The sequence below is a fragment of the Acidimicrobiia bacterium genome, assembly GCA_009694375.1.
In the GTDB taxonomy this organism is placed as follows: domain Bacteria; phylum Actinomycetota; class Acidimicrobiia; order Acidimicrobiales; family VFJN01; genus VFJN01.
Map to the genome: position 1 here is coordinate 1 of SHVB01000002.1, position 228907 is coordinate 228907.

Sequence of the window (228907 nt, forward strand, 5' to 3'; positions counted from 1 at the left end):
CGGTGGGCGGGAAGATTGTCGGCTTGCACCACGATCTCGCCGTCCCAGTCCAAGCCCAGCCACCGCAACGACGTCAGGATGTTCTCCACCAACTCCGAACTGGAGCGCTCCCGGTCGGTGTCTTCCACCCGCAGCCGCATCTCCCCGCCGGTGCGACGAGCCTCCAGCCAGTTGAATAAGGCAGCGCGAGCGTTGCCAACATGCAAAAAGCCGGTGGGCGAGGGCGCGAAACGCAGCCGAGAGTTCGCAGATGTCACCCTCGGAGAGTACCGGTCGCGCCTCGGGTCAGTGAGGGGCCACGGGAAGATCGCCGAGTAGATCCTGCCAGCGAGCCGCGTGCGCCTCGGCGATCTGGGCCGGAGAGCACCGCAGGACGGCCTCAGGGACGAGATCAGCCAAGCGGCGCTGCTCGGTGTAGTGGTGCGGATGCGCCACCTCCTCGAACATCGGCCGGCGCAATTCCACGAGGTCCGACGGGGCTACGCCGAGGAAACCCCAGATGGTGAGGGCGACCGTGAGATCATGCACCACGGGGGCTCGGCCAAACAGCGACGCCCGCTTCAGCGCCACCCCCACCGCACCGGCGAGCGCATCTTTCTCATGCTCACCCGGGGTGAGGGTGAGGCGGCCCTCGAAGCGCCGCGCCAACGTGAGGGCGTAGCCCTGATCCGGCCCCGGATGGCCGAAGCGATCGCCGCGAGGCTGACCCTCGGGCAGGTCGCCGGGTCGGTCGGCCCGCCAGGATCCCGACCGCCGGGGCGGGGACTCATAGCCCCGCACTGGGGCGTTGACAACGACAGGAACGTACTCGGGTGCAGCCACCCCCCGAGCCTAGTTTTCCGTGTGGATGAGACCCCACACGAGCGCATCGATCAGGGCCTGCCAGGAGGCTTCGATGATGTTGGCGGACACCCCAATGGTGGTCCACGCCCGATCCCCATCAGTGGAATCGATGAGCACCCGCACCACGGCATTGGTGTTGGCCACCCCATCGAGAATCCGCACGCGGTAGTCCGTGAGATGAATGTGGGCGAGTTGGGGATAGGCCCCTACCAGCACGGCCCGAAGGGCCTGATCCAAAGCGTTGACCGGCCCGTTCCCCTCGCCGACCTCGATGAGACGCTCCCCCTCGATCCACAGTTCGACGGTGGCTTCGGTATCGATAGTGGCCGCGGCACCGGCCTGCGCGGGCGCTCGGTGATACGTGGTGGCCCGGTAGCCCTCCACGGTGAAGTAATTCTGGGTCCACCCCCCTGCCCGACGCATCAACAACTCAAGGCTGGCGTCGGCGGCCTCGAACACAAAGCCTTCCGCCTCCAGTCCTTTGAGGTGGTCCGACAAGGTTCCGGCGGCGGCCTCGGTCAGTTCAACCCCTAGTTCCTTGGCCTTCAGCACCATGCCGGCGCGCCCGCCGAGATCGCTCACCAGCACTCGGGTGCCGTTGCCGACGAGATCGGGGACGATGTGCTCGTAGGTAGCGCCGCCGGCCTTACCCACCGCCGACGTGTGCAGACCCCCCTTGTGAGCAAAGGCCGACATGCCCACGTAGGGATCGGCCGAATGAGGCGGCAGGTTCACGAGTTCGGCCACGTGGCGACTCACGGTGGTGAGGCGCGCCAGTCGGCCCTCCGGAAGGCAGCGCACCCCGAGCTTGAGTTCGAGATTGGGAATGCAGGTCATCAGATTGGCGTTCCCGGTGCGTTCGCCGTACCCGTTGACCGTACCCTGCAGTTGGGTGGCTCCCCCGAGCACACCGGCGACCGAGTTCGCCACCGCGCAACCGGAGTCGTTCTGGGTATGGATACCGAGTTGCTGGCCCGACCCGAAGTAGGCGTGCACCTCAGCGGTGATCCGCTCAACCTCATGGGGCAAAGATCCCCCGTTGGTGTCGCACATCACGAGACAATCGGCGCCACTGATGGCCGCCGCCTCCAACACCGCCAGCGCGTATTCAGCATTGGCTTTGTAGCCGTCGAAGAAGTGCTCGGCATCGAAGAACACCTGCAGCCCGGCGGCCTTGAGAAACTCCACGCTCTCCGCCACCATGGCTACGCCTTCGCTCAAGGTGGTGCCCAAGGCCTCGACGACGTGAAAATCCCAGCTCTTGCCCACGATGCACACCGCCGAGGTGCCCGCCGACACCAGCGCCTGCAGGGTGGGATCTACATCCACCTTGCCCGCCGGTCGGCGCGTGGAACCGAAGGCCACCAGCGTGGCCGTCTCCAAATGGAGTTCGGTGAGCGCCCGCCGGAAGAACTCCTCATCTTTGGGGTTGGCCTGCGGATAGCCACCCTCGATCCACGCCACCCCCAGCCAGTCGAGTTGCTCAGCCAACTTCAGTTTGTCTTCAACGGTGAGAGAAATGCCCTCGAACTGGGCGCCGTCGCGCAGCGTCGTGTCGAAGATCTCAACCGACTCGGGAAGCCGGGGATCTGCTAGTGACATAGCTCGACCCAGTGTCGGAACTCCGCCACTTGACCCCGCACAACCTTGCCGTATTCCTCCCCAATGGCCATGGTGACCGATCCGGGGAAGGGAATCGGGCGGTCGTCGACCGAACTCACCGACGAAACCTCCGCCGCCGTACCCACCACGAACATCTCATCAGCAACATAAAGATCGCTCCGCGTCAGCTCACCGAACACCATGTCGATGTCCATCGAGCGCGCCATCGCCATGACCGTGTGCTGGGTGATGCCCTCCAAGGCACCCGACGACAGCGGTGGGGTGATCACCCGCCCCCCGCGTGACACAAAGATGTTTTCACCCGTGCACTCCGAAACGAGGCCCTGCTGGTTGAGCATGACCGCTTCGTCGTACCCCGCGTTGAGCGCCTCGACCTTGGCCAAGCTGGAGTTGACGTAGTTGCCGGTGGTTTTGGCCGCCGGCGGCATGGTGTTGTGGTCGTGGCGCATCCAACTGCTGACCTTCAACCGCACGCCATGGGTGAGGGCGTCGTCGCCGAGGTAGGCGCCCCACGGCCAGCAGGCGATGGCCACATCAACCGAGCACGGGATCGTGTTGAGGCCCATCTCGCCGAAGCCGTAATAGGCGATCGGTCGGATGTAGCAAGCCGGCAGGCCCGAAGCCACCACGGTTTCCTTGGTCGCCTGCACGAGTTCGGCCACCGAATACGGAATCGTCATCCCCAAGATGGCGGCGGAGCGAAACAGCCGTTCGATGTGATCGCTCAGTCGGAACACCCCAGGACCGTCAGCGGTCTCATAGGCGCGGATGCCCTCGAATACGCCAGTCCCGTAGTGGAGCGTGTGGGTGAGCACGTGGACGTTGGCATCGGCCCAGGGGACCTGTTCGCCATTCATCCAGATCGTGGGGGTGGGGGTAATGGGCATAGTGAGGTTTCCTAGCGGGATGAGAGACGGGCGGCTACAAGATCGCCTACCTCGCTGGTGGAACCGGTGATGGTGGCGGTATCCGCACAGGCCAAGCGCACCTGATCGGCGGCGGCACCCTCACCGAGATGGTCGAGCATCAAGGCGGCGGAGAGGATCGCCGCCACCGGATTGGCCTCATTCCGGCCAGCGATATCGGGTGCCGAGCCGTGCACCGGCTCAAACATCGATGGACCGGTGCGGGCCGGGTTGAGGTTGCCGGAACTGGCAAAACCGATGCCCCCCGATACCGCACCCCCGAGATCGGTGAGAATGTCACCGAACAAATTGTCGGTCACGACCACGTCGTACTGTTCCGGACTCTGCACGAAATAGATGCAGGCGGCGTCGACATGGTGGTAGTTCGTACTGACGCCGGGATACTCGGCGGCCACCTCCGCAAACGTGCGGTCCCAAAGATCGCCCGCGAAGGTGAGAACGTTGGTTTTGTGCACCAGCGTCAGGTGGCGCCGCGGCCGACTGTCAGCCAGCGCGAAGGCGTAGCGAACGCAACGCTCTACGCCGTGGCGGGTGTTTACCGAGCCCTGGGTGGCCACTTCGTGCACCGTGCCCTTCCGCAACACCCCGCCCTCGCCCACGTAGGGGCCTTCCGTGTTTTCCCGGATCACGATCATGTCCACGTTGTTGGGCGGGTACAGGAACGGGCGCTGGTTGATGTAGAGATCCAACTCAAACCGCATTTTCAGCAGGAGGCCTCGTTCGATCACCCCCGGGGGAACGCCAGGGGTGCCCACGGCGCCGAGCAGGAGGGCATCGAGGCCACGCCACTCCTCGAGGATCTCGTCGGGGAGGATGGTGCCATCGCGCAGGTAGCGGGCCCCGCCGAGGTCGTACTCCACCGTGTCGAGGTGCACTCCGGCGGCGCGCACAACCTTGAGCGCTTCCGCGATGACTTCGGGGCCAATCCCGTCGCCGCCGATGATCCCCACCTGGTGACCCACTTCATCTCCTTGGGTTGGAACGGAAAAACCGCCCACCAAGGCGGACGGTTGGAGAGCGCACGTCTATTCGACGCGCGCTAGATGATGCTGAATACAGCCTGAAAATGCTTACTCACACCCAAGAGTCTCGCCTGCAACACGCGTCTTAGTCAACTAGGTTGCCGCCGTCCGACCACGATTCTGGGAGCACCGAATATGCAGACGCCATTGACCATCGGGGGGCACCTCCAGAGGGCCAGTGTCGTTTACGGGGACCGAATCGGGATCATCGATGAGCCGGATGCGCCCGGCGGGGGCTTGGGAAGGGTCACCTATCGACGCATGCAGGAACTGGCTCGGGCCCAGGCCGCCAACCTCGACGAACGTGGCATCGGAAGCGGCGAGCGAGTGGCCGTGCTGTCCCAGAACAGTGGTCGACTCCTCACCTCATTCTTCGGTGTGAGCGGGTACGGACGGGTTTTGGTACCCATCAATTTCCGCCTGTCGTCGGAGGAAATCGGGTACATCCTGGAGCACTCGGGGGCCCAGATGCTCCTCGTCGATGCCGAACTGGCGGAGACGGTTGCTCACCTCAACGTGAAGCAACGCGTGGTGATGGGCACAGCCAGCGACTGCGAGGTCTACCTCGAGGGTCGCGCGCCCGCCCGGTGGGAGGACGAGGACGAAAACGCCACCGCCACCATCAACTACACCAGCGGCACCACCGCCCGCCCCAAGGGCGTGGAGATGACCCATCGCAACCTCTGGACCAACGCCGCTGTCTTCGGGTGGCACACCGGCTTGTCCGATCGCGACACCTACCTGCACACGCTGCCCATGTTCCACTGCAACGGATGGGGCATGCCCTACGCCTTGGCCGCGATGGGAGTACCCCAGGTCGTGCTGCGCAAGGTCGATGGCGCCGACATTCTTCGGCGCGTCGACGAACAGGGCGTCACCTTCATGTGTGGCGCGCCAGCGGTAGTGACCATGGTGCTGGAGGCGGCCGCTGCCTGGGACGGCCCCATTCCGGGGCACGGCACCGTTCGTGTCGTGGTGGCTGGCGCTCCTCCCCCCACCCGCACGATCGAGCGGGTCGAAACCGAACTCGGCTGGGAAATGATCCAGATCTACGGCCTGACCGAGACCGCCCCCCTCCTCACCATCAATCGCTGCAGGCCTGAATGGGATGGTCTCACGTCCGGCGAGCGGGCCGTCAAACTCTCCCGGGCCGGGGTGGCGGCGGTGGGTATCGACCTGCGTACCGACGAGCACGGTGAGATTTTGGCGCGGGGTAATCACATCCTCAAGAGTTACTGGGAGCAGCCCGACACCACCGCCGAGGCCCTCGCCGGCGGATGGTTCCACACCGGCGATGGGGGCACCATCGACGACGGCGGGTATCTCACGATCAGCGACCGCAAGAAAGACGTGATCATCACCGGCGGCGAGAACGTGAGCTCCATCGAGGTGGAAAATGCCCTCTTCTCCCACCCGGCGGTCAGCGAGGTCTGTGTCCTCGGCGTGCCCGACGAAAAGTGGGGTGAGACCATCAAGGCGCTCGTCGTGCTCGCCCCCGGCCAAACCGCCAGCGAGGACGACCTCCGGGCGTGGTGCAAGGAACGGCTGGCGGGTTTCAAGTGCCCCACCACCGTCGAGTTCCGCGACGAACTCGCCCGCACCGCCACCGGGAAGCTCCAGAAATTCAAGCTCCGCGCCCCGTACTGGGAGGGTCGGGACCGCCAGGTCAACTAACCCAACTACGCTGAGAGGGTTATGCCGCCCACGCACTATCTCTCCCAACCCGCCTTCGACCGGCTCAAGGCCGAGCACGACGAACTCACCACGGTCGGGCGAGTGAGCATCGCCCGCAAGATTGAAACGGCGCGCGAGTTGGGCGACTTGAAAGAAAACGGCGATTACCACGCCGCCAAAGACTTCCAGGGCCAGATGGAGGCCCGGATCCGCCAACTGGCCTCCATGATTGAGCATTGCGAGATTGTGAAAGGCACCGACGGCTCCGCCGTCGAGCCCGGATCCGTGGTGGAACTCCGCTACGAAGGCGACGACACCACGGAGCATTACTTCTTCGGATCGGTCGAAGAACGGGGCATGGACCACGAAATCATCAGTCCACAGTCGCCGCTTGGCAAAGCCCTCATCGGCAGAACGCCCGGCGACGAGGTGAGTTTCGAAAGCCCCACCGGCGCCACCTTGACCGTCGAAGTCGTCACGATTCAGTAGGCGCGGTGGATACATCTTAGGGTGGGCGACCAGTGAGACCGGGCCGAAACATGGCCCGGAGGTTGCCGTCTCTCGGCCTTGGACGTTACGGCGGGGGTGGTAGTTGGCGAGGACCGCAAGGCGTCGAGACGAAGCCTGAGTCGGTGGGCGGTTCGACAGTGATCTGGTCGATGGACCTCGCCATGGGCCTCCCCGGTGGCAACGCTCGTGACTGCCCAGGAGCCGTCTGCCCGTCCCCGGAGCGCCGCCCGCACGGTCACCTTTTGCCCCTCAGTCAGAGCCAAACCGTTGGCCCGTTCGACGCAGCGTGTGTGGCCCGTTCGATGCGATCGGCGGCGGCAGCTACCTCGGCCCCGTACCGCTCGCCCGGCGTATGGCTGAGGCGCTCGATCGGGCCACTCAGCGACACCGCCGCTACCACCTCACCGTGGGAATCCTGCACCGGCGCCGACACGCTGGCCACCCCTTGTTCACGCTCACCCACGCTCGCCACCCACACCCCCGGGGCACCAGCGAGCACGTGACCCGCGCTCCCCAGATCCATCGGCAGGCGGGCGCCCACGGGCACGATCGTGCGCAATTCACGAGAAGACTCGATCGACTCGACGCACACGCGCACATCACCGTCGCGCACGAAGAGTTGCACGCTTTCCCCCGTCTGCTCGTGTAGCCAGGCCAACGCGGGCCTGGCGGCGGCCCATACCGGCACCCCCTTGGCGGCCTCGTGGCCAAGCCCGATCAAGCGCAGACCGAGGCAGAAGCGACCGGCATGATCCCGGCGCAACAGCCCGTGGTGCTCCAACGCCACCGCCAGACGATGGGCCGTAGGCCGACTCAGGCCGGTGGCCGCCACCAACTCGGCCAACGAGCGCGGTTCGACCTCCACCGCCGCCAACAGGCCAATGGCCTTGTCCAAGACGCCCACACCGCTTACACTGTTCACAACATAAGATTATTATCTCATTATATAAGACAGTCAAGAGGACATGGGCATGGCCAAGACGCTCTCGGAAAAGGTGTGGGACCGCCACGTGGTGCGCAGTGCGCCCGGCGAGCCGGACCTGCTCTACATCGATCTTCACTTGGTGCACGAGGTGACCAGCCCCCAGGCCTTCGACGGGATCCGTCTGGCGGGCCGCTCGGTGCGTCGCCCCGACCTCACGGTGGCTACCGCCGACCACAACGTGCCCACCCAGGACATCGATCAGCCCATCGCCGATCCGATCTCCGCCCGGCAACTCGAAGTACTCGCCTCCAACACCGCCGAGTTCGGGATCACCCACTACGGCATCGGCGATCCGAACCAGGGCATCGTGCATGTCATCGGTCCCGAGCAAGGGCGCACCCTGCCCGGCATGACCATCGTCTGTGGTGACAGCCACACCTCAACCCATGGTGCCTTTGGAGCGTTGGCGTTTGGTATCGGCACCAGCGAGGTGGAGCATGTATTGGCCACCCAAACCCTCCCCCAGGTACGTCCCGGCACCATGGCGGTCACCGTGACCGGCACGCTGCCCTCCGGGGCCACCGCCAAAGACGTGATCCTCGCCATCATTGGCCGCATCGGAACCGGCGGCGGGATCGGCTCGATCATCGAGTACCGGGGCGACACCATCGAGCGCCTCTCGATGGAGGGACGCATGACGATCTGCAACATGTCCATCGAAGCCGGCGCCAAGGCCGGCCTCATCGCCCCCGACGACATCACCTTCGAGTACCTCAAGGGCCGCACCCACGCCCCGGCGGGCGAGGCCTGGGAGCAAGCATTGGCCGACTGGCGTTCCCTGCCCACCGATCCCGGTGCCACCTTCGACAAGGAAGTCCACATCGACGCCGCCACCATCACCCCGCATGTTTCCTGGGGCACCAACCCCGCCCAGGTAGTGCCCCTCACCGGCACCATCCCCTCGCCATCCGACATCGCCGATCCCCACGAGCGCGACAGCGCCGTCCGGGCGCTGGAGTACATGGGGCTCACCGCCGGTACCCCGGTGCGAGAGATCCCCGTCGACACCGTGTTCATTGGGAGTTGCACCAACTCCCGCATTGAGGATCTCCGCGCCGCGGCCGCGGTGGCGGAGGGCCGCCAGGTGAAAGCGGGGCTGCGCACGCTGGTGGTTCCCGGCAGTTTTGCCGTGAAACTCCAGGCGGAAGCCGAGGGGCTCGACGTGGTCTTCACCACCGCCGGGTTCGATTGGCGAGAACCAGGCTGCTCGATGTGTTTGGCGATGAATCCCGACAAACTCGCCGTGGGTGAGCGATCCGCGTCCACGAGTAACCGCAACTTCGAAGGCCGCCAGGGACGGGGTGGACGCACCCACCTCGTCTCCCCGGCGGTCGCCGCCGCCACTGCCATCGCTGGCCACTTTGCCCTACCGGAGGATCTCGTCTGATGGATGCCGTACAGATCGTGCAAGGCACTGCCCTCCCGCTCGACCGCTCGGATGTGGACACCGACCAGATCATCCCGGCCGAGTGGCTCAAGCGCGTTGAACGCACGGGATTCGGCCCGGGTCTGTTCTCGTCGTGGCGCGACGACCGCACTTTCGTCCTGAACGACGAACGTTTCGCAGGGGCCAACGTCCTCGTAGCCGGGCCCAACTTCGGCACGGGCTCCAGCCGGGAACACGCCGTATGGGCGATCATGGACTACGGCTTTGCGGCCGTGGTCAGCCCCCGCTTCGCCGACATCTTCCGCAACAACTGCACGAAGAACGGCCTTGTGCCGGTGATGGTCTCCGCCGAGGTGGGCAAAACGCTCCTCGCCGCCGTGGAGGCGGACCCCACCTTGGAGTTCGTGGTGGACGTCGACCGCCGCACGCTCTGCGTACCCGCCCTCGGCCTCGAGGTGGACTTCCCCCTCGACGACAGCGTGCGCGAACGGTTCCTCCAGGGCCTCGACGACATTGGCATCACCCTGCGCACGGAAGGCGCCATCACCAGCTTCGAGGCCAGCCGCCCCGCCTGGCTCCCCACCGCCTAGCCAGCCGGGGGGCGGGTTCGGGTTACGGACTGGTGGGGTTGTAGAGCCAGGATTGGAACAGGTCGCCTAGCCGCTGACCGCTGATTGCTTCGGCCAGGGCAATGAACTCCGGGGTGGAACCGTTGGCGCCGGCTCGTGCCGACACCCAGGTGCGCAGGATCTCGAAAAAGGCGCCGTCGCCTACCGTCTCTCGCAACGCCTGCAGCGTCCGGCCTCCCCGGAGATACACCGATGGCGCAAAGAGTTCATCCCGCCCCGGATCGCCCGGTGGAATGTTCAGGCCCTCCTCCGCCGCGGCCTCCTGGGCCAGAGCGGCCGCCGTGGGACCACCCGAGCGCTCTTGGTACATCCACTCGGCGTAGGTGGCAAACCCCTCGTTCAGCCAGATGTCGTTCCAACCGGCAACGCTCACCGAGTTACCGAACCATTGGTGCGCCAGTTCGTGCAGCAAAGTGATGTCTGCCCCGCGGCCCTGCACCACCAACTCGCGGCCCATCACGGTAAGCGTCTGGGTTTCCAACGCGAAACCCAGATCGTCATCCACCACCAGCACCCCGTAGGCCTCGAAGGGGTACGGTCCGAACACCTCGGCCAGGAATCGGATCATGACGGCGGTGCGTTCCGTGGCCACCCGTCCCTCCGTCGCCCACTTCCGGTGGAAGGCGTGACGCAACACCACCCCGTCCACCGTTCCCCCATCCACCAACTCGTAGTCGCCGATGGCGATCTGAAGGAGATAACTGGCCATCGGATCACGCACCTCGTAGGTCCAGGCGGTGGCGCCCTCACCCACCTCCTCACGGCGGGCCAGCCGACCGTTGGCGGCCACCGTCTGATCGTTCGGGGCGGTCACCCGCACGGTAAAGGTGGCCTTGTCGCTCGGATGATCATTCACCGGGAAAAACGTGGCGGCCCCGCCCGGTTCAGACACCACATAGGCCTCCCGACCGCGTGTTTGCCACCCCAACGCGAACAAGTCCGTTCCCATGCTGATTGGGGTGGGGTGCCCGTGATAGGTGACCTCGGTAACAAAGCGCTGGCCCTGCTCGATCACCTGATCGGGGGTGATCACCAGTTCGCGCCCCGCCCGCTCGAACGCCGCCGGGCGTCGATCCACGGTCACCGCCTCCACCTCCATCCCCACCAGGTCCAGGTTGAACCGGCTGAGGTTCTGGGTGGTCACCGCTCGGATGGTGGTCACCCCCGCCAGGTAGCGCTCATCGGCGCCCCAGGTGAGATCCACCCGGTAGTGCTCCACCGCGTAGCCCCCGTTACCCAGTTCCGGAAAGTACGGATCCCCCGCCCCCCGCGCGCCCGGGGATCCCTCGGGGGAGGCCCCCAGATTCCCCGCGGGGGCCAGGATCACCAGCACCAGCGCGACCACCACCGCCAATGCCACCGCCGCGAAGGGAAGATGCTTCGATCGACGCACCTGCGTCACATAACCAGATGCCCAGGTTCGGGTGGCGGACCCTCAGGCCGGCCCCAAACCCCCTGCGCTTACGCGTTGTGACGTTCCACCAGTCGCTCATGGTCGCGGTGGCGATTGACGGCGCTCACCACCGCCCGAAGAGAGGCCGTGAGAATGCTCTCGTCAAGGCCCACCCCCCAGCGCACCTCGCCATCGCTGGCCTGGGTCTCCACGTAGGCGGCGGCCTGCGCATCGGTCCCTGCGCTCACGGCGTGTTCGCTGTAATCCACTACGTCCAACGCGATGCCCAGATCGGCCTGAAGGGCGGCCACGAAGGCTGCCAGCGGTCCCGTGCCCGAACCACTCATGGTGCGGTGTTCGCCGTCCACCGTCATTTGCGCGGTGACCTTCGAGCCCTTTTCCCCTGTGGTGGTTTCGTGCGACAGGAGTTGTACCGCCGCGTTGGGGTCGAGGTAGGTGCCCTCGAAGGCCGCCCACACCTCGGCCGAGGGAATGTCGGTGCCGGTGTCCTCCGCAATCGTCTGGATCGTCTTGGAGAACTCGATCTGCAGGCGTCGCGGCAGATCCAGGCCGTGCTCGGCCTTCATCAAATAGGCCACCCCGCCCTTGCCACTCTGGCTGTTCACCCGCACCACCGCCTCGTAGGTGCGTCCCACGTGTTTCGGATCGATGGGCAGGTACGGCACCCCCCACTCCTCGTAATCGCCGTAGCCCAGGGCATCGAAGCCTTTCTTGATGGCGTCTTGATGGCTCCCCGAAAACGAGGTGTAGACGAGATCGCCGACATAGGGATGACGCGGGTGCACCGGCAACCGGTTGCAATATTCCGCCACCCGCCGCAGCGCGTCGATATCGGAGATGTCGAGTTCGGGATCCACCCCCTGGGAAAACAAGTTCATGGCGATCGTCACGAGATCCACGTTGCCGGTGCGCTCACCGTTTCCGAACAGCGTTCCTTCCACCCGATCAGCCCCCGCCATGATCCCAAACTCGGCTGCGGCCACCCCACAGCCGCGATCATTGTGCGGGTGAAGCGACAGGCAAATGCGGTCACGGTGGGGCATGTTGCGATGGAAGTACTCGATGACGTCGCCGTAAATGTTCGGGGTGTACATCTCCACCGTGGCGGGCAGATTCAGGATAAGGGGACGCTCGACAGTGGGTTCGATTACCTCCGCCACCGCCGCGCAGATTTCAATGGCGTAGTCCACCTCGGTACCCGTGAAACTCTCGGGGCTGTACTCGTAACGCACATTGCTTCCCACCAAACCCGGTTCGAGTTCCTTGCACAGCCGGGCCGCATCGGTGGCGATCTGGGTAATGCCGTCCTTGTCCAAGCCGAACACCACCCGACGTTGCAGTATCGAGGTGGAGTTATAGAAATGCACGATCACATCATTGGCCCCCTGGATGCACTCATAGGTGCGCTGAATGAGTTCAGGGCGACACTGTGTAAGCACCTGGATCGTGACATCCTCGGGAACGAGATCCTCCTCGATGAGTTGGCGCACGAAATCGAAGTCCGGCTGGCTGGCCGAAGGGAATCCAACCTCGATCTCCTTGAAGCCCATTTGCACCACCGTGTCGAACATGCGGCGCTTCCGAGCCGGATCCATGGGATCAATAAGGGCCTGATTGCCGTCCCGTAGGTCCACTGAGCACCACAGGGGCGCCTTCGTGATGCGCTGGTCCGGCCACGTTCGGTCGGGCAGGTCCAGAGGCATGAACAGCCGGTATTTGTCAAAGGGCATACGCTTCGGAGTCACAGATTCCGGGGCCATCAGGGTTCCTCGTTCGAGAGTCGTTCGGATGTCGGGGCAAAGAAAAACCTCCTGCCACGGGCAGGAGGTTGGAAGGGCGAACGCCGGTAGGGGCGCTCGCCTACATGAGCAGCAAGAGGGAGGAGGATATCGTGCTCATCGGCGCTATCTTTCCGCTACGGCGACTCGCTCGTCAAGGCGGCACTAGGATTCCGGCGTGATCAAACGGTCCTTACGTTTTGGGCGGGCCCTAGGTGGGCTGGTGGGGCTGGTCTGGCTCATCTCCCGGTACCGAGCGGCAACCGCCCCCGCGACAACCCCTGCGCCGGTGCTCCCGCCGGTCCCTTCCGTGGCGTCGTGGGTTCCACCCGAGGACAATGGGTGTCCCGCCAGCCATCCGGTGAAGGCCAAACTCGCCTCCAAGATTTTCCACCAGCCGGGCATGGCCAACTACGAGCGCACGAATCCCGACCGCTGCTATCTCAACGACACCGCCGCCGCCGACGACGGCTTCCGGGTCGCCAAGCGGTAAGCGGATCTACAACGCCGCTACCGATACCACGCCCGGTACCGCCCGGATCGCGGCCTGCACGGCGGCGGGTACCAACTCACTGGTGGCGAGCACCATCAACGATGCCAGTCCTTCCCGGGAGCGTCCCAGGTGCATGTCGTCGATGTTGATGGCGGCTTCACCCACCACACCAGTAACCGCCGAGATCATCCCGGGCACATCGTTGTTGCGCACCACCACCATGTGATCGGCCGGGGGGAGATCGATCGAATAGTCGTCCAGCATGACGATGCGCGGCTGGGCGCTGAGGCCCACCAGGGTGCCGCCGATGGCATGGTCTCCCCCGCGAATGGTGATCAAGTTGACGTAGTCGTGCGTGGTGGTAGAGGAGGACTCCCGCACTTCCACCCCGCGCTCCTCTGCCAGCCGCGGCGCGTTCACATAACTCACCGGCTCGGCGCTCACTTTGCTGAACACCCCCTTGAGTACTGACAGAGTGAGGATGCGAGTGTCGGACTCGGCGAGGTGGCCCTCGTAGCCGATTTCCAAAAGGTCGGTGACGCTGGCCGACAGACCGGCGAAAAGTCGGCCCAGTTGCTCGGCCAGAGGCAGGTAGGGACGCACCACAGTGGATGCCTCCGCCGCGCTCACGTTCACCGCAAACGGCACGAACTCACCGGCGAGCGCCAGGGCCACCTGCTCCGCGATGGTGTCGCCCGCCTTATCCTGCGCCTCCGCGGTACTCGCCCCGAGGTGCGGGGTAACCACCACCTGGGGCAACCCGAACAGCGGCGAAGACGTGGTGGGCTCGGTGGCGAACACGTCGATGGCTGCTCCACCGATCCGGCCCTCCCGGATGGCTTCAGCGAGGGCGGCTTCGTCGATCACTCCACCGCGGGAAACATTGATCACCCGCAGGTTCGGCTTGGCCTTGGCCAATAACTCTTCACTGATCATCCCCAGCGTTTCGGGCGTCTTGACCACGTGAAGGGTGAGGAAATCGGATTGGGCCACCAAATCGTCGAGGCTCAGTAGTTCCACGTTGATCTGACGGGCCCGCTCGGCGGCCACGAACGGATCGTGCGCCACCACCCGCATTCCAAACGCCAACGCTCGCTGGGCTACCAGTTTCCCGATACGACCCAACCCCACGATCCCGAGGGTCTTGTCGGCCAGTTCGATGCCCTCCCATTGCGAGCGCTCCCAGCGCCCGGCCACGAGCGCCGCATGGGCCTGGGGAATGTTGCGGGCCTGAGCCAGCAGCATCGCCATCGTGTGTTCGGCGGTAGTGAGAATGTTCGATTGGGGGGCATTGACCACCATCACGCCCTGGGCGGTGGCGGCGTCGGTGTCTACGTTGTCGAGGCCGATGCCGGCCCGGCCCACCACCACGAGATCCTGGCCCGCCGCGATCACCTCGGCGGTCACCGTGGTGGAGGAACGGATGATGAGCGCCTGCGCTCCCACCACGGCCGCCAGCAGGTCCTCGGGGGTGAGGCCGAGTTGGAGATCCACCTCATGGCCCGCCGACCGCAATCGATCGAGCCCACCATCGGCGATCTTTTCGGTCACGAGGATCCTGGCCATTCGGCGAGTCTGGTCGGCCCCTGCGCACAGCCGCCAACCCATTGCCTTGGCGACCGTCGCCCCGGGCCTTTATCTTGCACCCTCAGCGATGGAGGTTCTCGACCGGGATTGGTTCGATGCCCTCCTGCGGGGGGAGGGAGAAGCCGAACACCTGGGCGTAGAAACTCAATTCGCCATCGAGCGACGCCCGAATGTTCTCCGCCTGGCGGAAGCCATGCTGCTCACCGGCGAAGGCCACATAGGCCACCGGCACACCCTTGTCCCGCAGTGCCCCCACGATCATCTCAGCCTGATTGGGCGGCACGACGAGGTCGTCGAGGCCCTGGAACACCGCCAGGGGGCGATCAATGCGGTCGATGTGGAAGATGGGCGAGCGGGCCTCGTAGGTGGCCCGCTCAGCGGGCCAGGGACCCACCAGGCTGTCGAGATAGCGGCTCTCAAACTTATGGGTGTCGGCCGCAAGGGCCCCTAGGTCCGCCACGCCATAGTGGCTGGCCCCGGCCGCGAACACGTCGTGGAAGGTGAGAGCCGCCAGCGTGGTGAAGCCCCCCGCTGATCCCCCGCGGATGCACAGCCGGGCCGAATCCACATCGCCTCGGCGCACCAGAAACTCCGCCGCCGCCACGCAGTCCTCCACGTCGGCGATCCCCCACTGCCCGTGCAACAACTTCCGATAAGCCCGGCCGTAGCCGGTGGACCCGCGGTAGTTCACGTCGGCCACCGCGAAACCTCGGCTCGTCCAGTACTGACGCCCGAGCGACAGCAGGGGGCGAGCGGCGGCGGTGGGGCCACCGTGGATCATGATCAACAACGGCGGTTTGTCGCCGGCCGGGCCAACCCAATCAGGATTGGTGGGGGGATAGAACAACGCGTGCGCCACCTCCCCCCCGGCGGTGGGGAACGAGATCGTCTCGGGCGTGGCGCACCACTGCGCCGCCAGACCGAGGGCGCGAGGCGGCACCACTTCCTCCACCGAAACAAGGCGACTGCCCTCGATCACCGCTCGCGCCACGTGAAGTTCGCGATGGGGGCTCGCCGCCAGGTACACGAGGTTGTCGCCGCCACCGTGTAATCCGTCGATCACCGTGTGGGGCACATCAAGCGGTGGGCTGGTGCCATCCTCGGGGTCCCATACGGCAAGGCGGTCGCACCCCTCCTCGACGTAGCGAAGGGCCACTCGACCGCCATCAAGAAAGGCAAAGCAGGATTGGCCAAACACCCACTGGGGGAACCCGATGTCGGCGCCGAGGTCCACCATCACCTCGGTTCCCCCCGCCGGTGTCCACCGGTAAAGGCTCCAGAACCCGGTGCGGTCGGCGAAGAACCACAGCGAACCATCCGGGGCCCAGGTGGGCTGGCCCACCGACTCGCCTCCGTCGCGCCCGGCCACCACGGTTCGCTCCCCGTTGGCTTCCACCATCAGCCGTGTGGCATCCCAGGGCATGTCGGGGTGATCCCATTCAATCCAGCAGAATGCCTCGCCGTCGGGTCGCCACCGCGGGTCGCTCACGAAGTCCGGGCCCTCCACCATCACCGCGGGGACCGACGGTTCGTGGGCGGCGAGGCACACGATGGTGTTGGTGGCCTCCCGGCCGTCGGCGTGATGCTCCTCCTGCACGCACAGCAATCGGGTGCCATCGGGATGCAACGAGCCATCCGCGTAGCGCAACGAGCGGGCCACCGCCGGTGCCGGCGTGAGCGGCTCGGGCTCGCCCCCCGGGACGAGGCGGTGGAGGCGCTGGGTAACCCAGTCGGCGAACCACAGCACGCCGTTGGCCACCCACCACGCTCCCCCACCGTATTCATGCACGGCGGTGCGGGCGTTCCACGGCGGCCCCAGCACTTCGGTCACCACTCCATCGACAGAGCGGCGCATCACCGCACTGCGCCCCGACTCTTCCGGCCGGCTTTCGGACCACCAGAGGTCATCCCCGTCCCGTGCCACCGCCGCGGGTTGACGCGCCGAACGCACCACCGACTCGCTGGTGATCGGGGTCGGCCAGGAGCCGTAAGGGGCCACCGCGGTCATGTGGCTTCGGCGAGCAGGTCGACGATGCGCCGACAGCCCTCCGTGAGGTCGTCGTCGCCGAGGGCGAAACTGAGGCGGGCGTACCCAGGGGCATCGAAGGCTTCGCCGGGCACCACCGCCACCTTGGCTTCAGCGAGCAGGATCTCGCACAACTCGGCGCTAGTGGCCGCGGTGTGCCCCCGGATCGAGCGGCCCAGATAGGCCGACAGATTGGGGAACGCGTAGAAGGCGCCCTGCGGTTCCATGCAGGTCACCCCCTCGATGCTGCTGAGGAGTCTCCACATGGTCTGGCCGCGCCGGTAGAACGCCTCGCGCATCTCCCCTACGGCGGTGAGATCGCCGCGCAGTGCGGCGATGGCGGCGCGCTGGGAAACATTGGCCACATTGGAGGTCTGGTGCGACTGCAGGTTCGTGGCGGCGGTGATCACATCGACCGGCCCCAGCATCCACCCCACCCGCCAGCCGGTCATGGCGTAGGTCTTAGCCACGCCGTTCACCACCACACACCGGTCGGCGAGTTCGGGCACCACCGCAGGCATGGAGACAGACCGATGCTCGCCGTAGGTGAGGTGCTCATAGATCTCGTCGGTGACCACCCAGATGCCCTTTTCCACCGCCCAGCGGCCGATGGCCTCCACCTCCTGTACCGGGTACACCGCACCGGTGGGGTTGGAGGGCGACACGAACATGAGCGCCTTGGTCTTGGGGGTCACGGCCGCGTCGAGTTGGGCCAGGGTGACACGAAACCCGGTGCTCTCATCGGTGGGCAGAATCACCGGCACACCGCCGGCCAGGGCGATCGGCTCGGGGTAGGTCGTCCAGAATGGGGCGGGGAGCAGCACCTCGTCGCCGGGGTCGAGCAGGGTGGCAAAGGTGTTGTAGACAGCGTGCTTTCCCCCGTTGGTCACCAGCACCTGACCAGGAGCGACCGACAGGCCCGAGTCGCGGAGCGTCTTAGCGGCGATGGCCTCCTTGAGCTCCGCCAGACCGCCAGCGGGCGAGTACTTGTGGTTCCGCGGGTCGAGGCAGGCCGCCACCGCGGCTTCCACGATATGGGGCGGTGTGGGGAAGTCTGGTTCGCCGGCCCCGAAGCCAATCACGGGTTCGCCAGCGGCCTGCAACGCCTTCGCCTTGGCATCCACCGCCAACGTGGCGGACTCGGTAATGGCCGCGATGCGACGGGATACTCGGCGGGTGGCCAACGGGCTTGCTCCTTGGTGGACTCTGCCCATCGTGACACGCGGCCGGGCCCCAACCCACATGGATTCACGCCTCTGGTTCATTCGCCTCGCCCCGAGGCGGCTCCATCCGCCAACATGGGTGAGTGACCTCCGCCCCTCCCCCTGTGATCAATATCCCCACCGACCTCCTGCCCCTCGACGGCCGCTTCGGCTGTGGGCCCTCCAAGGTGCGGCCCGAAGCCGTCGCCGCCCTCGCCGCAGCAAGCACGGACTATCTCGGCACGTCGCATCGCCAGGCTCGGGTCCAGTTCGAGGTGAGCGCCCTACGCAACGGGATCGCCGAACTCTTCGCCCTCCCTGACGGCTACGAGGTGCTCCTGGGCAACGGCGGCACGACGGCGTTCTGGGACGCCGCCACCTTCGGTCTCATCGACCACTGCAGCCAGCACCTCTGCTTCGGGGAGTTCTCCTCCAAGTTCGCCGATGCGGCGGCCGCCGCGCCGTTTCTCGGCCAGCCCTCCACCATCGTGGGCGAGCCCGGCACCCATCCACTCCCGGTGGCGGATGCCAGCGTGGACGCCTACTGCCTCACGCACAACGAGACCTCCACCGGGGTAGCCATGCCCCTCCACCGCCCTGCCGGGGCCGAAGGCCTCGTGCTCGTCGATGCCACCTCGGCTGCCGGGGGGCTCCGGTTCGACCCCCACGAGGTCGACGTGTACTACTTCGCTCCCCAGAAATGTTTGGCGTCTGACGGTGGCCTGTGGCTTGCCGCCGTGTCGCCCGCCGCCATCGAACGGATCGAGCGGATCGCCGCCTCGGACCGCTGGGTGCCCGCATCTCTCGATCTGGGGATCGCCCTGGACAGCAGCCGCAAGGACCAGACGTACAACACGCCAGCCCTGGCCACGATCTTCCTGGCCAACCAGCAGGTGGATTGGATCAACCAGCACGGCGGCCTTGAGTGGGCCGCCACCCGTTGCGACGCCTCGGCCGCCGCCATCTACGACTGGGCCGACGCGTCGAGCTACGCCACGGCCTTCGTCGCGGAACCCGCTCAGCGCAGCCACGTAGTGGCCACCATCGACCTCGATGCCGATGTGGTGGACGCCAACATGGTCTCCAAGGTCCTGCGAGCCAACGGCGTGATCGACACGGAGAGTTACCGCAAACTCGGGCGCAACCAGGTGCGGGTGGCTCTGTTCCCCTCGATCGACCCGGCCGACGTGACCGCCCTCACAGCCTGCATCGACCACGTCGTAGCCGCTCTGGCCTAACCAAAAACATCTCGCCGCGCGCCCGACGAACACCGCCGTCGGCCTCGTTCTTCCCGAGGGCGATCCGGTAGTTCTCCCGCGCCGTGACACCGCCCGCTACGGTCCGCTCCCATGCCCACTAGTAACGAAGTTCGTGCCCAACTCACCGGCCCGGCCGGAATGTTCGAGGTCGTGACCGAAGATGTGTGGGGTCGCCCCACGCAGGTCTACGCCAATCGCATGCCCTCGCTGCGTTCCGTACTGGAGGTGGGACTGCTGCGGGGCGACGAGCAGACGTTCCTGAGTTACGGCGAACGCACCTACGGGTTCGGTGAGTTCGGCCGGGCCACCAACGGCGTGGCCCAGGCTCTGCGCAGCCGGTTCGGCCTCGCCAAAGGCGACCGCGTGGCGGTCCTTTCCCAAAACAATCCCGAGTGGTGTCTCACCTTCTGGGCCACCGTGTCCCAAGGTGCGGTGCTGGTCGGCCTCAACGGGTGGTGGACCACCGACGAGATCGAATACGGCCTGCAGGACTCGGGCGCCAAGGTGCTCGTCGCCGATCGCAAGCGTTTCGAGCGCATCGCCGATTCCCTGGATCTGGCCCCCCACTTGGAGCACGTATTCCTGACCGACTGCACCCCGGCCGACCTCGGCCGGGCCAATGATCCCCGGCTCCACCCCTTTTCCGACCTCACCACCTCACCCAGCCCCGATCTGATCGAGGCCGAAATTGCCGAAGACGACTACGCAGTGATCTTCTACACCTCCGGCACCACCGGTCGGCCCAAGGGGGCGATCTCCACCCATCGCAGCATGATCGCCAACCTGCAGAACACCATGTTCAACGCGGTGGCCAACTCGATGTCGGGAAGCGCGTCCTTGCCCGATAATGGCGGCCAGAACGTGGCGCTGTTCACGTCCCCGCTATTCCACGTGTCGGGCTGCCACTCCACACTGGTGGTCGGTTTACTGGCCGGATTGAAACTGGTGATGCCCGAGGGTCGTTTCCTGCCTGAGACTGCTCTGCAACTGATCCAAGATCATCGGGTCACCCTCTGGGCCACGGTGCCCACGATGGTGTGGCGGGTGTGTGAGCACCCTGACCGCCACTCGTACGACACCAGTTCGGTGCGCAGTGTGGTCTTTGGCGGATCGCCATCGGCGGAGGAACTGCAGCGGATGGTTCACGAGACCTTCCCCAGCGTGTCGAGCACCTCGAATGCCTATGGCCTCACCGAAACCTCCTCGGTGGCCACCGTGATCTCCGGACCCGATGCCGTCGCCAAGCCCGCCTCGGTGGGCCCGGCGGTCCCCACCGTGTCCCTGAAGATCACCGACGCCAACGGTGAGGAGGTAGGCCAGGGCGAAACCGGCGAGGTCTGCATCAACGGGCCCATTCTCATGGCGGGGTACTGGAACAAGCCCGAGGCCACCGCCGAGGCCATTGATGCCGACGGCTGGCTGCACACGGGCGACGTTGGTCATCTTGATGCCGACGGCTTCCTGTTCATCACCGATCGCAAGAAGGACATGATCATCCGGGGTGGCGAGAACATCTACTCCGTGGAGATCGAACAACGCCTGGTCAGCCACCCCGAGATCGCCGATGCGGCCATCTACGGCGTGCCCCACCCTGAACTCGGTGAGGAAGTCAAAGCCACCGTGCAACTCGAAGCCCATTCCCGCCTCACCGTGACCGACATCCAGCAATGGGTGGCCGGCGGTCTCGCCGCCTTCAAGGTTCCGGCGTTCGTGGATCTCACGTTCGAGAAGTTGCCCCGCAACGCCAGCGGCAAACTTCTAAAAAACGTGCTGCGGGGGGAAGGCGACGTCAGTTTCGCCGAAACGATGTAACCCCTGACCGAGGTGGCCACATTTGGCTCAACTAGTGGGTGGCATCTGCCGATTATCAAACCAGCAAGCACCCAGTGCTGGTTTAGAGGAGCGGCGATGCACCCACGCAGCCACACAACCCCCGGTTCGATGGCGGGCCCACCCCCATGCCGGGAGGCCGCGTGACCTCGTTGACAACCCGGAGGACACATCCAGGGGCAATTCCCCTGGATCTTCACACCGGCCGGGCCACCCACTCCAGGGTGCGCACCGCTGGCCGGGCGGTGGCCATCATCGCCGCTGCCCTTATCCTGGTCCCGATCGTGGCCGTGGCCGTGGGGTATCAGCCGGCCATCGTGGCGGCTCCAAGCCCCTCCCCCGGGATCGACAAAGGCGACATTGTCCTCAACAAGGTTGTACCGCCAGCAGATGTGCAGGTGGGCGACATCATCACCTACCTGCCGGCGCCAGGATCGGCCAAGGTCACCGGCGTTGTGGCGCAGGCGACGGCCACCACGGGGACCTACTCCTTTAGGCTCGAAGGCACCCCGAGCGACAGCCCAGCATGGTCACCGGCGGCCCAGCAGAACGTCACCCGGGTGGCCTTACGCCTCGCGTTCCTCGACCGCCTGCTACGCCACATCAGCCCCTATGTGGCGGACAACCCGGATCTCACCCTGGGCATCTGGGTGGCATCCATCCTGCTCCTTGGCGGTGTCTGGATGGCCCTGGCCGCCCACGAGCCCGAGCCCGAGCCCGAGCCCGAACACTGGTAATCAGCCGCCGCTGATGTCCTGGACTCGCTGCTTGCCCGCAGAGATCCAGGGCATCATGCCGCGAAGTTGTTCACCCACCTGCTCGATCTGGTGCTCGGCTCCCTTCGCCTTGAGCGCCGTGTAGTTCGCTCGACCCGATTCAGCCTCAGCCACCCACTCGGCGGCAAAGCGGCCGTCCTGGATCTCATCAAGGACCTTGCGCATCTCGGCCTTCACCGCCGCGTTGATGATGCGGGGGCCGCGGGTGAGGTCGCCGTACTCGGCGGTGTCGGAGATGGAATACCGCATCCCGGCGATGCCCTGCTCGTACATCAGATCCACGATGAGCTTCAGCTCATGCAGACATTCGAAGTAGGCCGACTCCGGCTGGTAGCCCGCCTCGACCAGCGTTTCGAAGCCCGCCTGCACCAGGGCCGTGAGGCCACCGCAGAGCACAACCTGCTCGCCGAAGAGATCCGTCTCGGTCTCTTCCTCGAAGGTGGTTTCCAACACGCCCGCCCGGGCCCCACCGATAGCCGCCGCGTACGACAGGGCCAGGTCACGGGCGTGGCCGGAAGGGTCCTGCGATACGGCGATCAGACACGGCACCCCGCCGCCTTCGGTGTAGGTGCGGCGCACAAGGTGCCCGGGACCCTTGGGGGCTACTAGGGCCACATCCACATCGGCCGGCGGGACCACCTGCTCGAAGCGCACGGAGAAACCGTGGCCTACAAACAGCGCATCGCCGGCGGAAAGGTTGGGGGCGATGTGTTCGTTGAAGATCGCCTTGTGCTCGGTATCAGGGCCGAGAAGCATGATCAGATCGGCTTCGGCGGTGGCTTCCGCCACCGAGCTCACCCGCAGACCCGCGGCGGTGGCCTTGGCCACCGAAGCCGATTCCGGTCGGAGACCGACGCGCACGTCCACGCCCGACTCCTTGAGGTTGAGGGCGTGCGCATGGCCCTGGGAGCCGTAGCCGATCACGGCGACCTTGCGTGCCGCGATAAGGGAGAGATCGGCATCTTTGTCGTAATACACGTTGGCCATCGTTAGTCACTTCCGCAGTCAGTAGGTCAGGTTGGTGAGGCTAATCCCTGAGAACAAGGCCCCGCCCCTTCAGCCCAGAACCAGCAGCCTCGCTCATCAGACCTGATGCAGCCGATGGTCGATCGCGTTGTCGAGTTTCGGAAGCGCCACCCGGCCGGTCCGGCGCAGCTCAACGATGTCGAAGGGCCGCAACCGTTCGGCACAGTCGTCGAGCACATCGGGGTGACCCTCCACCGAAAGGGTGAGCCGGTCTTGGCCTTCATCGAGGACCCGGCCCGCGAATTCGTCGACCAGGGTCAGAATCTGGCGGCGGACATCCGGTGGTGCCTCCATGGTCACAAGGAGCAACTCGCGCTCCACGGCATGACGGGGGTCAAGTTCGGTGATGCTCACCACGCTGATGAGCTTGAACAGTTGCTCCGTTATCTGATCCAGAGGGGCCGAGGCCACGTCTACCGCAATCGTGATGCGACTCAAATCTTCGTCCTCGGTCGGCGCCACCGCCAGGCTGACGATGTTGAAGCCGCGGCGAGCGAACAACCCCGAAACCCGCGCCAATACACCGGCCTTGTTCTCCACCAACACAGAGAGAATGTGGTGCGGGATGTCATCGGAGAGAGCGGTCATCGCTGGATGCCTTGACGGAGGCCGGGATCGGTGACGATGTCGTCGTTGCTTTGGCCTGGTGCCACCATTGGGTAGACCTTCTCCGCCGCGTCGACCCGGAAGTCGATCACCACCGGACGGTCGTCGATTTCGTTGGCCTTCTGGATCGCCGCCCCCACCTCTTCGGGGGAGTCCACGCGCATGCCCACGCAGCCCATAGCCTCCGCCCACATTTTGTAGTCCGGCAGATCGGGCGAGAGGTACACCTCGGAGTAGCGCTCCTCGTAGAACATCTCCTGCCACTGGCGCACCATGCCGAGGTAGGCATTGTTGAGAATGGCGATCTTCACCGGAATCCGCTCCGCCGCCGCCGTCACCAGTTCCTGGGCGGTCATCTGGAAGCAGCCGTCACCGTCCACCGCCCACACGGTGGAGTCGGGGCGGCCAACTTTGGCCCCGATGGCCGCCGGGACGGCGAACCCCATCGTGCCCAGGCCGCCGGAGTTCACCCAGGTATAGGGCCGCTCGAAGTGCCAGTACTGAGATGCCCACATCTGGTGCTGGCCTACGCCGGAAACCACGATGCAATCGTCGGGGTTGTTGTCCCGCAACTGCTCGAGCACGAACTGAGGCTTGAGGGAGTCGCCGGGCTCCGCGGGCACGTAGGCCAACGGGTTGATTTCCTGCCAGCCCGCAATCGTTTGCTTCCAACGGGAGCGGTCGGGGAAGGCGGCGCCGTTGGCTAGCAGTTCCTTGAGCACCTCCACCAGTTCCTCGATCACCAGCCGACAATCGCCCACGATGGGCACATCGGGACGCCGGACCTTCCCGATTTCCGCCGGGTCGATGTCCACGTGGATCACCTTGGCCTCGGGGGCGAAGGCATCGAGCTTCCCGGTGATCCGATCGTCGAAACGGCTCCCGAGCGCGATCAGCAGATCCGATCGCTGCATGGCGGTGACGGCAGTGTAGTTACCGTGCATCCCTGGCATCCCGAGACACAGCGGGTGGGAGTCGGGGAAGGCCCCTCGGGCCATCAACGTGGTGACCACGTGAATGCCGCACAACTCCGCCAGTTCGTGCAGGGTCTCCGCCGCCCGGGCCTTGAGGATGCCGCCGCCGGCATAAATCACCGGACGTTCAGAGCGCAAGATGAACTCCGCCGCCTCACGAATCTTACCGGGGTCGCCCTGGGTGATCGGCCGGTAGCCGGGAAGACCGGCGAGTACGTCGGCATCGTCGGGCCAGTGCCACTCCATCGCTGAGTTCGGGTTCCGGGCGTCGATGATGTCCTTGGGAATGTCGAGGAGCACCGGTCCGGGCCGACCGGTGGTCGCGATGTGGAAGGCCTCCCGCACCGCTCGGGGAATGTCCTGGGCCGAGGTGATCAGTTCGTTGTGCTTGGTCACCGATCGCGTAACGCCGATCGTGTCGCACTCCTGAAAGGCATCGGTCCCGATAGCGCTCACGGGCACCTGGCCGGTAATCACCACCAGAGGGATCGAGTCCATGTAGGCGTTGCACAGCGGGGTGACGATGTTGGTGGCGGCCGGGCCGGAGGTGACCATCGCCACGCCGGGACGGCCGGTGACGTGGGCGTACCCCTCCGCCATGTGGCCCGCGCCCTGCTCATGGCGCACGAGGATGTGGCGGATCGCACTATCGAGCAACGGGTCGTAGGCGGGCAGGATGCAGCCGCCGGGTAACCCAAAGATGGTGTCGACTCCCTCCATTTCGAGGGCTTTGATCAAAGCTTGCGATCCGTTGAGTTGCATGTCCTGGGTGCCTTTCGGGCATAACGCAAACGACCTCCCGAGTGGGAGGTCGAGCAGCGCACGGGCGAGGGAGTAACGCCGTGCGCTAAGTAACTACCTGAAGGAGGGTCGGGGCGGTCATAGGTCAGAGCCTCCCACGCCGTCACCACCATGGCAACCCGATCAGGCCTCGGTGATCGCCCCCCGTTCGGCGCCGGTGGCCAGTCGGGCGTACTTCGCCAGCACGCCGGTGGTGTAGCGCGGCTCGGGAAGCTTCCAGCGGGCTTTGCGCTCGGCCAGGGTGGCGTCGTCCACCATCAGGTCCACGGAGTGGCTCTCGATGTCGATCACGATGCGGTCGCCCTCCTCGATGAAGGCGATCGGTCCCCCGTCCACGGCCTCCGGTGCCACGTGCCCGATGCAGAAGCCATGCGTGCCCCCCGAAAAACGACCGTCGGTGATGAGCGCCGCATCGCCGCCGCGCCCCACTCCCTTCATGGCCCCGGTGATGGCCAGCATCTCCCGCATACCCGGGCCGCCCTTGGGGCCCTCGTAGCGGATAACCACCACGTCGCCCGGCTCGATCTTCTCGGCCAAGACGGCCGCCATGGCCGCGTCCTCCCCATCGAACACCCGCGCTCGCCCGTCGAAACGAAGACTGTCGATACCGGCCACCTTCACCACGGCCCCGCGCGGCGCCAGCGTGCCGCGCAGGACGGCAATGCCCCCCACGGCGTGCAGCGGATCCGACAGCGGGTGGATCACCTCTCCATCGGGGGCAGGGGCGTTGATCTCGGCCAGGTTCTCCGCCACCGTCCGGCCCGTGACGGTGAGGCAGTCGCCGTGGAGCAAGCCGGCGTCGAGGAGGTGCTGCATCACCACGGGGATACCCCCGATGCGGTCGATGTCGGCCATGTGGTACTTGCCGTGGGGTTTGGTGTCGGCAATGTGGGGCACCCGGGCCGCCACTTTGTTGAAGTCGTCGAGGGTGAGATCCACCCGCGCCTCAGCAGCGATGGCGAGCAAATGGAGCACGGCGTTGGTGGAACCGCCCAGGGCCATCACCACGGCAATGGCATTTTCGAACGCACCCATCGTCATGATTTGGCGGGGTCGGATACCCTTCTCGAGCAGCCGGACCACGGCCTGACCCGAGGCGTAGGCGAAATCGTCGCGACGATGATCGGGGGCTGGCGGGCTCGACGAACCGGGCAGGGACATCCCCATCGCCTCGGCCACCGAAGCCATGGTGTTGGCGGTGAACATGCCCGCACAACTGCCCTCGCTGGGGCAGGCGCTCCGCTCGATGGCATCGAGTTCGGCGAGGTCCATGGTCCCCGCCGCGTAGGCCCCCACGGCCTCGAATACCGACACGATGTCGGTGGCCTGTCCCTTGTGCGATCCCGGGAGGATGGAGCCGCCGTAGAGAAAGACCGCCGGCAGGTTGACGCGCGCCGCCGCCATGAGCATCCCCGGCAGGCTCTTGTCGCAACCGGCGAAGGTAACCATGCCGTCGAAACGCTCGGCGTGCATCACCGTTTCGATCGAATCGGCGATGACCTCCCGGCTCACTAGCGAGGCCCGCATCCCCTCGTGCCCCATGGAGATGCCATCGGACACTGCGATGGTGGTGAACTCGATGGGGAAGCCGCCGGCATCGCGCACCCCCACCTTCGAGCGCTTGGCGAGGCGGTCGAGGGGAAGGTTGCAGGGGGTGACCTCGTTCCACGACGACGCCACCGCCACCTGCGGCTTTTCCCAATCGTCGTCGGTCATGCCGATGGCCCGAAGCATGGCCCGGGCCGGTGCCCGATTGGGGCCGTCGGTTACCTCACGGCTACGCGGCTTGATGTCCACCGGCACGTCATTCTCATGGCTGTTCATAGCCGACAGGCTACCGGGGAGAGTGGGGCGGGGCCGTGTCCCCAACCCGGCGGTTCAGAGCCCGGCTTTGCTGCGGAGGAGCGCAGTGGCGGCTTTGCCATCGGCCTGGCCGTTGGAGGCTTGCATCACCTTGCCCATAAAGAAGCCCGTGAGTTTGCCCCGCGCCTTGTCGTCGCCGGTGCGGAACTGTTCCCATTCCTCAACATGAGCGGCGATAAGGCCGTCGATGATTCCTTCCAGCGCCGAACTGTGGAGGGCTTCGAAACCGCGCGCCTGGGCAATCTCCGCCGGGGCACCACCGGTGGCGACCATCTCGGCCAGCACGGTTTTGGCCTGGGTGGCCGTGAGTTCCCCGCCGGTCTCCATCTTCACGAGATCCCCGAAGCGCTCCGGCGACAATGTCTCGGCGCCGTCCACGGCCAGGTTGTGCTCCACGTGGGTAAGAACACGACTGGCATCGGCACCGCGGCGAATGGCGGCCAGCGCGAGGTGGTCGAGACCGCGTTCCACCGCCATCACCACACCACCAACGGTGGCGGGCACCCCGGCGGCCTCGGCCAGTGCGGTGCGGCGGGCCGCCGGCAGCACCGGTAAAGCGGCATCAATGCGGGCGATATCCGCCGCCGAGGGCTCCAAGGGCACCAAATCCGGCTCGGGGAAGTAGCGGTAGTCATCGGCGTCTTCCTTCACCCGCAGGGTGCCGGTGCGACCGGAGGCTTCGTCCCAATGGCGGGTCTCCTGGCGCACCGTCTCCCCGTTGTTGAGCAAGTCGATCTGACGAAGAGCCTCATGATCGATGGCCCGCCCGAGCGAACGTACCGAGTTGAGATTCTTGATTTCACAACGGGTGCCCCAGGGCTCGCCCAGGTGGTGCACCGACACGTTGGCATCGACGCGCATCGAGCCTTCTTCCATCTTGGCGTCGGATACGCCGGTAGCCAGCAGGATGGCCCGCAGCTCGTTGGCGTACTCCTTGGCCTGCTCGCTGCTGCGCATATCGGCTTCCGACACGATCTCCACGAGCGGTACGCCCGAGCGGTTGTAATCCACCAGGCTGTGCTCGGCATCGTGGATACGGCCCCCGCCCCCCACGTGGTTGAGTTTGCCGGTGTCTTCTTCGATGTGGGCGCGGGTGATACCGATTCGGGCGCCCGACGGAAGATCCAGGTGGCCCCCCAGGTTGGTGGGGAGATCGTACTGGGTGACCTGATAGTCCTTGGGCTGGTCGGGGTAGAAGTAGTTCTTGCGAGAAAACACGGAGCGTTTGACGTCGCAGTTGAGGGCGCGGCCGAGCCGCATCGCCAGCTCCACGGCCTTCTCGTTGAGCACCGGCAACGAACCCGGCAAGCCCAGGCAGGTGGGGCAGGTGTTGGCGTTGGGCTGATCGCCAAAGTGGTTGGGGCAACAACAGAACAACTTGGTGGCGGTGGCCAACTCGCAGTGCACCTCGAGTCCGATCACCATCCCCCAGCCCTCGGGGAGGACCGAGGCATTCGGGGAGGGGGTGGAGGGGGTCATGCCATGGCTCCTTCAAGGGTGGCGGCCACTTGGAACATGGTCACTTCATCGAGCGCGTTGGCCATGATCTGCACCCCCACCGGGAGCCCATCGGCCCCGACGCCGAAGGGCACCGACATGGCGGGGTGGCCGGCCAGGTTGGATGGAATCGTGCAGATGTCATTTAGGTACATCGCCAGCGGATCGGCCTTGGCGCCCAGCGCGAACGCAGTGGTGGGTGCCGTGGGCGAGATGAGTACGTCAAAGCGCTCATAAGCGGCTTGGAAATCGCGGATGATGAGGGTGCGAACCTTCTGGGCCTTGCCGTAATAGGCGTCGTAGTAGCCCGCCGACAGGGCATAGGTGCCGAGCATGATGCGCCGCAGAACCTCCGGCCCGAAGCCCTCTGTGCGGGTTCGGTCATACATCTCTGCCGTGGTGGGTGCATCCACCCGCAGGCCGTAGCGCACCCCGTCGTAGCGGGCCAGATTGCTCGAGGCCTCGGCGGGCGCAATGAGGTAATAGGCGGACAGGCCGTAGATCACCGCCGGTACCGACACCTCCTCCACCTTGGCCCCCGCCTCGCTCAGCGCCTCGGCCGCCGCCGCCACCCGGGCCGACACATCGGGGGCGATGCCCTCGGCCTGGCACAATTCGGTCACCAACCCCACCCGCAGCCCGGCCACGCCGGCGCTGAGGCGAGGCAGCACCGGGGGCAACGCCTCGGGAATCGACGTGCTGTCGCGTGGGTCGTAACCGGCGATTACCTCGTAGAGAGCGGCCGCATCGGCCACCGTGGTGGCGAACGGTCCAATCTGGTCGAGACTCGAAGCGAAGGCCACGAGGCCATAGCGAGACACCCGCCCGTAGGTGGGTTTGACCCCCACCACCCCGCACAGGGCGGCGGGTTGACGGATCGAACCGCCGGTATCCGAACCGAGGGCCAAGGGGGCAAACCCCGCTGCCACCGCCACCGCGCTTCCGCCCGAGGAGCCCCCGGGAACCTTGGTGATGTCGTGGGGATTCTTGGACGGCCCGAAGGCGGAGTTTTCCGTCGAGGACCCCATGGCGAACTCATCGAGGTTCGTTTTTCCCACTGAGATCGCCCCGGCAGCGGTCAGTCGCTCCACCACGGTCGCGTCATAGGGGGGCTTCCACCCGGCGAGGATCTTGGATGAACACGTGGTGGGTATGCCGGTGGTGCAGAGGTTGTCCTTCAGGGCAATCGGCACCCCCGCCAGGGGTCCGGGGTCATCACCGGCGGCCACCCGGGCGTCCACCGCATCAGCGGCGGCCAGTGCCTGCTCGGAGGTCACCAGGTTGAAGGCATGCAACTCGGCCTCGCGCGCCCCGATGAGCGACAGGTGCTCTTCCATCACGGCGCGAGCGGTGCGCTCACCGGCTCGCACCGCCGCCGCGATCTCCAGGGCGCTCACGGTGCATCCCCCAGCACCGACGGCACGCGGAACATGCCATCCTGCGCGGCCGGGGCCGCCGCCAGCACCGCATCGCGCACCCCAGCGTGGCGCACCACGTCGGGACGCCACACGTTCGTGAGCGGGTAGGGGTGCGACGTGGGGGCCACGTCATCGAGGTCGAGGGCCTCGACATCGGCCGCATTGGCCAAAATCGCCGCCAGTTGGGGGGTGAAGGTGTCGATCTGCTCATCGCTCAACTCCAACCGAGCCAACTTGGCGACATGGACTACTTCCTCACGCGACAGCGATGCCATGGCCCCATCGTAGGGGCGGGATCCCCCACCTCAGGAATGCCCGGGAGCAAACCCACCCCGGCGGGCCGCTCGCTACGATGTGGGTCCCAGTGGCGCGCCCACGCGCCCGTCGAACATGGAGTAGTCGTCGTGGCTGTCGTCGTCATCACGGGATGTAGCAGTGGGTTCGGCCTCGAGGCAGCCCTCGCCTTCGCCCGACGGGGCGACACGGTCTGCGCCACGATGCGCAACCTCGGCAAAGCCGATGTCCTTCGGACACGAGCCGCCGAGATTGGTGTGACGGTGGAGGTGGAAGTCCTCGACGTGACTGATGACGAGTCGGTAGCCCAGGCCATTGCCGCGATCACCCAACGCCACGGTGCGATCGACGTGCTCGTGAACAACGCCGGGGTGGGGTTTGGCGGCCCCGTGGAGACGATGCCCATGGCGGCTGCGCAATCCCTCATGGACACCAACTTCTGGGGGGCTGTGCGCATGATTCGCGGCGTGCTTCCCTCCATGCGGGAACGCCGGGCCGGAGTGATCATCAACGTCACGTCGCTCAGCGGCCTTATTCCCGGTGCGCTCTACACCGGGATGTACGCCGCTTCGAAGCACGCGCTCGGCGCCCTCAGCGAGGCACTCCTCACCGAAGTGGGGCCCTACGGGGTGCGGGTCGTGTGCGTGGCGCCCGGCTTTTTCGCCACCCAGATCACCGCCAACAGCGATGCCACCGACGACGGCATCGCCGGGTCGGCCTACGAAGCCGATGCGCGTTGGTGGAACGACTTCATGGACAGCAGCGTCAACAGCGGCGCCGATGCGGAGATCGTGGCCGACGCCATCGTGGCGGCCAGCACCGATCCGGCCACTCCGCTCCAGCAGCCAGTGGGCGAGGATGCCGCCTTGTACCTCGACCTCTGGGATCAGACTCGCACCTTCGAAACCTGGATCGAAACGGCCCTCGGCGTGGTGGAGATGACCGCCGGCCCCCGCCCCACCCCGAACTGATCCCCGCCCCGGGCGGGGCATGCGGGCCCCCTGACCCGGCGCAGCCCGGGCGAGTTGTGTGAGTGAGTGCTCACTCAGATACCGTCAACCGAATGACCGAGGCCACCGAATCCAAGCGGCACCCCCGGGCCCCGGCCATGGCGCCCCGTGAGCGGCGCGCCGCCGTCATCGGAGCCACTCGGGCCCTCCTCCTGGAAAACGACGCCATGGTCACCACCCGGCAGATCGCCGAAGCCGCCGGCATCGCCGAGGGAACGATCTTTCGGGTGTTCACCGACAAGGACGAGTTGATCGAGGCCGTCATCGACGAAACCGTGGATCCAACCCCCCTCGAACGGGCCCTCGAAGCGGTCGACCCCTCCGCTCCCCTGGAGGTCATCCTCACCGCCGCCATCGAACTGCTGCAACGACGGGCCATCGAAATCTGGCGCCTCATGGCCAGCGTAGGCCCGCAGTTCCACGATCGGGTTCACCGTCCCATGACCGACAGTCCTGCCTTGGCGGCCCTGTTCCAGGCCCACCACCACACCATCACCGTCCCCCCGGTGGAAGCGGCGCGGCGCCTACGGGCCGTCACGCTCGCCACCAGCCATCCGATGCTGGTCGAGCAACCCATCTCGCCGGCGGAGATCGCCACCATGTTTCTCTACGGCATCGCATGGCGGTCCCCGTGCTGATCCACCTCCTGCGCTCGCACCTTCGGCCCTACCGTTCGATCCTCCTTCTCGTCGTCGTGTTGCAGACGGTGCAGTCGGCGGCGGCACTCATGCTCCCCGGGCTCAACGCCGAGATCGTGGACCAGGGCGTGCTCACGGGCAACAACGCCTACATCCGCTCCCGCGGTGCCCTCATGCTCATGTTCTCCATCATTCAGGTGATCTTCGCCGTTTTGGCAGTGCGCTTCGGAGCCAAGGTGGCCATGAATTTCGGCCGAGACCTGCGCACCAACCTCTTTCACCAGGTCAACAACTTCTCCGCGCAAGAGGTAGGCACCTTCGGAGCGCCCTCGCTCATCACCCGCATCACCAACGACGTCCAACAGGTACAGATGCTCGTGGTCATGGCCTGCACCATGGCCGTGGCGGCCCCCATCACCATCGTGGTGGGCCTGTACATGGCCCTGCGTCAAGACATCGCGCTGTCGGTCGTGATGCTGTTCGCCATGCCCGTCGCCGCCATCGTGCTCGGTGTCATTGTGAGCCAGATGGTGCCGGCCTTCCGCAAGATGCAGGACCAAATCGACCACATTAATCGCGTGATGCGCGAGCAGATCACCGGCATACGGGTGGTGCGGTCCTTCGTGCGGGAACCCCAAGAGCAAGCCCGCTTCGCCGAGGCGAGCGCCGATCTCACCTCCACCGCGCTGCGCGGTGGACGCCTGATGTCGGCCATGTTCCCCATCATCAACCTGCTCATCAACGTCTCCAGCGTGGCCGTGCTGTGGATCGGGGCCTACGAGGTGAGCAGCGGCCGAATTGAGGTGGGGTCGCTCATCGCCTACCTGAGCTATCTCGTGCAGATTCTGATGTCGGTGGTGATGGCCACCTTCACGATCTCGATGGTGCCCCGCGCCTCGGTCTCGAGCAATCGAATCACCGAAGTCCTCCACACCGACCCCTCCGTGGCTCCCCCGCTCTCCCCGGTGCGCAACGTCCCTCGTCTCGGCACCCTCGAGATGCGCGAGGTTGGGTTTCACTACCCCGGCGCCGAGAAACCCGTGCTCAGCGACCTGAGTTTCATCACCACCCCGGGCCACACCACCGCCATCGTGGGCAGCACCGGGGCCGGGAAAACCACCCTGGTGGGCCTGGTGCCCCGTCTGTTCGATGTCACCTCGGGCACGGTGCTGGTCGACGGCGTGGACGTACGTGATCTGGAACCAGAGCGCCTCTCGAACTGCATCGGCCTCGTACCCCAAACCCCGTATTTGTTCTCCGGCACGGTGGCCAGCAACCTTCGTTTCAGCAAGCCCGATGCCACCGAGGAGGAAATGTGGGAGGCCCTCGAGGTGGCCCAGGCCGCCGACTTCGTGCGAGCCATGCCGGGCGCTCTGGAGGCCCGCATCGACCAAGGCGGTGCCAACGTGTCGGGCGGACAACGCCAGCGGCTGTCCATTGCTCGTGCGCTGGTGCGACGACCATCGATCTACTTGTTCGACGACTCGTTCTCGGCACTAGACCTCACCACCGATGCCAACCTTCGCGCCGCCCTGGTGCCCTACACCGCCGATGCGGCGGTAGTGATCGTGGCGCAGCGGGTATCCACCATCGCCACCGCGGATGCCATCCTCGTGCTCGAGGATGGCCGGCTCGTGGGTCGGGGGACGCACGCCGAACTCCTGGCTGATTGCCCCACCTACGCCGAGATCGTGCAGTCCCAGATCGGGGAACGGTCCGCCGCATGAGCACCGACACCGACGACCCGAAGATCGACCTCACCGCCCCCGACACCCGAGCGGCGAGCCGCTGGAACTCCGCCGGCATGCCCACCGAGAAGTCCAGCGAGTTCACCGTGGCGATCCGCCGCCTGGTCCAGCTGCTGGGCCCGGAACGGCCCGTGCTGGTGCTGGTGGCGATCACCGCCATCGTAAGCGCCACCCTCAACGTGATCGGACCGCGCGTGCTCGGCCACGGCACCGACGTGATCGTGCGAGGAATGCGCAGTCCCGCCGGCATCGACATCAACGAGCTCCATCGCGTGCTCCGCCACGCAATCGCTCTCTACGCCGGTTCGGCACTGCTTTCCCTGGCCACGGCATGGATGATCGCCGGTGTGGTGCAGCGACTCATGCACCGACTGCGCCTGCAGGCTGAAGCCAAGGTGCACGCGCTGCCGCTTCGCTACATCGACCGCCAGGCCCGCGGTGACCTCCTCAGCCGAGTGACCAACGACCTCGACAATCTGGCCCAGAGCCTGCAGCAGACCTTGAGCCAAATGCTGACGTCGGTACTTCTGCTGATCGGCGTGGCCGCCATGATGATCCTGATCTCCCCACCACTGGCCCTAGTCGCCCTCACCACCGTTCCCATTTCGGTCTTTGGCATGAAGAAGGTGGCCTCTCGGGCCCGCCCGAAATACCTCGCCCAGTGGGGCGCTACGGGCACCCTTAACGGTCAGATCGAGGAGGCCTTCACCGGCCACGCCATCGTGCAAGCCTTTGGTCGCCAGCCGGAGGTGGAAAGCCGCTTCGCGACCACCAACGACACGCTCTTCGAGGCCGCTTTCGGCGCCCAGTTCATGTCCAGCCTGATGCAGCCGCTCACGATGTTCCTCGGCAACATCCAATACGTACTCGTGGCGGTGGTCGGCGGGATGCGGGTGGCGACCGGCAGTGTCTCGATCGGCAATGTCCAGGCCTTTATTCAGTACTCGCGCACCTTCTCAATGCCCCTCACCCAGTTGGCTTCGATGCTCAACGTTTTCCAGTCGGGGATCGCCTCCCTCGAGCGGGTGCTCGAACTGCTCGACAGTGAGGAAGAGTCGCCCGATCCGATCGATAGCGCCCCCCTGGCCCCCATCGCCGGCCGGGTCGCCTTCGAAGACGTGTCCTTCTCCTACGATCCCGACCGCCCCCTCATCGAACATCTCTCCCTCGTGGCCGAACCAGGGCAGACCATCGCCATCGTGGGCCCTACCGGGGCCGGGAAGACCACCCTGGTGAACCTCATCATGCGATTCTACGACCTCGACGGAGGTCGCATCACCCTCGATGGACGCGACATCGCCCGCATCCCGAGACGGACGCTGCGCCGCGACATCGGCATGGTGCTCCAGGACACGTGGCTCTTCGGAGGGACCATTCGCGAGAACATCGCCTACGGCCAACCCGGTGCGTCGGAGGAGCAGATTCTCGCGGCGGCGCGATCCACCTACGTCGACCATTTTGTGGCCACCCTGCCCGACGGCTACGACACCGTCATCAACGAGGAGGGCGACAACATCTCGGCGGGACAAAAACAGTTGATCACCATCGCCCGAGCCTTCCTGTCCCAACCGGCCATCCTCATCCTCGACGAAGCCACCAGTTCTGTCGACACGCGCACCGAGGTGCTCATCCAAGAGGCCATGAACGCTCTGCGGGTAGACCGCACGAGCTTTGTGATCGCCCACCGGCTCTCCACGATCCGGGGCGCCGATGTGATCCTGGTGATGGAGGACGGCCGCATTGTGGAGCAGGGCCATCACGACGACCTACTCAGCCACGATGGGCCCTACTTCCACCTCTACAACTCGCAGTTCACCGCCGCCGCGGCCGAAGTCTCCTGAAACACCCGCAGCGGAAGTGGAGAGATCAGCTCACCGGTGGCAACAAGGTGAGGGGCACCACCGTCACCGGGCCCGGCCCCACGCGACAATGCGCTTCGATGGTGGAAGGGGTGGTGGCGTAGGTGAGTTCGGCCCGCACCAACCGATAGGTGAACTTCCCCGGCTCCACCGTGAAAGGTGAGGCGTTGCGGGCCACCTGCTCCCCGGCCTCGTCGCGAAACTCCACCACCAGTACTCCCTCACCCACCTCCTCGGCGCGGCAGCGCACCAGCACGATGAGATGGGGAGTGACGGTGACTGGCGCGGGCTCCGGTGCGGCCATGGAAAACATGATGCCGTTCAAATCGATACGCGTAGAGGGACCGGGTGCCTCCCGCAACTGCAGATCCTCGCTAAACAGGGCCGACACGATGTCCATGGGCCGTCACGCTAATAGGCGTGGTCGGGGGCCCCACCAACCCCGCCGGGGCCGGGCCCCTCAGCCCGCGGTGACCTTCCGAGCAAAGGCCACCGTGGCCGACTCAACCTCGGCTCGGTCGTAGTCCAGCGTGGCGACGTGATAGCTCTTCTCGAGCCAGAGGTGCTCCACCGGGCCCTGGATTTCCGCGGCCAGGATGTTGCTGTCCTCGGGGTTCACCACATGGTCCTGCCGACTGGTGATCACCAGGGTCGGCATCGTGATCTCCCCCAGGTGTTCCCGCACCTGCTTTCCCGCTTCCATCATGGTAAGCAGGGCTCGTAGGGGGGTGGCGTCGTAGGACAACTCCTCGGAAGCGGGATCGGCAATGTCGCCGCCGATGGACTCCATGGTTTCCATGCCGCCATCCAGCATCGCCGCCACCGCCGTCACCATCTCCGCCGGAACCGCCACCGGTGCGTTGATCAACACGATGCCCGCCAGTTCGGGATGACCTTCGGCCACCGCGGCGGTGAGGGCACCCCCCATCGAAAGGCCCACCACGATGCAACGGCCCTCCGGGGAGCGAGCCGCCAGGGCATCGAGCGAACGCTCAGCCTCGGCGCGCCAGTCGTCCCATGCGGTGTGCACCATGTCTTCGATGCTCGTGCCATGGCCGGGCAGGCGGGGCATCTCCACGTTGAAACCAGCGTCGGCGAGGGCTTCGGCCAAGGGCCGCATGGAGAGCGGGTTACCGGTGAAGCCGTGGAGCACCAGCGCGCCATGGCGGCCACCGCCGGGCGACGACCACGCTTCACAACCAGGCAGGATCGGGTGAACATCGTCGGCGGGAGTGCGAGGCATCCCGGCATGGTAGCGCCCCGTTCTCAGCGGTACGGGTCGTCGCTGCTCTGCTCTTGCCACCAACTATCGACGGCGGGCGTCCAGTCCGGATCCGGGTAAATGCAGTCCACCGGACAAGGATCGAGGCACTTATCGCAGCCCGAGCAGAGTTCGGGAATGATGATCACATCGAGTCCGTGGTTGAAAATGGCGCCGAACTGGGGCGGACAATGCCGAATACAGGTGTCGCAGTTGATGCAGATCGACATGTCGATCAGCAGAGGCGGGTTCTTCCATTTGGGGTTTCTCGTGCGGTCAGCGATCCGCTCGGGCCGAGTGCTCGCCGCCATGCCTGCGACGGTAGCACCGGACTGGGCGGCGATTGACCGTCGGGTCAAGATTGGGGCACGCTCTGGGCCTATGGAACCCGACCGAAGGCTCACCGCACAAGGCATGGAGCGCAAACAGCAGTTGCTCGATTGCGCCGCCGAACTCTTCGCCGAGCGCGGCTACGCCGAAACTCGGGTCATCGACATCGTGCGGGCCGCCGGCGTAGCCAAGGGCCTGTTCTATTGGTACTTCGAGAACAAAGAAGCCCTCTTCAAAGAGTTGGCCGGCAGCATTCGTCTCAATCTCCGCCGCCAACAAGGCGCCGCCCTCGATCCCGATGCCACCCCACTGGTGAACCTCTACCGGGGTACCGAAAGTTCGGTGATCTTCATGGCCGAGCACGCGCCCTACTTCTCACTCCTCGAGGAGGAAGGCCGCAACTTCGTTGACGTCATGCGCCAGGGCACCCAGCAACACATCAAAGACATGGTGCAACTCATCAAAGCCGGCCAACGCAATGGCACCATTCGGGAGGAGAACCCCATGCTGCTCGCACTGGGCGTGGTGGGGTCGGTGGGCCACTACTCCCGGGTCCACCGCACCGGCCGCCTCGACCTCTCACTCCCCGAGTTGGCGGCGTTCGTGGCTCGCTATGTGGTGCACTCCGTCGCCTCCGGCGATGCGTCGGTACGCGATGCCCTGCGGCAGGTAACCGCCATCCCCGCCCGGGTCTGAAACACGCTGGGCTCAGGCGGCCGCGACGGGGAGGGGCGCCGACCCGCCGAGCCGGGCGGTGCTACCGTCCGCCACACCCACCAAACTGCGACCTCCAGGAAACCTCACCATGGCCCAGTACCCCTTTCTCTCCAGCGAATGGCTGGCGGCCGCCCACCAGATCCGGGCCGAATACGCCGACACCCTCGCCGCCCCCGCCCACGCCGTGCGTATGAACCAGGTCATCACCGAGGTTCCCTTCGGCTCGGGCACCATCGACGCCCACCTCGATACCTCCGACGGTAAGACCGACATGGATCTGGGGCATTTAGACCAGCCCGACCTCACCGTGACCCTCGACTACGCCACCGCCAAAGCGATCCTCGTGGAGGGCAACCCCCAGGTGGGTATGCAGGCGTTCATGGCCGGGAAGATCAAGGTCCAGGGCGACATGACCAGGTTGATGGCGATGCAGCAAGTCACCCCAGATCCCGTTGCCCTGAAAGTGGCCGCCAAGATTCAGGCCATCACCTCCGACTGATTCGGTCCTCAGACCAACATCGTTTCAACCGAGGCCGTGGGCAAGCTGACGGGAGACTCGGGAACGCTTCGGTTGCTGGATCGAACGAAACAGGCCGTCACCACCCCCACCGCCGCCATGGCCCCGCCCACCAGGTAGGCCTCGCCGTAGGCCGGCACCTCACCTACCGCGGCCGTCCGCACCACCGAGACGGTGAGCATCACCTGAATACCGATTACCACCCCGAGTTGCGTCATCATCTGCTGAAACGCGCCCGCCACTCCGATGTCGTGGTCCTCTACCGAATTCACCATGCTCGCCGCCAGCGCCGGCGCCGAACACCCGAGGCCAATACCCGACAACGCCAGCGCCGCGATGATCACGAGGTCTGACGTGCCCGGGGCCACCGACGACAGGGCCACCATCGAGGCCACCACGCACATCGACCCCGCCACGGCGGCGGTGCGCTCCCCCACCCGCAGCGCCAGGTAGCCCGCCAGCGGCCCCGTAATCGCAAAGGCGAGGGGACGGGCGATCATCAGACCGCCAACTTTTGTTTCGGGATAGCCGAACACCGTGTAGAGGAAGATCGGGGTGATCACGAAGCCGCCCATGTAGGCGAAGTTGGTGAAGAACTGCGTGATGATGGCGAAGGTGAAGTTGTGGCGACGGAGGTAGGCCAACGGCAGCAGCGGAGAGGGCACCCGCGCTTCCAAAAAGATGAACGCCGCCACCGCCACCGGCGCCAACCCCAGGCCGGCGAGAATGAAGGGATCCGACCATCCCCATAGCGGACCCCGGTTGATGGCGAAGAGTAATGACGTAGCCCCCGCGGTCAGCACGAGGGCTCCCCGCCAGTCGAAGGCCACCCGCTCCCGACGTTCGGTCTCGGGGAGCAGGACAAACGCCAGTGCGAGCCCAATGAAGGTCAGCGGAACCTGGGCAATGAAGATCCATCGCCAGCCAAACGCTTCCACGATCGGCCCACCCGCCACCACACCGATCACCGGACCACCGGCTCCCACCATGGACCAGTACCCCATGGCCTGCACGCGCCGCTCCCGGGGAAACATGCGGTTGATCATGGCGATGGACGCCGGCCCCACGGCCGCCCCGGTGGCGGCTCCCATCGTACGAAAGCCGATCAGCGATCCGGCATTCCACGACACGGCCGTGAGGGCGGCAAACATGCCCACAGAGGCCATCGACCAGCAATAGGCCCGGCGATGACCGTAGAGATCACCGAGTTTTCCCATGGCGGGGCCCGCCACCGCAAAGGCCAACAGCGGGCCGATTACTACCCAAGTGATCGTGCTCACATTGCTATCGAACTCGGCCGCGATGCTGGGGATCGACACCGACAGGATCGTGATGGTGAACCCCACCGAGAACAGGCCGAAGAGCACCACCGCCAGCGCAATCCACGGGTAACGCGGGCTCGTGGCGATCCTGCCCTGCAGGTGGTGGCGCCACCGTTGCGAGCTCGAGGTGACGGCGGCGCCGTGCGCCCCGGACACGCCAAACGATGCTTGGTGGAGTTGGCTGGCATCGAGCGACGGCACGGCCATCAGGCTATTCAACCGTCGAACAATAACCGACCCCGCTGGCTGGAGCGGCGGCCTCATCGCAGCGGCTGGGGAGCGCCACGTCCAGCGCACCGCCCCAGCGAGCGAGGTAGGCCAGCGTTTCGACCCTACACCGGGAACACCTCGCCGACGGGGGACCTACCGGCGTAAATAAATATCCACCGTGGCTTTGCGCTTGACCTTCTCATTGGGCTCGGGGTTGGTGGTGAAGGGCGTACCGCGAGCGGGGCCGGCTACATCGCCCACCACCAACCCGGCCGCCTCAATCTTGGCGATGGCCTGATCAAGCGTGAGGCCATCAACCGAGGGGACAACCACCAAATCAGGGCCCTTGGAGACCGCCACCTCCACGGTGCTGTCGCGCGGCGCCGAGGCACCCTCACCCGGGCGAAGGGCAATCACGACACCCACCGCCACGTTGTCGCTGAACTCATCCACCTGTTTCGCCAACAGTTGGACCGACTGGAGAGCAACGGCGGCGGCCTCGTAGGTACCACCGGTCAGTCCGGCCGGGATGACACGCGGCACCGGACCCTTCGACACGGTGAGCGGCACCTCGGAACCCTTGGGAAGTTCGGCAGGCACATCCGCACCCAGGGCCATCACAACCCCGGCCGCCACTTTCTCGTCGTTCACCTCCGTGACGGCGGGGGTAAAACCACCGGCATCGGTGAGACGCTGGGTGGCATCGGCGATCGACATCCCCACGAGGTCGGTGGGAACAGGGGCCGGGGTGTTGCCCAGCGAGACGTACAACGCCAACGTGGAGCCCTCACGAAGATCCTTGCCCGCTGCCGGATCGGTGCGAAGAACCTCGCCCGGTTGGCTGCCATCTACCCGGATCGGGCGTATGTCGATCGTGAAACCGAACGGCTCCACCTCCGCACGCGCCGCCGCCTCCGTGAGGCCCACCAACATGGGTACGGGATAGCTTGGGGTGCGGGCCTGGCCGTAGCCCCACACGCCCGCTCCCGCCAGCAGCACCACCAGCAACGTAGCGAGAACTACTTTCGGCCACCGGCGCTTCGGGCGCTCCGGCGGACTGGCGTCGAGGGCATCATCGAGATAGTCCGGCGGCTCGCCGGGCAGCGGACCGCCGGCATCGGCGTCACCGGCCCCCTCCTGCCCCGGGGTCGCAACCGACGACAGACCGAGCAAGGTGGGATCAGCATTGGTGCCGTCCTGGGTGAGGTCCACCACCGGATGCAGGGACGCCAATACCAGCGGTGCTGGCCGGGGGAGGTCCTCGGCACTGGCCATGAGGGCAATGGCCAACTCGCCCGCGTCGGGGCGATCGGCGGGGTCGGGAAGGCCCGCTCGCTCCAGCGGCTTCTGCAACGCACCGAGCGCATCGGACACCTCCACCGCCACGCCAACGCGGGCCATGAGCGTGGCAATGGTGGTGTCGGCGGAGAAGGGAACCCGCCCGGTGACACATTCGATCAGCACCAGACCAAGGGAATACACATCGGCTCGCCCATCCACCGACTGCCCCTGGGCCTGTTCCGGTGAGGCGTAGCGGGCGGTGCCCAGCACCGCTCCCTGCGGCTCGGTCCACGCCGCCTCGGCAATGGCACGCGCTAGACCGAAGTCCGCTACCCGCAGGCGAGCATCGTCGCCGAAGAGCAGGTTGGCCGGTTTGATATCGCGGTGCACGAAGCCGCGACGATGGGCGTAATCGAGCGCCCGGGTGGCCTCAAGGCCCACCATCAGTGCCTGCGAAGGGGTGAGCCGAAACCCCGAGTCCAACATGGTGCGCAGGCTGCCCCCACCGAGATACTCCGTCACGATGTAGGGCGCGCCGTCGTCGTCGCCCCAGTCGTAGACGGCCACGATGTTGGGATGATTCAGGGCCGCGGCGGCCTGCGCCTCCGCCCGGAAGCGCCGGAGGAAAGCGTCGTCCTCGGCGAGCGCTGCGTGCAGAATCTTCACCGCCACCCGACGCCGGAGCCGAACGTCGTCAGCCAAAAACACCTGGGCTGACGAGCCGGTACCGATGGGAGCGATGAGCCGATAGCGCCCGCTGAGAACTCGACCGATTTGGTCCGTCATACGGGACATGACCACAAACACGAGGATACTCCCTGCCCATTCGGTCCCGGTGCACCCTTCCGGCGTTTGGAGGGCCAGACTGATCCCGATGCCTGCCGACGACCCCCCTGATACCCCCGAGCCCGCCGCCGACGCCGCCGCCGAGCCCCTGGCCGACCCCCTGGCGGGCCGTCGAGCGCCCCTGCCCACCGCCGTCTACCGGGTCATCATCGCGGTGGCGGTGCTCGCCGCCGCGGCCGCCATCGTGGCGGGGGTGCAGGCCACCCAGACCGGAGAGCAAGAGCCGGTCACGGTATCGGGGCGCCCCGATGTGGTGGAGGCACTCATTCCTGGGACAGGCGACGAAGTGGTGCAGCAGTTCGAGGTGGGGGTCGACCTAGCCCCCGGCTACGAGGGAGCCCTCACGGTGAACGGGGTGGACATCCCCACCGAGGAACTCCGGCTCGTTCCCCAGCAGAACCAGGTGTTCTTCAAGCCCAGTGAAGGTTCGGTGATCAACGAACTGCTCGCCGGGGAGAACTGCGTGGTAGCCACCGTCTGGAAGTCTTCGGAGGGCCGCGGCCTTCGCGATCAGACCTTCCAGTGGTGCTTCGAGGCGAGCTGAGCGGGGGTCATTCCCCGGCCAGAATGGCCGCCAGGGTCTCGCCGGCCAGTAGGCGCACGAACGCCGCTTCATCGAGCACCGGCACTCCCTTGGCCTCAGCTTTGTCCTGCTTGGAACCCCCGTCGGCCCCGGCGATCAGCGCAGCGGTGGTGGCCGACACGGTGCCACTCACTTTCGCCCCCAGGGCCTCGAGCTGTTCCTTCACCTGGTCGCGAGTGAACGCGACCAAGGTGCCGGTCGCCACCAGCGTCATCCCCGCCAACGGCAACACCGCCACCGCGGCCGGTTCGGCGAGGTCGGTGTCGGTGCGCACCCCCAACGCCACGAGGTCGCGCACCAGCGCCACGTGGCGGGGCGAATCGAACCACGCCCGCACAGCGGCGGCGATGACCGGTCCGATACCCGTCAGCGCCGCCATCTCCTCGGATGAAGCCGCTTGGATCCCATCGAGGGTGCGCAGGTGACGCACCAGATCTTTGGCCACCGTCGGGCCCACGTGGTTGATGTTGAGCGCCACCAGTAGTCGTTCCACGGGACGCTGCAATCCGGCCTGGATGCCCTCGATGAGGTTGTCGACCCGCGTGGCCTTCCACCGGGGCAGACCCAGAAGATCCTCCCGACGGTCGGGCAGACGGAACACGTCCGCGAGATCCTCCAACCACCCCTGCTGGCGAAACTCCGCCACCGTCTTGTCGCCCAGGCCCTCGATGTCGAGAGCACCACGGGAGGCAAGATGCACCAGCGATGCTTCGATACGGCGGGGACACTCCTGGTTCTCGCAGAAATGGTGAGCTTCGCCCTTTGGACGCAGGAGCGGCTGGCCACACGCGGGGCACGCGGTGGGCATCTGCCACTCCGCCGTCCCGGCCGGGCGGCGTTCCTTGATACTCCCCACCACCTCAGGAATCACATCACCCGCCCGTCGCACGATGACCGTGTCGCCCACGCGCACATCCTTGGCCTGCACCTGAATCTCGTTGTGGAGGGTGGCTTTGGTAATGGTGACCCCGGCCACCGCCACCGGTTCGAGCACCGCAAACGGGGTCACTTTTCCGGTGCGCCCCACGTTCACCTCGATGCCCAGCAACTGTGTCTCCGCCTCGATCGGCGGCATCTTGTAGGCGATGGCCCAGCGGGGGGCTCGGGCGGTGGAACCCAGCACCTCGCGCTGGTCCATCCCGTCCACCTTGATCACCACCCCGTCCACCTCGAAACCAAAGAGATGACGGCGGGCCGTGAAGTCGTCGATGAGCGCCCACACCTCATCGATGGTGGCCACCCGCGTGGAGGCTTCCGGGACCGGCAGCCCGGCGCTCCTCACCCACTGGAGATACTCCGAGTAGGTGCTGAACCTCCGCCCCTCCAGATGGCCGAGTCCGTGCACCCACATCGCCAATGGCCGCTCCCGCACCACCTCGGGATCCTTCTGGCGCAGCGCGCCCGAGGCGGCGTTGCGCGGGTTCATGAAGGCGGGTTCGCCACGTTCGATGCGTTCCTCGTTCATGCGGTTGAACTTCTCCACCGGGTAGTACACCTCGCCGCGTATCTCCACCACCTCGGGGGGCTGATCGTCGGTCAGGCGATAGGGCAGATCCTCGATGGTGAGCAGTTGCTGGGTCACCGTTTCGCCCCGCACCCCGTTGCCACGGGTGGCCCCCACTTCCAACACGCCCCGGCGATAGACGCAGTTGATGGCGATGCCATCGATCTTGAGTTCGCAGGCCCACTCGATCACGCTGCCCTCCGGCAGGCCCCGCGCCACCCGGTCCGCCCAGGCGCGGAGTTCGTCTTCGCTGAACGCGTTGTCCAGCGACAACATCGGTTCGAGATGATCGACGGGCGGAAAGGCCTCATCGAGGGGCGAGCCCACCTGCCGCAGCGGGGAGTCGGCGCGGGCCAGCACCGGATGGCTGGCTTCGATGGATTCCAGTTCGCGCAGCAATTCGTCGAAGGTGGCATCAGGCATCGCCAGGTCCGACAACACGTAGTACCGATAGCGCGCCTCGCGCACGGTGCGGCACACCTCGTCGTACCGCTGTCGGGCCGAGTCGAGGGTGGTCGGGTCAGCCATAAGGGGAGCGTAGCGATGCCGGGGAACCGCCCGCTTCGCGCCAGGACCGGCGATCAGGCTCCGACGGTGAGGTGCATGCCGTGGGTCTGGGTTTCGAGATGCCGGGCCACCTGGTTTGTGAAGGAGAGCACCCGCTCGGCCTGTTCCTCGCCATGGGTGGCGAGACCACAGGCCGGGGTGACCATGGCCTGTTCGCGTAAGCGCACCGGATCACAGCCACCCCCGGTAAGCCCGCGCCATTCCGTGGACAACGCGTGCCAGAGGCGGTCGGGAGCCGAACCAAGCGGGCCGGTGGTGGGCACGGCGCCCCACGCCACCCATCCATCACGGTCGAGAAACGCGCTGATCGCCCCCACCTGCTCCACGGCCCCAGAGGCCAGTGGGAGTGAGAGGATCTGCGGACCGGACTGGAGCACCGCTCCCCAATCGGTGGGGCCGCAACAGTGCAACCCGGTGACGGCATGGGGCTCGATGGTGGCCAGGGCACCGGAGATGAGGTCGATGGTGCGATTGGACTCGAAGGGAAAACTGGGATGCATGGCCGCGACGAGACCGGGCTCATCGAGGAAAACCACCAGCGGCGCCATCGGCGCGGCATGGGTGGCGGCGGCGAGCAACGAGCGGGCCCGAGAGCGAACCGCCGACCCCGCCACCGCGAAGGCCCGTTCCGCCGGCACCCCCACGTTGAGCAAGGCGATGCCGAGGGTCACTGGTCCGGTGAGTTGCAGTTTGATGGGCCCCTGGCGCCCGGCGGCCGCCTCGAGAAAGGACCGCAGACCCACGAACGGTGGCCCATCCACGCCTTCCTCGGCGAGCGGATGGCGGGGGTCGATGGCGGGATCGTCTACGACGAGGGAACCGTCGTCGAGCACCCGCACACCGGTGATACCCCAGGCGGCTTGGGCAATCATGCGCTCGACGCCGGAGCGGTTCGGAAGTGACGGAGCGGCCGGCAGGCGCGGCTGGAGCTCCAACACCAGCGCAGCAGCCCGGGCCGGATCGGTGTGCGGCAGGCTCCCAATGGAGGTGGCCAAACCGCGGGGAAGGTCGATCGGGTTCATCGCGGTGCCACCCCCGACAAGATGCCCACCATCAGGCTTCGCCCTCGATCAGATACCGCCAAGCCACATTCCCCCCGGTTGGTCTGCCATGAGAATGGCCATAGGTGCCCCGCGTGGGCAAATCTCGCAGCCGCGATGAATGTTCTCTCTGGCCCCTGGCCTGCACGCGTTACCTGGGCGCTCGGGCCGCTGCTGGTGGCCCCGGCCCTCGGCGCCTCCCTGGAGCAGCACAGTCGCGCCGTTGCCCTCACCGGGGCGGCGCTGGCCTGGGCCACCTGGGCGGGGGTGTTGGTGGCCGTGCTGGTGCCTCGTACCGTGAGCCTCACGGCCCTGCGGGTAGCGGCCCCGGCGGTGCTGGTGAGCGCCATCTGGGCCGCGTCGGCCGGGGGCTCCACCGTCGCCTCGGTGTCGGCCCTAGTCGCCGGTTCTCTCACGGTGATGGCGGCGTTTTCTCCTTTCACGGGGCAATGCTTTGTGAACGGCTCGGCCTATGGCGATGAGTATCGCCTGCCCCTTCGGGTGCCCGCCGCGGTGCTGCTGGGTCCCATCGTGCTGGCCGAAATCGCCGTCGTCACACCGGTGGTGGCCGGTCCGCTCCTGTTGGCCGCCGGCCAGTGGGTGGCTGGCGGACTCGTCGTGGTGATCGGTGCACCAACCGCCTGGTTCGCCCTGCGGGCGCTGCACGGCTTGAGTCGGCGCTGGGTGGTATTCGTACCGGCCGGCCTGGTGCTACACGACCGGCACACGATGAACGAAGCCGTCTTGTTTCCCCGGCGCCTGATTGCTCGGCTCGGCCCGGCGCGTGATCCTCTCCCCCCCGACACGCTCGACCTCACCGCGGGATCGTTGGGACTGGCCGTGGAACTCGTAGTGAGCTCGCCGCTGGAGGTGGCGCCGCGGCGCAATGACCGCACGGTGAAGGTGGTGACGGTGCCGTCGGTGGTCTTTACTCCCACCCGTCCCGGAGCCCTCTTGGCCGAGGCCACCCGTCGTCGCCTCCCGGTGGAGTAAGCAGCATCGATAGGCGGCACCGCGGCCACTGATTACGCTGCGGGCATGGCTGCAGCGCGTCCACACCAGCGTTTGATCCGCAGAATCAGCTTGGCTCTCGTGCTGTTCGGGGCCGTAGTGGCCCTCTGGGCCACGTTGCCGTATTCCGATGCCGTCCCCTTGGCGGTAGCGGAGGACCAACCCGCCGCGTCGGTCACCTTCACCTGCCCCGCAATCATCGGCGGCGATAGCCGGCCCATCCCCAGCGCCGCGGCCCGCCAGGCCCGCCAGGCCGGGGAGTTAACCCGCCGTCCGTGCGAACCGTTGGAACAAACGCGACGCGTGCTCACCGTCGTGGACCTAGTGATGGTGGCCTTCGCCTTGGGCTGTCTCATCCGGTACCGCACCCAAGGTGCTCAGGCCACAATGCCGCCCGCCACCACCTCGTCGTTGTCGTAAAGCACCACGCTCTGGCCGGGGGCCACCCGTCGGCTGGGATTGGCGAACATCACGGTGGTGCCCACCACGCGACACCGCTGGGGGGTTCCATGAGCACTCGTCTGGGCCAGCAGTTCGCCGGCCTCCGCTTCACCCACCCAACGAAGCTCCTCCAACACCACTTGGTCCACCAACAGTGCCGCCGCATCGCCGACGGTCACGGTGGCCGCCGGCCCATCCACCTTGATCACATAGGCCACTTCGCTGCCCCCAACCAGGCCCAGGCCTCGCCGTTGGCCGATGGTCACCAATTCCACCTCGGGTACGAATCCCACGGTGGTTCCCGCAGCATCGATCACGCGTCCGGGCCGGGTGGCGATGCGGTCGGCGAGGAACGCACTGCGCCCGCCGGTGGCGGTGATGAAACACACGTCTTGGCTGTCGGGTTTGTCGGCGGTGGCGAGGCCGAGTCGGGTGGCCTCGGCCCGGACTTCACTTTTACTGAGATGTCCCACCGGAAAACTCACCCGAGCCAGGCCCGCGGCATCGAGCACATGCACCACATAGGACTGGTCCTTGCTCGGATCGGCCCCCCGCCGGACGCGTCGCGTGCCATCGGGTCGCTCGACGATGCGCGCGTGGTGCCCGGTGGCTACTGCATCGAAGCCAAGGGCATCAGCGCGGCGTAAGAGCCGATCGAACTTGAGATGGCGATTGCACTCGATGCAGGGGTTGGGGGTGCGGCCCGCCGCGTGAGCGCTGACGTAGGGGGCCACCACGTGCTGGTCGAAATCGTCGCCGAAGTTGAACACGTGGTGGTCGATGCCCAGCCGTCGCGCCACCGAGCGGGCATCGTCGACATCGGCTACCGAGCAGCAGCCTGAGTCCGAGTCGCCGCCCCACAGTTTGAGAGTGGCGCCCACCACCTCGTGGCCGGCTTCCACCAGCAGAGCGGCCGCCACCGACGAGTCGACCCCACCCGACATCGCCACCAGGACACGGGTGGCGGCGGTCATGCCGGTGCCCCGTCACGAGCGTGAGCGGCGAGGCGGGGGGCCGCTTCGAGCACTCCGACGGTGGCGGCGGCCACATCCGCCTCCCGAGTGGACCATCCCATGCTCAAGCGCAGGGAACCGCCCGCCAGGGAGCGATCCAGGCCGAGGGCCGCCAGCACATGAGACGGCTCCTGGGCACCACTGGCACAACTCGATGCGGCCGACGCCAGCACGCGGTGGTCGTGTTCGAGGAGGTACAGCAACGCTTCGCTGTCCACCGCGGGAAGACAGAGGTTGGCGATGCCCGCCACCAAGTGGGACCGCTCACCATCCACCGCCGCACTCTCCACGGCCCCGGGGATGGCGGCGAGGATGGTGTCCACCAAACCATCCCGCCAGATCGTGGCCCGAGCCACCAGGGCCTCGCGGTCGGCCGCCGATGCCCGGGCGGCCGCCGCCAGGGCCACCGCGCCAGCCACGTCTTGAGTACCGCTGCGGCGGTCGCGTTCCTGACCGCCGCCGCGCAACATCGGCTCCAGCACCACACCCCGTCGCACCAAGAGCGCTCCGGTGCCCTTCGGCCCGCCGCATTTGTGGGCGGCGATGGTAACCAAGTCGGCGGCCTCGGTATGGGCACGCACATCAAGCCAGCACAGCGCTTGGGCAGCATCGGTGTGCAGTACGGCTCCCGGGGCGCGGGCCCGCACCACCTCGGCCACCTCAGCCAGCGGCTGGATCGTGCCGACCTCGTTGTTTACGAGCATCACCGATACCAAACTGACGCTGGAATCGAGCGCGTCGGCCAGCGCATCGAGGTCGATCACCCCGCGCTCGTCCACGGGCACAACACGGCCCCCGGCGGCCCTCACCGGATCGAGCACGGCATGGTGTTCAATGGCGGAGCACACCGCCACGCCGCCACGGGTGCCCAAGACCCCGTGCACCGCCAGGTTGTCGGCTTCGGTGCCACCGCTGGTGAATACGACATCACCGGGGGCGCCACCCACCACCGCCACCAACTCCGCCCGGGCGGCATCGAGCGCGGCGCGCGCCGCTCGGGCCAAAGCATGCGCCCCGGAGGGGTTGCCGTAACCCTCGGTGAGCAAGGGCACCAACGCGGCAATGACCTCGGGGCGGGCCGGGGTGCTAGCGGCGTGGTCGAGATAGTGCCAGACCGACATCAGCAGGCCGGGGGCACCAGCGAGGCCGCGGCGGGCGCCGAGAACCTTGGCATCGGGGACCGGGGTGAGGACCGAGGCGCGACGAACGGGCTATCCACCGTTGTGCTCCCATCGCGAACGACCCATTCCACCGAAAGATTCTAGCGGGCCCTCCCGCGTGACGGCGGGGCGCTCGGCCCACGGAGGTGAAGAAGCGCCGCGGCGAGGAACCCTCTGCTCGTCGGCCAGCGTCCCCGTTTTCGGCTGGGGCCAGGGTAACCTTGTGCCTGTGCATAGAGGCATTTTCGACCACCAATGAGCCAACTGCGCCTGAACCCTCTGACGGGTCGTTGGGTCACTGTGTCGACAGGACGAGCCGACCGACCTGGTGAATTGATCTCGCGGCAATCGCCGGTGGAATCAGACCCCGATCGCCTCTGCCCGTTCTGTCCCGGCAACGAGGAGGCCACTCCCCCGGCGCTGGAGACCTACGGGGCCAGTGGGCGCTGGCAGGTTCGTGTGGTGCCAAACCTGTTCCCGGCCTTTGTTGGCAACAACGCCCTGCGGGTGCAGAACCTTGGGCCGGTGTGGACGCAGGCCACCGCCAGTGGGGTGCACGAGGTGCTGGTGTTTAGCCCTGATCACACGGGAAGTTGGGCCGACCTCGACGACAAGCAAGCTGGGTTGGCCATGGCGGCTATTCGCGATCGCATGGAAGACCACGCCCGTCGCTCCACCGTTCGGTACACGCAAGCCATCGTGAACGCAGGCCGGGAGGCCGGGGCATCGCTGGAACACCCCCACGGCCAGTTGCTCGGCATTCCCTTTGTGCCTGGCGAGATCGCCGAGGAGGAGGCTGGCTTCCGTCGCCACGAGGGCTCGTGTCTGCTGTGCACGACCGCCGAGGCCGAGGTGCAGGCCGGGCACCGAGTGGTGCTGGCCGATGAGCAAGCCCTGGTGATCTGTCCGTTCTGGAGTGGTGCGCCCTACGAGATGCTGGTGATCCCGCGATCACACGAAGTGCACCTGGAGTCCACGTCGCCCCCCGATGTGGTGGCGGTGGGCCGAGCCATCCGCGATGCGCTCCTTCGCCTCCGCCGCCACGTTGGTGATACCGCCTACAACCTCGTGTTTCACACGGCCCCCCATCACCACGAAGGTCCGTTTCACTGGCACGTCCATATCGTGCCGCGGCTCACCAGCCTGGCCGGTTTTGAGCAGGGAACCGGCGTGATGATCAACATCGTCGCCCCGGAACTAGCCGCCCAGCATCTCGCCGGCTAGGCGAGGCGCCGCTGACGGGTTGCTTCGGCGTACGCCTGCCGCTTGGGGACACCGAGGCGAGCGGCCACCGCCGTGGCTGCGTCACGGGCGGTATCACCGCTGGCCAAGCAGGCCCGCACGGCCACTTCCACATCGTGATCACTGGCCGGGGTGGGCGGGGGGGCACCGTTGAGCACCACCACGAACTCGCCCCGGGGTGGGTTCGCACTCACCCACCCCAATGCGTCCGCCAGCGTGCCGCGCCAATGCTCTTCGTGGAGTTTGGTGAGTTCGCGCCCTACCGCCACGGCTCGATCCGAACCGCACACGGCGGCCAGATCGGCCAGGGTCCGGGCCATCCGGTGGGGCGCTTCGTAGAGGACGACGGTGCGTGGCTCGCGAGCCACGTCGGCCAGACGAGCGGAGCGGGCCGAGCCCTGACGGGGCAGGAAGCCTTCGAACACGAAGCGACCGGCACTCAGACCACTCGCCACCAACGCGGTGATGGCGGCGGAGGGTCCGGGCACGACCTCCACGGGGTAGCCCGCTGTCACGGCGGCCTGTACCAGTCGCTCGCCGGGGTCGGAGATGCCGGGCATCCCAGCATCGGTGACCACGGCCACGCGTTCCCCCATGGCCAAGCGGCTGAGCACCCCGGTGATGGCCTGCGATTCGGTGTGATCGTTCACCACCAGCAGCGGTCGCCGTTCTACCCCGGCGTGCTGCAGGAGACGACCGGTGCGACGGGTGTCCTCGCAACAGATGACATCGGCGGCCCGCAACGCCTCAACAGCGCGGGGCGAAAGATCGCCGAGGTTGCCGATGGGCGTACCCACGAGGACGAGTGGCACGCGTCAGTCCCGGCACTCGAGTTGGTCGCCTATTGCGAGGCTCCAGCGGGCGAAGGCTCCCGCTTCGGCTTCCACGATGGATCGGGCGCGCCACACCGGGCGGCTGATGCGATGACGAGCCAGGCGGGCGGTGCGCAAGACGGTGAGGTTGCTGTCGAGCCACGCCACGTCGATCGGAAAGCGCATCCCGATGGAGTGCACGGACCGGGCGGGGTGGAGCAGCAGGGCCCCATCCACGGCGGCTTGGCCGAGGAGACCCTTGCGGCGAGCCGCGCGCGTCTCGGCCACCTGCAGAGAGGCCAGCACCTCTCCCTGTCGCAACAACCAAGGCACAGACGGTGAGGCTAGGGCCATCGGCACCGCCGATACGCCGATGGCGCGCGACGCTCATCAGACGTTGAAGCGGATCTCCATCACATCACCGTCCTGCACCACGTATTCCTTGCCCTCCACCCGTAGTTTGCCCACGTCTCGGGCGGCGCTCCAGGAACCGAGGTCGATGAGTTCGTCCCAATGGATGACCTCAGCCCGGATGAACCCGCGTTCGAAATCGGTATGGATCACGCCGGCGCATTGGGGGGCTTTGTAGCCGGAGCGGAACGTCCAAGCCCGGGATTCCTTTTCGCCGGTGGTCAAGAAGGTGCGCAGGCCGAGCAGTTTGTAGGCGGCGTGCAGGAAGGTGGGCAGCGCCCCCTCACCGAGGCCAAGACCTTCGAGCATCTCAGCCCGTTCGTTGGCGTCGAGCATGGCGGCCTCGGCTTCGAGTTGTACGCACATCCCGATCACCTCGGCCCGGCCGGCCAACTCGGCGCGCACCGGGGCGACGACCGCTTCCATGTCCTCGAGTTGGTCCTCGGCGATGTTCACCAGCGCCAGGACCGGTCGGTTCGTGAGCAAGAAGTAGTTCCCCAGCAGGACTCGATCGCTCTCAGCGAGGTTCGACCGGTAGATCGGCGTACCGGCTTCCAGCACCGCTTTCGCCCGGTCGAGGGCGGCCACTTCATCCACGAGGGACTTGTCGCCCTTGGCGGCCTTGCGGCGCTTTTCGATCTGGTTCTCTACCGTTTCGAGATCGGCGTAGGTGAGTTCGAGTTCCACCACACCCAGGTGTTCGAGCGGATCCGATGGCCCGGGCACGTCGTCATCAGCGAAGGCCCGCAGCACGAAGATGATGGCGTCGACCTCGCGGATGTGGCTGAGGAACTTGTTGCCAAGGCCCTCGCCGCGGCTGGCCCCCGCCACCAGACCACCGATGTCTACGAACTGCACGGTGGCGGGCACCACGTTCTTGCTGTGGCTCATCGCCGCCAGTGCATCGAGGCGCGGGTCGGGCACACGGGCCATGCCCACGTTGGGATCGGTGGTGGCAAAGGCGTAGGGGGCCGCCAGCGCGCCGCCGCCGGCGAGGGCGTTGTAGAGAGACGACTTGCCGGCATTGGGGAGACCGACGAACCCAAACCGCTCCATGGCGGTGCAGAGTACGAGGGCTACGGGCCCGTCGGCGACTCCGGGGGCAGACCCGGGATTGGCAGCGGCAGTTGGTGGTGGCTGGAGGCGCAAGGCGAGATGGAAATCCCCCGCCCACATTCGCCCCGGGGGGCCGGGCGGTGGCTATTCGCCAAGGGCTTGCTGACGCCACTCGTGAATGCGGGACCGACGGGACGTTGATTGCCGATCGTGCCAGAGGTGGACGTCGTCCACGATGGAGGCCACCAAGTCCACGGTGGTCGGCGAGTCGATCTTCCATCCACTGGAGTCGTGGTTGAGATCAACCACGTATTGCAATCTCAGGATGTCGCCATCGACGCCGCACTCGGGAAGAAGCGCTGCGAACACGAACCCGAGTTCGCCTATGCCGGCCGCGCACCAACCGATGGAGGGCTCACTGACCGGCAGGTCAAGGATCACGACGGGACTCCCACCGGCGAGGGCATCGTCGAGTAGTTCCATGATTCGATCGATCAAATCAGAGCCGCTCTGGACAACTTCGAGCTTGGCGATACCGGTGCCGGGATCGGTGTGGGACAGAACGATGCAGGTGGCGTCCCGGTCGAGTGGCGCCTCCGGTTCGTGGAGCGTGCGATCGATGCCGCTGCTAGCAATCACCGCCGCCAGATGCTTCACCGCCACCGGCGGCGGGTAGAGATCCCGGTGCGGGACTTCGGCGAGCGGGATGAACGCGCAAAGCACCGAAACACGGCCGCCGACATCGACGTCATCAAACCCGGCGACGCGGCGGGGGTTGGACCAGTTGAGAAAAACGCCGGTGTCGTACCCCACGATGTGGGCTTGCCTCTGGGTGACCGTGTGCACCATCACCGGCTCACCGATAATACCCACCACATCCTCATCGGCGATCAAAGCGTGGAGGCTGGTTCCGATGCTCCCGAGGAGGCCTCGCTGGCGGTAGCGGGGGTCGACCATGCCGGCACCGCCGTGAAATACTGATCCACCCGGTCGGATTCGTTGGTAGGAAACGTGACCGATCATTTCACCCGCATCGTTCTCAGCAATTCCGGCCAACCGGGTGCGGTCCCGCAACTGATCGTCGATGTCGTCGGGGATGTAGGCCGACCGTTTGTAGTCGTAGCCATAGCAGCGAAAGGCCAAACGGGCGAAGGCCTCTGAATCGCCAGGAACCATGCGGCGGAAGGTAACCACCTCATCAGCGGGGGCCAGCACCACATCGTCGAGCGAGGAGACGGCGGCGGCCGGCGTCGGCCCGGTAGCGGGGGGAAAGGCTACGAACACGTCGGCGGTGGGACCATCGGGCGACACCCCGATCACCGTCAGGCGATCGACGCAGCCGGCGGCGGCCAACTGTTTGGCTCGTCGAATGGCGCTTCGGTCGGGCGAAATGGGCAGACCGCGATCGTGGAGACGCAGGCCGACGCCCTCAGATTCTACTGCCACGGTCAGTTCGATCGATGGTTCATCCTCAGGGCTTTCCGAGCACCGGAGCACGGCATCGAGACACAGGGCTTCGATCACGCAGCGCGCCTCGTTGGAGCGCGAGTCGCTCAGGCCGGCCGAGAGCAGAGCCGCCGCCGCCGCCGCCCCCACAATCGACGCACACGACTGATTGGCGGGCACCCGCACCACGGTGAAGGGTTGAGTCGCTTGCGCAGACAATGAAACTCCTAACCGAGGAAGTGCGGAACCCTACCTAAACCCTTCATCCGGACGAAAGCGACGCCTACCCGCCGTCCGGGCCCATCTAGGGTCGGGACGTGCCCATCGAGCGTGTGGACGATCCCGGTTCGTACCCCGTGGCCGATGGGCGCGAAGCGTCGCTGGATCTGGCGGCGCTGGGGGGCCTGTTGCAGCGAGCCGGCCGGGAAGTACACGAGGGCCTGCTGCCGGCGTGTCAGATGGCGGTGGCGTACCGCGGTCGGCTTCTGGCCAGCGCCACCTTTGGCGCCTCGGCACGCAGTCGCTTCGTGATCTACTCCTGCACGAAGGCGATCACCGCTGGCGCGCTGTGGCGGGTGATGGGCGACGGTTTGTTGTCGCGCCGCACCCAGGTGGCCGATCTCGTTCCGTCCTTCGCCGACAACGGCCTCCACACCCTGACCGTCGAGCACCTGTTGACCCATACCGCCGGTGTTCCCCACGCCCCCATGCCCGACGCCGACTGGACGGATCCCCGGCGGCGGGCAGAGAGGTTTGCCTCGTGGACACCCGAATGGGAACCGGGGTCTCGTTTTGCGTACCACGGCTCCTCGGCCCATTGGGTGCTGGCCCATCTTGTTGAGACGGTTACCGGCACCGATTTCCGGGCCTTCGTGGGCGAGGACATTTTGGGTCCGTTGACCATCGACTCGCTCTGCCTCGGGCCCGCCGCCGAGGACCAAACCGACGTGCTCGATGTGATCGGGGTGGGCGAGGTGATGTCGGAGGCCGACCTCGCGAGCCTCGGTGGCGCGATGGGCTTGGATGTGTCGGCGATCGGTCGCACGGAGCCGGATCTGCTCAGGCACAACGGCCCGGCGGTGCGGGCCATCGGTCAGCCGGGTGGCGGTGCGGTGGGGCGAGCCGCCGACCTGGCGATGTACTACCAGGCGCTCCTCACTAATCCGGGGGGGTTCTGGCCACCCGCCGGGCTGGCCGCGGGCACCGCCGAGGTGGTCTGCGACCTGATCGACCCGATGACCAACGCTCCCGCCCACCGCACCCTTGGCCTGGTGAGGGCCGGGCCGACCGAGTCGGCGATGATGCGCGGCTTCGCGTCGACCAACTCGCCCCGCACCTTCGGACACATGGGCGCCGGCGGGCAGGTCGCCTGGGCCGATCCCGCCACCGGAGTGTCCTTCGCCTACCTCACCAATGGGCTCGACCGGAACCCGCTGCGGATGGGGGCACGAGGCCTGGCGCTGTCGTACCGGGCCGGGGCCATCGCAACGCCGAGGGCCTGAGCACCATCGCCACCCCGGAACCAGTTATCCCATTGGGTGCTCGGCTCCAAACCGGTGGCGGAGCCAACCCCAGCCACCCGTCGACCACAGAGCCCAGATCACGAGAAGCGGCTGAAACCACAGGCGAACCAGCCGTTGCGAGTCGGAGTCCAGCCCGAACGCGTTGGTGCCTTCAACAAATTGGGCGACGTTGCCCGGGAAGATCACGATGAAGAATCCCGCCACGATCACCCCGACCAGCGCGGCGCGGCGGCCGGCGAAGATGAGCGCCGCGCCGAGCGATAACTCCACCAACCCCGATGCCACCACCACGATGTCGGGGTCGATGGGCACCCACGAGGGCACCTGCGCTTGGAACTCGCTGCGCTGCGGACCCAGATGACCGATGCCGGCGATAACTAAGAACACACCCAGCGCCCAACGGGCAATGGTTTTGAGAAGGCTTCGCTCAGTGGTCATGGCCACAGGGTAAAGGCTCCTGGCCCGATGCGGCCGCCCCGCCGCCACCGGTTGGTTCAGCCCGGGGACCAGCCGGGCTCGGCGAGTTCGAAGGTTTCGAAACGGAACGCCGGGCTGACGGTGCAACTCATGAGGGTCCAGGCACCCAGCGGCTCGGCGGCCTGCCACCACCCCGCCGGAACCCGGCGCTGGGGCTCTTCCCCGGCGGCGAGATCTACCCCAAGCATCTGCTCCTGCACCGGACCGCGGCGGTCCTGGGCGAGGGACAGGCGCAAGGGACCACCCCCATGGAAATGCCACACTTCGTCGGCATCCACCCGATGCCACTGGCTGCGCTCCCCGGCGGCCAGAAGGAAATAGATGGCGCTCCCGGCGCCCCGAGAGCCGTCACCGGGGTCGTGGCGCCATGTCTCGCGGTAGTAGCCCCCTTCGGGGTGGGGCGACAGTCTCAGGTTCTCGATCACCTCGGCAGCGTCCATGCCCCATCGTCGCAGACTGGAGATGGCCCCAGGACAACCGGTAACGTCGTCTCCCTTATGTCGAAGCGCACGAAGAAGGCCACCATCCGGGCTCGCAAGAAGAAGGCCAACCATGGCCGTAAGCCCAATCGCGGCCGTAACTCCTAGACCACGGCTCTGAGTGAGGTACCGCCGCCCCCGGCCACCCGAGTCGACGACATTGTCGAAACCCTCGGTGGCCTTGAGGTGGCCGACCCCTACCGTTGGCTGGAAGATGGTTCCTCCTCCGAGGTAGGGGCCTGGACCACCGCCCAGAACGCTCGCACCCGCTCTGCCCTTGATGGGGTGCGGGCTCGCGACGGCTTCCGCGACCGCCTAGCTCAACTCACTCAAGCCGGCACCGCCACTTCACCCGCGCTACGCGGCGACCACCTCTTCACCATCGACCGCTGGGGAGAGCGCGACCGCGCCGCTCTCGTGGTGCGGCCGATCGCTGCCCCCATCGCCGGTCCGGGCCGGGTGCTGGTAGACCCCGCGGCCGCCAGCGGCGCCGCCACCTCCGCCATCGACTGGTACCACCCCTGTCCCGACGGCTCCCTGGTGGCCTTTGGTACCTCCGTCGGCGGCGACGAGCGTTCCACGCTGCGCATCGTTGAGGTGGCTACCGGGCAGCAGCGGCCCGACACCCTCCCCCACACCCGCGCCGCGTCGGTGGCGTGGCTGCCCGACAGCCGTGGCTTCGCCTACACCCGCTATCCCGATCCCGCCGCGGTTGGCGCGGAAGAGGCTGGCTACCACCGCCAGGTGTGGTGGCATCGCTTGGGTGACCCCGCCGCCGCCGACACCCCGTGTTTCACCGACCTCCCCGAAAAAGAAGCCTGGCCGGACGTATCGCTCTCGCCCGACGGACGTTGGCTGCTCGTGCACGTACAACGCGGCTGGAGCCAAACCGACGTGCACCTTCTCGACCGTGAGACCAACACCTGGACCACCGTCGTGGCGGGCATCGAAGCCGCCACCGGACTGCGGGTAGATCTCGACCGCCATCGCCTCATTGGCGAAACCACCCTCGGCGCCCCCAAAGGACGCCTGGTATCGCTGCCCTTGGAAGGCCATCCACCTCGATCCCCCGGCGGCGGCGAACCCGCCGTCGTGAACCCGCAGGCCCTCATCACCGAACTGGTGGCCGAGGCCGACGACATCCTCGCCGGCTTCGCCATCACCAACCCGGACCTCCTGGTGGTGCGCACACGCGCCGGCGTGTCCTCCCTCCATCACCACGACCCTGACGGCACCCACCGGGCGGAGGTCACCGCGCTCACCGGGGGCCTCGCCGCTGTCACCGCGCTAGCCGCGCACCCGAGTGCCCCGGGGATCATCGCGATAGGCCACACCTCCTTTACCCGCCCCGACACCGTGACCGCCTGGCGCCCCGAGGCCGAGCCGATCGAACTCACGCGGCTGCCATGCCCGCCCATCGCCAGCACCACCGTCACCCAACTCCGCTACCCCTCCACCGACGCCACCGAGGTGCCGATGCTCCTCGTGCACGCCACCGCCACCGCCATCAGCCACCACACCCCCACTCTGCTCACCGGCTACGGCGGGTTCAACATCACCGAGACCCCCGCCTGGAGCCCCTTCGTGGCCACCTGGTGCGAACTCGGTGGCCAGGTTGCTATCCCCGGGATCCGCGGCGGTGGCGAGGAAGGCGAGGCGTGGCATGAGGCTGGCCGACGCGCCAACAAGCCCCAGGTGTTCGCCGACTTCGAAGCCGCCGCCGACTGGCTGGTGGCCGAGGGCCGCACATCGCGTGCCCGCCTGGCCATCCGCGGCGGCTCCAACGGCGGTCTCCTGGTGGCCGCCTGCCTCACTCGCCGTCCCGACCTGTGCGCGGCGGTGGTATGTGACGTGCCGCTCACCGACATGGTGCGCTTCCCCCGTTTCCTCATCGCCCGGCTCTGGATCCCCGAATACGGCGACCCCGATGTGCCCGAGGAGTTGGCCTGGCTCCACGCCTACTCGCCCTACCACCAGGTAGTGGACGGCACGGCCTACCCGGCGGTGCTCATCACCACCGGCGAGCAAGACAGTCGGGTCGACCCCTGCCATGCCCGCAAGATGGCCGCCCGCCTCCAAGCCGCCTCAACGGCCCTCGTACTTCTGCGGGTCGAAGCCGCCGCCGGCCACGGCCAGGGCAAGCCCGCCGCGCAACAAACCGAGGAACGCGCCGACGTGCTGGCCTTCCTGGCCTGGCAGTTGGGCCTCGAACCCTAGAAGCGCCGCATCCGGTGGTGGAGGATCGCCGCCCGGGCTGCGTTGGCCCCGCACGCCCCGTGCACGCCGCCCCCCGGATGGGCCGCCGCCGACGCCAGGTACAGGCCCTTGATCGGCGTTTCCGACCGGCCCAGACCCGGCACCGGTCGCATCACCAGTTGCTGCGAAAGCCGCATCGTGCCACTGCCGATGTCGCCGCCCACCAAGTTGGCGTTGCTCGCCTCCAACGCCGGCGGGGTGAACACATGACGAGCGATAATCCGATCCCCGAATCCCGGAGCCAGCGCCTCGATGCGGGCTTCCATTCGCGCCGCGAAACGTTCGCCCTCCGCTTCGTCCCACACCCCCTTCAGTTCGTTCCCGGCGTCGGCCTTCGTGACCTGCGGGACATGCGTGTACGCCCAGGCCGATTCGGTGCCCGCCGGCGAGCGGCTCGGATCGGCCGTGGTCATCTGACCCACTAACAGGAACGGACGATCCGGGATCACCCCGCTCTCCACCATCGCCATGGTGGACACGATCTCCTCCACCGATAGCCCCACATGCACCGTGCCGGCCTGTGACACCTCCGCATCGGTCCACGGGATCGGAGACGACAACGCCCAGTCCACCTTCACCGTGGAGGGACCGTGGTGAAACTCGCGCATCCGACTCACCAGACCCGGACGCAGATGGTGCGGCGCCAGTAGATCGAGATAGAGCGCCGGTGCCCCCACATCGGCCAGCACCGCCCGCCGGGCCGGCACCACATCGCCGGCTACCAAACGCACCGCCTTGGCCCGCCCGTTACGCACCTCGATGGCCTCCACCGGCTGGCCGAGTAGCACCGTGGAGCCCTTGTCTTCCAGGCGACGAATCAACGCGGCGGTGAGTTCGCTCGCCCCTCCCACCGGCGCGGGGAAGCCAACCGTCTGACCGAGACACGACATAAGCCAGCCGACCACCGCCGAGCCCCGCTCATCGAGCGGGATGTCGGCGTGACCGGCGTTGCCCGCCAGCAACAACCGGCCGCCTTGCCCCCCGAAACAGCGGCGACCCATGGCCTCCGCGTTCCCGAGCGCGATGCGAACCAACTCGGGTAACGACGGCCCCGCCGCGGCGGCCAACCCCAGCCCGGCGCGCACCGGTGGGAAGGGGCGCAACAACGCCTCCAAGAACGGCTCCTGCGTGCGCTCCCACAGGCCGTACAACTCGCGCCACCGGTCGCCGTCACCGGGTGCGAAACGTTCCAGCGACGCGGCGGTGACATCCACATCCATCGAGAGGCAGGCGCTCGGGCCGCCCTGCGTGGGGTGGGCCAGCGCCAACGGCGCACGCGCCCACTCCAAGCCCCACCGCTCCAATTCGAGTTCGCGGAGCACCGGTGAGGCGGCCGCTAGAGGATAGAAGGCACTGAACAGATCGCTCCGAAACCCCGGTGCGGTGATCTCGCCACTGCGCACCGCCCCCCCGGGGCTCTCCGCCGCCTCGATCACCACCACATCCCAACCGGCGTCGGCCAGCACGTTGGCGGCCACCAAGCCGTTGGGACCTGATCCGATGATTACGGCGTCATGCACCCCCTCAGCCTACGGTGCGCTGATGGGAGTAACGATCGACGAGATTCTGGTGGGCGATCCGCCCGCCGCCTGGAAAGCGGCCGGATTCAGCGTGGACGACGACGGCACCTGCCGTATCGGCACGGTGCGGGTGCGACTCGTGGGCCGAGACGGCGGCCAACGGATCCTCGGATGGTCCTTGCGCGATGCCCCCGCCGCTCGCCTGGCCGACGGCTCCCTCGACGGGATCCCTACCACCGCATCAGTCGCCCCGCCCGCCGCGGGGGCCACCCACCCCAACGGCACCACCCACCTTGATCACATCGTGCTGCTCTCCCCCGACCTCGCCCGGACCACCGCGGCCCTGGCCTCCATCGGGGTAGAACCCCGCGGTGAACGGGAAACCGACAGTTACGGCGCCCCGATGCGTCAGGTGTTTTTTCGCTTCGGCGAAGTGATCCTCGAACTGGTGGGCCAACCCGACGCCACGGGCGAGGGTGACCCCGGATTCTTCGGTCTCGCCGTCACCGTGACCGACCTCGCCGCGCTGGCCCACCAACTCGGCGACCACCTCGGCTCCAGCAAAGACGCCGTACAAGATGGTCGCCAGATCGCCACGCTGCGCCACCGAGACCTAGGCATGTCGGTGCCGATCGCGTTGATGAGCCCCGAGCCCCCGCCCGTCTGAAAAGTATTCCGGTGGGCCAGCGCGCCAGGTAGCGTCACACACCCATGTTGGACCACGTCTTTACCGATGCGATCGGCGCGCTGCGCGACACGTTCGAAAAGGCGTTCCTCGAACGGCAGGCCTTCGAGGAACGCTTCCAAGTAGACGTGCTGCTCGGGGACACCACCTGGGAGACTTCCTACGGCCTCCCCGGTGAGGGCCTCCCCCCACGAGTGCAGGCCGACATCACCCTCGACTGGCCCACCTGGGCCCAGACGGCCTACCGGAGCTGGTACATCGGTGAACCCTCCGGCGAAGCCCCCCGTATCGAGATCGAGATCGTGATGAGGATTCAACGCCTAGCGTCAAGCCCCGATGTGATGCCGGTGCTCGCCGCGCTCCCTGAAGCCAGCCCGCCCATCGGGGCCACCCGTCTGGAACGCTCGACCCCCACCGTGGAGATCTCCTACAACGAAGATTCGGAAGCCGAGGACTGGGCCCTGGAAATCAGTTACGAAGGCAGTTACGAACTCGACGAAGCCACCCTCGCCGATGGCTCCATCCTCGACGACCATTTTTCCGCCATGGGGGGCTGGATCGCCAGCACACTGGTGCGCCTCGGTGACCTACAACTGGACTTTCTCCCGGCCGACGAACAGGAATGACCATGACCGACCTCGTCCTGGTGGCCGTCGACGGTCCGGTAGCCACCGTCACCCTGAACCGACCCGAAGCCCGCAACGCCCTCAACCGGGGCCTCCGCAAGGCGCTGCCCACGACCCTGCGGGAACTCGATGCGCGCGACGACATCGCCGCCATCGTGCTCACCGGGGCCGACCCGGCGTTCTGCGCGGGCCTGGACCTGAAAGAACTCTCCGCCGGGGGCGACGCCTTACGCGAAACCGGGGCAGCCGGGAGCGACACCCGCACCCCCCATGGCCCCTTTCCCCGGATCACCACGCCGGTCATCGGGGCCATCAACGGCGTAGCCATCACCGGCGGGTTCGAGTTGGCCCTGGCCTGCGACTACCTGATCGCCTCAGACCGGGCCCGCTTCGCCGACACCCACGCCCGCATGGGGATCATGCCGGGATGGGGGCTCACCGTGCTGCTCCCCGAGGCCGTGGGCCTGCGCCGCGCCAAGGAACTCTCCACCACCGGGAACTTCCTCGACGCCCCCACGGCGCTGGCCTGGGGCCTGGTGAACCACGTCGTGCCTCACGCCGACCTCCTCCCCTTCGCCCAGAAATTAGCCGCCGACATCGCCACCATCGACCCCCGCCCGGTGCGCCAGATGCTGGCCACCTACGACGAGGGCGCCCGGCTCGACGGGGCCGGTGCGTGGGCGCTGGAGGCGGAGGTGGCCGGGCGCTGGCAGGGGGAGGGCCTCGATCCGGGGGCGCTCGAAGCCAATCGGCAGGCCGTGGTGGCTCGCGGTCGCCAGCAGCTCTAAGCGCCCTCACCCACCCGCGGGATCAGAGGATGATGTCGACCGGAGTGCCCAGGGGGATCACCGCTAGTTTGCGTTGATCGGCCTCCAACATCCGAATGCACCCGTTGGAGATTTTCGTGCCAGTCGTCCCGATCTTCGCGGCCGACGACGCCGAGACCGAACCATGAATGGAAGTGACGGCGTCGCCGCTGCCCTGCCAGCTCCTAATGGCCTCCGAGTGGCCACTGGTGTCCAACACGACCGGCCCGTAGCCAGCGGGACCAGGGGCGGTGACCACGGCCACAAAGAAGTTCCCGGGAGCGGTCGGCGTGGAATCTTTACCGATCCCGACCGGTGCCGAGAAGATCTCGTACCCGTCCTGATAGGCGATGAGCCGCGTCTCCGACAGACGCACCACGATGCGGAAGTTCGACACCGATCTCGTTACATCCGCCGCCCGCACCCAGGCCGTGGACATGTTGGGTCGGTCGGGCAACATGATGCGAAGCCAGTCGCCCTGCTCCTCCACGATGGGCATGGTCATCGGGTAGCCATACCAGAATCCCACTGTCGCCAGCGCCGGACCGTTGGCGGCGCTGTAGGTAGCGATCTCGCCGTTCGGGCTGGCCAACGCTGTGGTGGCGGGCACCTCGGTGGGCGCGACGGTGGTGGTAGTAGCAGTAGTAGGCGGAATGGTGGTGGGAGGGGCCGCCACCGGAGCGGGCGAGGCATCGCGTCCCAGCCATCCGGTTCCGACGACCACCGTGATCGCGACCGCCATGACCGTCGCCATCGCCACCACGATGTGCTTCGAGCTCCGGCGGTCTTCGCTTCGATCACTCACCAACTAAGCCAACCATACCGAGCCCCCGCGGAACAGTCGGCAGCCACCCCTCACAGGCCCCGAGCCCGCAGCAGGGCCACGATTGCGTCGAGCATCTCTCGCACCGCGAACCCCGCCTCGTCTCGAGCGGCGGCCACCCCGCTCGCTGTGTCCACCGCCACGATGGCCTCGGCGTAGCACTTGAGTTTCGGCTCGGTGCCGCTCGGGCGCACCACCGCCCGCACGCCGTCGAACATCCACACCAACACATCAGAGCGCACCGGGAACCGCAGCGGCACGGCGGCAAGGTCTTCCATGGTCACCCTGGTCCGCCCGGCCAGCGCCGTCGGCGGGGCAGCCCGCAGCGCGGCCATGACGGCCTGGACGCGCCTCGACCCGTCAGTCCCCTCCACTCGGATCGACCGCTGGCCGGTGACATGAACACCATGGGTACTGAACACCTCATCGAGGCGGTCCAGCAGCGATTGTCCCGACGCTTTGAGTTCGGCCGCCAACTCGCTCACCACCAGCGCGGCGGTTACTCCGTCTTTGTCTCGCACCAGGGAATCCACGCAATAGCCCAGGGCCTCCTCGTAGCCGAAGACAAAGCGCTCCCCCTCCCGCGGTGTGTGGACCACCCACTTGAAGCCCGTGAGCGCCTCGCGGTAGGTCACCCCGGCGGCGGCGGCCAGGGCGGCGAGCATCCGTGACGACACCACCGTGGTGGCCACCACATCGCCCGGGCGGACGTCGCCGCGTCGGAGGAGGTGGTCGGCCAGCAAGATGCCCACGTCGTCGCCGGTGAGCGCCCGCCAGCCCTGGGGCGCTTGCGGATCGGGTACGGCCACGGCCAAGCGGTCGGCGTCGGGGTCGGTGGCGAGGATGAGGTCGGGCCCCACCTCCAAGGCCAGTGCCACCGCCAAATCCAGGGCACCGGGCTCCTCGGGATTCGGGAACGCCACCGTGGGAAAGTTCGGATCGGGCTCCACCTGCTGGGTGACCTCGCGCGCCGCCGGGAAGCCCGCCGCCGCCCAGACCCGCCGCATCGTCTCCGCCCCCACGCCATGCAACGCCGTGTACACGGTGGTAACCGCCCGGGCCTCGCCTCTTAACAGCGCCACCGCCCCCGCCACATAGGCGTCGAGCAGTTCCTCCCCCACCTCGGTGATCCCATCGCGGGACATCACCTGACCGGCCGCCAGGGGGAGAGCATCCATGAGCGCCTCGATAGCCCCATCGGCCGGCGGCAGGATCTGCCCTCCATCGGCCCGGTACAACTTGTACCCGTTGTCCGTCGCCGGATTGTGGCTGGCGGTCAGCATGATTCCGGCGCTCGCCTCTAGGTGCCGCACCGCAAACGCCAGGACGGGAGTGGGCATCGGCCGGGGCAACACGAGCACCGCGAACCCGGCGCCCGCCAGCACGGCGGCGGTATCCCGAGCGAACTCGGCGCTGCCGTGGCGGGCGTCGCGCCCCACCACCACTGGCCCGGTGAACCCCCCGTGGCGCAACCAGTGCGCCACAGCGGCGGTGGCCTGGCGCACCAGTACCCGATTCATACGGTTTGGTCCGACCCCCAACGCCCCGCGCAGACCGGCGGTTCCGAAGCGCAGGCGCTGGTCGAAGCGTTCGTGAAGCCCGGCCAGATCGTCGGCGGCGAGCAGGGCATCCACCTCGGCCCGGGTGACCGGGTCGGGATCAGCCTCCCGCCAGGACCGGGCCTGGGCGCGCACGACCTCCTCGGTGGAGGCGACCGTCGTCACAGCCGGGCCACGATGGCCGCCACCAGATCGCCCATCGCGCCAGCCGAGGCTGCGCTGGCCGCCACCACATCGGCATGGTCCAGGTCGCCCTCGCCTAAGCCCGCGGCCAGGTTCGTCACCAGCGACAGCCCCAGCACTTCGGCCCCCACCTGCCGGGCAGCGATCACTTCGTGCACCGTCGACATGCCCACGAGGTCGGCCCCGAGGATCTGCAGCATGCGGATCTCAGCGGGTGTCTCGTAATGCGGACCGGGCAGGCCGGCGTAGACCGCCTCAACCAAGGTGGGGTCCACTGAGTGGGCGATGGCCCGCAGGCGAGGCGAGTAGGCATCGGTGAGATCAACAAAGCGACCCAGGCCCAATGCGGCGGGCGGGGCCGGTCCACTGAGCGGCGAAGCGCCGGTGAGATTGAGATGATCGGCGATGAGAACCGGCTGACCCACCGCCATGCCTGCCCGTAGACCACCGGCTGCGTTGGTGAGCACCACGGTGCCGCAACCCACCCGCACCGCCGCTCGCACGGCGTGCACCACGGTGGGAAGGTCGTGGCCCTCATAGGCGTGTACCCGTCCGAGTAACACCAGGATGGGTCGACCCCCCGTGGTCGTCACCGAACGCAACACCCCGCGGTGCCCGGCAGTACCACTCGAGGCAAAGCCCGGTAACTCCTCCACCGCTACTTCCACCACGGGCTCCCCGAGGCGCTCCGCAGCCGCTGTCCATCCCGATCCGAGGACCACCAGCACCTCGTGCCGCTCGATCCCGGTGCGCTGCCGGATGGCAGCCGCCGCCGCGCTGACCTGCGTCCAGGGGTCCTGGACCGGTGTCACAGGCCCAGATCGGCCGCCAGGCCCGCCAGGGAGAGGGCCGGTCGGGCCCCGGTATGACCGATGACCGCCGAGGCCCCCAGCGACCCAAGCCGCCCGCAGCCCTCTAAGGATCGACCGCTGGTGAAACCGAACAAGAACCCGGCGGCGTACAAGTCGCCCGCGGCGGTGGTGTCCACCACCACGTCCACCGGGTGGGCGGCCACTTCGATCACCTCGCCCTTGTTCACCACGAGGGAACCGTGTTCACCCCGGGTGATGGCGGCGATCTCCACGTCATTCATGACGCGCTCAATCGCTTCGCCGACGGTGGTCACGCCGTAGAGGGCCATGACCTCGCCTTCGTTGGCGAAGAGGAGGTCTATCTGATCAGCCAGCAAGGACCGCCACGCGTCTTGATGGCGCTGCACACAGAAGGTGTCCGACAGGGTGAGGCTCACCTGCCGTCCGGCGTCGTGCGCGATGCGACTAGCCATCCAGAAGGCCTCTTGGGCGGCGGGTCGATCGAAGAGGTAACCCTCGAGGTAGACGACCTTCCCGGCGGCGATGAGATCCTCGTCGAGATCGTCGGGGCCAAACAGCTCGGACGATCCGAGGTAGGTGTTCATGGTGCGCTCGGCATCGGGGCTCACAATGACGAGGCAACGCCCCGTGGGTGGCCCATCGGGGGCAGGCGGGCAGGTGTAACTCGCCCCGGTGGCGCGAAGGTCGCGGGCGAACACCGCACCGAGTTCATCATCGCCAACCCGGCCGATGTAGGCGGCCCGCCCACCGAAGGCGGCGATCCCGGCGATCGTATTGGCCGCCGAGCCGCCCGATACCTCGATGCCCTGACCCATGGCGGCGTAGAGCGATTCGGCCCGCTCGGTGTCGATGAGGGTCATCGCTCCCTTTACGAGACCGTTGGCTTCAATGAACTCGTCATCCTCGTGAGTGAGCACGTCCACCAGGGCGTTCCCAATTCCCACAACATCAAACTGTTCGGCGGCCTCGGTCACGGGCCTGACGCTACTGCCCCCTCGCCGAGGCCAGCACACCTCAAGGGGGTGGCGGACACGCGGAGGGCCGAGATCACTATCTGGCGGAACCGGCCCCTTCTCGCAGGGGCCACCCGTCCCAAGCGACGACGGCCCACCTGAGGGAAGGCCGCCATCGCGTGGGGGGTTGGGTTCGAACCCGTCCGTCTCGTCAGAGCGTCACCGTACGATCACCAACGGATCGATCAAGGTGGTGGCCCCTTCAACCGGAGTGGCCGGTCCAGGGCCCGCTTGGATAACGGGACGATCGGGTTCGACTCCGTCTGTTTTGACCTGCTCACCAGGGACAATCGTGGCCACCTCCGGGGGGATCGGAGGGGCCGTCGATGAGGGAGGAGGAGCCATCAGCCCCACCTCATCAGCGGCGTCACCGGCGACCACAGCGGGCCCGACAGCCGGGGCTGCGGGAACGCCGGGCGAGCCGGTATCAGCTGATGCGGTGACACTCATGACGAAGATCCCCATCCCTATGGCGAGAAGGCCACCACGAACAACGTGGTGGATATGCATTGGGTAACTCCCGTCCAGCTTGGAGCCCACTCACAAGGGCTACTCGTCGAACGGGTCGGTCGCGCCACTGGCTCCCCGTGTGGTCTAGGCGCCCGCTTGTCTCCGTGCCCAGGCACCCTCGCCTGGGTCGGTGGGGTCCACACGGATCACAACCTCCCGTGCCGAGCGACTGGTGCCGCACGACCTGATCACCATCGGCAGCGACGAGACCATGCTTGAGCACCATCTCCGCCCCGATAGCCTCACGGGGTGTCCGACCCCTATCGCCTCCCCCGTACCGTCCTCCCCCACCGCTACGACCTTACCCTCACACCCAACCTCGATACGGCCACTTTTGCCGGTTCGGTGGATGTAGCGGTGGTGGTGGCCGAGCCCACGACCACCGTGGTGATGAACGCCATCGAACTTTCGGTGGACGAAGCCTGGGTGACTGTTAACGGCACACGCCATGACGCCCACGTGTCCCTAGATGAGCCCACCGAACGATGCACGCTGACCCTCGCCGAGCCACTGCTGGCGGGCGACGCCACCGTGTCCCTGCGTTTCCGTGGCCTCCTCAACGACAAACTCCACGGCTTCTACCGCTCCACCTTCACCGACGATGACGGCAACGAACACGTGATCGCCACCACCCAGTTCGAAGCCACCGATGCTCGGCGGGCCTTCCCTTGCTGGGACGAGCCCGACATCAAAGCGGTGTTCGGGATCAGCCTGTGGATCGACGGCGACTTCCGGGCCGTATCCAACGGGGCCGTGGCCGAGGTGGAGACCATCGAGGGCCGCCGCCGCGTGCGTTTCACCGACACGATGGTCATGTCCACCTACCTCGTGGCCTTCATCGTGGGCCCCCTCGAAGCCACCGATCCGATCGACGTCGACGGCATCCCCTTGCGCGTGCTCTGCCCCCCGGGGCGCCTTCCCCTCACCCCGTTCGCTCTCGAGGTGGCGGAATACTCCTTGCGCTATCTCGCCCACTATTTCGACCTTCCCTACCCCGGCGACTCGATGGACCTTGTCGCCATTCCCGACTTTGCCTTCGGGGCGATGGAAAACCTCGGCTGTGTCACCTTCCGCGAGACACTGCTGCTCGTCGACCCCGACCACGCCACCCAGGGCGAACTCCAGAACATCGTGGACGTGATCGCGCACGAACTCGCCCACATGTGGTTCGGTGATCTCGTCACGATGGATTGGTGGAACGGCATTTGGCTCAACGAGGCCTTCGCTACCTTCATGGAAATCAAGGTCACCGATGCCTTTCGGGTGCAGTGGGAACGCTGGGCGGGCTTCGGCCTGGCCCGCTCCAACGCGTTCGATACCGATGCCCTCCATGCCACCCGTCCGATCGAGTACCCGGTGGTGTCCCCAGAGGATGCGGCCGGCATGTTCGACGTTCTCACCTACGAAAAGGGCGCGGCGGTGGTGCGGATGCTGGAGCAGTACCTCGGAGAAGACCGCTTTCGGGCGGGCATTCGCCGCTACATGACCCTCCATCAGTACGGGAACACCGAGACCACCGACCTGTGGGATGCCATCGAGGAAACTTCCGGTGAGCCGGTGCGACGAATCATGGACTCCTGGATCTTCCAGGGCGGCCACCCCGTCATCGATGTGAGCATTAGCGACGATGGGGCGACCGTCCATCTCGCCCAACGCCGCTTCACCTATCTGCCTCACCCCCTCGACACCTCTCTGTGGTGCGTGCCGCTCATCATTCGCTACGCGACGGCCGATGCCGCTGTGCACACCACGAGAGCACTCCTGACGGGTGAGACGCTCGACCTCGCCCTCGACGAGCCCGCCACGTGGCTCGTGGTGAACGTCGAAGGTCACGGATTCTTCCGGGTGAGTTACGCCCCGGCCTTGCGGCAGACGATCACGGCCCAGGCCCACGCGGGGCTGTCCAACGTGGAGCGTTACGGCCTCGTTGACGACACCTGGGGATCCGTCTTGGCCGGCACCACGAGCGCAGCAGAGTTTCTCACGCTGGCCGAGGGCCTCTCGGACGAAACCGACGTGGCGGTATGGCGTCGGATCCTCACCGGCGTCGACCAGATCGAGCGGATCGCCCGAAACGGCGATCGTGAGGTACTCCGGGCTCGGGTGCGGGCCCTGGTGGCCCCGGCGCTAAATCGCAGCGGGTGGACCCCGCGGGAATCCGACGGCGATCGCGACCACGAGTTACGGTCCGTCCTCATTGGAGCGATGGCCACCCTGGGCAATGACCACGAGGCTCAGACCCGGGTGCGGGAAATCTTCCACCAGTACCTCACCGATTCGCAGAGCGTGGAGGCCAACGTGGCGGCGGCCGTTATCCGCGTGACCGCTGCCTTCGCCGGCGCCGAGGAGGTCGATGCCATGCTCGAAGGGTTCCGACGCAGTTCCACTCCGCAGGAGGAACTGCGACTCATCTACGCGCTCGCCGATGTGCGCGACCCCGAACAGATGGGCCGGATCCTCGATCTGACCATGACAGCCGAAGTGCGCACCCAAAATGCCCCCTTCGTGATCGGAGCCTGCCTCGCCAACCGAGAAAATGGGCATCTGGCCTGGGCCTTCGTGCAAGAACGGTGGACGGAGATGAACGAACGGTTCCCGGCGAACAGCATCGTGCGCATGCTCTCGGGTATCCGAACCATCACCGACCCCCGCCTCGCCAAGACCATCGAGGCCTTCATGGCCGACCATCCGCTTTCGCAAGGTATGCAAACTCTGCAGCAGCACGTTGAGCGGATGCGCGTGTCGGTGGGTCTCGCCGCTCGGCTCGCTACCGAGTCCTAGCGAGGTTCCGGCCCCGCCCCGGAACGCGAGAACACCCCCCCAACGGTGGTGGTGGCCGGAGCCTCCACCACCCCCAGAGGGGTGTGACACGCGGGTATGGGTCAGCCCAGGATCTTGGCCTTTTGCTGGGCAAACTCGGCATCGGTGAGGTGCCCGCTGTCTTTCAGCGCCGCCAAGCGGGTGAGTTCGTCGGCCGAGCCGCCGTCAGAGCCACCGACTTCGCGAACGTAGGCCGCAAACTCGTCCTGGCGCTCCTGGTTCCGAGCCACCTCGTGCTGGTGCATCTTGCCGCCCCGGATGATGACGTAGGCAAATACTCCGATGAAGATGAACAAGAAGATGAACAGCAGCCAAGCGAACTTAGCGAAGCCGCTCAGGTCCCGGCTGCTGAAGATGTCCATGATGCAGCGGAACAGGATGAAGATCCACACCACAAAGATAAAGACGATCAACATCGTCCAGAAGAACTCAAGGAAGCTATAGCTGTCGGTCATGTAAAACTCTCCAGTTCGTAGTTGATTTCCGCGGTGTGTGCCTCGCTTCGCCAAAGGCGGGGAGCGAGGTGGACTTGACCAATGGCCGAGCCTATGTGCATTTGGGACCGGGGGCGGAATCCTTCACACCAGGCTGATAACGAGGCCGAACTGGGCGAGGTGGTAGGTGATCATCACCGTCAGGCGGGCGTAAGGGGTTTCCTTGAGGAATCGGTTCCAGGCAATCAACGCATCGCTGGCATAAAACAGCAGCGCCCCGCCGATCGCCATTGGGTTTCCTACCCCGATGGCGCTGGCCACCATGGCCGAGATCACCGCGATGTAGGCCACCACCGGCCCGGCCAAAGCGGGATCGGGGCCCGCTCGAATCCCCCGCAGCAGGATCGGGCCGATGACCGCCAGGGCCACCACCACGAGCAGAATCCCCCCGAGAAATCGGCGCAACTCCACCCCTTCGACATGCAGCCCAACGATGTAGCCCACGTGGCCTAGGAGGAAGGCCGCCAAGCCATACACGAACAGGTCGCGCGGCACCATGAGGAAGACATCTCCCACGAGGCAACTCACCAACGCCGCCACGAACCAGGCGCGAGCGACGGCACTGGTGGGATCCAGCGTCAACGCGGCGGCGATGAGCAACACCATCGTCAGCGGCTTGGCTAGGTATTCCAGGGGCACCCAGGACCGCTGCACCGCGACCCAATCCGCCATCGCCGCCGCCAACGCCAAGACCAGGAGAAGGGACGCGGCCCCGGTCACGGAGCGATCACTCCCGGGTGCTGATCAAAACCCATCGGACCAGCCTCCCATGCTCGGCGGACCGCCACGGCCAGATCGGTGGTGAAACCGGTTTCAGTCGCTGGCGGCCGCCACCGCGAGGGCATCAGACCACGAGGCGCCGGTTTCCACCAGCGAGCGCCACCGCATCACCTTGGCGGGCTGGTTCATGCCGAGCACCCCCACGATACGGCCTGCTCGTCCATAGAAGGCCACGAAGCGGCGGTCCTCCAGACGACCAGATACCACCTCAACGATGTCCTCGGGCGAGGCCAGGCCCGCTAGTTGGATCTTGCGGTCGTATTGGTCGCTCCAGAACCACGGCACCGGCGTGTAGGGCGTCGCGTCCCCCAACAGGGTGCGGGCGGCGTGCTCTCCCATCTCGATGGCGTTATCCCAGTGCTCTACCCGCATCACTTCATCAAAGCGTTCGTTCGGCCACCGGGCCACGTCGCCGGCGGCCACCACCCCGGGGGCGGCGAGGCAGGTGGCGTCGCACACAATCCCGTTGTCAAGGGTTAGGCCGCTTCCCTCCAACCACTCCGTGTTCGGGCTCACGCCGATGCCCACCACCACGAGGTCCACCTCCAGCACACTTCCGTCGCTGAGGCGGATCCGCTCCACCCGATCGGATCCCTCGATCAGCACCACCCCCACCCCAAGGTGCACGTCGACGCCATGATCGCGATGGAGGTCGGCCACCACTGCGCCCATCTCGGGTCCGAGGCTGCGTTCGAGCGGAACCGTTAACGCCTCGATGAGGCTCACTTCAATGCCCAGGCTGCGGGTGCTCGCGGCCACCTCCGCCCCGATGAACCCGGCCCCCACCACCACCACTCGACGAGGTCCGGCCTCCAACGCGGCGCGAATGGCGATGCTGTCGTCGAGGCTGCGCAATGTGTAGACCCCTTCGAGATGATCGGTGCCCGGGAGTCGCCGGGGGGTGGCACCGGTGGCGATCACCAGGCCGTCGAAGCCCAGCCGTTCCCCGCCGCCCAGGAGCACCGAACGCTCCTCGAGTTCGAGGCCGGTGGCGCTTTCCCCCAGGCGCCACTCCAGGCCGAGGTCGTCGATGGATCCTGAGGCGACCGCCAACGCGGTGGCCTCAGGATCCATAGCGCCGGTGAGCACCTGCTTGGACAACGGCGGGCGGTCGTAGGGACGGTGAGGCTCGTCACCGACCACGGTGATGTCCCCTTCGTGCCCGCGTGCCCGTAACTCCTCCGCGGCCCGCAGTCCGGCCAGGGAGGCCCCCACGATCACAATTCGATCAAGACTCATCGCCGATCGCGGCTAGCCCTCAATGACGATGGCCTGCTTCGGGCAGCGCCTCGCCGCTTCTTCCACCTTGGCCCGCAGTTCCTCCGCTGGCTCGTCCTGCAGCACGTAGAGGAAGTCGTCGTCGCGCACCTCGAAGACCTCGGGGGCGGCGGTCATACAGAGGGCATTACTCTCACAAAGGTCATAGTCAACAACGATGCGCATGGGTTCTTCTCCTCGGGCGACAACGGATGCGGATGGCGTACGCGGAACCTAGTCTGCCGGAGCCATGCCGCTATCTTCCGACTGCCTCCGGCTCGCTGAAGCCCGCCGGATCGCCCTGCATGCGCAGGGGTTCAACGATCCCGCCCCACGAGGCCGTATCGACCGTCGCCTCTTTCGACGGGTGCTTGATCGGGTGGGTGTGGTGCAGATCGACTCCGTGAACGTGCTCACCCGGTCGCACGAACTGCCGTTTCTGGCCCGCCTGGGGCCCTATGACCGACCGGCCTTGGCGGAGTGGCTGTGGGGCAGCGGTGAGGTCTTTGAGTACTGGGGTCACGAGGCCTCGCTACTGCCGGTAGCCCTTCATCCCTGGCTGCGGTGGCGGATGAGCGAGCAGCACCCCTGGGGTGGAGTGCGCTCATTCCAGACATCCCATCCAGGCCTCGGTGACGCGGTGCTGGAGGCTGTGCTCGAACACGGGCCCATCGCCCTGGGGGACCTCCATCAGCTTGGCGATGCCATCAAACGTCCGCCGCCGAAACCCGGGGCGATGTGGAACTGGACGCCGGCCAAGAAAGCCGTGGAAGGGTTGTTCTGGAACGGGGAGGTGGCGGCCCTTCGTAACCCCCAGACCTTCGAGCGGCTCTACGCCGCTCCTGCCCGGGTGATCCCCGCCGCCATCTTGGCCCAGCCCACGCCCTCCGCCGAGACCGCCATGAAGCACCTGCTCCTGCGGGCCGCCCGCAGTCTCGGGGTGGCTACCGCCCGCAGCCTCGCCGACTACCACCGTCTAGCCATCGTGCCCGCCCGCCGCCTCGTGGCCGAACTCGCCGCCGAGGGGGCCCTGCGACCAGTAGCGGTGCAGGGATGGCGCCAGGAGGCCTTCCTGCACCCCGATGCCCACATGCCCCGGGCGGTGCCCACCTCGGCGCTGCTGTCCCCGTTCGACTCCCTCATCTGGGATCGTCAACGCACACAGGACCTCTTCGATGTTCGCTATCGCATCGAGATCTATGTGCCCGCCGCCCAACGGGTGCACGGCTATTACGTACTGCCGTTTCTTCGCGACAGCGCGCTGGTGGCGCGGGTGGACCTCAAGGCCGACCGAGCGACGGGGACACTGCTCGTGAGAGGCAGTCATGCCGAGCCCCCCTTCGATCCGGAAGCCGACCTGCCGGCCCTGGCCGAACGGCTCCGGGAACTGGCGGGCTTCCTTGGACTGAGCGAGGTGCGGGTGGAACGGCGCGGCGATCTGGCGGCGGCGCTGGCGGCCGTCGTCTAGATCCGGGTGAGCACGTCGCAACCGTCGGCGGTGACCACCAGCGTGTGCTCGAACTGGGCCGTGCGCTGCCGGTCGACGGTCACCGCCGTCCAGCCGTCGTCCCACAGGTCGTGATCCCACGCCCCGATGGTGATCATCGGTTCGATCGTGAAGGTCATGCCCTCTTCGATCAGCCGGGTGAGGCGCGGATCGTAATAGTGCGGAACGTGCAGATCCGTGTGGAACTGCTCACCGATCCCGTGTCCCACGAAACTGCGCACCACGCCGAACCCATGGGCCTCGGCGTGTTCCTGGATGGCGGCCCCGATCACGTTGAAGGGGCGCCCGGGCCGCACCTGGGCGATGGCGCGGTCGAGACACTCACGGGTTACCTCCACCAGGCGGCGACTCGGTGCATCCACCTCACCCACGAGGAACGTGGCGTTGGTGTCGCCGTGCACGCCGTTGAGAAAAATGGTGACGTCGAGGTTCACGATGTCGCCGTCGAGCAGCGCCCGGTCGTCGGGGATGCCGTGACAGATGACCTCGTTCACCGAGGTGCACAGCGACTTGGGGAAGCCGTTGTAGTTGAGCGGGCTGGGGTAGCCACCGCGGTCGATGCAGGCCTGGTGGCAGTACGCGTCGAGGGCGTCGGTGGTGATGCCCGGGGCAACCGCGGCTCCCGTCTCGGCCAACACCTCCGCCGCCGCCCGGCCCGCCACGCGCATCCGCTTGATCACCTCGTCGCTTTGTACGGGATTCTCGGGGCGGCGCACGGGCTGGCCGGACTCGGCGTAGGGCGGTCGGCCGATTTCGGGGGGCACGCTACGCATGGGGCTCTGGTGGCCGGGCGCGATGTTGGTGCTGCTGACCTTGTGACACCGCTTGAACTTCTTGCCACTCCCACACCAGCAGGGGTCGTTGGCCTTGAGGCTTCTATGGGCCCGGGGGGAAGGGTCGGTCACGGTTCCTGAGGCTATCGGTGCCACCATGGGTAGGTGCCTTCTCTTGATCCGCTGCCCACCGTACGAGTGGAAGCCGTCGAAATCCTGCGGATCCCGATGCGGCTCACCACCCCGCTGCGCACCGCCGCCGGGACGGTGAGCGAACGAGATGTGGTGCTGATCCACGTGCTGGCCCGGGAGGCAGAGGGGTGGGCCGAACTGGTGGCCGAAGCGGAACCCACCTACTCCCCCGAGTTCACCGACAGCGCCATCACCGTGTTGCTCAACCATCTCCTGCCCCGAGCCGCGGCGGGACCGATGGGTGATGCCCTCGCCCTTGGTCCCCATCTCGATGCCGTACGAGGCCACCCGATGGCCAGGGCCGCCCTCGAACTGGCGATCCTGGATGCGCAACTGCGCCAGGCCGATCGTTCGCTGAGTAACTGGCTGGGCGCCACCGCTACCCACGTTCCCGCCGGGGCGGCCCTCGGGTTGCACGAGCGAGTTGAGGATCTACTGGCCGAAGCCGACGCCGCCGTGGCACTCGGGGCCAGCCGACTCCGGGTGAAGATCGCCCCGGGATCGGCGGCTGAACCACTACGTGCCTTGCGAGCCCATGGGGGCCCGCAGTGGTTGTTGCAGGCCGATGCCAACGGTTCGTTCGCCCTGAACGATCCCGAACTGGACGAGATCGACGAGGTGGGCCTCGTGTGCCTCGAGCAACCACTCGACCCCAACGATCTGCTGGGGCATGCCGCCCTCGCCCGACGACTCGTCACCCCGATCTGCCTCGATGAACCGTTGACCTCGCTCGGCGCTGTCGAAGCCGCCGTGGCCCTCGGGGCCTGTGAAGTCGTGTGCCTCAAGCCCGCTCGGGTGGGTGGGTGGATCAATGCCCGGGCCGTGCACGATCGCTGTGTCGAACTCGGCGTGCCGGTGTGGGTGGGCGGGATGCTCGAAACCGGCATTGGTCGAGCGGCCAACCTGGCGGTGGCTGCCCTGGCGGGGATGGCCTTCCCCGCCGACCTCGACCCCCGGGGCCGGTTCGATCCGGATCTGGCCGATCGGCGGACGCCGGTGGACGGGCTGATTGCCGTACCCACCGGTCCCGGCACCGATGCTGTTCCCGATCTCTCGCAATCACCCCCCGGGGCCGTGGTGGGATCGTGGACACCCTCAGACCACTAGGGCCGCCCGTAGTTGCTCGATGGTGGCGGCGGACACCCCGATTCCGGTCACATAGCCCACCATGGAACCAAAGCGCTCATCTACCGCCTCCAGAAACCCCTCCATCGCCCCCGGTGGGGCTTCGAGATACTCCGGCGGCTCGCTCCTCATCGCGTCGATGGCCTCGGGGTAGGTGACATTGAGCCAGTTGACGAAGGCCGCCATGGCTCCGGCGGTGGCGTGGTAATCGTCGATGATCTCTGCGGCGGGCACCCCGAGGAGCCCGAGCAGCACTGCGGCGGTCACCCCGGTGCGGTCCTTCCCCGCCGCGCAGTGGAAGAGCACGGTGGAGCCCTCAGCCACGATCTCCACGATGCGAGCAAGTGACCCGGCCCCTTCCTCGAGCATGGCGAGGTAACGGTTGCATAGGAACTCCGCCGCCCCGTGGGTGGGCGTGAGGTCGTCATCGGACCACATGCGTTTCAGGATCGGCAGCGAGTGCCACCGCAGCGGATAGTCCTCGATGGGGAAACGCCCGCTGCGCTCGATCTCACCGAGAGTTCGCAGATCGATCACGGTCTCCAACCGCAGCGCCCGCGCCCGGTCGAGATCCGCTCCCGCTAACCGCTGCACCCCATCGGCGCGATAGAGAACGCCCCGCCGGGTGAAGCCCCCCGACTCGGTGGGCAGTCCGCCGAGATCACGCACGTTGAACACGAGATCAAAAGAGATGCTCCGGTCGGTGGCGGCGGGCGGGGCAGCCGGGTCACCGGGGGGCTTATCCACCAGTTGAACGTAGCGGCTACCGCCCCTCATTACGACGCCGTCTCGGGCTCCCGCGCCGCGCCGGCGGCTACGCTGGGACTTCGGACCCCGCCCAAAGGACAACGTTGTGGGCGACGCCCCCTTAGAGATCTCCTGGTTTGCCCCTTCGTGCTGGGGTGATACCGCTCGGGTGGGGGTGGCAGACCCCACGCGCGCCGCCACCTTCGCTTACAACCGTCGGGTGGTGGAGTTGGTAGACCGCCTCGGCTTCCTCAACGTGCTCATCCCTAGTTCCTTCGTGCCCGGCATGGACCCCTGGACCCTCGCCAGCGCTCTGGCGCCCTCCACCACTCATACCCGGTTGCTGCCGGCGGTGCGAGTGGGGGAGTTCGACCCCCCCATGTTTGCCCGGGCGGCCACGGCACTCCAGCAGATCCTGGGCGGGCGGCTCACCGTGAACATCATCTCCAGCGAGTTGGCCGGCGAGACCCTTGGGAGCACCGAGCGCTACCAGCGCACGGCCGAAGCGATGGCCCTGCTCAAAGCGTTCTGGTCCGACGATCATGTGCACCACCAAGGCCAGTGGTGGAACTACGACCTGCCCACCACCGCCACCCATACCGCCACCCCCCCGCCGCTCTACTTCGGGGGCACCTCCGAGCCCGCTCGCGAAACCGCCGCCGAGCACGCCGACGTGTACCTCATGTGGATCGAGACGGTGGCGTCATCGGCCGCCCTGGTCGCCGACATGCAGGCGCGCGCGGCCCGGCACGGCCGCACACTGCGCTTTGGCCTCCGCACCCACGTGATCGTGCGCCCCACCGAGGCCGACGCGCGCGCCGCCGCCGCCGCCGTGATCAGCGAACTCGACCCTGAGGTGGGCCGGAGGCTCAAGGAATCGTCCCACGACCACGCCTCCGACGGCGTGCGTCGCCAGGACAGCTTGCGGGGTTCCGCTGGCGAGGACGGCTTCGTGGAAGAGGCGCTGTGGACCGGGATTGGCGTGGCCCGTAGCGGCGTGGGCGCCGCCATCACCGGCAGCGCCGATCAGGTCGAAGCCAAGATTCGGGCCTACGCCGACCTCGGCATCGAATCGTTCATCCTCTCCGGCTACCCCCTCGACGACGAAGCCCAGCGCGTGGCCGACCTCCTCTTGCCCCGCTTCACGCTCGGCGCCATCGAGATCTAGCCCGCTCCCGCCCGCTATTGGGTGGCGAGGTCCACGCGGTCGGTGTCCTCGGTGCGCTTGGTCCGACCCGCCACCTCAATCACGACCCGCTGAAGCACCCCGGCGGTGACCTCAGCCCGACCGTGGAGCGCCGGGCTGATCGGCCCGGTGGGCTGGTAGCCCACCGCGAAGGTGGTGGCGCCGTAGGTCAAGGGAGTGCGCCGCGGCACCACCCCCTCGCCTACCGGAATGTCGCCGTACCACAGGGCGATGGTGAGGCGACCGGATTCGCCGCCCGTGGCGACGGCCCGCACCTCAACCACGCCCGCCGGCAGATCTACCTCGGCGGAGACCGTGGTGATGGTGGTCCCGAGGAAGTTATACCCGTAATGCAGTCGGCGATTCTGGAGGTAGAGCGCGTACCCACCGGCTTGGCTTCCGTGGGCCGCTATCACGCCCTCCACCGGCCCGGCTTCGGGCACGGTGAGGGCCGCGGCGATCACGAAGTCGCGCCGCTTCAGGTTGGGGGCCATCACCTCGGAGAGCGGACCGATGACCGGACCGAACTCGTATCGGAGCCGACGGAATCGCGAGTCGGTGTGTTTCGTAGGTTCATTGTTGAGCGGGAGGACCTGATATTTCTCCGCTTCTTCCCACCACCGCGCCTTCATCTTGGCCAACTGTTCGGGCTCTGCCTCGGCGAGATCCACCATCTCGGAGAAGTCTTCCGCCACGTGGTAGAGCTCCCACACATCCTCGTCGAAGGGATGGTTCACATCGGTGCCGTCGTACACGATGAACGGCGTCGGATGGAACACCACCGCCTTCCAGCCGTCGTGATAGAGCGCCCGCGAGCCGAACATCTCGTAGTACTGCGTGATATGGGCCGATGGGCCGCTGTCGTCGTTCAGCAGCGCCGGGGCAAAACTCACCCCTTCGATGGGCAACTGCTCAATGCCGTTGATCATGGCGGGTGACTCGATCCCCACGAGCTCCAGGAGGGTAGGCATCAGATCAATGGCGTGCACGTATTGATGGCGAATCCCGCCCGGCCCGAAGCGCTTCGGCCAGTGCACGAGCATCGGGTCCGCTACCCCACCCTCATGGGTGTCGCGCTTGAAGCGCTGGAGTGGCGTGTTGCCCGCCCAGGCCCAGCCCCACGGGTAGTGGTTGCTGGAGCTAGGGCCGCCGAGTTCGTCGATGCGGTCGAGGTTCTCCTCAAGACTTTCCGGCACGAAGTTGAAGAAATAGGCCTCGTTGAAGGAGCCCTGGGCGCCGCCTTCGGCGCTGGCACCGTTGTCGCTCATCACCACCACGATGGTGTCGTCGAGTTCACCAAGTTCATCGATCGCGTCGAGCACCCGGCGCACCTGGGCATCGGTGTGGGTAAGGAAGCCGGCGTAAACCTCCATCATTCGGGCGTAGAGGTGGCGCTCATTGGCATCCAAAGAGTCCCAGGGGGGCACCCACGATGGGCGCGGCGACAGAACGGTGTTGGGAGGCAGGAGACCCGAGTCGATCTGGCGGGCGAAGACCTCCTCGCGCCACGCATCCCAGCCCTGATCGAACTGCCCGCGGTAGGCCTCGATGTAGGCCGCCGGTGCCTGATGCGGTGCGTGGCAGGCCCCGGGGGTGAACCACAGGAAGAACGGTTTGTCGGGTGACGTGGCTCGCAGGTCGTGCAAAAACAGCCGGGTCTTGTCCACTAGGTCTTCGGTGAGGTGGTAGCCCTCCTCGGGGGTCTTGGAAGGCTCCACGGGATGGTTGTCGTACACCAGTTCAGGGTGGTACTGGTCGGTTTCGCCGCCCAAGAACCCGTAGAAGCGTTCGAACCCGCGACCCAGAGGCCACTTGTCGCGCGGGCTGCCCATGGTCATCTCCGTGGCTGGCGTGAGATGCCACTTGCCCACCGCAAAGGTGGCGTAGCCCTCGCCCAGCAAAATCTCGGAGAGAAAGCCGTTCTCCTTCGGGATGGTGGCGTTGTAGCCCGGGAACCCCGCCGCCAACTCCACCACCCGGGCCATGCCGTTGGAATGATGGTTCCGTCCGGTCAGGAGACACGCTCGCGTGGGTGAGCACAAAGCCGTCGTGTGATAGTTCGAGAACTGATGCCCGGATTGGGCGAGCCCATCGAAGCAGGGCGTGGCGATGTCGGATCCGTAGCAGCCGAACTGGGCGTAGCCCACGTCGTCGAGGAGTACCACCACAATGTTCGGTGCGCCCACTGGGGCCGTTTTCACCGGCGGCCACCAGGCCTCTGAATCCTCGTAGGTGCGGCCGATCACTCCTTGAAACTCGGGGCGGGGTTCGCTCATGGGGGAAGTGTGGCATTTCTGGTTCAGCCGAACCGTTTTCATCCGGACCAAACCTCCCAAGAGCGGACCCGTTCGGATAGCCTCCACGGCCATGAGCAGGCACGTTCTAGGCAGCTGCCGGGAAGCCTCGCTCGCCAGGATGACGGCCGGACCCATCTCGTGACTTCTCCTACCGGGACGAAGGCGGCCAACCCCACGCGAACGGGAACCGCCGGGATGGTGCTCTCGGCGTTGGTGGCCTGCCAGTTCGTGATGGTGCTCGATACCTCGGTTATGAACGTGTCGATGGTGGAGGTGGCCAAGGACCTCGGGACCGACATCACCGGCATCCAAACCGCCATCACCATGTACACCCTCGTCATGGCGTCGTTCATGCTCACCGGCGGCAAGTTGGGGCAGCTCCTCGGCCGCAAACGGGCCTTCATCATTGGCTGCGTGGTCTACGGGGCCGGGTCGCTCACCACCGCGCTATCCCAAAACCTCGTCATGCTGCTGGTCGGATGGTCGCTGCTCGAGGGTCTCGGAGCGGCCCTGATCCTGCCCGCCATCGTGGCCCTGGTGGCCTCCAACTTCACCCAGGACGAGCGCCCCCGGGCCTACGGGATACTGGCGGCGGCAGCCGCCGTGGCGGTAACGGCTGGGCCCCTCATCGGCGGTCTCTTCACCACCTACCTCTCGTGGCGTTGGGTATTCCTTGGTGAGGTGATCGCCCTGCTGGGCGTCCTGGTCGTCGCTCGACGCCTCAGCGATACACCGCCGACGCCAGGGACGCGGCTCGACCTCGGAGGCACCCTGGCGTCGGCGGTGGCTTTGGGGCTCTTCGTCTTCGGGCTCCTGCGCTCCAGCGCCTGGGGGTTCATCGAACCCAAGCCAGGGGCCCCCGAATGGTTTGGGCTGTCCCCGTCGTTCTGGCTCATGGTGGCCGGCGGAATCGTGGCCCGGCTCTTCTTCATCTGGGAAGATCGGGTTATCGAGCGGGGCAAGGAACCCCTGCTCGACCCGGTGCTGCTCGAAAACCTCGCGCTGCGGGCAGGCATGCTGGCGTTCTTCTTCCAGTTTCTCCTGCAGTTCGGCCTCTTCTATTTGATCTCCCTGTTCCTCCTGGTGGCTCTGGGCCTCTCGCCCATCGCTGCCGGCTTGCAACTCATGGCCTTTTCCATCACCTTGCTGGCAGCCGCGTTGGGGGTGCCGAAGCGCTTCCCCGATGTCTCGCCGCGCCGCGTGGTGCGCCTGGGGTTTGCGGCGTTCGTCGTGGGCCTTGCCACGCTCATCATGGCGCTCAACGTGGGCTCGGGGCCCGAGGTCGTGACCTGGCCGTTGCTGATTGCTGGCCTGGGGGCGGGGATGCTGGCCTCGCAACTCGGAAGCGTCACCGTCTCGTCGATGCCCGACGACCGCGCCGGCGAGGTGGGTGGGTTGCAGAACACGGCCACCAACCTCGGCTCATCGATCGCCATTGCCCTCACCGGTGCTGTGCTCATCAGCGCCCTCACCACCTCGTTCCTTACCGGTATCCAAGAGAACCCCGACATTTCCGAGGCCTCCTTGGCCAGCGCCGAGGTGGAACTGGGGGCGGGGATTCCCTTCCTCTCCGACCAGGACCTCACCGCCGCCCTGGATGAGGCCGGGGTGCCGCCCGACGCCGCCGCATCCATCGCCGCCGTGAACACCGCCGCCCGGGTGCGGGCCCTCCAGAGCGCGTTGGGAGTGCTGTTGCTCATCGCCGTCGTCGCCCTGTTCACCAGCGGAAAGGTCCCCGCCCACCAACCCGGTCACCGCCCACCCCCAGCCTGATCGCCAGGGCCACCCCGACCCGGCGCGTCCATCGCACCGGGTGCCACCAAGAGAATTCTGGTGGAGATAACCTCACACAATGCGAACCGCCTCGCGCTTGTCGCGGGCGAGGCAGCGGCGTTGCAGAGCGGCGCCAGCAGGGATGACCGTCGATAGTCGGCGAGGGCCGCCCAGCACCCCATGCCCCGGCGTCACCCCGCCTCGACGACTGGGTTGCCTCCTGCTTGCAACGGATGGACTCATGGGTAGGCGTGACCGTTGACCTGCAACTCGAGGTCGCCCGCCCAACCGCTGACGAGCGCTTGAGCCCCTCGTAGGAGCCTCACCCAGGGCTGGAAACCAGAGCCGCAATCGTCGCTAACCAGGCGAGGACGCCTGGGGCCAAGGCGCTGGCCCGGGAGAACCTACGGGCGAGCAGGGGCGCTGCGACGAAGGCTCCCGTCATCGCGAGAAACCCGATGATCAGGACGTTCTCGGGCCGGTCACATGCGGCCGGGCAAGCCGGAAGGGTACAACGATTGTTCGTAGTGCATATCTCCGTGAGCATCGCTGCGAACACCCCGGCCGTTATGGAACTGAGGAACCAAAACGGGGCGGCAAACCGAACGAACAGCAGGGTCCGACCACGGTTGTCGGCCCGCCAGGCCAGCATCGCCATCACCGTCATAACGGCCAGCCCCCCGAGCACGACCACCGCGCAAGTTTACGCCAACAAGACAATGGTGGAGGTGATGGGACTCGAACCCACGGCCTCTTCGATGCGACCGAAGCGCTCTAGCCAACTGAGCTACACCCCCGCAGGGACCCTCAGGCTAGCGCGCTCGCCCTAGCGGTTAGAACCCGGGTCAGTTGCCGTAACGACGAAGGTCGGCGGGCTCCTCCACGCGGGGCGTGGGCGGGGCGATGTAGCGCACCTTTTCATCACGCTCCATGCTCTGCTGCTGAAGGCTCACGAGCAATCCCACGTAGGCCAGGAACAGCCCGGCGACCACGAAATTGAGGGTCCACGCCAGCCCGCCCACGACCAAGGCGAGCAGGAAGGTAACCCCCACCGCGGCGAGAAGGTAGACGAACACATCACGGCGGTGGCGGCGAGCGTCGCTGCGGCGGCGTTGGCCCGACGGCGACCCGGACGAGCGGTGGGCGAGTTGGCTGACGTTGGAACGCCGGTCGTAACTCTGGTTGTCGTAGTGGCCGACATCCAACCGGGCGGGGCTCGTGCGAGCGGCACCGGGGGTGGTGCGCTCCAGCACATGCAGTTGCTGGCGGAACGACGCGATGGACTCGCTAGGGCGATGTTCCCGACGTCCTTGAAGAAAAGGGGGTACCAATACTGCAGCCCAAACAAGGGCAAGGATAACGAGTACCAGCACTGTGGTCACGCTCCGGGGCCGTCCTTCGTGTATCAGGGAACGTAGTGGTCCGCCGCGCTCCGTTGGTGGATGCTGACCGACCCGCCACGATCCGGCGGTTTTGCAACATTCGGCGGGCACCCCTGAAAACTGAGGCCCGAACATTGCGGTTGGACTACGAATCTACGACGACAACGGCCGGGCCGCAAACGCTCTCCGTTCCGCCTGTCCACCGCCGCTAGAGCCCTGCTCTACGTGTCGGAACCACCGTCGTCGTCCCGAGGAGCCCGCCGATAGGCCCCGGAGCGACCCCCGGTTTTCTCCCACAGCGCCACATCACCAATCACCATGGACCGATCGGCGGACTTGCACATGTCGTAGATGGTGAGCGCCGCCACCGTGCAGGCAGTGAGGGCTTCCATCTCCACGCCGGTGCGGTCCACCGTGTCCACGGCGGCCTCCACCTCGATCCAGGTGTCTTCGATGCGGAAGTTCACCAACACGGCACCCACCAGCAACGGATGGCACAACGGGATCAGATCCGAGGTGCGCTTGGCGGCCTGGATGCCCGCCACGCGGGCCACCGAGAGCACATCACCCTTGCTCACCGCGCCGCGAGCCACCAACGCGGTGGTGTCGGCGTGCATGTGCACCCGGGCTCGGGCTACCGCCCGACGATGGGTGGCGTCTTTCGGGGTGACATCGACCATGCGGGCCCGGCCCAGCGGATCGAGGTGTGTGAGGCCGTGATCAGACATGTCCTCAGCCTACTTACCCACCGATCTGGCTCATAGACCGACGCGGCCGAACGAAGTGCACCTGGTTGATGGCATGCCCAGCCCATTTGGTCCCCACACACTCCTCGATGGCTCTCGAGAGGACATCGTCGGAGGCTCCCGAGCGCAGCAAACCGCGTAGGTCATGGTCCTGGATGGAAAAGAGGCAACTGCGCAGTTGGCCGTCAGCGGTGAGACGGATGCGATCACACTGGTCGCAGAATGGCCGCGTGACGCTGGGGATGATCCCCACTTCGCCCCGCCCGTCGAGGTAGCGGAACCGCTCGGCGGGCTCGCTGCCACGCGCCACCGCAGCGAGTGGAAACACCCGGTGGATGCGTTCGAGAATCTCTGCCTGCGGCACCACCTGATCGTTCTGCCAAGCCTCACCGCCATCGAGGGGCATGAACTCGATGAAGCGCACGATCACCCCTCGCTCTCGCCCGAAGCGAGCGAGGTCTTCGATCTCGTCATCGTTGGTGCCGCGCACCACCACCACGTTTACCTTCACCGGCGCCAGACCGGCTTGAACGGCCGCCTCGATTCCGTTGAGCACGTTGGTCAGTTCGTCCCGGCGGGTCATCTCGTGAAAACGCTCCGGCCGCAGCGAATCCAGCGACACGTTCACCCGGCGCAGCCCGGCGCCCACCAGTTCCGTCGCCATCGTGCGCAAGGTGGCGCCGTTAGTGGTGAGGGCGAGGTCTACCCGTAGCTGGGCCAGTTTGCTCACCAACACCGGCAGATGGGCCCGGACAGTGGGTTCGCCCCCGGTGAGGCGAATGGAGGTGATGCCGTGGCGCTCCACCAGCAACCGGGCCACCCGTTCCAACTCCTCGAAGGTAAGGACGTCCTCACGCGCCAGCCACGTCATGCCTTCCTCCGGCATGCAGTACGTACAGCGGAAATTGCACCGATCAGTGACGGAGATACGGAGGTCTCGATGCACCCGCCCGTACGAATCGACCAGTGGCCGAGGTACCTCGGTGGACGCGTCGGCGGTAGTCACCCCCGCAGGTTACGTCGTTTCGGCGACCCACCCCGGCGCCAGGCCCACCCGGGGATCAGACCTCCACCAGCAGCAGCACCCGCACCTCGCCCCCAGCGGGAATTCCCTCGCCGTCGGGGATCACCGCCAAGCCCTGAGCGCGGGCCATCGCGGTGAGGTGGTGGCTACCTTGGCCACCGGCCGAAACGACCTGCAGCGCCCCGTGCTCGTCGCGGGTGGCGACCACGCGAACAAAATGAGTCTTGCCATCGGGCGTGCGCGTAAAGGTTTCGCCGGCGGTGGCGGTCACCCGGGGACGGTGTAGATCCCCTCGCCCCGCCAGCCGCCGCAACGCCGGGCGGGCCAGCAACTCGAAACTCACCAGCGACGACACCGGGTTGCCCGGCAACCCCAGCACCGGCGTGAAACGATCCCCCACCTGTCCGAAGGCAAAGGGCTTGGCCGGTCGGATGGCGATCTGCATCCACTGCATGTCGCCGATGCGCTCGAGTACCACCTTCACCAAATCGATGTCGCCCATGGACACCCCGCCGGTGGTGATCACCGCATCGCAGGTGGCCGCCCCCGAGAGAATCGCCGCGGTGATGGCGGCTTCGTCGTCGGGGATGAGGCCCAGGTCCACCGCCATGCAACCGGTCTGGGCCACCAGTGCCAGCAGCATTACCCGGTTCGAGTCGCGTATCTGGCCGGGCCCGAGCGCCCCCCCGCCCCCCACTAGTTCGTCGCCGGTCGAGAGCACCCCCACGCGCGGGCGGGGGTGCACGAGCACCTCCCCTACGCCGATACTCGCCAGCACCCCGAGGTGGGCGGCGGTGATCACCTCAGCGGGGCCAAACACTGAATCACCCACCTGCAGGTCATCGCCCGCCGGCCGCACATGCCGCCCCGGTGGTACCACTACCTCGATCAGCACCCGGGCCCCGTCGGCCCGCCGTTGGGTTTGTTCCACCAGCACGATGGAGTCTGCCCCCTCGGGGATCGGCGCCCCCGTGAAGATCCGCATGGCTTCCCCGGGGCCGAGGGCCACCAGGGCGGGATGGCCGGCCGCCACCTCACCCACCACCGGCAACTCCACCGGCGCGCCCGCAGTATCCGCCGCCCGCAGCGCATAGCCATCCATCGCCGAGTTGGCGAAAGCCGGCACCGCCTCCGGCGAGATGACCGCTTCGGCCAAGACACAACCCACCGCCGCCATGGTCCACAGGCGAGCGGGGGCGAGGGGAACGACGCGTTCCAGAACATGGGCCTGGGCGTCGGCGAGGGAGATCAGACGATGCCCTGTTCGCGTACGTACCGGCTCAGCCAGGCACGGAAATCGGCGCCGACATCAGGATGGGCCAAGGCCAACTCCACCGTGGCGCGCAGGTAATCGAGTTTGTCGCCGATGTCGTAGCGACCCTCGCTGAAGGTGTAGCCGTACACGTCCCCGTCATCGAGGAGCTGGCCGATGGCATCGGTCAACTGCACCTCTCCCCCCGCCCCCGGCGGGGTGCGATCAATGGCCGCAAAGATCGACGGTGAGAACACGTATCGCCCCATCACACCCCAGGTGGAGGGAGCCTCTTGCGGCGCTGGCTTCTCCACGATGCTGCGCACCTGGAGGAGGCGCTCCTCCACCTGGTCGTAGGCGATGCTGCCGTAGGCGCTGATTTCCTCCGGTGGAAACTCCTTGCAGGCGATGATCGCCGACTGTCGCGCTTCGTGGTGGGCGATCATCTCCGCCAGCACGGTGGAGTGCTCGTCCATGATGTCGTCGCCCAACATCACCGCGAAGGAATCGTTGCCCACATGCCGGCGAGCCAGGCCCACCGCGTGGCCCAGGCCACGCGTCTCGCCTTGGCGGACGTAATGGATTTCGGCCAGGTTGGCGAGGGCGAGCACCTCCGCGAGCCGCGAATCCTGACCCTTGGCATGGAGTTCGGCTTCGAGTTCCACGTTGCGGTCGAAGTGATCTTCGATGGCCTTCTTGCTGCGCCCGGTGATGATCAGAATGTCTTCGATCCCCGAACGGGCGGCCTCTTCCACCACGTACTGGATGGCTGGCTTGTCGACGACGGGCAACATCTCCTTGGGCACCGCCTTGGTGGCGGGCAGGAAGCGCGTGCCGAGCCCGGCCGCGGGGATGACGGCCTTGCGCACAGAGGTCATGGAGCCAAGTTCTAGTCGCTCAGCGACGGTTCCTCACCCCGACGCAGCCGCCCGATGTTGTCGCGGTGACGTGTGACCACCACCACCCCGGCCGCCGCCCACATCGCCACCTCCGCCGGCGACTGCCCGATGAGGGCTGCGCCCACGGGCAATCCGGCCGCCACCACCAATGATCCTGCGGCGGCCACCCCGCTGATTCGCACGATCAACGCCCACGCCAACCCCAGCACCACCATCACCACCGGCAGCAGCACGAGGGCCGCCCCCACCATGGTGGCCACCCCCTTGCCCCCTCGAAACCCGCGCCTGACTGGTGCTACGTGGCCTACCACCGCCGCTAGGGCGCACCCCACCCCCAGCGCCCGCCCACCGATGGCCCAACCCATCCCCGCCGCCAGCGCCCCTTTGCCCACATCCCCCAACAGCACCACTGCCGCCGCCCGTCGCCCCAAGGTGCGCCAGGCGTTGGAGGCGCCCGGGTTACCCGACCCCTCCGTCGTGAGGTCTCGGCCGTAGCCCCGACCCACCACCAACGCGGTGGGCAACGTGCCCAGCAGGTACGCCGGCACGACCGCCACCCACCCAAGGTCCACACCAAGACCGTAGATGGGCGCGGAGGTGCGGCCCGGGACAGCCGACCGCTACGCTGGCACTCTCATGGTTTGAGTGCCAACGGTGCAGAGGACGTCGTGCCCACCTACGAATACCTGTGTAAGGACTGCGGGAACCAACTCGACGTCGTTCAGTCCTTCAGCGACGACGCGCTCACTACCTGTGCCCAGTGCGGGGGCACCCTTCGCAAGTTGTTCGGCAATGTCGGCATCTCCTTCAAGGGCAGCGGCTTTTACAAAAACGACAGTCGCGGCAAGGCCAAAACCCCCACCCCGGCCTCCAACGGCGACACCTCGGGCGGATCGAGTAGTTCCGACTCCACCAAGAAGACCGAGCCGAGCACCAGCCAGCCCAGCGACTCCGGCTCCAAGCCCAGCGACTCCGGCTCCAAGCCCAGCGACTCCGGCTCCAAGCCCAGCGACTCCGGCTCCAAGCCCAGCGACTCCGGCTCCAAGCCCAGCAAGTCCGGCTCCAAGCCCACCTGAGCGCACACCTTCCCCTCGCCCCGCCGCGCCACTAGCCTCGCGGAGGCTTCCCCCGCCCGGTCCCTCTCCCGTTGAGGAGACGCGCCTCCATGCGCCCCAAGCCATTGTCCCGCCGTCGGGTACGACCCGGTCTACTGCTGCGTCGGCAGCCCCGACTGCGCTGGGCGCTGGCGGCGGTGGCCGCGCTAGTCACCACCACCGCGGTGGCCAGCGTGGTGGAGCGTGCCGAACGGGCCCAGGAAGCGTGGGGCCCGGGTCGCCCCGCCGTGATCGTCACCCGCGACCTCGCCCCCGGCGACCGGCTCGACCTCTCCAACACCGACGTGGTCCAAACCCCCCGCGCCCTCATCCCCCCCGGGGCACCCAGCGCGTTGCCCTCCGACGCTCGCGTGCGGGCGAGGGTCTACCGCGGCGAGGTGCTGCTCGCCGCTCATCTTGCCCCGGCCGCGGCCACCGCCTTGAGCGCCCGCTTGTTGCCCGGGACACGGGCGGTAGCCATCCCCGCCGAACCCGCCACCACCCCTGCGCTCCACATTGGCGACCGCGTCGATGTGCTGGTGGCGCTTGCCCCCGAGGCCGCCGGCACCGGACCGCCCGGCTTTGCGGTAGCCCCCGCGGCGATGGTCGTCGGCGTGAGCGACACGGCCATCACCGTGGCGGTGGCCACCGCCCTCGCCCCCCGAATAGCCGTAGCCCTCGGCCAGGGAGCGGTCACCCTCGCCTTGGTGGCTCCCTAACCATCGCGGCTACCGCACCGCGTACAACCCGAGCACCGCCACTCCGAGGACCACCCGGTAAATCACGAACGGCGTGAAGGAGTGCGTCTTGAGCAGGCGCAACAGGCCCCAGACCGCCAGCCACCCCGTGATGCCTGAAGCCACCATCCCCCAGAGGAACGGGGCCAGGAACCCCTCGGGAATGCCACCGCCCTGCGCCACATCGGTGGCCGTGAACAACAAGGCTCCCACCGTGATCGGGATACTCATCAAGAACGCGAACCGAGCCGCCCCATCGCGCCCCAGTCCGGCCACCCGACCGGCGCTTATCGTCACCGCCGAGCGGGACACACCGGGCTGCAATGCCACGGCCTGGGCGAGACCGATGATCACCACATCACGAGCGGTCGCCTGTTCGAGTGCTCGGGTACCGGGGCGGCGGTCCGCCCAGCCCAGCACCAAACCAAACACGATGAGCATCGTGCCAATGAGCCAGATGGAGCCGGTGCGACGCTCGATCACCTCGCTGAACAAGGCGCCGGTAATCGCCGCCGGGATGGCCGAGGCCAGCAAGAACCACGCCAGTCGGAAATCCTGGGTGCCCTTCTGGGAGGGACGCAGGCCCGCCTTGAGATACCGCAGCAGATCATGCCGGAAGTAGGCCACCGCGGCGATCAACGTGCCGAGGTGCAGAGCAACGTCAAAGGTTTTTTCCAGCGATGGCTGACCGGCGAAGTCTTGCCAGCCGAACAGCCACGGCACGAGCAGGAGGTGCCCCGAGGACGAGATCGGCAGAAACTCCGAGAGGCCCTGGGTGATCCCGAGAACAATGGCGTGAAAGATCGACAAGAGATCAGGTGCCCGACAAGGCGATATCGGGAATCACCAACGTGACCCCACCGCTGCCGTCGGGCAGCCATTCGAGGTCGGCCCCCACCGCCGAGATGTCGAGTAAGAGACGCTGCAGGGTGGAGGCAATGGTGGCCTCGCGAATGGGCTCGGCCAACTCGCCGCCCTTCACCATGAGCCCCTCAACCCCCACCGAGAAATCGCCCGACACCGGATTGACCCCGGAGTGAAGGCCCGCCATGGAGGTGACGAACAACCCGTGTTCGATGGCCCCCAGCACCTCGTCGTGGGTGCCCACCCCCGGAGCCACGGCCAGGGCGCCGGCCCCCACGCCCGGGGTAGAGGAGATGCCGCGTTGGGCAGAACCGGTGGAGGCCGTGCCGCTGCGCCGACCGGTGTAACTGTTGTGCAGGAACCCCTCCAGCACACCGTTCACGACCAGTTCATTGCGGCGGCAGGCCAGACCCTCACCATCGTGAATCTCGGCGCCGAGCGAACGGGGGTCGGTAGGATCGTCGACAAAGGTCAGCAATGGGGAGGCGATCAGTTCGCCCACCCGCCCGGCGAAGGGGGATCGGCCCTTCAGCACCGCGCCGCCGTTCAACATCCCACCTACCAACCCCAAGATGGTGGCTGTCATCCGCGGCTCCAGCACCAGAGTGATCCGTTGGGTGGCCGGCTTGGTGGCGCCGAGGAGGCGAGTGGCCCGCAAGATGGCGTCATCGGCCGCTTCATCCACGGACAAATCCCCCACCTCACGACCCACCGAAAGACCAGCGGCAATCTGCGTCTCGCCGTCGCGTACGGCTAGAGCCTGCACGGCGAGATGACAGTTGCCGGCCCGGCCCCAAGCCCGAATCCCGGTGCTGGTGGCTACCGCACCTTCACCGCGGGCATCGGCGAACATCGCCACCCGCACCGAACGCACCCGCTCGTCGCGGCTGGTGGCGGCCCGCTCCAACTCGAGCGCCATCGCCACCTTGTCGGCGGTGGGAACGTGCTCGAGGCCCGCCGGCCACAAATCGAGGTTCGCCGGCGCGGTGCCATCGGGCTCCGCCAGCGCGTTGAACTCGTCGGGCTCGCCAAACTGAGCGTTGTCGCGCGCCTCGGTCAACGCGTCGAGCACCGCCGATTCATCGAGCGTGCCCGCGTAGGCGAAGCCCTCGCGATGGTCCACGATGACCCGCACCCCCACGCCCGCCGAACTGGCCTGAGTGAGGCTCTCCACCTCACCGCCGTACGCCTTCACCGAGGTGCTGGTGCCGCGGGCCACATAGGCCTCCACCTGCTCGGCGGGTCCGGCCATCTCCGCGATCCGCACGGCTACCGCGAGCAGGTCAGGTTGCTCCGGGGCCATCAGGCCGTGCCGCCGATGGTGAGGGCCGGTACTCGCATGGTGGGGATGCCATCGCCCACCGGCACGCCCTGGCCGTCTTTGCCGCACATGCCGGGGCTGCCCATGGCGAAATCGTGCCCCACGGCATCGATGGTCGACAGCACCGCGGGGCCATTGCCGATGAGATTGCCCTCACGGATCGGTTCGGTGATCTTGCCGTCCTCGATCAGATACGCCTCGGTCATCCCGAAGACGAAATCGCCGGTTGCCGTGTTCACCTGGCCACCGCCGAGGTGCGCCACGTACACCCCCGAGGGGGTGTCGGCCACGATCTGGGCGGGATCATCGGGCCCGGCGAGCACATAGGTATTGGTCATCCGCACCATCGGGAGATGCTTGTAACTCTGGCGGCGACCGTTGCCCGAGCGAGGACGGCCCTCCTTACGAGACCGCAGCAGATCCCACATGTAGTCGGTGAGAATGCCGTCCTCGATCAAGACATTGCGGGAGCCCAGCGAACCTTCGTCGTCGATGGCCAACGCACCCCATTCCTCGGCCATGGTGCCGTCGTCCACCAGGGTGATGCGTGGGTCGGCCACCCGTTCGCCCACGCGTCCCGCGAACACCGAGGCCCCTTTGGCCACCAGGTCGGCCTCGAGGCCATGCCCACACGCCTCGTGGAACAGCACTCCCCCACCGCCGGGCCCCATGACCACCGGCATCGTGCCCGACGGAGCGGGCCGGGCCGCCAATTTCAGCAGGGCACGCTCGGCGGCCTCTCGGGCCAGATCTTCAACATCGAAGCGGTCAAACAGTTCGAAGCCGATCGTGCGTCCCATGGACTGATAGCCGGTCTGCATCCCGGTGTCACCCGAGGCCACTGCCATCACCGTGAACAGCGTGCGCACTTGGTCGTCCTCGGTAAGCAGACCATCGCTGTTGGCCACGAGGATGCGTCGTCGACTGTCGCCGTAACGGGCGGTGACCTGGGTGATGGAGCCTCCCGCCCCTCGGGCAGCGTCGTTGGCCCGGCGCAGCAACTCCACCTTGCGGGCCTTCGCCACCTCTTCGGGGAGGATTTCGATCTCGTTGGGACGCGGCGCTGGTTGGCGGGTGAAGGCGATCTCCTGCACGCCACCACCACCGGAGAGGGCCGCCGCCCCCGCCGCGCCGGCGGCTTCGGCCAACCCGGCCACCGAAAGATCGGCGGTATGGGCGAAGCCGGTGGTCTCGCCCACGATCACCCGGATCCCCGCCCCGCGGTCCCGGCCGGAACTGAGGTTCTCCACCTTGCCGTCGTCGAACAGTGCATTCGAGGAGACCTTGTCCTCCACAAAAATCTCGGCAAAATCCCCGCCCGTGCGCAACGCCGTGCTCAGGGTCTGGCGAATAACGTCGTGATCGATCACCACGGCTCCTCTTGGCTGGTTGGTCGGGTTCCGGCGTATCGTAACCATGTGCCCCTGAGTCCCGGCCTCCACGGCCGCGCCACGTTGCTGGTGACCGCTGCCGATACTGCGCTCGCGCTGAAGTCTGGTGCCGTGGACGTGCTCGGAACCCCCCGGGTGGTGGCCCTAGCCGAAGAGGCCGCGGTGGCGTCGCTCGCCGAGCAACTCGCACCGGGCCAGACCACGGTGAGCATGCGCGTGCAGATCGACCACCTCGCGCCCATCAACGTGGGATCCTCCGTCACGGCGGAAGCCACCCTGGCCAACGTGGAGGGCCGTCGTCTTACCTTCACGGTGGCGGTGAGCGACCACTGCGGCCTGGTGGCCGCCGGCAAGGTCACCCGTGTGGTGGTTGAGACCGTCCACTTCCTCGAACAAGCGCGCTAGCCCGGCAGGCCCCATCCGGCACCGAGCGGTGTCACGTCTTCGGGTCGGGGTGGCGAGATGTTCACCGGTTCGCCGTAATCGAAGATTTCCATCACGATCCTCATAGAGGGCGGGTCGCCCGCCTCGACCGCAATGATCTCCAGACGGCGCGGCAACCCGTTGTCGTCGATCCAGACATCCATGGCACCCTCATCCGGGGCCCCTTCGGGGGAGGGAGCCGCCACGACGCGGTATTGCGTGGTGGGCACCCCCCGAATGAGTTCCTGACCCGCCACCGCTACCTCGCCCACCGCCTGGAGCTCGTCGAGCCACTGTTGCGGGTTGATGAGCCCCTCGGGCGGAAGCCCGACGAGGTTCTCGAACCCACCGGGAACTGCCGACGGAAGCGACCACCATCCACCGTCGGCATTGACCAGGCCGTCGAACAACGGCGATCGGACATAGGTGACATCAGCGACAACGATCACCTCGAAGGAGGCGTCGGCGAGTTCGGGGGCACGAGCCTCACCACCACCCGCCAGCGCCGCCAGGCCGCTGAAATCAAGGGAGAAGGAGGTGCGGCCCGTTCGGGAATCAAAGGCGCCGGTGCCGTGGATCATGAGCTCATCGCTGGCATCGCCGATCGTGATGGTCGACTCCCAACGCCCGGTGGCCGCATCAACCACGGCGGCGCCAGCCGCCCGCACCTCGGCGATGGGCGAGATCGCCGACGGGCCGTCGACATCATGAGAGCAGGCGGCTAGTAGCAATATCAGCGGGGCCGACAGGACCCGCAAGACAGAACCGGACATGAGCATCTCCCCGAGCCAATGGCAGGGTTGGGCAGGGCGGGATGACAGTCGCCGCCGAATCGGTCTCCTCCCTACCCTAACTAGGCCAGCGCGAGGAGGGAAGACCCCAGTAATGTTATGAAAGCCCCGTACCGTTATGAGAGCCGCTACCTAAGGGGAGGAGATCGATGAACCGCAGACATGGCCTTGCTCTGCTCCTGCGTCTCTCCATCAGCGGCGCCATGCTGGCCGTGTTGATCTGGCGGGTACCCAAGATCACCTGGAGCAACGTCCTCCCCGAATTCACCATAGGTTCCGGCCTCTGGCTTCTGCTCGCCGCCGTCTTGACCCTGGCGGCGTTGGTGCTGTCGGCGTTGCGCTGGCAACGGGTGCTCGATGTCCTCGGTCTGAGCGCGGGCCTGCGCCGCCTGGTGTCGCATTATCTGGCCGGTCAGTTTGTAGCCAACGTGCTGCCCACCACCATCGGGGGCGATGTGTTGCGGGTCAATCGCCTGTCGAACGACACCGGCGAGGCCCCCAGTTCGTTCGCTTCGGTGGTGCTCGAACGGCTCACCGGCTGGCTCGTACTCCCCATCATCAGCGTGGCCGGATTCCTGTTGAACCCCGCCCTCCGTCACCTCGGGCGCGCCACCCAAGTTGCCCTCGCCCTGTCGTTTCTCACCCTCACCACTCTTGCCGTCGTGCTAGCGGCCGTGGCGAGCGATCGAATCGGCGGTCGCTTCGGAGCTCGGGAAGGATGGCGGCGATTCGCAGCCGCCTTACACCTCGGTCTCGATCGTCTCCGACATCAGCCCGGGGCGGCCGCCCATGTCCTGGTGGTGGGCTTCGCCTATCAACTCGTCCTCGTCCTCGCCGCCGTCGCCGCCGCCCGGGCCCTGGGCGTGCAGCCCGCCGGGTTCACAGCCCTGCTGGCGTTCTTCCCGGCAGTGGCCATCGCGCAGGTCCTCCCCATCGGCATTTCCGGGCTCGGGGTGCGAGAAGCCGCCTTCGTCCTCTTCCTCACCCCGCTGGGCGTGTCTACCCAAGATGCCATCGCGCTGGGCCTACTGCTGTACCTGCTGAGCCTCGGGGTGAGTTTCCTCGGGGCACCGTCCTTCGCCGCTGGCAGTCACCGAGCAACCCCGACACCCGTTGCCCCATCCTGAACCCCACCCGTGCTAGTTCTTGGCGCGTGAGCAACTCCGAGGTTTGGGATCCCCCGCTCGATCCGGGGCCCATCGATCGGCGGGCCGGGCTGCGATGGTGGAAAGAGTTGCTGGTGGTGGGGGTCGTCTACGGCTTGTACTCCGTCGTGCGGAACCAGTTCGGCTCCGCTAGCGGTGACCCCGGCCCGGCCTTCGAACACGCCCTAGACATCATCGGGCTGGAACAGGCGCTCCATCTCTATTTCGAACCCAGTCTGCAGCAGTGGTACCTCCGTCTCCCCGCCCAGGGCCTCATCCGGCTGTGGAACGTCTACTACGGCCTGGCCCACTTCCTGATCACGATCATCGCCTTCGTGTGGGTGTTCCGCCACGATCCGCTACGCCATCGACTGCTGCGCAACACCCTGGCCTTCACCACCTGTATCGCCGTCATCGGATTCGCCGCCTACTCACTCATGCCACCTCGCTTACTCGACGACCGCGGCGCCTTTGGAGGGTGCCAGCAGTACGCCGCCGAAGTGACCGCCGCCAACTGCGACCAGTACGGCTACGTCGACACCATCGAGCTCTACGGCGGGTGGATTTCCTTTGGCAACGAGGGCATGAAAGAGGTGTCCAACCAGTACGCCGCCATGCCGAGCATGCACATCGGCTGGTCGGTATGGGTTGCCCTCGCCCTCGTGCCGCTCATGCGACGTCGCTCCAGCAAGATCCTGGTGGGCCTCTACCCCGCCGTCACGCTGCTGTGCATCCTGCTTACCGCCAACCACTACTGGATCGATGGCGTGGGCGGACTGGTGTGCCTGGCGGTGGGCTACGCACTGGCCCGAAGCTTCACTCGGGCTCGCCATGATCCCAAAGCGGCCGCTGGGGAGTAGCCTGGGAGCCCGTGGCCAACCAGAGCCGCCGTTCCCTCTTCCTCGGAGCCCACACAAGCCCATGCTCCTTGACTCAATCAGTGGTCCCAGCGACCTGCAGAGGCTCACACCCGCCCAACTCGTCGTCCTCGCCCAAGAAATCCGCCAGCACATCGTGGACTCGGTGGCCCAAGCCGGCCACGGCCACCTCGGCTCCAACCTTGGGGCCGTGGAACTCACCCTGGCGCTGCACCGCGTCTTCGACTCCCCCCGCGACATCCTGCTCTGGGACACCGGTCACCAGGCCTACGTCCATAAAATGCTCACCGGTCGCGCCGGTGATTTCGCCACCCTTCGTCAGGCTGGCGGCCTGTCGGGCTACCCATCGCGGGCCGAATCCGAGCACGACTGGATCGAGAACAGCCACGCCTCCACCGTGATCAGTTACGCCCATGGCCTCGCGGTAGCGCAAGAACACGAGGTGGGCCAGGGACGCCGCATCGTGGCGGTCATCGGCGACGGCGCGCTCACCGGCGGGATGGCTTTCGAAGGCCTCAACAACCTCGGCCACTCGGGCAAGAAGGCCATTATCGTCCTCAACGACAACGGCCGCTCCTATGCCCCCACGGTGTCGAAGTTGGGCGACAGCCTGGCGCGATTGCGCCTCAACCCCACCTATCTCCGCAACCGCGGCCGCCTCGACCGGCTCCTGCACGACATGCCCGTGGTGGGCCACCAACTGGAAAAAAGCCTCGACGGAGTGGCGGCCGCCATGCGGGAGATGTTCGAGCCCCCCGCCTTCTTCGAGAACCTCGGGGTGCGCTACACCGGCCCCTTCGACGGGCACGACATCGAAGGCGTGGAGAAAGCCCTGCGGAACGCCACCGAGTACGACGGGCCCATCGTTGTCCATGTCCTCACGCAGAAGGGCCGCGGGCATGCCCCCGCCGAGAACGACGAGATCAAGCGCCTCCACGACACCGGCGGCCTCAAGCCCGGCAGTTACACCGCCGCCTTCAGCGAGGCGATCATCAAGGAAGCCGAGAACCGTCCCGAACTCGTTGCCATCACCGCCGCCATGCCCGACTCCACTGGCCTGCTGCCCTTCGGGCAACGGTTCCCCGAGCGACTCATCGACGTGGGGATCGCCGAACAACATGCCGTCACCTCGGCCGCCGGCATGGCGATGGGCGGTTTGCGCCCCGTGGTAGCGCTCTACGCCACCTTCCTCACCCGGGCCATCGATCAGGTCACCTACGACGTGGGCCTGCATGGCCAGCCCGTCGTGTTCTGCCTGGATCGTGCCGGTATCACCGGCGACGATGGGCCCTCCCACCACGGCATCTTGGACATGGCACTCGTGACCAAGGTGCCCGGCATGACGCTGTTCGCCCCCTCCTCGTACCAGGAAGTTGGGGTGATGCTGCACGATGCCCTCGAACTTTGTACCGGCCCCGCCACCATCCGCTGGGCCAAAACGGCCGCCCCGTCGGTGTCGCCCGATCAGGTGGGCGCAGGTCTCACCGGCCGCCTCGTGCGTGAGGGTCGCGATCTGTGCATCCTGGCGGTGGGCAAGATGCTCGCCGCCGCCGAAGCCGCCGCCGAAGCCCTCGCCGCCGATGGCATCGACGCCACCGTCTGGGACGTGCGAGTGGTGCCGCTCGACCCCGCCATGCTCGCCAGCGCCCGCGATCACCCCGTGGTGATCACCATTGAGGACGGGATTCGCGAGGGCGGCGTAGGGGCCATGATTGCTGGCGCCATCTCGCAGCAGACCGTGGGCGGAGCGCCGGTCGTGCGGGTGCTCGGCACCCCCACTGAGTTCATCGAGCACGCCAAAGCCGATGACATCCTCGCCCACCTCGGCCTCGATGCCGTCGGCCTGGAGGCCGAAGCCCGCGCCCTCGTGGCCGCTCTGCGCCCGTAGAGGTTACGAGTAGAAGGGGTTCTCGCCGGCGGTGTGGTCGGTGGTGTCGATGACCTCGGTGACCTCAGGAATCGACTCCTGGATGGAGCGGGCAATGCCATCCCGCAAGGTCATCGCTGATACCGCACAACCCTGGCAACCGCCGCCCATCGTGACGTAGACGACGGTGTTGTCTACGCCTTTGAGTTCAGCAAACCCGCCGTGAGCGGCGAGGGAGGGATTGATCTGCTCCTGGAGGAGCTGTTCCACCTGTTCGGCGATCGAACCGGTGAGTTCGAGGTGCTTGCCCGAGAGCGGGTCGGGTCGATTCGGGTTCCGGAGCACCAGCCCGGGGCCGCCATTGGCCGGGAGGTCAAGGGTGGCGCCGGTGAGTTGCTCGATCGAACCCGCCGGCACGATCACTGGGAGACCGGCCTGGTGGTATTGCACGTCGGCATCGTCGGCGTCGGCGATCGGATCGAAGGTGAGGTCGTACGCGTATTCGACCCCACTGGTGCCGGTGATCTCTACCCGTAGCGCCAAACCGCCCGGATCGTCCTCAGCCGCTCGCAATTCCAAAATGCGTTCGACCGCCTCGGGCGTAACGGTGAATACCACCAAATCGGTGGGTGGAGTGGCGTCGACCATGGGGTCAGGCTAACGAATGGAGTCGTGACCAACACATCTGCCACCTCCGCCACCGTTCCCAACGAGGGCCACGGGCCCGTCGTGCTCTACGACGTGGCCGACCAGATCGCCACCATCACGCTCAATCGGCCCCACCGGCGCAACGCCATCTCCATGGGCATGCTCGATCTACTCGGCCAACACTTCAGCGCCGCCGAGGCCGATCCAGAGGTACGGGTGGTGATCCTCACGGGTGCCGGTAAAGGGTTCTGCGCCGGCCTCGACATCAAAGACGCTATGGCCGGCACCGGCATCGGTGGGGGCGGCGGACCCAGTGGCCCGCTGCAGACCCGCAACCTGCCCACGGTAATCCTGCAGGAGATGGATACCCCGGTGATCGCGGCGCTCAATGGTGCCGCCGCCGGCTACGGGCTCGATCTCGCCCTCGGTGCCGACCTACGGCTGATCGCCGACAGCGCCAAACTCCTGCCGGGCTTCGCCAAGCGAGGCATCGTGCCCGAATCGGGTGGCACCTGGTACCTGCCCCGTTTGCTCGGATGGGCCAAGGCCGCCGAGATCTCGTATCTCGGGCGCGATCTCAGCGCAACCGAGGCGGAGCGGATCGGCCTGGTGAATCGGGCGGTGCCCGACGCCGAACTGCTCCCTCTGGCCCACGAATGGGCTGGGGAGATTGCCGCCAATGCCCCGCTGGCCATCCAGGCAATGAAGCGCTTGTTCCGTCACGGCCAGACCGAGGACTTCGCCAGCCACAGCCATCACGTGCTGCTTCAGACGATGCTGCTGTTCGCCACGAAGGACTTCCACGAGGGCATCACCAGTTTCGTGGAGCAGCGCCCGCCGCTATTTCGGGGCCACTGACTCCTAGCCTGAGGGCATGTCGGCGTCGTCTAGGCACTCAATCAGCGATGTCTTCGTCTTCATCATTCGCGGGGCCAAACGCACGGCGCTGTTGCTCATCGGTGTGGCCCTGTTGGTGGGCGGCGCCATCATGCTCGTCCTGCCGGGGCCTGGTCTGCTGGCGATTTTGGCCGGTCTGGCGTTGCTGGCTACCGAGTTCCTGTGGGCGCAACACCTTCTCGAGGCGATGAAGAACCGGGCGGGGCAGGCCCAGGATGCCGCCAGGAGGAGTTGGCCAATCCGGCACCGCTGACACTCCGGACCACCCCCTCCCCCATTTGAACACGCTAAGCGTTTCTTATGAGTGCCTCTGGCCCATAAATGGTCCAAACGACTCTAGAGATCACCACTATAAGCGGTCATAGTGGTCCTTAGAGAACGGATACCGGAGGGAGTCACTCGGCTTGATGCCGAACGGCAACCACAGCAGGTTTCGGCCGAGTCCCGGCGGGCGGGGCTCGGCCGTATCCGTTCCCCGGCCTTCTCACTACCGGGACTCGAGTTCCTCGCTCACTTCGAGCCATCGCTGCTCGGCCGCCGCCACGCTCTCCTGCACGATCGCCAACTCTGCCCCCAGGGCCGCCAGCGCCACGTGGTCATGGGCGTGGGCGGCCTCGCCCACGGCGAGCTCGAGACGGGCCCGGGCTCGGTCCAAGCGAGCGAGTTCCTTCTCATCGTCACGCAGCAGGGCCCGCAGGGTGGCGTGGGAGCGACCCGCCTTTACCTTGGCCGGACGCACCGATGGCGACCGCCCCACTGACGGCGGCGAAGCCATGGCGGTGACCGACGGGGCGATGCGTCCCCCCACCCGGGCCCGGCGTTCCGCATCCCAGGCGGCGTACCCGCCGGGCCGACGACCGGCGCCCCCGGCGCCGTCGAGCACCACGACGTCGGCCACGGTGCGCTCAAGAAAGGCTCGATCATGGCTGATCACGATGAGGGCGCCGGGCCAATCCTCGAGAAAGTCCTCCAGCGCCCGCAAGGTGTCGAGATCGAGATCGTTGGTGGGCTCGTCGAGCACCAGCACATTTGGTTTCTGGGCCAACGCCAGCAGGAGTTGCACCCGGCGACGCTCACCGCCCGACAGCAGCCCGATCGGCGCCCATTGGGCGTCGTCTTCAAACCAGAACGATTCCAGCAGGCGAGCATCACTCCAGTCCGGCTGGCGGGGTCCGGCCACCGCTTCGCGCACTCGCAGGGTCGGATCAAGCGACGCGCCGGTCTGGTCATAGACGGCCATACGTACCGTGGAGCCCTGCACCACCCGGCCCTCGCGTGGCTCACGGCGACCGGCGAGCACCTCCGCCAGCGTGGACTTACCGGCCCCGTTAGGACCCACGATGCCGAGCCGTTCCCGCGGGTCGAGCGCCAAATCCAGGCCTCGGAACAGCCAACGATCGCCGTAACCGTCGCCCACCCCATGGAGCTCAACCACCTGGTCGCCGAGACGCGGTGTGTCGAAGTGCAAGGGAAGATCCCCCGGGCGGGCCGCCGCTTCGGGACGAGCCGAGACCAAAGCCGTAGCGGCGGCCACCCGCGCCTGGGGTTTACTCGTGCGGGCCGGAGCACCCCGTCGGAGCCAGGCCAGTTCCGCCCGCGCCAGATTCCGCCGCTTCGTCTCGGCCCCTTCAGACTGCAAGGCCCGCTCGGCGCGCCCATCGAGCCATCCTTGATAGCCACCAGCATGCACGAAGGCCTTCCCGCGATCGAGTTCCAGCACGCTGGTGGTCACCCGGTCGAGGACATGGCGATCGTGGGTGACGAGCAATAAACCGCCGGGGAATCGCGCCAGCCATTCCTCCAACCAGGCGATACCGTCGAGATCGAGGTGATTGGTGGGCTCGTCGAGGATAAGCAGGTCGCCCTCGTCGGCCTGCCCACGCGGACCGCCCACCGCCAGCAGGGCACGGGCCAGCGCGACCCGCTTCACCTGCCCCCCTGAAAGCGTGGACACATCCACCTCCAGCGCATCCACCATGCCCAGACGGTCGAGAATCGAGGCGGCCTCCCAGCCCGCTCCCACGGCCTCCCCCACCGTGCCGGGCGGAAGCGGGGCATCCTGGTCGAGCACCGACACACGCGCCCCCCGGCCCCGCCGCACCGTGCCCGCTTCGGGTTCCCGGGTTCCGGCCAGCACCTTGAGCAGCGTGGACTTGCCGCCCCCGTTGATCCCCACCACGCCGAGGCGATCGCCCGAAGACACCGTCACGGAGAGTCCGTCGAACAGCGCCTTGCCCGGACGACTCACGGCCACGCCGGTTACATCGACGAGGATCACCCCTTGATTCTCGCAGACCATGCCCCGCCCACCACCTTCGTGCCACGATCCCCCGGCGCCCCGCCGAGAATCGCTACGGTCCTCGGGTGCCACGCGACGGGATCCTCTCCGACCCCATCGACATCGACGGACCCCGCCACCGTGCCGTCACCTACCGACGCGTGGAAGCACGCCCGGGCCTAGTGGTGGAGCACCGCGCCAGTGGTGTGGTGGGATCGATCCAGACCTTCAACGACCAGATGGTGACCCTGCGCGATCGACACGGCCAGGATCGGCCGCTGCGCACTCAGCCCGGCGGCTTCCTCATCGACGGAGCACCGTGCACGCTCGTGGCCCCCTCTCCATCCCGCACCCCGGCTACGGCCCTTACGGCGTCGGGGTCCATCCACCAAGGACGCACCCCGGCCCGAGTGGCCCGGGCGAGCCGCATCCTCGTGGAAGGGATCCACGACGCCGAACTGGTGGAAAAAGTGTGGGGCGATGACCTCCGCGAGGTGGGCGTCGTGGTTGAACGACTCGACGGCATGGACGACCTCACCGCCGTGATCGCCCACCATCGACCCGGACCCGGCCAGCGCATTGGGGTGCTCCTCGACCACCTCGTCGCCGGTTCCAAAGAAAGCCGGTCGGCGGCAGAGGTTCGCCATCCCCACGTGCTCGTTACCGGAACACCCTTCGTAGACGTCTGGGCCGCCATACGGCCCGAGGTTGCCGGCATCCCGGCCTGGCCCACCGTACCCAAGGGCACCGATTGGAAAACCGGCGTGCTGGCGGCCCTGGGTCGCCCCGAATCGTCCGGGGAGTTCTGGCGGCATCTGCTCGGCCAGGTACAGACCTACGCCGACCTTGATCCCACGCTGGTGGGCGCGGTGGAGCAACTCATCGACTTCGTGACCAGTGACGACGAGGGCGGCGAAGTTCCCTGAGATCTACTCAACCCCGGCGGATGCGGCCCCGCAGCGCCGCAAAACACAGCGACATGCTGAGCACTCCCACGATGGCGATGGCCGCGAGGGCCTGACCAAGCGTGGCCCACACCCATCCCTCGGTCTCGAGGGAACGCAGACCAGCCAGCACATAGGTCACCGGGTTGTACCCCGCCACCGTGTCGAGCCATCCGGTCAGCGCCTCCCGCGGCAGCATCGAGGTGGTGAGAAAGGCAAACGGGAAGAAGATGATGAAGCTCGAGGCCACGGCCTGAGGGTTGCCGGTCTTGAGAGCGATGGCGTAGGGGAACCCGGTGAACACGAGGCCCCAGAGGCCTGCCATCACGATGAACACCAGAATTCCCAAGAAGCCGGTTTCGAAGCGGACACCCACCACGGAACCCAAAATCAGTACGGGGATACACAACGCGCACACCAGCGCGAAGTCCGACACCATCAAACCCAGCAGCAGCGACAGCCGCCGCACCGGAGTAAGGACCAGCCGATCGAAGTAGCCGCCCTGAATGTCGGTCACCAGCGTGCTGGCCCGCGACACCCCGGTCACCGCGAAGATGATCGCCACGGGAAGTTGGAAGGCCTTGTAATCGAAGCCAGGAATACCCTGCTCGCTGAAGTCCTGCAGGGCCCCAACATTCACGATAAAGAAGAACAACGGGATGAACAGCGCGGGGATGATGGTGGCTGGCTCGCGCGGGATCCCGCGCAGCGCCCGACCAGCCACGCTGGCGGTGTCGGCAACGAAGCCCGCCTTGCGCGCCCGAATGACATGGGTTTGTTGCGGGGCATCAGGGGGCGTGAGCACCGTCACTGGATCTCGTCCTCGTTGTCGGCATCGGCCACGCCGATGCGGTTACCGGTGATCTCAAGAAACACATCGTCGAGCGTGGGGGTGCGCAGGGTGAGTTCCTTCACCTTCACCCCGCTGGCACTGAGAGCCACCGCCACCGGGCTCACGATGGCGGCACCGTCCACGGCGGCAACGGTGAGTTCATCGCCGTGTATCTCAGTGGAGGTCACGCCGTCTACCACCGCCACCGCCGCCTTGGCGACGGTGGCATCGCCCTCGATGCGAACCACGATCACGTCGTCACCGATGGAACGCTTCAACGCCTCCGGAGTTCCCTCGGCCACGATTTTTCCGGCCGCAATGATCCCCACCCGGTCGGCCAACTCGTCGGCTTCCTCGAGGTACTGAGTGGTGAGAAAGATCGTCATGCCCAGGTTGTCGTTCAGCCGACGCACTTCCTCCCACACCTTCAGCCGACTCGCCGGATCGAGGCCCGTGGTGGGCTCGTCGAGAAAGAGAACCTGGGGGTTGTGCACGAGGGCCGCCGCCAGGTCCAACCGACGCTTCATGCCGCCGGAATAGGTGCCGATGCGTCGATTGAGGGCGTCGCCGATGTCTACGAGGGTGCTGAGTTCATCGAGTCGGGCCACCACATCCTGCTTGTTCAGCCCGTAGAGCCGACCCTGGAGGCGAAGGAGTTCCATCCCCGTCTGCTGGGGATCGAGGGCGGCATCCTGCAGAGCCACCCCGATGCGGAAGCGCACCTCCTCGGGCTCTGTCTCTACATCGAAGCCCGCCACGGTGGCCGATCCGCCGTTGGGGGCGAGGAGGGTGCAGAGCATGCGCACAGCGGTGGACTTGCCGGCTCCGTTGGGGCCGAGGAACCCGTAGATTTCACCCGTCTGGACATCCAGATCCACTCCGTCCACGGCGGTGAAGTCGCCGAAGCGCCGGACGAGGCCAGTGGCCTGGATAGCTGCGGGAGAACTAGGGGCCGTCATTACCTGGATGGACGTTATCAACAAGTACCTGAGATCAGACCCTCCTGCCCAACCTCGTCGGCGGCGGAAATGAACGGGGCTTCGCTCCCCAGGTACCGTTCCCTCCCATGGCCGAAACCTCCAGCACCGAACCTGTCACCTGCACCATCGACGACGATGTGGCCGTCCTACGCATCGACGATGGCAAGGTCAACGTCGTGAGCCACCGAGTGATCGAACTCCTCCACACCGGGCTCGACAGAGCCCTGGCTGAAGCCACCGCCGTGGCGATCATCGGACGCCCCGGAAAGCTGTCGGCGGGATTCGATCTGGTCGAGATGACCGCCGGCGTTGACCATGCTCAGGCCCTCGTGGGTGCCGGGGGCCGTCTCCTCATGCGCATCTACGGACACCCCCAGGCTGTCGTGGTGGGTGTCACCGGCCACGCCATCGCCGCCGGTGCCCTGCTCACCTTGGCGTGTGACACGCGTATCGGCAGCGACGGGCCCGCCAAACTTGGGCTCAACGAGACGGCCATCGGCATGGGACTCCCCCACTACGCCGTGGAGTTGGCCCAGGCGCGACTCTCCGCCGCCCATCTGATCCGCAGCGCCGTACAAGCCGAAATGTATGACAGCGCCGGTGCCGTGGCGGCCGGCTATCTCGACCGCGTCGTGCCAGCGGCCGACGTCGAGAGCGAGGCCATCGACGAGGCCCGGAGGCTCGGCACCTTCTCGGCCCGGGCGTACAGCCACACAAAGCTCGCACTGCACCAGGCGATGATCGACCGCGTCCTCGACCGGCTCGACGACGACATGGTCGCTATGACCACCCCGCAAGTCTGAGCGAGCGTCCCTCAGAGCACCACTGGTCCTAGCCTGGTTCAGGTGGACCGAAGCCTCATCTCCGATCACGAACTCGCGCAGCAGGCCCTCGCCGCCGATCCCGACACTGTCGTGCCCGACGATGCCGTGAGCCTGTGGACCTTGGCTCCCGCCAGCCCATTGCCGGGCCCACTCCCCGACTGGTACATGCCACCCTCCGCCGGAGGTCGCCGCCATCATTCTCCGGGTCGGCGCCGCGTCGTGTATCTGCTCGTGGTCGCTTTTGCGCTCATCAACGCCGCCGGGCTCTGCAGCACGTACGGGTCGGTGGGGCTGGGCTAACGGGTGACCGTGCGGTCGAGAATGCCCAGCGTGGCCCGCAGGGTGGATTCGGCAATGATCGGGAAAATGTCGGCCTGGCGCCAGGCGTCGTCAATGTCTGACCAGTCGTAGTACGACGTGACCAGGGTGCCGTTCTCCACCGGGGAGAGCGTGTAGCCGTAGATGTGCCCGATTTGCGGTCGCAGTTGGCCCAGGATCGTCCAAGCGATCTCGCGATTCGGCTCGTAGGTCGTGATCGACACCGTCACGTCGTACTTGCCCATCGGGTGATCGTTCAACGCCTCACGATCCATGTGCACCACGAAGGTGTCGCCCACCTTGGCGACCGGAGCACCGGTGGCCCCCTGGAGCATTCCCGAGCTATCGATCGCCACGTGACCATCAGGATCCGACACCAGCGTAAAGATGGCCTCCGGGGGAGCGGCGATGGTCCGTGTCACTTCTAGTCGCTCAATCGTCATGGCCCCAGGGTGCCACCTGAACCTCCGATCGCTCTCATTGGGGTGCCCAGCCTCGGCTCCGCGTGGCGATCCATCGACCGACGCGGTTGGTCGGGCGCGACAGTGGGACGGCCACTGGGGCCGCCCCACTGGGGGAGTGATTATCGGCAACTAAGCCCGGGTGGGCGGAGTTACTTGGTGGGGATCAGTACACCATCGATACCGTGAATGACGCCGTTGCTGGCTTCAACATCGGCCACCAAGACCTTGTAGGTCTTGCCGGAAGCGTCGGTTACCGTGACCCCTTTGTCCGACACGCCCACGGTGAGTTCTTCACCCTGGACCGTCTTTACCTTCTGGCCATCTTTGAGATCGGCGGCCAGCACCTTGCCCGAAACTACGTGGTAGGTGAGGATTGAAGTGAGCTGGTCCTTGTTGGCCGGCTCGAGAAGGGAATCGACGGTACCGGCAGGCAAGGCTTCGAAGGCCGCGTTGGTGGGCGCAAAGACAGTAAAGGGACCGGGACCGCTGAGCGTCTCGACCAAACCGGCTGCCTCGACGGCGGCGACGAGCGTAGAGAAGTCCTCAGTCCCGGCAGCCACCTCCACAATCGTGCCAGCCTCCATGGGGGCTTCGGTGGTCGGGGTGGTGCTTTCTGCCTCGCTGCTGTCGTCGCTGCTGCATGCCGCGGCCGTGAGGCCAAGAGCCGCCACGATGCCGAGGGCTACCACGCCACGGGGTACGGATGAGATTCGCATGTTGGTATTGCTCCTTGAACTAGGGGTGTCTTCCTATACGGAGCCAAACCCCGGTCGGATGACCTCCCCAATCCGCTCGCTCTCTACACCTCCAAGGGAAGCGAGGGCATCTCCCGGCCGAGATAGGCCGAGATGGCTTCGAACGATACAGGAGTGGCGAAGTAGAAGCCCTGGGCGAGGTCACAGCCCATCTCCGCCAATCTCTGCCGCTGCTCGTTGTGCTCCACGCCCTCGGCGATGGTGGGCAGGCCCAACGTCTGGGCCATGCGGATGATGGCCTCAACGAGACCCGCCTGAGAGACATCGGCCGTGATCTCGTCCACGAAGGACTTGTCGATCTTGAGAATGTCCACCGGCAATCGCTGCAGGTACGCAAGCGACGAATATCCGGTTCCAAAGTCGTCGATGGCGATCCTCACGCCGATGTCGTGCAACTTGGTCAGGGTTTTGATGGCGCTTTCGGTATCGACCATGATCTCGCTCTCAGTGATTTCGAGGATCAACTGGTCGGCATGGACGCCATTCTCCTCCAGGGAAGCGGTGACCCGGCTCGCCAATCCATCACCAATGAGTTGCAGGGACGATACGTTTACGCTGACGGCGAAGGCCGGTCCTCCGAGGTCGGCCTGCTGCCAACCCCGCAGGTCGGCGATCGCTTGGTCCAGGATTTGGTAGCTGATGTCGGCGATGAGGCCCGTCTCTCGCGCCAACCCGAGGAAGTCGGCCGGTTGGAGCTCACCGCGCACGGGATGCTGCCACCGTGCCAGTGCCTCGACAGCCACGATCCGCCCCGAGGCCAGCTCCACGATGGGTTGATACCGCGGCCTGAACTCCCCCTGATCAACCGCAATACGCAGGGCGGCATCTTTCTCCAAACGGCTTAACGCGCTGGCGTGCATCGTTGGGACGAATATCTCAGAACGGCCCTTGCCATTGCGCTTGGCGGTGTACATGGCAAGGTCGGCGTTGCGCAGAATCTGATCGCCGGTTATCCCCGGCGTCGCGAAGGAGACACCGATGCTCACGCTGGCCGAAACCGACTGCGCCGTACCGTCATCGTTGGCCGACCTGATCGTAAAGACGCGTTTGAAGGCCCCCAGTATTCGATCGGCCAACAACTTGACCTCGGCTTCGCCACCGGCATTCTCCACCAGCACAGCAAACTCGTCGCCGCCAATCCGGGCCACGGTATCCGCGACCCGAACACACTGATCAAGGCGTTCGGTCACCGCGATCAGGAGGCGATCACCGGCCCCGTGTCCAAGGCTGTCGTTGACCGTTTTAAAATCATCAATGTCGAGGAAGAGGACGGCCAGGCTGCCCGTAGATCGATCCCAGCGCTCCAGGCCGTGCGCAACCCGGTCTCCAAAAAGGTTCTTGTTGGCTAAACCCGTGAGCGGATCATGCAGGGCCTGGTGCATGAGTTGCCCCTCGAGGCGGATGCGCTCAGTCGCCTCACGGAAGCACCACACCCGTCCTACGATCTGGCCATCAATGAACTGGGGCTGGGAAAAGCTGTCGAACACTCGCCCGTCAATAAAATGAACCATGGTCGCCGTGTGCATGTCGGGTTTCGCCGAGGCTTCGATGCCGGTGTTGAGGAACGCGACGGGGTCCACCACCTGATCGAGCAAGTGCTGAACCGTCGCCGAGTCAGCGCCGGTGGTTTCGGTTCCTAATATGGGGTAATCCTCGGGTAAGTGCCAAACTTCGGCGAAGCGGCGGTTCACATTGGTCACGGCACCGTTTTTGTCCACCACCAAAATGCCGTCGCCGGTGGCGTCTAAGGTGGCGCTGAGCACCGACAGCGTGTTGCGGAGTTCGAGCTCCGCGGCGAAGCGGGACGAGACATCGTGACCAGAGACCACGAACGCCCCCACGGTGGGATCCTCGAGCAGGTTCACGAACGTCAGTTGAAAGCGAGAGGGTTCATCAGTGCTCGTACTGCGGAGCCGAAGGGTTGCGATAGGAGCAGATCCCGCACCCGGCAAACCTTCCTTGGCCTCGGTCAGAGCGTTGCGAAGAACCGCATGGTCGGCCGGAACAACAAGATCAGAAAGAGGGTGACCCATCACAGCATCGGGATCGTGGCCCAACCAACGCGCCAACGCACCCGACACGGCATCGACACACCCATCGGGTGACACCAGCATCATCAGACTGGCGGCGTTGTGCACCAACGACCGAAACTTGGCCGTGTCGTCAATCGCGAGTTCATGTTTGCGCCGTTCAGTGATGTCGCGAATGCTCAGCACCACTCCGCCCTCCACCAATCCGTGGAGGGGCGAACCGACGATTTCTGACAAAAACCATCCACTGGCATTGCGCAGCCTCACCTCGACCGGACTCCCCATCTCCTTTTCCTGCACAGTCTGCAGTGCCAAAAGGGCGAAATCGAGGTCGTCGGGGTGCAAGAGGTCGAACGCTGAAAGACCGGCGACCGAGGCCAGCGAGTGGCCGAACATCCGCCCGGCCGCCTGATTTCCCCACAGAACGTCGCCGTTGGCGGCAATCACCACGATGGCCTCTGGCAGGCCAGCCAGCACCCGGATCAATGCCGCATCGTCCAGCACATCGGGCATGCGAGACGAGAGGGTCGGCTCCTTTTCCCTCATCGTAGGGCCTTTCCCATCCCGCAATATTAGTGCATCGTCTAGGCCAATTTACCTATTTTCCAGTTTCTGGCGGTGACATTTGCCGCACCTGGGTCGTCGGCGGCAACCCCCGACCCCATCGGAAACCTCCAACCCATCACAGGCGGCGACCAGGCGATGGGGCAACTCGTTCCATACCGGCGAGCGATCGGTGGTGATGACCCAGAGACTCCCGCAGGCACGCCCACATCACCGGGCAAGCCCGGTGATGTCAGCGGCGGAGTTACACCCTCGAGTGCGACCGGGTTCTACTCACGGTTCCAACTCGACACCGTTCGTGGGATCAAAGAACTTGGCGAGATATTCAAGAACGTCGTCGAGCACCTAGGAACTGAAGTCGAACTCGTCTTAGAGATTCGCGCCAACAAAACCGACGGATTCAGCGAGACTGTGCAGCGGACCGTTTCCGAAAACGCTACAAACCTCGGGGCCACCGGAACTGAATTCGAGTAGCCGCCTCAGGATTCTGTCCGCCTGGGCTAGGGCGTCGAAGAATGGCCAGCGTTACCGGTCAGCGCGATTCTTGGTGAGCACACGATTGCTTCGTTCGACGATTGCGGTGGACACTCAACACCTGGGCTCGGCTACCACTATCACGCCAACGATCCTTCGAAGAACTCTGTGCTTACGTGCCTGAAAGGTGAACTGGAAACAACTACCGATGCACAAGGCGGTGGTCCTGGAAACGGTCAAGGCCCACCCAACGGTGGAGCGCCAGACCTTACTGAGACAGCAGCAAAACTGGGCATAACTGTCCACGAGCTTCACGACGCACTCGACCAATCTCCAAATGGCGACTTCACCACGGCCGCAAAGATCCTTGGCATTTCCGCGGCTGATCTTCAAGCAGAAATGCCACAACGTCCCACTGGTGCAAACGGTGCGACGGCCGGCTTGCGCGCCTCGCCCTAGTCGCCGGCCAAGAGCCTTCGACTGTGCTCGAGGCTCGCGAGGCGCTCGGTGATGTCGGCCAGCCCGGCGGCGACGGTCCCGCCGCCCCTTGCTTCGATCGCGGACCTGCCGATCCGAGCGCCCAGCCATTCGATGTCGTCGACCTGGTTCCGGATCGGACGCAGAGCCCACTGACGCTTCCGTAGGGGCAAGCGGCTGGCGACCACGAGGTGGGCGGTGAGGAAGACCGCCTGTGAGCGGAGCCCAGTAGCAGCCTCGTCGAGGCGATCGCAGGGGCAGCGGGCGTTCCGTAGATCCCGGACCGCTTCATCGGCGGCATCGACCGCCACAACGAGCCGCCGGTGGAGTCGGGCCACGCTCGTAGCCGCGGTCTCCCACTGCCTCGGCGCGGCCGCTCGCACGCTGTCCTGACGGCGGCGCATGAGGCGCATGAGGCGCAGGCTAGTAGGCGGGAACGCCTCGTGCCGAAGCTTAGGTGCAATGAGGAGCGCACGGGTCGGTCATCCGCTCCGCCACCGCCCACTGCGGCACACCTGCCGCCAGATCACCATCACCGACACCAACCAGGTCGACACGATCGAGGGACAGACCCCCGGCGACACTGTTGCGTTGGCGGTTCGCGTTGGGTGGAGACGAGACTGCGGTGATGGGTCGTCGCTGATCTTCCCCGCAGTGCGTGTCGGCTTCATGAGCGTTCGCGGGGTTCCGCCTCCCGCCCGAGGTCATCCTGTTGGCGGTGCGCTGGTACCTCCGATACGGCCTGTCCTATCGCGACGTCGAGGAGCTGCTGGCGGAGCGCGGAGTCGAGGTCGATCACGTGACTCTGTTCCGGTGGGTGCAGCGCTTCACGCCACTGCTGGTCGACGCGGGAATCCGCACGTTCATCGACCTCACCACACCCAACGACCCGCTCGAACCGTACGCACCCGTGATCACAGAAGCAGCGACCGCCCGGCAACTCGATCTCCTGCACATCAACGTGAGGATCCCCGACCTCGGAGTCCTCACCGACGACGAGTACGACCCGATCCTCGAGCTCATCGGCGAGCAGAAGCAGCGCGGAGGGGTCTACGTCCACTGCTGGGGAGGCGTCGGACGCACCGGGACCGTCATCGGCAGCCTGCTCGCCCGCCAAGGCCACGACTACCCCTCGATCATGTCCACCCTTGAGGACCTACGCGCCGGGACCAAGAAGGCGAACCGGCCATGCCCCGAGACCGAAGTGCAACTCCACGTCCTCCGGCGACGGTCGGCCCCATAGGACACCGACCACCCCGTCGTCGCCGAAGCGTGCCAGAGGATTCGTCGCTGCGCCTGGGTAAAAGCAGTGGTGGTGTCTCGATCGTGATCCCCGTCATGAGGCGGCTGGGGGTCGCAGGTCGAGGGGGGTGAAATCGTTAGAGCCGTCGAACAGTTCGAGGAGCTCCTCTTGTCGCGGCTGTCCGAATGCGAGCCGGTACATCCCCCGCAGGCGGGTGAGGCGCTCGTCGCGGTCGATGTCTTTGCTGAAGGGCAGCGCTGGTATCCAGCGCTGGATCTTCGCCTTGCCGGCATACACCCACCATGGCCAGAGATCACCGAGGCGTGCATGGTGGAGGCGAAGCCTGCAGTCCCCGAGGAACGAAGCGAGCCAGCGCCCGAACGTCTTCCCCTGCTCCGTCACCTACAGGCCGTCGCTCCTGAGGTGCTCGATGACCAGTGCGTGGTCAGGATCTGCGGGCCGGACCGCGATGTGATCCTTCGCCTAATCCGGTGGAACGAGGACGAGACGACACGCCTGCGCCTTGCTCGCCGGAACGCGCAGGAGAACGAGGACGAGGCGGCAGAAACCCTCGCCGACACCGAACTCTGGCTCGCTGACGCGATGGCCGCGCTCCTCATGCAGGCGCTCCAAGCCGTGCCCAACTGCCAGCGCTCGGACCGCCATGCGAGGACCGACCGCGGGTCAAGTAGCAGCGAGGCCTGACGAACTAGTCACGCTCGCACCAGCAGCTCAGCCGTACCGGAGGACGTACTCCGCCGAAGTGATGGCGGGATCGAGGAAGCGGCAGCTGTCCACGCCCACGAAGCGCTACACGACGAGTCCTCCCGTCAACTCCGCCAGGTCACCCGAACCGCCCGCTGCGACGGGCTCATCCACGAGTACCGAAACGCTGCATGACCAGCCACGACACGAGTTTCCGGCACCCACACCCACTCTGCCCGAGATGCTGCCGTGATCGGCAGATATGCCCGCAGTCGGATTTGCCTCGATCCTTTGCCCTACGGGGCTCGATCTTGTTCAGCCGAGCCCCAGGTGTGCTGCGATACGTGCCATCGCCTTGCGTGAGAATCAGCACATCGCCAACCGCTAGCCCCAGCAACTGAGTACCCGCGGTAGCCGTCAGAGCCGGTCAGAGCCGGTCAGCCGCGTCGGCTGTGGGTAACTGACCGTGCAAAGAGCGGTGCCAGACTTGATTTACGTTCGATGACGAGATCGGAGAGCCCGTATCGTTTCGGCAATCACATACAACCCAAAAGCGCCTAACGCTATGTTTACGACTCGCGCGAAACCACTCTGGTACCCGTCGTGAGCAAGAATGTTGAAGAGAACGCTCACGGCCACAGATACCGCCAATACCACGGTTCGATAGGGCGTGTGGTCCCGCACTATCGAAGCCCTTCGGCACTCATCAAAAGCAAGAAAGTATAGAGGGAGACTCGACGTGACATATGGTAGCTGTACTTGATGTAGTAGCCGACGTCAACGAGGCTCGTCCCCATCTGGCCGTGCATGGTCCAAGTGTTGAAGACCTTGCTGAACGCCCCGTAGCCGATACAGGTGCCGACCTTGTAGCTGGACTCCATCTCTTTGGTTTCGATACGGATGATGGCTTGCCACCAGGGCCCGCTTCGACTGTAGGTCACCGTCGTAACATGCTGGCGGGTTCGATAGCCGACGTGCTCCCAGTAGAGAGCGACGGCGCACGCACTCACACCACTTAGCCAGTCCGTGTGATTTGTCCAGCCCGATGACCAGCGGGTCACGGTCGCCAATCCGGATGGATCGAAGCCCCGATATCGCCAGCGCCTACCATCGGACTGGGCTCCCGACGTGGCCCGGAAGAGGTTGTCTCCCACGTTTCGCGCCGGCCCCGCCCTCGTAGCTCAGGGGATAGAGCATCGGTTTCCTAAACCGTGTGTCGCATGTTCGAATCATGCCGAGGGCGCCAGGATGGCCGCATTAGAACTCGGCCACCGAGTTACAGAGAACAACGAAGGAGCGCAGTGCCGCAGGTACTGCGCTCCTTCTTGTTTGGGGTCGGCTGCGAACTGAACGGCCGCCAGGGAGTAGAGGGCCCCGACAGGTTCGGTGAACTCCACCTGGACGTTGTCCTGACCGACCAAGACCTTGGCAAAGAAGAACTGATTCAGCAGACGTCGCACGATGTCGCCGCCCCGGCGGTACGCCTCGTACAGGTCGAACGACACAAGCGCAACCCACGCAACGCCAGGGTGAGCGACATCAACTCGGAGGCAGTCCGCACCCGCGCCCGGGTTTCGATCAAGCGCCTGAACGAGCTCCTACCTGGAGTTGACCCGTCTTCTTGGACACCCGATCCTGGGCGTTGTTCCAGGGGAAGGAGTCCCGGATGGGTGTGATGCTCATGCGTGAGGGAGATCTGATATGGCCGAGTCTCGGTGTTCCGAAAGAGGTGGTTGCTCTCGAGGCCGTCGCTCATCCCTTACGCCCGTATTGGCGGGCGTGGTGACGTGGTGGCGTGGTGACGTGGTGGGTCGGTGTGTCCTGAGTTCTCGTCTTTCCCGTACTGGGAGATTGGTTCGTGGTACCGCGAAACGGTCGAGCTGCGCTCGGGCGCGGCCCCTGAGGCTGGGGAGCCGGTGCTGCGATGGCGGTCGGAGCTTGGCGGGTGTAAGGTGCGGATGGGCTGCGGCTCGATCCGACGAATGTGAAGGCGTTGAGCCCGCGCTCATCATGATCCAGGCTTGTCCCGAGTGAGGAGACATTGATGCGCTGTAGGCGTTTGTCGTTGGCGGTAGTATTCGTAGTTGCGGCGGGAGGGCTCGGTGTCGGGCTCGGCCCGCATGTGGCTGGCGCGGTGGGTACCCCAGAGTTTTCGGTTGGGTCTGCGTCGGTCGTGGAGGGTGGCGGCGAGCAACGCTCGATGAAGTTCGACATCACGTTGTCGGAGCCCGCGACGACAACGGTGAAGGTCACTTATGTGGTGAACCCCCTGTATCTCTTCCCGCCGGGCGACTTCGCGACAGCCGGAACGGACTACGTCGCCAAGACCGGCGTGCTGACCTTCACCCCGAATATCAACACCGGCTTGACGCCAGTTGAGAAGACGGTCTCCATCGTCATCAACGGAGATACCACGGTCGAACCGAACGAGTCGTTCGTCGTGCTGATCGGTTCGCCGACGGGGGGCGCGACGGTCGCGGAGTCCATTGGTTACGGAACGATCATCGATGATGACGCGGGCCCGACTCCGTCTATCGGCATCGGCGACGTTGAGATCTTCGACGGCGACAGCGGCCCGAACCGTGCCGCACAGTTGGTCGTGTCCCTGTCACAACCCGCGACCGTGGCCGCGACCGTCCACTACGTCGTAACACCGGGCACAGCGGTGAAGACCACCGACTTCACCGGGCCCGTGTCGGGCAACCTGAGCTTCGCGATCGGTGCCGACGAGAAGACAATTTCCATCAATGCGATCCCCGATGGTGTCGTGGAAAATGGCCAGTGTCTGACGGTCACGCTCTCGGCGCCCACAGGTGGGCTGATCCTCGGGCGAACCACGGGCACGGTGACCATCCGTGATTCGAGCTTCCGGGGTTGTGTAGGCCCTCGGGTCACGATCGCCGGGGACTCGATCACCACCATGTCGACCCCACGGACCGCCGCCGCTCTCGCAGACGCGTATCATCACCGAATCCAAGGATACCCGGGCTCCATGATCGCTGGGGTTCAGCCAACGGTCGCGTTGCAGGTGGCCACGGCGCCGGACGTGAGCGTGATCAATCTCGGCACCAACGACATGGGCAGGGAGGACTGCCAGAGCGACCCCGCTCCCTGCGTCGGCGACTTCGACGAAATGGTGGCGCTGCTCGCGCCGATTCCATGCGTGGAACTCGTCACGATCTATGACGGCTACCGTTTCCCAGCCAACAACAATGTGGGTACGGCGATCAACGCATACCTGGTGGCACTTGTCGCCTCGGATTCGTCAAGGCACCTCATCGACTGGAACGCCGCGGTCGATGCCAACCCAGCGCTGCTCTCGTCATTCGATCACGTGCATCCCACAACAGCCGGGCAACAGTGGCTCGCCGACAACACTCGCGCGGCCATCGACACCGATTGCGGGGGCGGCATCGTTGGTCAGTAGGCCCGGCGAGTTTTGGCACTCAGGGTCTTGAGCGCTGACCGGACAACCGGATTCGAGAACTGTGTAACCAAGGGCGCAACACGACTACCAGGGCAGACGTCCGCCAAGCCCCTGGGAGAGCAAGGGTTCGGCCGGTTCGGCGAGTACTAGATGCCCCCACGATCGAATGACGATCGGCTGTGACCGACCGGCCATCTACAGGGCCCAGCAGGAGCCAGAACCACACCGACCTACTGCGGGCTACTCGAACCGCCGAAAGCCTCGTTGTCTGTCCTACGATTCCCGCTCATGCGAGCGACGCCGTCGGGCCTACTTCTCATGGCCTGGGCCGTCTCGACGGTTGCGGGCGGCGGTGAGGACGAGGCATTGGAGTCCACCACCACCAGGGCCACGACCACCGCGGCGGCCGTCACGACTTCGACCGGCTCGGGAACGGGCGGCTCCGCGAGCAGCGGCAACGGATTGTGACCGTCGATGGCGTCGTGCTCTCTACTGAGGTGAAAGCGTCGGCTACCGGAGCGGTCGAGTGCCCCGATGGCGGCTCAGGAAGCAACGGGTCTGCCATGGCGGGCGCGGCCCGCGTCGCGGCCGCCACGTACCTCGGCGACGCCGAGGAGTTCGACAAGGCGTGGGACACCTATCGCCGGTTTGCAGGGGACCGGCGGGTCGGCCCGGCGCTCACGTTCAACGAGAATGCTCGGACGTGGTCGCACAACCCCGATGCCGCCGTGGCCGTGAATCCCGCAGGGTCCACCACGCAAGGGCACCGCGTCGACGGCGCGACCCTCAACGACATCGGCCGGGATGGACGCTTCGCCGGGCCGGCCCGCTACACCCAGTACCAGTGGGAGAGGACGGTGGGGATATTCGTCCAGGCCCAGCTCCTCGCCCGGTCGGGCTACCCGGTGGGGGAGGCGCAGGACGCCGCCCCACGACGCGTGATCGAGTGCAACCGGCACCTTGCCGACGAGTTCGGTGACCGTTGGTGGGACCACACCGACTGGGCGAAGTACCTCGCGAACCACGTCTACGGTCTCGATCTCCCGGTCAACGGTCCCGCCGACGAGGGCAAGGACATGGCGTGGACCCATTGGACCTTCGGATGATGGCCCCACAGGCTGAGACGACCGAGCTATCGTACGCCGTCAAGCACGGCGCGCAGCCGGGATCGGCCACTGCGAGGGAGAGACCGCTGACCGTCGTCGATCACGACCTACACGGGCTGCTCACCGTCCGGCTCATCGACCCCTCACCTGCCGCCAAGGCGGCCGTTGCCCGCCCGTTCGGCACGCCCGGTACGCCCCCCGAGGGCGAGACCGACTGTGTCGTGCGCTTCGTCGTCGAGCACCCGTACCCCACCCCGATCGAGGCGACCTTCCGGGCCACGGAAGCGCACTACCGCTAGCCGTCATGCTCGGCCAAACGCTCTCCGAGGACCAGACCGCAGGCGCGCACCTGCAACGTCCTGCGACCGGCGCTGGATGGGTGTTCCTCCTTCCATCGCTCGCCCGCCACACGGTGGTGTGCGTCGGCCGGCCGACCACGACTGCGGAGGCGATGCTCGAGCGGATCTCGAACCGACTGGTGATCATCGACAACTTGGATGGGTTGGAGGCGCAGCTCGGCGACCTCACCTCGGACGGGGAGTCGGCGGTGGATCTGGTTGCGGTGTGCAGCACCCGAGTGGCTCGACGGCTGTGGACGAACACTTCGCTCCGCTCGACGCTGCAGGCCTCCCTCGCTCCACGGGCCGTCGTCTACGAGGAACACTGGGGCCACGCCTCCGCGGGCCGCTGGGCGTCCGCCCTTGCGGTGCACGGAGGGACCTCGGTGGCCTGGCTGACTCCTGCGTTCGGCGATGTCCGCACGGCGGCCGCGGGATTCGGATCTGCGCCCGGCACCTGGCTGCGCACCAATGGGCTCGACCGGCCGAGCATCGACCACCGGAGCCTGCTCCGGTGGCGGAGGGCGTATCGGGCGCGCGTCGGATCCGCCGTCGTTCCCTCCGTGCGGTCGCCCGACGTCGGCTCCGGGGCACGCGGCGATGCAGCGGCCCGGCCGGGCATGGCCAGAGCTCGACAAGCCCTCGTGGCTACCACCCGGGGGGTGGGCCGGATCGAGCCATTCGTCGCCGCTCGATCCTCGCACGTCCGCCGCATCGGGGTCCTGTCTGGCCCCGACGTCAATGGGACGTTGCCCCGGTACGTGCTCGAGATGGCTGGCGCGGCCGGCATCGACCTGAAAAGCCACGGATGGGCAGCCCTCGTACCGGGCGGGTACGAGGCGCAGAAGGTTTTGCTCTTCGCCTTTGCACCGGGTACCCCTGCCCCGCAGCTCATCGTGAAGGTGGCCAGGAGCGAGCGGTCCTCGCTGCGCCTCGAGCGAGGCGTCGCCGGTCTCCGGCGGCTGACCCAGTGGCCGGACCTCAGCGAGGGAACCGTGGCGAAGGTGGCCTTCTCCGGCCGGGAGGGCGGGCTCGCTGTGGTCGGGGAGTCGGTGGTCGAGGGCGTGCCACTGAGCGACCAGACGTCGGCGACCGCCCACTGCCCCCTGATCGCAGCGGCGGTGGCCTGGCTCAGCCGTGTCGGCGTCCAGACTGCCCAACCCGTTGCGGGAGCGACCGCCGGGGTGGCGATGACCGAGATCGTCGACCGACTCGAGCGCTCCTACTGCATGAGCGGCCCGCACCTTGAGTTCCTCCGCGTCCAGTCGGACCGGGTTGCCGCGGCGGCGGAGCTACCCGGGGTGTTCGCGCACGGCGACCCGGGGGTGTGGAACGTCATGGCCAGGGCCGACGGTGGGGTTGCGTTCCTCGACTGGGAGAACGCCGAGCCGTCGAGCCCCCCGCTCTGGGACCTGCTCTACCTGCTCCGCTCCTATGCCGTCCTCAGTGGTCGACAAGCTGGGGGTGATCGGGTTTGGGCCGCCGCGTCGCCGTTTGTGGAGACCAACGCCCTCCACCCGCTGCTGCGGTCGTCGATCCATGCGTACTGCGATGATGTGGGGGTGCCTTCCTCCCTCGTCGGCCCGCTCTTCTACCTCTGCTGGGCTATGCATGCCGTCAAGGAGGGGGCGCGCCTGAGCCTCGCCGATCGGGAACGAGGGAGGCACGTGTCCTTCCTCCGGCTCATGATCGAAGAGGATCAGAACCCAGTGCTGCGAGGCATCTTCGAGCCCGGCCCGTGCTGAGCCCATGGTCGCGACAGCGTGGGCCAGCTGTGGCGCTCCTCGTGGAGTCGCTGGCGCACGAGCTGCGGAGGCGCACCAGCTCTTCACAGACAACACCGTCACGGCCGTGGAGGTCCTGATCGACCTCGCCGCCGGCCGGTGATCGTGTTGTACCCCCATCACCGGCTCCTTGCCCCCCCCGGATCCTCGCTGGCACCGACGACTTCGCCGCCGCCTACCGGCAGCACCGCCCGATGATCGAGCGCACCATCGCCTGGCTCGTCAAGGACAACCACCGGCGCCGCCGCTACCGAGGTGTCGATCGCAACCGGCTCGTCCAGTCTCACGCCCCGCTGCCGCTGATGACGAGCGCCCCCACGAGGATCGATGCCACGGACACGATCTCACCATCGTGGGACCAGCCCGGTAGACTGGGGGATGCGCTGCTTCGGACTCTTTGCTCTCGCCGCTGCCCTCGCCGTCACCACCGCCGCGTGCGCCAGCGACACCCCCACGGCCACCTCCTCCCCCAGCACCGCTAAGGCCACCGCCTTTGCCCTCGACGAGTGGACAGTCGTTCCGCCATCGGGGACCATCCCATCCGGCAAGGTTTCCCTCACCGTTACCAACAATGGCAAGGAAACCCACGAGTTAGTCATCGTGCGAGCCGCTGACACCTCTGCACTGCCCAAAAAGGCCGACGGATCAATCGACGAGGACAAGATCCCCGCAGCCAACAAAGTTGGGGAGTTCGACGATGTCGCCGCCGGCGAGACCAAGATCAAGACCCTCGACCTACCCGCCGGGGACTACATAGCTTTCTGCAACCTCGTCGAGACCATGGGTCAAGGCGACATGGGATCAGGGACCATGGACCACGGATCCAGTATGGGTGAAGGCTCCGGCATGAGCTCGAATGAGATGCAGCACGTCCACTTCACCCTCGGCATGGTCAACTCCTTCACCGTGGCCTAACGGGGCCCCACCAGGACCTGGATCGAACGCACCTACCACCGCCCTCGACGTCAAGCCGCCCTGGGCCGGTTGACCCCCATCGAATGCGAAACGATCATGACCACCCCCACCACTCAGGCGGCCTGACCCCAAACCCAACCTGTCATCAGATGGCACTGTTGCGTTGATTGATCCTCGGGCGCGACGCCGAGCGTTGTGGGCGTGGGACGGGGTCAGATCGCCGAGGCGAGTTCGTCGAACGCAGCCGCGAGCCGGAGATGTGGTGTGCGGGCGTGAAGGCCGAGCTCGTAGTGACCTCGTCGGAGGTTCTGAACGAGGGCGTGCACAGTGATGATGACGCGGGCGGTACGTTCTCGTTTGAGTCCGCGCATTGGTCGCAGCCGGGCCTTCAGCCGACCGTGGTCTGTCTCGACCCGATTGTTGGCGTACTGCGTGGCGTCATGGCGGGCCGCTGGGACGAGCTCGTCGACTGCTCGGGCGAGGGTCCAGGCGCGGTCGGTGGTGACCTCGGTCGGTTCGCCATGGGTGGTGATGGCGGTGGTGAAGAAGCGGGTGGCGGCGGCGGTGTCGCGGCGGGGGGAGACGCAGACGTCGATGATCTGGCCGTGCTGGTCGACGGCCCGGTACACGTAGCGCCACCGACCGGCGACCTTGACGTAGGTCTCATCCACGAACCACCGGCCCCCGCCACGGTGGCGGCAGGGCCGGGCCGCGTCAACCAATAGCGGCGTGAAGCGCTGCACCCACCGAAACAACGTGACGTGATCGACCTCGATCCCGCGTTCGGCCAGCAGCTCCTCGACGTCCCGATAGGACAGGCCGTAGCGGAGGTACCAGCGGACCGCCAACACGATGACCTCCGGCGGGAACCGAAACCCGACGAACGCCGACGGCATCGACACGACCTGAGACGGGGACCGGCGACGGCGCATCCTGCAGCCTCGCGGCCACCGCCGTCATCCGCTAACGCAACAGTGCCCTCGCAGCACGGTCTCCATGGACTGGTGCCGGCCGGGCCGTGGTTGGTCGTCGAATCTCCACAATTCGTAAACGACATGCGACAGTCCGCTGATGCTGGCCACTTCGGTAGCTGGACGGGTGGAATCTGTCCGATGAAGGGTCGGACTGAGTACTTCGTCGCCGTGGGAGCAGCGTGGTAACGACGCTGGCCGAACCGGGGCGGAAGTCGGCGAGCGTTGGCGGACGATCGACCCGCGAACACCGTGCTCAGACGGACATTCGCGGACCCCGACGAGCAACGGCGGCCGCAACGAAGGCGTTTCCTAAACCGTGTGTCGCATGGTCGAATCATGCCGAGGGCGCAATCACCACTGGCGCCTGACCGAGGGGATCAGTAGACGATCGGTAGTTGGCTGGGGGGAAACACCGACGGCGAGAACCACCAGGCTTCAATGGCGTGGCGCTCTCGGGTCATGGTGGGCGAGGTTGCGGTGCGGTGCACCAGTCGGTGGTCGAAGAACAACGCGTCGCCGGCCTCGAACTCGGGCCGCACCGGCGCCATGCCCTCCCCCGCCTCCTGCACGTCCGCATCAGACAGTGACCACCGGAAGAAGGCCTCGGCGCTCCCGCTCTCCACCAGGCGATCAAACCGCTTCGGCAACAAATCAAGGCCGGGCGCGTCCACCCCACAGCGACTCAACGCGATCCACACGTTGAACGCGCCAACGTCGGCGCCCAGGAACGCCCCGTCCTGATGCCAGCCCCCCGCCATCTCCTCCGCCGGTACTCGGCGCACATTGCATTTGTTGGCGGAGAGAAAGGCCCGCTCCCCCAGGAACTCGGCGATCAAATCGCCAATCCCGAGGTCGTCGACCAACTCGAAAAGTTCGAAGAGCAGACGCGGGGAGTCCACCGTCCAGATCCCCGCGCCCTCCCGGGTTAAGCGACGATGCACCTTGACCGGGATCGATTTGGCGACGGGAGCACCGGGCGCGAGCACGACCGCCGCTCCGGCGTTGACCGGGGAAATCAGATCGGGCATCGGAAAGGGCCAATACCAACGCTGGTCATAGGTGTCTTCGCCAGCCGCCGCCGCATCGTAGGCGGCATAGGTGGCGTCGATCCCCTCCACTAGGTGGGCCGAACGCTCTGCCGACACCAGCCCGCGTACAAGCAGGCACCCGCTCTGAGCGAACCCCGTGCGAATCGCCTCGACGGTGAGATCCGCCGCCGCCACCTCGAAGACCCCGCCGCCGGGCCCCGCCGTAATCGCCGCCGGGCGCCCCGCCGGCGCCTCGGCCGGTGGCAACGACGCACACCCTTCGTAGCGGGTGCGCACCAAGGCCCGCTCGAGATCAACGGCATGATGCTTACGGTTGGCCACCGTCAGCACGCTGATCGCCGCTCGCACGTCACTCCCGGCGAGCAAGCGCTCGGCCTCGGCCACGACCTGACTCACCTCGGCATCGCTATCGTCACGCATTGTCCTCGCCCTCCCCCCGCCGTTGGACCGATGGGTTGGCGAAACCCCCGACACGCTCATCTTCTTCCGTCGCACAACCCCAACCCTAGCGGGATCGAGCCCTCCATCCCGCGGCCGGACCCGCCTCTGGATCGCCGGCCCCCGTCCCTGACGGCGCGGGGCCGAACAGGCCCGCAACCACCCCCGATCGACGACGATGCCGCCCCCCGGCGGGCCCAGTTGCGGGTGCGGCGTGGTCACCGCCGAGAGCGGGCGGGCTCAACGGCCACCCGTGATGGCCCCATGGCTTCTGAGCGCCGGATTAGACGGCCTTGTCCTGCCCTTGCCAGTACTTGTCGCGCAGGAGCCGGGAGTACAACTTGCCGGTGGGATGACGAGGCAGGCGATCTTCGAAATCGACCGACCGCGGCACCTTGAAGCCCGCCATCTCACGACGGGCGAACAACAAGATTTCCTGCTCGAGTTCCGGTGACGAGCGATATCCGGCCCGCAGTTCCACCGCTGCTTTTACCTGCTCACCCCACTCCTCATCGGGGATACCGAACACGGCCACATCCGCCACGGCCGGATGCTCGATCAGCACCTGTTCGATCTCGGCCGGATAAATGTTCACCCCGCCCGAAATGATCATGTTGGCAACTCGATCAGACAAAAACACATAACCATCGGCATCCACATGCCCCACGTCGCCCATCGTGAAAGTGCCGGGGGCCAAATGGGCGGCATCGGTCTTCTCCTGCGCTTGGTGGTACTCAAACACCTCATCGGTGATGAGGTTGTGCGAGTAGAGCGTGCCCACCTCCCCCGCCGGCAGCCGCTCACCCTGAGGATCCACCGCGAAGACCTCATAACTCGGGATCGCTCGGCCCACCGTGCCCGGCTTGGTGAGCCACGCCGCCGCATCCACCAGGGTAAACACCCCGCCCTCGGTGCTCCCCCAGTACTCAGTGAGCACCGGGCCCCACCACTGGATCATCTTGTGCTTGGTGGACGGCGCTATCGGGGCGGCCCCGTGGAGGACCATGCCGAGAGACGACGAGTCGAAGGCCGCCCGCTGTTCATCGGGCAAGCGCAAGAGCCGCACGCACATGGTGGGCACGAGGTGGCTGTTACGGATCTGGCGTTCCTCGATGAGACGCAGACACTGCGTCTCATCCCAACGCGGCATCAACACCAGTTCGGCTCCGTTGGCGAGGTCGATCGCCGCGAACCCAAGCGGGGCGGCGTGATAGAGCGGCCCGGTGACCAGGTGGGGGCCAGCCCCCGCGAGCCCCAGCACCATCCCGGCCCCCTCACCCTGGGCCAGGGCGAGGCCCAACGATGGAGGCCGCACGCGCTTCACTCCTTTGGGCCGACCGGTGGTGCCCGACGTGTAGAGCATCGTGCCACCCCCCGGACCGTCCAGACTGAAGGGGGCATCGTTGCCGTGAGCGGCTACCGCCTCCAGCGGATCACCGGTGACGATCACCACCACCGGCCCCGAGGCCAACGCCACCGCCGCCCGCGCGACCGCCTCGTGCTCCGGATCGGTCACGAGCAGCAACGACCCAGAGTCGTTCAGGATATAGGCCACCTCCGCGGCGGTCAGGTGCCAGTTGATCGCCGTCACCCACGTACCGGAGTGTTGCGCAGCCAGGAGCAGGTCGATCACCTCCACTCGATTTCCCAACAACATCGCCACATGACCCCCCACCGGCAGGCCACCCTCTTCCAGCAGCCAGTGGCCGATCCGGCGGGCCCGGTCGAGGAGTTCGCCGCGGGTGCGGGTGCGGGTGAGGTCGTCGACGGCCGGCGCATCCGGATCATCGGTGGCGAGTTGCAAGAAGCCCATAGGCCCGATCCTGGCAAAGATCACCACCCAGTGCCTCTAGCCTGACGAGATGACAACGCCGGGCAACAGCACCAAGGCGGTGGTGGCGGCGCTCCTGGCCAACGCCGGGATCGCCGTAGCCAAGTTCGCCGGCTTCCTCATCACCGGGTCGGCATCGATGCTGGCCGAGTGCGTCCACTCAGTGGCGGACTCCGGCAACCAGTGTCTCCTGCTCCTCGGGGGCAAACGAGCGCGCCGAAGCGCCGACGAAGACCACCCCTTCGGGTACGGCCGGGAGCGCTACTTCTGGGCCTTCGTGGTGGCCATGGTGCTGTTCAGTCTGGGCGGGGCCTTTGCCATCTTCGAGGGCATCACCAAGATCCAGCACCCCCACGAACTCGACTCGGCCAGGGTCGCCATCGCCATCCTGACCACGGCGGCGGTGCTCGAAGCGTTCTCCCTACGCACCGCATTGGTTGAGTCGCGTCGCATGAAAGGACCGGCGAGCTGGTGGAGCTTCATTCGCCACTCGAAGAACCCCGAGCTACCCGTCGTGCTCCTCGAGGACCTCGGGGCCGTCGTCGGCCTGTTGATTGCCACCACGGCGGTGACGGCATCGATGGTCACCGGCAACGCGATCTACGACGGCTACGGCACACTGGCCATCGGCTTACTGCTCACCACGATTGCGATCATCCTGGCCATCGAGATGAAGAGCCTCCTCATCGGCGAAGCGGCCACCGGCAAGATGGTGAACACCATCCGCGCTGTCATCGAAGGCGATCCCGCGGTCAAGCGACTCATCCACATGCGCACCCAGCACCTTGGCCCCGAGGAAGTGCTGGTGGGCGCCAAGATCAACTTCACCGACAGCCTCACGATAGGAGACGTCTCCATCGCCGTGAATCGCATAGAAAGCTCCATCCGAGCCTCGGTGCCGGAGGCCACCCTGATCTACCTCGAACCCGACACGATGACGGTCCCGTAATACGGGCCGGAGGACCCACGCACCCCGCCGGGAAAGCACGCGAAGAGCGGCGCTCCGGGGGGAAGCGCCGCTCGATTCGCACGATGTCCCGGGGGGGACTTCGGAGGGTAAAACGAAGGGGACCTAGGCGGCCTTGGTGGCCCGGGGCGCCCGGACGACCTTCTTGACGGAGTAACCGGCCACGGGGGCGAGGGTTACCAGCACACCGGTCACGATGGCGGAATTGGCGTCGATGAACTTCTTGACGAAGGCGGCCTGGGTCTCGACGATCTCGATCGGGGTGGGCAGGGCGGTGGGATAGGTCACCTCCGGGAGACGATCCTCCACCAGGGCCAGGCCCTTGACGACATAGCTCACGACGGGAGTCTTGGCGCTCTTCACGAACTCGATGATCTTGTCCTCGTAGCCGACAACGGTGTCCAGGATGGTGCTCATAGTGACGAATCTCCTTGTGGGGGGGGAGGCCAGTGGGCCTGTGCTAACTATAGCAAGCATTTGCTAGATACATCAACATGACTCGTATACCTGGCCCGACCTAATTCTGACCCAAAAGGTCACCTTTGAGAAAAGGGCGGCTAAGGTTCGTCATATTCACCACCAATGCTTGCCGGTCCTACAGGAGACACCATGGCCATCCGTCTAGGAGACGACGCTCCCGACTTCAGCGCTGAGAGCACCGAAGGCACCATCAACTTCCACGAGTGGAAGGGCGACAGCTGGGCGGTGCTGTTCTCGCACCCGAAGGACTTCACCCCGGTTTGCACTACCGAGCTCGGGCGCGTAGCCGCCCTCAAGCCGGCCTTCGACCAGCGCAACGTCAAGGTGGTGGGTCTCTCGGTAGACGGCGTGGAAGAACACCACCGCTGGAGCCAGGACATCACCGACGTGACCGGGTCGTCGCTCAACTTTCCGCTGCTGGCCGACCCTGATCGCACCGTCGCCAACCTCTACGACATGATCCATCCGAACGCCAACGACACGCTCACCGTGCGATCAGTGTTCGTGATCAGTCCCGACAACAAGGTGAAACTCACCCTCACCTACCCGGCCTCCACCGGTCGCAACTTCGACGAACTTCTCCGGGTCATCGATTCCCTCCAACTCACCGCTAAGCACAAGGTGGCCACCCCAGCGGACTGGAAGGCCGGCGAAGACGTCGTCATCGCGGCCGCGATGTCCGACGAAGACGCCAAGGTGGCCTTCCCCGACGGGTGGAACGCCAAGAAGCCCTATCTCCGCATGGTGAAACAGCCGAACTAACCCAACCTCGCCCTTACGCCACTGGCACGAGACCGGCGGCGAGGCGGAAGGCGGGTCGCCAGGCGGTGTCGCCCAAGCCGAGGACAGCCAAGCTCTGCGAGGCTTCCTCTGCCAGCGCGGCCTCATCGGCCAGATGCAACACCTCCGCGGAGATCGCCCTCGCCAGGCGGGCTACCGCCTGGTGTATTTTGTCTTCGGTCAGATCGATAGCGGCCACTAACTGCTCAAACACCGCCACCGCCCCGTGATCAGCGCGTTGGGTGAGCACCATGCCCCGGGCGATGCTGGCGAGCATGTGATCGATATACGTGTCCCCAACCCCTGTCGTGCAGTAATCGGCCGCCACGAGGGCATCGTCGAGCGATCCCGCGGCGGCGCAGACCAGCGCCAGAACGCCCTGGCCCTGCAGTCGGTGAGTAGCGGTCCCCGCGCTGGCGGTCAGCAGCGACAACGCACCGGTGAGATCGCCCTCCATGAGCATCAGTAAGCCGACGGCGCCGCCGCTGACCCAGCCCAGCCCCCCATAGAACGCCTGCGAGTCAATGAAGGAGCCTCCGGCCATTAGCCCTGGCTCGACATCGCTTCCCAACATCGCCCGGGCACCCTCGGCGTCGCCGATATAAACGAACATCGCAACCCGGGCCGGGATGAGACGACTATCGCCGGCGATGCCCTCCAACACGTCGAAGCCGTCCTGCCAGCGGCCCGACAACAACAAGGCCCTCGCCAGCAGCCAATCGGCCTGGAACCACCCTTCCTGATTCCTGATGTCGTGGAACAGCGTCTGAGCCTCCCGCGCCCGTTCGATGGCTCCATTCATGCGACCAGTCCATAGGCGCGCCGACCCCGACATGATCAGAACATTGCCGAGGGCCCAGCGATCCCCCTTGCCGATATACATCGGAACCTGTTCTTCAAAGATCGCCTCCGCCTCATCGAAATAACCCTGCATCAGGCGGTTCAGCCCCAGGACGCCTTGGGTCCAACGCAGGCCACCCTCATCACCAAGTTCTTGGAAGGTGGAAGCGGCGCGGCGGAGCATCACCTCCGCCCATTCCATCTGTCCGGAGTTGTTCGCACACCAGCCCAGGTTCTGCTGAGCCCACGCGACGCCACGCCGGTCGTTCAGTTGTTCGAAACGGGCCAGCGCTTGCTCCAGGAGCTCCGTGGCTTCTTCATAATCCTGTCGCCCAATGGACGCCAAACCTTTCAGACGCAAGACCTCCGCCTCGCCTCGGGGATCACCGAGGCTCACAAATATCTCAGCCGCCTCGGCCAGGATGGGTTCCGCGATCTCCCAATTCCTTTCCCTCTGCTCCACCTCGGCCAGTACCAGCAGGCCCAGACCCAGATCAGCCTGGGCGCCAGAACCCGCCGCACGCGCCTCGGCGATCGCCGCGCCGACATCCACCCGAGCAGACGCGATGTCAGCCAGAGCGGCCGAGGCGCGCGCCCGCCCGCACAGAAAGGCCCGCTGGCGCTCACCCGGTTGGCCCGCCAGCAACTCGATTCCTTCCGAATAGAGCTGCTTCGCCACCACGAATATCTCGGCGTCGGCAGCTCGCGCCGCCGCCTGCTCCAACCACGAAAGCGCCCTCTCCTGCAGTTCGGAGCTGCCTCCCCCGGCGGGGCTCAGCTCACCGGCGAGCTGCGCGGCTCGCAAGTAGTGGTAAGCCAGGCGCGTAAGCGTCGAGTCGTTGTCGGAGTCCTCGTTCTGCTCGATCCACATTGCGATGCCCTTGTGAGTGCGGGCCCGGTCGGTCTTGGTGAGCATGCCGTAGGCCACCTCGCGCACCACATCACTGCGGAAGGTCCACACCGCTTCGTCGTCGAACTCGCTCAAGATGATGAGTTGGGTGGCCTGCAAAGATTCCAGCAATGGCGCCACATCGTCGATGCCCAAATGCACTCGGGCCAGGAGTGTGAGGGCCCTCACCGAACTCCCTCGGCCAAGCACAGCGCAGTCCTCGAGGACGCGGCGTTCGTCGGGAGCCAGGGCGTCAAGACGGGCCGCCACCAGACCGCGCAGGGTGTCGGGGAGGTTGGCCATCCCTTCCGAAGAAAACGGTGCAGCGTCATCGACGCCAGCCGCCACCGAATCGCCGAGGAGGCTGACCAACTCCTCCAGAAAGAACGGATTACCGTCGCTGCGAGCGAGGAGTGCTTCGGTGAGCTCGCTACCCAACTCATCCCCGGCGAGCTCCCGGAGTAGTTGAGCCGAAGCCTCGGCGAGGAGTGGGTCGAGCGTCAGGACCACGAGGTTGTGATGACCGCGCGGTATCTGCCAACTCTCTTCGACCACCGGCCGAGCGGTGGCCAATACCACGAAGCGATGGCTGGCCAAACGCTCCAGCAGCGTGTCCACCAAGCCGAGCACGAGATCATCGGCCCAGTGCAGGTCCGACAACATGAGGATGACCGGCCGTTGCACGGCGAAACCTTTGGCGTAGCTAACCAGCGCATCAGCGGCTTGTTCACGAGCGCGCGTCGCATCAATGTGGTGGAGTTCCGACTCGTATCCCATCAGGTACGCCAAACCGTTGAGCACTCGCTCGATGTCCTCCACCGGAGTTCCCTTGCCCAGGGCAAGAACTACCGAGGCGCGGGCCAAGGCCATGGATGTATCGCTGGAATCAGCCGCACGGATACCGCAGCCACGCCGCAGGGCATCGGCGACCGGCCACCACACGTTGGCCTCGCCGTAGGGCACACAACGCCCCTCCAGTACGAGGGCATCGTGATCCGACTGCGTAAGCGCGGCGAGTTCCTCCGCCAGTCGCGATTTGCCCACCCCGGCTTCGCCTAGCACCAACAGCAGCGATGCCCGGGCGTTGCCCACCGCGTTGTCGACGCTGTGCCGGAGCAAGCCCACCTCAGCCTGGCGGCCCACCAGAGGAGCGCGATTGCGGTCCGGGCGATAGCCCGGCGGCGCCACTGCATCGGTGGCTCGCCAGGCCGGCACCAGGCCTGCCTTGCCCTTGAGGGCAACCGGCTCAATGGCGTCGTAGCGCAACGATCGTCGGGTGGCGGCGAAGGTGGACGCTCCCACCAGCACCTCGCCGGGCGCGGCCGCCGTTTGCAGGCGACTGGCGGTGTTCACCACGTCGCCCATCGCGGTGTAGTCGCCACCGGCCCGCAAGGCGCCCACTAGTACCTCGCCGCTGTCTACCCCGATACGCATACGGATGACCGTGCCCAGTTCGCTCGACACCACCGCCAACGTTTGTTGCATTCGCAACGCCGCCCGTACCGCCCGCTCGGCGTCATCCTCATGGGCCACTGGCGCACCAAAGAGCGCCACGATCGCATCTCCGATGATCTTGTCCACTCGACCCCCGAAGGCCTCGATGTCGGCCACGAGATGCTCGAAGCACCGGTCAACAAGGTGCTTCACCTGTTCCGGGTCCATGGACTCCGCCAGCGCCGTGTAACCAACCAGGTCGGCAAACACCACCGTCACGATCCGGCGTTCGTCTCCCCGCAGGCGCATGTCTTGGCCGCAGCCCGAACAGAAACTCGCCCCCGCACTCGTCTCAGCTCGGCACGAGGGACAAATCACCCGGTGATGCTAGCCGGGCAGGATGTCATCGCTCTTCTGGCCAGGCTCCCGGTACCCTGGCTCGGTGACCATTGTGCCCCCCGTGTTGGAGATGACCGCCGCCCGAGCGGAGCACGCCGTGAAGATCTACGGATCCGGCGATACGGAAGTGCGGGCCCTCGACGACGTAACCGTGAACTTCCAGAGCGGTCGCCTCACCGCCATCATGGGCCCCTCGGGATCGGGTAAGTCCACCCTGATGCACTGTGTAGCCGGCCTCGACTCCCTCACCTCGGGGAAGGTGTTCATCGGCGATACCGACCTCACCACCCTCAACGACAAAGCCCTCACCCAAACCCGCCGCGACAAAATCGGCTTCGTCTTTCAGTCCTTCAACCTGATCCCCACCCTGGACGCGTTGGAGAACATCACACTCCCCCTCGACCTCGCCGGCCGCCAAGCCGACGCCGGCTGGATCGATCACGTGGTGGAAACCGTCCGATTGACCGACCGTCTCCACCATCGGCCGAGTGAACTTTCTGGAGGCCAACAGCAACGGGTGGCCGTGGCCCGCGCGTTGGCGTCGAAGCCCTCCATCATTTTTGCCGATGAGCCCACCGGCAACCTCGACTCCAAGACTGGCGCCGAGATCCTCACCTTCATGCAGCAGGCGGTCACCGATCTTGGTCAGGCCATCGTCATGGTCACCCACGACCCCCTCGCCGCCGCCTATGCCTCCCGAGTGGTGTTCCTCGCCGACGGTGGCATCGTCGAGGACATGGAGGACCCCACCGCCGAACGGGTGCTCGACCGGATCAAAGCCTTCGGCGAGGTCTGATGCTGCGCGTGACCCTCCGCTCATTCTGGGCGCACAAGCGGCGACTGATTTCAACCGTTCTCGCCGTGGTACTCGGCGTGGCCTTCCTTACCGGAACCTTCGTGCTCACCGACACCCTCGATCGGGTCTTCGACGACCTCTTCGCAGAGTCCAACGCCAAGGTCGACACCCAGATCCAGGGGGAAGTGCTCTTTAGCGACCCCATCGGGGGCGAGCAGCGAACCCTGCTCGATGCCGGCCTCACCGACAAAGTCGCCGCCGTTGACGGCGTGGCGTCCGCCGTGCCGTTCGTGAGCACCATCGGCTTCGGTAGCACCAACCGCGTCATCGGTCCCGACGGGAAACCGCTGGGTGCCGCCCAGGGTCCCCCCACCCTCATCGAGAGTTGGGTAACCGACAGCCAACTCACCCCCTACGTGGTGCAGGACGGACGCGGCCCCGAAACTGACGGCGAGATCGCCCTCAACGTGGCCGCCGTCGAAGACGGCGGCTTCTCGATCGGCGACGAAGTGACCGTGGTGACCCAGTTCGGCAGCGAGGATTTCACGCTCGTCGGAGCCGTCACCTTCGGTACCGCCAAGAGTTCTACCGGGGCCGTGTCCGCCGAGTTCACGCTGACCCAAGCCCAACGACTGGCGGGAACCGGCGATCGAATCCAACAAATACTCGCTCGCGGCATCGACGGACTTTCGGAGCAAGAGACCACCGATCGCATCGCCCGGATACTCCCCACCGATGCCCAAGCCATCACCGGCACCCAGGCCGCCGCTCAACTCTCCGCCAATGTGCAATCCGGCTTCTCCTTCTTCAAAATTCTGCTGTCGGTGTTTGGCGCCATCGCGCTGGTGGTGGGCATCTTCGTGATCTCGAACACGTTCGCGATCCTGGTGGCCCAACGAACAAGAGAACTGGCGCTGCTGCGCGCGGTGGGCGCCTCACGCCCTCAGGTGCTGAGCTCAGTGCTCCTCGAAGCCACCCTCATCGGATTGGTAGCGGCCACCCTCGGCCTGACCGCCGGTATCGGCTTGGCCAAGGCGGTCACGTGGGGGTTGGATAAAGCCGGGTTGGAACTACCCGTCACCTCCTTGCTCGTGCGCCCCCAAATCGTGGCGATTGCCTTCGCCCTTGGGCTCGTCGTCACCCTGGTAGCCGCCCTCCTGCCCGCTATTCGGGCCACCCGCGTGCCCCCCCTGGCGGCGCTACGAGACGTAGCCATCGACCGCTCGGGGACGTCGCGCGGTCGCCAGGGACTGGGCCTCGTGACGCTGGCGACCGGTGCCTACGCCCTCTCGGCGGCCTGGACCGACGGTTCCTCCGACGCGCTGCCTCGCGTGGGGGCGGGAGCCTTGCTGATCATTGTCGGGGCCATCGTGATGGGCCCCTTAGTGGCTTCCCCGAGCGTGCGGGCCATCGGGTACCCGATTGGCCGCCTGGCCGGGATCACGGGCCGACTGGCCACCGAGAACGCCGCCCGCGCCCCGAAACGCACCTCGGCCACCGCATCCGCCCTGATCATCGGCGTGGCCCTGGTGGGCTTCATCACCGTGTTCGCCACCTCGGCCACCCGGTCGGTTACCGCAGCAGTGGAGCGAGGTTTCACCGGCGACTTTGTCGTGCAGAGTTCTGCCAATGGCTTCGGTATTCCCGCCGGATTCCCCGCCTCGGTGGCCACCACCACCGCAGCGGTCGACGGCGTGCAGGTGGTGGCCCCGCTTGGCTTCGGCCGGGCCGACGTCACCTACCCCAGTCAGGAGAAATCCACCCAGTTCGTCACCTCGGTAGACCCGCAACAACTGTCGGAGGTGCTCGATATCCAGATGGAGGAGGGGGCGCTAGCCGAACTCACCGACGACGGGATCATCGTGGACACCAAAGTGGTGGAATCACGCGGCTTGGCGCTCGGCGATCCGATCATCATCACCGGGGCGAACGGCGCCACGCTCGCGGTTTCGGTGGAAGCGATTAGCGATGACCCACAGGTACTGGGGAACTTCACCATCACCCGCGCCGCCTACGCCACGGTGGCACCCGAATTACTTGACGTGCAGTTGTTCGGGAAGGTCACACCGGACGCCGACATCGACACGGTGATTGCCAACGTAGAGACCGCCATCGCCGGCACTCCCTCCCTCGAGGTTCTCGACCGCGATGCATACATCGGCGCACTCGCCAGCCAGATCACCTCGTTCGTCACCTTTATCTACGGCCTACTGATCCTGTCGATCATCATCGCCCTCATCGGCATCGCCAACACCCTGTCGCTTTCCATCAACGAGCGCACCCGCGAACTCGGACTGCTTCGCGCCGTGGGCATGGACCGCCGCCAGTTGCGCTCCACGATTCGGTGGGAAGCCGTGGTGATCTCTTTACTCGGCACCTTCGTAGGCCTGGGCCTGGGACTCGTCCTCAGTTGGGCGCTCATCACCGCCCTGGGGAGCCAGGGCCTCACCACGTTCGCCGTACCGGTGGGTTCGCTGGCGGCCATCACGGTGCTGTCGGCGTTGCTCGGCACGATGGCGTCGATCCTCCCGGCCCGTCGGGCGGCCCGCCTAGCCATCCTCGACGCCATTTCCAGTGAGTAAAATTCCGATGCGTCCCACCGATCCCCCCACCTTGTCCCCGGACGCACTCGCCTTCCTGGCCGAGCGCCACCTCGCCACCCTCACGACCCTGCGGCCCGATGGCTCGCCGCACGTGGTGGCGGTGGGCTTTACCTGGGATGCCACCGCCGGGCTGGCCCGGGTGATCACCTTCGCCCCGTCCCGCAAGGCGCGCAACCTGCTCACGGCCCCCGGTAGCCGGGCGGCCGTGAGCCAAGTGGACGGAGGACGCTGGCTCACCCTCGAGGGCACCGCCACGGTCACCGACGACCCGGAGCGAGTGGCCGAAGGCGTGCGGCGTTACGCCGAGCGGTACCGCCAGCCCGGCGATCGATTGGACCGCGTGGTCATCGAGATCCGGGTCGACCGGGTGCTCGGGTTGCGCTGAGCCCACCACCCGACCCACCCAACGAACAAATGTTCGACTAGGGTGCCTCCGTGCGCCGAGAAATCCCTGCCGAGCGGACCCTCACCTGGCAACCATCGCTCCTCGGGGACACCGAGGCCATCTTTTCGCCCACCCTGCACGGCGTCGAACGCCGACAACTCGATCGGGGGGCCTGGGTGGACTTCATCCCCGGCTTCCTCACCGGTAGCGACACGCTCTTCGCGCAGATCCTGGCCGACGCGCCGTGGAAAGCCTTCGAGCGTCCGATGTACGACCGGGTAGTGGGTGTCCCCCGGCTCGAAACCCGTCGCTGGAACCACCGGCCCGCCGTCCTCGGCCGCATCGGTAGCGCCCTGCGGCGCCACTACGGCGTTGCCCTCCCATCGGTGTCGGCCAATCTCTACCGCGACGGCCACGACTCCGTGGCCTGGCACGGCGACCGGGTGGGTCGCCATCGAGCCGACACCACCGTGGCCATCCTCTCGCTCGGCGCCACCCGCCAGTTACTCCTGCGCCCCGACGGCGGCGGGACCTCGCTGAGTTACTCCATGAACAGCGGCGATCTTCTCGTCCAAGGGGGCACCTGTCAGCGTACCTACGAGCATTGCGTGCCCAAGCGGGCCCGGGCGGGGCCACGTATCAGCGTGATGTTCCGCGCCGCCGGCGGGAACTGACTACCGTCCCCCAGATGACGAAGACCACCCGCTGGGGCGAGATCCAGGGACGCGAGATCACCTTTCCTATGGAGGTGGAGGAGATGCGATCCGCCACCCTCCTATGGTCCGTACCGGCGGCTGCGGCCACGGCCCTGCTACCCGGCGAAGCCTTCGAGGTGGTGGAGGTGGCCCCAGGGACCGCCCAACTCGTAGTGGCGGCGGTGGATTACCTCCGCAATCCCTGGGGCGACTACGACGAACTGAATCTTGGCTTCCTCGCCCGACCCGCCGGTGCTCCCCCGGAGATCATCGGGTCCTTCGTCTACCGAATGCCCGTGAACCAGGCCTTCACCTGCGAGGCCGGCAACCGCGTGATGGGCTTTCCCAAGACCGTCGAAGACCTCGAGGTCACCTACACCGACACGACCACCACCTTCCGCCTCGCCATGGCAGGCCACCACGTGATCACCCTTACGCTTCCGCGAGCGGCCCCCACCGGCGACCCCGAACGAGTGGAGGCCACGAGCTACTCCTACCTCGACGGCGTGCCCTACGGCACCGACCTCTCGATGGACATGGGCACCGGCTTCGTCGACCCCGCCGACGTCACCATCGAACTAGGCGACAGCCCGGTAGCCGACGAGTTGCGATCGCTCGGTCTGCCCCGCGCCCCCGACGTCGCCATCTGGGGCGAAGGCCTCAGCGCCACGTTTCTCCTCGGGCAACCCCTCTAACCCCACCAACTCCCTGAGGGAGGTGGATCAGCCAGTGGCGTTGACGCCATCCACCCAGAGGATCTCCCAGCGGTTGCCCTCTGGGTCCGCCACGTAACCGGAGCGGCCTCCCCACGGGCGGTCTACCACCTGACCCACTTTGCGGGCCCCGGCGGCGCACATAGCCGCCACCACCTCGTCCACCTCGTCCGTCCGCTCCACCGTCAGCCCGAACGCGTGGCCGCCCCAACCATGCTTCGTCAGTGGTTCGCCCGGGGCGGCATCGCCGGCCAAATCGTTGATGCCGTACAGGGCGAGCACGATGCCCTCGAGAACAAAGGCGGCAAACTCGTGACTTCCACCCGGTCGCTCAACCCAGCCCAGCCCCCCATAGAACGCCCGCATCCGGGGCATGTCGCGTACCCCGAGGGTCACGATGTTGAGGCGGGAGGGAACCGCGCTCACTCGTCGTCAGCGGGACGCATCTCGGCGGCGTCCCAGTAGGCCCGCATCGTGGTGATCAGGCCCGCGTCGTTGAAGGTCATCACGTCGATGATGTCCACCACGAAGGTCACCCCACCCATGGTGGGGCGAGCCTGCATAGGAAAGGCAGCCTCCCCACCAGCCACGCGCACCGGGCCGGTGAGGCGCAGTTCGATCGAGTCGGCCATCGAGCTCGATTGATCAAAGAACATGCCGATGGCCTCGGAGCCGTGGTGGAGCGGAGACCCAACCGGATCCTCTATCCAGGCATCGGGCGCATACAACCCCACGTACCCGGCTCGGTCACCCCGGGAGAACACCTCGCAGTAGGCATTGACCACCGCGCGCATGGTGGAGGTGCTGGCAGCCATGTCCGCACGGTAGCGCGCCACCGCGCCACGACCATCAGCGCCCTGGAAGGAGCCCGCCGCCCGTGGCACCCCGATACGGTCGGGTTCTCTATGAACACTCCGGCTGAGCATGGCGACGCTCCGATCTGGCGCGCTGGTGGCCGCCCCCACATCGGACAGGGCTCCTGATGGACACGACCCGGGTGGATAAGTGGGTGTGGGCCGTTCGCTTGTACAAGACGCGCGCCGAGGCCACCGCCGCCTGCAAAGGCGGACACGTCAGCGTGAACGGCCAGAGTGCCAAACCGGCCACCCCCGTGGCGGTTGGATCACGGGTAGAGGCCTACGCCCACGAGCGCCACCGCACGGTCGAGGTCACCCAGGTGATCGAAAAACGAGTGGGCGCCAGCATCGCCGTGGGCTGCTACGTCGACCACACCCCGCCCGAGCCCGAACAGGACCACACCCGAGTGGCGGAGCGGGAGCGCGGTGCCGGCCGTCCCACCAAACGCGATCGACGCCAAATGGACCGCTGGCGCCACTCCTGACCACCCTCACCGCCGGCCCGGATCGAACGGGTACGCCCCCGAAGGGGAAGTCGTGACAACCTGCACGGGTGTCCTCGCCTCTGGAACTGCAGTTCGTTACCTCGGCCGACCGGCTGGGCGCGCTTCCGCCCAGCCCCGCCGAGGTGGCCGTGGTGGGGCGGTCCAACGTGGGGAAATCCTCGCTGATCAACGCGTTGGCGCACCGCAATGGGCTCGCCAACACCTCCAAGACGCCCGGACGCACGCAACTACTCAACTGCTTCGCGCTCACCGATGGAACCACCATGGTGGACTGTCCCGGCTACGGCTACGCCAAGGTCTCGAAGGTCCAGCGGGCCTCCATGGGCGCGATGATCGAGACCTACCTCAGTGGACGCCATGAACTCGAGATGGTGATGGTGCTCGTCGACGGCGAGATCGGACCCACCCCACTCGACCAGTCGATGCTGGCCTGGCTCCGCTCCGAAGGCCTCCCCCATCAGGTCATCGCCACCAAGCACGACAAGGTGAAGGCCTCCCAGCGCGAAAAACGCAAGAAAGCCCTGGCGGCCGGCTGCGACCTCGAGCCAGGTGATGTGGTGTGGGTGAGTGCCGCCAAGAACGTCGGGATCGACCGATTACGCGACCTCGTGCGCCTTTGGCTCGCCCCTGGATAGGCCCCTCGGACGGTTCCTCACGGCGCGCCCGACCCAGCCTCACAAGCATCATCCACCACTTAGTTCCAGCCGGCTGGGCAAAATGAACGCATGATTCGATCCGTGCTGGTACTTATTGTCGTATTCCTCGTAGCCACCTTCCCGGCGACCTGGCTGCTCATGCTGCTGTTTGGGAACTTGTCTATCCCCGTCGGTTACTGGGGAACCCTTCCCCTCGGCATCCTCGTATCCGCTCTCTTGAGCGGTTCCGGCAGCCACATCTACGTCACCGGGAATCGCTGACCAGCTGAGGGCACGCGCCTCGTTCGGCGCGCGCCCTCACGCAGCCCCCGGGCGACGCGGGCTGGAGGCGAATGCATCACCGCCGAGCGAGGCGCAGTGGCGGTGTGGATCGGGTCCTTCGCCGCCATCATGGCGGCCACCGGTTAGCGCCCGGTGCCAATGAAGATCACCTCACGACCCTCTTGTACGAGGATGTGCTCGGCCAGCATCGGCAAACGTCCACTCCGCAGGCCCGCCCCATCGTCGCTCCTCGCGGCCGGATTCACAATGAACATGAACCCGAAGGATACGGCGGGCCATCCTGGTCGGGTGACGCAGACACCCGCTCGCCGAAGTCTCTTCGAGCCTCATGCCGACCGACTCCCCCTCGGCTACCCACAACGCGCCCAGATCCTCGCCGCCCACCGCGCCGCCGTGGAAGCCGGACGGCCCGATTACCTCGACCCCCGCACCGCCGCCGTGGTGATCACCGCGGCCGAGCACGTTCGTCGCGGGTCCTGCTGCGCCAACGACTGCCGCCACTGCCCCTACCGCTGAGCGGTCCTCGCCGCCCCCTCAGGAGACAGCGGGAACTCCACCGGGGCGCCGAAGGCCGCTCGGCGGGCGGCGCGACGCAACGTGACCAGCACGGCGGGGCCCACCAACAACACTGCCGCCACGTTGGTGATGGCCCGACCGGTATCCCAACCCCAGGTGCTCGTGGCCAGGGTGTAGAACACGAAGCGGCGCAGGTTCTCCGCCACGGCGGCCCCCGGGACGTACGACAGCGGGGTGCCGGTGCCAAGCGCAAACGGCCAGCCCCACAGGTTCACCAAGAACCCATAGAGATAAGCCGAGCAGGCGGCGTACGCCGCCAACACAACGATCTCGGCCCGACCTCGAGCGGCGGGTAGCCAGCCCGCCCCCAACCCAACCCACGACGCCGCCAACATCTGGAACGGGAGCCACGGTCCGATGCCACCGGTGAGCAACGCCGACGCAAACAGCGTGGTAGATCCCAGCACAAACCCGAAGGCCGGGCCGTACACCCGCCCTCCGAGCACCAGCAGGAAGAAGACGAGTTCGATGCCACCGGTGCCCGCCCCGAGCGGCCGTAGCGCAGCCCCGAGGGCCGCCAGTACGCCGAGCATGGCCAGCCCTTTCGTATCCATCCCCCGGCTCGTCATTTCCGCAAACACGATGCCCACGAGGGCCGGAAGAATGAGCGCGAAGATGTACGGGGCGTCGCGAGTATGGGAAAACCCTTCCGGCGGGGTGAGAATGAGCGGCCAGGCGAACATGGCCAGTCCAGCGATCGATGCCAACCCCAACGCCACCATCGTGCGGGGGGCCATCGGCACTACCGAGCGGTCGGCCCGGGGCCAGGGGGTCATACCGACACCCCGCTCAGCAACGCCCGCTCAACCTGCTCCACGGTAAGCCACGGATCGGGGTGCAACACCTTGGCGATCTGAGGGGCGAAGGCGGGGGAAGCCACCACCACCTCGGCGGTGGGTCCATCGGCCACTACCTCTCCCTCGGCCAGGACCACCACCCGGTCGGCCGTAGTGGCCACGAACTCCACATCGTGCGTGGAGACCACGATGGCACGGCCTTGGTGAGCCAGGTCCACCAGCACCGAGGTGAGCCGGGCTTTGGCCACGGTGTCCAGGCCCCGGGTGGGCTCATCGAGCAACACCACCAACGGCGCCCGTACCAGTTGTACCGCCAGCACCAGACCCAGTCGCTGCCCTTCCGACAGGTCCCGCGGATGAGTCGCCGCCGCCACCCCCGGCACGAGTCGATCGAGGAGCTCACGCGTGGTACCCGCCGCCGCCGGTGCCTCGCGGTCGGCCTGCTCGCACTCCTCGGCCACCGTCGCCAGGTACAGCAGATCCGATGGGGTCTGGGGCACCAGGCCAATGGCCCCCCGACGGCTGGCGGGATCCTCGCCATCGATGGTCACCGTCCCGCCCCCGCGAGGCCCAGCCGGATGCAAGGCCCACAGCAACGACGACTTCCCGGCACCGTTGCGCCCCATGACCGCCACCAACTGACCGGGGGAAACATCCAGGTCCACCCCCCGCAGCGCCAGCGTGGTTCCGTAACGCACCGTGAGCCCACGAGCCGAGAGCACCGCGGGCCCCGCCGGCATGAGGCGGTGCTCGGGAACAAAGCCCGAGAGATCCGCCCGCAGGGTGGCGACGTGGCGACGCGCATCGCGCACCGACAGTGGCAATGGGTCCCACGCCGCGAGCCGCCCCAGTCGTACTAGTGGCGGTGCCACCTCCGAAGTACGCAGCATCGCTTCGGGAGCGCCCGAGGTAACCGAGCCAGCGGGGCCGAGCAGCACCACCCGATCGGCATACTGCACCACCCGCTCCAGCCGGTGTTCGGCGATGACCACCGTGATGCCGAGATCGTGAACGAGCCGAGTGATCGCCGCCAGCACCTCCTCCGCCGCGGTTGGATCCAGCGCCGAGGTTGGCTCGTCAAGCACGAGGATGCGCGGCTGGGGGGTAAGCACGGAGCCAATCGCCACTCGTTGCTGCTGGCCCCCGGAAAGACTGCGGAGCGGGCGGTGGCGCAACTCGGCGATACCGAGCAAATCGAGGGTCTCCTCCACCCGCTTGCGCATCACTGATGCGGACAGGCCGATCTGCTCCATGGCGTAGGCCAGTTCTTCCTCCACACTGTCGGTCACGAACCCCGCCAGGGGGTCCTGCCCAACCATCCCGACCACGTCGGCGAGTTCGCGCGGCGGATGGGTACGGGTATCGCGACCCGCCACCGTGACGCGGCCAGCCAGATGGCCGCCAGTGAAGTGCGGAACGAGTCCGTTGATGGCCCCGAGGAACGTGGACTTTCCGATTCCCGTACGACCGACCACCACGCAGAGTTCGCCCTCGGGGATCACCAGGTCCACGTCGCACAAGGTGGGCGACGACGCGTTCGGGTACCGAATCGTCACGTGCTCGAAGTGGATCATCGGGCCGCCTCCAGCGCAGACGGACGATGGCCCGGCGATGACACCCGCCGGGGCGAGCGCCCCTCCACTGGCGGGGCCAACCAGGCCGGGAGCACCCCCAGCAGGATCGCCAACGTGGGCCCGGCCGCCAGCGTGGGCCACTGCAGCGGGTCGATCGAGGGCAGGAGGGCGGACGGGGTAACCGAACCCACCACCACCATCAGCGCGGCCACCGTCAATCCCACGACCGTCACGCTCCATTCCTCCACCCGCCAGGGATCGGGCCGGTAGCGCGTGCGCGGCACGCGCCGACCGCTCATCATCACCCCGATCCACCCCATCGTGGTGCCCGCCACCAGCAACGGACCACCCAGGTAGCCCGGGGCGCTGCTATCGAGCAGCGAGTACGTACCGATGCAGATACCCATCAGGCCAGCCAGCAACAACCCCCCCGTGGCGACTCGGGCGCCAAAGGGCACGTCGGCGCGCCGGCCATACCCGCGCGAGTCCATGGCCGCCGCCAGCAACAACGAACGATCCAGAGCATCGGTCATCACCGGGATGGCAATCTCCCGGAACACGCGAAAGCGACGCGACTCCTCAGCGCGCAAGCGCCGAGCCCGGCGCACCCGCTGACCACTCTCGATGAGTTGCGGCGCCATCGTGAGGGCCACCGTGACGGCTACACCGATCTCGTGCAAGGCATCGGGCATGGCCTTGAGCAGTCGTTTGGGATTGGCCAGGACGTTGGCCGCTCCCACGCAGATCAGCAAGGTGGCGAGCCGAAGGCCGTCACACAGGGCGGCGAAAAGGCCTTCCGCCGACACCGGTCCGCCCAAACGAATCCCCATCGCGGCGGCGGGCAGGGGCACCTCAGGGAGCGTGAAGAGCACGTGGGCGCCGAACTGCCCGTCGAGCAGCATTCGGAACACCACCCGGATCACGATGACGGCCAGACCGAGGTAGAGGTAGGTCCTGAACCCCAGGGCCCACGGCGCATCGGTGCGACGCGCCGCCACCACCTGGGACACCACGGCCACGATCAACAACAGCAACAACGGGTTGGTGGTGCGACTCGCCGCCGCCGCCATCCCCAGGGCCCACAGCCACCACGCGCCAGGGTGCAGTGCCCGGGGCAAGCGAGCCGAGCGGATCATCCTTCCTCCGGCCCGCCATGAGTCCGTCGGTGCGCCGTCCGCCAGCCCAGCGCCGCCAGACCCGCCACCACCAGCGCGGCGGCGATGACCCCCACGGGCGAACCGGCGCCCACCTCGGGGGTGGTGGCGCTCACTCCATTCGCCGAGAGCTCCTCGGGATCAGCGGCGGGAGCATCGGTGCCGAGATCGGCGGCGTCCAGGGCCGATTCGGGGGCGGCCGCGGCGGGGACCGCCAACTCGTCGGTGGCCACGGCGGGCACCGGGGCGGCAGAGCGCGGGGCGGCGCCGACGGAAGCGGGCGGGTCGCTGACGGAGGCGGCGGAGCGAGGGGCGGGCGTGGTCGTCGACGGGCCGACGACCGGTGTCGACACTGGGCCGGGTACGGCCACCCCCGGCGGATCACCGGCCCCGAAGGACCAACCTTCGACGCTGCCCTCCGGGGGGCGCCGGGCCCCGCCCGACGTGCTGTAGATCCATGCCGCGCCCCGTTCGGCATGCCAGTAGGACCAGTAACGCGAAGCGCTGGGAACAGCCTGACACTCGCTCACCGGCTTGGCCTCGATCTGACAGAGGAATCCCGGCTGGCTCCGCACGTTCGTGATGTCGAAGCCCGCCTTAGACAGTGCCTCAAATCCGCTGCGCACCGGAGCCGCCGCGCAGCGGATGTGCACGCCGCCACCGGCGGAACCAAAATCCACCACCACGGTGATCCCGCTGGCCTCGAGACAGGCCCCCGAACTAGCGGCGCCCGCCATCGCACCCGAACTAGCCACCCCCAAGCCCCCCGACGCGCCGACGACAACCGTGACGAAGAGACAAAGGCGGCGGGCGAAGGTCATGTCAACGGCGCCCGTCCGGGCTATCTAGCCGCCGCCGGGAACCCAACAGCGCCGCGCCCACCAGCAACAGCAGCAGCGCCACTCCCACTTCGCTCCCCGTGTGCCGCCCGGTCACCGGCAGCGTGTTCTCCAGACCCACCTCAGAGGCGAGTACCTCCACGGGAACCACCTCGGGAACCACCTCGGGAACCACCTCGGGAACCACCACCTCCGGGCAGACCAACGGCTCCAGACCTGCCGAGACGGGAGCCACCGATCCGATCGTTCCGTAGCTCGCCAGGCCGAGCCCCATGACCCCCTGGGCACTGGCGCGAATCCACTGATCACGGTCGGCATCGAGCCCGGCCGAAAAACCGAGGGCGTCGTAGGCAATGGCACCGAGGTCGGCGCACTCCCCAATCTGCAACGACGCCACCAACGCCGCCGCCAGATCGGCGGCTCCCGTCTCACCGGCGGCCCGTAGGGCCTGGCCGGCCAACCCGGTGCTGTTGGCGTTGACCGCGCCCGAACCCAAGTAGCCGCCGGAAGGCTGCTGGGCGGCGAGAAGGAACTCCACCGCCGAAGCGGCGGCGGCCTCCGTGGCCGGAGTGGCGGGGATGGCCAACAGGGCCTGCAGCGCCAGCGCGCTGGCGTCCACGTCGGCGGTGGTGGGGTCGGTGCAGGTCAGGCTGTTCTCGGTTTCAAACGGGTCGTAACTGGTGACATAGCCGAAGTAGTAGAGGCGGAAACCGCCGTCCGAGCACTGTTGGTCGAGCAGAAAACTCACCGCCTCGGGCGGGACACCACCGCTGGTGCGGTCCAAGGCAAGCAGCGCCAACGCCTGCCCGAGCCCGTTGGAATAGTTCCCAGAGCCCTGCAGATCAGTGTCGTTGAAGCGGCCGATCTCGTCGCCCATGGTGGCCATCAGCGCCCGCAGTTCAGGCTCGAGGTCTACGGTGTCGCCAAGGTCGGTTCCGAGTACTCCTTGCAGCAGCAACGCCTTGGCAGTGGCGTTGGCGGCGCGGTCGGCGGGGTACAGCGAGAACTGATTGACATAGTTGAACGTCTCGGCATCCACCGCCGCCACGGCCTCGGCGACAGCAGGATCATCACGATGGCCACCGGCTACCTCGGCGAGAATGGCATCGATCGTGAGCCCTGGATCGGCGTACTCGTCGTCCCCAAAGGTCACGGTAAGCATCCCGCTGCGGGCTGCGAGCTCACCCGCTAGCCACGCCAAGCCCGCATCGGCTCGGGAGCCTTCCACCGCCATTGCGGGCGAGGGGTGGACAACAAGGGAGCCCAACAGAGCGAGAACCGTGGCGCTGAAACACCAGCGAGGGAAATACCGTTTCATCATGGATGACCTTCTGGGAGGCGAGGAGCGCACATCGCCCGGAGTCGGCACCACAATAAAGCGAGGTCAATCCCGGGCTCCCGATACGTAGACCTCGACGTTGAGTGGAGCCAATGCGCTCGGGGCGGGCATTCCGACTTGCCCGAAGTGCGACGACGACAGGCTTACGGCTGCGGGTCAGTGCCGGAATTCAACCGGCTTCCCCCGCCCAAGAGCGATTTGTTATTGAGATGGTCACCGTAGCCGTAAACTCTCGGCTCGCTGACAATGCCCCTACCCTGAGAAGCGATGACCGAACTCGATCAGCCTCCCGCCGGGCCGCACGACCCCCAGTTCCGCTGCGCAGTGTGGACACAGGCCCAGGGCGTAGACCCCATCGGCTCGGCCGAGTCCTTCGATGCCATGATCCTCGTGGAGTGGCCCCTGCCCTGGCCCCACGATGTGAGTGAGATCCCCGCCCTGGCCAAGGCGGCCAGGGCGCCCGGCGTGCGAGTCATGGCCGTGGTGCCCCACCACGATCAGAGCCGCGATGGCCTCCGGCGCGTCGTACACCGTTGGCGCGTGCGCACCAATGAGCTCGTGGGGGTGGACCATCGCGTGGCCGTGGCCGAGATTCCCGCTCTGCTCGATTCCCTTATCGAGGATCCCTTCCGCGACAGCAGCCAGTGGAGCACTGCGGTGGGTGAGGCGCCCCCGGAGGTGCTGGTGTGTGCCCACGGCCGCCGCGATACGTGCTGCGGACGCTGGGGCACGCGGCTCCACATCGAGTTGGCGGCGCGAGGTTGCGACGCTCGCGTCTGGCGGTGCAGCCACACCGGCGGCCACCGATTCGCCCCCACCGCCATCACGCTACCGGAGGGTCGCGCCTGGGCTTCGGTGGATGCCGACCTTCTCGAGGGCGTAGTGGCGCGCACCGCCACTGTCGCCGACCTCGCCGAGCACGACCGTGGCACGACCGGCTTGGGGATGTGGGCCCAGGTGGTGGAGCGGGCGCTGTTCAACGAGTACGGCTGGGGGTGGCTCACCACCAACGTCACCCGAGCCGAAACCACCATCGCCCCGAACCAGCAGCACGCCACCGTCACCCTCGAATGGGAGGGCGGTCGGGCCACCGGCGAGGTAGAGGTAACGAGAACCCTCCCTGTGCTCGTCTGCGGATCGCCGCCCGAATTAGCCCAGAAGTCCGCCCCCGAGTTGCGGCTCTCGTCGCTGGAAATGGGCTGACGGGGACCACCCCCCGCATCCCTTGCGCCCACTAAGCGGGCCATGCCGTACCCTTTCGGTATGGCCGACTACCAAACCCCGGAATTTCACCCGGCGTTCGAGGAGTACTGCGAGGCCATCTACGAGCTTCGGGAAGACGACGTCGAGGTCATCCAGGCCCGTATCGCCGAACGCCTCCTCGTGTCGCGGCCCGCCGTCTCCGAAATGATCAAACGCCTGGAGGCCGAGGGACTGGTGGCCATCGTGCACAACTCCATCAGCCTCACCCTCGATGGCCAGCGCCTAGCGGAGAAAGTGGTGCGCCGTCACCGGCTCGCCGAACGTTTTCTCACCGACATCCTCGACCTCTCCTGGGCCGAGGCCCACCAAGAGGCCGGCAAATGGGAGCACATCATCTCCGAGCCAGTCGAATCAGCCATGGTGCGCGTGCTCGGCAACCCCACTACCTGCCCCCACGGCAACCCGATCCCGGGCGCGGACTACCACGCACCGGCGGCGGTGCCGCTGAGCGATGTGCAGGTGGGGGGCAGTTTCATCGTGAGTCGCATCCCCGAGGAGTTGGAGTTCACTCCGGGTCTGCTTGAGTTCCTCGAGGATGCCGATGTCGTTCCCGGTAAGACCGGAACAATCACCGCCGCCTCCCCCGACGGCACCACCACGGTGGAAGTCAACGGTCGCCACATCGGCATTGGTGCCTTCGCCAGCCAACGCATTCTCGTGACCGTCTGACCGCCACTAGGGGCATAGGACCTCGGGGAGGGGGGCCTCGTGCACGACCACGAGGCGCTTGGTAGCTCTCGTGAGCGCCACGTAGAGCGACCGCGCCCCCTGCACCTCCTCGGTGAGGATGGCCGCCGGTTCTACCACCACCGTGGCATCGAGTTCGAGGCCCTTCACCAGGCTCACGGGCACGAGGGTGATCTGGAGGTTGAGGCCGTTGCGGGCCGCCCGACCAACGTCCACCCCGGCCCGATCGAACGCAGTCGCCACGACCTCGACGAGCGAGTCCGGGACGATCACCGCCACGCTGCCGGGATCCACCGCGTCGCGTTCGATGAGCGCCTGCTGCACCGCCACCTCACCGATCCGGCCGGCGTCGGCCCTCACAAAGCGAGGCTCATCGCCCGTCTCGCGCACCGCCGACGGGGGCTTCAGATCAGGGGCGGCCAGCGCCAGCACCTTGGCGGCCAACACCATGTTCGGGCCGGGCAAGCGGTAGCCGATGGTGAGTTCCCGGCGCCGGGTGGGTCGGCGCTCCGGGAGCAGTCCGAGCACCTCCCCCCAGTCCGCGTGGGCCCACGCCCCGGTGGACTGGGCGATGTCGCCCACCACGGTCATCGAGCCACTGAGGGACCGCCGGGTGAGCATCCGCAACTGCATCGGCGACAGGTCCTGAGCCTCATCCACCACGATGTGGCCGTAGGTGCGCACGTCGTCGTTGACCGCCACTCCGGGACGACGCCGCCGGGGCTTGGACCCGAGGAGGGCGCGCGCTTCGTCGAGCAGGGGTACGTCATCCACGGTCCAGGTGGCTTCGCCCACCGACGCCGATCGATCGCGCACCAATGACGCCTTCTCCGCCTCCGACAAACGCGACCCGGCGGCGAGATGAATCAGCGCGGCGGAGCCCCACAGATCATGGAGGAGATCAGCGGGCGAGAGCACCGGCCACATACGTTCGAGAGCCTCGGTCACCTCCGGCGCGTGCTGGAGCCGGTCGCGCACCTCTTGAGCCTCGGTCGGCAGGCGGGCACTGTCGGCCAGGGTGGCGAACAGACTGGACACCACATGGCGGCGGCCCGCGTTATGGGTCTGGAAGCGGCGCTTGGCATCGGCCACGATGATCTTGCTCTGCCCCGGCGTGAGGGTGAGGGTTTGCACGCCATAGCCCACCCGCATGGTGCGCCGGAGCGGGCGCTGGCGGTCATGGACGGCCTTGGCCAGAACCTTGGCCATCCGAAGATCGCCTTTGACGCGAGCGGTCTCGGGACGATCGCGGCCCTCGATGCGCAGGTTTCCCGGGCGGTGCAGGAGGTCGGCGAGGACCGCCAACTCCACCCCGGCCTCCCCCAGGCTCGGCAACACCTGCTCGATGTACCCGAGGAACAGCCGGTTCGGCCCCACCACCAGCACCCCCTGCCCTTCGAGCGGGAAACGATGGGTGTAGAGGAGATAGGCGGCACGGTGCAGTGCCACCACCGTCTTGCCGGTTCCCGGACCGCCCTGAACCACCAGGACACCCGGGAGTTCGGCACGAATGATTTCGTCCTGCTCCCCCTGGATCGTGGCCACGATGTCGCCGAGGCGGCCCGTGCGCACCTCCTCCAACGCGGCGATGAGCGTGCTCTGACCCCGGATCTCGCGACCCTCATCGGTGATCGACAGAACACCGCCGAGCACGCCAGCCGACTCACCGAATAACTCGTCTTCGATGGCCAGGAGTTGGCGCCCCCGGGTCGAGAAATGGCGACGGCGCACGAGATCCATCGCCTCCCGCCCGGTGGCCCGGTAAAAAGGCTCGGCCACGGGGGCCCGCCAGTCCACCACTAGCGGCTCACGCTCTTCATCCGACACCGCCATCCGGCCGATGTAGAACGAATCTCCGCCCGCCGCCTGCGTGCGATCAATCCGCCCGAACACCAGGCTGGCATCGCCGAGTTGGAGGGAAGCCAGCCGCAGAGCGATGTTGCCCTCGATCATCTCGCGCTCCCACCGGGCCTGCTCGGTGCCACCTTTGCCCACTTCCACCATGGAACGCAGGCGGGTGGCGTCCACGCGCGAGCGCTCCAGACTGAGGTAGGCACGATCAATGTGGGCCTGCTCGGAAGGCAGGTCGGGGTGCGACACCAGCATCCTCGGGTGGAATAAAGGGGACCTGTAAGCCTACCTGGGCCATGATCGGGTTGTGACCGATAGCACCGGATCATTCGGAACCCTCGTCGATACCCGCCTGCGGGTGCTCACCTGGAACCTGTGGTGGCGCTTTGGCCCCTGGGAAGCCCGGCGGCCCGCCATCGCCGCAGTGCTGGCCCGCCTCGACGCCGATGTCATCTGCCTCCAGGAAGTGTGGGACGACGGGGAGGTGAACTTCGCCGCCGAACTGGCCAACGCTCTCGGCTACCACCATGTGTACGGCGCCCGCCTCGAACTCGACGGGGTGCGCTTCGGCAACGCCATCTTGTCGCGCTGGCCGATCACCGACAGCGACGTCCTTCCGCTCCCGGCCGAGGCGGACGTGGACGAACTCCGCACCTGCGTACGGGCCGACATCAGCGGACCCCGCGGGGCGCTGCAGGTGTTCAGCACGCACCTCAACTGGCGGTTCGACCAGAGCGCCACCCGCCAGGATCAGGTACGAGCCATCTGCGCCTTTATCGAAGCGTCCAAGCCCCCGGGGGGTCGCGCGGTGGCCCCCATCCTCTGTGGCGACTTCAACGCCGACCCCGACAGCGACGAGATCCGCATGCTGAACGGACTCGCCGCCACCGCGGTGCCCAAGTTGGTGTTCCACGACGCGTGGGTGATGGCCGGTCAGCCCTCGCCCTCGAGTACGAGCGGGGCCACCTGGAGCAACGACAACCCCTACGCCCTCCTCGATCTCGAACCCGACCGCCGAATCGACTACATCTTCGTCGGTTGGCCCAAAGCGGGCGGCGTCGGTCATGTCACCCAGGCCACCGTCGAATGCCTCGAGCCGGTGGACAACGTGGTGGCCAGCGACCATCTCGGCCTGCTCGCCGAACTCCGCTACTAGCCCCTCACAGCCCGGGGTCTTCGCCGATCTCCTTCAGGGCGTCGCGCAGCGCCACCCGCAAGCGACGGGCGATCGGAGCCGCCAGGTGGGCGACGAGGCCCGCCCCGGCACTGCCCACCTCCTCCAGCGTGAGCACCACCCGCGGCTCGCTGTCGTTGTAGTCGTCACTGATCGCCACCGCCCAGGACAGACGGGCTAGGTCGTCGTCACTCGGAGGGAGATCGTCGGGGGCAAAGGGATGATCATCAATGGATCGGCGCATCCCCCCATCAGACCACGACTTCGCCGACAGCGAGGGCGGGTCCTAGGTTGAGAGGGTCATGGCCCTCCCCCACGCCGCACTTGCCGACTCCCCGTTCCTCCTCGCCGCTCGCGGGCAGCGGGCCGATCAGGTGCCGGTATGGTTCATGCGCCAAGCCGGCCGCTCGTTGCCGGAGTACCGGGCGTTACGAGGCTCCGGCAGCATCCTCGATGCCATCCACAACCCGGCACTGGCGGCGGAGATCACCTTGCAGCCGGTGCGTCGTTACGGCGTGGATGCCGCCATCCTCTTCAGCGACATCGTGGTGCCGGCCGCCGCCATCGGCTTCGGGGTGGACGTGACCCCCGGCGTGGGTCCGGTGGTCTCCGAGCCGTTCCGTGCCGCCGCCGACCTCAATCGCCTGCGCCCCTTCGAACCCGAGATCGACGCCCCCTACGTGGCCGAGACGGTTCGCCAGGCCGTGACCGAACTCGGCGGAACCCCTCTCATTGGCTTCGCCGGCGCCCCCTTCACGGTGGCGAGTTACCTCATCGAAGGCCGCCCGTCGCGCACCTACGGCCTGACCAAAGCGATGATGCACGGTGATCCCGGCCTTTGGCACCAGCTCCTCGACCGGCTGGCCGACATGGCTATTGCCTCCCTCTTGGCCCAGGTGGAGGCCGGGGCCAGCGCCATCCAACTATTCGACTCTTGGGCCGGGGCCCTCTCGCCGGATGTGTACCGGGATCTCGTCATGCCCGCCAGCGCCAAGGTGCTCGCCGCCCTCGCAGCGAGCGGGGTGCCCCGCATCCACTTCGGGGTGGGCACCGGCGAACTGTTGAGCCTCATGGGCGAAGCCGGGGCCGATGTGGTGGGCGTCGACTGGCGGGTACCCCTCGACGTGGCCCGCCAACGGGTCCCCCACCACGCAGTGCAGGGGAATCTCGACCCGGCGGTGTGCCTAGCCCCCTGGGAGGTAGTGGCTGAGCGCACCCGGGACGTGTTGCGCCGCAACGCCGGTCGCCCGGGTCACATCTTCAACCTCGGGCACGGCGTGTTGCCGGAACTAGATCCCGGAGTGCTGCAGGAGGTCGTGGACCTCGTCCACGCGGAGGGTCGCACCGATGGCTAATCCTCCCGTAGGGGTGGTCGTCATGGCCTATGGCACCCCGAAAGCCCCCTCCGAGATCGAGGCGTATTACACGCACATCCGGCGGGGAAACGCCCCCACCCCGGAGCAGTTGGCCGACCTCACGAAGCGCTACGAGGCCATCGGCGGCGTATCCCCTCTCGCCGAGCGCACCGAAGCACAACGCCGAGGGATAGAGGCCGCTCTCGAGGAGCAAGCACCGGGCGCCACGCGCGTCATCCTCGGTCAAAAACACGCCGCTCCTTTCATCGAAGATGCCGTTTCCAGCCTGGCGGATGCCGGCATCAACCATGTGGTGGGCCTCGTGCTGGCCCCCCACTATTCCGGGTTTTCGGTGGGTCAATACCAACAACGACTCCGGGATGCCGCCGCCGAACACGGCATGACCACGAGCCACATCGACCGATGGCACCTCGAAGAGAGCTACGTCTCCTTTCTGACCGGCGCCGTGCAGGACGCGCTCATAGCGATGCCTGCGAAAACCACCGTGGTCTTCACGGCCCACTCCCTCCCCGAGCGAGTGTTGGTGGACGACCCCTACCCGGAGGAACTTTCCGAGTCGGCCGCCGCGGTAGCCGACGCACTGGGACTCGCATCACGGGCGGGATGGTCCCTCGGGTGGCAGTCGGCGGGCCGCACGCCCGAACCCTGGCGCGGCCCCGACATTCTCGACATCATCCGCGACCTCGCCACCCATGACGAGGTCGATGGCGTGCTCGTGTGCCCGCAGGGCTTCGTGTCCGACCACCTTGAGGTGGTGTACGACCTCGACATCGAGGCCCAGCAGTTGGCCGATGACCTCGGGCTGGCCTTCGCTCGCACCGAGGTGCTCAACGACCACGGGCCCGTGCTCGCGGCGCTGGCCACCCTGGTACTGAACACCATCCCATGACCCATGTCGTGGTCATCGGCGGCGGCATCACCGGATTGGTGGCCGCCCGGGAGGCCAGCGAAGCCGGAGCGACGGTCACGTTGCTGGAACCCGGGCGACTCGGCGGCAAGGTGCAGACGAGCGCCTTTGACAACGGCATGCTCGACGAAGCCGCCGACGCGTTCCTCGCCCGCGTACCCGAGGGCATCGAACTGTGCGAGCAACTCGGCCTCGCCGGTCAGCTCGTGGCCCCCGCCGAGCGTCGCGCCCACGTGTTCAGCCACGGGGCGCTGCGACGACTCCCCGAGGCCCACCTGCTCGGCGTCCCCACTGACCTCGACGAACTAGCCGCCTCCGGCATCGTGTCGGCCGAGGGCATCACCGCGGCCCGCCGCGACCTCGAAGAGCCCCTCGTGGCTCCGACCACTGACGTCACCATCGGCAGCCTCATGCGCCAACGCCTCGGGCACGAGGTGGCGGAGCGGCTCGTGGACCCGCTGGTGGGCGGTATCAACGCCGGGAACAGCGACGCCTTGAGCCTGGCCGCCACCGTTCCCCAACTCGACGCCGCCGCCCGCAGCGGGGCGGCATCGCTCATCGAAGCCTGTCGGGCCCAACAGGCCGCCGGCCCCAACCGGAGCGACCCGGTGTTCTTCGCGCCCCGCGATGGCATGGGAGCACTCACCGCCGCGCTGGTGGCGGACCTCTCCCGTCGCGGTGTGACGCTGAACACTTCGCCAGCCCGCAGTATCGAACCCTGTGGGCTCGGATGGAGGGTGCAAGTAGAGGGCGGCTCCCTCGACGCCGATGCCGTGGTGGTGGCCACGCCCGCCCCGATCGCGGCGGCGATCCTGCGGGCCGGGGCCGCCCGGGTAGCCACGCTCCTCGCCGCCATCCCCTACGCATCGGTGGCGATGGTGTCTATTGCCGTGGATCGTGAGGGCATCGATCGCGAACTGAACGGCAGCGGCTTTCTCGTGCCGCGGAGCGAGGGCCTCACCGTGACGGCTTGTTCGTGGACATCGGCCAAATGGCCGCACCTCGGTGGGGACGCCACCGTGTGGCTGCGGGCATCGGTAGGGAGAGATGGCGCCATCCCCACCGGACCGCTCGAAACGCAGGTGCTCGCCGATCTCGGGCACACCATGGCCCTGCGGGGCCGCCCTCGGGAGGTGCGGGTGAGCGAGTGGCCAGCGTCATTTCCTCAGTACCGCGTCGGGCACCTGGCCCGAGTAGCGGCGATCGACGCCGGCCTGGCGGCCACCATGCCCACCGTGGCCGTGGCCGGCGCCGCCTTACGGGGGCTCGGAGTGCCAGCCTGCATCCGCCAGGGCCGCGCCGCCGCCCAACGAGTATTAGCCCCCTTGGGCACGGCATAATGAACACAGTGCATACGGTTTCTTCCCCCCGACGTCTTTACCGGCTCGCCACCCCCCTGGCGGCTCTGGTGGTGGCGGTCGCAGTGGGCGGCATAGCCGGACGAGGGCTGAGCGAGAGTGAGGTGGCCGCCAGTACCACCCCGCCGGCGGCACCGTCGCTCGACCTCGACCGGGTGGCGCAGACGGCCGTGAGCGTTGTGAACGGGATCAGCGCCGCCCTCCCGGTGCCGGGACCTTCTCCGCTCGACGCACGGGCACCCACTCCCAAAGTTCAGTGGGGCACGCTGGAAATCCCCTCCATCGGATTGTCGCAGCCCTTTTTTGAGGGAGTGACCCTCACCGCCATCGACAACGGCCCCAGCCATTGGCCCGGTACCGCCATGCCCGGCGAACTCGGCAACGCGGTGCTGGCTGGCCACCGCACCACCCGAACCCGGCCCTTCTTTGATCTCGACCTCGTGGCGCCGGGAGACGAGTTGATCTTCACGATGCTCACCGGCGAGCGGTACGTGTACACCCTCGACAGGGTGGAGATCGTGGACGCCACCGCACTGGGCATCGTGGATCAGACCTACGGCTACCGGGCCACGCTCTTCGCCTGTCACCCCAAGGGCAGCCTCCGGCAACGGATCGTCGGCCACTTCACTTTGCAGTCCTCTACCCCCGCCTGATTCACCCCCGCCGCCGCCCGCTGCCATCATTGCCCTGTGCCTCCCATCCCCCCGCGGCTCGCCACCGGTGCCACTGCGGTCGTAGCCGGGGTATTGCTGTGCCTTTCGCTGCCCCCCTTCGGGTTCTGGCCCCTGGCCTTCGTGGGCCTGGTGCTGGTGGACCGACTCATCGCCCACCAACCGCGCGGCGCCCGCTTCGCTCGCGGATGGTTGGTGGCCATGGGCTGTTTTGTCCCCGGCCTGTCCTGGATGACCGCTCTCACCGTCCCGGGCACCGTGATCGCCTGTGTGGCCTATTCCGCCATGCTGGGGGCTGGCATCGCCGCCGCTCCACCCGGCCGAGGCCGGTGGTTGGCCCTGGCCGGCACCTGGACCGTGGCGGAATTGCTGCGCTCGTCGTGGCCCTTCGGCGGGGTTCCCCTAGCCAGTCTTCCCATCGGGCAGGTGGCAGGTCCGCTCGCCGCCGTGCTGCGCCTCGGCGGTCCGGTCCTGCTCTTGGTGTGCACGATCCTCGTGGGCCAATCCCTCGCAGCCTTGGTGCGCGGGGCCTGGCTGCCCGCCGTCGGTCTCCTCGCCATCCCCCTCGTGGTGCTCGGGGCCGCCCAGGTGGCGCCCCAGGGTCACGCGGTGGCCACCGCCGAGATCGCCCTGGTCCAAGGGGGTGGGGCCCAGGGAACACGCCAGAGCAAGGACAGCATCAAGCGGGTATTCGCCGCCCACGTGGAGGCCACCGCCCTGGTGGAGCCGCCGGTCGATCTCATGGTGTGGCCCGAGGATGTGATCGACACGCCTACCCCGCTGGTAGAAGACCCGTGGGGCATCATTGTGGGCGACCTCGCCCGGGCCAAGAACGCTCCGCTACTGGTGGGCGCCATCGAAGACGCCGGGGAGGGCTACTTTCGCAACGCCGTCGAGTTGTTCGACGCCGAGGGCCAACTGGTGGGGCGCTACGAGAAAGTGCACCGGGTGCCCTTCGGGGAGTGGGTGCCGTTCCGACCCCTGCTGGCCAAGGTGGCCGACGGTGCACTCCCTCGCCGGGATGCGGTGATCGGCGAGATCCCCAACTACCTCGACGTGCCCGGTCCCGTGGGGCGGGTGGTCACCCCGATCTCCTGGGAGATCTTCTTCCCTGACCGCACCCGCGAAGGCGTCGAGGCCGGGGCGCGTCTCGTAGTCAATCCCACCAACGGCTCGTCGTTCACCGGCACGATCGTGCAGACCCAACAACTGGCGTCATCGCGCATGCGAGCCATTGAGAGCGGGCGCTGGGTCGCCCAGGTAGCCCCCACCGGCTTCAGCGCCATCATCGGCGACACCGGCCGGATCATCGAGCGCAGCAGCATCAGCGAAACGCAAGTGATCCAGCGCGAGGTGCAGTTGCGAGAAGGTCTCACGATCTACACCCGCTACGGCAACCTCATCGGACTGATCCTGGCCGCCGCGTGCATTCTGAGCGGCTGGACCATCGAAGTAGTTGGTACCCGTCGGCGTCAGGCCGGGGCGTCGCTGGCCTAACCCAGGTCGATCGTGCGGGTCACGTCCACATTCTGGAGAAAGGCACGGTCGTGGGTGACCAGCAGCAGCGTGCCGTCGTAACTCCCGAGGGCCGCTTCGAGTTGCTCGATCGCCTGCAGATCGAGGTGGTTCGTGGGCTCGTCGAGAACCAGGCAGTTCACCCCCGCGGTGGTGAACTCCGCTAGGAGGGCCCGGGTGCGTTCCCCGGGTGAGAGGTTTCGTCCTGGCCGTTCCATGTGATCGGCGCCCAGGCCAAACTTCGCCAGACACGACCGGGCCTCGGAGCGGTCGAGGCCGGTGGTGTGCATGAACGACCGCAGCAGCGGTTGGTCGGCGGCGTAGCGCGCCCGACGCTGGTCGAGCAGGCCCACCTGCACCCCCGGCCCCATCCACCGCTGCCCAGCGGCTAGTTCCTCCTCGCCGAGGATGGCCCGCAGGAGCGTCGTTTTCCCCGACCCATTGGGCCCGAGAATGGCGAGCCGGTCCTGCCAGGCCACCTCCAGGCTGATCGGCCCGAGGTGAAACGAACCCCTCGTCATGACCGCCCCATCCAGGCGGGCCACTACATCGCCCGAGCGGGTGGCGGCCGCCAACTCGAGCTGAAGTTCCCAGGGCTCCCAGGGCTTATCCACCACCTCGAGCCGCTCGATCGCCTTCTCGGTGGCCTTCGCCTTCGACGCCATCTTTTCGGACCGCTGGGCGTTGTGATGCACGATGAACTTGTCGTTGTCGCGGGAACGGGCCTTGGCGTTGCGCACCCCGACCACCGCCCACTCGCGCTGGGTGCGCTGACGGTCTCGCAACCGGTCGCGCTCGGCGGTGAACTTCCCGTAGCCCTCGTACTGCTGCCGCCGGGCCAACTCGCGCGATTCCACGTAATCGCTCCATCCCCCAGCATGACTCACACCGCAGTGGTCGGGTTCGCGTAGTTCGAGGATGCGGGTCACCACCTGATCAAGGAAGGCGCGGTCATGGGACACAGTGACCACCGCGGAGGGGGTTGCCGCCACGAAGTGCTCGAGGAGATCGAGGCCGGCAAAATCCAAGTCGTTGGTGGGCTCATCGAGCAGCAGCACGTCCTGGCGCGACAACAAGATCGCCGCCAGCGCCGCCCGGGCCGCCTGGCCACCCGAGAGGTGGCCCACTTCCACCTCGGCGCGATCCGCCGACAGCCCCACCTGGGCCAACACAACACCGGTACGGGCATCAAGGTCGTTGGCGCCGATGGCCAGGAAGTGTTCGAGGGCGGTGCTGTAGGCCTCAATCGACTCGCCGTCGCCCCCCAGGGCGGCGGTGGCGGCATCAAGCGCATCGTTGGCGGCGGTTACCCCGGTGCGCCTGGCTAGATAGGCCCGCAATGTCTCCCCCGACCGGGTATCGGGTTCCTGCGGAAGCCACCCCACGGTGGTGGAGGCCGGCACCCGTTCCACGCAACCCCCATCGGGCGATTCGAGCCCGGCCAGTATCCGCAAGAGCGTGGACTTACCAATGCCGTTGGGTCCCACGATCCCCAGGCGCGTGTCGGCGGTGACCGCCAGGGACACCCCGCCGAGCACCACCTGCGCCCCGTGGTGTCGCACGAGGTCCTTGGCCACCAACACGACTTCCCACGATACCGGTTGGGACACCACCCCCGGCGGCGACCGCCCTAGGAGGGAACGGGGGTGATCTTGATGGTGAGGGCGGGGGCGACAGATGGGCGGGCGGGCAACGTCACCGTCGAGTCCTGCCATCGCAGGGGGGTGTCGTGGCCCAGCAGCGTGACGGTCGCCCCCGGCGGCAGCGGCACGTCGAGTTCCACCTGCGCCGTTGAGGGGGTGCCTTTCACGATGGCGTACAACGCGTCGTCCTTGGTGGTGAAGCGCACCGGATGACCTTCCCCGGTGATGCCCTCGGAGCGAGACCACCGGCGGGTCCGGTAGATGGCTTCGCCGTTGGTGCGGAGCCACCAGCCCAGCGCCAGCAGCCGCTGCGCCTGTGCCCAGGGAATCACGCCCGTGGCGGTGGGGCCCACGTTGAGGAGCAGATTGCCGCCGTGGGCGACGATGTCGATGAACATCCCCACGAGGGCATCGGCGGAGAGATAACTAGCGTCGGACTCCTGTCGGTTGTAGCCGAACGACGTACCGATCCCCCGGGTGCTCTCCCATTTCCGGCTGGGGTCGCCCTCGATGGAATACTCCGGCGTCACGAAGTCGCAGTGGACTGCCCCGGCGGACTGTCCCATCCAGTCGAACCGGTTGTTCACCACGCCGTCGGGCACGGCTTGGTAGTACCGCTCGAACAATCCCTCCAGATCGGCGGCGGCGGGATAGCCGATGTCGTTCCAGAGCACGTCGGGTTGGTAGCGCTCAATCAACTCCGCCCAGTGGCTATTGGCGTAGGCCAGGTACTCGGGCGACTGTGGAATGGCGGCGATCATGTCCTCGAAATCCCGCATGGGCAGACCACCGAAGGTCCAGTCGAGCCCACCGGAGTAGTAGGTGCCGAAGCGCATCTTGCGGCGGCGCACGGCGGTAGCGAGATCGCCCACCAGATCGCGTTCGCTCCCCCACGCCGGCTTGTGCGGGTTGGGCGTGGCGCTGGGCCAGAGCAACACACCGTCGTGATGTTTCGTGACCAGCACCACGTACTGAGCGCCGGCCTGTTCAAACAGATCGGCCCACGGCTCGGGCTGCCATCCGGCGTGCCCGGCCAGGAACTGCGCCACAAAATCGTCGTAGGGCCGGTTACCGTGCACCTCGGCGTGGTGTTGCGCCGCGGGAGAGCCCTCGATGGCGATCGAGTTCTGGTACCACTCGACGTACGGCGAGGAGCGCATCGCCTCCGCCCATCCCCCTTCGGCGGCGAGATCGAAGGGTGATTCGCTGATCGGGGCGAAGGCGGGAACGGCGGCGGCGGTCCAGTGCACGAAAATGCCGAGTTTGGCGTCATCGAACCACGGAGGCAACGGCCGGTTCATGTCGCCAACGCTAAGCGATCAACGCCGCCAACCCGAGGCATCAGACCTCCAGGATGAGGGTGACGGGACCGTCGTTCACCAGGGCCACGGCCATATCGGTGCGGAAGCGGCCGGTGGCCACGGTGGCGCCGAGGTCACGGAGGTGGGCCACCACGGCCTCTACCAGAGGTTCTGCCTGCTCGGGCCGGGCCGCGGCCAGCCACGACGGTCGTCGGCCCCGGGCTGTGTCGCCGTAGAGGGTGAACTGGGACACCACCAGCAGTGGGGCATCCTGCTGGGCCGCCGAGGTATTCATCACCCCCGCGGCGTCATCAAAGATCCGCAGGTTCCAGAGTTTTTCGGCCATCCGGGGGGCGGTCGCCTCCCCATCGGTATGCGTTACGGCCAGCAACACGCACAGCCCCGGGCCGATCGCCCCCACCACCGCATCCTCCACCGACACCGAAGCCTTAGTCACCCGCTGCACGACTGCTCGCATACCGCCAACGCTAGGGTGCCGCCAGCCGACAGGGGAAGCGAGACGAGATGACGATCCAGGACAGAATGATTCGCGTCGGTGAGATGGAACTGGCGATCACCGAGGCGGGAATGGGCGGGCGACCGCTACTGCTGGTGCACGGCCACACCGGATCGCGCACCGATTTCGACATGACCTTCGACCCCCTGGCGGCGGCGGGTTGGCACGCGGTGGCCCCCGACCTACGCGGCCATGGCAACAGCAGCCACCCGCCCCTGGAGGCCGACTACAGCTTCGAGATTTTCGCCAGCGATCTGCTGGGCCTCGCCGACGCCATCGGGTTCGGACGCTTCGTGATCCTGGGCCATTCCATGGGCGGCATGATCACCCAGTGCCTCGTGCTGCGTGCCCCTGATCGCGTCGAGGCCCTCGTGCTCATGGACACCTCGCACGGGCCGCTGCCGATCGACCCGGAACTGGTGAAATTGGGCGTCGCCGTAGCCCGCGAGGAGGGCATCGATGTGGTGGCCGACATCATGGGGGCTGCCAGCGACGGCCCCCTTGCCTCGGAGGTGAACCGCCGCATGATGGCCGAGGACCCCTCCTACGCCGCCCGGGGCGACCGCAACCTCCGGGCTTCGTCACCGGCCATGTTCGCCACCATGCTCGCCACCTTCCCCGTGCAACCCGACCGACTGGCGGCCTTGGCCACCCTCGATATGCCGGTGCTCGTAATCGTGGGCGAACAAGATGCCCCCTTCATTCGAGACAGCGAGCGCATGGCGGCCACCATCCCCGGCGCTGGTCTGGCGGTGATCCCCGGCGGCGGCCACAGTCCGCAACTCGAAGCCCCCGCCGCCTGGTGGGAAGCCCTCTCCGGCTTCCTCACCTCGCTGCCGGGGTGATCACCCTCACGGCGGGATCGGTGGCGGTGCAGGTGAACCCGGCGATCGGTGGCCGACTCACGTCCCTGCGGGTGAAGGGACACGAACTTCTCGTGGCCCCGACGGCCGATCCCCTCCTCTCGGGCTGTTACCCGATGGTTCCCTTCGCCGGACGAGTGCGCGACGGCCGCTTCGAGTGGGGCGGCGAAGTGCACCAACTCCGTCAGAACCAGGCCTCCCACGCCATACACGGCACCGGGTTCGACCGGGCTTGGCTCGTGGAGCACTCCGGCCCGGACCACCTCCACCTGCGCGCCGATCTGCAGCCCCACTGGCCCTTCACCGGCTGGGCCAACCAGCACATCAGCCTCACCGACGACCGCCTCGACCTGCGTCTCGAAGTGCACACCGACGGCCCCTCCTTTCCCGCCACCGCTGGCTGGCATCCCTGGTTTCGCCGGTCCCTGGCCACCGGCGGTGACCTGGTGGTGGCCATCGACGCCACCGGCTGGTACCCCCGCGATGACCAGGGCCTGCCGCGGGGCGACATGGTTTCCCCGCCTCCGGCGGGCCCCTGGGACGACTGCTTCACGGGCCTCACCTGGCCCGCCACCTTGACCTGGCCGGGAGCATTGGTCGTTTCGATCACCTCCACCGGCGATCACCTAGTGCTCTACGACTATCCGGCCCACGCCATCTGCGTGGAGCCACAAACCGGCCCGCCCGATGCCCTCAACCACCCAGGGTGGCCGCAGATCGTGCACCCCACCCAGCCCCTCATCACCCACATGTCCCTCGCCTGGTCCCCGCCCTGATTCGGCGCCACCAGCGCCGCCCGGACGAGCCGCCGGTGGCCCGCTGGCTCGCGTAGGGTGCGGCGATGGAAGACCTTGGTTTCATCGCCCAACTCTGGCGCTATCCGGTGAAATCCTTCCAGGGTGAGCCGGTGCAGTCCCTCGCCGTGGCCCCGGGTGGAGCGGCGGGCGATCGGGGATTGGCGGTGGTCGATCGGGCTGCCGGGAAAGTCCTGTCGGCCAAAGCGTGGGCCCAACTCCTCGAGGCGTCGGCGCGGCTCGATGACGATGACGGCGTGATCATCACCCTGCCCGGTGGTTCCGAACACGCCGCCGGCGATCCCGACGTCCACGCCGCGTTGTCGGCCTGGCTCGACCACGACGTGCATCTCGACGCGCCGCCGACCCACACCGTGTTGCCGATGGAGATGCACACGGGGATGTCCGACGAGGACACGCCGCTGTTCGACTGGCCCGGCCCGCCGGGCACCTGGCTGGATCTCGCCGATGCCCACTGGCTCACCACCGCCAGCCTGGCCGCCGCCGCCGCACTCCAGCCCCACGGTGTTTGGGACGTGCGCCGATTCCGGCCCACCGCCCTCATCGACGGGCCCACCCCTGGATGGGCTGAAGATACCTGGACCACCATCGCGCTGGGCGAGGTGCATTCTGAGGTGCTCATGCCCACGATGCGCTGCAGCATGCCCAGCCGGGCTCAGCCGGGCCTGGAACGCGACCTCACCATCGGCACCACCATCCGCGACAGCCACGCCAACAATCTGGGGGTGTACGCCTCCATCGTGCGCGCGGGCACCCTGCATATCGGCGATGAGGTACACGCCCGCTAGCACTTCGCTAGCCCCCGAATAACGGTGGGCGGCCCGGCGAGAGCGGCCGTGAGTTGACCGGCGGGTCAACAGACCGGAATGCTGGGTGTTCTATGTCCAGTGACGCACCCCTTCGTATTGCCCTATTGGCCTATCGGGGCAAGCCCCACGTAGGGGGCCAAGGGGTCTATACCCGGCATCTCGCCAAGGCCCTGGTGGATCTCGGGCACCATGTTGAGGTACTCGGCGGGCAGCCCTACCCGGTGCTCGACGAGCGGATCCCGCTGATCGAACTCCCCAGCCTGGACATCTACAACGACCACTTCCCGCTGCGGATGCCCGGCGTGTGGGAACTGAAGAACTGGAAAGACCTGGTGGAGGTCACGGCGTTTTCCCTCGGTACCTTCCCCGAGCCCCTGGCGTTCTCCCTACGCGCCTGGGACCACCTGCGGCACCGCCAGGGCGACTTCGACATCGTGCAGGACAACCAGTGTCTCGGCTACGGGCTGCTCCTTATCGAGCGCCAACTGGGCCTGCCCATCCTGGGTACCATCCACCATCCGATCACGGTAGACCGGCGCCTCGAAATGGAGGCCGCCGACGGCTGGTACAAGCGACTTTCGCTCCGGCGCTGGTATGCCTTCGTCGACATGCAGAGCCAGGTGGCCCAGCGGCTCAAGCGGATCATCACGGTGTCGGAGAACTCCTTCAAGGACATCGTGCACGACCACAAGGTCAAGCCGGAAAACATGGCCGTCGTGCCCGTCGGAGTGGACATCGATCTCTTCCAACCCCTTCCGGCCGTGAAGCCCATCCCTGGCCGCTTGGTCACCACCGCCTCGGCTGATGTGACCATGAAAGGCCTCAAGTACCTCCTCGAGGCCGTCGCCAAGCTCCGCACCGAACGTAACGATGTGCACCTGGTGGTCATCGGCAAGCGCAAGCCCGGTGGGGCCAGCGACGAAACAATCAAAAAGCTCGGTCTGGAAGACCACGTGGAGTTCATCACCGGCGTGCCCGAGGAGCGGATCATCGAGTTGTACTCGGAGGCCGAACTGGCCGTCGTACCGTCGCTCTACGAAGGCTTCTCGCTCCCGGCCATCGAGGCCATGGCCTGCGGGGTACCCCTGGTCGCCACCACCGGAGGAGCCCTGCCGGAGGTTGTCGGCAGCGACGGCGACACGGCCCTCCTGGTGGAGCCAGGCGACAGCGAGGCCCTGGCGGCCAAACTGCGCTGGGCCCTGGCTGAGCCGGACCTGCGCAACACGGTGGGCGCTCGGGGGCGCCAGCGCATCGTGTCGCGCTGGTCCTGGAAGCACACCGCCGTCAAAACCGTGGAGCAGTACCGCATCCGCCTGGGCCAGGACTGACGGTGCTCACCGTCCGATTCGACGATCTCGGTCTCCAGGCGGGAGACCTGCTGCTCGACATGGGCTGCGGCGCCGGTCGGCATGCGTTCGAGTCGTTTCGCCTCGGTGCCCGCACGGTGGCCTTCGACTACTCCGCGGCGGAGTTGAAGGACGTAGGCGGCCTCTTCGCCGCCATGCAGGCCGCCGGCGAGGCCGGCACGGCGCCGGGCTGGTTGGCGGTTACCGCCAACGGCGATGCCCTCTGTCTCCCCTTCGCCGACAACACCTTCGATCGCATCATCGCCTCCGAGGTGCTCGAGCATGTGTCGGACGACCAACAGGCCCTGCACGAGGTATTCCGGGTACTCAAGCCGGGTGGCACCCTGGCCGCCACGGTCCCCGCCTGGCTTCCGGAGCAGATCTGCTGGGCGCTGTCGGAGGAGTACCACGCCCCGTTCGTGGAGGGGGGCCACGTGCGGATCTACCGCGAGGCGACCTTACGGGCCCGGATGCGACAAGCCGGCCTCGAACCCAGAGGGGCCCACCACGCCCACGCCCTGCACTCGCCGTACTGGTGGCTGAAATGCGCCGTGGGCCCCACCAACCACGGGCACCCCCTGGTGAAGGCGTACCACCAGGTTTTGCTGTGGGACATCGCCCAGATCCAGCCGATGGGCTGGCTCACCCGAGCTACCGAGCGCGTGCTCAATCCGGTGCTCGGCAAGAGCATCGTGGTCTACGCCCGCAAGCCGAACGGGGCGCACTAGCCCATGCCTATCGACGTTCCGGGTCTTGTTTCGGCCACCGATTTACACAGCACGGTCGACGGCATCGCGGAGTGGCAGTTGCCGTCGGGGATGATCCCGTGGTTCCCCGGTGGGCACGCCGATCCCTGGAACCATGTGGAAGCGGCCATGGCGCTCGACATTGGCGGACGGCATGAAGCCGCCGATCGGGCCTACCAATGGCTCGTAGACCTGCAACGCGACGATGGGTCGTGGCACCAGTACTACATCGCCGATGAAAACGGCAGCACGCAGGTGGAGCAGGACAAACTCGATGCCAACGTCTGTGCGTACATCGCGGCGGGAGTGTGGCATCGCTGGCTCCTCACCGACGACCGCGGGTTCGTGGAAACACTCTGGCCCGTGGTCGAGAAGGCCATCGACTTCGTCCTTGACCTCCAGACGCCACGGGGCGAGATCCTCTGGGCCCGCCACGCCGATGGCACGCCGTGGAGTTTTGCCCTCCTCACCGGCTCCTCATCGATCTGCCATAGCCTGCGGTGCGCCATCGGCATCGCCGAGTTGCTCGGCCACGAGCGCCCCGACTGGGAACTGAGCGCCGCCCGATTGGCCCGCGTCATCGCCACCGAGCCCAAGGCCTTTGCCCCCAAGCACCGCTGGGCCATGGACTGGTACTACCCCGTACTGGGCAGCGTGCTGTTGGGGGAGGCCGGCCGGGCCCACCTCCAGGAGCGGAGCGACACCTTCATCATGGACGGGCGCGGCGTGCGCTGCGTCTCCGATCGGCCCTGGGTCACCGTGGCGGAAACGTGTGAATGTGCCTTGGCCTACCTTGCCGTGGGCGATCGCCCCACCGCCGAAATCCTCTTTGGATGGGCCCAGCAGTTTCGCCACGACGACGGCCGCTACTGGACCGGCACCGTGTTCCCCGACGAGGTTCGCTTCCCCGGCGGCGAACAGTCCACCTACACGGCCGCCTCGGTGGTCCTCGCCGCCGACGCGCTGGCCGGCACGACGCCGGCGAGCGCGCTGTTCGTGGCGTCCGCCGGCGTGCTCCCCCCCCTCATGGCTCTCGGCGGCGAGTAGCCAGCCCGGCTCACCCCGGCGAACCGGCGATACCACCCACGTTACGGGTGACCGGGACGGCGCAAACTACTGAAAATTCCTGGGGCTTCGTCGGGCGGCTGCGGCCAGGACCCGGGCCGCCACCACCACGAACGTGAGGTCGAAGAGGATCTGGATCGTGACCGCAATCTTGGCGGTCTGGCCCAGCGCCACGATGTCGCCAAAGCCCACCGTGGACAGCGTGGTGACGGTGAAATACACCGCATCCACACGATTGGACAGACCTAAGAACTGATCGCCGTTGCGATTGATGGTGGTGTAAACGGCACTGAAGCCGAAAATGAGCATCGCCAGGAAGTCGGACAAGGACTCGACCGCTTCGAAGACCGGCCGCTCCGACACGAGCACGGATCGAACCCGACGGACGGTGAGGGGAACAATGGCTAGCACTGTCCCCACGCCCACCAACGCGCTCACCCATCGGTGTTCGTCCTCGAGCGGGATCCAGGCGTAAAGCAGCCCCATGGTGAGCACCACCACCGTGCATCGCAGCAACGCGCGCCCCAGATCTTTCGCCGGAATGTGGACGTTTCCGACGTCATCCACGACGCAACACCCGCAGGCTCCCGACAGCTTGTTGTTCCTCGAACATCCCACTCTCAATGGCGGGAAGGTAGATCTGCTCGTAGGGAGGGCGTCCGCCATCGCGTACGTCGGGAAACACATCATGGATGCACAACATGCCACCGGAGACGAGATGCGGCGTCCAATTCTCGTAGTCCGCCCGCGCCGGTGCCTCCCCGTGGCCGCCGTCGATAAACAAAAACGCCAGCGGGGTCGCCCAGGCTTCTGCCACGGTCGAGGAGTCGCCCACCACGGCGATCACCGTTGACTCGAGGCCAGCATCATGCATCGTTTTACGGAACAAGGGGAGCGTGTCCATCTTGCCCACGGCGGGGTCCACCAGGTCGGGCTCGTGCCACTCCCACCCGGCCTGGTTCTCTTCGGAACCGCGATGGTGGTCGACCGTGAAGAGCACCCGGCCGCCCCGTTGGGCCGCCGCCCCCAGGTACACCGAAGACTTTCCGCAATAGGTCCCCACCTCCAACATCGGCCCGGCCACCGCGAGAGCGACGGCGACGTCGTATAGCGCCTCCCCCTCCTCGGCGGGCATGAACCCTCGAGCCGCCTCCGCGTGGCGCCGCTGCGCCGGGTCAATCACCAACCCTCGAAGTGGATGATGGGATCAAGGTCGCGTCGTCCCCCGGGTTGGAAATCGGTGCCGATGGTGTGAGCCACCGGAATGAGGGCACCCTGCATCACATGGTCGGGAATCCCAAGCAACTCAGCGGCCGCCGCCTCCTCGGTGAGATGCAGGGTGGTCCAGCAGGTTCCAAGACCCCGAGCCCGCGCCGCCAGCATGAAACTCCACACCGCCGGGAGCAACGATCCCCAGATGGCCGCCTGCCACGCCACCGGGAAGGTATCGGTGCGACCCTCGATACAGGGGATCACATGGACCGGTACCTCGGCGAGGTGGTCGGCCAGATACTGCGCCGAAGTGATGACCTTCTTGGTGGTGGCGATGAAGGCCGGGTCGTCCTGCGGCAGGTTGGCCAGGGCGGCATCGGGGTTGCCGTACATAACCGCAAAGGCGGACGCGTACCACTCGGCCAACTGAGCGCGCTTGGCGGCATCGGTGACCACGATGAAGTGCCAGCCCTGGTTGTTGCCCCCGGTGGGAGCCTGGGTGGCCACCTCGATGCACTGGCGGACCAGTTCGGGCTCCACCGGCCGGGTCAGGTCGAGGCGCTTCCGCACCGAGCGGGTGGTGGAAAGCAGTTGATCGGGATCAAGAGGGAGTAGCAACGACATGAGGGGCGATGTTACCTGGTCCGGATCAGGACGCTTTGGCCCTCTCAGCCACCGTGTCATCGGATTCGAGGTGGGCGAACATGACCTTGTCGAGGAAGACAAACTTCGCCACCCACAAGAGACCGAATCCGGCCAGGTTGGCCGACAGCACCAACACATGGGAATCCGACAGATTCTTGGCGACCGCCACCAGGCCGGTGGACAACGTCAGACCCAGCACGGTAAATATCCAAAAGGGCACGATTTCCCGCGTGAAAGAGACGGCACCGTCGCTGCCCCACACCCACCGCTTATTGAGAAGAAAAGCGGGGATGGCGGTAATCATCACGGACAACACGTTGGACAGCACGGGGTCCCAGCCCAGGAACTGGCTGTAGATGGTGAGCTGGGTGAGCCCGAGGACCACCCCCACCAGCGACACCATCGAGTACTTGATGGCCATGATGCCGCGACCACCGGTAATCCGGTCGAGCACAGCGGTGGGCGAGAGACTCACAGCCAGGGAGCCTAGATCAGCGGCGCGCCGGGCTCGACCCCGCTCCGCTCCGGGCTTCAGTCGACCAGGGCGTTGGCCTGCGCCACTCGACCCAACCAGCGAGCGCTGTCTTTGGGCGTGCGCTGGAACGAGTGCCGGTCGCAATCCACAATCCCGAATCTTGGTCCGTAGCCGAAGGCCCACTCGAAGTTGTCGAGCAGGCTCCAGTAGGTGTATCCGCCCACGTCGATTCCGTCGTCGATACAGGCGAGCACCCCCGCCAGTGCGGTACGCACATAGTCGACGCGTTGGGCGTCGTCGTCGGTACCGATCCCGTTTTCGGTGACGATGATCGGAACTTCACCGCGGGTGTACTCCCAGGCCCGTCGGATGGTGGCCTCCAGCGCCTCCGGGTAGTACTCGTAGCCCATCAGCAGCACGGTCATCCCGTCCTCCGGGCCCACCACGCCCTCGGGGCCCACCCGGGTGCGCGAATACGTCTGCACGCCCACAAAGTCGTCGCCGCCGGTGGCATCCAAGAAGACGTCTTCCATCGCCTCGCGCATGTGCTCCAGGCGCGACTCGCCGCCCGGCAGGGCCTGGTAGTCGCTCATGGAGATGGTGATTCCCACGGGCACACCGGGGGCATTGGCCCGAATCGCTTCCACCCCGTAGCGATGCGCCTGCACCATCACATCGTTGACCTTGTGTCGGGCCTCTGCATCCTGCTTTCCCGGCGGGAAGACGCCCCACAGGTAGCCCACCGTCGACACGATGTTGGGCTCGTTGATCGTGCAGGCTCGCTTCATCACGCCATCGAGCCGAGCGGCGGCCACCTCGCAGTACGCCGCGAAGCGTTCGGCCATGGCATCGCTCTCCCAGCCTCCCTGATCAGCCATCCACAACGGGGTGGTGAAGTGGTGAAAGGTAACAACAGGATCAATTCCGGCGGTCAGTAGTGCTTCACACAGACGCACGTAGTGGTCGAGTGCCACGGAAGAAAACTCGCCGTCGGCGGGCTCGATCCGGCTCCACTCGAGGGAAAACCGGTAGTCGGTGAACCCCAGATCCTTGATCAGGGCCACATCTTCCCCCCAGCGGTTCCAGCTATCGCAACAATCGCCACTGGATTCCTGGCAGCCCGACCCGGGGGTGTGCTCCCAACGCCACCAGTCGTTGTTTACGTTCCCTCCCTCGATCTGGTGCGCAGCGGTCGCGGTACCCCATCGAAAATCCTCAGGAAAACTCAGTGTGGCCATGACCGGGACCGTACAGCAGCTCCGGTACGCGAGAATGCATCCATGTCACAGACCGCCGTCGATGCCTTGGTGAAATTACTTGACCTCGAACCGATCGAAGTGAATCTGTTTCGGGGGGTCTCGCCCGACGAGGAACGCCAGCAGGTTTTTGGAGGCCAGGTGGCCGGGCAGGCCTTGGTGGCGGCCGCCCGCACCGTGGAGTTGGGGCGACGCGTCCACTCGCTCCACGCCTATTTCCTGCGCCGTGGCGATCCCACGGTGCCGATCCTCTACGAGGTGGACCGGATACGCGATGGCCGTTCCTTCAGCACCCGGCGGGTGGTGGCGATCCAACACGGCAAGGCCATCTTCAACCTCCAGGCAAGTTTTCAGGTGCATGAGGAGGGGCTCGAACACGAAGCGCCCATGCCTGAGGTCACCGCCCCCGAGGACCTCCCCGACTTTGCCACCCGCATGAAGCCCTACGCCGAGGCTATGGGCGGGTGGTACCTCCGGCCTCGTCCGATCGATACCCGCAACGTGGACTGGAACCCGACGGATCGCCAGCGTGCGTTGCCGCCGTACCAGCGCGTGTGGCTGCGGGCCGACGGGGTGCTCCCCGACGACCCGGTGCTGCATACCTGTGTGCTCACCTACGCCAGCGACATGACCCTGCTCGACACCGCCCTGCTGCCCCACGGCGGAGGCTGGGATGACGACGGGCTCTTCATGGCGAGCCTTGATCACGCCATGTGGTTTCACCGGCCCTTTCGGGCCGACGAGTGGCTCCTCTACAACCAGGACACTCCCTCGGCATCTCATGGCCGCGGCCTCGGTAGGGGCGAGATCTTCACGGCCGATGGCCACCTAGCGGTCACGGTCGTGCAGGAGGGCCTCATCCGGGTGGTCCAGCAGTGACCCCTCGTTGGAGAGCGGTGGTGGTGGCCGCCGCGGCCACTGGGCTGGTGGCCTGCTCGGGTAGCCCCGACCAGCCCGCCGTCGCCCCGCTGCCCAGCTTCACCACGGTGGCTCCCTCGGTGCCCGATAGCGAACCACCCACCCCCGAGGAGCCGCTCAGCGCCGTGGGGTTGCGCACGGAGACCATCGCCCAGGTGGAGCAACCCACGGCCCTGGCCGCTCGACCCAGTTCGCCCAACCTCTACATCGCCGAGAAGGACGGCACGCTGCGCGTGGTGAAGGTCACCACCAAAACCGCCAGCACCAGCACCAGCACCAGCACCAGCACCAGCACCAGCACCAGCACCAGCACCAGCACCACCGCCAGGCCCGCCGCCAAGACCATCGATGGCATCACCTACGAGCTCCAGACCACGCCGATTCTCGACATCTCCGACGATGTCATCAACGAAGGTGAGCGGGGCCTGCTCGGTATTACCTTCTCCACCGATGGGCGACGGCTCTACGTCGACTACACCGCCGAGCCCGACGGACGCACCGTGGTGGCGGAGTATTCGCTGGGTGACGGAGATGTGGTGGACGTCGAGTCGCGTCGCGAAATCTTCACGGTGGCGCAGCCGTACCCCAACCACAATGGCGGTCAGGTGGTGTTCGGTCCGGATGGGTACCTCTACATCGGCCTCGGCGACGGCGGTTCCGGCGGCGACCCCGACCAGCAGGGCCAGAATCCCAACACGCTCTTGGGCACCATCGTCCGCATCGACCCCGAGGTTGCCCGCCCCGATGCGACCGACACCCGCCGCGACGCTGACGGACCCGCCTACGTCATTCCCCCCGGCAACCCCTTTGCCGGTGGTCGGGGGGGCCAACCCGCCGTGTGGGCGTATGGCCTTCGCAATCCGTGGCGTTTCAGTTTCGATCGCGCCAACGGCGACCTTTGGATTGGTGACGTAGGCGAGAGTGCCTGGGAAGAGGTGGACTATCTCCCCTCGGTGGGCGGCTTCGACGCGGGCCGAGGGGCCAACCTGGGCTGGAGCGAGATGGAAGGGACCCAAAGTTTCAACGGCGGTCAACCCCCCCCTGGGGCCATCCCGCCGGTCTACGAGTACGCCCACGCCGAGGGAGGCTGCTCCATCATCGGGGGCTACGTCTACCGCGGCAAAACCATCGCAGCCCTCGAAGGGGCCTATCTCTTCGCCGATTACTGCGCGGCGGGAGTGCGCGCCATCCGGGTGAAAGACGCCACCGTGATCGACCAGCGCACCTTTCCCGTGGCCGGCGAGAACATCACCTCCTTCGGCCAGGACCGTGACGGCGAATTATTCGTGCTACTCGACGGCGGTGCCGTGGTGAAACTCGTTCCCGCATGATGCAGGAGACCGCTCCGCTCATCTATCACCTCGCCACGGCCCGCCAAGTGGCCGAGGCGCACCAACGCGGATCGGTAGCGCCGCCCAGCCTGGCCGGGGAGGGGTTCATCCATTGCTCTACCGCCGCCCAACTCGCCTCCACCGTGCACCGCCACTACCCCGAGACCACTGGGCTGTTCGTGATCCACCTCGATCCCATCACCCTCGGCGATGCCCTGGTGTGGGAGGAAAGCCGCCCCGGCGAGGTGTATCCACACGTGTACCGAGAGATTTCGATGGACGAAGTAGTGGATGTCGTGGCGTGGTCGCCACCGCCGGGCTAGCGCGTCAGGACACTCGCCGCCCACCCCTGGAGCCGCCGTCGCTCCACTTCCACCAAGTCGGGAAAGGCCTTCGCCAGCAACGGATCCACCTGCGCCTCGAGCAGTCCGGAGAGCACCAACACTCCCCGCGGGGCCAAACGATCCGTCAGCCCCTGCGCCAACTCCCTCAGCACTCGCGCCCCGATGTTGGCCGTCACCAATTCGAAGATCCCTTCCACCTCCGCCAGCGGGGTATCGGTGGCCACCACGACGGTGTGCACCCGGTTCGCCAGAGCGTTGGCCGCGGTTACCGCCGCCGCCCTCGGATCAATGTCGATAGCCCATACCTGCGCCGCCCCGAGCCGAGCCGCCACCACCGACAGCACTCCACTGCCCCCGCCCACATCCAGCATCCGATCGCCGGGGCGCAGGTGCGCCTCGATGGCCGCTACCGCCAGTTGGGTGGAGGGGTGGGCACCGGAGCCGAAGGTGCGACCCGGGTCGAGCACCACCACGAGGTCCTCAAGAGCACTCGGCACTGCGGGTTGCCACGCCGGATGAACAACGATTCGCTGACCCACCCGCACCGGCTGGGCCCACCGCCGCCAGGCATCGAGGTGGGCCTCGTGATCGGGCTCAATGACCGTGAGAGCCCATGCCCCCGCCACGGCCGTCGTGTCGGCGACATCGGCGGTCAGTCGCACCCGGCCATCGGACATCCCTTCTTCGGTCACCGCGGAGGGTCCGGCCTGCCAAAGTGCGTCGGCAGCCAACTCCGCCTCGGCGCGTTCGACGACAAGTTGAACCACCGGCACCACCGCAGCGTAGGTCCACCCCTGGCCCCTACGCTTGGCCCATGACCCCGTTCGACGAGATCCGTAACCTGCTCGGCACCTACTGCGAGTGCATGGACCGTGGAGACTTTGAGGGCATCGGGGCCCTATTCGCCCAGGGCGCCCTCGCCGATGAGCACGGTCACCCCCTCGCCATCGGCGCCGAAGCGGTGGCAGCCTTCTACGCTTCGGGAACAATGTTGTACGACGGATCACCCCGCACCAAACACCTGGTATCCAACAGCGTGTTCGACCTCGACGAGGCGGCGGGTGCCGCGGTGGTGCGGTCGTCCTACGTGGTCCTCCAACAACTACCCGAGGCTCCTCTGCAGCCCATTATCGCCGGGCGCTACCGCGACAGTTTCTCCCACCAGGACGGCGCGTGGCACTTCGTGGAGCGTCGCTTCCTCGTGGACCTGCTCGGCGACCTATCGCATCACCTCAACTACGTCGTGGGCTAGCCCTCTCCCCCAGGGGCTGCCGTGTTCGGTTGGCCCAACCCCTACGCTGGGCTGTTGTGTCTACCCCTCGCTCATTCCGTCAGGCCCGCTTCCAGTCGCCCCCCGGGGCCACGCAACTGCTGCTGATACGCCACGGGGAATCCGAACCGGCGGTGGAAGGGCAGACCTTCCCGCTCGTGGATGGCCACGGCGACCCGGCGCTGTCACCCGAGGGTCGAGTCCAAGCGGCGCAGGTATGCGCCCGGCTACGGGGCGAGCGGATCCAAGCCATTTACGTCTCCAAACTTCGCCGAACCGCCGAAACCGCCGCCGGCCTGGTGGCGACACTCGGTATCGAGCCAGTGGTGAGTCCTGATCTTCACGAGGTCTTCCTCGGCGACTGGGAGGGCGGCGAGTTCCGGCAAAGAGTCGCGGCCGGAGATCCCATCATCATGCAGATGATGGTCGAGCAACGCTGGGATGTGGTCCCCAACGCGGAGCCTTCCGAAGCCTTCGCCGCCCGGGCTCATCGAGCGGTAGACCACATCGCTCGCACCCACCCGGGCCAGCGCGTGGCCGTCTTCGCCCACGGCGGCATCATCGGTCAGATCCTTTCGGAGGCCACTGGGGGTAGGTCCTTCGCCCACAGCGGGGCCGACAACGCCTCGATTTCCCACCTCGTGGTCACCGAGGATCGTTGGGTCCTGCGCTGCTTCAACGACACAAACCACCTCGACGGTGGCCTCACCACCGAAGCCACCGCCCTCACCTAAGGCCCCTCAGCGGCCCGACGGTTGATCGAAGGCCTCCGCCAATCCCGCCAAAAGCCATGTCACCGCCGGCGGCGGGGGCCACCCCGAGTGGCGAAGGCTGAGCACCTCCACGAGCACTACGGCATCGGCCTGGGCGACGGCCGCACCCATCGGGGTTGGATTGGCGTGCACGCGCACCTGATCCTCCACCACGTCCACCACGAAGCGGTGATCAGGATTGGTCACGGTGATCTCCACCGCCCCGGTTTCGGTGGAACCAGCGCAGAGTGAGACGGCTCGGCCGAGGGCGGCGACATAGTGCAACGCGTCGAGTACCTCGCCGCGGTCCACGATGGGCACCACGCCGAGGGGGAGCACAATGTCGCGCTCGTGGACCCACGCATCCCAGAGCGCGTGGTCGGCCACCTGGCGCACCGGTAGATGGCCCGGCGGTGCCTCGGCGATGACGTCCCAATCGGCCGCCGTCAGTGCTTCCACCACGCCCACCAGGGTGGCATTGCTGCGGGCGAACTCCTCGAACGTGGCGGTCACCGAACCGCCGCGTCCGCCCTCCACCATGAGCGCCGGTGAAGCCACCGGATCGAAGGTGGCCAACAGGCGGGTGGGCGCACCGGCGAGCCCCTCTTCGATGGATCGGGCCCAGAAGTGATTGGTGGAGGTGAGGTGGGTGACCACATCCTGCACGCTCCACCCCTCACACCGGCTGGGGTGGTGCCACTGCTGCTCCGATAACTCGCCCAGGATCCCTTCGAGACGTCGCCGCTGGGCGAGCAGAGGATGGGGATCAGAGGGGGGCAGAGCCACCGCGATGACCGCTGGATAGCGGTAGCGCGGAGCCAGCAGCACGGTCGAACCCTAGCCCTGCCTTCGCCCTCGTCCGGCTCTCTCCACTACCGCGGCCGGCTAGGGGATCCGGCGGTAGAGATTGGTGTCGCGGGTCTCGAAACCGGCGGAACGGTAGAGGTGGTTGGCGGCTTCTCGACCGGGGCGGCTCGTGAGGTCCACGGTCTTGGCCCCCACCTCGAAGGCCCGCGCCACCATGGCCTCGAGTAGTTGCCGGCCGATCCCCTGGTTGGCACAAGCCTCATCCACGATCACGTCTTCCACCCAGGCCCGCAGGGCGGTGGTGGTCGGGAAGATGCAGAGCGTGGCCACCCCCACGATGCTTCCCTCCTCCGTCCGGGCCAGGAACTGCGTGGTGGCGTCGTGAGCCAGCAGAGATTCCACCTGCACCAAGGCAGGGGGCGGGTTGGTGGAGGAAAGTTGCGGCACGAGGTGCTGCAGCGCCGCGTGTAGAGCGACCGCGTCGTGGCCGGTGGCGATGGTGATCGAGACAGCCACCAGCGTCAGCGGGGATCCGGAACCGGCTCGGGCGGGGGCGGGCCGACATAGCGAGCCGAGGGTCGGATAATCCGATTGTCGGCCGCCTGTTCCAGGATGTTGGCACACCACCCAATCACCCGGCTCGACGCGAACGTGGGGGTGAACAACTCGGGCGGCAGGCCACAATGGTCCATCACCACTCCGGCGTAGAACTCCACATTGGCGTAGAGGTTCCGACCGGGCTTGAGCTCGGCCAGGACCTCCACCACTGTCTGTTCCACCACCTTGGCGAACTCGATCTTGTCGGCGTGAATCCGCTCCGCCACCGCACGCAAGAAGGTGGAGCGCGGGTCGTTGGTCTTGTAGACCCGATGCCCGAAGCCCATGATCTTGTCGCCCCGGGTGACGTGATCAACCAAGTAGGGACGAGCATTCTCAGCGGTCCCGATGGCTTCGAGTAACGCCAGGGCGCGCGAGGGTGCGCCGCCATGTAGCGGTCCGGACAACGCCCCCATCCCCCCCACCACTGCGGCGGCCACATCCGCCCCGGAGGACGTGATCACCCGGGCGGTGAAGGTGGAGGCGTTGAACCCGTGGTCGATGGTGGTGATCTGATACTGCTCCACGGCGCGACCCTTATCGTGGTCGAACTCCTCGCCGGTGAGCATCCAGAGGTAGTTGGCGCCGTACCCGAGATCCTGGCGGGGCTCGATCACCGCCAGGCCCCGTTGGAGGCGGTGAATCGCCATGATCAGCGAGGGCATGACGGCACACATCTGCAGGGCGTTGCGGCGCCGCTCGGCGGCATCGATATCCAAGGTGGGCTGGTAGCCCTCGGCGGCCCCCACCATCGACATGGCCGAACGCACGGCCTCCATCACTGTTTGGCTCGACGCTGCCAGCGCTGGCAGCAGCGCGGCCACCGAAGTTGGCACCACCCGTAACGATTTCACCTCGGCGGCAAAGGACGCTCGCTCGGCCACGCTGGGCAGGTGACCGTCGATGAGGAGATGCCACACATCCTCGAGCGGCAACTTGTCGGCCAACTCCACGGCGTTGTACTGGCGGTAGTGGTAGAAGCCTTCGAGGCCCCGCACGTCGCCCACTTCGGTCTCAGCCACGATCACACCTTCGAGCCCGGCGGGGGCCTCGATGGTTGAGGGGTGCACTACCGGCTGCACCTGGGCGAAGGCCATGAGGGAGCGCAAGGACACCACCCCCACGAGTCGGCCGTGATCCACCACGGGGAGGTGGCGGTAGCCGCCTTGGGCGAACCCGGCAAAGGCTTCCTGGACAGATAACTCCGGGGCGGCGCAGTCCACCGGTTGAGTCATCCACTCGCTGACTTTCGTGTCGGCGGCGGCCTTCCCGGTGGCGTTGAAGCGAACGAGATCGCGCTCGGTGAGGATGCCGATGGGCCGCTCACCGTCGACCACCACCACGGACCCCTTCTGGCGCTCAGCCATCCTCGCCGAGGCCACCGCGATGGTCTCGGAGGCCGACGCGATCACAGGAGGCGAACTCATCACCTCGGCAACGGTGCGAACGACAGGGTTGGGGGCCATTTGTTTCGAGCCTAGCGAACGGACCAGACGGACCGCATTCCGGCATCGTTACGGGTCGTTGCGCTGCTTGCGCTGCAGCAGGGTGCCGCCCACCGCAATCATGAGCACCGCCGCAATCGTGGATCCAATGATCCACGGGGCGGCGGAGGTGGTGCCATCGTCGCGCTGGGCGGCCTCGAGTGTCGTCCTCGGCAGGGGGTTCGCCCGGGCGGGCGTCAGGTTGATGCGAGGGGCGGGGTGGCCGAGCTCCCCTTTCGATTCCTGGGCCTCGCTCCAGGCGATCTCGCCGTTGCTGGTCTGCTGGAGGGTCGGGAACTGCACCTCGCCCACTGTGGCGGGGAGTTGCACCTTGACGCTGAAGCGCTCGACAGCCACCGAGGAACCGCCGGACCAGGTCAGGGTGTTGGCCGCCGCATCGACGGCGGAAACCCACGCCCCGGCCTTCACCGGCACGGAGAGGACATAAGCGCCCTCGGGTAGCTGCACGACCACTCCAGTGGTGGCAGCACCCTCAGGCTCCACCACAAACACCAGCGTCACCACCGAGGCGGCCGCCGCCTCGGTGGGGTCGATCGCCACATGGGCCGAAGCCGGGGCGGCTAGGGCAGCCAGCCCGAGAAGGACCAACGGGGGCCAAGCCCAGCCAGGTCGAATCACCGCTGGAGGTTCCTTGGATACGGTCCCACGGATCCCAACGTACGCTGGGCAACGTGGATTACCTCCGTTGGTTCAATCGACCCGTGTTGCGGCAACCCGCAGTCATCGCCGCCTTCGAAGGCTGGAACGACGCCGGCGATGCCGCCTCCACCGCCGCCCGGTATCTCCTCAACCGCTGGGACCTCGACCTGGTGGGTGATATCGATCCCGAAGAGTTCTACGACTTCACCTCCACTCGGCCCGAGGTGCAACTCGATGACGACGACCGTCGCGAGATCATCTGGCCGAGCACAAAACTCTTCGCCGGCACCATCGCCGACAGTGACCACGATGTGCTGATCGTGATCGGGGCCGAGCCCCAACTCCGCTGGCGTACCTACTGTGGTGCTGTTTGTGAGGTGGCTACCGGCCAGCAGGCCCGGCTGTGCCTCACCCTCGGTGCCCTGCTGGCTGACGTCCCCCACAGCCGACCCACCTCCATCGTCGGTACGGCCTTCAAGGCCGATGTCATCGGCGGAGTGGAACTGCGCCCGTCGAGTTATGAAGGGCCCACCGGCATCGTGGGGGTGCTCCACGACTCCTGGCGGCAAGCCGGACTGGCCTCCGCGTCGCTGTGGGCCACCGTCCCGTCGTACGTGCCGGGGGCAGCATCACCGAAAGCGGCACTGGCGCTGATTGAGCGCACCACCGCCATGCTCGAAACCTCCCTGGTAGCAACCGACCTCGAGGTTGCCTCCAGCGCCTATGAACGCCAGGTCAGTGAGTTGGTGGCTGCCGATGAGGAGACATCGAGTTATGTGGCCTCCCTTGAGGCACGTTACGACGAGGGCCTGCCGGTAGTTCCCTCTCTGGAATCCATCGCGGAGGAGGTGGAGCGCTTCCTGCGCGAGCAGTAGCGCTCCCCGTCGCCCTACGGCTGCGCCCAGGGCTGCGACCGGGGCGGGTCGAAGAGTACGGGCAGGCTCTCGCCCCGAATCGCCGCAAAGGCGTGGGCACCCCACTGCGGCAGGCCCACGGTCATCTCGGGCAGTTCATCCTCGGCAAACCACCCGACATCACGCGTCTCAAGCGGATGGGGCTTGAGGGCACCGCCAGTGGCCTCGCAGAGGAACACGGTGGAGTACAGGGGGATGCGGGTGAGCCCCATCCGCATGCCGTCCAACACCGCAATCACCCCCTTGGGCCGACAATGGATGCCCGTTTCCTCCAGTACCTCTTTTACCGCCACCTCGGCGGGCGAATACCCCACGTCGGCCCATCCCGTGGGGTAGAGCCAGATGCCCGAGTCGGCGCGCTGCACCAGCAGAATCCGGCCCTCAGCGTCGTGGACCACCGCCCCGATGGCCGATTTGGGGGTGACATAACCTGCCACCCCGTCACCCACCAACCGCATCCACTCCTCCACATAGTGCTCGGCGTCGTAGCTGGCCTCGGCTTCGATCGATGCCCGGATGTCCCCGGCGACGTGCAGTATCTCCTCGAATCGCTCCTGCTCATAGAGGCTCTGGGTGAATCCGAGCCCGGTGCGGGCGATGGCCGAAAGCGCTTCGGACCAACGAAGCAGGTCCTGACGGTTGGGCGGCGGGCGATCGACCATGTCAGCGAGGCGCCTGGGAGATCCCATAGCCCGGGCGTCCCGCCGCCTCCCACTCATCCCAAAACTCAAAGAAGGGCTGGCCGAAGGGATCCTGGCCCCGCAGCGGCAGCAGCCCCCGCCGGATCGTCCAGTCCATCGGGGCCAACGCGGCGGCGATGTCCATGTGGCGCTCGGCGGCCTCCTGGCGCCCGTCGCGAAGGAGATGCACCGCCAACCGGCGATGCGCCAGGGCACGATGTTCATCGGGGGTGCGGCGACGGTGCTGGGCCACGACCTCATCGACGGCCATCGGCGCCTCGTCATTGTTCACCCAGGCTCGCAGGGCATCGTGGTGGGCCTCGGAGTCGATCTGGGTGAATTCCTTCCAGCGGTCATCGCCCGGTGCGATGTCCGGTGGACGGACGATCTCGTCGTGTTCGTCGATCCAAATGGTGGTGGGCACGTTGACCACGCCGTAGCGCTCAGCGAGCACGCCCTCACGATCGACCATCACCGGGTACGTCGGGTTGGCTTCCTCCACCCAGGGCCGTACCGCCTCGATGTCCTCGTCGAGAGCCACGGAGATAATGCGGATGTTTTGCTCACCAAGTTCGTCCTGTAGGGCCTGCCATGCCCCGAGTTCGTAGCGACATCCACACCACGACGACCACGCCACCACCATCCGCTTTTGCCCGGCAAAGTCGCTGAGCTTCACTTCGGTCCCATCAAGGGTGGGAAGCGCCACGTCTGGAGCGACCCGAGTACCAGCCTCCACGTCGGTGCCCGGCGTGGCCGGACCCCCGAACACGGCGATGGCCTCGGCAGCATCCACGGCGATGGTGAAGCCCACCCGCTCGGCCAGGGCCGCCACATCCACCACTTCGCCCTCGACCAGCCCGACGGGATCCCGAACGGGGACGCACACATCTCCCCGGCAGAGACCTTCGGGCTTCAGCGCCCAACCGGTGGCCTTGGCCAGATCGGGTCGGGCGATGAACAACCGGTCCCCATCCCGCACGGCTCGCACCTGCACCTCATCGACCGTGATGATCACCGCATCAATTGTCTCCATGAGCGACGAACCTACGCGAGATCGCCGCCCCCCGGCACCGCGCCCGGGCGGGAAGGCCCGCCTCAGAGTCGGAGTTCGTGGAGCAGGGCCCGTTCCACCTCTACCAGGGTCATGGGATCATCAAGCTTCTGCCCGTCGAGGTTGCGGACGTAGAAGGCATCCACCACGTTCTCGCCCAGGGTTTGGACCTTGGCCGAGACGATATTGAGGTCCAGTTCGGCCAGAGCTCGCGTGATCCGGTAGAGCACTCCAATGGAGTCCGCCGCGTGCACCTCCAACACGGTGGCATCCCGCGAGGCACGGTTGTCCACCACCACCCGAGGGGGCTGGGTCATGGGCGGCGACTTCTGGTGACCGCCGTAGATGCGGGCGCGTTCGGCCAGGCGAGCCTGGAGGGCGAAACGACCCTCCAGCACCTTGTCCAGGTCGGCGATCACGGCACCCCAGGCAATCGTCGGCTCGAAGGTGGACTCCACTCGCAACACCTCCAACGCCATGCCCTCGAGACTGGTGACGGCGGCATCGAGCACACCCAGGCCGTGCAACGCCAACACCCCGGCCACCTTGCTGAACAGCCCGGGGCGATCAGCCGCCACCACCGTGAGGCGGTCATTCGCACCCACTAAGTGTTTCCGACCCGCTCGGAGCAACACGAGGTGTTCCTCGGTGGGGAAGTCGTCGCGCGTCTCCTCGGCCCTACCCCCGCCGAGCACATGGGCAGTCCGACCCACCAGATCACTCACCAAGTCGGCTTTCCACCTGCCCCAGGCGGCAGGGCCCGTGGCCAGGCTGTCGGCTTCGGTGAGGCGGGCGAGGAGTCCCAGCGTGAGCAGATCGCCCACCGATTCGGCCACGTGGTCGATGGTGGAGGGATCGTCGAGGTCGCGGCGGGTGGCCACATCGGGCAGCAGGAGGTGCTGCCGCACCATGGTCTGGAGAATGGCGGTGTCGGCTGACGAGAAGCCCATGCGGGGGCCCATCACCGCCACTTTTTCGATCCCCACTTCCGTGTGGTCGCCGGGGAAACCTTTCCCAATGTCGTGCAGTAACGCTCCCACCACCAGCAGGTCGGGCCGGTCGGTGCCCGCCACCAACCCGGCAGCGTTGGCGGCGGTCTCCATCAGGTGCCGGTCCACGGTGAAACGGTGGTAGGCGTTGCGCTGCGGTTTACTCCGCACGGCCTCCCACTCCGGCAGGAGGAGCGTCCACAGTCCCATCTGGTCGAGCGCCTCGATCACGAGGATGGCCCGGTGCTCGGTAAGCAACAGGTCCACTAGGGCGGAGAGTACGTCGGGTGGCCACGGGACCGGGACGGTCGTTGCCATCGCCACCAGGCGATCGAGCGAGCCTCGGTGAATCGACATCTCCGCCGCCGCCGCCGCCGCCGCCGCCCGCAGCACCAGCGCCGGGTCCGGGGCCAGATCAGCATCGGCAGTGAGGTGGACCTCACCGTGGCGCAGCACCAACCCCGGCCCGGCAGCCCGTTCCCGGCTAGCCCACCGCCCCAGCGGACCCGCTAGAGAGGCGTCGATGCGGATCCAGGCGTCGTCGCTGTGCCAGGAAATCGTGCGCGCCGCAGCAGCTACATGCTGCATCAGCGTGTCGGCCGATGCCTCCCCGAGGGCCTCGGCCACCGCATCTTGCTCTTCGAGCACGAGACGGTCTCCCCGGCGGCCGGTGCGGCGATGTAGTTCCACCCGAGCCGCCAGCAGCACCTCGTAGGCCTGGTCCAACACGGGATCATCGCCGTCCCACAGCAGGTGCCGGGCCACTTCGGCCCAACGCAGGGCATGTACGTCGCGCAAGCCCCCCCGACCCTCTTTGAGATCGGGTTCCAACAGGAAAGCCACTTCTCCGGCGCTCTCGTGCCGCTGCCGGACCTGAGCGGATAACTGCGGGAGCCAATGGCCGGCGCGCTTCTCCCACGGTGTTCGTGCCCCAGAGGCCAGTGCCTCGGTGAGATGCGCCTCGCCGGCAAGGTGGCGGATCTGAAGGAACGACGTGGCGGTATGGAGGTCATCGGCCGCCAGGTCGAGCGCCTCGCGGTGCGTACGCACGGCATGGCCGAGTTTCAGACCTTCGTCCCAGATCGGATACCAGATTCGGTCGGCGAAGGTCGCTATGTCGCGGCGACCCTCGTGAAGGAGCACCACGTCGATGTCGGATTCGAGGCTCACTTCGGCGCGGCCGTACCCGCCGACCGCCACCAGCGCCACTCCACCACTGCCGCACTCCTGTTCGGCGGCCGCCACTAAGTCCGCCAACCATCCGTCGAGGAGATCGCTGTAGGCCCGGCAGAAGGCGCCACCCCGCAGGGAAGTATCGGCCCGAAGAACCGCCCGAGCCTGTGCCAGTGCCATGCCCCAGTCTGTCAGGCTCAGGTCGTGCAACGGGCATGAGCTGGGTGGTGCTGCGATGCACGCACCCACTGAACCCCATCGACGGTGGGTGGCGTGCCAGACTTTCACCATGGCCGTGCGAGAGGACTGCCGCCACTACTCCACCCGCACCTTGCCCACCGGCGACATGGTGCAACGCTGCCGCGTGGACATGGCCGAGGTCACCCCGTTCGCCTGTCCCGCCGACTGCCTCTTTTTTGAGGCGCGCCCCATTACCGAAGTGGGCTGGCAAGGTTTCGAGACCCCCGACGCGGACTAGCCCCTCCGGCTGATCAGGACCGGGAGGAGCGCCGACGAGCCAGCACCACATGGGCTTTGGCGGCCCCCCACACCAGCCCGGCTTCATGCACGGTGGCCCCGAGATCGGCAAAGGCGGCCGGGCCAAGGTCGTACCTATCATCGGGGAATAACCGCTCGGCCTGCGCGTCGCGCACCACCGGCGGCACCCCAGCCGAGGCCAGCACGGCACTGGCGTGGCGGGCCGCCCGGCGCAGGATCGACAGCGGGTTGGTGTGTTGGTCCTGCACATCGGCGGCCAGCAGGGTGCGCAGCGACGCACCCGCCTCGGCTCGGGCGGCCTGAGCCGCCACCCGGGCGGCGTCGAGCAGCTCGGTAGTCGGCGGTACCGTGCTCCATTCATTCCACCGACGAGCCACCATCTGCTCCACCCAGATCGGCAGCGCAATCTCCACTGCGGCTACCAGGGCAGCCGCATAGGCCACCAGTTCGGCAGCATCGAGCGGATCATCGAGCGGGTTGGCATCGGCGACCATAACCACCATGCTTGCCTCATGACCATGCCCCGCGTCGAACCGGGTCCCGGCCAGGAGTCCGTGTGGGACTATCCCCGGCCCCCTCGCCTCGAACCCACCGTGCGACATCTCGTGGTGGCCTACCGAGGCGAGGTCGTGGCCAACTCGCGGCGGGCACAGCGTGTGTTGGAAACGAGCCAGCCTCCGGCGTATTACTTCCACCCCGCCGATGTGCGTATGGACCTGCTCCGTCCTAGCAGTCACCGCACCTTTTGCGAGTGGAAGGGCCTGGCCTCCTATTACGACGTGATCGTGGGGGACGAGATCGCCACTGATGCCGTGTGGAGCTATCCAAGCCCCCATCCCCGCTTCGCGGCCCTGCAGGATTGCCTGGCGTTCTACGCCCAAGTCCTGGACTGTTCGGTGGATGGGGAGGCGGTGGTGGGCAACGAGGGAACCTTCTACGGAGGCTGGATTACCCAAGACATTGTGGGCCCGTTCAAAGGCGGCATGGGCACCGCCCACTGGTAACCGTGCGCATCCGAGCCCTGTCGGTATTCGAAGGAGTGGTGTACCACTGCTGGTGCATGGACCCCACCCACCCTGAGCGCCCCGCCTTGGAGGTGGACGCCCGACTCGGTCCCGGCGACGCCGATGCCACCTCCGGGCCACTGCTGCTATCGACCGCCGACTACATCGCCATGGCCGGAGGGATGGAAACGGCTGGCCCGTGCCTGCAGCTCTTGGCGCAGCGGGGGCGCATCGTGGACCACCTTGAGGTGGCTCACATCACCTTCCCCACCTGGACCATCGTGGAGCCCGAGGACCCCCCGAGCGTCAGCTGAGTTGCTGGTTGAATCCCCCGCTGCGCAACCCACCGAGATCCACCGTGACCCACCGATAGCCCGCCGCTCGGACCGCCGCCACCACGGCATCTCGTTGGGCCACCAGCCCATCGAGATCGTGGTCGGGAACCTCGATGCGGGCCACGTCACCGTGGTGGCGCACCCGCATCTCCGCGAATCCCAGCGCCCGGAGGCCCGCTTCGGCCCGCTCCACTGCGCTCAGGCGCCCGAGGGTCACCGCCGTGCCATAGGGCAAACGCGACGCCAGGCACGCCGCCGCCGGCTTGTCCCAGGTGCGCAGACCCAAGCGTTCGGACCAGGCCCGCACGTCGGCCTTCCTGAACCCGGCATCCACCAACGGGAACACCGCCCCCCGCTCCTGGGCGGCGCGCTGACCGGGACGGTGGTCCTGCAGGTCGTCGAGGTTGACCCCGAGAACCACCGTGGTCCCCGATCCCCCCATGATCGGCTCGATGGCCGCCATGAGGGCGTCTTTGCACCAGAAACAGCGCTCGCCATCGTTCTGGCGATAGAGGGCGTTTTCCAGTTCCTGCGTTTCCACTTCCTGCCACCGCAAGCCCCACTCGGCGGCCAACGCCGCGCACTCGTGGCGCTCCGAGGCCGGCAGCGAGGGCGACACCGCGGTGACGCACCGCGCTCGGTCGGCCCCCAGCGTGTCGTGGGCCATCCACGCGAGAAACGCGGAGTCGGCCCCTCCCGAGAACGCCACGGCCACCGACCCCAACTCCCGGAGGCGCTCCCGCAATGGCTCGAGCGCGACCTCAGGCATCACAGCCCCGTCCCCCGCTGGCGCGTCGAGCGCGCCCGTTGGTCACCATGAACCCAGCCTGCCCGTTCGGACGCACCGGCCGGTTCAGTCCGAGCCAAGGCCGACGGTCACCAACACCTCGGGCAGCGAGGCCACCATGCCCGTGTAAAACGCCCCAAACTCTGCGTAGATAGCCGACGCTTCGTCGAAACGCATGGTGTACACCACCTCTTTGAGGTCGTCGGGGTGCACCCCGAAGAGGGTGACGCCCCACTCGAAATCGTCGAGGCCGGTGGACCCGGTGATCACCTGGAGCACCCGGCCGGCGAACTGACGCCCGCTCGCACCGTGGGCGTACATCATTTCTTTTCGCTCGTCGTAGGGCAGCGTGAACCAGTTGCTCACATCCCCACGGCGCTTGGACATCGGATAGAAGCAGAACGCCGCTTTGCCTTCCGGAGGGAGGTTCGGATGCAGACGCGCTTCCTTCATCGCCTCCGGCACACCCTGGGCGTACTCGGAGAGTTCGGTGAGCGATACGTAACTGTCCACCACGTCTAAGCCCGCCGCCGCCAGTTCGCTTTGCAGTTGACGCAGCCGCCAGAGATCGGCTCCCACCGCCATGAAGGCCACATCGGCTTTGTGGCCCAGCATGGCCACGGGCACCACCTGCACGTCGTCGCCCTCGGCCGCCTTCACCGCCGCGGCGATGGCCTCGGCATCGGCGAGCGGGCCCACCTTGGCGAAGAGGTGGAGCACGCCCCACCCCACGGACGGAACAAGCGGTGCGGGCATGCCATGAGGGTACCGAGGACTATCGGTCTTGCGCCAAGATCTCCAGGGTGACCACGGCGTTGTAATCCGGCAGCTGGCTGTGCGGTTCCCGGTGGGCAGCCCCGGCAGAGATCAACACGTTGCCCTCCGGCCAGTAGACCTGAAGCGACCGAGCCGGGAGTCGTACCACCTGGAGATGGCCATCGAAGGTGCCGGCGGCGCTGATGAGGCGCACCGGCGTGCCGGGCGCAGCACCAAGGGCATCAGCGTCAGCGGCGTCAATGAACACCGCGTGACGGCCCGCGCCGGTGAAGGGATCAACCTCAGAGTGCACCATGGAGTTGAACTGCTTACCCCGGCGCGTGGCTACTCGGAAGGCGCCGGGGGGCAACACCGACACCGTGGGCGTGAGGGGGGTGAAACGGGCCCGGCCGCCGGGCAAGGGGAAGATCCCATCGGCACAAAGGTGGCGTCCGCCCCACTGCACCTGATCCCCGGTAGTCGCCAACCGCTCGATGCCGGCGTAGCTGGGTACCACCGTGGCGATCTCCTGGCGCAGGTCTTGATTGGTCGCCCACGAAAAGGCCGCCTGATGCTGTGGGCACACGCGGCGAGCCACGTCGGCGAACAGTCGCCACTCGCTGCGGGCCTCCCCCACCCGCCGAGGGATCTCGGGGCTGAAGATGATCCGCCGTTCGGTGGTGGTTTCGGTGCCACCGCCTTCCTGCTCGTAGCGGGTGGTCACGGGCAACAGGATCACGTCATCGCCCTCCACCAACATCTGTGACGTGACAACCAGATCTTGGTGGATACGCAGCGGCACCCGGCCGAGTGCCCTCGCCACCGCCGGCGGGTCGGGAAGCACGTCGAGAAAGTTCCCCCCGGAACTCCACAGCACGTCGAGCTCGCCGGCAGCGGCGGCCTCAAGCATCTCGGGGGCGGTGCGCCCCGGACTAGCCGGCACCGAGAACCCCCACTGCGTGGAGAGGGCGGCGGCGCTGGTGGCATCCACCGGCGCGCCCCCGGGGAAAGCGGTGGCGTAGGCCCCCATCTCGGCGCCCCCTTGCACCCCGGAGTGTCCTCGAATCGGCATGAGGCCCGCCCCGTCGCGTCCCACGTTTCCGCGGGCCAAGCCCAGATTCACAATGGCCTGAACGCCCGCCACCCCGTCGCGGTGTTGGGTGATTCCCATCGACCAGATGAGCACCGCACTCGACACCGAGCTGTAGAGGTCGGCGAAAGCATCGATCTGGGCCGCCGACAGCCCGGCCTGCTCTTCCAGTTCCGCGTCCGACTGCTCCGCCAATGCCCGCACGGCATCGTCCCATCCGGTGGTGTGGGCGGCGATGAAGTCGGTGTCGAGGGCCTCGCGGGCGATGAGGCGTTTGAGCACGGCGTTGGCGCAGGCCACATCCCCGCCGGGCCGAACGGGAACATGCAGGTCGCAGAACTTGGTGCCAAACAAAGCGGACTCCACCTGCGATGGCACCCAGTAGCGCTCCAGACCAGGTTCGAGGTACGGATTCACCACCACGATCCGGCACCCCCGCTGCTTGGCGAGGTAGAGATATTTCATGAACACGGGCTGATTGTTGGCCGGGTTCGTGCCCCACAACACCACGAGTTCGCTCTCGATCACGTCTTGCAGGGAGCAGGTGGATGCCGCCACGCCGATGGTTTGACGGAGACCCACCGACGACGAGGCGTGGCACAGCCGGGCGGCCGAGTCGATGCTGGCCACCCCCATGGCTCGGGCAGCCTTGCCCGCTACGTAGTACGTCTCGTTGGTGATACCCCGACTGGTGAGATAGACCGCCACCCGAGCAGGAGCCGCCGCCGCGATGCTCGAGGCCACCGCATCGAGGGCCTCATCCCATCCAATCCGAGTGAACCCTGGCTCACCGCGTCGGCGACGCATCGGGTAGGCGAGACGGCCCAGTTTACGAAGTTGGGTGGAGCTCCAACCCGCGAGATCGCCCACCTCGGCCAGCCGACGTGGGTCGAAGGGGTCGGCGGTGTTGAGTTGCAGCAGGTTCAAGCGGGTGGTGCAGAGGTGGATGCCGTCCATGGTCCAGTCGTGCAAGCCCGCCACCCCCAAGGCGCAGCCGTCGCAGGCTCCCTTGGTGAGCACATCCAGGGCGTATTTCGGGTGCGCCCGATTGGCCCAGGCCGCCTTCACCATCTCCTTGAGATGGTTGGGCTTTTGCAGCCCCACCCCGTTGGGCCGAAGGCCCACCCACCCCGAAGGCTGCCAGCCACGGAACTGATCACTCCAACTCATGGAGCGCCATCGGGGCTGTAGAGGTTGGCGGTGGGCGGATCGCCCCGCACGAATCCAACGAGGGTGAGACCGGCGAGTCGGGCGGCCTCTACCGCCAGGGCCGATGGGGCACTCACCGACACGACGGCGCTGAATCCTGCCGCCCAGGCCTTTTGCACGATCTCAAAGCCGGCCCGACCGCTGATGTAGAGACCGAGATCGGTGGCGGGGAGGTGCCCGTCGAGCAGGAGGCGGCCCACCACTTTGTCCACTGCGTTGTGTCGACCGATGTCCTCTCGCACATGCAACCAATGCCCGTGGCGGTCGAAAGCAGCGGCCGCGTGGACGGCACCGGTGCGGGCAAAGAGTCCTTGGGTTGGCTGCAGGATTCCTGGCATGGCCACCAGTTGCTCGATGGGCCACGGGTCCCCTACCGGCAGCGGGCCGATCCGGGAGCGCAGTTCGGCGATCTCGGTGGAGCCGCACAGCCCACAGGCCGAGGTGCCGGCGCTCACACGCGGTGTCGGTGGTGGTGCTACCCCGCCGGTGTCAACGCTCACGATGTTGAACCCGCTCTCCACCGCCGAGCCGGTGGCGCAGTACCGACAGGACCGCACCGTCGCCCCCGCCAGCAGTCCGTCGCCGTGGCAAAGCCCCACCGCCAACTCGAAGTCGTGGCCGGGGGTGCGCATCGTGGTACCGACCAGGTGACCATCAAGATGCACCTCGAGGGGCTCTTCCACGATGAGTTCATCGGGCCGCCGCGCCAAGGACACCCCATCCCAGCGCTGTATCACAACCTTGGCACTGCGGCCCCTGATCACTCTGGCAGCGTATCGACCAACGCTCAGGCAGTTGGCCCGTCTTTGCCCTCGGGCCCCGGTGGGACTGGAGGACGACTACCAAGCCATCCGGCGTAGCCGATAAAGCCCAGCAAAGGGACCAACAAGAACAGGATGGAGAGATGCAGGGTCGAGAACATCCCCACGACAACAAGCACCAGTACCACAACGATCAGTGCCAACGAGCGCTCCGAGTTGGTGTCCTGTTCTAATTCATCTTGCAGGGTGGACCGTCGGAAACGGGTTCGGCGAGCTTTGACTAAGGCAGGCTTTACCTCGCTCGCCCAGAGGAGCGCTTCGCTCTCACGATGCTCCCGCAAACGCTCCGCCAGCGCTCGAAGTTCTTCGGGGGTGCCCGCGCCGTCAGCAATCTGCTGGCGGATTTCCACTTCATCGCTGGCTAACGCGCCGCGCAGCACATCGGACCCCGGCAGTTGACCATCCAGAGGGGGCGGAACTGCATTAGCCGGTTTTTCCGAGCCGCTTTCTTCCACAGGACGAGAATACTCCTAAAACGCCAGAGACTGGAGAGAAACCTTCACCGCTCGAGAAACAGTGCCAGTGGTCATGGCTAGGACCGTGGCGTGGGATTCTGGTGGGCGTGGACGATCTCGTACCGTTGACTCCGTGGCGCTTGGTGTGGCGAGGTATTCGTCGCCGTTGCCCACTGTGTGGCGGATCCGCCTGTTTCGACAGTTGGTTCCGGGTGAAGGATCGGTGTCCCCGCTGCCATTTCCCCATTTACCGGGAGGAAGGCCACTCCATTGGGGCCATCGGCATGAACACCATCGTGAGCTTCAGTGCCCTGTTGGTTACCCTCGTCGGCGGCTTTGTGATCATGGGCAACCAACGGCGGGGCGCTCCGCTGGTGATCTGCCTCATGGCGGTGGCGGTGCTCGTGCCGGTGGCGTTCTACGGCTCCTCCCAAACGCTCTGGAGCGCCATCGACTTGTTGATGAGGCCCCTTGAGCCCGACGACGACGTCGACCCGAGATGGATCCCGCCGGCCGCCAAACGCTAATGGGCTACCCCCGGGGACGCTGGGCCAGGTGAGCGAAATCGTTGTAGCGAACGAGTTCCAAGGGCATGGTTTCGCGCTGGTAGGGGTTCGACGCAAAGCGCCACTCGGTGATGGAGGTGTTGTCCGGGCTGATCCAGGCGCGCGACGTCGTGGCCAACTCATAGAGCGCCAGGAAGTGCATCATCGACTGGGCCACCACCCCCCCGTGACAGGCCACCACAATCGTCTCGCCGGGGTGGTGCTTCACGAGACCGGTAAGGGCCTTCGCCACCCGCACTCCCATCTCCGTCCAGGTCTCCCAGCCCGGGGCCCGAGCGCGGTCGGCGGTCCACTCCCCGGCTGGATAGCGCTCGTCGCACTCCACCCAAGTGAGCCCATCGGCATCACCCGGATGCACCTCACAGAAGCCACATTCCAAGCGCAGTTCGAGATCCCCAATGGCCGGCGCAATGATCTGCGCCGTCTCGATTGCCCGGGGCATCAACGAGGCGTAGAACACCGAGGCGTCGGCGAGTTCGCCGGAGTGCGCCAACCGATCGTGCAACGCCTGGGCCTGCGCTCGACCACGCTCGGACAATCCCTGACACCCAGCGTGCCCGGCCACGATCCCGAGTTCCTGTGCCCGCGACTCACCGTGGCGTATCAACACGATCCTCGTACCCTCGGCCATGCTTCCACCCTTGAAAATGACGTATCGATGACGGCGGCCACCACGACCACAGCCCGCCCCGAAGGGACGGGCTGTGAAAACCAGGACGGCGGAGCGTGCTCACCGCCATCGGTTCTAAGGCTTAGTAGTCCTCCATCCCTCCGCCACCACCCATTGCCACTGCGGGCTCGGGCTTGTCGGCGATGACTGCTTCGGTGGTGAGGAACAGCGCCGCGATGGAGGCGGCGTTCTGCAGGGCGGAGCGGGTGACCTTGGTGGGGTCGGCCACGCCAGCCTTGATGAGGTCCTCGTACTCGCCCGTGGCGGCGTTCAAGCCGTCGTTACCATCCATGGCCTTCACCCGCTCACTGGCCACGCCCGGCTCGATGCCGGCGTTGAGCGCGATCTGCCGGAGGGGCTCTTCCATGGCCTTGGCCACCAGGCTGGCCCCGGTGGCTTCGTCGCCCTTGAGCTTCTTGGCAACGGCCAGCACAGCCGCCTGCGAGCGCACGAGGGCCACGCCACCGCCGGGAATGATGCCTTCCTCCACGGCGGCCTTGGCGGTGGAAACGGCGTCTTCGATGCGGTGCTTCTTTTCCTTCAGTTCCACCTCGGTAGCGGCGCCGACCTTGAGTACCGCAACCCCGCCGGACAACTTGGCGAGACGCTCTTGCAGCTTCTCACGGTCGTAATCCGAGTCGGTGTTGTCGATCTCGTTCTTGATCTGCTGAATACGGCCCTTGATGTCCGCATCCACGCCCGCCCCTTGGATGATGGTGGTCTCGTCCTTGCTGATGATCACCTTGGAAGCAGTGCCGAGGAGGTCGAGGGTGGTGTTCTCAAGCTTGAGACCCACCTCCTCAGATACCACCTGGCCGCCGGTGACGATGGCCATGTCCTGCAACATCGCCTTGCGTCGCTCCCCGAAACCGGGGGCCTTCACGGCGGCACTCTTGAAGGTGCCACGAATCTTGTTGACCACCAGGGTGGCCAGGGCTTCGCCTTCGATGTCCTCGGCGATGATCAACAGCGGGCGGCTCGACTGCATGACCTTCTCGAGCACCGGCAACATGTCGCGCACGGCGGTGATCTTGGAGCTCACGAGAAGGATGTAGGGCTCCTCCAGCACGGTCTCCATACGATCGGGGTCGGTCACGAAGTACGGGGAGATGTAGCCCTTGTCGAAGCGCATTCCCTCCACGAGGTCCATTTCAATTCCGAAGGTATTGGACTCCTCGACGGTCACCACGCCGTCCTTGCCGACCTTGTCGATCGCCTCGGCGATGACATTGCCAATCTCCATGTCGTTGTTGGCGGAGATGGAAGCCACCTGCGCGATCTGCTCCTTGGATTCGACGTCCTTGGAGAGCTTCGTGAGATGGTCGACGGCGGCGGCCACGCCAGCCTCGATGCCACGCTTCAGCGCCATCGGGTTGGCCCCGGCCGCCACGTTGCGCAAACCCTCCCGCACCATGGCCCAGGCCAGGACGGTGGCGGTGGTGGTGCCATCGCCAGCCACGTCGTCGGTCTTCTTCGCCACCTCTTTGACGAGGTCGGCGCCGATCTTCTCGTAGGGGTCTTCGAGGTCGATCTCCTTGGCGACAGACACGCCGTCCTTGGTGATCGTGGGAGCTCCCCACTTCTTGTCGAGCACGACGTTGCGGCCCTTGGGGCCGAGCGTGACCCGCACGGCGTCGGCCAACTTGTTCATGCCGGCTTCGAGCCCGCGTCGGGCCTCTTCGTCGAAGGCGATGATCTTGGACATCGGGGGATGGTCCTCCAGAGCAGTAGTTGCGTTAGCACTCGCGGTGCTTGAGTGCTAACCAGTCAATCACCCTGGATCAGCACTCGCAACCAGAGAGTGCTAATCCCTGCTCGACGGCGGACCGACCGGGGCCGCTGGCGCGACCGCCGCGTACCGCTCCGTCCGTTAGCCGCCAGCAACGGCGGGGATGATCGACACCGTTTCGCCATCGGGCACCGGGGTGGCCAGTGCCTCCAGAAACCGAATGTCGTCATCGGCCACGAAGATGTTCACGAACCGCCGCAGGCCGCCCTGCTCGTCGAGGATGCGCTCGGCGAAGCCCGGGTGCATCGTCTCCAGGGCGGCGAGAACCTCGCCGACGGTGGCTCCCTCGACGGCCACCTCGGAGGTGCCTCCGGTGAGGGTACGCAACGTGGTGGGCACTCGGACAATGACGCTCATCGGAATCGTTCCTCAGGGAGGGGCTTGGGGACAACGGCGATGGTACCGAACCCCACCCGGTTCGAGACCATTCCCATCGCCAGAGGAAGTTGCCGCCGGGACACTCCCCCGATAGGCATAAGGCCGTGCGTCGGCTCATGTACCAGACTTTTCATCACACGGACTTCACGGCCCGTGGGCTCGCCGCCGAAAAGACGCGCCTCGGCCACGTGGTGTCGGTGTGCTTGCCGGCCCGCGATGAAGCCGCCACCATCGGCCAAAATGTGCAACTCCTGCGGGAGACGCTGATGGACGGCATTGGCCTCATCGACGAGATCCTGGTGATCGACGATCACTCCCGAGATCACACCGCCGAGATCGCGGCCAATGCCGGCGCCCGAGTCGTCGGCGTCAACGATGTGCTCCCCGAGGTCGGGCCGGGCGAGGGCAAAGGCGAGGCCCTGTGGAAGTCCGTGGCGGCGGCCGAAGGCGACCTCATCGTGTGGTGCGACGCCGACATCTTGGACTTTGGCCCCCGCTTCGTCGAAGGCCTCGTTGGTCCCCTGCTCGCTCGCCCGGATATCGGGTTCGTGAAGGGCTTTTACGACCGCCCCGTAGACGGCGGCGCCTATGGCGGTGGTCGGGTCACCGAACTGATGGCGCGGCCAGCCATCGCCACCTGGTTCCCGCACCTCGCTCCCATCGTCCAACCCCTCTCCGGCGAGTACGCCGGTCGGCGCTCGCTCCTCGAACGGCTGCCGTTCGTGCAGGGCTATGGCGTGGACATCGCCCTACTGATCGACATCGCAGAGATGGACGGAACCGACGCCATCGCCCAGGTAGACCTGGGCACCCGCCGCCATCGCAATCGGCCACTCGACGAACTCGGGCCCCAAGCTCTCGCCGTGCTCCAAGCGGTGCTCAGCCGATCCGCCATGGGGCTCGAGCACGCTGCCACGTTGGTGCGGCCCAACCTCAAACCGGTGGAGATCGGGATCGACGAACGCCCGGCCCTCATCGACCTACCGGGGTATCGGCGGCGCAGCGCCTAAGTGGCTCAAGTGGCTCAAGGTGACAGGGCCGCTGACCGATGCTGGGGAAGGAACTCTGTCGACACCCCGGTACCCATCCGGCGTGACGGTTGGGCGACGACCCTCATCGATTCTCCCTCCCCTGGAAATGACCCACCACCCTAATGATCCAACCCTCGAACCATCCCCACCGCAGCCCCCACCGACTCGTCGACCTCGTGCGAGCCCTCACTGGTTGCAGTCGAGAGCGCGCCGAGTTGGCCGTCAGCGATTCCCTCCCGGCGGGACCCATTTCCCTTGACGACGGCATGCACACCGTGGCTACAGCCCTCGTGGTGTTACGAGGCGCGCTGCAGAACTAAGGGATGTTCCTGGCGGTCAGATCAGCCCCATCGGCTCGGGGTCGGGCCCCACATCGGCGCCCACTCGCTCCACAAACCCCCCACTCACCTTGCTTTCTGCATCCGACTCCCAGCGGGCTTCGATCTCGTCGAGCGGCTCATCGAGCGCCAGACGGCGCCACGCCTGACCCACCAAAATCTTCAGCGCCGCCGCCGCGGGCACCGCAATCAGCATGCCCACGAAACCCCACAGCGACCCGGCGGCCAGCAGGGCCAGTATCACCACGGTTGGGTGCAACTTTACGGCTCGCTGCATCACCATGGGGCTGATGAGGTGGTTGTCGATTTGCTGCACGATCAGCATCACCAGGGCCGCCAGGAGCGCCTGGGTCGTGCCCCCACCCGTGCTCAGGGCGATGGCGATGGCCGGGACGGCCCCCACCCACGGGCCGATCAAGGGGATCAGGTTGAAGATCCCCGCCACCATGCCCACCAGTAGCCAGTAGGGCAGGCCGATAATCAGCAGGCCGATGGAGGCCATCATCCCGACCAAGAATGACACCGCCAACTGGCCGCGCACGTAACCACCGAGGGAGACGCTCAACCGTCGGGTGATCACCATCACATCGCCGCGATTCCTCTCTGGTACGAGCCCCCGCAAGACACGTCGAATGTTGGGGAGGTCGATCAGTAGGTACAACGCGAGCACCGGGGCCAGCACAAAGATCAACCCCACGTGGAAGATCCGCCCGAACACCCTGCGCGCGGATGCGAACTGCCCGACGAGGCGGTCCTTTTGTTCTGCGGGGCTAATCGTGCCGTCCTCGTCGGTATCGGCTGCGTCGGCGGGTGCGAACTGCTCCTCGAGCTCTGCGTAGGTCGGGATTTGGACGGGCCAGCTGCCCTCTCTCGACTCCTCCGCCACATCGTTTACCCGTTGCTCAAGATCGCGCTGGAGGTCCGGCCATGCGGTCGCCAGGCCATCGGTTTGGCGACTCACCTTGGGAGCGACGAGCACGCCGACGAGCACCAAGGCGGCCATGAACCCTAGATAGATGATGATCGCGCCCCCCGCCCGAGGGATGTTGTGCCGCTGCAGACGAGTGACCGTTGGATTGCCAAGGAACACGATGACACCGGCAAGTATCAGCGGCGGCCAGATCACGCGAAACACCCAAGCGACGAGTCCCACAAGAGCGAGTAGGAGCAGAAGCCCTACCAGTGACCAGGCGATAGAACCCGCGGCTCGAATACGGTCACTCACGGCGACAGCCTAACGCTCTCTCAGGCGTGAATCGGGGGAATGCGCTGCGCCCAGGGATGCGCCCCTTCGAGTTGGGCCGCCACCCGCAAGAGAAGGTCTTCGCGCCCAAAGGCAGCCACCAATTGCACCCCGATGGGCAAGCCATCGGCGTTCCAGTGCAACGGCAGCGAAATCGCCGGTTGCCCGGTGACGTTGAACGGCGGGGTGAACGGCACCAACTCCGCCGCCCGGAACAAGCCGTGGAGGGGATTATCCGGTGGACTGTCGAACGTGCCTAGGAGCGGGGGTGGCTCGGCGATGGTGGGGGTGAGAAGAAGATCATGCCCCTCGCTCCACCACGCAGCCACCGCCCGACTGTTCGCCTGTAGCCATTCACGCGCTGAGAGCCACGCCGCAGCCGTGGTGGACCGGCCCAGATCCGCCAGCGCCCACGTGAGCGGTTCCACATCCTCCGGACCGATCTCCATACCGGTGCGGCGACTCCAGTAATCGAGATTCCAGGCCGCTCCCGCCGCCCAGTTGGTGATGAAGTGGCCGGTGTAATCCAGGTCATCCAACGCCGCCGGATGGCTTGGCTCAACACGATGACCAAGCCCCTCCAGCAGCCGGGCCACCGCCTCAGTGGCCTCCACACAATCAGGATGAACCGCTACCGTCCCACCGGGACTGGCGGTAAGCACCCCGATCCGCAACGCACCGGCGGGAACGCCCACTTCATCGAGGAATGGGCGAAGTGGGTCGGGGGCACTAAAGGGGTCGCCAGGGGCCATGCCCTGCACCGCATCCAGGGCGGTCGCGGTGTCCCGCACGCTCCGACTCACCACCAGGTCTGCGGTGAGGCCGCCCATCACGTCCCCGAATTCCGGCCCGCACGACACGCGCCCCCGCGTGGGTTTGAGCCCCACCAGGCCGCACTCACTGGCCGGAATTCGGATGGATCCGCCGCCATCGTTGGCATGGGCCAAGGGCACAAGACCCGCAGCCACCGCCGCCGCCGAGCCCCCACTAGAGCCTCCCGTCGAGCGGCTGAGGTCCCACGGGTTATGCGTGGGCCCGTAGGCCAACGGTTCGGTGGTGGGCAGGATGCCAAGTTCGGGAGTATTGGTCTTGCCCACCACGATGAGCCCGGCGGCGCGGAACCGAGCCACCAAGGTGGTGTCGTGCGGCTCCGTCCAACCCCGCTGCTTCAGAAATCCCATCCCCTCATGGAACGGGTCCCCCGCCGAATGGGCCGAGAGGTCCTTCAGCAAGAACGGCACCCCGCGAAAGGGTCCGTCGGGTAGTGAGTGGGAAACGGCCTCGGTCCGCGCCCGGTCGTAGAGGGGGGTAATCACGGCGTTGAGTTGGGGGTTTACCGCCTCGATGCGGGCGATGGCCGCGTCCACCAGTTCCAACGGGGTGACCTCCCCCGCCCGGACCAGGTCGGCCTGCCCGGTGGCGTCGAGATAGCTGAAATCGTCGGTCATGGAACCCCCGGAGCTGGCGTCGTGTCCATCATGGTTGAAAGCCAACCAGCAGGTCGAGAGCCACTTCTTCGATGCAGGCCAACGTCTCGGCCAACGCCCGGGCTTCCCCAAAACCGTCGACCAACGATCGCGACTCGAGGCGATCCGCCATGCCGTCGTAGACGCGCCCGGCGATCGCCACCGTCGGCACATCAAATCGCGTCGCCATGGCCGCCACCCCTCCCACCACCTTGCCCTCGAAACTCCCGGCATCGAGAAACCCTTCGCCGGTGATCACCAGGTCGGCGCCCTCGATGTGTTCGTCGAGATCAACTTCGTCGGCCACGAGATCAAACCCGCTGACCAACGTGGCCCCCGCCGCCGCCAGGCCGCCGCCGAGGCCACCACCGGCGCCGGCGCCGGGCATGGACACCACATCTACCCCGTGCTCGTCGAGGTACACCTGCGCCAACCGCTCGAGGCGGCGCCGCAGCAACGCCACCTGCGCGGGGCTGGCGCCCTTTTGTGGCGCAAACCGATCGGCGGCATCGTAAAACCCCACAAGGGCATCGCAGGCGGCGACGAGTTGGACGCCTTTGAGTCTGGCGAGGGGATACAACCCCCGCAGGGCGGCCAGGCCGCCGTCGGTGGTCGCCGAACCCCCCAGACCCACGATCACGCGGCGGGCGCCGTTGTTCATCGCCAGCCCGATGAGTTGCCCCACCCCGACGGTGGAGGCGGCGATGGGATCGTTGTGTTCGGCGCCGCCGGCGAGATCGAGCCCGGCCGCCTGCGCCATTTCGATCACCGCGAGCGGCCCGTCAAGCCGCCACGCCGCCAGCACCGGCGCCCCCAGGGGGCCGGTTACCTCCATGGTTCGGTTCGGGCCACCCAGGGCCGCCAGGGTGCCCTCCCCGCCGTCGGCCATGGGCACCTGGCGACATTCCCACCCGGCGACGGCGGCGGCACGCCCAATGGCGGCGGCCACCTGCGCCGCTGTCGCGGTGCCACGGAACTTGTCGGGAGCAGCTACGACGCGCACGGCGACCATGGTGCCCCAGCCGGTGTCCTACCGTTGCTTCCGATGCTCAGTCCTCCCCCCCACGACCGACCGATCGTGCTGGTCTCCAACCGCGGCCCGGTGACCTTCACCGGAGCAGCCGACGGCACGTTGCGCAGTCGCCGCGGCGCCGGTGGCCTGATCTCGGGCATCGGTCCGCTGGTGGAAGGAACCGACACCATCTGGATCGCCGCCGCCATGACCGCAGGTGACCGGCAGGCCGCCGCCGCGGGAGTGGCAGAGGCGGAGGGATTCCGACTCCGGATGCTGGCGCTGGATCCCGACACCTACCGACTCGCCTACGACGAGGTGAGCAACGGCGTGTTGTGGTTTGCCCATCACGGGCTCTGGGATCTTCCTCGACAGCCGGCCTTCGACCACTCCTGGACGGTGGCCTGGGACGCGTACCGGGCGGTCAACCACGCGTTCGCTGATGCGGTAGCCGAGGTGGCCCCCGCCGGCGCGGTAGTGCTCGTGCAGGACTACCACCTCTGCCTGGTCGCGACTCGACTGGCGGTGCTCCGGCCGGATTTGGACTGTGTGCATTTCAGCCATACGCCCTTCGCCCCCCCGGTGTGGTTCTCGGCGATCCCCTCCGAGGCCGGACGCGAACTGCTCCAAGGCCTCGCCGCCCATCGGGCCTGCGGTTTCCATACCCAGCAGTGGGCCACGGACTTCACCGACTCCGCTCGCCAGTGCGCTGGGCTGACCCCCTCCACGTTCGTGGCTCCCCTCGCCACCGACCCCGATGACATCAGGCGGGCGGCGTCGTCGTCGGCCTGCCAGGAGGCCCTCGCCACCCTGCAAGCCATGGTGGGTGACCGCACGGTCATCGCCCGGGTCGATCGCCTGGAACTTTCCAAGAATCTGCTCCGCGGTTTCCTCGCCTTCGATGAACTTCTGCGCCAGCACCCCGAGCATCGCGGCGAGGTGGTGTTCGTAGCCGAGGCGTACCCGTCTCGTCCGGGTGTCGCGGCCTATGCCCGCTACCAGGCCGAGGTCGAACTGGCGGTGGCCGAGATCAATCAACGGTGGGGTACCGCCCACTGGCAACCCATCAACCTCTCGGTGGAGGACAACTTCCCAGCGTCGGTGGCGCTCATGCGACGCGGGGACGTATTCCTCGTCAATCCCATCCGCGACGGTCTCAACCTGGTGGCCTCCGAGGCCATCTTGGTGAACGAGCGCAACGCCGTGCTGGCGCTGTCGGCCGAGGCCGGGGCCTGGGACGGCTTGCAGGAAGCGGCGCTGCGGGTGTCCCCCTTCGACGTGGCCGGCACCGCCGGGGTGCTTCACGACGCGGTGCAGATGCCCGCCGAGGAACGCCAACGACGGGCGGTGGTCCTCGGCGGGATCGTGCGGGCCCACACCCCGGCCCAGTGGCTCGCCCACCAGATCGCCGCCGCCGAGGCCTGAGCCGGCGCCGCGATGTTGCGTTAGATGAGCGTGCGGAGCAGGGCGAGCGCGGCGGGAGGTCCGTCCACCACGATGTCGGCAGCGGCCACCAGCGCCGGGGTGGCATCGATCCCGGCGACGGCGATCTTGGCGGCGTGGCCACCGGCGGCGCGAAATGAATCGAGCGCCGCGAAGGCCGGGAGGTCGCCCTGGTCGTCGCCAAGGTAAGCGGCGGCGGTCAGACCGCGTAGAAGATGAGCCACCACCGTGCCCTTGTCGGCAGCGATCGGGGGGTGGAGTTCCACGGACAGTTTGGCCGCCCGTTGCTCCACGCCGGTGCGTCGGGCCGCGTCGGCCGCCCACGCCTGCACCACCGCCCCCGCCGAGGGCGGGGCCGGGCGCAGGTGCAGGGTGAGGGAAAGGCCCTTGTGCTCCACCTCCACCCCGGCCGGCAGCACACGAGATGCTTCGGCGGCGAGCGCGTCGATCACCGGCCGCCAGGGGGCAGCCTCGGCGTGTTCGAATCGTTCGCCACCGTTAGTCCACTCCAGTCCGTACAGGCCGACCAGAGAAAGACCGGACCCGAGGTGCTGCGTGAGATAGGCGACGGGGCGACCGGAGATGACCGCCACTACCGCGTAGGCCTCCTGCAGGGCCGCCAACACTTCCCGCACCCCCGGGAGGGGTCGAGCGTCGCCGGCCCTTGCCACGATGGGGGACACGGTGCCGTCGAAATCCACCAAAATGGCGGCGTGGTCGGGTTGGCTGCGCAGGGCAGCGAGCGGGTCAGTGCCGTCGGCACCCACGAGAGAGGGCGACCCTCAGGTGGCGGGCGCGGCTGCCGGCGTGACGCTGCCGAGGTCAGAGCCGAGCACGACGACCACGCTGGCGCCGGCGATCTGCCCCGGGGGCACGGCAGGGATCGGGGCGGGCACGATGGCCGGCGCGCCGATGGCGGCGGCCACCGCGGCCGCCTCGCCTTCGAACCCGGGGGCGAAGAACACCTGGGTCGTGGTCACGTTCTCGCCGTCGGCGTTGGCCCCGGCGGGGTTTGTGAGCCGGAAACCGGCCAGGCTGAGGGTGGTGCTGTAGGCCTTCGCCGCCCCGGTCACACCGGAACCGTTCAGCACGATCGTGGGCACATCCGCCGGGGGTCGCGGCGCCACAGTGGTGGTGGTGACCTTGTCGGAGTCGGCCTTCTCGGTGGTGGGAGGACTACTGTCTTGGCCCGAGACGTTCTCAGAGCTGTCGAGGCTGTAACGGATCAGGAACAGGCCGATCAACACCGCGGCCACGACGAGGGCGATGCCGCGAGCGGGGTTGAGGGATGATTCGTCAGGTCGGCGTGTGGCCATGGGTGGAGTCTCCCTTATCGCCTATCGAGCTGGCTCATGGGCCGGCCTTCGACACGAGCGCGACGACGACGTTCCCGTACCCGGCGAAGGCGGCGAATCAGAAGCGGATCGTACTCGAGCGCATCAGGATCGTCGATCAACTCCGTGAGGAGTTGGTAGTAGCGGGTACCGGACAGTTCGAAGCGATCGCGTATCGCGGTGTCCTTCGGACCGACCTCAGTCCACCAACTGCGCTCGAAATCGAGAATCGCTTGGTCTCGGTCGGTGAGTGCCATTCCCCCTAGGCTGGCCGCTGGGCGCACCGCAATCAAGGATGGTCGATTTCGGCCGCTACCCTGGCCCGCAGAACACGCCGGGTTAGCTCAGTTGGCAGAGCACTTCTCTTGTAAAGAAGATGTCGTCGGTTCGATTCCGGCACCCGGCTCGGAGAAGGCGCTGGTCAGGGCCGTTGCTAGGAGCGGGAGCGAGCGCGGGCCACTTCGTAACACGCCACCGCCGCCGCCGCCGCCACATTCAGCGACGAAAGCGAACCGTTGAGCGGGATGCTGGCAATGGCATCGCACCGCTGACGAACCAACCGAGAAAGCCCCGTGCCCTCCGCCCCGAGTACCAGCGCAATGGGCCCGTCGGCGGCGGGGAGCTGCCACAACACCGTGGTGCCATCCCCATCGAGGCCCACCACCCACACGCCCTGGCGGCGTAGGTCCTGGAGGGCGGTGGGAAGCCCGCCCGCGATGGCGAAGCGCAGATGCTCCACGGCCCCGGCCGCCGTTTTGGTGACGGTGGGGGTGACATGCACGGCCCGGTGGCGCGGCAACACGATGCCGGTGGCCCCCGCACATTCGGCCGAGCGCAACAGCGCCCCCAGGTTGCCCGGGTCGGTCACTCCGTCGACGGCGATGAGAAAGGGCGGGTGTCCGTCCCGGCGGGTCGTAGCCAGTTCGTCCAGCGCCGTCTCCGGGAGCGCCGCCGCCTTCGCCAGCACGCCCTGTGGCGCCTCGCAGCGAGCCTCGGCGAAGAACTTGCCCCGGCTCACCTGCCGCACCGGCACCCGCTCCGCCTCGGCGAGTTCGATGATGTCCTCAAGGATGTCGGACGGATCCTGCTCGGCCAGCAGCCACACCTCATGCACCTTGCGGCGGCCCGCCAGAAAAAGTTCGCGTACCGCCTGGCGCCCCTCAACCTGCTCGCCCCCTAGCCCCTGGCGCTTCCCGGTGGGCCGGTTAGCGCCCGCCCGGGGCTTGCCCCGTGCCCCCCCGGCGCCTGTCCGCGCCGGGGTGGCCCCGGTGGAGCGGCCCGCGGCCGGGGCGCGGCGCGGGGGCGACTTGGATGCACTCGGTCCCTTGGTCGGTCGACGGGGCTTGGTCACTCGCGGCGCTCCACCAGCGCCACCGCAAAGCAGGCGATGCCCTCGTGGCGACCCAGGCTGCCGAGGCCCTCGGCCCGCTTGCCCTTCACCGTCACCGGCGCCCCCACCGCGTCGCTGAGACGGGCCTGCATTTCCTCCCGGCGCGGGGCCAACTTCGGGGCCTCGAGCACCACGGTGCAGTCCACGTTGCCTGGTTCCCAGCCCTGCGATCGCAACTCGGCTACGGCGCGGCGAAGCATCTCGAGGCTGTCGGCACCCGCCAGCGTGGGATCCGTGTCGGGGAAGTGCTGACCAATGTCGCCCAGGCCCGCGGCCCCCAGCAACGCATCGATCACGGCGTGGGCCACGACATCGGCATCGCTGTGACCAGCCAGGGCTCGCTCGCCATCGAACACCACCCCCGCGAGCACAAGCACCCGAGTGGGGTCGAGGCCGAAAGGATGCACGTCAAAGCCGTGCCCTACCCTCACCGACACAGCAGTTCCGCCCGCTCGAGATCGATCGGCGTGGTGATCTTTAGGTTGCGCTCGTCACCATCCACGACCACCACCCTGCCACCTGCAGCCTCCACGAGCGACGCATCGTCGGTTCCTTCGGGAGCATCGTGGTGCGCCGAGCGCAATGCCTCGGCCCGGAACCCTTGCGGCGTCTGCACCGCCACCACCCCCGCCCGATCGATGGCGCCGCCACCCACGGCGCGAAGACTGTCGCGGATGGGGACCACCGGAACCACCGCATCGGCGCCGTCGATCACCCCCGCCCGCACCCTCTCCCAGACTCCAGGCACCGGAACCGGACGAGCCGCATCGTGCACCAAGATCACCGTCGCCTCGGCGGGGACCGCCGTCAGGCCGGCCCGCACCGACTCGGAGCGGGTACGGCCACCGGCCACCACCATGGTGGCCAGCGGCTCGATCTCCCCGGCCGCATCGGCCGGCACCACCAGCACCACACCATCGCTGTGCTGACCCGCCGCCCGCAACGCCCAATCGAGCACCCGTGCCCCCGCCAGGGGGAGGTACTGCTTGCGTTGCCCGAACCGTTCGCCACTCCCACCCGCCACCACAATTGCCCACGTCGACATAACCCGAGGATACCGCCCCGGAAAACCCGCCCCGGGGGTGGGCCCAATCCCGTCGGGCCTGGAGGTTCCCTCGGGCTAGCGTGGCGGCCGTGGTGGACCTTGGGCTGCTCCAGAGCACCGAACTCTTCAACGGACTCGACGACGAAGCCCTTCAGCGACTCGCCGACTCCACTCAATCCGTGGAACTGCAACGCGGCGACGTTGTGTTCTCCCAAGGCGCCGAGGCCGATCACCTCTATGTGATGGAAGACGGCATCGTTGCCATCGTCAGCAAATCCGACGACGGCCGCGAATCGGTCTTTGCCCTGATGGAACGGGGTGATCTCTTCGGCGAAATGGGCTTACTCGACGGGCTGGGCCGCTCCGCCGAGGCCCGCGCCCTCGAACCCTCCCAGGTCATCTCCATTCCTTACGAAGTAGTGCATCACGAGTTCGATGCCCATCCCGCCTTGCTCTGGGGGGTTGTCGGCCTGCTGGCGGGTCGCCTGCGCAACATGGACGAGGCCCTGGCCGACTCGATGTTCCTGGATGTGTCGGGGCGCACGGCCAAGCGCCTCCTCGAAATGGGCGGCGACCTTGATGAGTTCGTGCTCCCAATCACCCAGGAAGAACTCGCCAGCATGGTGGGGGCTTCTCGCGAACGGGTGAACAAGGCGATCGCCAGTTTCGTCCGGCTCGGATGGATCGATCAGTCCGAGCGCCGGTACCGCATCCTCGATCGCGACCAACTCACCCGTCGGGCCCGCTAACGCGCTCCCGTGGCGGGGGTTAGCGGCTCAGGAAGGCGATGGCGTTGGCCCACGCGTCGGCGGCATCGGCCCGGCGATGGGCGGGGCGGGTTTCGTCGTGCACGAACCCGTGGTCGGCCTGCTCGTAGCGCACCACGGTGACTCCGGCGGCCTCGGCGGCCTCCACATCCGCCGGCGGCGTCCAACGATCCAAGGATCCGATGATGGCCATCGTGGGACAGGCCTCGGGACGGGTGAGCGCCGCTAGCGGCTCAACCCCATCGGCACTCCGCCAGTGTTCGGGTACCCGGAGCATCCCGTAGAACCCCACCGCCCGGTGGAAGCGACCGCTACCGGCGGCTTTGAAGGTGAACATGCCGCCCATACAAAACCCGGTGATCCCCACCGGTTCCACCTCCAACGCGTCGGCGGCGTCGACGAGATCGGCTAAAAACGCCGCGTCGTCAATGGTGTGCACCGCGGCGAGGCGATCCTCTACCGTCAGGTTCTCCCGGCCCGGCCAGGGCTCCACCGCCGCCACTGCCCACCCCTGATCATCGGCCAACTGCTGGCTGTGAGCAGCAAAAAGCGGCCGCAGACCCATGATGTCGGGGATCAGCACCAGCCCTCGCGTCGGGGGACGTCGGTCGACGGGCCGACAGATCTCCACCGGTGTGCCCGATCGCAGTGTGGTGCGCATAGAGGGTTTCTAGCGTGCCGAGAGCGCCGGGTGCCCCTCAGGAGTAGCGATCGAGGATGCTGGATTCCGCCAGCCGGGACAAGCCTTGCTTGATGGCCTGGGCCCGGGTGCCGCCGATGCCAGTGACCTCGTTGAGCTCGTCGACGGAGGCTCGCATGATCCTCGGCAGGTTGGTGAAGCGCGCCACGATCCCGTCGATGACCGGGTCGGGCAGACGGGGAATGCTGGCCAGCAGTCGGTAGCCCCGCGTTTGGAGGTTGTGATCGAGATCGAGGTGCTTCCCCGGAAGGTGGATCGCCGCGGCCACCGCCCGCAGGTCCAGTAGGTCATCGGCCTCCAGCGCGGCCAGCGAGGCCAACGCCGACTCGATCGGCCATCCCGTGGTTTCCTCGAAGTAGTCCATGACCACCAGGCGACGGGCCTGCGCAATGCCCTCCATGAGTTCCTCCAACTGGAGGCGCACCAGGCGGCCATCCACGCCGAGTTCGATGATGTCGACCTCAACTTCCGCGGCCACTCGGCACGCCATCTCGGCCCGCTGAAGCACCACCACTACATCGCGCACCGACACAAGATCCCCCACCTCCACGCTGGAGAGCATCGCGGTGACCTCATCGAAACGGTTCTGGTACCGCTGGAGCGTCTGCAGGGCCTGATTGGCCCGAGTGAGAATTCGCGGTATCGGCTCCAGGGTGTATTTCTGATCGTTGGCATAGAGCGCCACGATGGCCATGTCCTCCGAGATCGAAATCACCGGCACGTTGATCGACCGCGCCACCCGTTCCGCGGTTCGGTGACGAGTGCCCGTTTCTGTGGTGGGAACGGCGGGACTCGGCACCAGATGCACGTTGGCCCGGGCTATCCGGCCAGCATCGGACGCCAGAATGATGGCCCCATCCATCTTGGCCAACTCCGAAAGCCGCTGGGGGCTGAAGGCGGCATCGAGCAAGAAACCACCCGAGCAGATGTTGAGCACCTCGGGCCCGTCGCCCACCACCACCAAGCCGCCCATCTTGGCCTGGAGGATGCGATCGAGGCCGGAGCGCAGCGGCGTGCCGGGAGCCACCACGGCGAGGGCGGCGAGGAGTTCGGCACTGCGGCGAGAAGCCATCCCGTGATGCTACCGGGCACCCCACGAACCTCGGGGTAGATGGCGCACTATGAGGCTCGGCGCCGCCCCAAATCATCCGAACAAGCCCGCACCGCCTCGCGCAATGTGGCCACCCGAATCACGTCGATGCCAGGAAGGTTCAGGGGCGCGCTGGCGGGCACGATCGCCCGTCGGAACCCCAGCCGGGCCGCCTCGGCCAACCGGCGGGCGGTCTGGTGCACCTGACGCAGTTCGCCGCCGAGACCCACCTCGCCGCAAGCCACCAAGTCGTCGGGGAGGGCAAGGCCGCCCCGGGCCGAGGTGAGCGCCAAGGCCAGGGCGAGATCAACCCCCGGCTCGGTTGTCTTCACTCCGCCGGCCACCACCGTGTGCACATCAAGATCGGCGAAGGGCATCTGCACGTGCTGCTGGAGCACCGCGATAATCAGCGCCAGCCGGCCTGAATCGAGCCCTTGGGCCGACCGGCGTGGAGTGGGTATGACCGACTTGGCTACCAACGCCTGCACCTCCACTAAAAGTGGACGGTGGCCGTCGAGCACGGGGGCCACCATGGAACCGGGGGTACCCGGCCGACGATCGGCCAGGAACAACGCCGAGGGATCGGGGACGCCCGCCAGGCCCGCGTCGGTCATCTCGAACAGCCCCAGTTCGTCGGTCGACCCGAACCGGTGCTTCACCGCCCGCAGCAACCGAAGGGCATGGTGCTGCTCCCCCTCGAAGGACAACACGGTATCCACGAGGTGCTCCAGCGCCCTGGGGCCCGCCAGCGCGCCGTCTTTGGTCACATGGCCCACCAGCACTGAGGCCATGGCCCGCTCCTTGGACACCCGCACGAGCCGGTGGGCGCACTCGCGTACCTGGGCTACCGAGCCCGGGGCCGAGGACAGCGACGGCTCGTAGATCGTCTGGATCGAATCGACGGCCACCACATCCGGCTGCACCGCCTCGATGTGGGCGAGCACGTGGGGCAGGGCCGTATCCGACACCAGCCACAGATTCGGTGGCAACGCGCCCAGCCGCTCGGCCCGCAGCCGCACCTGCTGGGCCGACTCCTCGGCGGTGACGTACAAACAACGACGCCCGGTGAGGGCCAAGCCAGCGAGCATCTGCAGGAGCAGCGTGGATTTCCCAATCCCTGGCTCACCTCCCAGCACCGTGACCGAACCGGGCACCAGTCCCCCCTGCAGCACGCGATCAGCCTCGCCAACTCCGGTGGGAGCGGGGGCCCAGGCCTCGGTGTTCACCGCGGCGATCGGCATCGGCACCGCCACGACCGGCCCCGCGGCCGAAGACGGCGCCGGCTCCACTAGTTCTTCAACGAGCGTGTTCCAGCCCTCGCAGCCCGAGCATCGCCCAGTCCATTTGGGCTCGGAGGCACCGCACGCAGTGCATCGGTAGGTGGTTTTTGCTTTTGCCATACCAGGAACTTACGCCGCGGGATGTGACAGTACGAACATCTGTTCGTCATGGCAGGGCTCTACGGTGCGGTCATGGCCGCCAACACCGACTGGAACCCGATGCTGCAGGCCGAGTTCGCCAAGCCGTATTGGTCTGATCTGCAGGCATTCGTGGCGGCCGAACGGGCGGCCTACCCCGTGTACCCGCCACCGAGCGAGGTGTTGGCGGCCCTGCCGCTCACCCCCCTAGGTGACGTGCGGGTGCTCATCGTGGGCCAGGACCCCTACCACGGCCCCGGACAGGCCCACGGACGGTGCTTCTCCGTGCCCCTCGGCGTGGCGGTGCCGCCGTCGCTGCGAAACATCCTGACGGAACTTCATGACGACCTCGAGATTCCGCCCCCGGGCCACGGTTGTCTCGATGCCTGGGCCGCCGAGGGGGTCCTCCTTCTCAACACCACGCTCACCGTGCGGGCAAGCCAGGCGGCATCCCACCGAGGGAAGGGCTGGGAGATCTTCACCGATGAGGTCATCCGGGTCGTCAACGCCAAGGACGAACGCGTGGTGTTCATCCTCTGGGGAGGATCGGCTCGCCGGAAGAAAAGCCTGATCGACCACGACCGCCATGTGATCATCGAGTCGGCGCACCCATCTCCCCTCTCGGCCCATCGGGGATTCTTTGGCAGCCGACCGTTTTCGCGAGCCAACCACGCGCTGCTGGCCGCCGGCCGCTCCCCCGTGGACTGGCGCCTCGCTCCCCGGTGAGCCCGACCGGAGGACGAGCGCGTCCGGAAGCGGCCACCTAGGGTCGGTCACCATGCGAGCAGTCGTGTTGAACGGAGAACGGGACGTTTCAGTGCAGGAGGTACCCGACGCGGTGGTGCCCGGGCCCGATGGCTTGCTCCTGCGGGTTGAACGCACCGCTATCTGCGGATCGGATCTCCACCTCTACCACGGTCCCATGACCATCCCCGGCGTGCACTTAGGCCACGAGTTCGTGGGCACGGTGGAAGATGTGGGGCGCTCGGTTACCTCAGTGGCCAAAGGTGACCGCGTCATCGTGTCGGGCGTCATCGGCTGCGGCCACTGCCCCAACTGCCGATCAGGCGACGTCGTCACCTGTCGGAACGCCGGCCTGAAGGTCTTCGGCACGTCGCTCGAACTGCATGGAGGCCAAGCCGAAGCGGTGGGGGTGCCCGCCGCCGATGCTTGCGTAGTCCACATCCCCGAGGGCATCACCACCGAGCAGGCCGTGTTGCTCACCGACATCCTGCCCACCGGCTACCTCGGTGCCCAACGGGCCGACATCACCCCTGGCGATGTGGTGGTGGTCATCGGGATGGGCCCGGTGGGGGTGTTCGCCTTGCAGTGCGCGCAGCTCTACGGCCCGTCGCGCATCCTGGCGGTAGACCGAGTACCCGACCGCCTCACCCGGGCCGAACAACTCGGGGCGGAGCCGATCGATGCCACCGACGGCAACGCGGTGGCCAAGATCTATGAAGCCACCAGGGGCCACGGGGCCGACGCGGTGATCGAGGCGGTGGGGGCCGATCAGACCCTCACCGACGCCATCTTGTGTGCCGCCCCCGGAGCCACCATTTCGGTGATCGGCGTGAACCTCAACATGGCCTTCCCCTTCCCAGTCCCGGTAGCGCTCATGAAGCGCCTTACCTTTCGGGTCACCATCGCCGCCATCCCCACCACCTGGCCGGCGCTCTTTCCTCTGGTGGCGAGCGGGAAACTCCATCCAGAAGACGTCTTCACCCATCGCCTCGGCCTCTCTGAGGCCGCCGAGGGCTACCGGATCTTTGATGCCCGCGAAGACGGCGTCCTCAAAGTGCTTCTGGACCCCTCTTCATGAGCATTGACATCCTCGACGGGGTCCTGCCCGCTGCGGCCAACCAGCTTCCCGAAGCCGTCGCGCTTCGCCGGCGCCTGCACGAGGCACCCGAACTGGGCCTCCACCTGCCCCATACACAGGCCGCCGTGCTGGAGGCCATCGATGGTCTCGGTCTCACCGTCACCGTGAGTACCACCACCTCGGGGGTGGTCGCCGTGCTCGATGGCGACGAAGAGGGCCCCACGATCCTGCTGCGCGGCGACATGGACGCCTTGCCCCTCCAGGAAGACACCGGCGTGGAGTTCTCGAGCGGCATCGAGGGCGCTATGCACGCCTGCGGCCACGACTCGCACGTGGCCATGCTCGCCGCTACCGCCCGGCTCCTGGCCGCCCGCCGGGGCGCCCTCACCGGCCGGGTGGCCTTCATGTTCCAGCCGGGGGAAGAAGGGCACCACGGGGCCCGGCACATGCTGCGCGATGGCTTGTTGGCCACCGCCGGGGCCGGGGCTGAGCCAGTGTCGATGGCCTTCGCCATCCACCAGTCGCCCACCATCCCCTCCGGCGTGATCGCCACGCGGGGCAACGCCCTGCTGGCCTCGGCGGACCAGTTCCAGGTGACCGTGCGCGGCCGGGGCGGGCACGCCTCCATGCCCCATCACGCCTGCGACCCCATCCCCATCGCCTGCGAAATGGTTGGGGCCTTCCAGACCATGGTCACCCGCCGGGTAGATGTGTTCGACCCCGCCGTCGTGACCGTGGCGCGCGTGCAGGCGGGCACCACCTGGAACGTGATTCCCGAGACGGCCGAGTTGTTCGGCACCGTCCGCACCCTTTCCGCCAAAGCGCGCGACGCGGTGCTCGCCAACATCGAACAGGTAGCCACCGGCATCGCCTCCGCCCACGGCGCCACCGCCGAGGTCACGGTGCAGCACGGCTACCCCGTGACCATCAACAACCAAGACGCCGCCCGCTTCGTGCTCGCCACCGCGGAGGGGCTGCTCGGCGACTCCAACGCCCGGGAGATGCCCGCCCCGGTGATGGGCGCCGAGGACTGGTCCTACGTGCTCGAAGAAGTTCCCGGGGCGATGGCCTTTTTAGGCACACGCCCACCCGGGGTAGCCCCTCGCGATACGGCCCCCAATCACTCCAATCGCATGGTGTTGCACGAAGACGCCATGGTGGCGGGCATCGCTACCTACGCAGGGGTGGCCCTGCGCTGGCTCGACGCCCGCCGCGAACGCTGATCGATACCCCCCCCAACAGGGGGGCGGGGATACCGAAAGGGGGTGTTACCCCTCGCTGGGACCAGCCTCGGCCAACTCCATCGGCGGGGGCTCAAAACCCTCCACAGCCCGGAAGGTGAGCTCCATCTCGCCGGTTTCGGCATTCGGGGCCACATCCACGACGATGATCTGCCCGACGGAGAACTCCTTGTACAGGAGCTTCTCGGAGAGTTCGTCCTCGATCAGCCGCTGGATGGCACGACGCAGCGGACGAGCGCCCAGAGTGGGGTCGTAGCCCTTGTCGGCCACGAAAACCTTGGCGGCGGGGGTGAGTTCGATCCCGAGCCCCTGACCCTCGAGCTGCTTCTGCGTACGGGCGATCATCAGATCCACGATCTGGGTCACTTCGTCTTTCGACAGTTCGTGGAACACGATGGTCTCGTCGATGCGATTGAGGAACTCGGGGCGGAAGTGCTGCTTCAAGGCGTCGTTGACCTTCGCCTTCATCCGCTCATACGACACGGCTTCGTCCGCCCGACCGAAGCCGAGGTTGGCCTTGCGCAGATCGGCGGTGCCGAGGTTGGACGTCATGATCAACACGGTGTTGCGGAAATCTACCGACCGACCCTGGGCGTCGGTGAGGCGTCCTTCTTCAAGGATCTGCAACAGCGTGTTGAACACATCGGGGTGGGCCTTTTCGATCTCGTCGAACAGCACTACCGAGAAGGGCTTACGGCGAACCGCTTCGGTGAGCTGCCCACCCTCCTCGTAACCCACGTAGCCGGGGGGCGAACCCACCAGACGACTGACGGTGTGCTTCTCCATGTACTCGGACATGTCCAGGCTGATGAGCGCCGTCTCGTCGCCGAAGAGGAACTCGGCCAGTGTCTTGGCCAGTTCGGTCTTCCCTACCCCCGACGGGCCGAGGAAGATGAACGATCCGCTCGGACGCTTCGGATCCTTGAGACCAGCCCGCGTGCGGCGGACGGCCTGAGAGACGGCCCGGATGGAGTCTTCCTGGCCGATGACCCGCTTGTGGAGATCGTCTTCCATGTGAAGGAGTTTCTGGGTCTCTTCCTCGGTGAGTTTGTACACCGGGATACCCGTCCACATCGAGAGGACCTCGGCGATGGCTTCCTCGTCTACCTCGTCGAACAGATCGACGCCGGACTCCTTGATCTCGCGCTCTTTGCCCTCCTTGGCGGCGAGGAGTTCCTTCTCCTTGTCGCGCAGACGGCCGGCCTCCTCAAAGTTCTGGCCCTCCACCGCCTTCTTCTTGGCCTCGACCACCCCAGAGAGTTCGTTTTCGATCTCCTTGTAGTCCGCCGGGGTCTCCATCCGCTTGATCCGCAGGCGCGACCCGGCTTCGTCGATGAGGTCGATGGCCTTGTCGGGGAGGTGGCGATCGGCGATATAGCGATCGGCCAGGTTGGCCGCCGCCACCAGCGCTTGGTCGGTGATGGTGACTCGGTGATGGGATTCGTAGCGGTCACGGAGGCCCTTGAGGATCTCGATGGTGTGCGCCACCGACGGTTCCTCCACCACGATCTTCTGGAAACGTCGCTCCAGGGCCGCGTCTTTTTCCAGGTGCTTGCGATACTCATCGAGGGTGGTGGCACCGATGGTTTGCAGTTCGCCGCGGGCCAGCATCGGCTTCAGGATGGAAGCGGCATCGATGGCCCCTTCGGCGGCGCCGGCGCCAACAAGGGTGTGCAGTTCGTCGATGAACAAGATGATGTCGCCGCGAGTACGGATCTCCTTCAAGACCTTCTTCAGCCGCTCCTCAAAGTCGCCTCGGTAACGGGATCCCGCCACCAGGGCGCCAAGGTCAAGGGTGTAGAGCTGCTTGCCCTTGAGGGTCTCCGGGACGTCGTCGGCCACGATCATCTGGGCCAGGCCTTCCACCACGGCGGTCTTGCCGACGCCAGGCTCACCCACGAGCACCGGATTGTTCTTTTGGCGGCGCGACAGCACCTGCATCACGCGCTCGATCTCTTTGGCCCGACCGATGACCGGGTCCAGCTTTTTCTCGCGCGCCTGCTGCGTGAGGTTGCGCCCGAACTGATCGAGCACCAGCGACCCCGAGGCCTGCTCCGGTCCCTGGGGGCCTCCTGCGCCGGCCACCTGACCGGCTTTGTCTGAAGACCCACCCGGGCCCTGATAGCCCGAGAGGAGTTGGATCACCTGTTGGCGAACCCGCGAGAGGTCGGCGCCGAGCTTCACGAGCACCTGGGCGGCTACGCCCTCGCCCTCCCGTATGAGGCCAAGGAGAATGTGCTCGGTGCCGATGTAGTTGTGGCCGAGTTGTAGGGCCTCGCGCAGTGACAACTCGAGGACCTTCTTGGCGCGCGGCGTGAAGGGAATGTGACCCGACGGCGACGAACCACCCTGACCGATGATCTCCTCGACCTGGCTGCGCACGGCCTCCAGCGAGATCCCGAGGGACTCAAGCGCCTTGGCGGCAACTCCCTCGCCCTCGTGAATGAGCCCGAGCAGAATGTGCTCGGTGCCGATGTAGTTGTGGTTGAGTAGCCGTGCTTCTTCTTGGGCCAGTACGACTACCCGTCGAGCCCGGTCGGTGAACCGTTCAAACAACTTGGTGCCTCCAGCCCCATTCGGGGATCAATGTTCTCTGAGTGTACCCCTACCCCCCGACTTCGCACCGCGGACGGAAACGCGGGGGCCTGGGCTGTATCGGCAGACGCTCCCCCAAACTTCACCTACCGGTGGCCACTTGCTCGGAGGGGGGCGGCCTGCCGTAGCGTAGTCTTGTGGCATCTGCGAGTCCGCTCCTTGAGTTTCCTGGGATGACGGCCCACCGCGCCAGGATGGAAGCGGCGCTGCTCCATGCCGTGGCGGTGGAAGACGACCACATGGCCGAAATCGGTGGCCATCTCATCACCGCCGGTGGCAAGCGAGCCCGCCCGCTGTTCACGGTGGCCTCGGCGGCCATCCTCGCCCGCGACGCCGATGCCATCAGCGTCGCCGTTACCGACGAGGTGATCCTCGGCGGGGTGTCGGTGGAACTGGTACAGGTTGGTTCGCTGTGCCACGACGACGTCATCGACGAAGCCGAAACTCGTCGGGGCGTAGACAGCGTGAACCTTCGATGGGGAAACCTCAAGGCCATTCTCGCCGGCGACTTCCTCTTGGCCAAAGCGTCGGAAATCGCCGCTGGTCTCGGCACCGAGGTGGCCAGCCTGCTGGCCGCCACCATCGGCCGCTTGTGTACCGGTGAGGTCACCGAGTTGGGCTGTGCCTACGATATCTCTCGCACCGAAGCCTCCTACCTTCGCGCTATCGGAGGAAAAACCGCGGCCCTGTTCGCCACCGCCTGTCGCGTCGGTGGCATCGTCGGTGACCTTCCTCGGCCCGCCATTGATCAGCTCACAGCCTTTGGACTGCACTACGGCATGGCCTTCCAGATCGTGGACGACGTACTCGACGTGATTGCCACCGACGAGCAACTGGGCAAACCCGCGGGGCACGACATCGCCGAAGGCATCTATAACCTCCCGGTGCTCTACGCGCTCGAGGAACATGGCGCGACCCTCGGAGCACTCCTCGGCCGACCCATCGAGGGCAATGCCCTCGATGCTGCCCGTCACCTGGTGCGCACCTCCGCCGGTGTCCCCCGGTCAGTCGAACTGGCCCGCACGTACATTGACGACGCCGTGGCGGCGCTGGGGACCTTCGGCACCACACCGAGTGCCACGGCACTCGCCGGTGCCGCCTCGAGTCTCATCATCGACCTCGAAGCCGTGCTGGCCGCCTAGCAGCCGCAGCGAGTCAGGTGGGCAACGTGGTGGGGAGGCGCCGCGACGCCGCGATGCCCACCACGGCCATCGCCAGGGTGCAGGCGAAGGCCCACTGAAGGGCACCGCCGGTGGACCAGGAGCGTGTCTCGCCCAGCGCCACGAAGGCTCCCGCTACACCCACCCCCAGAGCGATGCCCAGCACATCGCTCACCTGCAGGCTGGCGGTAGCCGCTCCCTCCCGGCCCGGTTCGGCCAGGCCGAGGACCGTGACCGACAGCGAGGCGTAACACAGCCCGATGGCGAAGCCCCCAATCCCCCACACGCAAACGGCCAATGGAATTGGCAGGGAGCCAAGCACAGTGAACATGAGAGCGATCGAGATGCTCAACAACGCAAACCCCACCCCCACTACCCGGCGGGGCCCCACTCGCAGGATCCACCGTTCTTGCACCCACACCGCCACCGACCAGCAGAGCGTGCAGATCGTGAGAGACAACCCCGCCACCCAGGTGGGCTGATCGCGAACGTCCTGGAACGACAGCGACACGTACGCATCGGTTCCGAAGAAGGAGAAGGTGAGAATGCCGCGCACCGCAATAGCGGCGGGAATGCCCGCCGCCAGGCGCATGGTGCCCGTCGGTACGAGGCTAAGAAACGACCACGCCGCCAGCGGCACACCCACCAAGGCCAAGACCACCGCCACCGGGGGGGAGGGACCGCTGATGGAGCCGAGCACCATGGCGGAGCCCAGGGTGAGTAACACCCCCGCCCGACGGCGATCGGTGAGCGGGCCGACGGTGGCCGCGCGATCAGCCCCGGGGCTGTGAACCAGAGCGGGGAGCGTGATGAACCCGGCGAGCAGGATGAAGGGGAGCAGGGCTAAAAAGACCGCCCGCCACCCCCACACATCGGCGATAGCGATGCTGGCCACCGGCCCGATGAGGCCGGGGATCAGCCAGGCCGTGGCCGTAACCGCAAACGCCCGAGGACGTAATATCGGTGGATAACTGCGCCCCACGGTGATGTAACTGATCGTCGCAATGACCCCGGCACCGATCCCCTGAAGAACCCGGGCGACCACCAACACACCCATCGAAGGGGCCAGCCCAGCGACCAGGAGGCCAGCGCCGAACAGCAGGAGACCGGCGAGAAAGGGTAAGGCGGTGCCTTCCCGATCGGCGGCATGCCCGGCGAATACGATGCCGAGCAGATTGCCAAGAAAGAATCCGCTAAACACCCAGCCGTAGAGGCTCAGGCCGCCGAGATCATCGGCCACCACCGGCATGACCGTGGAGATGGCCAAGGCCTCAAAGGCCACGAGGGTGACCGTGAGCACCAAGCCCAGGGTGAGTCGGCGCCGCTCATGGTCCCAGATGCCGGGCTGGGGACTGGTGGACTGCGGGGAAACGGGCACACTCGCCATTGGCGCGCGCCTCACTCCCGCTCAGTCCGCAAACTGGGAAACAGGATGACATCGCGAATGGACTGCGTATCGGTGAGCAGCATCACGAGACGGTCGATGCCAATGCCCAACCCGGCCGTGGGCGGCAGGCCGTAGTCGAGGGCCCGCAGGTAGTCCTCGTCCATCACCATGGCTTCTTCATCGCCAGCCGCATGCTGCTGGGCCTGGGCGCTAAAGCGGGCGCGCTGCTCGTCGGGGTCCAACAGTTCGGAGAAGCCGTTGCCCAATTCCCGCCCGGCCACGATCGGCTCGAACCGTTCGACCATCTCGGGCACGTCGCGGTGATCCCGGGCCAGTGGCGAGACCTCCTTGGGATAATCCATCACGAACACCGGCCCCCACAGATTGGCCTCCGTGGTCTTCTCGTAGATCTCCAACATGAGCTTGCCCGGACCGTAGTGGGGTTGCACCTCCACGCCGTGCTCCGTGGCGATGCGCCGGAGATCCTCCAGGGGCATCTGCACATCGACATGCACGCCCGCATGTTCCTGCACCACTTCGGTGATGGTGGCGCGTCGCCAGGGCGGGGTGAGATCGAGATCACGCTCTCCGTAGGTGAGCTTGGTGGTGCCGTGCAACTCCATGGCGAGGTGCGCCACCAACTCCTCGGTGAGGGTCATCACATCGTGGTAATCGCCATAGGCCTGATAGAGCTCGAGCATTGTGAACTCAGGGTTGTGGCGGGTGGACAACCCCTCGTTGCGAAACACGCGCGCCAGTTCAAAGACCCGCTCGAAGCCACCCACGGTGAGTCGCTTCAGGTAGAGCTCGGGCGCAATACGGAGGAACAATGCCATATCGAGAGCGTTGTGGTGGGTAGTGAACGGCTTGGCCAGCGCCCCACCAGGGATCGGATGGAACACCGGTGTCTCCACCTCGATGAACCCCTGATCCTCGAGCCATCGACGAGTAAGGCTCAGGATCTTGCTGCGCTGCAAAAAGACGGTACGAGTCTCCGGGTTGGCCCAGAGATCCACGTATCGCTGCCGGTAGCGGGTGTCCACATCAGTGATGCCGTTCCACTTATCTCCGAAGCCACGACGCGTCTCCGCCAGCATCTCCCAGGTGGTGATCTTCACCGACAACTCGCCCGTACGGGTTTTCACCACCTCGCCGGTCGCTCCCACCCAATCGCCAAGGCTGATCTTGGCGAAGCCCTCAAAGTTTTCGGTTACGGCGGCGAGGGCAAAGAGTTGCACCGCCCCGCCACTGCCGTCGCGCAGCGTGGCGAAGGCCAGTTTTCCCTGACCGCGGTGCAGCATCACGCGCCCTGCGATCGTCACGACGTTGCCGGTCTCCTCACCATCGTCCAGACCCTCGTACTCGGCCCGCAGGGCGGCGGCGTTCGTGGTGGTCTCGAAGCGGTACGGGGGCATCAGGGCTGGTTCTTTTCGTAGATGAGGCGCAGGCCGTGGAGGGTAAGCCAGGGCTCGAGATGATCAATGGCAATCGACAATGGGCCAATGAGTCCGGAGAGGCCGCCGGTGGCCACGACGGTGGGATCGGCATCAAGTTCGGCGGCGATGCGAGCGCACATGCCGTCCACCAGCGAGGTGTAGCCGAAGATGGCACCGGACTGCATCGACTCCACGGTGCTGCGTCCGATAACCGAGCGGGGCTCCACCAATTCCACCCGGCGAAGGGCGGCCGCCCGATTGAACAGGGCATCAAGGCTGATGTCGATACCCGGGAAGATGGCACCCCCGAGGTACTCCCCTTTCGGAGAAATGGCCTCAAAGGTGGTGGCGGTGCCGAAATCGACCACGATGGTGGGTCCGCCAAAGAGGTCGAAGGCGGCCACGGCATCGGCGATGCGGTCCGCACCCACCTCCTTGGGATTGTCGTAGAGGATCGGCAGGCCCGTGCGCACCCCGGGCTCAACAACCAGGGCGGGATTGGCGAAGTAGCGCTCGGCCATCCGCCGCAACGACCCGGTAACCCGCGGCACCGACGAGCACACGACGATGCCCTGGATGTCGTTGTCATCCCAAGTGGCCCCGTGGAAACCAAGAAACTCCTGCAGCACCAGGGCGTATTCGTCGGCGGTGCGCTCCACATTCGTGGCGATCCGCCAGTGGTCGACCAGGCCCGAGTCGGCCGCTCGGCGGTGCTGATTGGCGTCAAGGGCGGGGTCGAGGTCGTACAGGCCGACCACGGTTTGGGTATTGCCAACATCGATGGCGAGCAGCAGCACAACGCAGACGCTACGGGTCGGAACGCAGGGGGTCGAACCGGTATCGCGACCACCGGTGCCATCCGACCCCACCCGCCGAGCAACAGGAGCCGGGATCGCTCGGTTCAGGTAGGCGATCCTGCCCATCCTGCAGCCCCCGCAGACCCACCGAGGCGGGGCTGGCGCGGGCTCAGTGGATGTCGAGGCCGATGTCGAGGGCGGGGGCAGATTGCGTTATCTGGCTGGTGCTCAGCAGATCTACCCCCGTGGCGGCGTAGGCCGCTGCGGTGTCGATCGTGATCCCGCCGCTGCACTCCAGTAACGGGCGCCGCCCGCCGTGCTGGAGGGCCCACGCCTCGGCCAAGGCCACTGCGGCGGTGGCCGCCTCGGGGCTCATGTTGTCGAGCAGCACTGCGTCCACACCGGCCTCGAGGGCCTGCGCGAGTTGGTCTAGGTCGCTGACCTCCACCTGGACGAGTCGCCCCGGCCAGGTGACGGCAGCGGCCGCCACCGCCTCGGCAATCCCCAACGCTGCGAGGTGGTTGTCCTTGAACATGATCCAGTCCGACAGGTTGCCGCGGTGGTTCACCGCTCCCCCCGCCCGTACCGCCGCCTTCTGGAGTGCCCGCAGTCCCGGCGCGGTCTTTCGGGTATCCCAGATGCGCGCCGGACCACCGCGGGCGGCAGCGTCGGCGAAACGCCGCGTGAAGGTGGCTATCCCCGACAGGTGACACAAGAAATTCAAGGCGGTGCGCTCGCCGCTGAGGATCGACGCCAGCGGACCTGCGACGGTACCGATTGTGTCTCCCGCGCTGACCGCGTCACCGTCGAGGGCCATCCAGGTGATCTCCACCGTTGGGTCGAGTTGGGCGAAGGTTTCCGTCGCGCACCAGGTGCCCGCCAGTACGCCTTCGTGCCGCGGGATGAACTGGGCCACCCCGGTAGTTCCCGCGGGCAGTAATGCGGAAGTGATGTCCCCGAGCGGGGTCAGGTCCTCCGCCAGCGCCTGCGAGACGGCGTGGCGCACTGCGTGAAGAGGGGGGTCGGCCTTCGCCATCCCCCCAGCCTGCCAGAGGTCGCCCCTCACCGGGGTGTTCGGAGTTCTGGGCCTACCCGGACCGAGATCAGCCAGCCTGGCCCGGTGGTGCTCATCGTTGCCCACGCGCGGACCGCCACCCCCGGTGCGACCGCTCAGCCCCCGATGATGAAGCGGAGGCGCAGGTCGTCTTGCCGGTCCTGATAATCGGTGCGGGTGTGGCAGCCTCGACTTTCCTCCCGGGCCAAAGCCCCCGCGCACAGTGCCCTGCCCACCGTCGCCAGATTTCGCAACTCCCAGGACCCAAGATCGTCACCCTCGACCGACCCGGCGCAGCCCGCCGCCGCCCGCTCCAGCGAGTCAGCCGAGCGCAGCACCCCCGCATCAGCGGTCATCAACCGCTGGAGTTCCTCCCGACTACCAACCGAGACGCCGGCGGGGGCGGGCAACACCAGCGAACGACCCGCAATGGCACCCCCACCGAGTCGAGAGCGCATCGCGCCGGTGGCCGAGGGTCCGTCTACGCCCCGCTCGATGGCCTCCACCACCCGCGGTCCGAACACCATGCCGTCGAGCAGCGAGTTCGAGGCCAGCCGGTTGGCCCCCATCACTCCATTGCACCCTGCCTCACCGGCTACCCATAGGCCCGGTAGCGATGACGCCCCATCGAGGTCGGCCAGGATCCCGCCGCAGCTGTAATGGGCGGCGGGGGCGATGGGCAACCAGTCGGTGGCGGGATCAAGGCCCACGGCCGCGAGCTCGCTCATGATGGTGGGGAATCGTTCGGCGAAGTTCTCGAGGTCGGTAGCGTCGAGCCACAGGTGATCGACGCCATCGCGGATCATCCGCGCGGTGATGGCCCGGCTCACCTTGTCGCGCGAGAGCAGCTCATCCACGAACCGCTCTCCTTGCGTGTCGCGCAGTTGCGCGCCGTGCCCGCGCAGCGCCTCGGTGAGCAACGGACGCGGCATGACAGGATGATGGAGGGCGGTGGGGTGGAACTGCTGGAACTCGATATCGGCCACCGCCACCCCGGCGCGCAAGGCCATGGCCACCCCGTCGCCGGTGGCTTCGTGGGGATTGGTGGTAACGGCGAACAGCTGGCCGTAACCCCCGGTTGCCACCAACACATGACGAGCCCGCACCTCGTGACGGCGGCCATCTGGGTCGGCGGCCAGGACCCCGCGGCAGCGGCCCGCTTCCACAATCAGGTCTAGGGCGAAGAAGCTCTCGTAGACAGCCGACACCTCTGCTCGCACCGCGTCCACCAGGGTCCGTTCGATCTCTGCCCCGGTAGCAGCCCCACCGGCATGGACGATGCGGGGCAAGGAGTGACCCCCCTCGCGGGCGAGTTGCAACTGGCCGTCGGGCTCGCGATCAAACGTTGCGCCCAACGCGATCAGCTCGTGCACCCGGCCAGGGCCTTCATCCACGAGCACCCGCACGGCATCGATGTCGCAGAGACCCGCGCCAGCGCCCAGGGTGTCGGCGAGGTGCAAATCGGTGGAGTCCGGGTCGCCGCCAAGCACCGCCGCCACCCCGCCCTGTGCCCAACGCGTGGTGGCTTGTTGAAGTTCGGCCTTCGTGAGCACCCCCACCGCCATGCTGTGGACCTCGGCGGCGCGCACGGCCGCCGAGAGACCCGCCACCCCCGATCCAAGCACTAGCAAATCAAGGTCAGCCACCGCGAAGGTCTACCCGCTGGCGGCCTCTTCACCACCGCCCTTGGCCAACCGCTCCCCGATCCGGGGGGTACCGGCGGCGGGGGGCCGCCCCGGGTGAGGCATCGGGCGCCCCGCGGGCGGTGACTAGGCGGGGGCGCAGTGGTGTTAGACCTCGGCGCCGATGTTGTCGATCAGGCGGGCCTTGCCGAACCGGGCGGCGGCCAGCAGGCGGAGCTCCCCCACCAGCGGATCCACGGTCTGCAGGGTGGCGGCATCCACCACTTCGGCGTAGTCGAGGTGAGCCAAAGGCTCCGCGCTGATGAGATCGGCCATCAGGGCCCGCACTTTGGCGGGGTTCACTTCGCCGGCGTCGATGGCCATACGCCCCGCCAGCAGCGCCGCATGGAGCACCGGCGCCACCGCTCGCTCGGCGTCGAGGAGGTAGCTATTGCGGCTCGATAAGGCGAGACCATCAGGATCGCGCTGCGTGGGGCAGGCCACCACCTCTACCGGGACCGACAAGTCGCGCACCATGCGGCGGACCACCGCGATCTGTTGGAAGTCTTTCTCACCGAAATAGGCGCGACACGTTCCGACAATGGCAAACAACTTCGCCAGGACGGTGGCTACCCCGTCGAAATGGGTGGGGCGGGTGCTCGCTTCCAGGCCGGCGGAAACCTGCGCCACGCGAACGCTCGTGCGCACCACCCCATCGGGGTACATCTCAGCCTCGGTGGGCACGAACAGCACATCTACCCCCTCAGCCTGCGCCAGGGCCCTGTCGGCGGAGAGGTCACGCGGATAGGCGGCCAGGTCCTCGCCGGCGGCGAACTGTAGAGGGTTCACGAAGATGGAGACGATCACCACATCGGTCTCCGTTCGGGCCCTCGTCATGAGCGAGGCATGGCCGGCGTGCAGATAACCCATGGTGGGCACAAAGCCCACGGTGCGCCCGGCGGCTCGCTCGGTATCGAGACGCGCTCGCAGCGCCGCAATCCCGGTGATGGTGGTCACCGACACAGGCGAGCCGCTTCGGTAGCCATGGCTTCGTACCCCGGGCGTTCCTCGGGCGGCAGCGCGGCGAGGTGCCGCTGCACCGTGGCGTGATCGCCCCGCCGGATCGGGCCCGTCAACGCGGCGCGGGCTCCAAGGGAGGCAACATCGGCCAGGCTGCCGCGGGCCAAGTCCACAAAGGCATCCACCGGGGCACCGATACTCGCCGCCACGCGCTCGGCTTGGCCGAGGAGGGCCACGACATGATTCGAAGCGATCACCGCCGCCGCGTGGTATCGAGCCCAGTCGGCCTCGGCCACGGTCACCGCCTTGCCCCGCAGGCTCCCCACCACCTCGGCGGCCAACCGGTCGCCCTGATGGGCCAGGCCAAACCAGGCCCCCACCAATCGCTCGGCGCCGCGTTCGGCATCCGGTAACGCCACCAGCGGATGAAGTACCGCCGGACGCGGGTGCCCCTGCAGGGGGGCCAACCCGAGCGAGCCGGAGAGGTGGGCGATAGCCGAGCCGTCACACGCCTCCACTCTGCCCGCCACCTCAGCCACGGTGGCGTCGGGCGTGGCGATGACCAGCAGATCGGTATCCGCCGCTGCGGAGTTCACGCGGTCGTTGTGACCGAGCATGGGGAGCACATCCCACCCGGCGCGGCCGAGCGCCACGGCCAAGGAGGTGCCGGCCCGACCCGGGCCGATGATCCGCACTCGCGTCATCCCTCACCCCGGCAATCAGCGAGCGCGCCCACCGACCACACCACACCCACCGCGCCCGCGAGGTCGCTGGCCGACACGAGGTCGGGGGCCAGATCGGCCAGCGGCGCGAGCACGAAGCGACGCTGGTACATACGCGCATGGGGCACTTCCAGGTCTGGGTCTGCCACCGTCTCTCCCTGCACCCACAGCACGTCTACATCCAAACTGCGGGGTCCCCAGCGCACATCTCGCACCCGCCCGGCCGCCGTCTCGAGTTCGCCGCACAGAGCTAAGAGGCCCCGCGCGTCACGGGTCGTAGCCAACTCGACCACCAAGTTTAGATAGGCCCCCTGCGCGTCGGGACCACCCACGGGCTCGGTTTCGTAGACCGGCGATACCGCCACGAGATCGGGGGTGGCCGCCACCGCCGAGCGCAGGTAGGCCATCCGGTCACCCAGGTTCGACCCCAGGCCCAGGAAAGCGCGGGTCACGCCCTCGTCCGGGTGATGCGCACCCCCGAGGTGCGCAACGGCTGCGCCACCGGGGGACGAAGCTTGCGAACCGACACGGTGACCGCACTGATCCGCCGATCAACGGCGGCCAATTCCTGGGCGATGCGTTGAGCGAGTGTCTCCAAGAGTTGAAAGTTCGTGGTGGTCACGACCTGCTCGGTGACGTCGCACAGCGCGCCGTAGTCGGCGGTGTCGGTCAGGGAGTCGGAGCCGCCGGCATCGGCCATATCCAGAGTGATGTCGAGGTCGATCTCCAGGGGCTGGGCCTCGGCCTGCTCCTTGGGGAGCACCCCCACGATCCCGGAGAGATGCAGACCCCGTAGTTCGATGCGATCGTCGGAGGCCACGACCGCGCTACCTCGGGATCGTGGTGGACAGAGCGACGAGGTCGCGCCCGAGCGGCCCCATTTGACGAGACAACAACCGCTCCACCACCGAGGTGGCCTGCGGTGCCAAGGGGATGACCTCGGACCACAGCAGGTAGCCCGCCATCATCCCCGAAACCCGATCCGACAACTCATCCTGATGCACGAGCACTTTGCCCCCCGCGGAGAGCATCGCCGCCAGTTCGGGAAAGAGCGTGCCGGCCACCTCCCGCGGGTCGTCCTGCGGACCGAAGGGCAGGTGCCGCCAGGCCACGCCGAGTTCGTCGTAGTTGTGGAGGTTGTGCGGCGAGGGGATCAGTGTGACCACACAGGTGAAGCCCTGCTCCCGGATCCAAATGATCTCCTCTTGTCGACGGACACGACGATGATTGACACCGTACCCACCGGGCCGCTCACACACCGCCAGTTTGTCTTTCAAGATCCACGCGAAGTTGCGGGGCTGAATACCCTGCGCCCACTTACCCTTTACCGGCACGACTCGTGCTCCCTCGTTGTGGACGCGCTCATGCGGCGGCATCCGTGGTGATGATCTGCCCCGCAATGACCAGGGCGGCTTCAGTGGTAGGCCGCACGTCGTGCACCCGCACCATGGCAACCCCGTTGGCCATCGCCCAAGTGGCGGTGGCAAGGGAACCCTCGAGACGGTCCGCCACCGGAGCGGCAACATCGCTACCGTCGGAGATCCCGAGCAGGCCGCCGAGGAACCCCTTGCGACTGGTACCCACGAGCACGGGATGACCCGTAGCCACGAAGCGATCGAGATGGGCCAGCAGGGTCAGATTGTGGGCGGTGGTCTTGCCGAAGCCCACCCCCGGGTCGATCCACACGTCGACAACGCCGGCGTCAAGCGCCGCTTCCGCCCGGCCGACGAGGTAGTCCAGCACTTCCGCCACGACGTCTCGGTAGCGGGGGGCGATCTGCATCGACGCAGGCTCTCCCTGGCTGTGCACGGCCACCCACGCCACGCCGTGCTCGGCGGCCACGGGCCCCAAGGAGGCACCGACGTCGTTGATCATGGTGGCGCCGGCGGCCACCGCGGCCCGCGCCACACTGGCGTGACGGGTATCGATCGACACGGCGATGCCCTCCGCGGCCAGGGCTTCCACCACCGGCAACACGCGGCGTTGCTCCTCGACCAGAGCCACCGGCGTAGCACCAGGGCGGGTGGATTCCCCGCCCACGTCGATCCAATGGGCGCCATCAGCCACCATCTGGCGGGCGTGCGCCAAGGCGGCGGCGAGGTCGGTGAACTGCCCGCCGTCGGAGAACGAATCGGGCGTGATGTTGAGAACTCCCATCACAACAGGGCGGTGCGGCACGAGTGAAGTCTAGGACAGCGGCAACACGCCCGTTCGGACTATGCCCGTAATTCTTATGACTTTCTGATCCCGTTCGATGCCTTAGTTTCGTCCCGTAACGAAACGCATGGCCTCCTGGCGGGTGGAAGGGTTCGATCGGAACAACCCCCGTACCGCTGAAGTCACGGTGGTGGACCCGGCTTTTTGGACCCCCCGCATGGACATACACAGGTGTTCGGCCTCAATAATGACCATGACTCCCCGCGGCTCCAACGTGCGTTCCATGGCATCAGCAATCTGCACGGTGAGTTGTTCCTGCACCTGGAGACGACGGCTGTAACCCTCCACCAAGCGGGCGACCTTGGACAGTCCGGTGATGCGGCCATCCTTGCCGGGTATGTAGGCCACGTGGGCGGTCCCCCGAAAGGGCAGGAGGTGGTGTTCACACAGGCTGTAGAGGGGAATATCGCGCACCATCACCATCTCGTCGTGGCTCGATTCAAACGTGACGGTGAGGTGATCGGCGGGGTCCTCGTGCAGACCGGAGACGTTCTCGGCGTAAGCCCGGGCCACCCGAGTGGGAGTGTCGGTGAGACCATCGCGATCCGGGTCTTCACCAATCGCTTCGAGGATCTCACGCACGGCACGTTCAATGCGGGGGAGGTCCATCGGTGTGTCGAGGGGGGCACGTTCACGGGGCATGGAACTACTTTCCGGTGACGTGGGCGGTGCGCAGACCGTGACGCTTCCACCAGCGCCGCTTCATTGGCTCGACTGGCGCGCCAGCGCGTTCGGCCACTGGTTGGGCTTCGGCCACGGTAGCCCCAACAAGAGTGCCTACCTCCAGCGGCAGGGCATCGATCGCCTCGGTGGGCGCGGGCTCAACCTCGGGCACCCCAACGCCCTTGTCCAGCGGACCAAAGATCTCCGCGAGGTCGGCGTCTTCAAGGGTTTCCTTCTCCACCAGCGTCTGAGCAATCAGATCAAGCGTGGAGCGGTGCTCGGAGAGGATCGACCGGGCCCGGTCATGGGCGTTCTCGATGAACACCCGAACCTCGGCGTCCACCACGGCGGCAACTTCGGCGGAGTAATCAGCCTCGTGTCCCTTGTCGTAGCCGAGGAATACTTCGCCCTTGATCTTCCCAAGTTGCTGGGGACCGAGCTTCTCGCTCATCCCGTACTGCGTGACCATCCCGCGAGCGATGTCGGTGCAGCGCTCGATGTCGTCGGAGGCACCGGTGGTGATCTCCCCAAACACCAACTCCTCGGCGGTGCGACCCCCCAGCAGCATCGCCATCGAATCCTCCAGTTCCGTGCGCGTCCGGAGGTACTTGTCTTGAATGGGTAGGGCGAGGGTCCAACCCAGCGCCCGCCCGCGGGCCACGATGGACACCTTGTGAATGGGGTCGGTGCCCTCGAGTACGTGCCCCACCAGGGCATGTCCACTCTCATGGTAGGCAATCGTGAGCCGTTCTTGTTCGCTCATGATCCGGTTCTTGCGCTCCGGCCCGGCCATCACACGGTCGACGGCCGCTTCGAGCTCGGCATGACCAATGAGTTGCAGATTCCGGCGGGCAGCCAGCAGGGCCGCCTCGTTCATCAAGTTGGCGAGGTCGGCTCCGGTGAAGCCGGGCGTGCGCCGGGCCAACACCTCGAGGCGAACATTGGGCTCAAGGGGCTTACCCTTGGCGTGCACGGCCAGGATGGCCTTACGGCCCTCCAAATCCGGCCTATCCACCACGATCTGACGGTCGAACCGACCGGGACGCAGCAAGGCGGGATCAAGGATGTCGGGACGGTTCGAGGCCGCAATGAGAATCACCCCGGTGCTGGCGTCGAAACCATCCATCTCCACCAGCATCTGGTTGAGGGTCTGCTCTCGCTCGTCATGTCCTCCGCCCAGGCCAGCCCCGCGGTGACGGCCGACGGCATCAATTTCGTCAACAAAGATGATGGCGGGCGCCGCTGCCTTGGCCTGTTCGAAGAGGTCACGCACACGACTAGCCCCCACCCCCACGAACATCTCCACGAAGTCCGAACCCGAAATGGAGAAAAACGGAACCCCGGCCTCGCCGGCCACCGCTCGGGCCAGCAGGGTCTTGCCCGTACCCGGCGGCCCGTAAAGCAACACGCCCTTGGGGACCTTGGCACCGATGGCTTGGAAGCGCGCCGGGTTCTGCAAGAACTCCTTGATCTCGTAGAGCTCCTCTACCGCTTCATCACAGCCCGCCACGTCGGCGAAGGTGACCTTGGTGCCCTCCTTGGGTACCTGCCGGGCCTTGGCCTTCCCAAACTGCATCACCCGATTACCGCCGCCCTGCATCGAGTTCAGGACGAACAGGAACGCCCCTACCAACAGCACGGTGGGAAGCAGGCCGAACAGCAGGGTCGTCCAGAGGGAGTCCTTCTGCTGATCGACCTCCAACTCGATCGGCGGCATGGCATCGGTGATCTCGGCGGTGAGTTCGTCCACGTACTCCCCGGCGTAGGCCACCTTGTACTCCTCACCATTGGTCAGCTCGCCGGTGACCTCATTGGAGCGATCCTTGATCGTGGCGGTAACGACGTCGCCGTCTTCGATCCTCTGGCGGTACTCCGTCAGGGTCAAGTCCGTGGGGGAATCCCCCCCTTTGAGCCATTGCGAGGCAAAGAACACGGCAATGACGGCCATAAGCACGTAGGCCAGGGTGGTGCGAGACGGACGCTTCACGATGGGTGAACGATACCGGTACGGCCGCGAGAGTGGTACCTCAGATGTCTCCGTCGAAGACACACACATACGGCAGGTTGCGATATTTCTCGCCCACATCGAGGCCGTAACCGATCACGAAGTTGGGCGGAATGCGGAAACCGACGTACTTCAGTTCTTGGTGGGTCTTCTGCAGACCTTCGCGCACCAGCAGGGCGCACACCTCCAGGCTGTTGGCCCCACGGGCCGCCAATGTCTTGCGCAAATACGACAGGGTGAGGCCCGAATCGATGATGTCCTCCACGATGATCACGTCGCGCCCGGTGAGATCGATGTCAAGGTCCTTCACGATCCTCACCACCCCAGAGGTCCGGGTGGCATTGCCGTAGGACGACACCGCCATGAAGTCGATCTCCAGCGGTAGGTCCACCGACCGGGCGAGATCGGCCATGAACATCACCGCGCCCTTGAGCACCCCTATGAGCAACGGGGCGCGCCCCGCGTAGTCGCGAGTGATCTCGGCGCCTAGTTCGGCGACGCGAGCCTGCAGGCTCGATGCGTCGACCACCAACTCGCCGAGATCAGGACTGTCGAACAGATGCTGGTGCTCTCCCTCAGGCGCCACCGGGCCAAGGTACCCGCATCCCCTCGCCCGCACACACTGCACTCAAGACAGGTTGAGACGCCCCGAGGCCCGGCGCACCGTTCGGCCCTGCCCCACCTCACAGGCCACCGCCTCGCCGCGGGCCACCGCCAGCACCCGTTCCACGGTGGCCGCATCGGGCGGATGGAGCTCGGCGCCGCTGCGCAGCCAACGCCGAATCGCCCGCCGGGCGAGAGCTACCGGGGCGGCGGCGAGCCGTCGAGCGTCGGTGGGATCAATGGCGAGCGCCAGTTCATCGAGCAGCTCGCCGTCGTCTCGTAACCCCGCCGCCTGCCGGGCCAACACCGCCGCCACATCCCGCTGCGCGATGTCGTCGAGCAGCGGGAACAGCTCGGAGCGCACGCGATTGCGGCGGAAGCGGGGGTCGTCGTTCGAGCGGTCCTGCACCGGGGACAGCCCGAGCTCGGCGCACAGCGCGTGGGTCTCGGCTCGCCGCAACCCCCGTACCGGGCGATTCTCGGGGTGAAATCCGGCCAACCCGGTGAGCCCGGCGCCCCGCAGCAGATTGAGGAGCATCGTCTCCGCCTGATCGTCGGCGGTGTGCCCAGTGAGGGCGCCTTCCGGCAGCACGGCGTAACGGGCGGCGCGCGCCCGGGCCTCTAGGTTGGCCCCGGGAGCAACCTCGACCCGCTGCGCTAAAAAGGCGGCCCCGAATCGATCCGCCGCCGCCTGCACCACATCCGCCTCGCTCACCGACCCCGGCCGCAAGCCGTGATCCACATGCACGGCGGTCACCGAGCAGCCGGCCCATCCGGCCAGCGCCAGCAGGGCCAGCGAATCAGCGCCCCCCGATACGGCACAGGTCACCGCCGTACCCGGGACCGGAAAGAAACACCGGGCCAGAAGAGCCTCGCTCGCTGCGCTATGAGCCACGAACCGGCGGCCAGGACGAGGCCGCCGTCAAGCCTGTGGGAAGGGGGCTGCCACCGTCGTACTCGTGGCTCCGCCCCAGCATCACCATGGCGGGAGGAGCCTCAGCCCACCAGTTCGTCGGACAGGCGCACTCGATCAAACCACTCCTGCGGATCCCGGATCTCGGCCAGAGTGGGCAGCCAACTGGCCCCTCGCCACACGGGATCGAGGGCCTCGGGCCCACCGCCGAGGCGCTCAATCTCGGCGACGAACCGCTCGCCCTGGACGTACTGATTCATTTTGGCCTCGAGCCCGAGCATCCGCTGCACCACTTTGGCCGCCGGTTTGGGGTTGGCCCGCCGTTCCCGCAACACCTGAGCAAAACGCGCTGCGCTGGGGACGCGCTCCGCCCCGGCGCGATCCATCGTCACATCGCCGTGGCCCTCCAGGAGGCTCATGAGCCCACCGATCTTGTCGAGCACCACACGCTGCTGGGGCGAAGCCAACAGCACGGCGATCCCGCCATCGTCGAGTGGCTTACGGCCATGACGTAGGTCGTGGAAAGCCCGGGTGAGGGCATCGAGAAAGCGTTTCGGATCGGGGTCCACCGAGGAGATGGTCTCAGCCACCAACCCGAGGTAGTGCTCCCGCATCCAGGCCACGCCGGTGAACTGGGCCCGATGGGTTACCTCGTGGAGGGCCAACCACAGCCGGAACTCTTTGGGCGGAAAGGCGAACCGCTTCTCGAGCGCTAGAACATTCGGCCCCACGTAATAGACGAGATCCTGCTCCTCGGGGTCGGCCAACGCCGGATCGTCGATCACGAGCAGGTCGTACTGACCCAATACTCGGGCCGACATCCAACCGAGCAGCATCCCTACCTCTACCCCGGCCACCTTACGAGTGACATCCGCTGCCATACCGTGGCCGACGGTGTCGCCGAACCGGGCCATGACGGGCTGCAGTAGTCGCTGGAAACTGGCGACATTGGCGTGCACCCAGCCCGCGCGGTCGGTCACTCGGGCTCGGGCCGGGCCGGCCAGCGAACGCAAGCCCGTGGCCGCGGCCACTAGATCCTCGGCCTCGGCGGTGGCCTCGTCGAAGTCGTCTTGGAGGGAATCAGCCAGGTACGAGTCCGCAAAGGGCTCGCGGCGGGCCGTGCGCACGGCTACCCGCTCCGCCACATCCCAATCGACCGGGCCCTCCGCCAATGGCCGCTACTCCTTGTTGCGCGGGTACTTAGGCGCTTGCGTCTTATTTAGGTACTGGCCAATCAAACCGACCATGACGAACATCCCCAGGAGAAAGACGCTGACGCCGATCCAGTAGTGCCACACAACAGCGAACATAGTGATGACCCTAGACGGCCCTAGCCGCGGGGCCAGGAATCAGGCGTCGACTCTTGCTCGATAGCGGCCTGGATCCGAGCGAGAAGTTCCGGCGGAGCGATGTCATGACACTGTTCTTGGATGCAGCGGCGCAGCTCGGCGTAGAAATCGTACGGCTCCGCACAGGGGGCGCACTCATCGAGATGTTCGGCAATCCGAGCCCGCTTGACGTCGTCGACCTCGCCGGAAAGCAGGTGGTACAACTCGTGGAGCGCGTCCTTGCACGGCGGGGAAAGCGGAGAAGGGGCGTCGGCATCCATCGGATCAGGTGACCGTGTCGGAGACCGGCTTGGTGAGGCGATTGGACACGGCAAAATCGTATAACAGCCGTTCCAGCTGCTTTCTTCCCCGATGGAGTCGACTCATCACCGTCCCGATGGGGATGTCCAGCCATTCGGCGATCTCTTTGTACGAGAAGCCCTCCACGTCGGCGAGGAGCACGGCCATCCGGAAGTTATCCGGAAGCTCATCGATCGCCGCTTTCACCTCGGCCTCGGTGAAGAGGTCCATCAGTTCGTCCTCGGCCGAGCGGCCCACCCGAGCCGCCTCAAGACCTCCAAGGCGCCGGTAGAGGTAGAGGTCTTCCACCTCGTCGAGGTCGGTTTCCTCGGGTCGGCGCTGTTTGGCCCGGTAGGTATTGATGTAGGTGTTCGTGAGGATCCGGTAGAGCCAGGCCTTGAGGTTGGTGCCCTCCTCGAAACCGCCGAAGCCTCGATAGGCCTTGAGGTAGGTCTCCTGCACGAGGTCCTCGGCATCGGCGGAGTTGCGCGTCATCCGCAGCGCCCCGGAGTAGAGGGAACTCATATGTTCCATCGCAAG

The 228907-nt window shown here is 66.7% G+C and carries 225 protein-coding genes, 3 tRNA genes, 1 pseudogene and 2 riboswitches (1 of these 231 cut by a window edge); of the genes and pseudogenes, 92 read left to right on the forward strand and 137 right to left on the reverse strand.

What is annotated here, in order from left to right; all coding sequences use genetic code 11:
• From EXQ71_01680 to EXQ71_01700, 5 genes are all read right to left on the reverse strand, one after another.
• On the reverse strand, positions 1-257 hold a 257-nt coding region (locus EXQ71_01680), incomplete at its 3' end, for a glutamate--tRNA ligase (protein MSO86213.1).
• 28 nt (positions 258-285) lie between these two features.
• Positions 286-822: a hypothetical protein gene (locus EXQ71_01685; protein MSO86214.1), complete on the reverse strand. Its 537-nt coding sequence runs from the start codon at positions 820-822 to the stop codon at positions 286-288.
• A 9-nt stretch (positions 823-831) separates the two neighbouring features.
• On the reverse strand, positions 832-2445 hold the full coding sequence (locus EXQ71_01690) for a citramalate synthase (GenBank protein MSO86215.1): 1614 nt from the start codon (positions 2443-2445) through the stop codon (positions 832-834).
• Entirely contained in the window at positions 2436-3353 is a 918-nt protein-coding gene (locus EXQ71_01695) for a branched-chain amino acid transaminase (protein MSO86216.1), read from the reverse strand. Before EXQ71_01695 ends, EXQ71_01690 begins: the two co-directional genes overlap by 10 nt.
• An 11-nt stretch (positions 3354-3364) precedes the next feature.
• Positions 3365-4354 (reverse strand): 3-isopropylmalate dehydrogenase, encoded by a 990-nt coding sequence (locus EXQ71_01700; GenBank protein ID MSO86217.1) that lies wholly within the window; start codon positions 4352-4354, stop codon positions 3365-3367.
• 195 nt (positions 4355-4549) lie between these two features.
• Between EXQ71_01700 and EXQ71_01705 the strand changes: the two genes are divergently transcribed.
• The gene (locus EXQ71_01705; protein ID MSO86218.1) at positions 4550-6088 is read left to right on the forward strand and encodes an AMP-dependent synthetase; all 1539 of its coding nucleotides are present in this window, start codon (positions 4550-4552) and stop codon (positions 6086-6088) included.
• A gap of 21 nt (positions 6089-6109) precedes the next feature.
• Positions 6110-6577 carry a transcription elongation factor GreA gene (locus EXQ71_01710; protein ID MSO86219.1) on the forward strand — a complete coding sequence of 156 codons (468 nt, stop codon included), beginning with the start codon at positions 6110-6112 and terminating at the stop codon, positions 6575-6577.
• Between the two features lie 274 nt (positions 6578-6851).
• Here the strand turns inward: EXQ71_01710 and EXQ71_01715 are convergent, their stop codons facing one another.
• Positions 6852-7520, reverse strand: coding sequence for an IclR family transcriptional regulator (locus EXQ71_01715; GenBank protein ID MSO86220.1), 669 nt, complete (start codon positions 7518-7520; stop codon positions 6852-6854).
• 49 nt (positions 7521-7569) lie between these two features.
• Between EXQ71_01715 and leuC the strand changes: the two genes are divergently transcribed.
• Together leuC and leuD are read left to right on the forward strand one after the other, a co-directional pair.
• Positions 7570-8970: a 3-isopropylmalate dehydratase large subunit gene (gene leuC, locus EXQ71_01720; GenBank protein MSO86221.1), complete on the forward strand. Its 1401-nt coding sequence runs from the start codon at positions 7570-7572 to the stop codon at positions 8968-8970.
• Positions 8970-9560 carry a 3-isopropylmalate dehydratase small subunit gene (gene leuD, locus EXQ71_01725; protein MSO86222.1) on the forward strand — a complete coding sequence of 197 codons (591 nt, stop codon included), beginning with the start codon at positions 8970-8972 and terminating at the stop codon, positions 9558-9560. The genes leuC and leuD overlap by 1 nt, the downstream gene beginning before the upstream one ends.
• A gap of 22 nt (positions 9561-9582) precedes the next feature.
• Here the strand turns inward: leuD and EXQ71_01730 are convergent, their stop codons facing one another.
• Positions 9583-11001 carry a M1 family peptidase gene (locus EXQ71_01730; protein ID MSO86223.1) on the reverse strand — a complete coding sequence of 473 codons (1419 nt, stop codon included), beginning with the start codon at positions 10999-11001 and terminating at the stop codon, positions 9583-9585.
• Positions 11002-11060: 59 nt separating this feature from the next.
• Positions 11061-12743 (reverse strand): 2-isopropylmalate synthase, encoded by a 1683-nt coding sequence (gene leuA, locus EXQ71_01735; GenBank protein MSO86224.1) that lies wholly within the window; start codon positions 12741-12743, stop codon positions 11061-11063.
• 337 nt (positions 12744-13080) lie between these two features.
• Here leuA and EXQ71_01740 point away from each other — a divergent pair, with 337 nt between their 5' ends.
• Positions 13081-13284: a hypothetical protein gene (locus tag EXQ71_01740; GenBank protein MSO86225.1), complete on the forward strand. Its 204-nt coding sequence runs from the start codon at positions 13081-13083 to the stop codon at positions 13282-13284.
• Positions 13285-13290: 6 nt separating this feature from the next.
• On the opposite strand, the gene EXQ71_01745 is transcribed toward EXQ71_01740, so the two are convergent.
• The 3 genes from EXQ71_01745 to EXQ71_01755 all read right to left on the reverse strand — a co-directional run bounded on the left by EXQ71_01745 (position 13291) and on the right by EXQ71_01755 (position 18111).
• A complete protein-coding gene (locus EXQ71_01745; GenBank protein ID MSO86226.1) occupies positions 13291-14850 on the reverse strand; it encodes a phosphoglycerate dehydrogenase in 1560 nt (519 codons plus the stop codon).
• A gap of 82 nt (positions 14851-14932) precedes the next feature.
• A complete protein-coding gene (locus EXQ71_01750) occupies positions 14933-16879 on the reverse strand; it encodes a S9 family peptidase (GenBank protein ID MSO86227.1) in 1947 nt (648 codons plus the stop codon).
• On the reverse strand, positions 16876-18111 hold the full coding sequence (locus EXQ71_01755; protein ID MSO86228.1) for a pyridoxal phosphate-dependent aminotransferase: 1236 nt from the start codon (positions 18109-18111) through the stop codon (positions 16876-16878). The genes EXQ71_01750 and EXQ71_01755 overlap by 4 nt, the downstream gene beginning before the upstream one ends.
• Positions 18112-18203: 92 nt before the next feature.
• On the opposite strand from EXQ71_01755, the gene EXQ71_01760 reads away from it, so the two are divergent.
• The 3 genes from EXQ71_01760 (at position 18204) to EXQ71_01770 (ending at position 21925) form a co-directional block, all read left to right on the forward strand.
• Positions 18204-19337, forward strand: a complete 1134-nt coding sequence (locus EXQ71_01760; protein MSO86229.1) for a phosphoserine transaminase — start codon at positions 18204-18206, stop codon at positions 19335-19337.
• Positions 19338-19448: 111 nt separating this feature from the next.
• The gene (locus EXQ71_01765) at positions 19449-21170 is read left to right on the forward strand and encodes a long-chain fatty acid--CoA ligase (protein MSO86230.1); all 1722 of its coding nucleotides are present in this window, start codon (positions 19449-19451) and stop codon (positions 21168-21170) included.
• A gap of 242 nt (positions 21171-21412) precedes the next feature.
• Complete coding sequence (locus EXQ71_01770; protein ID MSO86231.1) at positions 21413-21925, forward strand: hypothetical protein; 513 nt, start codon at positions 21413-21415, stop codon at positions 21923-21925.
• Here the strand turns inward: EXQ71_01770 and ilvC are convergent, their stop codons facing one another.
• The 7 genes from ilvC to gatC form a co-directional block, all read right to left on the reverse strand.
• On the reverse strand, positions 21926-22951 hold the full coding sequence (ilvC, locus tag EXQ71_01775; protein MSO86232.1) for a ketol-acid reductoisomerase: 1026 nt from the start codon (positions 22949-22951) through the stop codon (positions 21926-21928).
• Between the two features lie 96 nt (positions 22952-23047).
• Positions 23048-23557, reverse strand: a complete 510-nt coding sequence (gene ilvN, locus EXQ71_01780; protein MSO86233.1) for an acetolactate synthase small subunit — start codon at positions 23555-23557, stop codon at positions 23048-23050.
• A 17-nt stretch (positions 23558-23574) separates the two neighbouring features.
• Complete coding sequence (ilvB, locus tag EXQ71_01785) at positions 23575-25332, reverse strand: biosynthetic-type acetolactate synthase large subunit (protein MSO86234.1); 1758 nt, start codon at positions 25330-25332, stop codon at positions 23575-23577.
• 162 nt (positions 25333-25494) lie between these two features.
• Entirely contained in the window at positions 25495-27195 is a 1701-nt protein-coding gene (gene ilvD / locus EXQ71_01790) for a dihydroxy-acid dehydratase (GenBank protein ID MSO86235.1), read from the reverse strand.
• Positions 27196-27249: 54 nt separating this feature from the next.
• Positions 27250-28713 (reverse strand): Asp-tRNA(Asn)/Glu-tRNA(Gln) amidotransferase subunit GatB, encoded by a 1464-nt coding sequence (gene gatB / locus EXQ71_01795; GenBank protein ID MSO86236.1) that lies wholly within the window; start codon positions 28711-28713, stop codon positions 27250-27252.
• A complete protein-coding gene (gatA, locus tag EXQ71_01800; protein MSO86237.1) occupies positions 28710-30128 on the reverse strand; it encodes an Asp-tRNA(Asn)/Glu-tRNA(Gln) amidotransferase subunit GatA in 1419 nt (472 codons plus the stop codon). Before gatA ends, gatB begins: the two co-directional genes overlap by 4 nt.
• The gene (gatC, locus tag EXQ71_01805) at positions 30125-30424 is read right to left on the reverse strand and encodes an Asp-tRNA(Asn)/Glu-tRNA(Gln) amidotransferase subunit GatC (protein MSO86238.1); all 300 of its coding nucleotides are present in this window, start codon (positions 30422-30424) and stop codon (positions 30125-30127) included. Before gatC ends, gatA begins: the two co-directional genes overlap by 4 nt.
• Here gatC and EXQ71_01810 point away from each other — a divergent pair.
• From EXQ71_01810 to EXQ71_01825, 4 genes are all read left to right on the forward strand, one after another.
• Positions 30392-31414, forward strand: coding sequence for an SDR family oxidoreductase (locus EXQ71_01810; GenBank protein MSO86239.1), 1023 nt, complete (start codon positions 30392-30394; stop codon positions 31412-31414). The genes gatC and EXQ71_01810 overlap by 33 nt on opposite strands.
• Before the next feature lie 92 nt (positions 31415-31506).
• Complete coding sequence (locus tag EXQ71_01815; GenBank protein MSO86240.1) at positions 31507-32091, forward strand: TetR/AcrR family transcriptional regulator; 585 nt, start codon at positions 31507-31509, stop codon at positions 32089-32091.
• Positions 32085-33818, forward strand: a complete 1734-nt coding sequence (locus tag EXQ71_01820; protein MSO86241.1) for an ABC transporter ATP-binding protein — start codon at positions 32085-32087, stop codon at positions 33816-33818. Before EXQ71_01815 ends, EXQ71_01820 begins: the two co-directional genes overlap by 7 nt.
• A 77-nt stretch (positions 33819-33895) precedes the next feature.
• Complete coding sequence (locus EXQ71_01825; GenBank protein ID MSO86242.1) at positions 33896-35680, forward strand: ABC transporter ATP-binding protein; 1785 nt, start codon at positions 33896-33898, stop codon at positions 35678-35680.
• Positions 35681-35705: 25 nt separating this feature from the next.
• Here the strand turns inward: EXQ71_01825 and EXQ71_01830 are convergent, their stop codons facing one another.
• From EXQ71_01830 to EXQ71_01840, 3 genes are read right to left on the reverse strand one after another with little or no spacing between them, the layout of a single operon-like run.
• Positions 35706-36098, reverse strand: coding sequence for a hypothetical protein (locus EXQ71_01830; protein ID MSO86243.1), 393 nt, complete (start codon positions 36096-36098; stop codon positions 35706-35708).
• A 60-nt stretch (positions 36099-36158) separates the two neighbouring features.
• Positions 36159-36941 (reverse strand): alpha/beta fold hydrolase, encoded by a 783-nt coding sequence (locus tag EXQ71_01835; protein ID MSO86244.1) that lies wholly within the window; start codon positions 36939-36941, stop codon positions 36159-36161.
• 23 nt (positions 36942-36964) lie between these two features.
• Positions 36965-37270 carry a 4Fe-4S ferredoxin gene (locus EXQ71_01840; GenBank protein MSO86245.1) on the reverse strand — a complete coding sequence of 102 codons (306 nt, stop codon included), beginning with the start codon at positions 37268-37270 and terminating at the stop codon, positions 36965-36967.
• Here EXQ71_01840 and EXQ71_01845 point away from each other — a divergent pair.
• Together EXQ71_01845 and EXQ71_01850 are read left to right on the forward strand one after the other, a co-directional pair.
• Positions 37176-37985 carry a TetR/AcrR family transcriptional regulator gene (locus EXQ71_01845; protein ID MSO86246.1) on the forward strand — a complete coding sequence of 270 codons (810 nt, stop codon included), beginning with the start codon at positions 37176-37178 and terminating at the stop codon, positions 37983-37985. The genes EXQ71_01840 and EXQ71_01845 overlap by 95 nt on opposite strands.
• Positions 37986-38094: 109 nt before the next feature.
• Entirely contained in the window at positions 38095-38505 is a 411-nt protein-coding gene (locus EXQ71_01850; GenBank protein ID MSO86247.1) for a hypothetical protein, read from the forward strand.
• A gap of 8 nt (positions 38506-38513) precedes the next feature.
• On the opposite strand, the gene EXQ71_01855 is transcribed toward EXQ71_01850, so the two are convergent.
• Positions 38514-40109: an MFS transporter gene (locus tag EXQ71_01855; protein ID MSO86248.1), complete on the reverse strand. Its 1596-nt coding sequence runs from the start codon at positions 40107-40109 to the stop codon at positions 38514-38516.
• A gap of 99 nt (positions 40110-40208) precedes the next feature.
• A complete protein-coding gene (locus EXQ71_01860; GenBank protein MSO86249.1) occupies positions 40209-42131 on the reverse strand; it encodes a serine/threonine-protein kinase in 1923 nt (640 codons plus the stop codon).
• A 79-nt stretch (positions 42132-42210) separates the two neighbouring features.
• Here EXQ71_01860 and EXQ71_01865 point away from each other — a divergent pair, with 79 nt between their 5' ends.
• Positions 42211-42726, forward strand: coding sequence for a hypothetical protein (locus EXQ71_01865; protein ID MSO86250.1), 516 nt, complete (start codon positions 42211-42213; stop codon positions 42724-42726).
• Positions 42727-42733: 7 nt separating this feature from the next.
• On the opposite strand, the gene ligA is transcribed toward EXQ71_01865, so the two are convergent.
• Together ligA and EXQ71_01875 are read right to left on the reverse strand one after the other, a co-directional pair.
• Positions 42734-44797, reverse strand: a complete 2064-nt coding sequence (gene ligA, locus EXQ71_01870) for an NAD-dependent DNA ligase LigA (GenBank protein ID MSO86251.1) — start codon at positions 44795-44797, stop codon at positions 42734-42736.
• Positions 44798-44850: 53 nt separating this feature from the next.
• Positions 44851-45858, reverse strand: coding sequence for a hypothetical protein (locus EXQ71_01875; protein ID MSO86252.1), 1008 nt, complete (start codon positions 45856-45858; stop codon positions 44851-44853).
• 135 nt (positions 45859-45993) lie between these two features.
• Between EXQ71_01875 and EXQ71_01880 the strand changes: the two genes are divergently transcribed.
• On the forward strand, positions 45994-46869 hold the full coding sequence (locus tag EXQ71_01880; GenBank protein ID MSO86253.1) for a hypothetical protein: 876 nt from the start codon (positions 45994-45996) through the stop codon (positions 46867-46869).
• 45 nt (positions 46870-46914) lie between these two features.
• Positions 46915-47307, forward strand: coding sequence for a hypothetical protein (locus tag EXQ71_01885; protein ID MSO86254.1), 393 nt, complete (start codon positions 46915-46917; stop codon positions 47305-47307).
• Here the strand turns inward: EXQ71_01885 and mnmA are convergent.
• On the reverse strand, positions 47265-48302 hold the full coding sequence (gene mnmA / locus EXQ71_01890) for a tRNA 2-thiouridine(34) synthase MnmA (protein MSO86255.1): 1038 nt from the start codon (positions 48300-48302) through the stop codon (positions 47265-47267). The genes EXQ71_01885 and mnmA overlap by 43 nt on opposite strands.
• Positions 48299-49462: an aminotransferase class V-fold PLP-dependent enzyme gene (locus tag EXQ71_01895; protein MSO86256.1), complete on the reverse strand. Its 1164-nt coding sequence runs from the start codon at positions 49460-49462 to the stop codon at positions 48299-48301. The genes mnmA and EXQ71_01895 overlap by 4 nt, the downstream gene beginning before the upstream one ends.
• A 294-nt stretch (positions 49463-49756) precedes the next feature.
• Between EXQ71_01895 and galT the strand changes: the two genes are divergently transcribed.
• Positions 49757-50725: a galactose-1-phosphate uridylyltransferase gene (galT, locus tag EXQ71_01900; GenBank protein MSO86257.1), complete on the forward strand. Its 969-nt coding sequence runs from the start codon at positions 49757-49759 to the stop codon at positions 50723-50725.
• Here galT and rsmI read toward each other — a convergent pair.
• The 4 genes from rsmI to EXQ71_01920 form a co-directional block, all read right to left on the reverse strand.
• Entirely contained in the window at positions 50722-51555 is an 834-nt protein-coding gene (gene rsmI / locus EXQ71_01905; GenBank protein ID MSO86258.1) for a 16S rRNA (cytidine(1402)-2'-O)-methyltransferase, read from the reverse strand. The genes galT and rsmI overlap by 4 nt on opposite strands.
• Before the next feature lie 3 nt (positions 51556-51558).
• The gene (locus EXQ71_01910) at positions 51559-51888 is read right to left on the reverse strand and encodes a DUF192 domain-containing protein (GenBank protein MSO86259.1); all 330 of its coding nucleotides are present in this window, start codon (positions 51886-51888) and stop codon (positions 51559-51561) included.
• A gap of 57 nt (positions 51889-51945) precedes the next feature.
• Positions 51946-53022: a redox-regulated ATPase YchF gene (gene ychF, locus EXQ71_01915; protein ID MSO86260.1), complete on the reverse strand. Its 1077-nt coding sequence runs from the start codon at positions 53020-53022 to the stop codon at positions 51946-51948.
• Between the two features lie 144 nt (positions 53023-53166).
• Entirely contained in the window at positions 53167-54687 is a 1521-nt protein-coding gene (locus EXQ71_01920; protein ID MSO86261.1) for a GNAT family N-acetyltransferase, read from the reverse strand.
• 98 nt (positions 54688-54785) lie between these two features.
• Here EXQ71_01920 and EXQ71_01925 point away from each other — a divergent pair, with 98 nt between their 5' ends.
• Entirely contained in the window at positions 54786-55970 is a 1185-nt protein-coding gene (locus EXQ71_01925) for a class A beta-lactamase-related serine hydrolase (GenBank protein ID MSO86262.1), read from the forward strand.
• A gap of 24 nt (positions 55971-55994) precedes the next feature.
• Here EXQ71_01925 and EXQ71_01930 read toward each other — a convergent pair whose 3' ends face one another.
• Both EXQ71_01930 and EXQ71_01935 read right to left on the reverse strand, forming a co-directional pair.
• Complete coding sequence (locus tag EXQ71_01930) at positions 55995-56429, reverse strand: DoxX family membrane protein (protein ID MSO86263.1); 435 nt, start codon at positions 56427-56429, stop codon at positions 55995-55997.
• A 56-nt stretch (positions 56430-56485) separates the two neighbouring features.
• Positions 56486-56908, reverse strand: a complete 423-nt coding sequence (locus EXQ71_01935) for a cupin domain-containing protein (GenBank protein MSO86264.1) — start codon at positions 56906-56908, stop codon at positions 56486-56488.
• A gap of 225 nt (positions 56909-57133) precedes the next feature.
• Here EXQ71_01935 and EXQ71_01940 point away from each other — a divergent pair, with 225 nt between their 5' ends.
• A complete protein-coding gene (locus EXQ71_01940) occupies positions 57134-59164 on the forward strand; it encodes a S9 family peptidase (GenBank protein MSO86265.1) in 2031 nt (676 codons plus the stop codon).
• On the opposite strand, the gene EXQ71_01945 is transcribed toward EXQ71_01940, so the two are convergent.
• The gene (locus EXQ71_01945) at positions 59161-60723 is read right to left on the reverse strand and encodes an NAD(P)/FAD-dependent oxidoreductase (protein MSO86266.1); all 1563 of its coding nucleotides are present in this window, start codon (positions 60721-60723) and stop codon (positions 59161-59163) included. The genes EXQ71_01940 and EXQ71_01945 overlap by 4 nt on opposite strands.
• Positions 60724-60745: 22 nt before the next feature.
• On the opposite strand from EXQ71_01945, the gene EXQ71_01950 reads away from it, so the two are divergent.
• Genes EXQ71_01950 through EXQ71_01960 form a run of 3 tightly spaced genes read left to right on the forward strand, consistent with a single transcriptional unit; the run spans position 60746 to position 62822 of the window.
• Positions 60746-61390 (forward strand): glyoxalase, encoded by a 645-nt coding sequence (locus tag EXQ71_01950; GenBank protein MSO86267.1) that lies wholly within the window; start codon positions 60746-60748, stop codon positions 61388-61390.
• Positions 61391-61434: 44 nt separating this feature from the next.
• A complete protein-coding gene (locus EXQ71_01955; protein ID MSO86268.1) occupies positions 61435-62034 on the forward strand; it encodes a hypothetical protein in 600 nt (199 codons plus the stop codon).
• 2 nt (positions 62035-62036) lie between these two features.
• On the forward strand, positions 62037-62822 hold the full coding sequence (locus EXQ71_01960; protein ID MSO86269.1) for an enoyl-CoA hydratase: 786 nt from the start codon (positions 62037-62039) through the stop codon (positions 62820-62822).
• A 22-nt stretch (positions 62823-62844) separates the two neighbouring features.
• Here the strand turns inward: EXQ71_01960 and EXQ71_01965 are convergent, their stop codons facing one another.
• Genes EXQ71_01965 through EXQ71_01980 form a run of 4 tightly spaced genes read right to left on the reverse strand, consistent with a single transcriptional unit; the run spans position 62845 to position 67098 of the window.
• A complete protein-coding gene (locus EXQ71_01965) occupies positions 62845-63645 on the reverse strand; it encodes a murein L,D-transpeptidase (protein ID MSO86270.1) in 801 nt (266 codons plus the stop codon).
• Between the two features lie 50 nt (positions 63646-63695).
• Positions 63696-65387, reverse strand: a complete 1692-nt coding sequence (locus EXQ71_01970; protein ID MSO86271.1) for a phospho-sugar mutase — start codon at positions 65385-65387, stop codon at positions 63696-63698.
• Positions 65384-66217 carry a purine-nucleoside phosphorylase gene (locus EXQ71_01975; protein ID MSO86272.1) on the reverse strand — a complete coding sequence of 278 codons (834 nt, stop codon included), beginning with the start codon at positions 66215-66217 and terminating at the stop codon, positions 65384-65386. Before EXQ71_01975 ends, EXQ71_01970 begins: the two co-directional genes overlap by 4 nt.
• On the reverse strand, positions 66214-67098 hold the full coding sequence (locus tag EXQ71_01980) for an adenosine kinase (GenBank protein ID MSO86273.1): 885 nt from the start codon (positions 67096-67098) through the stop codon (positions 66214-66216). Before EXQ71_01980 ends, EXQ71_01975 begins: the two co-directional genes overlap by 4 nt.
• 708 nt (positions 67099-67806) lie before the next feature.
• Positions 67807-67927: riboswitch (cyclic di-GMP riboswitch) on the reverse strand.
• Between the two features lie 83 nt (positions 67928-68010).
• On the opposite strand from EXQ71_01980, the gene EXQ71_01985 reads away from it, so the two are divergent.
• Positions 68011-70542, forward strand: a complete 2532-nt coding sequence (locus EXQ71_01985) for a M1 family peptidase (GenBank protein MSO86274.1) — start codon at positions 68011-68013, stop codon at positions 70540-70542.
• 101 nt (positions 70543-70643) lie between these two features.
• On the opposite strand, the gene EXQ71_01990 is transcribed toward EXQ71_01985, so the two are convergent.
• The 4 genes from EXQ71_01990 to EXQ71_02005 all read right to left on the reverse strand — a co-directional run bounded on the left by EXQ71_01990 (position 70644) and on the right by EXQ71_02005 (position 73298).
• Positions 70644-71036 carry an SHOCT domain-containing protein gene (locus tag EXQ71_01990; GenBank protein MSO86275.1) on the reverse strand — a complete coding sequence of 131 codons (393 nt, stop codon included), beginning with the start codon at positions 71034-71036 and terminating at the stop codon, positions 70644-70646.
• Between the two features lie 123 nt (positions 71037-71159).
• Positions 71160-71795 carry a lysoplasmalogenase gene (locus tag EXQ71_01995; GenBank protein MSO86276.1) on the reverse strand — a complete coding sequence of 212 codons (636 nt, stop codon included), beginning with the start codon at positions 71793-71795 and terminating at the stop codon, positions 71160-71162.
• Positions 71796-71888: 93 nt separating this feature from the next.
• Complete coding sequence (locus tag EXQ71_02000; GenBank protein MSO86277.1) at positions 71889-73094, reverse strand: hypothetical protein; 1206 nt, start codon at positions 73092-73094, stop codon at positions 71889-71891.
• 12 nt (positions 73095-73106) lie between these two features.
• Positions 73107-73298 (reverse strand): ferredoxin, encoded by a 192-nt coding sequence (locus EXQ71_02005; GenBank protein MSO86278.1) that lies wholly within the window; start codon positions 73296-73298, stop codon positions 73107-73109.
• A 64-nt stretch (positions 73299-73362) separates the two neighbouring features.
• On the opposite strand from EXQ71_02005, the gene EXQ71_02010 reads away from it, so the two are divergent.
• A complete protein-coding gene (locus EXQ71_02010) occupies positions 73363-74580 on the forward strand; it encodes a winged helix-turn-helix domain-containing protein (GenBank protein ID MSO86279.1) in 1218 nt (405 codons plus the stop codon).
• Here EXQ71_02010 and map read toward each other — a convergent pair.
• Positions 74577-75551, reverse strand: a complete 975-nt coding sequence (gene map / locus EXQ71_02015; protein ID MSO86280.1) for a type I methionyl aminopeptidase — start codon at positions 75549-75551, stop codon at positions 74577-74579. The genes EXQ71_02010 and map overlap by 4 nt on opposite strands.
• A 6-nt stretch (positions 75552-75557) precedes the next feature.
• On the opposite strand from map, the gene menC reads away from it, so the two are divergent.
• Positions 75558-76691, forward strand: coding sequence for an o-succinylbenzoate synthase (gene menC / locus EXQ71_02020; protein ID MSO86281.1), 1134 nt, complete (start codon positions 75558-75560; stop codon positions 76689-76691).
• Here menC and EXQ71_02025 read toward each other — a convergent pair.
• The gene (locus EXQ71_02025; protein ID MSO86282.1) at positions 76680-77486 is read right to left on the reverse strand and encodes a tyrosine-protein phosphatase; all 807 of its coding nucleotides are present in this window, start codon (positions 77484-77486) and stop codon (positions 76680-76682) included. The genes menC and EXQ71_02025 overlap by 12 nt on opposite strands.
• Between EXQ71_02025 and EXQ71_02030 the strand changes: the two genes are divergently transcribed.
• Positions 77485-78624 carry an LLM class flavin-dependent oxidoreductase gene (locus tag EXQ71_02030; GenBank protein ID MSO86283.1) on the forward strand — a complete coding sequence of 380 codons (1140 nt, stop codon included), beginning with the start codon at positions 77485-77487 and terminating at the stop codon, positions 78622-78624. The two genes, EXQ71_02025 and EXQ71_02030, sit on opposite strands and share 2 nt — an antisense overlap.
• Positions 78625-78638: 14 nt before the next feature.
• Here EXQ71_02030 and EXQ71_02035 read toward each other — a convergent pair whose 3' ends face one another.
• Positions 78639-80918: an arylsulfatase gene (locus tag EXQ71_02035; GenBank protein ID MSO86284.1), complete on the reverse strand. Its 2280-nt coding sequence runs from the start codon at positions 80916-80918 to the stop codon at positions 78639-78641.
• Between the two features lie 216 nt (positions 80919-81134).
• Here EXQ71_02035 and EXQ71_02040 point away from each other — a divergent pair, with 216 nt between their 5' ends.
• Complete coding sequence (locus tag EXQ71_02040; protein MSO86285.1) at positions 81135-82712, forward strand: MFS transporter; 1578 nt, start codon at positions 81135-81137, stop codon at positions 82710-82712.
• Between the two features lie 720 nt (positions 82713-83432).
• On the opposite strand, the gene EXQ71_02045 is transcribed toward EXQ71_02040, so the two are convergent.
• The 7 genes from EXQ71_02045 to EXQ71_02075 all read right to left on the reverse strand — a co-directional run bounded on the left by EXQ71_02045 (position 83433) and on the right by EXQ71_02075 (position 88602).
• Positions 83433-83509 (reverse strand) — tRNA-Ala (locus EXQ71_02045).
• 48 nt (positions 83510-83557) lie between these two features.
• Positions 83558-84085, reverse strand: a complete 528-nt coding sequence (locus EXQ71_02050) for a hypothetical protein (protein ID MSO86286.1) — start codon at positions 84083-84085, stop codon at positions 83558-83560.
• 230 nt (positions 84086-84315) lie between these two features.
• Positions 84316-84822: a cyclic pyranopterin monophosphate synthase MoaC gene (moaC, locus tag EXQ71_02055; GenBank protein ID MSO86287.1), complete on the reverse strand. Its 507-nt coding sequence runs from the start codon at positions 84820-84822 to the stop codon at positions 84316-84318.
• A 13-nt stretch (positions 84823-84835) separates the two neighbouring features.
• The gene (moaA, locus tag EXQ71_02060) at positions 84836-85807 is read right to left on the reverse strand and encodes a GTP 3',8-cyclase MoaA (GenBank protein ID MSO86288.1); all 972 of its coding nucleotides are present in this window, start codon (positions 85805-85807) and stop codon (positions 84836-84838) included.
• A gap of 94 nt (positions 85808-85901) precedes the next feature.
• Complete coding sequence (locus tag EXQ71_02065; protein ID MSO86289.1) at positions 85902-87032, reverse strand: molybdopterin molybdenumtransferase MoeA; 1131 nt, start codon at positions 87030-87032, stop codon at positions 85902-85904.
• 80 nt (positions 87033-87112) lie between these two features.
• On the reverse strand, positions 87113-87994 hold the full coding sequence (galU, locus tag EXQ71_02070; protein ID MSO86290.1) for a UTP--glucose-1-phosphate uridylyltransferase GalU: 882 nt from the start codon (positions 87992-87994) through the stop codon (positions 87113-87115).
• Positions 87995-88005: 11 nt separating this feature from the next.
• Positions 88006-88602, reverse strand: a complete 597-nt coding sequence (locus EXQ71_02075; protein ID MSO86291.1) for a glycerol-3-phosphate acyltransferase — start codon at positions 88600-88602, stop codon at positions 88006-88008.
• An 81-nt stretch (positions 88603-88683) separates the two neighbouring features.
• Here EXQ71_02075 and EXQ71_02080 point away from each other — a divergent pair, with 81 nt between their 5' ends.
• Both EXQ71_02080 and EXQ71_02085 read left to right on the forward strand, forming a co-directional pair.
• Entirely contained in the window at positions 88684-89091 is a 408-nt protein-coding gene (locus EXQ71_02080; GenBank protein MSO86292.1) for an FmdB family transcriptional regulator, read from the forward strand.
• An 89-nt stretch (positions 89092-89180) separates the two neighbouring features.
• A complete protein-coding gene (locus tag EXQ71_02085) occupies positions 89181-89828 on the forward strand; it encodes a hypothetical protein (protein ID MSO86293.1) in 648 nt (215 codons plus the stop codon).
• A gap of 9 nt (positions 89829-89837) precedes the next feature.
• On the opposite strand, the gene EXQ71_02090 is transcribed toward EXQ71_02085, so the two are convergent.
• Genes EXQ71_02090 through EXQ71_02100 form a run of 3 tightly spaced genes read right to left on the reverse strand, consistent with a single transcriptional unit; the run spans position 89838 to position 93401 of the window.
• On the reverse strand, positions 89838-90656 hold the full coding sequence (locus EXQ71_02090; protein ID MSO86294.1) for an undecaprenyl-diphosphate phosphatase: 819 nt from the start codon (positions 90654-90656) through the stop codon (positions 89838-89840).
• Between the two features lie 4 nt (positions 90657-90660).
• Positions 90661-92013, reverse strand: coding sequence for a TldD/PmbA family protein (locus tag EXQ71_02095; protein MSO86295.1), 1353 nt, complete (start codon positions 92011-92013; stop codon positions 90661-90663).
• Positions 92013-93401, reverse strand: a complete 1389-nt coding sequence (locus tag EXQ71_02100) for a TldD/PmbA family protein (protein ID MSO86296.1) — start codon at positions 93399-93401, stop codon at positions 92013-92015. Before EXQ71_02100 ends, EXQ71_02095 begins: the two co-directional genes overlap by 1 nt.
• Positions 93402-93449: 48 nt before the next feature.
• Here EXQ71_02100 and EXQ71_02105 point away from each other — a divergent pair, with 48 nt between their 5' ends.
• Entirely contained in the window at positions 93450-93827 is a 378-nt protein-coding gene (locus EXQ71_02105; protein MSO86297.1) for a thioesterase, read from the forward strand.
• Here the strand turns inward: EXQ71_02105 and EXQ71_02110 are convergent.
• Positions 93824-94618 (reverse strand): hypothetical protein, encoded by a 795-nt coding sequence (locus EXQ71_02110; protein MSO86298.1) that lies wholly within the window; start codon positions 94616-94618, stop codon positions 93824-93826. The genes EXQ71_02105 and EXQ71_02110 overlap by 4 nt on opposite strands.
• A gap of 167 nt (positions 94619-94785) precedes the next feature.
• Here EXQ71_02110 and EXQ71_02115 point away from each other — a divergent pair, with 167 nt between their 5' ends.
• The 3 genes from EXQ71_02115 to dxs all read left to right on the forward strand — a co-directional run bounded on the left by EXQ71_02115 (position 94786) and on the right by dxs (position 98547).
• Positions 94786-95763: a flippase-like domain-containing protein gene (locus EXQ71_02115; GenBank protein ID MSO86299.1), complete on the forward strand. Its 978-nt coding sequence runs from the start codon at positions 94786-94788 to the stop codon at positions 95761-95763.
• Complete coding sequence (locus tag EXQ71_02120) at positions 95355-96641, forward strand: inositol phosphorylceramide synthase (GenBank protein MSO86300.1); 1287 nt, start codon at positions 95355-95357, stop codon at positions 96639-96641. Before EXQ71_02115 ends, EXQ71_02120 begins: the two co-directional genes overlap by 409 nt.
• A gap of 61 nt (positions 96642-96702) precedes the next feature.
• Positions 96703-98547: a 1-deoxy-D-xylulose-5-phosphate synthase gene (gene dxs / locus EXQ71_02125; GenBank protein ID MSO86301.1), complete on the forward strand. Its 1845-nt coding sequence runs from the start codon at positions 96703-96705 to the stop codon at positions 98545-98547.
• A gap of 3 nt (positions 98548-98550) precedes the next feature.
• Here dxs and EXQ71_02130 read toward each other — a convergent pair whose 3' ends face one another.
• Positions 98551-99174: a hypothetical protein gene (locus EXQ71_02130; GenBank protein MSO86302.1), complete on the reverse strand. Its 624-nt coding sequence runs from the start codon at positions 99172-99174 to the stop codon at positions 98551-98553.
• Between the two features lie 81 nt (positions 99175-99255).
• Between EXQ71_02130 and EXQ71_02135 the strand changes: the two genes are divergently transcribed.
• The gene (locus tag EXQ71_02135; protein ID MSO86303.1) at positions 99256-100032 is read left to right on the forward strand and encodes an enoyl-CoA hydratase/isomerase family protein; all 777 of its coding nucleotides are present in this window, start codon (positions 99256-99258) and stop codon (positions 100030-100032) included.
• A gap of 16 nt (positions 100033-100048) precedes the next feature.
• Positions 100049-100324, forward strand: coding sequence for a hypothetical protein (locus tag EXQ71_02140; protein MSO86304.1), 276 nt, complete (start codon positions 100049-100051; stop codon positions 100322-100324).
• A gap of 234 nt (positions 100325-100558) precedes the next feature.
• Here EXQ71_02140 and EXQ71_02145 read toward each other — a convergent pair whose 3' ends face one another.
• Entirely contained in the window at positions 100559-102370 is a 1812-nt protein-coding gene (locus EXQ71_02145; protein MSO86305.1) for an ABC-F family ATP-binding cassette domain-containing protein, read from the reverse strand.
• Between the two features lie 80 nt (positions 102371-102450).
• Here EXQ71_02145 and EXQ71_02150 point away from each other — a divergent pair, with 80 nt between their 5' ends.
• Complete coding sequence (locus tag EXQ71_02150) at positions 102451-103275, forward strand: DUF3097 family protein (protein MSO86306.1); 825 nt, start codon at positions 102451-102453, stop codon at positions 103273-103275.
• Between the two features lie 7 nt (positions 103276-103282).
• Here EXQ71_02150 and EXQ71_02155 read toward each other — a convergent pair whose 3' ends face one another.
• Together EXQ71_02155 and EXQ71_02160 are read right to left on the reverse strand one after the other, a co-directional pair.
• On the reverse strand, positions 103283-104098 hold the full coding sequence (locus EXQ71_02155; protein MSO86307.1) for an ABC transporter permease: 816 nt from the start codon (positions 104096-104098) through the stop codon (positions 103283-103285).
• Positions 104099-104100: 2 nt separating this feature from the next.
• Positions 104101-105084: an ATP-binding cassette domain-containing protein gene (locus EXQ71_02160; protein MSO86308.1), complete on the reverse strand. Its 984-nt coding sequence runs from the start codon at positions 105082-105084 to the stop codon at positions 104101-104103.
• 107 nt (positions 105085-105191) lie between these two features.
• Here EXQ71_02160 and EXQ71_02165 point away from each other — a divergent pair, with 107 nt between their 5' ends.
• The gene (locus EXQ71_02165; GenBank protein MSO86309.1) at positions 105192-105908 is read left to right on the forward strand and encodes a crotonase/enoyl-CoA hydratase family protein; all 717 of its coding nucleotides are present in this window, start codon (positions 105192-105194) and stop codon (positions 105906-105908) included.
• A gap of 42 nt (positions 105909-105950) precedes the next feature.
• Positions 105951-106229 (forward strand): hypothetical protein, encoded by a 279-nt coding sequence (locus EXQ71_02170; GenBank protein MSO86310.1) that lies wholly within the window; start codon positions 105951-105953, stop codon positions 106227-106229.
• Here EXQ71_02170 and EXQ71_02175 read toward each other — a convergent pair.
• From EXQ71_02175 to EXQ71_02185, 3 genes are all read right to left on the reverse strand, one after another.
• Positions 106226-106690 carry a polyketide cyclase gene (locus EXQ71_02175; protein ID MSO86311.1) on the reverse strand — a complete coding sequence of 155 codons (465 nt, stop codon included), beginning with the start codon at positions 106688-106690 and terminating at the stop codon, positions 106226-106228. The two genes, EXQ71_02170 and EXQ71_02175, sit on opposite strands and share 4 nt — an antisense overlap.
• A 170-nt stretch (positions 106691-106860) precedes the next feature.
• Entirely contained in the window at positions 106861-107427 is a 567-nt protein-coding gene (locus tag EXQ71_02180) for a fasciclin domain-containing protein (protein ID MSO86312.1), read from the reverse strand.
• Between the two features lie 83 nt (positions 107428-107510).
• Positions 107511-110042, reverse strand: coding sequence for an EAL domain-containing protein (locus EXQ71_02185; GenBank protein ID MSO86313.1), 2532 nt, complete (start codon positions 110040-110042; stop codon positions 107511-107513).
• Positions 110043-110114: 72 nt separating this feature from the next.
• Here EXQ71_02185 and EXQ71_02190 point away from each other — a divergent pair, with 72 nt between their 5' ends.
• On the forward strand, positions 110115-110534 hold the full coding sequence (locus EXQ71_02190; GenBank protein ID MSO86314.1) for a hypothetical protein: 420 nt from the start codon (positions 110115-110117) through the stop codon (positions 110532-110534).
• Between the two features lie 455 nt (positions 110535-110989).
• Here the strand turns inward: EXQ71_02190 and EXQ71_02195 are convergent, their stop codons facing one another.
• Positions 110990-111424: a hypothetical protein gene (locus EXQ71_02195; GenBank protein MSO86315.1), complete on the reverse strand. Its 435-nt coding sequence runs from the start codon at positions 111422-111424 to the stop codon at positions 110990-110992.
• 293 nt (positions 111425-111717) lie between these two features.
• On the opposite strand from EXQ71_02195, the pseudogene EXQ71_02200 reads away from it, so the two are divergent.
• A pseudogene (locus tag EXQ71_02200) lies at positions 111718-111861 on the forward strand (IS6 family transposase).
• Between the two features lie 486 nt (positions 111862-112347).
• Here the strand turns inward: EXQ71_02200 and EXQ71_02205 are convergent.
• On the reverse strand, positions 112348-112551 hold the full coding sequence (locus EXQ71_02205) for a hypothetical protein (GenBank protein ID MSO86316.1): 204 nt from the start codon (positions 112549-112551) through the stop codon (positions 112348-112350).
• Between the two features lie 33 nt (positions 112552-112584).
• Between EXQ71_02205 and EXQ71_02210 the strand changes: the two genes are divergently transcribed.
• The gene (locus tag EXQ71_02210) at positions 112585-112959 is read left to right on the forward strand and encodes a hypothetical protein (protein ID MSO86317.1); all 375 of its coding nucleotides are present in this window, start codon (positions 112585-112587) and stop codon (positions 112957-112959) included.
• Between the two features lie 683 nt (positions 112960-113642).
• Here EXQ71_02210 and EXQ71_02215 read toward each other — a convergent pair.
• Positions 113643-114020 (reverse strand): hypothetical protein, encoded by a 378-nt coding sequence (locus EXQ71_02215; protein MSO86318.1) that lies wholly within the window; start codon positions 114018-114020, stop codon positions 113643-113645.
• A gap of 109 nt (positions 114021-114129) precedes the next feature.
• On the opposite strand from EXQ71_02215, the gene EXQ71_02220 reads away from it, so the two are divergent.
• Positions 114130-114205: transfer RNA gene (locus EXQ71_02220), tRNA-Arg, on the forward strand.
• On the opposite strand, the gene EXQ71_02225 is transcribed toward EXQ71_02220, so the two are convergent.
• A complete protein-coding gene (locus EXQ71_02225) occupies positions 114189-114464 on the reverse strand; it encodes a hypothetical protein (protein MSO86319.1) in 276 nt (91 codons plus the stop codon). The two genes, EXQ71_02220 and EXQ71_02225, sit on opposite strands and share 17 nt — an antisense overlap.
• 539 nt (positions 114465-115003) lie before the next feature.
• Between EXQ71_02225 and EXQ71_02230 the strand changes: the two genes are divergently transcribed.
• The 5 genes from EXQ71_02230 to EXQ71_02250 all read left to right on the forward strand — a co-directional run bounded on the left by EXQ71_02230 (position 115004) and on the right by EXQ71_02250 (position 120529).
• Entirely contained in the window at positions 115004-116386 is a 1383-nt protein-coding gene (locus tag EXQ71_02230; protein ID MSO86320.1) for a hypothetical protein, read from the forward strand.
• A 464-nt stretch (positions 116387-116850) separates the two neighbouring features.
• A complete protein-coding gene (locus EXQ71_02235) occupies positions 116851-117492 on the forward strand; it encodes a hypothetical protein (GenBank protein MSO86321.1) in 642 nt (213 codons plus the stop codon).
• The gene (locus EXQ71_02240) at positions 117468-117791 is read left to right on the forward strand and encodes a hypothetical protein (protein ID MSO86322.1); all 324 of its coding nucleotides are present in this window, start codon (positions 117468-117470) and stop codon (positions 117789-117791) included. The genes EXQ71_02235 and EXQ71_02240 overlap by 25 nt, the downstream gene beginning before the upstream one ends.
• Positions 117792-117796: 5 nt before the next feature.
• Positions 117797-119575 (forward strand): hypothetical protein, encoded by a 1779-nt coding sequence (locus tag EXQ71_02245; protein ID MSO86323.1) that lies wholly within the window; start codon positions 117797-117799, stop codon positions 119573-119575.
• Positions 119576-119992: 417 nt separating this feature from the next.
• Positions 119993-120529, forward strand: a complete 537-nt coding sequence (locus tag EXQ71_02250) for a hypothetical protein (GenBank protein MSO86324.1) — start codon at positions 119993-119995, stop codon at positions 120527-120529.
• A 212-nt stretch (positions 120530-120741) separates the two neighbouring features.
• On the opposite strand, the gene EXQ71_02255 is transcribed toward EXQ71_02250, so the two are convergent.
• From EXQ71_02255 to EXQ71_02265, 3 genes are all read right to left on the reverse strand, one after another.
• Positions 120742-121461, reverse strand: a complete 720-nt coding sequence (locus EXQ71_02255) for an IS6 family transposase (protein ID MSO86325.1) — start codon at positions 121459-121461, stop codon at positions 120742-120744.
• Between the two features lie 419 nt (positions 121462-121880).
• Entirely contained in the window at positions 121881-123047 is a 1167-nt protein-coding gene (locus EXQ71_02260; GenBank protein MSO86326.1) for a hypothetical protein, read from the reverse strand.
• A 226-nt stretch (positions 123048-123273) separates the two neighbouring features.
• Entirely contained in the window at positions 123274-124803 is a 1530-nt protein-coding gene (locus tag EXQ71_02265; protein MSO86327.1) for a hypothetical protein, read from the reverse strand.
• Positions 124804-124852: 49 nt separating this feature from the next.
• Between EXQ71_02265 and EXQ71_02270 the strand changes: the two genes are divergently transcribed.
• The gene (locus tag EXQ71_02270; protein ID MSO86328.1) at positions 124853-125770 is read left to right on the forward strand and encodes a cation diffusion facilitator family transporter; all 918 of its coding nucleotides are present in this window, start codon (positions 124853-124855) and stop codon (positions 125768-125770) included.
• A 123-nt stretch (positions 125771-125893) separates the two neighbouring features.
• Here the strand turns inward: EXQ71_02270 and EXQ71_02275 are convergent, their stop codons facing one another.
• The gene (locus EXQ71_02275; protein MSO86329.1) at positions 125894-126205 is read right to left on the reverse strand and encodes a hypothetical protein; all 312 of its coding nucleotides are present in this window, start codon (positions 126203-126205) and stop codon (positions 125894-125896) included.
• 192 nt (positions 126206-126397) lie between these two features.
• Here EXQ71_02275 and EXQ71_02280 point away from each other — a divergent pair, with 192 nt between their 5' ends.
• The gene (locus tag EXQ71_02280) at positions 126398-127030 is read left to right on the forward strand and encodes a peroxiredoxin (protein MSO86330.1); all 633 of its coding nucleotides are present in this window, start codon (positions 126398-126400) and stop codon (positions 127028-127030) included.
• A gap of 13 nt (positions 127031-127043) precedes the next feature.
• Here the strand turns inward: EXQ71_02280 and EXQ71_02285 are convergent, their stop codons facing one another.
• Positions 127044-130589, reverse strand: a complete 3546-nt coding sequence (locus tag EXQ71_02285) for a tetratricopeptide repeat protein (protein MSO86331.1) — start codon at positions 130587-130589, stop codon at positions 127044-127046.
• 91 nt (positions 130590-130680) lie between these two features.
• Here EXQ71_02285 and EXQ71_02290 point away from each other — a divergent pair, with 91 nt between their 5' ends.
• From EXQ71_02290 to EXQ71_02310, 5 genes are all read left to right on the forward strand, one after another.
• Positions 130681-131406, forward strand: coding sequence for an ABC transporter ATP-binding protein (locus EXQ71_02290; protein MSO86332.1), 726 nt, complete (start codon positions 130681-130683; stop codon positions 131404-131406).
• On the forward strand, positions 131406-133988 hold the full coding sequence (locus EXQ71_02295; GenBank protein MSO86333.1) for an ABC transporter permease: 2583 nt from the start codon (positions 131406-131408) through the stop codon (positions 133986-133988). The genes EXQ71_02290 and EXQ71_02295 overlap by 1 nt, the downstream gene beginning before the upstream one ends.
• Before the next feature lies 1 nt (position 133989).
• Positions 133990-134394 (forward strand): PPOX class F420-dependent oxidoreductase, encoded by a 405-nt coding sequence (locus tag EXQ71_02300; protein ID MSO86334.1) that lies wholly within the window; start codon positions 133990-133992, stop codon positions 134392-134394.
• Between the two features lie 119 nt (positions 134395-134513).
• On the forward strand, positions 134514-135068 hold the full coding sequence (locus EXQ71_02305) for an alpha-ketoglutarate-dependent dioxygenase AlkB (protein MSO86335.1): 555 nt from the start codon (positions 134514-134516) through the stop codon (positions 135066-135068).
• Positions 135069-135082: 14 nt separating this feature from the next.
• Positions 135083-135784 (forward strand): hypothetical protein, encoded by a 702-nt coding sequence (locus EXQ71_02310; GenBank protein MSO86336.1) that lies wholly within the window; start codon positions 135083-135085, stop codon positions 135782-135784.
• Between the two features lie 27 nt (positions 135785-135811).
• Here EXQ71_02310 and EXQ71_02315 read toward each other — a convergent pair whose 3' ends face one another.
• The gene (locus EXQ71_02315; protein MSO86337.1) at positions 135812-136228 is read right to left on the reverse strand and encodes a glyoxalase; all 417 of its coding nucleotides are present in this window, start codon (positions 136226-136228) and stop codon (positions 135812-135814) included.
• On the reverse strand, positions 136225-136728 hold the full coding sequence (locus tag EXQ71_02320) for a steroid delta-isomerase (protein MSO86338.1): 504 nt from the start codon (positions 136726-136728) through the stop codon (positions 136225-136227). The genes EXQ71_02315 and EXQ71_02320 overlap by 4 nt, the downstream gene beginning before the upstream one ends.
• Before the next feature lie 56 nt (positions 136729-136784).
• On the opposite strand from EXQ71_02320, the gene EXQ71_02325 reads away from it, so the two are divergent.
• From EXQ71_02325 to EXQ71_02340, 4 genes are all read left to right on the forward strand, one after another.
• A complete protein-coding gene (locus EXQ71_02325; protein MSO86339.1) occupies positions 136785-137144 on the forward strand; it encodes an RNA-binding S4 domain-containing protein in 360 nt (119 codons plus the stop codon).
• 68 nt (positions 137145-137212) lie between these two features.
• Entirely contained in the window at positions 137213-137800 is a 588-nt protein-coding gene (gene ysxC, locus EXQ71_02330) for a ribosome biogenesis GTP-binding protein YsxC (GenBank protein ID MSO86340.1), read from the forward strand.
• A 90-nt stretch (positions 137801-137890) separates the two neighbouring features.
• The gene (locus EXQ71_02335) at positions 137891-138082 is read left to right on the forward strand and encodes a hypothetical protein (protein ID MSO86341.1); all 192 of its coding nucleotides are present in this window, start codon (positions 137891-137893) and stop codon (positions 138080-138082) included.
• 273 nt (positions 138083-138355) lie between these two features.
• Positions 138356-138619, forward strand: coding sequence for a hypothetical protein (locus tag EXQ71_02340; protein ID MSO86342.1), 264 nt, complete (start codon positions 138356-138358; stop codon positions 138617-138619).
• Here the strand turns inward: EXQ71_02340 and EXQ71_02345 are convergent.
• From EXQ71_02345 to EXQ71_02365, 5 genes are read right to left on the reverse strand one after another with little or no spacing between them, the layout of a single operon-like run.
• Complete coding sequence (locus EXQ71_02345) at positions 138610-139455, reverse strand: ECF transporter S component (GenBank protein MSO86343.1); 846 nt, start codon at positions 139453-139455, stop codon at positions 138610-138612. The two genes, EXQ71_02340 and EXQ71_02345, sit on opposite strands and share 10 nt — an antisense overlap.
• Positions 139452-141050 (reverse strand): ABC transporter ATP-binding protein, encoded by a 1599-nt coding sequence (locus EXQ71_02350; GenBank protein MSO86344.1) that lies wholly within the window; start codon positions 141048-141050, stop codon positions 139452-139454. Before EXQ71_02350 ends, EXQ71_02345 begins: the two co-directional genes overlap by 4 nt.
• Entirely contained in the window at positions 141047-142186 is a 1140-nt protein-coding gene (locus EXQ71_02355; GenBank protein ID MSO86345.1) for an energy-coupling factor transporter transmembrane protein EcfT, read from the reverse strand. The genes EXQ71_02350 and EXQ71_02355 overlap by 4 nt, the downstream gene beginning before the upstream one ends.
• Positions 142183-143025: a hypothetical protein gene (locus tag EXQ71_02360; protein MSO86346.1), complete on the reverse strand. Its 843-nt coding sequence runs from the start codon at positions 143023-143025 to the stop codon at positions 142183-142185. Before EXQ71_02360 ends, EXQ71_02355 begins: the two co-directional genes overlap by 4 nt.
• A 1-nt stretch (position 143026) precedes the next feature.
• Positions 143027-144364: a hypothetical protein gene (locus EXQ71_02365; GenBank protein ID MSO86347.1), complete on the reverse strand. Its 1338-nt coding sequence runs from the start codon at positions 144362-144364 to the stop codon at positions 143027-143029.
• Between the two features lie 102 nt (positions 144365-144466).
• A riboswitch (cobalamin riboswitch) is annotated at positions 144467-144618 on the reverse strand.
• Between the two features lie 31 nt (positions 144619-144649).
• On the opposite strand from EXQ71_02365, the gene EXQ71_02370 reads away from it, so the two are divergent.
• Complete coding sequence (locus EXQ71_02370) at positions 144650-145585, forward strand: sucrase ferredoxin (protein ID MSO86348.1); 936 nt, start codon at positions 144650-144652, stop codon at positions 145583-145585.
• Between the two features lie 60 nt (positions 145586-145645).
• Positions 145646-146314, forward strand: coding sequence for a metal-dependent transcriptional regulator (locus EXQ71_02375; GenBank protein MSO86349.1), 669 nt, complete (start codon positions 145646-145648; stop codon positions 146312-146314).
• A 6-nt stretch (positions 146315-146320) separates the two neighbouring features.
• Here the strand turns inward: EXQ71_02375 and EXQ71_02380 are convergent, their stop codons facing one another.
• On the reverse strand, positions 146321-148438 hold the full coding sequence (locus EXQ71_02380) for a hypothetical protein (protein MSO86350.1): 2118 nt from the start codon (positions 148436-148438) through the stop codon (positions 146321-146323).
• A 34-nt stretch (positions 148439-148472) separates the two neighbouring features.
• Between EXQ71_02380 and EXQ71_02385 the strand changes: the two genes are divergently transcribed.
• Positions 148473-149339 (forward strand): hypothetical protein, encoded by an 867-nt coding sequence (locus EXQ71_02385; GenBank protein MSO86351.1) that lies wholly within the window; start codon positions 148473-148475, stop codon positions 149337-149339.
• 4 nt (positions 149340-149343) lie between these two features.
• Here the strand turns inward: EXQ71_02385 and EXQ71_02390 are convergent, their stop codons facing one another.
• Positions 149344-149601, reverse strand: coding sequence for a hypothetical protein (locus tag EXQ71_02390; GenBank protein MSO86352.1), 258 nt, complete (start codon positions 149599-149601; stop codon positions 149344-149346).
• 58 nt (positions 149602-149659) lie between these two features.
• On the opposite strand from EXQ71_02390, the gene hemE reads away from it, so the two are divergent.
• Genes hemE through lnt form a run of 5 tightly spaced genes read left to right on the forward strand, consistent with a single transcriptional unit; the run spans position 149660 to position 155166 of the window.
• Entirely contained in the window at positions 149660-150712 is a 1053-nt protein-coding gene (hemE, locus tag EXQ71_02395; GenBank protein MSO86353.1) for a uroporphyrinogen decarboxylase, read from the forward strand.
• A complete protein-coding gene (gene hemH / locus EXQ71_02400) occupies positions 150705-151622 on the forward strand; it encodes a ferrochelatase (GenBank protein MSO86354.1) in 918 nt (305 codons plus the stop codon). The genes hemE and hemH overlap by 8 nt, the downstream gene beginning before the upstream one ends.
• Positions 151619-152980, forward strand: coding sequence for a protoporphyrinogen oxidase (gene hemG / locus EXQ71_02405; protein MSO86355.1), 1362 nt, complete (start codon positions 151619-151621; stop codon positions 152978-152980). Before hemH ends, hemG begins: the two co-directional genes overlap by 4 nt.
• Positions 152980-153651, forward strand: a complete 672-nt coding sequence (locus tag EXQ71_02410) for a class E sortase (protein ID MSO86356.1) — start codon at positions 152980-152982, stop codon at positions 153649-153651. The genes hemG and EXQ71_02410 overlap by 1 nt, the downstream gene beginning before the upstream one ends.
• Positions 153652-153687: 36 nt before the next feature.
• Positions 153688-155166, forward strand: coding sequence for an apolipoprotein N-acyltransferase (lnt, locus tag EXQ71_02415; GenBank protein ID MSO86357.1), 1479 nt, complete (start codon positions 153688-153690; stop codon positions 155164-155166).
• Here lnt and EXQ71_02420 read toward each other — a convergent pair.
• The 3 genes from EXQ71_02420 to EXQ71_02430 are packed head-to-tail and all read right to left on the reverse strand — an operon-like array spanning position 155163 to position 158606.
• Entirely contained in the window at positions 155163-156899 is a 1737-nt protein-coding gene (locus EXQ71_02420; GenBank protein MSO86358.1) for an ABC-F family ATP-binding cassette domain-containing protein, read from the reverse strand. The genes lnt and EXQ71_02420 overlap by 4 nt on opposite strands.
• On the reverse strand, positions 156815-158128 hold the full coding sequence (locus EXQ71_02425; protein MSO86359.1) for an alpha-L-fucosidase: 1314 nt from the start codon (positions 158126-158128) through the stop codon (positions 156815-156817). The genes EXQ71_02420 and EXQ71_02425 overlap by 85 nt, the downstream gene beginning before the upstream one ends.
• Positions 158129-158168: 40 nt before the next feature.
• Entirely contained in the window at positions 158169-158606 is a 438-nt protein-coding gene (locus tag EXQ71_02430) for a D-tyrosyl-tRNA(Tyr) deacylase (protein MSO86360.1), read from the reverse strand.
• 47 nt (positions 158607-158653) lie between these two features.
• On the opposite strand from EXQ71_02430, the gene EXQ71_02435 reads away from it, so the two are divergent.
• From EXQ71_02435 to EXQ71_02460, 6 genes are all read left to right on the forward strand, one after another.
• Positions 158654-159490 (forward strand): alpha/beta hydrolase, encoded by an 837-nt coding sequence (locus tag EXQ71_02435; GenBank protein ID MSO86361.1) that lies wholly within the window; start codon positions 158654-158656, stop codon positions 159488-159490.
• Entirely contained in the window at positions 159487-160284 is a 798-nt protein-coding gene (locus EXQ71_02440; protein MSO86362.1) for an aldose 1-epimerase, read from the forward strand. Before EXQ71_02435 ends, EXQ71_02440 begins: the two co-directional genes overlap by 4 nt.
• A gap of 65 nt (positions 160285-160349) precedes the next feature.
• Positions 160350-161111, forward strand: coding sequence for an MOSC domain-containing protein (locus EXQ71_02445; protein ID MSO86363.1), 762 nt, complete (start codon positions 160350-160352; stop codon positions 161109-161111).
• A gap of 92 nt (positions 161112-161203) precedes the next feature.
• A complete protein-coding gene (locus EXQ71_02450) occupies positions 161204-162460 on the forward strand; it encodes a glycosyltransferase family 1 protein (protein ID MSO86364.1) in 1257 nt (418 codons plus the stop codon).
• Between the two features lie 2 nt (positions 162461-162462).
• Positions 162463-163206 carry a class I SAM-dependent methyltransferase gene (locus EXQ71_02455; GenBank protein MSO86365.1) on the forward strand — a complete coding sequence of 248 codons (744 nt, stop codon included), beginning with the start codon at positions 162463-162465 and terminating at the stop codon, positions 163204-163206.
• A gap of 3 nt (positions 163207-163209) precedes the next feature.
• Positions 163210-164271, forward strand: coding sequence for a prenyltransferase (locus EXQ71_02460; GenBank protein ID MSO86366.1), 1062 nt, complete (start codon positions 163210-163212; stop codon positions 164269-164271).
• 66 nt (positions 164272-164337) lie between these two features.
• Here the strand turns inward: EXQ71_02460 and EXQ71_02465 are convergent, their stop codons facing one another.
• Genes EXQ71_02465 through EXQ71_02485 form a run of 5 tightly spaced genes read right to left on the reverse strand, consistent with a single transcriptional unit; the run spans position 164338 to position 167859 of the window.
• Positions 164338-164955: a two pore domain potassium channel family protein gene (locus EXQ71_02465; GenBank protein MSO86367.1), complete on the reverse strand. Its 618-nt coding sequence runs from the start codon at positions 164953-164955 to the stop codon at positions 164338-164340.
• Positions 164849-165424 carry a class I SAM-dependent methyltransferase gene (locus EXQ71_02470; protein MSO86368.1) on the reverse strand — a complete coding sequence of 192 codons (576 nt, stop codon included), beginning with the start codon at positions 165422-165424 and terminating at the stop codon, positions 164849-164851. Before EXQ71_02470 ends, EXQ71_02465 begins: the two co-directional genes overlap by 107 nt.
• A gap of 44 nt (positions 165425-165468) precedes the next feature.
• On the reverse strand, positions 165469-166125 hold the full coding sequence (locus EXQ71_02475) for a nitroreductase family protein (GenBank protein MSO86369.1): 657 nt from the start codon (positions 166123-166125) through the stop codon (positions 165469-165471).
• A 25-nt stretch (positions 166126-166150) separates the two neighbouring features.
• The gene (locus tag EXQ71_02480) at positions 166151-166621 is read right to left on the reverse strand and encodes a GtrA family protein (protein ID MSO86370.1); all 471 of its coding nucleotides are present in this window, start codon (positions 166619-166621) and stop codon (positions 166151-166153) included.
• Positions 166622-166677: 56 nt separating this feature from the next.
• Complete coding sequence (locus tag EXQ71_02485) at positions 166678-167859, reverse strand: glycosyl hydrolase family protein (protein ID MSO86371.1); 1182 nt, start codon at positions 167857-167859, stop codon at positions 166678-166680.
• Positions 167860-167901: 42 nt separating this feature from the next.
• Here EXQ71_02485 and tesB point away from each other — a divergent pair, with 42 nt between their 5' ends.
• From tesB to EXQ71_02500, 3 genes are read left to right on the forward strand one after another with little or no spacing between them, the layout of a single operon-like run.
• The gene (gene tesB, locus EXQ71_02490) at positions 167902-168756 is read left to right on the forward strand and encodes an acyl-CoA thioesterase II (GenBank protein ID MSO86372.1); all 855 of its coding nucleotides are present in this window, start codon (positions 167902-167904) and stop codon (positions 168754-168756) included.
• Positions 168753-170126: a sugar dehydrogenase gene (locus EXQ71_02495; GenBank protein MSO86373.1), complete on the forward strand. Its 1374-nt coding sequence runs from the start codon at positions 168753-168755 to the stop codon at positions 170124-170126. The genes tesB and EXQ71_02495 overlap by 4 nt, the downstream gene beginning before the upstream one ends.
• Positions 170123-170449 carry a DUF952 domain-containing protein gene (locus EXQ71_02500; GenBank protein MSO86374.1) on the forward strand — a complete coding sequence of 109 codons (327 nt, stop codon included), beginning with the start codon at positions 170123-170125 and terminating at the stop codon, positions 170447-170449. The genes EXQ71_02495 and EXQ71_02500 overlap by 4 nt, the downstream gene beginning before the upstream one ends.
• Here the strand turns inward: EXQ71_02500 and EXQ71_02505 are convergent.
• On the reverse strand, positions 170446-171147 hold the full coding sequence (locus EXQ71_02505; GenBank protein MSO86375.1) for a methyltransferase domain-containing protein: 702 nt from the start codon (positions 171145-171147) through the stop codon (positions 170446-170448). The two genes, EXQ71_02500 and EXQ71_02505, sit on opposite strands and share 4 nt — an antisense overlap.
• Here EXQ71_02505 and EXQ71_02510 point away from each other — a divergent pair.
• Positions 171084-171722 carry a hypothetical protein gene (locus EXQ71_02510; GenBank protein MSO86376.1) on the forward strand — a complete coding sequence of 213 codons (639 nt, stop codon included), beginning with the start codon at positions 171084-171086 and terminating at the stop codon, positions 171720-171722. The two genes, EXQ71_02505 and EXQ71_02510, sit on opposite strands and share 64 nt — an antisense overlap.
• Positions 171723-171778: 56 nt before the next feature.
• A complete protein-coding gene (locus tag EXQ71_02515; protein ID MSO86377.1) occupies positions 171779-172474 on the forward strand; it encodes a histidine phosphatase family protein in 696 nt (231 codons plus the stop codon).
• A 6-nt stretch (positions 172475-172480) separates the two neighbouring features.
• On the opposite strand, the gene EXQ71_02520 is transcribed toward EXQ71_02515, so the two are convergent.
• Genes EXQ71_02520 through EXQ71_02535 form a run of 4 tightly spaced genes read right to left on the reverse strand, consistent with a single transcriptional unit; the run spans position 172481 to position 176052 of the window.
• Complete coding sequence (locus EXQ71_02520) at positions 172481-173320, reverse strand: maleylpyruvate isomerase family mycothiol-dependent enzyme (protein ID MSO86378.1); 840 nt, start codon at positions 173318-173320, stop codon at positions 172481-172483.
• A 57-nt stretch (positions 173321-173377) separates the two neighbouring features.
• Positions 173378-173803: a GNAT family N-acetyltransferase gene (locus EXQ71_02525; GenBank protein ID MSO86379.1), complete on the reverse strand. Its 426-nt coding sequence runs from the start codon at positions 173801-173803 to the stop codon at positions 173378-173380.
• 17 nt (positions 173804-173820) lie between these two features.
• Positions 173821-175362, reverse strand: a complete 1542-nt coding sequence (locus tag EXQ71_02530; GenBank protein ID MSO86380.1) for a citrate synthase — start codon at positions 175360-175362, stop codon at positions 173821-173823.
• Positions 175363-175410: 48 nt separating this feature from the next.
• The gene (locus EXQ71_02535; GenBank protein ID MSO86381.1) at positions 175411-176052 is read right to left on the reverse strand and encodes a DUF1775 domain-containing protein; all 642 of its coding nucleotides are present in this window, start codon (positions 176050-176052) and stop codon (positions 175411-175413) included.
• Here EXQ71_02535 and EXQ71_02540 point away from each other — a divergent pair.
• The gene (locus tag EXQ71_02540; protein MSO86382.1) at positions 176022-176915 is read left to right on the forward strand and encodes a PAC2 family protein; all 894 of its coding nucleotides are present in this window, start codon (positions 176022-176024) and stop codon (positions 176913-176915) included. The genes EXQ71_02535 and EXQ71_02540 overlap by 31 nt on opposite strands.
• Before the next feature lie 14 nt (positions 176916-176929).
• Here EXQ71_02540 and EXQ71_02545 read toward each other — a convergent pair whose 3' ends face one another.
• From EXQ71_02545 to EXQ71_02555, 3 genes are all read right to left on the reverse strand, one after another.
• A complete protein-coding gene (locus EXQ71_02545; protein MSO86383.1) occupies positions 176930-177616 on the reverse strand; it encodes an NUDIX domain-containing protein in 687 nt (228 codons plus the stop codon).
• 1 nt (position 177617) lies between these two features.
• Positions 177618-178667, reverse strand: a complete 1050-nt coding sequence (locus EXQ71_02550) for a TlpA family protein disulfide reductase (GenBank protein ID MSO86384.1) — start codon at positions 178665-178667, stop codon at positions 177618-177620.
• A gap of 62 nt (positions 178668-178729) precedes the next feature.
• Entirely contained in the window at positions 178730-181138 is a 2409-nt protein-coding gene (locus tag EXQ71_02555) for a [protein-PII] uridylyltransferase (GenBank protein ID MSO86385.1), read from the reverse strand.
• Between EXQ71_02555 and EXQ71_02560 the strand changes: the two genes are divergently transcribed.
• Entirely contained in the window at positions 181137-181325 is a 189-nt protein-coding gene (locus EXQ71_02560; GenBank protein ID MSO86386.1) for a hypothetical protein, read from the forward strand. The two genes, EXQ71_02555 and EXQ71_02560, sit on opposite strands and share 2 nt — an antisense overlap.
• Before the next feature lie 13 nt (positions 181326-181338).
• Here the strand turns inward: EXQ71_02560 and EXQ71_02565 are convergent, their stop codons facing one another.
• Positions 181339-181848: a hypothetical protein gene (locus EXQ71_02565; GenBank protein MSO86387.1), complete on the reverse strand. Its 510-nt coding sequence runs from the start codon at positions 181846-181848 to the stop codon at positions 181339-181341.
• Positions 181849-181863: 15 nt separating this feature from the next.
• Between EXQ71_02565 and EXQ71_02570 the strand changes: the two genes are divergently transcribed.
• On the forward strand, positions 181864-182349 hold the full coding sequence (locus EXQ71_02570) for a DUF427 domain-containing protein (protein ID MSO86388.1): 486 nt from the start codon (positions 181864-181866) through the stop codon (positions 182347-182349).
• Between the two features lie 2 nt (positions 182350-182351).
• Positions 182352-182663, forward strand: a complete 312-nt coding sequence (locus EXQ71_02575; GenBank protein MSO86389.1) for a hypothetical protein — start codon at positions 182352-182354, stop codon at positions 182661-182663.
• On the opposite strand, the gene larE is transcribed toward EXQ71_02575, so the two are convergent.
• The 5 genes from larE to EXQ71_02600 form a co-directional block, all read right to left on the reverse strand.
• The gene (gene larE, locus EXQ71_02580) at positions 182656-183453 is read right to left on the reverse strand and encodes an ATP-dependent sacrificial sulfur transferase LarE (protein MSO86390.1); all 798 of its coding nucleotides are present in this window, start codon (positions 183451-183453) and stop codon (positions 182656-182658) included. The two genes, EXQ71_02575 and larE, sit on opposite strands and share 8 nt — an antisense overlap.
• An 84-nt stretch (positions 183454-183537) precedes the next feature.
• Positions 183538-184227, reverse strand: a complete 690-nt coding sequence (locus tag EXQ71_02585) for a chlorite dismutase (protein ID MSO86391.1) — start codon at positions 184225-184227, stop codon at positions 183538-183540.
• Positions 184228-184246: 19 nt separating this feature from the next.
• Positions 184247-186487, reverse strand: a complete 2241-nt coding sequence (locus EXQ71_02590; protein MSO86392.1) for an FdhF/YdeP family oxidoreductase — start codon at positions 186485-186487, stop codon at positions 184247-184249.
• Positions 186484-187263: a sulfurtransferase FdhD gene (locus tag EXQ71_02595; GenBank protein MSO86393.1), complete on the reverse strand. Its 780-nt coding sequence runs from the start codon at positions 187261-187263 to the stop codon at positions 186484-186486. Before EXQ71_02595 ends, EXQ71_02590 begins: the two co-directional genes overlap by 4 nt.
• Positions 187264-187313: 50 nt before the next feature.
• A complete protein-coding gene (locus tag EXQ71_02600) occupies positions 187314-187802 on the reverse strand; it encodes a hypothetical protein (protein ID MSO86394.1) in 489 nt (162 codons plus the stop codon).
• 107 nt (positions 187803-187909) lie between these two features.
• On the opposite strand from EXQ71_02600, the gene EXQ71_02605 reads away from it, so the two are divergent.
• On the forward strand, positions 187910-188329 hold the full coding sequence (locus EXQ71_02605) for a hypothetical protein (GenBank protein ID MSO86395.1): 420 nt from the start codon (positions 187910-187912) through the stop codon (positions 188327-188329).
• 4 nt (positions 188330-188333) lie between these two features.
• Here EXQ71_02605 and EXQ71_02610 read toward each other — a convergent pair whose 3' ends face one another.
• From EXQ71_02610 to EXQ71_02620, 3 genes are all read right to left on the reverse strand, one after another.
• A complete protein-coding gene (locus EXQ71_02610) occupies positions 188334-188999 on the reverse strand; it encodes a histidine phosphatase family protein (GenBank protein MSO86396.1) in 666 nt (221 codons plus the stop codon).
• A 121-nt stretch (positions 189000-189120) separates the two neighbouring features.
• Entirely contained in the window at positions 189121-190743 is a 1623-nt protein-coding gene (groL, locus tag EXQ71_02615) for a chaperonin GroEL (protein MSO86397.1), read from the reverse strand.
• A 165-nt stretch (positions 190744-190908) separates the two neighbouring features.
• Positions 190909-191184 carry a molybdopterin synthase sulfur carrier subunit gene (locus EXQ71_02620; protein MSO86398.1) on the reverse strand — a complete coding sequence of 92 codons (276 nt, stop codon included), beginning with the start codon at positions 191182-191184 and terminating at the stop codon, positions 190909-190911.
• 137 nt (positions 191185-191321) lie between these two features.
• Between EXQ71_02620 and EXQ71_02625 the strand changes: the two genes are divergently transcribed.
• Positions 191322-192215 (forward strand): glucosyl-3-phosphoglycerate synthase, encoded by an 894-nt coding sequence (locus EXQ71_02625; protein MSO86399.1) that lies wholly within the window; start codon positions 191322-191324, stop codon positions 192213-192215.
• 143 nt (positions 192216-192358) lie between these two features.
• On the forward strand, positions 192359-192556 hold the full coding sequence (locus tag EXQ71_02630) for a hypothetical protein (protein MSO86400.1): 198 nt from the start codon (positions 192359-192361) through the stop codon (positions 192554-192556).
• Positions 192557-192572: 16 nt separating this feature from the next.
• Here the strand turns inward: EXQ71_02630 and EXQ71_02635 are convergent, their stop codons facing one another.
• Genes EXQ71_02635 through EXQ71_02645 form a run of 3 tightly spaced genes read right to left on the reverse strand, consistent with a single transcriptional unit; the run spans position 192573 to position 196295 of the window.
• The gene (locus EXQ71_02635; GenBank protein ID MSO86401.1) at positions 192573-193799 is read right to left on the reverse strand and encodes an AI-2E family transporter; all 1227 of its coding nucleotides are present in this window, start codon (positions 193797-193799) and stop codon (positions 192573-192575) included.
• 20 nt (positions 193800-193819) lie between these two features.
• Positions 193820-195265 carry an amidase gene (locus tag EXQ71_02640; GenBank protein ID MSO86402.1) on the reverse strand — a complete coding sequence of 482 codons (1446 nt, stop codon included), beginning with the start codon at positions 195263-195265 and terminating at the stop codon, positions 193820-193822.
• Between the two features lie 28 nt (positions 195266-195293).
• Positions 195294-196295, reverse strand: a complete 1002-nt coding sequence (locus tag EXQ71_02645; GenBank protein ID MSO86403.1) for a glycerate kinase — start codon at positions 196293-196295, stop codon at positions 195294-195296.
• A gap of 33 nt (positions 196296-196328) precedes the next feature.
• Between EXQ71_02645 and EXQ71_02650 the strand changes: the two genes are divergently transcribed.
• Positions 196329-197720, forward strand: coding sequence for a trehalose-6-phosphate synthase (locus EXQ71_02650; GenBank protein ID MSO86404.1), 1392 nt, complete (start codon positions 196329-196331; stop codon positions 197718-197720).
• 20 nt (positions 197721-197740) lie between these two features.
• On the opposite strand, the gene otsB is transcribed toward EXQ71_02650, so the two are convergent.
• Genes otsB through EXQ71_02665 form a run of 3 tightly spaced genes read right to left on the reverse strand, consistent with a single transcriptional unit; the run spans position 197741 to position 199329 of the window.
• Positions 197741-198505: a trehalose-phosphatase gene (gene otsB, locus EXQ71_02655; GenBank protein MSO86405.1), complete on the reverse strand. Its 765-nt coding sequence runs from the start codon at positions 198503-198505 to the stop codon at positions 197741-197743.
• A 15-nt stretch (positions 198506-198520) separates the two neighbouring features.
• Positions 198521-199054 carry a hypothetical protein gene (locus EXQ71_02660; protein MSO86406.1) on the reverse strand — a complete coding sequence of 178 codons (534 nt, stop codon included), beginning with the start codon at positions 199052-199054 and terminating at the stop codon, positions 198521-198523.
• Between the two features lie 14 nt (positions 199055-199068).
• A complete protein-coding gene (locus tag EXQ71_02665; GenBank protein ID MSO86407.1) occupies positions 199069-199329 on the reverse strand; it encodes a DUF3263 domain-containing protein in 261 nt (86 codons plus the stop codon).
• A 76-nt stretch (positions 199330-199405) separates the two neighbouring features.
• On the opposite strand from EXQ71_02665, the gene EXQ71_02670 reads away from it, so the two are divergent.
• Positions 199406-199478, forward strand: a tRNA-Thr gene (locus tag EXQ71_02670).
• A gap of 27 nt (positions 199479-199505) precedes the next feature.
• On the opposite strand, the gene rlmB is transcribed toward EXQ71_02670, so the two are convergent.
• Genes rlmB through EXQ71_02685 form a run of 3 tightly spaced genes read right to left on the reverse strand, consistent with a single transcriptional unit; the run spans position 199506 to position 201507 of the window.
• The gene (rlmB, locus tag EXQ71_02675; GenBank protein ID MSO86408.1) at positions 199506-200423 is read right to left on the reverse strand and encodes a 23S rRNA (guanosine(2251)-2'-O)-methyltransferase RlmB; all 918 of its coding nucleotides are present in this window, start codon (positions 200421-200423) and stop codon (positions 199506-199508) included.
• Positions 200420-200899, reverse strand: coding sequence for a 2-C-methyl-D-erythritol 2,4-cyclodiphosphate synthase (locus EXQ71_02680; GenBank protein ID MSO86409.1), 480 nt, complete (start codon positions 200897-200899; stop codon positions 200420-200422). Before EXQ71_02680 ends, rlmB begins: the two co-directional genes overlap by 4 nt.
• Positions 200890-201507 (reverse strand): 2-C-methyl-D-erythritol 4-phosphate cytidylyltransferase, encoded by a 618-nt coding sequence (locus EXQ71_02685; GenBank protein ID MSO86410.1) that lies wholly within the window; start codon positions 201505-201507, stop codon positions 200890-200892. Before EXQ71_02685 ends, EXQ71_02680 begins: the two co-directional genes overlap by 10 nt.
• A 92-nt stretch (positions 201508-201599) precedes the next feature.
• Here EXQ71_02685 and EXQ71_02690 point away from each other — a divergent pair, with 92 nt between their 5' ends.
• Positions 201600-202256: a Crp/Fnr family transcriptional regulator gene (locus EXQ71_02690; GenBank protein ID MSO86411.1), complete on the forward strand. Its 657-nt coding sequence runs from the start codon at positions 201600-201602 to the stop codon at positions 202254-202256.
• Positions 202257-202275: 19 nt separating this feature from the next.
• Here the strand turns inward: EXQ71_02690 and EXQ71_02695 are convergent, their stop codons facing one another.
• The 3 genes from EXQ71_02695 to radA are packed head-to-tail and all read right to left on the reverse strand — an operon-like array spanning position 202276 to position 205464.
• Entirely contained in the window at positions 202276-202935 is a 660-nt protein-coding gene (locus EXQ71_02695) for a hypothetical protein (GenBank protein MSO86412.1), read from the reverse strand.
• 37 nt (positions 202936-202972) lie between these two features.
• Positions 202973-204046: a DNA integrity scanning protein DisA gene (gene disA, locus EXQ71_02700; protein ID MSO86413.1), complete on the reverse strand. Its 1074-nt coding sequence runs from the start codon at positions 204044-204046 to the stop codon at positions 202973-202975.
• 47 nt (positions 204047-204093) lie between these two features.
• Positions 204094-205464: a DNA repair protein RadA gene (gene radA / locus EXQ71_02705; GenBank protein MSO86414.1), complete on the reverse strand. Its 1371-nt coding sequence runs from the start codon at positions 205462-205464 to the stop codon at positions 204094-204096.
• 72 nt (positions 205465-205536) lie between these two features.
• Here radA and EXQ71_02710 point away from each other — a divergent pair, with 72 nt between their 5' ends.
• The 3 genes from EXQ71_02710 to EXQ71_02720 are packed head-to-tail and all read left to right on the forward strand — an operon-like array spanning position 205537 to position 208527.
• Positions 205537-206208, forward strand: a complete 672-nt coding sequence (locus EXQ71_02710; protein MSO86415.1) for a uracil-DNA glycosylase — start codon at positions 205537-205539, stop codon at positions 206206-206208.
• Between the two features lie 52 nt (positions 206209-206260).
• Positions 206261-207304 carry a dehydrogenase gene (locus EXQ71_02715; protein ID MSO86416.1) on the forward strand — a complete coding sequence of 348 codons (1044 nt, stop codon included), beginning with the start codon at positions 206261-206263 and terminating at the stop codon, positions 207302-207304.
• Positions 207301-208527, forward strand: coding sequence for an amidohydrolase (locus tag EXQ71_02720; protein ID MSO86417.1), 1227 nt, complete (start codon positions 207301-207303; stop codon positions 208525-208527). The genes EXQ71_02715 and EXQ71_02720 overlap by 4 nt, the downstream gene beginning before the upstream one ends.
• A gap of 45 nt (positions 208528-208572) precedes the next feature.
• On the opposite strand, the gene EXQ71_02725 is transcribed toward EXQ71_02720, so the two are convergent.
• Entirely contained in the window at positions 208573-211101 is a 2529-nt protein-coding gene (locus EXQ71_02725) for an ATP-dependent Clp protease ATP-binding subunit (GenBank protein ID MSO86418.1), read from the reverse strand.
• Between the two features lie 176 nt (positions 211102-211277).
• On the opposite strand from EXQ71_02725, the gene EXQ71_02730 reads away from it, so the two are divergent.
• Positions 211278-212282: a polyprenyl synthetase family protein gene (locus EXQ71_02730; GenBank protein ID MSO86419.1), complete on the forward strand. Its 1005-nt coding sequence runs from the start codon at positions 211278-211280 to the stop codon at positions 212280-212282.
• A gap of 13 nt (positions 212283-212295) precedes the next feature.
• On the opposite strand, the gene EXQ71_02735 is transcribed toward EXQ71_02730, so the two are convergent.
• From EXQ71_02735 to EXQ71_02820, 18 genes are all read right to left on the reverse strand, one after another.
• Complete coding sequence (locus tag EXQ71_02735) at positions 212296-213687, reverse strand: MFS transporter (protein ID MSO86420.1); 1392 nt, start codon at positions 213685-213687, stop codon at positions 212296-212298.
• An 11-nt stretch (positions 213688-213698) separates the two neighbouring features.
• Complete coding sequence (gene lysS, locus EXQ71_02740; protein MSO86421.1) at positions 213699-215102, reverse strand: lysine--tRNA ligase; 1404 nt, start codon at positions 215100-215102, stop codon at positions 213699-213701.
• Entirely contained in the window at positions 215102-215917 is an 816-nt protein-coding gene (locus EXQ71_02745) for a type III pantothenate kinase (GenBank protein MSO86422.1), read from the reverse strand. Before EXQ71_02745 ends, lysS begins: the two co-directional genes overlap by 1 nt.
• 172 nt (positions 215918-216089) lie before the next feature.
• Positions 216090-216956: a carboxylating nicotinate-nucleotide diphosphorylase gene (gene nadC / locus EXQ71_02750; GenBank protein ID MSO86423.1), complete on the reverse strand. Its 867-nt coding sequence runs from the start codon at positions 216954-216956 to the stop codon at positions 216090-216092.
• A gap of 134 nt (positions 216957-217090) precedes the next feature.
• Positions 217091-218620 carry an L-aspartate oxidase gene (gene nadB, locus EXQ71_02755; GenBank protein MSO86424.1) on the reverse strand — a complete coding sequence of 510 codons (1530 nt, stop codon included), beginning with the start codon at positions 218618-218620 and terminating at the stop codon, positions 217091-217093.
• Between the two features lie 144 nt (positions 218621-218764).
• Entirely contained in the window at positions 218765-219613 is an 849-nt protein-coding gene (locus EXQ71_02760; protein MSO86425.1) for a pantoate--beta-alanine ligase, read from the reverse strand.
• Entirely contained in the window at positions 219610-220320 is a 711-nt protein-coding gene (locus EXQ71_02765; protein MSO86426.1) for a DUF2520 domain-containing protein, read from the reverse strand. Before EXQ71_02765 ends, EXQ71_02760 begins: the two co-directional genes overlap by 4 nt.
• The gene (gene folK, locus EXQ71_02770) at positions 220317-220790 is read right to left on the reverse strand and encodes a 2-amino-4-hydroxy-6-hydroxymethyldihydropteridine diphosphokinase (protein ID MSO86427.1); all 474 of its coding nucleotides are present in this window, start codon (positions 220788-220790) and stop codon (positions 220317-220319) included. Before folK ends, EXQ71_02765 begins: the two co-directional genes overlap by 4 nt.
• The gene (folB, locus tag EXQ71_02775; protein MSO86428.1) at positions 220787-221158 is read right to left on the reverse strand and encodes a dihydroneopterin aldolase; all 372 of its coding nucleotides are present in this window, start codon (positions 221156-221158) and stop codon (positions 220787-220789) included. The genes folK and folB overlap by 4 nt, the downstream gene beginning before the upstream one ends.
• 7 nt (positions 221159-221165) lie before the next feature.
• Positions 221166-221714: a hypothetical protein gene (locus tag EXQ71_02780; protein MSO86429.1), complete on the reverse strand. Its 549-nt coding sequence runs from the start codon at positions 221712-221714 to the stop codon at positions 221166-221168.
• The gene (folP, locus tag EXQ71_02785; protein MSO86430.1) at positions 221701-222495 is read right to left on the reverse strand and encodes a dihydropteroate synthase; all 795 of its coding nucleotides are present in this window, start codon (positions 222493-222495) and stop codon (positions 221701-221703) included. The genes EXQ71_02780 and folP overlap by 14 nt, the downstream gene beginning before the upstream one ends.
• Before the next feature lie 102 nt (positions 222496-222597).
• Entirely contained in the window at positions 222598-223197 is a 600-nt protein-coding gene (gene folE, locus EXQ71_02790) for a GTP cyclohydrolase I FolE (GenBank protein ID MSO86431.1), read from the reverse strand.
• 4 nt (positions 223198-223201) lie between these two features.
• Positions 223202-225166, reverse strand: coding sequence for an ATP-dependent metallopeptidase FtsH/Yme1/Tma family protein (locus EXQ71_02795; protein ID MSO86432.1), 1965 nt, complete (start codon positions 225164-225166; stop codon positions 223202-223204).
• Between the two features lie 79 nt (positions 225167-225245).
• Positions 225246-225809: a hypoxanthine phosphoribosyltransferase gene (gene hpt / locus EXQ71_02800; protein MSO86433.1), complete on the reverse strand. Its 564-nt coding sequence runs from the start codon at positions 225807-225809 to the stop codon at positions 225246-225248.
• A gap of 42 nt (positions 225810-225851) precedes the next feature.
• A complete protein-coding gene (tilS, locus tag EXQ71_02805) occupies positions 225852-226721 on the reverse strand; it encodes a tRNA lysidine(34) synthetase TilS (GenBank protein ID MSO86434.1) in 870 nt (289 codons plus the stop codon).
• Positions 226722-226822: 101 nt separating this feature from the next.
• The gene (locus EXQ71_02810) at positions 226823-227911 is read right to left on the reverse strand and encodes a hypothetical protein (GenBank protein MSO86435.1); all 1089 of its coding nucleotides are present in this window, start codon (positions 227909-227911) and stop codon (positions 226823-226825) included.
• Positions 227912-228069: 158 nt separating this feature from the next.
• A complete protein-coding gene (gene rsrA, locus EXQ71_02815; GenBank protein ID MSO86436.1) occupies positions 228070-228348 on the reverse strand; it encodes a mycothiol system anti-sigma-R factor in 279 nt (92 codons plus the stop codon).
• 4 nt (positions 228349-228352) lie between these two features.
• Positions 228353-228907: the 3' portion of a sigma-70 family RNA polymerase sigma factor gene (locus EXQ71_02820; protein ID MSO86437.1), read on the reverse strand. The gene runs 27 nt beyond the window's last position; 555 of the gene's 582 nt are visible here — the last part of the coding sequence; its start codon lies beyond the right edge, outside the window; its stop codon occupies positions 228353-228355.

What these genes read in the sequence shown, in the direction of transcription:
- EXQ71_01690 (MSO86215.1), bottom strand. Translation starts at nt 2,445, where the DNA reads ATGTCACTAGCAGATCCCCGGCTTCCCGAGTCGGTTGAGATCTTCGAC.
- EXQ71_01695 (MSO86216.1), bottom strand. Translation starts at nt 3,353, where the DNA reads ATGCCCATTACCCCCACCCCCACGATCTGGATGAATGGCGAACAGGTC.
- EXQ71_01705 (MSO86218.1), top strand. Translation starts at nt 4,550, where the DNA reads ATGCAGACGCCATTGACCATCGGGGGGCACCTCCAGAGGGCCAGTGTC.
- EXQ71_01710 (MSO86219.1), top strand. Translation starts at nt 6,110, where the DNA reads ATGCCGCCCACGCACTATCTCTCCCAACCCGCCTTCGACCGGCTCAAG.
- leuC (MSO86221.1), top strand. Translation starts at nt 7,570, where the DNA reads ATGGCCAAGACGCTCTCGGAAAAGGTGTGGGACCGCCACGTGGTGCGC.
- leuD (MSO86222.1), top strand. Translation starts at nt 8,970, where the DNA reads ATGGATGCCGTACAGATCGTGCAAGGCACTGCCCTCCCGCTCGACCGC.
- leuA (MSO86224.1), bottom strand. Translation starts at nt 12,743, where the DNA reads ATGCCCTTTGACAAATACCGGCTGTTCATGCCTCTGGACCTGCCCGAC.
- EXQ71_01745 (MSO86226.1), bottom strand. Translation starts at nt 14,850, where the DNA reads ATGGCCAGGATCCTCGTGACCGAAAAGATCGCCGATGGTGGGCTCGAT.
- EXQ71_01750 (MSO86227.1), bottom strand. Translation starts at nt 16,879, where the DNA reads ATGACCGCGGTGGCCCCTTACGGCTCCTGGCCGACCCCGATCACCAGC.
- EXQ71_01755 (MSO86228.1), bottom strand. Translation starts at nt 18,111, where the DNA reads ATGGGCAGAGTCCACCAAGGAGCAAGCCCGTTGGCCACCCGCCGAGTA.
- EXQ71_01765 (MSO86230.1), top strand. Translation starts at nt 19,449, where the DNA reads ATGCCCACTAGTAACGAAGTTCGTGCCCAACTCACCGGCCCGGCCGGA.
- ilvC (MSO86232.1), bottom strand. Translation starts at nt 22,951, where the DNA reads ATGGCCAACGTGTATTACGACAAAGATGCCGATCTCTCCCTTATCGCG.
- ilvB (MSO86234.1), bottom strand. Translation starts at nt 25,332, where the DNA reads ATGCAACTCAACGGATCGCAAGCTTTGATCAAAGCCCTCGAAATGGAG.
- ilvD (MSO86235.1), bottom strand. Translation starts at nt 27,195, where the DNA reads ATGAACAGCCATGAGAATGACGTGCCGGTGGACATCAAGCCGCGTAGC.
- gatB (MSO86236.1), bottom strand. Translation starts at nt 28,713, where the DNA reads ATGACCCCCTCCACCCCCTCCCCGAATGCCTCGGTCCTCCCCGAGGGC.
- EXQ71_01810 (MSO86239.1), top strand. Translation starts at nt 30,392, where the DNA reads ATGGACTACTTCCTCACGCGACAGCGATGCCATGGCCCCATCGTAGGG.
- gatC (MSO86238.1), bottom strand. Translation starts at nt 30,424, where the DNA reads ATGGCATCGCTGTCGCGTGAGGAAGTAGTCCATGTCGCCAAGTTGGCT.
- EXQ71_01815 (MSO86240.1), top strand. Translation starts at nt 31,507, where the DNA reads ATGACCGAGGCCACCGAATCCAAGCGGCACCCCCGGGCCCCGGCCATG.
- EXQ71_01825 (MSO86242.1), top strand. Translation starts at nt 33,896, where the DNA reads ATGCCCACCGAGAAGTCCAGCGAGTTCACCGTGGCGATCCGCCGCCTG.
- EXQ71_01830 (MSO86243.1), bottom strand. Translation starts at nt 36,098, where the DNA reads ATGGACATCGTGTCGGCCCTGTTTAGCGAGGATCTGCAGTTGCGGGAG.
- EXQ71_01835 (MSO86244.1), bottom strand. Translation starts at nt 36,941, where the DNA reads ATGCCTCGCACTCCCGCCGACGATGTTCACCCGATCCTGCCTGGTTGT.
- EXQ71_01845 (MSO86246.1), top strand. Translation starts at nt 37,176, where the DNA reads ATGCAGATCGACATGTCGATCAGCAGAGGCGGGTTCTTCCATTTGGGG.
- EXQ71_01840 (MSO86245.1), bottom strand. Translation starts at nt 37,270, where the DNA reads ATGGCGGCGAGCACTCGGCCCGAGCGGATCGCTGACCGCACGAGAAAC.
- EXQ71_01850 (MSO86247.1), top strand. Translation starts at nt 38,095, where the DNA reads ATGGCCCAGTACCCCTTTCTCTCCAGCGAATGGCTGGCGGCCGCCCAC.
- EXQ71_01855 (MSO86248.1), bottom strand. Translation starts at nt 40,109, where the DNA reads ATGAGGCCGCCGCTCCAGCCAGCGGGGTCGGTTATTGTTCGACGGTTG.
- EXQ71_01860 (MSO86249.1), bottom strand. Translation starts at nt 42,131, where the DNA reads ATGTCCCGTATGACGGACCAAATCGGTCGAGTTCTCAGCGGGCGCTAT.
- EXQ71_01865 (MSO86250.1), top strand. Translation starts at nt 42,211, where the DNA reads ATGCCTGCCGACGACCCCCCTGATACCCCCGAGCCCGCCGCCGACGCC.
- ligA (MSO86251.1), bottom strand. Translation starts at nt 44,797, where the DNA reads ATGGCTGACCCGACCACCCTCGACTCGGCCCGACAGCGGTACGACGAG.
- EXQ71_01875 (MSO86252.1), bottom strand. Translation starts at nt 45,858, where the DNA reads ATGAACCCGATCGACCTTCCCCGCGGTTTGGCCACCTCCATTGGGAGC.
- EXQ71_01880 (MSO86253.1), top strand. Translation starts at nt 45,994, where the DNA reads ATGAATGTTCTCTCTGGCCCCTGGCCTGCACGCGTTACCTGGGCGCTC.
- EXQ71_01885 (MSO86254.1), top strand. Translation starts at nt 46,915, where the DNA reads ATGGCTGCAGCGCGTCCACACCAGCGTTTGATCCGCAGAATCAGCTTG.
- mnmA (MSO86255.1), bottom strand. Translation starts at nt 48,302, where the DNA reads ATGACCGCCGCCACCCGTGTCCTGGTGGCGATGTCGGGTGGGGTCGAC.
- EXQ71_01895 (MSO86256.1), bottom strand. Translation starts at nt 49,462, where the DNA reads ATGTCGGTCTGGCACTATCTCGACCACGCCGCTAGCACCCCGGCCCGC.
- galT (MSO86257.1), top strand. Translation starts at nt 49,757, where the DNA reads ATGAGCCAACTGCGCCTGAACCCTCTGACGGGTCGTTGGGTCACTGTG.
- ychF (MSO86260.1), bottom strand. Translation starts at nt 53,022, where the DNA reads ATGGAGCGGTTTGGGTTCGTCGGTCTCCCCAATGCCGGCAAGTCGTCT.
- EXQ71_01930 (MSO86263.1), bottom strand. Translation starts at nt 56,429, where the DNA reads ATGACCACTGAGCGAAGCCTTCTCAAAACCATTGCCCGTTGGGCGCTG.
- EXQ71_01935 (MSO86264.1), bottom strand. Translation starts at nt 56,908, where the DNA reads ATGGACGCTGCCGAGGTGATCGAGAACCTGAGACTGTCGCCCCACCCC.
- EXQ71_01950 (MSO86267.1), top strand. Translation starts at nt 60,746, where the DNA reads ATGGGAGTAACGATCGACGAGATTCTGGTGGGCGATCCGCCCGCCGCC.
- EXQ71_01955 (MSO86268.1), top strand. Translation starts at nt 61,435, where the DNA reads ATGTTGGACCACGTCTTTACCGATGCGATCGGCGCGCTGCGCGACACG.
- EXQ71_01960 (MSO86269.1), top strand. Translation starts at nt 62,037, where the DNA reads ATGACCGACCTCGTCCTGGTGGCCGTCGACGGTCCGGTAGCCACCGTC.
- EXQ71_01980 (MSO86273.1), bottom strand. Translation starts at nt 67,098, where the DNA reads ATGACCCTCATCGACACCGAGCGGGCCGAATCGCTCTACGCCGCCATG.
- EXQ71_01990 (MSO86275.1), bottom strand. Translation starts at nt 71,036, where the DNA reads ATGACCGACAGCTATAGCTTCCTTGAGTTCTTCTGGACGATGTTGATC.
- EXQ71_02000 (MSO86277.1), bottom strand. Translation starts at nt 73,094, where the DNA reads ATGAGTCTTGATCGAATTGTGATCGTGGGGGCCTCCCTGGCCGGACTG.
- EXQ71_02005 (MSO86278.1), bottom strand. Translation starts at nt 73,298, where the DNA reads ATGCGCATCGTTGTTGACTATGACCTTTGTGAGAGTAATGCCCTCTGT.
- EXQ71_02010 (MSO86279.1), top strand. Translation starts at nt 73,363, where the DNA reads ATGCCGCTATCTTCCGACTGCCTCCGGCTCGCTGAAGCCCGCCGGATC.
- map (MSO86280.1), bottom strand. Translation starts at nt 75,551, where the DNA reads ATGGTGGCACCGATAGCCTCAGGAACCGTGACCGACCCTTCCCCCCGG.
- EXQ71_02025 (MSO86282.1), bottom strand. Translation starts at nt 77,486, where the DNA reads ATGAGGGGCGGTAGCCGCTACGTTCAACTGGTGGATAAGCCCCCCGGT.
- EXQ71_02035 (MSO86284.1), bottom strand. Translation starts at nt 80,918, where the DNA reads ATGAGCGAACCCCGCCCCGAGTTTCAAGGAGTGATCGGCCGCACCTAC.
- EXQ71_02040 (MSO86285.1), top strand. Translation starts at nt 81,135, where the DNA reads ATGGTGCTCTCGGCGTTGGTGGCCTGCCAGTTCGTGATGGTGCTCGAT.
- moaC (MSO86287.1), bottom strand. Translation starts at nt 84,822, where the DNA reads ATGTCTGATCACGGCCTCACACACCTCGATCCGCTGGGCCGGGCCCGC.
- galU (MSO86290.1), bottom strand. Translation starts at nt 87,994, where the DNA reads ATGACCTCTGTGCGCAAGGCCGTCATCCCCGCGGCCGGGCTCGGCACG.
- EXQ71_02085 (MSO86293.1), top strand. Translation starts at nt 89,181, where the DNA reads ATGCGCCCCAAGCCATTGTCCCGCCGTCGGGTACGACCCGGTCTACTG.
- EXQ71_02095 (MSO86295.1), bottom strand. Translation starts at nt 92,013, where the DNA reads ATGGCCCCGGAGCAACCTGACCTGCTCGCGGTAGCCGTGCGGATCGCG.
- EXQ71_02110 (MSO86298.1), bottom strand. Translation starts at nt 94,618, where the DNA reads ATGTCCGGTTCTGTCTTGCGGGTCCTGTCGGCCCCGCTGATATTGCTA.
- EXQ71_02115 (MSO86299.1), top strand. Translation starts at nt 94,786, where the DNA reads ATGAACCGCAGACATGGCCTTGCTCTGCTCCTGCGTCTCTCCATCAGC.
- EXQ71_02120 (MSO86300.1), top strand. Translation starts at nt 95,355, where the DNA reads ATGGCGGCGATTCGCAGCCGCCTTACACCTCGGTCTCGATCGTCTCCG.
- dxs (MSO86301.1), top strand. Translation starts at nt 96,703, where the DNA reads ATGCTCCTTGACTCAATCAGTGGTCCCAGCGACCTGCAGAGGCTCACA.
- EXQ71_02130 (MSO86302.1), bottom strand. Translation starts at nt 99,174, where the DNA reads ATGGTCGACGCCACTCCACCCACCGATTTGGTGGTATTCACCGTTACG.
- EXQ71_02140 (MSO86304.1), top strand. Translation starts at nt 100,049, where the DNA reads ATGTCGGCGTCGTCTAGGCACTCAATCAGCGATGTCTTCGTCTTCATC.
- EXQ71_02145 (MSO86305.1), bottom strand. Translation starts at nt 102,370, where the DNA reads ATGGTCTGCGAGAATCAAGGGGTGATCCTCGTCGATGTAACCGGCGTG.
- EXQ71_02160 (MSO86308.1), bottom strand. Translation starts at nt 105,084, where the DNA reads ATGACGGCCCCTAGTTCTCCCGCAGCTATCCAGGCCACTGGCCTCGTC.
- EXQ71_02165 (MSO86309.1), top strand. Translation starts at nt 105,192, where the DNA reads ATGGCCGAAACCTCCAGCACCGAACCTGTCACCTGCACCATCGACGAC.
- EXQ71_02175 (MSO86311.1), bottom strand. Translation starts at nt 106,690, where the DNA reads ATGACGATTGAGCGACTAGAAGTGACACGGACCATCGCCGCTCCCCCG.
- EXQ71_02180 (MSO86312.1), bottom strand. Translation starts at nt 107,427, where the DNA reads ATGCGAATCTCATCCGTACCCCGTGGCGTGGTAGCCCTCGGCATCGTG.
- EXQ71_02185 (MSO86313.1), bottom strand. Translation starts at nt 110,042, where the DNA reads ATGAGGGAAAAGGAGCCGACCCTCTCGTCTCGCATGCCCGATGTGCTG.
- EXQ71_02195 (MSO86315.1), bottom strand. Translation starts at nt 111,424, where the DNA reads ATGCGCCTCATGCGCCGCCGTCAGGACAGCGTGCGAGCGGCCGCGCCG.
- EXQ71_02230 (MSO86320.1), top strand. Translation starts at nt 115,004, where the DNA reads ATGCGCTGTAGGCGTTTGTCGTTGGCGGTAGTATTCGTAGTTGCGGCG.
- EXQ71_02245 (MSO86323.1), top strand. Translation starts at nt 117,797, where the DNA reads ATGCTCGGCCAAACGCTCTCCGAGGACCAGACCGCAGGCGCGCACCTG.
- EXQ71_02250 (MSO86324.1), top strand. Translation starts at nt 119,993, where the DNA reads ATGCGCTGCTTCGGACTCTTTGCTCTCGCCGCTGCCCTCGCCGTCACC.
- EXQ71_02255 (MSO86325.1), bottom strand. Translation starts at nt 121,461, where the DNA reads ATGCGCCGTCGCCGGTCCCCGTCTCAGGTCGTGTCGATGCCGTCGGCG.
- EXQ71_02265 (MSO86327.1), bottom strand. Translation starts at nt 124,803, where the DNA reads ATGGGCTTCTTGCAACTCGCCACCGATGATCCGGATGCGCCGGCCGTC.
- EXQ71_02270 (MSO86328.1), top strand. Translation starts at nt 124,853, where the DNA reads ATGACAACGCCGGGCAACAGCACCAAGGCGGTGGTGGCGGCGCTCCTG.
- EXQ71_02275 (MSO86329.1), bottom strand. Translation starts at nt 126,205, where the DNA reads ATGAGCACCATCCTGGACACCGTTGTCGGCTACGAGGACAAGATCATC.
- EXQ71_02280 (MSO86330.1), top strand. Translation starts at nt 126,398, where the DNA reads ATGGCCATCCGTCTAGGAGACGACGCTCCCGACTTCAGCGCTGAGAGC.
- EXQ71_02290 (MSO86332.1), top strand. Translation starts at nt 130,681, where the DNA reads ATGACCGCCGCCCGAGCGGAGCACGCCGTGAAGATCTACGGATCCGGC.
- EXQ71_02295 (MSO86333.1), top strand. Translation starts at nt 131,406, where the DNA reads ATGCTGCGCGTGACCCTCCGCTCATTCTGGGCGCACAAGCGGCGACTG.
- EXQ71_02310 (MSO86336.1), top strand. Translation starts at nt 135,083, where the DNA reads ATGACGAAGACCACCCGCTGGGGCGAGATCCAGGGACGCGAGATCACC.
- EXQ71_02320 (MSO86338.1), bottom strand. Translation starts at nt 136,728, where the DNA reads ATGCTCAGCCGGAGTGTTCATAGAGAACCCGACCGTATCGGGGTGCCA.
- EXQ71_02325 (MSO86339.1), top strand. Translation starts at nt 136,785, where the DNA reads ATGGACACGACCCGGGTGGATAAGTGGGTGTGGGCCGTTCGCTTGTAC.
- EXQ71_02335 (MSO86341.1), top strand. Translation starts at nt 137,891, where the DNA reads ATGATTCGATCCGTGCTGGTACTTATTGTCGTATTCCTCGTAGCCACC.
- EXQ71_02340 (MSO86342.1), top strand. Translation starts at nt 138,356, where the DNA reads ATGAACCCGAAGGATACGGCGGGCCATCCTGGTCGGGTGACGCAGACA.
- EXQ71_02345 (MSO86343.1), bottom strand. Translation starts at nt 139,455, where the DNA reads ATGACCCCCTGGCCCCGGGCCGACCGCTCGGTAGTGCCGATGGCCCCC.
- EXQ71_02350 (MSO86344.1), bottom strand. Translation starts at nt 141,050, where the DNA reads ATGATCCACTTCGAGCACGTGACGATTCGGTACCCGAACGCGTCGTCG.
- EXQ71_02355 (MSO86345.1), bottom strand. Translation starts at nt 142,186, where the DNA reads ATGATCCGCTCGGCTCGCTTGCCCCGGGCACTGCACCCTGGCGCGTGG.
- EXQ71_02360 (MSO86346.1), bottom strand. Translation starts at nt 143,025, where the DNA reads ATGACCTTCGCCCGCCGCCTTTGTCTCTTCGTCACGGTTGTCGTCGGC.
- EXQ71_02365 (MSO86347.1), bottom strand. Translation starts at nt 144,364, where the DNA reads ATGATGAAACGGTATTTCCCTCGCTGGTGTTTCAGCGCCACGGTTCTC.
- EXQ71_02370 (MSO86348.1), top strand. Translation starts at nt 144,650, where the DNA reads ATGACCGAACTCGATCAGCCTCCCGCCGGGCCGCACGACCCCCAGTTC.
- EXQ71_02375 (MSO86349.1), top strand. Translation starts at nt 145,646, where the DNA reads ATGGCCGACTACCAAACCCCGGAATTTCACCCGGCGTTCGAGGAGTAC.
- EXQ71_02380 (MSO86350.1), bottom strand. Translation starts at nt 148,438, where the DNA reads ATGCTGGTGTCGCACCCCGACCTGCCTTCCGAGCAGGCCCACATTGAT.
- EXQ71_02390 (MSO86352.1), bottom strand. Translation starts at nt 149,601, where the DNA reads ATGCGCCGATCCATTGATGATCATCCCTTTGCCCCCGACGATCTCCCT.
- hemE (MSO86353.1), top strand. Translation starts at nt 149,660, where the DNA reads ATGGCCCTCCCCCACGCCGCACTTGCCGACTCCCCGTTCCTCCTCGCC.
- hemH (MSO86354.1), top strand. Translation starts at nt 150,705, where the DNA reads ATGGCTAATCCTCCCGTAGGGGTGGTCGTCATGGCCTATGGCACCCCG.
- hemG (MSO86355.1), top strand. Translation starts at nt 151,619, where the DNA reads ATGACCCATGTCGTGGTCATCGGCGGCGGCATCACCGGATTGGTGGCC.
- EXQ71_02410 (MSO86356.1), top strand. Translation starts at nt 152,980, where the DNA reads ATGAACACAGTGCATACGGTTTCTTCCCCCCGACGTCTTTACCGGCTC.
- EXQ71_02420 (MSO86358.1), bottom strand. Translation starts at nt 156,899, where the DNA reads ATGGCAGGACTCGACGGTGACGTTGCCCGCCCGCCCATCTGTCGCCCC.
- EXQ71_02425 (MSO86359.1), bottom strand. Translation starts at nt 158,128, where the DNA reads ATGAACCGGCCGTTGCCTCCGTGGTTCGATGACGCCAAACTCGGCATT.
- EXQ71_02430 (MSO86360.1), bottom strand. Translation starts at nt 158,606, where the DNA reads ATGCGAGCAGTCGTGCAGCGGGTGACTAAGGCTTCGGTGTCGGTGGAG.
- EXQ71_02435 (MSO86361.1), top strand. Translation starts at nt 158,654, where the DNA reads ATGACGATCCAGGACAGAATGATTCGCGTCGGTGAGATGGAACTGGCG.
- EXQ71_02445 (MSO86363.1), top strand. Translation starts at nt 160,350, where the DNA reads ATGGAAGACCTTGGTTTCATCGCCCAACTCTGGCGCTATCCGGTGAAA.
- EXQ71_02450 (MSO86364.1), top strand. Translation starts at nt 161,204, where the DNA reads ATGTCCAGTGACGCACCCCTTCGTATTGCCCTATTGGCCTATCGGGGC.
- EXQ71_02460 (MSO86366.1), top strand. Translation starts at nt 163,210, where the DNA reads ATGCCTATCGACGTTCCGGGTCTTGTTTCGGCCACCGATTTACACAGC.
- EXQ71_02465 (MSO86367.1), bottom strand. Translation starts at nt 164,955, where the DNA reads ATGGCGGACGCCCTCCCTACGAGCAGATCTACCTTCCCGCCATTGAGA.
- EXQ71_02470 (MSO86368.1), bottom strand. Translation starts at nt 165,424, where the DNA reads ATGCCCGCCGAGGAGGGGGAGGCGCTATACGACGTCGCCGTCGCTCTC.
- EXQ71_02475 (MSO86369.1), bottom strand. Translation starts at nt 166,125, where the DNA reads ATGTCGTTGCTACTCCCTCTTGATCCCGATCAACTGCTTTCCACCACC.
- EXQ71_02485 (MSO86371.1), bottom strand. Translation starts at nt 167,859, where the DNA reads ATGGCCACACTGAGTTTTCCTGAGGATTTTCGATGGGGTACCGCGACC.
- tesB (MSO86372.1), top strand. Translation starts at nt 167,902, where the DNA reads ATGTCACAGACCGCCGTCGATGCCTTGGTGAAATTACTTGACCTCGAA.
- EXQ71_02500 (MSO86374.1), top strand. Translation starts at nt 170,123, where the DNA reads ATGATGCAGGAGACCGCTCCGCTCATCTATCACCTCGCCACGGCCCGC.
- EXQ71_02510 (MSO86376.1), top strand. Translation starts at nt 171,084, where the DNA reads ATGCCCCCGCCACGGCCGTCGTGTCGGCGACATCGGCGGTCAGTCGCA.
- EXQ71_02505 (MSO86375.1), bottom strand. Translation starts at nt 171,147, where the DNA reads ATGTCCGATGGCCGGGTGCGACTGACCGCCGATGTCGCCGACACGACG.
- EXQ71_02530 (MSO86380.1), bottom strand. Translation starts at nt 175,362, where the DNA reads ATGGCCCCCAACCCTGTCGTTCGCACCGTTGCCGAGGTGATGAGTTCG.
- EXQ71_02545 (MSO86383.1), bottom strand. Translation starts at nt 177,616, where the DNA reads ATGGTCGATCGCCCGCCGCCCAACCGTCAGGACCTGCTTCGTTGGTCC.
- EXQ71_02550 (MSO86384.1), bottom strand. Translation starts at nt 178,667, where the DNA reads ATGGAGACAATTGATGCGGTGATCATCACGGTCGATGAGGTGCAGGTG.
- EXQ71_02560 (MSO86386.1), top strand. Translation starts at nt 181,137, where the DNA reads ATGGCCGTGCGAGAGGACTGCCGCCACTACTCCACCCGCACCTTGCCC.
- EXQ71_02555 (MSO86385.1), bottom strand. Translation starts at nt 181,138, where the DNA reads ATGGTGAAAGTCTGGCACGCCACCCACCGTCGATGGGGTTCAGTGGGT.
- EXQ71_02565 (MSO86387.1), bottom strand. Translation starts at nt 181,848, where the DNA reads ATGGTGGTTATGGTCGCCGATGCCAACCCGCTCGATGATCCGCTCGAT.
- EXQ71_02570 (MSO86388.1), top strand. Translation starts at nt 181,864, where the DNA reads ATGCCCCGCGTCGAACCGGGTCCCGGCCAGGAGTCCGTGTGGGACTAT.
- larE (MSO86390.1), bottom strand. Translation starts at nt 183,453, where the DNA reads ATGCCTGAGGTCGCGCTCGAGCCATTGCGGGAGCGCCTCCGGGAGTTG.
- EXQ71_02585 (MSO86391.1), bottom strand. Translation starts at nt 184,227, where the DNA reads ATGCCCGCACCGCTTGTTCCGTCCGTGGGGTGGGGCGTGCTCCACCTC.
- EXQ71_02590 (MSO86392.1), bottom strand. Translation starts at nt 186,487, where the DNA reads ATGAGTTGGAGTGATCAGTTCCGTGGCTGGCAGCCTTCGGGGTGGGTG.
- EXQ71_02610 (MSO86396.1), bottom strand. Translation starts at nt 188,999, where the DNA reads ATGGCCGAGGGTACGAGGATCGTGTTGATACGCCACGGTGAGTCGCGG.
- groL (MSO86397.1), bottom strand. Translation starts at nt 190,743, where the DNA reads ATGTCCAAGATCATCGCCTTCGACGAAGAGGCCCGACGCGGGCTCGAA.
- EXQ71_02620 (MSO86398.1), bottom strand. Translation starts at nt 191,184, where the DNA reads ATGAGCGTCATTGTCCGAGTGCCCACCACGTTGCGTACCCTCACCGGA.
- EXQ71_02625 (MSO86399.1), top strand. Translation starts at nt 191,322, where the DNA reads ATGTACCAGACTTTTCATCACACGGACTTCACGGCCCGTGGGCTCGCC.
- EXQ71_02630 (MSO86400.1), top strand. Translation starts at nt 192,359, where the DNA reads ATGATCCAACCCTCGAACCATCCCCACCGCAGCCCCCACCGACTCGTC.
- EXQ71_02640 (MSO86402.1), bottom strand. Translation starts at nt 195,265, where the DNA reads ATGACCGACGATTTCAGCTATCTCGACGCCACCGGGCAGGCCGACCTG.
- EXQ71_02645 (MSO86403.1), bottom strand. Translation starts at nt 196,295, where the DNA reads ATGGTCGCCGTGCGCGTCGTAGCTGCTCCCGACAAGTTCCGTGGCACC.
- EXQ71_02650 (MSO86404.1), top strand. Translation starts at nt 196,329, where the DNA reads ATGCTCAGTCCTCCCCCCCACGACCGACCGATCGTGCTGGTCTCCAAC.
- EXQ71_02660 (MSO86406.1), bottom strand. Translation starts at nt 199,054, where the DNA reads ATGGCCACACGCCGACCTGACGAATCATCCCTCAACCCCGCTCGCGGC.
- EXQ71_02665 (MSO86407.1), bottom strand. Translation starts at nt 199,329, where the DNA reads ATGGCACTCACCGACCGAGACCAAGCGATTCTCGATTTCGAGCGCAGT.
- EXQ71_02685 (MSO86410.1), bottom strand. Translation starts at nt 201,507, where the DNA reads ATGTCGACGTGGGCAATTGTGGTGGCGGGTGGGAGTGGCGAACGGTTC.
- EXQ71_02695 (MSO86412.1), bottom strand. Translation starts at nt 202,935, where the DNA reads ATGCGCACCACACTGCGATCGGGCACACCGGTGGAGATCTGTCGGCCC.
- disA (MSO86413.1), bottom strand. Translation starts at nt 204,046, where the DNA reads ATGGCTTCTCGCCGCAGTGCCGAACTCCTCGCCGCCCTCGCCGTGGTG.
- radA (MSO86414.1), bottom strand. Translation starts at nt 205,464, where the DNA reads ATGGCAAAAGCAAAAACCACCTACCGATGCACTGCGTGCGGTGCCTCC.
- EXQ71_02710 (MSO86415.1), top strand. Translation starts at nt 205,537, where the DNA reads ATGGCCGCCAACACCGACTGGAACCCGATGCTGCAGGCCGAGTTCGCC.
- EXQ71_02715 (MSO86416.1), top strand. Translation starts at nt 206,261, where the DNA reads ATGCGAGCAGTCGTGTTGAACGGAGAACGGGACGTTTCAGTGCAGGAG.
- EXQ71_02720 (MSO86417.1), top strand. Translation starts at nt 207,301, where the DNA reads ATGAGCATTGACATCCTCGACGGGGTCCTGCCCGCTGCGGCCAACCAG.
- EXQ71_02735 (MSO86420.1), bottom strand. Translation starts at nt 213,687, where the DNA reads ATGGCGAGTGTGCCCGTTTCCCCGCAGTCCACCAGTCCCCAGCCCGGC.
- lysS (MSO86421.1), bottom strand. Translation starts at nt 215,102, where the DNA reads ATGCCCCCGTACCGCTTCGAGACCACCACGAACGCCGCCGCCCTGCGG.
- nadC (MSO86423.1), bottom strand. Translation starts at nt 216,956, where the DNA reads ATGGCGAAGGCCGACCCCCCTCTTCACGCAGTGCGCCACGCCGTCTCG.
- EXQ71_02765 (MSO86426.1), bottom strand. Translation starts at nt 220,320, where the DNA reads ATGACGCGAGTGCGGATCATCGGCCCGGGTCGGGCCGGCACCTCCTTG.
- EXQ71_02780 (MSO86429.1), bottom strand. Translation starts at nt 221,714, where the DNA reads ATGCCGCCGCATGAGCGCGTCCACAACGAGGGAGCACGAGTCGTGCCG.
- folP (MSO86430.1), bottom strand. Translation starts at nt 222,495, where the DNA reads ATGGGAGTTCTCAACATCACGCCCGATTCGTTCTCCGACGGCGGGCAG.
- folE (MSO86431.1), bottom strand. Translation starts at nt 223,197, where the DNA reads ATGCCCCGTGAACGTGCCCCCCTCGACACACCGATGGACCTCCCCCGC.
- EXQ71_02795 (MSO86432.1), bottom strand. Translation starts at nt 225,166, where the DNA reads ATGGCCGTCATTGCCGTGTTCTTTGCCTCGCAATGGCTCAAAGGGGGG.
- rsrA (MSO86436.1), bottom strand. Translation starts at nt 228,348, where the DNA reads ATGGATGCCGACGCCCCTTCTCCGCTTTCCCCGCCGTGCAAGGACGCG.